At 43.4% G+C, this 230686-nt stretch carries 238 protein-coding genes and 3 pseudogenes (1 of these 241 running past the window's edge); 40 read left to right on the forward strand and 201 right to left on the reverse strand.

The annotated features are described in order from the left end of the window. The first annotated feature begins 884 nt into the window (after positions 1-884). Complete coding sequence (locus NQ117_RS05055) at positions 885-1193, forward strand: GNAT family N-acetyltransferase (RefSeq protein ID WP_258276891.1); 309 nt, start codon at positions 885-887, stop codon at positions 1191-1193. A gap of 155 nt (positions 1194-1348) precedes the next feature. Beyond that, positions 1349-1534: pseudogene (locus NQ117_RS05060) on the forward strand (winged helix-turn-helix transcriptional regulator); the annotation flags it as partial. Between the two features lie 247 nt (positions 1535-1781). Here the strand turns inward: NQ117_RS05060 and NQ117_RS05065 are convergent. The 3 genes from NQ117_RS05065 to NQ117_RS05075 all read right to left on the reverse strand — a co-directional run bounded on the left by NQ117_RS05065 (position 1782) and on the right by NQ117_RS05075 (position 4206). Continuing rightward, the gene (locus NQ117_RS05065) at positions 1782-2846 is read right to left on the reverse strand and encodes an acyltransferase family protein (protein WP_258276892.1); all 1065 of its coding nucleotides are present in this window, start codon (positions 2844-2846) and stop codon (positions 1782-1784) included. Between the two features lie 424 nt (positions 2847-3270). Further along, positions 3271-3777, reverse strand: coding sequence for a hypothetical protein (locus NQ117_RS05070; protein ID WP_258276893.1), 507 nt, complete (start codon positions 3775-3777; stop codon positions 3271-3273). A gap of 231 nt (positions 3778-4008) precedes the next feature. After that, positions 4009-4206, reverse strand: a complete 198-nt coding sequence (locus NQ117_RS05075) for a hypothetical protein (RefSeq protein ID WP_258276894.1) — start codon at positions 4204-4206, stop codon at positions 4009-4011. A gap of 298 nt (positions 4207-4504) precedes the next feature. Here NQ117_RS05075 and NQ117_RS05080 point away from each other — a divergent pair. Beyond that, positions 4505-4840: pseudogene (locus NQ117_RS05080) on the forward strand (winged helix-turn-helix transcriptional regulator); the annotation flags it as partial. Positions 4841-4917: 77 nt separating this feature from the next. On the opposite strand, the gene NQ117_RS05085 reads toward NQ117_RS05080, so the two are convergent. After that, positions 4918-5406 carry a hypothetical protein gene (locus tag NQ117_RS05085; protein WP_258276896.1) on the reverse strand — a complete coding sequence of 163 codons (489 nt, stop codon included), beginning with the start codon at positions 5404-5406 and terminating at the stop codon, positions 4918-4920. A gap of 259 nt (positions 5407-5665) precedes the next feature. Then, positions 5666-5803, reverse strand: a pseudogene (locus tag NQ117_RS05090) (sporulation initiation factor Spo0A C-terminal domain-containing protein); the annotation flags it as partial. A 154-nt stretch (positions 5804-5957) separates the two neighbouring features. On the opposite strand from NQ117_RS05090, the gene NQ117_RS05095 reads away from it, so the two are divergent. Together NQ117_RS05095 and NQ117_RS05100 are read left to right on the forward strand one after the other, a co-directional pair. Continuing rightward, the gene (locus tag NQ117_RS05095) at positions 5958-7001 is read left to right on the forward strand and encodes a tyrosine-type recombinase/integrase (protein WP_258276897.1); all 1044 of its coding nucleotides are present in this window, start codon (positions 5958-5960) and stop codon (positions 6999-7001) included. 101 nt (positions 7002-7102) lie between these two features. Next, a complete protein-coding gene (locus NQ117_RS05100) occupies positions 7103-7471 on the forward strand; it encodes a YhjD family protein (protein ID WP_258276898.1) in 369 nt (122 codons plus the stop codon). A 33-nt stretch (positions 7472-7504) separates the two neighbouring features. Here the strand turns inward: NQ117_RS05100 and NQ117_RS05105 are convergent, their stop codons facing one another. The 27 genes from NQ117_RS05105 to NQ117_RS05240 all read right to left on the reverse strand — a co-directional run bounded on the left by NQ117_RS05105 (position 7505) and on the right by NQ117_RS05240 (position 29650). Then, positions 7505-7831 carry a YolD-like family protein gene (locus tag NQ117_RS05105; protein WP_258276899.1) on the reverse strand — a complete coding sequence of 109 codons (327 nt, stop codon included), beginning with the start codon at positions 7829-7831 and terminating at the stop codon, positions 7505-7507. A 134-nt stretch (positions 7832-7965) separates the two neighbouring features. After that, positions 7966-8202, reverse strand: coding sequence for a holin (locus tag NQ117_RS05110; RefSeq protein WP_258276900.1), 237 nt, complete (start codon positions 8200-8202; stop codon positions 7966-7968). Position 8203: 1 nt separating this feature from the next. After that, positions 8204-8932 (reverse strand): N-acetylmuramoyl-L-alanine amidase, encoded by a 729-nt coding sequence (locus NQ117_RS05115; protein ID WP_258276901.1) that lies wholly within the window; start codon positions 8930-8932, stop codon positions 8204-8206. A gap of 4 nt (positions 8933-8936) precedes the next feature. Then, the gene (locus NQ117_RS05120) at positions 8937-9140 is read right to left on the reverse strand and encodes a BhlA/UviB family holin-like peptide (RefSeq protein ID WP_258276902.1); all 204 of its coding nucleotides are present in this window, start codon (positions 9138-9140) and stop codon (positions 8937-8939) included. A gap of 3 nt (positions 9141-9143) precedes the next feature. Beyond that, positions 9144-9341, reverse strand: coding sequence for a ubiquitin family protein (locus NQ117_RS05125; RefSeq protein WP_258276903.1), 198 nt, complete (start codon positions 9339-9341; stop codon positions 9144-9146). Positions 9342-9412: 71 nt separating this feature from the next. Next, positions 9413-9970, reverse strand: coding sequence for a hypothetical protein (locus NQ117_RS05130; RefSeq protein WP_258276904.1), 558 nt, complete (start codon positions 9968-9970; stop codon positions 9413-9415). 68 nt (positions 9971-10038) lie between these two features. Continuing rightward, positions 10039-12222, reverse strand: coding sequence for a phage tail protein (locus NQ117_RS05135; RefSeq protein WP_258276905.1), 2184 nt, complete (start codon positions 12220-12222; stop codon positions 10039-10041). A gap of 12 nt (positions 12223-12234) precedes the next feature. Beyond that, the gene (locus NQ117_RS05140) at positions 12235-12762 is read right to left on the reverse strand and encodes a phage tail family protein (protein WP_258276906.1); all 528 of its coding nucleotides are present in this window, start codon (positions 12760-12762) and stop codon (positions 12235-12237) included. Between the two features lie 149 nt (positions 12763-12911). Beyond that, positions 12912-13355: a hypothetical protein gene (locus tag NQ117_RS05150; RefSeq protein ID WP_258276908.1), complete on the reverse strand. Its 444-nt coding sequence runs from the start codon at positions 13353-13355 to the stop codon at positions 12912-12914. Continuing rightward, positions 13348-14556 (reverse strand): hypothetical protein, encoded by a 1209-nt coding sequence (locus NQ117_RS05155; RefSeq protein ID WP_258276909.1) that lies wholly within the window; start codon positions 14554-14556, stop codon positions 13348-13350. Before NQ117_RS05155 ends, NQ117_RS05150 begins: the two co-directional genes overlap by 8 nt. 11 nt (positions 14557-14567) lie before the next feature. Beyond that, a complete protein-coding gene (locus NQ117_RS05160) occupies positions 14568-14966 on the reverse strand; it encodes a phage tail fiber protein (protein WP_258276910.1) in 399 nt (132 codons plus the stop codon). Positions 14967-14976: 10 nt separating this feature from the next. Beyond that, positions 14977-15522 (reverse strand): distal tail protein Dit, encoded by a 546-nt coding sequence (locus NQ117_RS05165; RefSeq protein WP_258276911.1) that lies wholly within the window; start codon positions 15520-15522, stop codon positions 14977-14979. Further along, the gene (locus tag NQ117_RS05170; protein ID WP_258276912.1) at positions 15522-19214 is read right to left on the reverse strand and encodes a phage tail tape measure protein; all 3693 of its coding nucleotides are present in this window, start codon (positions 19212-19214) and stop codon (positions 15522-15524) included. The genes NQ117_RS05165 and NQ117_RS05170 overlap by 1 nt, the downstream gene beginning before the upstream one ends. 1046 nt (positions 19215-20260) lie before the next feature. After that, on the reverse strand, positions 20261-20803 hold the full coding sequence (locus NQ117_RS05175; RefSeq protein ID WP_258276913.1) for a phage tail tape measure protein: 543 nt from the start codon (positions 20801-20803) through the stop codon (positions 20261-20263). 98 nt (positions 20804-20901) lie between these two features. Further along, the gene (locus NQ117_RS05180; protein ID WP_258276914.1) at positions 20902-21123 is read right to left on the reverse strand and encodes a hypothetical protein; all 222 of its coding nucleotides are present in this window, start codon (positions 21121-21123) and stop codon (positions 20902-20904) included. Positions 21124-21200: 77 nt separating this feature from the next. Then, entirely contained in the window at positions 21201-21593 is a 393-nt protein-coding gene (locus NQ117_RS05185) for a hypothetical protein (protein WP_258276915.1), read from the reverse strand. A 59-nt stretch (positions 21594-21652) separates the two neighbouring features. After that, positions 21653-22189, reverse strand: coding sequence for a hypothetical protein (locus tag NQ117_RS05190; RefSeq protein ID WP_258276916.1), 537 nt, complete (start codon positions 22187-22189; stop codon positions 21653-21655). A gap of 66 nt (positions 22190-22255) precedes the next feature. Continuing rightward, positions 22256-22624, reverse strand: a complete 369-nt coding sequence (locus NQ117_RS05195) for a minor capsid protein (RefSeq protein ID WP_258276917.1) — start codon at positions 22622-22624, stop codon at positions 22256-22258. Next, positions 22624-23055: a hypothetical protein gene (locus tag NQ117_RS05200; protein ID WP_258276918.1), complete on the reverse strand. Its 432-nt coding sequence runs from the start codon at positions 23053-23055 to the stop codon at positions 22624-22626. The genes NQ117_RS05195 and NQ117_RS05200 overlap by 1 nt, the downstream gene beginning before the upstream one ends. Then, complete coding sequence (locus NQ117_RS05205) at positions 23052-23372, reverse strand: hypothetical protein (protein WP_258276919.1); 321 nt, start codon at positions 23370-23372, stop codon at positions 23052-23054. The genes NQ117_RS05200 and NQ117_RS05205 overlap by 4 nt, the downstream gene beginning before the upstream one ends. Further along, positions 23373-23771, reverse strand: coding sequence for a hypothetical protein (locus NQ117_RS05210; RefSeq protein ID WP_258276920.1), 399 nt, complete (start codon positions 23769-23771; stop codon positions 23373-23375). It abuts the gene before it with no gap. A gap of 14 nt (positions 23772-23785) precedes the next feature. Continuing rightward, positions 23786-24037 carry a hypothetical protein gene (locus NQ117_RS05215; protein WP_258276921.1) on the reverse strand — a complete coding sequence of 84 codons (252 nt, stop codon included), beginning with the start codon at positions 24035-24037 and terminating at the stop codon, positions 23786-23788. A gap of 49 nt (positions 24038-24086) precedes the next feature. Next, the gene (locus tag NQ117_RS05220) at positions 24087-25205 is read right to left on the reverse strand and encodes a DUF5309 domain-containing protein (protein ID WP_258276922.1); all 1119 of its coding nucleotides are present in this window, start codon (positions 25203-25205) and stop codon (positions 24087-24089) included. Between the two features lie 63 nt (positions 25206-25268). Further along, positions 25269-25961 carry a phage scaffolding protein gene (locus tag NQ117_RS05225; protein WP_258276923.1) on the reverse strand — a complete coding sequence of 231 codons (693 nt, stop codon included), beginning with the start codon at positions 25959-25961 and terminating at the stop codon, positions 25269-25271. A gap of 69 nt (positions 25962-26030) precedes the next feature. Beyond that, on the reverse strand, positions 26031-27245 hold the full coding sequence (locus NQ117_RS05230) for an SGNH/GDSL hydrolase family protein (RefSeq protein WP_258276924.1): 1215 nt from the start codon (positions 27243-27245) through the stop codon (positions 26031-26033). A gap of 18 nt (positions 27246-27263) precedes the next feature. After that, positions 27264-28088: a phage minor capsid protein gene (locus NQ117_RS05235; RefSeq protein WP_258276925.1), complete on the reverse strand. Its 825-nt coding sequence runs from the start codon at positions 28086-28088 to the stop codon at positions 27264-27266. Further along, on the reverse strand, positions 28085-29650 hold the full coding sequence (locus tag NQ117_RS05240; RefSeq protein WP_258276926.1) for a phage portal protein: 1566 nt from the start codon (positions 29648-29650) through the stop codon (positions 28085-28087). The genes NQ117_RS05235 and NQ117_RS05240 overlap by 4 nt, the downstream gene beginning before the upstream one ends. Positions 29651-29757: 107 nt before the next feature. Here NQ117_RS05240 and NQ117_RS05245 point away from each other — a divergent pair, with 107 nt between their 5' ends. Next, complete coding sequence (locus NQ117_RS05245) at positions 29758-30063, forward strand: hypothetical protein (RefSeq protein WP_258276927.1); 306 nt, start codon at positions 29758-29760, stop codon at positions 30061-30063. A 2-nt stretch (positions 30064-30065) separates the two neighbouring features. Here the strand turns inward: NQ117_RS05245 and terL are convergent, their stop codons facing one another. The 6 genes from terL to NQ117_RS05275 all read right to left on the reverse strand — a co-directional run bounded on the left by terL (position 30066) and on the right by NQ117_RS05275 (position 35043). Next, positions 30066-31694, reverse strand: a complete 1629-nt coding sequence (gene terL, locus NQ117_RS05250) for a phage terminase large subunit (RefSeq protein ID WP_258276928.1) — start codon at positions 31692-31694, stop codon at positions 30066-30068. A gap of 756 nt (positions 31695-32450) precedes the next feature. Continuing rightward, the gene (locus NQ117_RS05255; RefSeq protein WP_258276929.1) at positions 32451-32840 is read right to left on the reverse strand and encodes a phBC6A51 family helix-turn-helix protein; all 390 of its coding nucleotides are present in this window, start codon (positions 32838-32840) and stop codon (positions 32451-32453) included. 114 nt (positions 32841-32954) lie between these two features. Continuing rightward, on the reverse strand, positions 32955-33131 hold the full coding sequence (locus NQ117_RS05260) for a hypothetical protein (protein WP_258276930.1): 177 nt from the start codon (positions 33129-33131) through the stop codon (positions 32955-32957). A gap of 328 nt (positions 33132-33459) precedes the next feature. Then, positions 33460-33906, reverse strand: coding sequence for a helix-turn-helix domain-containing protein (locus NQ117_RS05265; RefSeq protein WP_258276931.1), 447 nt, complete (start codon positions 33904-33906; stop codon positions 33460-33462). Between the two features lie 34 nt (positions 33907-33940). Then, the gene (locus NQ117_RS05270; RefSeq protein ID WP_258276932.1) at positions 33941-34123 is read right to left on the reverse strand and encodes a DUF5659 domain-containing protein; all 183 of its coding nucleotides are present in this window, start codon (positions 34121-34123) and stop codon (positions 33941-33943) included. Further along, positions 34123-35043 carry an HNH endonuclease gene (locus NQ117_RS05275; RefSeq protein ID WP_258276933.1) on the reverse strand — a complete coding sequence of 307 codons (921 nt, stop codon included), beginning with the start codon at positions 35041-35043 and terminating at the stop codon, positions 34123-34125. Before NQ117_RS05275 ends, NQ117_RS05270 begins: the two co-directional genes overlap by 1 nt. 507 nt (positions 35044-35550) lie before the next feature. On the opposite strand from NQ117_RS05275, the gene NQ117_RS05280 reads away from it, so the two are divergent. Together NQ117_RS05280 and NQ117_RS05285 are read left to right on the forward strand one after the other, a co-directional pair. Further along, positions 35551-35796 carry a helix-turn-helix domain-containing protein gene (locus NQ117_RS05280; protein ID WP_258276934.1) on the forward strand — a complete coding sequence of 82 codons (246 nt, stop codon included), beginning with the start codon at positions 35551-35553 and terminating at the stop codon, positions 35794-35796. Between the two features lie 63 nt (positions 35797-35859). After that, entirely contained in the window at positions 35860-36072 is a 213-nt protein-coding gene (locus NQ117_RS05285) for a hypothetical protein (protein ID WP_258276935.1), read from the forward strand. Between the two features lie 26 nt (positions 36073-36098). On the opposite strand, the gene NQ117_RS05290 is transcribed toward NQ117_RS05285, so the two are convergent. The 3 genes from NQ117_RS05290 to NQ117_RS05300 form a co-directional block, all read right to left on the reverse strand. After that, positions 36099-36656, reverse strand: coding sequence for a hypothetical protein (locus NQ117_RS05290; protein ID WP_258276936.1), 558 nt, complete (start codon positions 36654-36656; stop codon positions 36099-36101). An 84-nt stretch (positions 36657-36740) separates the two neighbouring features. After that, on the reverse strand, positions 36741-37136 hold the full coding sequence (locus NQ117_RS05295; protein ID WP_258276937.1) for a sigma factor-like helix-turn-helix DNA-binding protein: 396 nt from the start codon (positions 37134-37136) through the stop codon (positions 36741-36743). Continuing rightward, positions 37117-37722: a hypothetical protein gene (locus NQ117_RS05300; protein WP_258276938.1), complete on the reverse strand. Its 606-nt coding sequence runs from the start codon at positions 37720-37722 to the stop codon at positions 37117-37119. The genes NQ117_RS05295 and NQ117_RS05300 overlap by 20 nt, the downstream gene beginning before the upstream one ends. 89 nt (positions 37723-37811) lie before the next feature. Between NQ117_RS05300 and NQ117_RS05305 the strand changes: the two genes are divergently transcribed. Then, complete coding sequence (locus tag NQ117_RS05305) at positions 37812-38234, forward strand: hypothetical protein (protein ID WP_258276939.1); 423 nt, start codon at positions 37812-37814, stop codon at positions 38232-38234. 107 nt (positions 38235-38341) lie between these two features. On the opposite strand, the gene NQ117_RS05310 is transcribed toward NQ117_RS05305, so the two are convergent. The 5 genes from NQ117_RS05310 to NQ117_RS05330 form a co-directional block, all read right to left on the reverse strand. Further along, positions 38342-38884: a nucleoside/nucleotide kinase family protein gene (locus tag NQ117_RS05310; RefSeq protein WP_258276940.1), complete on the reverse strand. Its 543-nt coding sequence runs from the start codon at positions 38882-38884 to the stop codon at positions 38342-38344. Beyond that, on the reverse strand, positions 38881-39096 hold the full coding sequence (locus NQ117_RS05315) for a hypothetical protein (protein ID WP_258276941.1): 216 nt from the start codon (positions 39094-39096) through the stop codon (positions 38881-38883). The genes NQ117_RS05310 and NQ117_RS05315 overlap by 4 nt, the downstream gene beginning before the upstream one ends. Continuing rightward, complete coding sequence (locus NQ117_RS05320) at positions 39093-40697, reverse strand: hypothetical protein (protein WP_258276942.1); 1605 nt, start codon at positions 40695-40697, stop codon at positions 39093-39095. The genes NQ117_RS05315 and NQ117_RS05320 overlap by 4 nt, the downstream gene beginning before the upstream one ends. Beyond that, entirely contained in the window at positions 40694-41071 is a 378-nt protein-coding gene (locus NQ117_RS05325) for a 3D domain-containing protein (RefSeq protein WP_258276943.1), read from the reverse strand. Before NQ117_RS05325 ends, NQ117_RS05320 begins: the two co-directional genes overlap by 4 nt. A 94-nt stretch (positions 41072-41165) precedes the next feature. Next, on the reverse strand, positions 41166-41969 hold the full coding sequence (locus tag NQ117_RS05330; protein ID WP_258276944.1) for a thymidylate synthase: 804 nt from the start codon (positions 41967-41969) through the stop codon (positions 41166-41168). Positions 41970-42028: 59 nt separating this feature from the next. Here NQ117_RS05330 and NQ117_RS05335 point away from each other — a divergent pair, with 59 nt between their 5' ends. Continuing rightward, positions 42029-42337, forward strand: a complete 309-nt coding sequence (locus tag NQ117_RS05335; RefSeq protein ID WP_258276945.1) for a nucleotidyltransferase family protein — start codon at positions 42029-42031, stop codon at positions 42335-42337. Here the strand turns inward: NQ117_RS05335 and dut are convergent. The 20 genes from dut to NQ117_RS05430 form a co-directional block, all read right to left on the reverse strand. Continuing rightward, positions 42312-42893 carry a dUTP diphosphatase gene (gene dut / locus NQ117_RS05340; protein WP_258276946.1) on the reverse strand — a complete coding sequence of 194 codons (582 nt, stop codon included), beginning with the start codon at positions 42891-42893 and terminating at the stop codon, positions 42312-42314. The genes NQ117_RS05335 and dut overlap by 26 nt on opposite strands. Beyond that, positions 42894-43058 carry a hypothetical protein gene (locus NQ117_RS05345; RefSeq protein ID WP_258276947.1) on the reverse strand — a complete coding sequence of 55 codons (165 nt, stop codon included), beginning with the start codon at positions 43056-43058 and terminating at the stop codon, positions 42894-42896. Between the two features lie 135 nt (positions 43059-43193). Beyond that, positions 43194-43415, reverse strand: coding sequence for a hypothetical protein (locus tag NQ117_RS05350; RefSeq protein WP_258276948.1), 222 nt, complete (start codon positions 43413-43415; stop codon positions 43194-43196). A 20-nt stretch (positions 43416-43435) separates the two neighbouring features. Then, positions 43436-44422, reverse strand: a complete 987-nt coding sequence (gene nrdF, locus NQ117_RS05355) for a class 1b ribonucleoside-diphosphate reductase subunit beta (RefSeq protein ID WP_258276949.1) — start codon at positions 44420-44422, stop codon at positions 43436-43438. Beyond that, entirely contained in the window at positions 44410-46509 is a 2100-nt protein-coding gene (nrdE, locus tag NQ117_RS05360; RefSeq protein ID WP_375163021.1) for a class 1b ribonucleoside-diphosphate reductase subunit alpha, read from the reverse strand. The genes nrdF and nrdE overlap by 13 nt, the downstream gene beginning before the upstream one ends. Next, complete coding sequence (nrdI, locus tag NQ117_RS05365; protein WP_258276951.1) at positions 46499-46852, reverse strand: class Ib ribonucleoside-diphosphate reductase assembly flavoprotein NrdI; 354 nt, start codon at positions 46850-46852, stop codon at positions 46499-46501. The genes nrdE and nrdI overlap by 11 nt, the downstream gene beginning before the upstream one ends. Next, the gene (locus tag NQ117_RS05370) at positions 46849-47355 is read right to left on the reverse strand and encodes a crossover junction endodeoxyribonuclease RuvC (RefSeq protein WP_258276952.1); all 507 of its coding nucleotides are present in this window, start codon (positions 47353-47355) and stop codon (positions 46849-46851) included. The genes nrdI and NQ117_RS05370 overlap by 4 nt, the downstream gene beginning before the upstream one ends. 227 nt (positions 47356-47582) lie before the next feature. Beyond that, entirely contained in the window at positions 47583-48068 is a 486-nt protein-coding gene (locus tag NQ117_RS24135) for an HNH endonuclease signature motif containing protein (protein ID WP_375163022.1), read from the reverse strand. Further along, positions 48010-49056 (reverse strand): hypothetical protein, encoded by a 1047-nt coding sequence (locus tag NQ117_RS05375; protein WP_258276953.1) that lies wholly within the window; start codon positions 49054-49056, stop codon positions 48010-48012. The genes NQ117_RS24135 and NQ117_RS05375 overlap by 59 nt, the downstream gene beginning before the upstream one ends. A 66-nt stretch (positions 49057-49122) precedes the next feature. After that, positions 49123-49704, reverse strand: coding sequence for a 3'-5' exonuclease (locus tag NQ117_RS05380; protein WP_258276954.1), 582 nt, complete (start codon positions 49702-49704; stop codon positions 49123-49125). Between the two features lie 2 nt (positions 49705-49706). After that, on the reverse strand, positions 49707-50069 hold the full coding sequence (locus NQ117_RS05385; protein ID WP_258276955.1) for a hypothetical protein: 363 nt from the start codon (positions 50067-50069) through the stop codon (positions 49707-49709). Continuing rightward, entirely contained in the window at positions 50056-50283 is a 228-nt protein-coding gene (locus NQ117_RS05390; protein ID WP_258276956.1) for a hypothetical protein, read from the reverse strand. Before NQ117_RS05390 ends, NQ117_RS05385 begins: the two co-directional genes overlap by 14 nt. Before the next feature lies 1 nt (position 50284). Then, entirely contained in the window at positions 50285-53092 is a 2808-nt protein-coding gene (locus tag NQ117_RS05395) for a DNA polymerase (RefSeq protein ID WP_258276957.1), read from the reverse strand. A 14-nt stretch (positions 53093-53106) separates the two neighbouring features. Next, positions 53107-53262, reverse strand: coding sequence for a hypothetical protein (locus NQ117_RS05400; RefSeq protein WP_258276958.1), 156 nt, complete (start codon positions 53260-53262; stop codon positions 53107-53109). Beyond that, positions 53262-54380 carry a hypothetical protein gene (locus NQ117_RS05405; RefSeq protein WP_258276959.1) on the reverse strand — a complete coding sequence of 373 codons (1119 nt, stop codon included), beginning with the start codon at positions 54378-54380 and terminating at the stop codon, positions 53262-53264. The genes NQ117_RS05400 and NQ117_RS05405 overlap by 1 nt, the downstream gene beginning before the upstream one ends. Before the next feature lie 41 nt (positions 54381-54421). Further along, positions 54422-54808, reverse strand: a complete 387-nt coding sequence (locus NQ117_RS05410; RefSeq protein WP_258276960.1) for a group I intron-associated PD-(D/E)XK endonuclease — start codon at positions 54806-54808, stop codon at positions 54422-54424. Between the two features lie 170 nt (positions 54809-54978). Then, positions 54979-55761: a single-stranded DNA-binding protein gene (locus NQ117_RS05415; RefSeq protein WP_258276961.1), complete on the reverse strand. Its 783-nt coding sequence runs from the start codon at positions 55759-55761 to the stop codon at positions 54979-54981. 134 nt (positions 55762-55895) lie between these two features. Further along, complete coding sequence (locus tag NQ117_RS05420) at positions 55896-56435, reverse strand: hypothetical protein (RefSeq protein ID WP_258276962.1); 540 nt, start codon at positions 56433-56435, stop codon at positions 55896-55898. Positions 56436-56451: 16 nt separating this feature from the next. Beyond that, positions 56452-56619, reverse strand: coding sequence for a hypothetical protein (locus NQ117_RS05425; protein WP_258276963.1), 168 nt, complete (start codon positions 56617-56619; stop codon positions 56452-56454). A 273-nt stretch (positions 56620-56892) separates the two neighbouring features. After that, positions 56893-57492: a hypothetical protein gene (locus NQ117_RS05430; protein WP_258276964.1), complete on the reverse strand. Its 600-nt coding sequence runs from the start codon at positions 57490-57492 to the stop codon at positions 56893-56895. A gap of 149 nt (positions 57493-57641) precedes the next feature. Here NQ117_RS05430 and NQ117_RS05435 point away from each other — a divergent pair, with 149 nt between their 5' ends. Then, complete coding sequence (locus NQ117_RS05435) at positions 57642-57863, forward strand: helix-turn-helix domain-containing protein (protein WP_258276965.1); 222 nt, start codon at positions 57642-57644, stop codon at positions 57861-57863. Positions 57864-57949: 86 nt separating this feature from the next. Here the strand turns inward: NQ117_RS05435 and NQ117_RS05440 are convergent, their stop codons facing one another. The 17 genes from NQ117_RS05440 to NQ117_RS05515 form a co-directional block, all read right to left on the reverse strand. After that, complete coding sequence (locus NQ117_RS05440; RefSeq protein WP_258276966.1) at positions 57950-58921, reverse strand: toprim domain-containing protein; 972 nt, start codon at positions 58919-58921, stop codon at positions 57950-57952. Then, entirely contained in the window at positions 58908-59360 is a 453-nt protein-coding gene (locus NQ117_RS05445) for a helix-turn-helix domain-containing protein (protein ID WP_258276967.1), read from the reverse strand. Before NQ117_RS05445 ends, NQ117_RS05440 begins: the two co-directional genes overlap by 14 nt. 97 nt (positions 59361-59457) lie before the next feature. Next, positions 59458-60807 carry a DnaB-like helicase C-terminal domain-containing protein gene (locus tag NQ117_RS05450; RefSeq protein ID WP_258276968.1) on the reverse strand — a complete coding sequence of 450 codons (1350 nt, stop codon included), beginning with the start codon at positions 60805-60807 and terminating at the stop codon, positions 59458-59460. Between the two features lie 386 nt (positions 60808-61193). Continuing rightward, positions 61194-61955, reverse strand: a complete 762-nt coding sequence (locus tag NQ117_RS05455) for a P-loop NTPase family protein (protein ID WP_258278177.1) — start codon at positions 61953-61955, stop codon at positions 61194-61196. Further along, positions 61948-62163 (reverse strand): hypothetical protein, encoded by a 216-nt coding sequence (locus NQ117_RS05460; protein ID WP_258276969.1) that lies wholly within the window; start codon positions 62161-62163, stop codon positions 61948-61950. The genes NQ117_RS05455 and NQ117_RS05460 overlap by 8 nt, the downstream gene beginning before the upstream one ends. Then, the gene (locus NQ117_RS05465; RefSeq protein WP_258276970.1) at positions 62138-62332 is read right to left on the reverse strand and encodes a hypothetical protein; all 195 of its coding nucleotides are present in this window, start codon (positions 62330-62332) and stop codon (positions 62138-62140) included. Before NQ117_RS05465 ends, NQ117_RS05460 begins: the two co-directional genes overlap by 26 nt. Before the next feature lie 84 nt (positions 62333-62416). Continuing rightward, positions 62417-62866 (reverse strand): group I intron-associated PD-(D/E)XK endonuclease, encoded by a 450-nt coding sequence (locus tag NQ117_RS24140; RefSeq protein WP_375163023.1) that lies wholly within the window; start codon positions 62864-62866, stop codon positions 62417-62419. 8 nt (positions 62867-62874) lie between these two features. Further along, entirely contained in the window at positions 62875-63267 is a 393-nt protein-coding gene (locus NQ117_RS05470; RefSeq protein WP_258276971.1) for a hypothetical protein, read from the reverse strand. Between the two features lie 494 nt (positions 63268-63761). After that, positions 63762-64310, reverse strand: coding sequence for a hypothetical protein (locus NQ117_RS05475; protein WP_258276972.1), 549 nt, complete (start codon positions 64308-64310; stop codon positions 63762-63764). Positions 64311-64460: 150 nt separating this feature from the next. Beyond that, complete coding sequence (locus tag NQ117_RS05480; protein WP_258276973.1) at positions 64461-64823, reverse strand: hypothetical protein; 363 nt, start codon at positions 64821-64823, stop codon at positions 64461-64463. A gap of 306 nt (positions 64824-65129) precedes the next feature. Next, complete coding sequence (locus tag NQ117_RS05485) at positions 65130-65522, reverse strand: BC1872 family protein (RefSeq protein ID WP_258276974.1); 393 nt, start codon at positions 65520-65522, stop codon at positions 65130-65132. Continuing rightward, positions 65519-65767, reverse strand: a complete 249-nt coding sequence (locus NQ117_RS05490; protein WP_258276975.1) for a hypothetical protein — start codon at positions 65765-65767, stop codon at positions 65519-65521. The genes NQ117_RS05485 and NQ117_RS05490 overlap by 4 nt, the downstream gene beginning before the upstream one ends. A gap of 37 nt (positions 65768-65804) precedes the next feature. Beyond that, positions 65805-66176: a hypothetical protein gene (locus tag NQ117_RS05495; protein WP_258276976.1), complete on the reverse strand. Its 372-nt coding sequence runs from the start codon at positions 66174-66176 to the stop codon at positions 65805-65807. Next, on the reverse strand, positions 66173-66571 hold the full coding sequence (locus NQ117_RS05500) for a hypothetical protein (RefSeq protein ID WP_258276977.1): 399 nt from the start codon (positions 66569-66571) through the stop codon (positions 66173-66175). The genes NQ117_RS05495 and NQ117_RS05500 overlap by 4 nt, the downstream gene beginning before the upstream one ends. Before the next feature lie 116 nt (positions 66572-66687). Beyond that, positions 66688-67020, reverse strand: coding sequence for a hypothetical protein (locus tag NQ117_RS05505; RefSeq protein ID WP_258276978.1), 333 nt, complete (start codon positions 67018-67020; stop codon positions 66688-66690). 386 nt (positions 67021-67406) lie between these two features. Continuing rightward, complete coding sequence (locus NQ117_RS05510) at positions 67407-67865, reverse strand: GIY-YIG nuclease family protein (protein WP_258276979.1); 459 nt, start codon at positions 67863-67865, stop codon at positions 67407-67409. 4 nt (positions 67866-67869) lie between these two features. After that, positions 67870-68118: a helix-turn-helix domain-containing protein gene (locus NQ117_RS05515; protein ID WP_258278178.1), complete on the reverse strand. Its 249-nt coding sequence runs from the start codon at positions 68116-68118 to the stop codon at positions 67870-67872. On the opposite strand from NQ117_RS05515, the gene NQ117_RS05520 reads away from it, so the two are divergent. From NQ117_RS05520 to NQ117_RS05530, 3 genes are all read left to right on the forward strand, one after another. Beyond that, positions 67999-68319, forward strand: coding sequence for a hypothetical protein (locus tag NQ117_RS05520; RefSeq protein WP_258278240.1), 321 nt, complete (start codon positions 67999-68001; stop codon positions 68317-68319). The two genes, NQ117_RS05515 and NQ117_RS05520, sit on opposite strands and share 120 nt — an antisense overlap. Positions 68320-68520: 201 nt before the next feature. Beyond that, positions 68521-68865: a hypothetical protein gene (locus tag NQ117_RS05525; protein ID WP_258276980.1), complete on the forward strand. Its 345-nt coding sequence runs from the start codon at positions 68521-68523 to the stop codon at positions 68863-68865. A 71-nt stretch (positions 68866-68936) separates the two neighbouring features. Continuing rightward, a complete protein-coding gene (locus NQ117_RS05530; RefSeq protein WP_258276981.1) occupies positions 68937-69416 on the forward strand; it encodes a hypothetical protein in 480 nt (159 codons plus the stop codon). A 380-nt stretch (positions 69417-69796) separates the two neighbouring features. Here NQ117_RS05530 and spo0A read toward each other — a convergent pair whose 3' ends face one another. The 25 genes from spo0A to spoIIIAA all read right to left on the reverse strand — a co-directional run bounded on the left by spo0A (position 69797) and on the right by spoIIIAA (position 91841). Then, positions 69797-70612: a sporulation transcription factor Spo0A gene (gene spo0A, locus NQ117_RS05535; RefSeq protein ID WP_258276982.1), complete on the reverse strand. Its 816-nt coding sequence runs from the start codon at positions 70610-70612 to the stop codon at positions 69797-69799. A gap of 242 nt (positions 70613-70854) precedes the next feature. Continuing rightward, on the reverse strand, positions 70855-72195 hold the full coding sequence (gene spoIVB / locus NQ117_RS05540; RefSeq protein WP_258276983.1) for a SpoIVB peptidase: 1341 nt from the start codon (positions 72193-72195) through the stop codon (positions 70855-70857). 118 nt (positions 72196-72313) lie between these two features. Beyond that, complete coding sequence (recN, locus tag NQ117_RS05545) at positions 72314-74035, reverse strand: DNA repair protein RecN (protein WP_258276984.1); 1722 nt, start codon at positions 74033-74035, stop codon at positions 72314-72316. A 106-nt stretch (positions 74036-74141) separates the two neighbouring features. Beyond that, positions 74142-74591, reverse strand: coding sequence for a transcriptional regulator AhrC/ArgR (ahrC, locus tag NQ117_RS05550; RefSeq protein ID WP_258276985.1), 450 nt, complete (start codon positions 74589-74591; stop codon positions 74142-74144). A 43-nt stretch (positions 74592-74634) separates the two neighbouring features. Continuing rightward, positions 74635-75102: a DNA-binding protein gene (locus tag NQ117_RS05555; RefSeq protein WP_258276986.1), complete on the reverse strand. Its 468-nt coding sequence runs from the start codon at positions 75100-75102 to the stop codon at positions 74635-74637. A 100-nt stretch (positions 75103-75202) separates the two neighbouring features. Beyond that, positions 75203-76036, reverse strand: a complete 834-nt coding sequence (locus NQ117_RS05560; RefSeq protein ID WP_258276987.1) for a TlyA family RNA methyltransferase — start codon at positions 76034-76036, stop codon at positions 75203-75205. 19 nt (positions 76037-76055) lie between these two features. Next, positions 76056-77954, reverse strand: a complete 1899-nt coding sequence (gene dxs / locus NQ117_RS05565; RefSeq protein WP_258276988.1) for a 1-deoxy-D-xylulose-5-phosphate synthase — start codon at positions 77952-77954, stop codon at positions 76056-76058. A gap of 354 nt (positions 77955-78308) precedes the next feature. Further along, positions 78309-79271, reverse strand: a complete 963-nt coding sequence (locus tag NQ117_RS05570; RefSeq protein WP_258276989.1) for a polyprenyl synthetase family protein — start codon at positions 79269-79271, stop codon at positions 78309-78311. Next, complete coding sequence (xseB, locus tag NQ117_RS05575) at positions 79216-79476, reverse strand: exodeoxyribonuclease VII small subunit (protein WP_028596093.1); 261 nt, start codon at positions 79474-79476, stop codon at positions 79216-79218. Before xseB ends, NQ117_RS05570 begins: the two co-directional genes overlap by 56 nt. Further along, positions 79469-80851: an exodeoxyribonuclease VII large subunit gene (xseA, locus tag NQ117_RS05580; RefSeq protein WP_375163024.1), complete on the reverse strand. Its 1383-nt coding sequence runs from the start codon at positions 80849-80851 to the stop codon at positions 79469-79471. Before xseA ends, xseB begins: the two co-directional genes overlap by 8 nt. A gap of 69 nt (positions 80852-80920) precedes the next feature. Beyond that, the gene (folD, locus tag NQ117_RS05585; protein WP_258276991.1) at positions 80921-81778 is read right to left on the reverse strand and encodes a bifunctional methylenetetrahydrofolate dehydrogenase/methenyltetrahydrofolate cyclohydrolase FolD; all 858 of its coding nucleotides are present in this window, start codon (positions 81776-81778) and stop codon (positions 80921-80923) included. A gap of 136 nt (positions 81779-81914) precedes the next feature. Continuing rightward, on the reverse strand, positions 81915-82379 hold the full coding sequence (gene nusB, locus NQ117_RS05590; protein WP_258276992.1) for a transcription antitermination factor NusB: 465 nt from the start codon (positions 82377-82379) through the stop codon (positions 81915-81917). A 153-nt stretch (positions 82380-82532) separates the two neighbouring features. After that, complete coding sequence (locus tag NQ117_RS05595; protein WP_258276993.1) at positions 82533-82763, reverse strand: DUF2273 domain-containing protein; 231 nt, start codon at positions 82761-82763, stop codon at positions 82533-82535. Between the two features lie 15 nt (positions 82764-82778). Beyond that, a complete protein-coding gene (amaP, locus tag NQ117_RS05600; protein ID WP_258276994.1) occupies positions 82779-83330 on the reverse strand; it encodes an alkaline shock response membrane anchor protein AmaP in 552 nt (183 codons plus the stop codon). A gap of 71 nt (positions 83331-83401) precedes the next feature. Then, the gene (locus NQ117_RS05605) at positions 83402-83809 is read right to left on the reverse strand and encodes an Asp23/Gls24 family envelope stress response protein (RefSeq protein WP_258276995.1); all 408 of its coding nucleotides are present in this window, start codon (positions 83807-83809) and stop codon (positions 83402-83404) included. A 114-nt stretch (positions 83810-83923) separates the two neighbouring features. Next, on the reverse strand, positions 83924-85267 hold the full coding sequence (accC, locus tag NQ117_RS05610; RefSeq protein WP_258276996.1) for an acetyl-CoA carboxylase biotin carboxylase subunit: 1344 nt from the start codon (positions 85265-85267) through the stop codon (positions 83924-83926). Between the two features lie 48 nt (positions 85268-85315). Then, a complete protein-coding gene (gene accB / locus NQ117_RS05615; RefSeq protein WP_258276997.1) occupies positions 85316-85810 on the reverse strand; it encodes an acetyl-CoA carboxylase biotin carboxyl carrier protein in 495 nt (164 codons plus the stop codon). Between the two features lie 159 nt (positions 85811-85969). Further along, entirely contained in the window at positions 85970-86734 is a 765-nt protein-coding gene (locus NQ117_RS05620; protein ID WP_258276998.1) for a SpoIIIAH-like family protein, read from the reverse strand. A gap of 43 nt (positions 86735-86777) precedes the next feature. Then, entirely contained in the window at positions 86778-87452 is a 675-nt protein-coding gene (gene spoIIIAG / locus NQ117_RS05625; RefSeq protein ID WP_258276999.1) for a stage III sporulation protein AG, read from the reverse strand. A gap of 127 nt (positions 87453-87579) precedes the next feature. After that, entirely contained in the window at positions 87580-88350 is a 771-nt protein-coding gene (spoIIIAF, locus tag NQ117_RS05630; protein ID WP_258277000.1) for a stage III sporulation protein AF, read from the reverse strand. Positions 88351-88377: 27 nt separating this feature from the next. Beyond that, positions 88378-89679, reverse strand: coding sequence for a stage III sporulation protein AE (gene spoIIIAE, locus NQ117_RS05635; RefSeq protein ID WP_258277001.1), 1302 nt, complete (start codon positions 89677-89679; stop codon positions 88378-88380). Positions 89680-89693: 14 nt separating this feature from the next. Next, positions 89694-90083 (reverse strand): stage III sporulation protein AD, encoded by a 390-nt coding sequence (gene spoIIIAD, locus NQ117_RS05640; protein WP_258277002.1) that lies wholly within the window; start codon positions 90081-90083, stop codon positions 89694-89696. A 9-nt stretch (positions 90084-90092) separates the two neighbouring features. Continuing rightward, positions 90093-90296, reverse strand: a complete 204-nt coding sequence (spoIIIAC, locus tag NQ117_RS05645) for a stage III sporulation protein AC (RefSeq protein ID WP_005546700.1) — start codon at positions 90294-90296, stop codon at positions 90093-90095. Positions 90297-90307: 11 nt separating this feature from the next. Then, the gene (gene spoIIIAB / locus NQ117_RS05650; RefSeq protein ID WP_258277003.1) at positions 90308-90898 is read right to left on the reverse strand and encodes a stage III sporulation protein SpoIIIAB; all 591 of its coding nucleotides are present in this window, start codon (positions 90896-90898) and stop codon (positions 90308-90310) included. Further along, positions 90825-91841: a stage III sporulation protein AA gene (spoIIIAA, locus tag NQ117_RS05655; RefSeq protein WP_258277004.1), complete on the reverse strand. Its 1017-nt coding sequence runs from the start codon at positions 91839-91841 to the stop codon at positions 90825-90827. Before spoIIIAA ends, spoIIIAB begins: the two co-directional genes overlap by 74 nt. A gap of 566 nt (positions 91842-92407) precedes the next feature. Between spoIIIAA and NQ117_RS05660 the strand changes: the two genes are divergently transcribed. Beyond that, positions 92408-93136, forward strand: coding sequence for a 2-phosphosulfolactate phosphatase (locus tag NQ117_RS05660; protein ID WP_258277005.1), 729 nt, complete (start codon positions 92408-92410; stop codon positions 93134-93136). 159 nt (positions 93137-93295) lie between these two features. Here NQ117_RS05660 and NQ117_RS05665 read toward each other — a convergent pair whose 3' ends face one another. The 5 genes from NQ117_RS05665 to NQ117_RS05685 all read right to left on the reverse strand — a co-directional run bounded on the left by NQ117_RS05665 (position 93296) and on the right by NQ117_RS05685 (position 97601). Continuing rightward, positions 93296-94549 (reverse strand): aspartate kinase, encoded by a 1254-nt coding sequence (locus NQ117_RS05665; protein ID WP_258277006.1) that lies wholly within the window; start codon positions 94547-94549, stop codon positions 93296-93298. Between the two features lie 181 nt (positions 94550-94730). Then, on the reverse strand, positions 94731-95288 hold the full coding sequence (gene efp / locus NQ117_RS05670; RefSeq protein WP_258277007.1) for an elongation factor P: 558 nt from the start codon (positions 95286-95288) through the stop codon (positions 94731-94733). Between the two features lie 42 nt (positions 95289-95330). Then, positions 95331-96401 (reverse strand): M24 family metallopeptidase, encoded by a 1071-nt coding sequence (locus NQ117_RS05675; RefSeq protein WP_258277008.1) that lies wholly within the window; start codon positions 96399-96401, stop codon positions 95331-95333. A 35-nt stretch (positions 96402-96436) separates the two neighbouring features. Continuing rightward, on the reverse strand, positions 96437-96886 hold the full coding sequence (gene aroQ / locus NQ117_RS05680; RefSeq protein ID WP_258277009.1) for a type II 3-dehydroquinate dehydratase: 450 nt from the start codon (positions 96884-96886) through the stop codon (positions 96437-96439). A 136-nt stretch (positions 96887-97022) separates the two neighbouring features. Continuing rightward, positions 97023-97601, reverse strand: coding sequence for a YqhR family membrane protein (locus NQ117_RS05685; RefSeq protein ID WP_258277010.1), 579 nt, complete (start codon positions 97599-97601; stop codon positions 97023-97025). A 224-nt stretch (positions 97602-97825) separates the two neighbouring features. On the opposite strand from NQ117_RS05685, the gene NQ117_RS05690 reads away from it, so the two are divergent. The 3 genes from NQ117_RS05690 (at position 97826) to NQ117_RS05700 (ending at position 99643) form a co-directional block, all read left to right on the forward strand. Then, positions 97826-98779 (forward strand): DUF1385 domain-containing protein, encoded by a 954-nt coding sequence (locus tag NQ117_RS05690; protein WP_258277011.1) that lies wholly within the window; start codon positions 97826-97828, stop codon positions 98777-98779. A 27-nt stretch (positions 98780-98806) separates the two neighbouring features. Then, a complete protein-coding gene (locus NQ117_RS05695) occupies positions 98807-99169 on the forward strand; it encodes a UbiA prenyltransferase family protein (RefSeq protein WP_258277012.1) in 363 nt (120 codons plus the stop codon). A gap of 129 nt (positions 99170-99298) precedes the next feature. Beyond that, on the forward strand, positions 99299-99643 hold the full coding sequence (locus NQ117_RS05700) for an MmcQ/YjbR family DNA-binding protein (RefSeq protein WP_258277013.1): 345 nt from the start codon (positions 99299-99301) through the stop codon (positions 99641-99643). Between the two features lie 177 nt (positions 99644-99820). Here the strand turns inward: NQ117_RS05700 and NQ117_RS05705 are convergent, their stop codons facing one another. The 34 genes from NQ117_RS05705 to adhE form a co-directional block, all read right to left on the reverse strand. Then, positions 99821-100441: a GNAT family N-acetyltransferase gene (locus NQ117_RS05705; RefSeq protein WP_258277014.1), complete on the reverse strand. Its 621-nt coding sequence runs from the start codon at positions 100439-100441 to the stop codon at positions 99821-99823. 177 nt (positions 100442-100618) lie between these two features. After that, on the reverse strand, positions 100619-101584 hold the full coding sequence (locus NQ117_RS05710) for a patatin-like phospholipase family protein (protein ID WP_258277015.1): 966 nt from the start codon (positions 101582-101584) through the stop codon (positions 100619-100621). A gap of 328 nt (positions 101585-101912) precedes the next feature. Further along, positions 101913-103511 carry a family 10 glycosylhydrolase gene (locus NQ117_RS05715; RefSeq protein ID WP_258277016.1) on the reverse strand — a complete coding sequence of 533 codons (1599 nt, stop codon included), beginning with the start codon at positions 103509-103511 and terminating at the stop codon, positions 101913-101915. A gap of 87 nt (positions 103512-103598) precedes the next feature. Beyond that, positions 103599-104024: a transcriptional regulator MntR gene (gene mntR / locus NQ117_RS05720; RefSeq protein WP_144991717.1), complete on the reverse strand. Its 426-nt coding sequence runs from the start codon at positions 104022-104024 to the stop codon at positions 103599-103601. Positions 104025-104245: 221 nt separating this feature from the next. Then, positions 104246-104962 carry a cytochrome c biogenesis CcdA family protein gene (locus tag NQ117_RS05725; RefSeq protein ID WP_258277017.1) on the reverse strand — a complete coding sequence of 239 codons (717 nt, stop codon included), beginning with the start codon at positions 104960-104962 and terminating at the stop codon, positions 104246-104248. A 47-nt stretch (positions 104963-105009) separates the two neighbouring features. After that, positions 105010-105813, reverse strand: a complete 804-nt coding sequence (locus NQ117_RS05730; RefSeq protein ID WP_258278179.1) for a metal ABC transporter permease — start codon at positions 105811-105813, stop codon at positions 105010-105012. A 40-nt stretch (positions 105814-105853) separates the two neighbouring features. Next, positions 105854-106600, reverse strand: coding sequence for a metal ABC transporter ATP-binding protein (locus tag NQ117_RS05735; protein ID WP_258277018.1), 747 nt, complete (start codon positions 106598-106600; stop codon positions 105854-105856). 83 nt (positions 106601-106683) lie between these two features. Next, complete coding sequence (locus tag NQ117_RS05740; RefSeq protein ID WP_258277019.1) at positions 106684-107691, reverse strand: metal ABC transporter substrate-binding protein; 1008 nt, start codon at positions 107689-107691, stop codon at positions 106684-106686. 269 nt (positions 107692-107960) lie between these two features. Further along, on the reverse strand, positions 107961-109961 hold the full coding sequence (gene metG, locus NQ117_RS05745) for a methionine--tRNA ligase (protein WP_258277020.1): 2001 nt from the start codon (positions 109959-109961) through the stop codon (positions 107961-107963). Positions 109962-110455: 494 nt separating this feature from the next. Next, positions 110456-110788, reverse strand: a complete 333-nt coding sequence (gene yidD / locus NQ117_RS05750; RefSeq protein WP_258277021.1) for a membrane protein insertion efficiency factor YidD — start codon at positions 110786-110788, stop codon at positions 110456-110458. 6 nt (positions 110789-110794) lie between these two features. Beyond that, entirely contained in the window at positions 110795-111226 is a 432-nt protein-coding gene (locus NQ117_RS05755; protein WP_258277022.1) for a Fur family transcriptional regulator, read from the reverse strand. A 184-nt stretch (positions 111227-111410) separates the two neighbouring features. Beyond that, on the reverse strand, positions 111411-113687 hold the full coding sequence (locus NQ117_RS05760; RefSeq protein ID WP_258277023.1) for a copper amine oxidase N-terminal domain-containing protein: 2277 nt from the start codon (positions 113685-113687) through the stop codon (positions 111411-111413). A gap of 296 nt (positions 113688-113983) precedes the next feature. Next, positions 113984-115624 carry a beta-N-acetylhexosaminidase gene (nagZ, locus tag NQ117_RS05765; protein ID WP_258277024.1) on the reverse strand — a complete coding sequence of 547 codons (1641 nt, stop codon included), beginning with the start codon at positions 115622-115624 and terminating at the stop codon, positions 113984-113986. Positions 115625-115661: 37 nt separating this feature from the next. Beyond that, positions 115662-117269, reverse strand: a complete 1608-nt coding sequence (locus NQ117_RS05770) for a response regulator (RefSeq protein ID WP_258277025.1) — start codon at positions 117267-117269, stop codon at positions 115662-115664. After that, the gene (locus NQ117_RS05775; RefSeq protein WP_258277026.1) at positions 117266-119185 is read right to left on the reverse strand and encodes a cache domain-containing sensor histidine kinase; all 1920 of its coding nucleotides are present in this window, start codon (positions 119183-119185) and stop codon (positions 117266-117268) included. Before NQ117_RS05775 ends, NQ117_RS05770 begins: the two co-directional genes overlap by 4 nt. A 104-nt stretch (positions 119186-119289) precedes the next feature. Further along, the gene (locus NQ117_RS05780; protein ID WP_258277027.1) at positions 119290-120120 is read right to left on the reverse strand and encodes a carbohydrate ABC transporter permease; all 831 of its coding nucleotides are present in this window, start codon (positions 120118-120120) and stop codon (positions 119290-119292) included. Further along, complete coding sequence (locus tag NQ117_RS05785; RefSeq protein WP_258277028.1) at positions 120120-121001, reverse strand: carbohydrate ABC transporter permease; 882 nt, start codon at positions 120999-121001, stop codon at positions 120120-120122. The genes NQ117_RS05780 and NQ117_RS05785 overlap by 1 nt, the downstream gene beginning before the upstream one ends. Before the next feature lie 132 nt (positions 121002-121133). Next, positions 121134-122504 carry an extracellular solute-binding protein gene (locus tag NQ117_RS05790; protein WP_258277029.1) on the reverse strand — a complete coding sequence of 457 codons (1371 nt, stop codon included), beginning with the start codon at positions 122502-122504 and terminating at the stop codon, positions 121134-121136. Between the two features lie 259 nt (positions 122505-122763). Continuing rightward, the gene (locus NQ117_RS05795) at positions 122764-124311 is read right to left on the reverse strand and encodes a class I adenylate-forming enzyme family protein (RefSeq protein ID WP_258277030.1); all 1548 of its coding nucleotides are present in this window, start codon (positions 124309-124311) and stop codon (positions 122764-122766) included. Then, a complete protein-coding gene (locus NQ117_RS05800; RefSeq protein ID WP_258277031.1) occupies positions 124308-125564 on the reverse strand; it encodes a type III PLP-dependent enzyme domain-containing protein in 1257 nt (418 codons plus the stop codon). Before NQ117_RS05800 ends, NQ117_RS05795 begins: the two co-directional genes overlap by 4 nt. 75 nt (positions 125565-125639) lie before the next feature. Continuing rightward, entirely contained in the window at positions 125640-126464 is an 825-nt protein-coding gene (locus tag NQ117_RS05805) for a sugar phosphate isomerase/epimerase family protein (RefSeq protein ID WP_258277032.1), read from the reverse strand. Further along, a complete protein-coding gene (locus NQ117_RS05810; RefSeq protein WP_258277033.1) occupies positions 126461-127420 on the reverse strand; it encodes a BtrH N-terminal domain-containing protein in 960 nt (319 codons plus the stop codon). Before NQ117_RS05810 ends, NQ117_RS05805 begins: the two co-directional genes overlap by 4 nt. Further along, positions 127417-128577 carry a phenylacetate--CoA ligase family protein gene (locus NQ117_RS05815; protein ID WP_258277034.1) on the reverse strand — a complete coding sequence of 387 codons (1161 nt, stop codon included), beginning with the start codon at positions 128575-128577 and terminating at the stop codon, positions 127417-127419. Before NQ117_RS05815 ends, NQ117_RS05810 begins: the two co-directional genes overlap by 4 nt. Next, positions 128574-128834 carry a phosphopantetheine-binding protein gene (locus NQ117_RS05820; protein WP_258277035.1) on the reverse strand — a complete coding sequence of 87 codons (261 nt, stop codon included), beginning with the start codon at positions 128832-128834 and terminating at the stop codon, positions 128574-128576. Before NQ117_RS05820 ends, NQ117_RS05815 begins: the two co-directional genes overlap by 4 nt. Then, a complete protein-coding gene (locus NQ117_RS05825) occupies positions 128831-130375 on the reverse strand; it encodes a class I adenylate-forming enzyme family protein (protein ID WP_258277036.1) in 1545 nt (514 codons plus the stop codon). The genes NQ117_RS05820 and NQ117_RS05825 overlap by 4 nt, the downstream gene beginning before the upstream one ends. Then, the gene (locus tag NQ117_RS05830; protein WP_258277037.1) at positions 130375-132150 is read right to left on the reverse strand and encodes an ABC transporter ATP-binding protein; all 1776 of its coding nucleotides are present in this window, start codon (positions 132148-132150) and stop codon (positions 130375-130377) included. The genes NQ117_RS05825 and NQ117_RS05830 overlap by 1 nt, the downstream gene beginning before the upstream one ends. Then, entirely contained in the window at positions 132147-133556 is a 1410-nt protein-coding gene (locus tag NQ117_RS05835; RefSeq protein ID WP_258277038.1) for a glycosyltransferase family 4 protein, read from the reverse strand. The genes NQ117_RS05830 and NQ117_RS05835 overlap by 4 nt, the downstream gene beginning before the upstream one ends. Beyond that, on the reverse strand, positions 133549-134520 hold the full coding sequence (locus NQ117_RS05840) for a DUF6005 family protein (protein WP_258277039.1): 972 nt from the start codon (positions 134518-134520) through the stop codon (positions 133549-133551). Before NQ117_RS05840 ends, NQ117_RS05835 begins: the two co-directional genes overlap by 8 nt. 8 nt (positions 134521-134528) lie before the next feature. After that, entirely contained in the window at positions 134529-134789 is a 261-nt protein-coding gene (locus tag NQ117_RS05845) for an acyl carrier protein (RefSeq protein WP_258277040.1), read from the reverse strand. A 64-nt stretch (positions 134790-134853) separates the two neighbouring features. Beyond that, positions 134854-135126 (reverse strand): phosphopantetheine-binding protein, encoded by a 273-nt coding sequence (locus tag NQ117_RS05850; RefSeq protein ID WP_258277041.1) that lies wholly within the window; start codon positions 135124-135126, stop codon positions 134854-134856. Between the two features lies 1 nt (position 135127). Further along, positions 135128-136369, reverse strand: coding sequence for an AMP-binding protein (locus tag NQ117_RS05855; protein ID WP_258277042.1), 1242 nt, complete (start codon positions 136367-136369; stop codon positions 135128-135130). 472 nt (positions 136370-136841) lie between these two features. After that, entirely contained in the window at positions 136842-137609 is a 768-nt protein-coding gene (gene pflA / locus NQ117_RS05860) for a pyruvate formate-lyase-activating protein (RefSeq protein ID WP_258277043.1), read from the reverse strand. 159 nt (positions 137610-137768) lie between these two features. Further along, positions 137769-140036 carry a formate C-acetyltransferase gene (pflB, locus tag NQ117_RS05865; RefSeq protein ID WP_258277044.1) on the reverse strand — a complete coding sequence of 756 codons (2268 nt, stop codon included), beginning with the start codon at positions 140034-140036 and terminating at the stop codon, positions 137769-137771. 260 nt (positions 140037-140296) lie between these two features. Continuing rightward, entirely contained in the window at positions 140297-142918 is a 2622-nt protein-coding gene (adhE, locus tag NQ117_RS05870; protein ID WP_258277045.1) for a bifunctional acetaldehyde-CoA/alcohol dehydrogenase, read from the reverse strand. Between the two features lie 461 nt (positions 142919-143379). On the opposite strand from adhE, the gene NQ117_RS05875 reads away from it, so the two are divergent. Further along, complete coding sequence (locus NQ117_RS05875) at positions 143380-144096, forward strand: Crp/Fnr family transcriptional regulator (protein ID WP_258277046.1); 717 nt, start codon at positions 143380-143382, stop codon at positions 144094-144096. Positions 144097-144177: 81 nt separating this feature from the next. On the opposite strand, the gene NQ117_RS05880 is transcribed toward NQ117_RS05875, so the two are convergent. The 5 genes from NQ117_RS05880 to NQ117_RS05900 all read right to left on the reverse strand — a co-directional run bounded on the left by NQ117_RS05880 (position 144178) and on the right by NQ117_RS05900 (position 149610). Next, positions 144178-144933: a hypothetical protein gene (locus NQ117_RS05880; protein WP_258277047.1), complete on the reverse strand. Its 756-nt coding sequence runs from the start codon at positions 144931-144933 to the stop codon at positions 144178-144180. Between the two features lie 174 nt (positions 144934-145107). Continuing rightward, positions 145108-147045: an ABC transporter permease gene (locus NQ117_RS05885; RefSeq protein WP_258277048.1), complete on the reverse strand. Its 1938-nt coding sequence runs from the start codon at positions 147043-147045 to the stop codon at positions 145108-145110. Next, positions 147017-147799: an ABC transporter ATP-binding protein gene (locus NQ117_RS05890; RefSeq protein ID WP_258277049.1), complete on the reverse strand. Its 783-nt coding sequence runs from the start codon at positions 147797-147799 to the stop codon at positions 147017-147019. The genes NQ117_RS05885 and NQ117_RS05890 overlap by 29 nt, the downstream gene beginning before the upstream one ends. A 36-nt stretch (positions 147800-147835) precedes the next feature. Continuing rightward, positions 147836-148897 (reverse strand): sensor histidine kinase, encoded by a 1062-nt coding sequence (locus NQ117_RS05895; RefSeq protein ID WP_258277050.1) that lies wholly within the window; start codon positions 148895-148897, stop codon positions 147836-147838. Continuing rightward, positions 148894-149610 (reverse strand): response regulator transcription factor, encoded by a 717-nt coding sequence (locus NQ117_RS05900; RefSeq protein WP_258277051.1) that lies wholly within the window; start codon positions 149608-149610, stop codon positions 148894-148896. Before NQ117_RS05900 ends, NQ117_RS05895 begins: the two co-directional genes overlap by 4 nt. 292 nt (positions 149611-149902) lie before the next feature. On the opposite strand from NQ117_RS05900, the gene NQ117_RS05905 reads away from it, so the two are divergent. Then, positions 149903-150214, forward strand: a complete 312-nt coding sequence (locus tag NQ117_RS05905; RefSeq protein WP_258277052.1) for a DUF485 domain-containing protein — start codon at positions 149903-149905, stop codon at positions 150212-150214. Continuing rightward, a complete protein-coding gene (locus tag NQ117_RS05910) occupies positions 150211-151755 on the forward strand; it encodes a solute symporter family protein (RefSeq protein ID WP_258277053.1) in 1545 nt (514 codons plus the stop codon). The genes NQ117_RS05905 and NQ117_RS05910 overlap by 4 nt, the downstream gene beginning before the upstream one ends. Before the next feature lie 216 nt (positions 151756-151971). On the opposite strand, the gene NQ117_RS05915 is transcribed toward NQ117_RS05910, so the two are convergent. The 6 genes from NQ117_RS05915 to NQ117_RS05940 form a co-directional block, all read right to left on the reverse strand. After that, positions 151972-152841, reverse strand: a complete 870-nt coding sequence (locus NQ117_RS05915; RefSeq protein ID WP_258277054.1) for a DegV family protein — start codon at positions 152839-152841, stop codon at positions 151972-151974. 125 nt (positions 152842-152966) lie between these two features. Then, positions 152967-153380, reverse strand: coding sequence for a DUF350 domain-containing protein (locus tag NQ117_RS05920; protein ID WP_258277055.1), 414 nt, complete (start codon positions 153378-153380; stop codon positions 152967-152969). Positions 153381-153410: 30 nt separating this feature from the next. Continuing rightward, on the reverse strand, positions 153411-154799 hold the full coding sequence (locus tag NQ117_RS05925; protein ID WP_258277056.1) for a glutathionylspermidine synthase family protein: 1389 nt from the start codon (positions 154797-154799) through the stop codon (positions 153411-153413). Between the two features lie 2 nt (positions 154800-154801). Then, positions 154802-155146 (reverse strand): hypothetical protein, encoded by a 345-nt coding sequence (locus NQ117_RS05930; RefSeq protein WP_258277057.1) that lies wholly within the window; start codon positions 155144-155146, stop codon positions 154802-154804. Between the two features lie 58 nt (positions 155147-155204). Next, positions 155205-155696, reverse strand: a complete 492-nt coding sequence (locus tag NQ117_RS05935; protein ID WP_258277058.1) for a hypothetical protein — start codon at positions 155694-155696, stop codon at positions 155205-155207. A 167-nt stretch (positions 155697-155863) separates the two neighbouring features. Further along, positions 155864-156223, reverse strand: a complete 360-nt coding sequence (locus NQ117_RS05940; RefSeq protein ID WP_258277059.1) for a winged helix-turn-helix transcriptional regulator — start codon at positions 156221-156223, stop codon at positions 155864-155866. A 158-nt stretch (positions 156224-156381) separates the two neighbouring features. Here NQ117_RS05940 and rbsK point away from each other — a divergent pair, with 158 nt between their 5' ends. Beyond that, positions 156382-157335, forward strand: a complete 954-nt coding sequence (gene rbsK, locus NQ117_RS05945; RefSeq protein ID WP_258277060.1) for a ribokinase — start codon at positions 156382-156384, stop codon at positions 157333-157335. 115 nt (positions 157336-157450) lie between these two features. Next, the gene (locus NQ117_RS05950; protein ID WP_258277061.1) at positions 157451-158485 is read left to right on the forward strand and encodes a LacI family DNA-binding transcriptional regulator; all 1035 of its coding nucleotides are present in this window, start codon (positions 157451-157453) and stop codon (positions 158483-158485) included. A gap of 230 nt (positions 158486-158715) precedes the next feature. On the opposite strand, the gene NQ117_RS05955 is transcribed toward NQ117_RS05950, so the two are convergent. The 5 genes from NQ117_RS05955 to NQ117_RS05975 all read right to left on the reverse strand — a co-directional run bounded on the left by NQ117_RS05955 (position 158716) and on the right by NQ117_RS05975 (position 165459). Further along, positions 158716-159591, reverse strand: a complete 876-nt coding sequence (locus NQ117_RS05955; RefSeq protein ID WP_258277062.1) for a carbohydrate ABC transporter permease — start codon at positions 159589-159591, stop codon at positions 158716-158718. Positions 159592-159641: 50 nt separating this feature from the next. Continuing rightward, complete coding sequence (locus NQ117_RS05960) at positions 159642-160517, reverse strand: carbohydrate ABC transporter permease (RefSeq protein ID WP_258277063.1); 876 nt, start codon at positions 160515-160517, stop codon at positions 159642-159644. A 92-nt stretch (positions 160518-160609) separates the two neighbouring features. Then, positions 160610-161926 (reverse strand): extracellular solute-binding protein, encoded by a 1317-nt coding sequence (locus NQ117_RS05965; protein WP_258277064.1) that lies wholly within the window; start codon positions 161924-161926, stop codon positions 160610-160612. Positions 161927-162050: 124 nt separating this feature from the next. Continuing rightward, positions 162051-163619: a helix-turn-helix domain-containing protein gene (locus tag NQ117_RS05970; protein ID WP_258277065.1), complete on the reverse strand. Its 1569-nt coding sequence runs from the start codon at positions 163617-163619 to the stop codon at positions 162051-162053. Positions 163620-163653: 34 nt separating this feature from the next. Continuing rightward, positions 163654-165459, reverse strand: coding sequence for a cache domain-containing sensor histidine kinase (locus NQ117_RS05975; protein ID WP_258277066.1), 1806 nt, complete (start codon positions 165457-165459; stop codon positions 163654-163656). A 175-nt stretch (positions 165460-165634) separates the two neighbouring features. On the opposite strand from NQ117_RS05975, the gene NQ117_RS05980 reads away from it, so the two are divergent. The 5 genes from NQ117_RS05980 to nhaC all read left to right on the forward strand — a co-directional run bounded on the left by NQ117_RS05980 (position 165635) and on the right by nhaC (position 171416). Further along, on the forward strand, positions 165635-166285 hold the full coding sequence (locus NQ117_RS05980) for a helix-turn-helix transcriptional regulator (protein ID WP_258277067.1): 651 nt from the start codon (positions 165635-165637) through the stop codon (positions 166283-166285). A gap of 2 nt (positions 166286-166287) precedes the next feature. Next, on the forward strand, positions 166288-167460 hold the full coding sequence (locus NQ117_RS05985) for an alanine racemase (protein WP_258277068.1): 1173 nt from the start codon (positions 166288-166290) through the stop codon (positions 167458-167460). Positions 167461-167535: 75 nt separating this feature from the next. Next, entirely contained in the window at positions 167536-169164 is a 1629-nt protein-coding gene (locus NQ117_RS05990; RefSeq protein WP_258277069.1) for an N-acyl-D-amino-acid deacylase family protein, read from the forward strand. An 80-nt stretch (positions 169165-169244) separates the two neighbouring features. After that, entirely contained in the window at positions 169245-169712 is a 468-nt protein-coding gene (locus NQ117_RS05995) for a RidA family protein (protein ID WP_258277070.1), read from the forward strand. A 300-nt stretch (positions 169713-170012) separates the two neighbouring features. Further along, positions 170013-171416 (forward strand): Na+/H+ antiporter NhaC, encoded by a 1404-nt coding sequence (gene nhaC, locus NQ117_RS06000; RefSeq protein ID WP_258277071.1) that lies wholly within the window; start codon positions 170013-170015, stop codon positions 171414-171416. Between the two features lie 144 nt (positions 171417-171560). Here nhaC and NQ117_RS06005 read toward each other — a convergent pair whose 3' ends face one another. Next, positions 171561-172274 (reverse strand): TerC family protein, encoded by a 714-nt coding sequence (locus NQ117_RS06005; protein WP_258277072.1) that lies wholly within the window; start codon positions 172272-172274, stop codon positions 171561-171563. A gap of 397 nt (positions 172275-172671) precedes the next feature. On the opposite strand from NQ117_RS06005, the gene msrA reads away from it, so the two are divergent. Further along, on the forward strand, positions 172672-173646 hold the full coding sequence (msrA, locus tag NQ117_RS06010) for a peptide-methionine (S)-S-oxide reductase MsrA (RefSeq protein ID WP_258277073.1): 975 nt from the start codon (positions 172672-172674) through the stop codon (positions 173644-173646). A 144-nt stretch (positions 173647-173790) separates the two neighbouring features. On the opposite strand, the gene NQ117_RS06015 is transcribed toward msrA, so the two are convergent. Together NQ117_RS06015 and NQ117_RS06020 are read right to left on the reverse strand one after the other, a co-directional pair. Beyond that, complete coding sequence (locus tag NQ117_RS06015; protein WP_258277074.1) at positions 173791-174033, reverse strand: acyl carrier protein; 243 nt, start codon at positions 174031-174033, stop codon at positions 173791-173793. A 35-nt stretch (positions 174034-174068) separates the two neighbouring features. Continuing rightward, the gene (locus NQ117_RS06020) at positions 174069-175061 is read right to left on the reverse strand and encodes a hypothetical protein (protein ID WP_258277075.1); all 993 of its coding nucleotides are present in this window, start codon (positions 175059-175061) and stop codon (positions 174069-174071) included. A 716-nt stretch (positions 175062-175777) separates the two neighbouring features. Between NQ117_RS06020 and NQ117_RS06025 the strand changes: the two genes are divergently transcribed. After that, positions 175778-176677 carry a glycosyltransferase gene (locus tag NQ117_RS06025; RefSeq protein WP_258277076.1) on the forward strand — a complete coding sequence of 300 codons (900 nt, stop codon included), beginning with the start codon at positions 175778-175780 and terminating at the stop codon, positions 176675-176677. A 73-nt stretch (positions 176678-176750) separates the two neighbouring features. Here the strand turns inward: NQ117_RS06025 and NQ117_RS06030 are convergent, their stop codons facing one another. Continuing rightward, positions 176751-177797: an SGNH/GDSL hydrolase family protein gene (locus NQ117_RS06030; protein WP_258277077.1), complete on the reverse strand. Its 1047-nt coding sequence runs from the start codon at positions 177795-177797 to the stop codon at positions 176751-176753. Between the two features lie 234 nt (positions 177798-178031). Here NQ117_RS06030 and NQ117_RS06035 point away from each other — a divergent pair, with 234 nt between their 5' ends. After that, positions 178032-179660: a glycoside hydrolase family 9 protein gene (locus NQ117_RS06035; protein ID WP_258277078.1), complete on the forward strand. Its 1629-nt coding sequence runs from the start codon at positions 178032-178034 to the stop codon at positions 179658-179660. An 81-nt stretch (positions 179661-179741) separates the two neighbouring features. Here the strand turns inward: NQ117_RS06035 and NQ117_RS06040 are convergent, their stop codons facing one another. Together NQ117_RS06040 and NQ117_RS06045 are read right to left on the reverse strand one after the other, a co-directional pair. Then, positions 179742-181259, reverse strand: coding sequence for a discoidin domain-containing protein (locus NQ117_RS06040; RefSeq protein WP_258277079.1), 1518 nt, complete (start codon positions 181257-181259; stop codon positions 179742-179744). Between the two features lie 420 nt (positions 181260-181679). Beyond that, positions 181680-182246: a hypothetical protein gene (locus tag NQ117_RS06045; protein ID WP_258277080.1), complete on the reverse strand. Its 567-nt coding sequence runs from the start codon at positions 182244-182246 to the stop codon at positions 181680-181682. 315 nt (positions 182247-182561) lie between these two features. On the opposite strand from NQ117_RS06045, the gene NQ117_RS06050 reads away from it, so the two are divergent. Continuing rightward, complete coding sequence (locus tag NQ117_RS06050) at positions 182562-183419, forward strand: DegV family protein (RefSeq protein ID WP_258277081.1); 858 nt, start codon at positions 182562-182564, stop codon at positions 183417-183419. Positions 183420-183517: 98 nt separating this feature from the next. Here NQ117_RS06050 and NQ117_RS06055 read toward each other — a convergent pair whose 3' ends face one another. From NQ117_RS06055 to NQ117_RS06105, 11 genes are all read right to left on the reverse strand, one after another. Further along, positions 183518-184108, reverse strand: a complete 591-nt coding sequence (locus NQ117_RS06055) for a GNAT family N-acetyltransferase (protein ID WP_258277082.1) — start codon at positions 184106-184108, stop codon at positions 183518-183520. Positions 184109-184185: 77 nt separating this feature from the next. Then, complete coding sequence (locus NQ117_RS06060; RefSeq protein ID WP_258277083.1) at positions 184186-186330, reverse strand: penicillin-binding transpeptidase domain-containing protein; 2145 nt, start codon at positions 186328-186330, stop codon at positions 184186-184188. Between the two features lie 192 nt (positions 186331-186522). Further along, positions 186523-188271 (reverse strand): cache domain-containing sensor histidine kinase, encoded by a 1749-nt coding sequence (locus tag NQ117_RS06065; protein WP_258277084.1) that lies wholly within the window; start codon positions 188269-188271, stop codon positions 186523-186525. Positions 188272-188284: 13 nt separating this feature from the next. Further along, the gene (locus tag NQ117_RS06070; RefSeq protein WP_258277085.1) at positions 188285-189871 is read right to left on the reverse strand and encodes a response regulator; all 1587 of its coding nucleotides are present in this window, start codon (positions 189869-189871) and stop codon (positions 188285-188287) included. 214 nt (positions 189872-190085) lie between these two features. Continuing rightward, the gene (locus NQ117_RS06075) at positions 190086-191744 is read right to left on the reverse strand and encodes an extracellular solute-binding protein (protein ID WP_258277086.1); all 1659 of its coding nucleotides are present in this window, start codon (positions 191742-191744) and stop codon (positions 190086-190088) included. 88 nt (positions 191745-191832) lie between these two features. Further along, positions 191833-192726 (reverse strand): carbohydrate ABC transporter permease, encoded by an 894-nt coding sequence (locus NQ117_RS06080; RefSeq protein ID WP_258277087.1) that lies wholly within the window; start codon positions 192724-192726, stop codon positions 191833-191835. Between the two features lie 12 nt (positions 192727-192738). Continuing rightward, a complete protein-coding gene (locus tag NQ117_RS06085; RefSeq protein ID WP_258277088.1) occupies positions 192739-193719 on the reverse strand; it encodes an ABC transporter permease in 981 nt (326 codons plus the stop codon). Positions 193720-193907: 188 nt separating this feature from the next. After that, on the reverse strand, positions 193908-194855 hold the full coding sequence (locus tag NQ117_RS06090; RefSeq protein WP_375163048.1) for an ABC transporter permease: 948 nt from the start codon (positions 194853-194855) through the stop codon (positions 193908-193910). Beyond that, the gene (locus NQ117_RS06095; RefSeq protein WP_258277090.1) at positions 194836-195945 is read right to left on the reverse strand and encodes an ABC transporter permease; all 1110 of its coding nucleotides are present in this window, start codon (positions 195943-195945) and stop codon (positions 194836-194838) included. Before NQ117_RS06095 ends, NQ117_RS06090 begins: the two co-directional genes overlap by 20 nt. Positions 195946-195949: 4 nt before the next feature. Continuing rightward, positions 195950-197476, reverse strand: a complete 1527-nt coding sequence (locus NQ117_RS06100) for an ABC transporter ATP-binding protein (protein ID WP_258277091.1) — start codon at positions 197474-197476, stop codon at positions 195950-195952. A gap of 76 nt (positions 197477-197552) precedes the next feature. After that, the gene (locus NQ117_RS06105) at positions 197553-198590 is read right to left on the reverse strand and encodes a BMP family lipoprotein (protein WP_258277092.1); all 1038 of its coding nucleotides are present in this window, start codon (positions 198588-198590) and stop codon (positions 197553-197555) included. 213 nt (positions 198591-198803) lie between these two features. Between NQ117_RS06105 and NQ117_RS06110 the strand changes: the two genes are divergently transcribed. The 4 genes from NQ117_RS06110 to NQ117_RS06125 all read left to right on the forward strand — a co-directional run bounded on the left by NQ117_RS06110 (position 198804) and on the right by NQ117_RS06125 (position 203695). Beyond that, positions 198804-199544, forward strand: a complete 741-nt coding sequence (locus NQ117_RS06110) for a Crp/Fnr family transcriptional regulator (RefSeq protein WP_258277093.1) — start codon at positions 198804-198806, stop codon at positions 199542-199544. Between the two features lie 346 nt (positions 199545-199890). Then, a complete protein-coding gene (deoD, locus tag NQ117_RS06115) occupies positions 199891-200601 on the forward strand; it encodes a purine-nucleoside phosphorylase (RefSeq protein WP_258277094.1) in 711 nt (236 codons plus the stop codon). Positions 200602-200830: 229 nt separating this feature from the next. After that, entirely contained in the window at positions 200831-202969 is a 2139-nt protein-coding gene (locus NQ117_RS06120; RefSeq protein WP_258277095.1) for a HelD family protein, read from the forward strand. A gap of 267 nt (positions 202970-203236) precedes the next feature. Beyond that, on the forward strand, positions 203237-203695 hold the full coding sequence (locus tag NQ117_RS06125) for a copper amine oxidase N-terminal domain-containing protein (RefSeq protein WP_258277096.1): 459 nt from the start codon (positions 203237-203239) through the stop codon (positions 203693-203695). A 58-nt stretch (positions 203696-203753) separates the two neighbouring features. On the opposite strand, the gene NQ117_RS06130 is transcribed toward NQ117_RS06125, so the two are convergent. From NQ117_RS06130 to NQ117_RS06170, 9 genes are all read right to left on the reverse strand, one after another. Further along, complete coding sequence (locus NQ117_RS06130) at positions 203754-205319, reverse strand: PH domain-containing protein (RefSeq protein WP_258277097.1); 1566 nt, start codon at positions 205317-205319, stop codon at positions 203754-203756. Next, on the reverse strand, positions 205312-205800 hold the full coding sequence (locus NQ117_RS06135; RefSeq protein ID WP_258277098.1) for a PH domain-containing protein: 489 nt from the start codon (positions 205798-205800) through the stop codon (positions 205312-205314). The genes NQ117_RS06130 and NQ117_RS06135 overlap by 8 nt, the downstream gene beginning before the upstream one ends. A 25-nt stretch (positions 205801-205825) precedes the next feature. Continuing rightward, complete coding sequence (locus NQ117_RS06140) at positions 205826-206938, reverse strand: LolA family protein (protein ID WP_258277099.1); 1113 nt, start codon at positions 206936-206938, stop codon at positions 205826-205828. After that, on the reverse strand, positions 206935-208431 hold the full coding sequence (locus NQ117_RS06145; RefSeq protein WP_258277100.1) for a sensor histidine kinase: 1497 nt from the start codon (positions 208429-208431) through the stop codon (positions 206935-206937). Before NQ117_RS06145 ends, NQ117_RS06140 begins: the two co-directional genes overlap by 4 nt. Next, positions 208428-209138, reverse strand: a complete 711-nt coding sequence (locus NQ117_RS06150; protein WP_258277101.1) for a response regulator transcription factor — start codon at positions 209136-209138, stop codon at positions 208428-208430. Before NQ117_RS06150 ends, NQ117_RS06145 begins: the two co-directional genes overlap by 4 nt. 170 nt (positions 209139-209308) lie before the next feature. Continuing rightward, positions 209309-209821 carry a VanZ family protein gene (locus NQ117_RS06155; RefSeq protein WP_258277102.1) on the reverse strand — a complete coding sequence of 171 codons (513 nt, stop codon included), beginning with the start codon at positions 209819-209821 and terminating at the stop codon, positions 209309-209311. A 232-nt stretch (positions 209822-210053) separates the two neighbouring features. Next, positions 210054-210581, reverse strand: a complete 528-nt coding sequence (locus tag NQ117_RS06160) for a hypothetical protein (RefSeq protein WP_258277103.1) — start codon at positions 210579-210581, stop codon at positions 210054-210056. Between the two features lie 166 nt (positions 210582-210747). Beyond that, positions 210748-211881 (reverse strand): alanine dehydrogenase, encoded by a 1134-nt coding sequence (gene ald, locus NQ117_RS06165; RefSeq protein WP_258278180.1) that lies wholly within the window; start codon positions 211879-211881, stop codon positions 210748-210750. Between the two features lie 150 nt (positions 211882-212031). Then, positions 212032-213258, reverse strand: a complete 1227-nt coding sequence (locus tag NQ117_RS06170; protein ID WP_258277104.1) for a PucR family transcriptional regulator — start codon at positions 213256-213258, stop codon at positions 212032-212034. A gap of 202 nt (positions 213259-213460) precedes the next feature. Between NQ117_RS06170 and NQ117_RS06175 the strand changes: the two genes are divergently transcribed. Continuing rightward, positions 213461-214384 (forward strand): phosphatase PAP2 family protein, encoded by a 924-nt coding sequence (locus NQ117_RS06175; protein ID WP_258277105.1) that lies wholly within the window; start codon positions 213461-213463, stop codon positions 214382-214384. A 134-nt stretch (positions 214385-214518) separates the two neighbouring features. On the opposite strand, the gene NQ117_RS06180 is transcribed toward NQ117_RS06175, so the two are convergent. Then, on the reverse strand, positions 214519-214968 hold the full coding sequence (locus tag NQ117_RS06180; protein WP_258277106.1) for a GNAT family N-acetyltransferase: 450 nt from the start codon (positions 214966-214968) through the stop codon (positions 214519-214521). A 250-nt stretch (positions 214969-215218) separates the two neighbouring features. Here NQ117_RS06180 and trhO point away from each other — a divergent pair, with 250 nt between their 5' ends. Then, the gene (gene trhO, locus NQ117_RS06185) at positions 215219-216121 is read left to right on the forward strand and encodes an oxygen-dependent tRNA uridine(34) hydroxylase TrhO (protein WP_258277107.1); all 903 of its coding nucleotides are present in this window, start codon (positions 215219-215221) and stop codon (positions 216119-216121) included. 188 nt (positions 216122-216309) lie between these two features. Here the strand turns inward: trhO and NQ117_RS06190 are convergent, their stop codons facing one another. Then, on the reverse strand, positions 216310-216540 hold the full coding sequence (locus NQ117_RS06190) for a hypothetical protein (protein ID WP_258277108.1): 231 nt from the start codon (positions 216538-216540) through the stop codon (positions 216310-216312). Between the two features lie 409 nt (positions 216541-216949). Here NQ117_RS06190 and NQ117_RS06195 point away from each other — a divergent pair, with 409 nt between their 5' ends. Beyond that, positions 216950-218101, forward strand: coding sequence for a hypothetical protein (locus tag NQ117_RS06195; RefSeq protein ID WP_258277109.1), 1152 nt, complete (start codon positions 216950-216952; stop codon positions 218099-218101). 30 nt (positions 218102-218131) lie between these two features. Here NQ117_RS06195 and NQ117_RS06200 read toward each other — a convergent pair whose 3' ends face one another. The 8 genes from NQ117_RS06200 to NQ117_RS06235 form a co-directional block, all read right to left on the reverse strand. Continuing rightward, positions 218132-219049 (reverse strand): EamA family transporter, encoded by a 918-nt coding sequence (locus tag NQ117_RS06200; RefSeq protein WP_258277110.1) that lies wholly within the window; start codon positions 219047-219049, stop codon positions 218132-218134. Between the two features lie 76 nt (positions 219050-219125). After that, entirely contained in the window at positions 219126-219947 is an 822-nt protein-coding gene (locus NQ117_RS06205) for a purine-nucleoside phosphorylase (RefSeq protein ID WP_258277111.1), read from the reverse strand. Positions 219948-220023: 76 nt separating this feature from the next. Continuing rightward, positions 220024-221259: a NupC/NupG family nucleoside CNT transporter gene (locus NQ117_RS06210; RefSeq protein WP_258277112.1), complete on the reverse strand. Its 1236-nt coding sequence runs from the start codon at positions 221257-221259 to the stop codon at positions 220024-220026. Between the two features lie 88 nt (positions 221260-221347). Then, on the reverse strand, positions 221348-222034 hold the full coding sequence (deoC, locus tag NQ117_RS06215; protein ID WP_258277113.1) for a deoxyribose-phosphate aldolase: 687 nt from the start codon (positions 222032-222034) through the stop codon (positions 221348-221350). A gap of 37 nt (positions 222035-222071) precedes the next feature. Continuing rightward, complete coding sequence (locus NQ117_RS06220) at positions 222072-223022, reverse strand: sugar-binding transcriptional regulator (protein ID WP_258277114.1); 951 nt, start codon at positions 223020-223022, stop codon at positions 222072-222074. 305 nt (positions 223023-223327) lie between these two features. After that, entirely contained in the window at positions 223328-223834 is a 507-nt protein-coding gene (locus NQ117_RS06225; RefSeq protein WP_258277115.1) for a GNAT family N-acetyltransferase, read from the reverse strand. 30 nt (positions 223835-223864) lie between these two features. Continuing rightward, positions 223865-224365, reverse strand: coding sequence for a hypothetical protein (locus NQ117_RS06230; RefSeq protein ID WP_258277116.1), 501 nt, complete (start codon positions 224363-224365; stop codon positions 223865-223867). A gap of 159 nt (positions 224366-224524) precedes the next feature. After that, complete coding sequence (locus NQ117_RS06235; protein ID WP_258277117.1) at positions 224525-225835, reverse strand: hemolysin family protein; 1311 nt, start codon at positions 225833-225835, stop codon at positions 224525-224527. A 498-nt stretch (positions 225836-226333) separates the two neighbouring features. Here NQ117_RS06235 and NQ117_RS06240 point away from each other — a divergent pair, with 498 nt between their 5' ends. Then, a complete protein-coding gene (locus NQ117_RS06240; RefSeq protein WP_258277118.1) occupies positions 226334-227725 on the forward strand; it encodes a peptide MFS transporter in 1392 nt (463 codons plus the stop codon). A 70-nt stretch (positions 227726-227795) separates the two neighbouring features. Here NQ117_RS06240 and NQ117_RS06245 read toward each other — a convergent pair whose 3' ends face one another. Then, positions 227796-229268 (reverse strand): NAD-dependent malic enzyme, encoded by a 1473-nt coding sequence (locus NQ117_RS06245; RefSeq protein WP_258278181.1) that lies wholly within the window; start codon positions 229266-229268, stop codon positions 227796-227798. Between the two features lie 126 nt (positions 229269-229394). After that, positions 229395-230686 carry the 3' portion of a 2-hydroxycarboxylate transporter family protein gene (locus NQ117_RS06250; RefSeq protein ID WP_258277119.1) on the reverse strand. Its footprint extends 49 nt past the window's final position, so only the last 1292 of its 1341 coding nucleotides appear in the window; its start codon lies off the right edge, out of view; its stop codon occupies positions 229395-229397.

Raw genomic sequence — 230686 nt, forward strand, 5'->3', positions numbered from 1 at the left:
CTTTCGTATACACATATTCACTGCTGAATAGAGACTTAATCAAGCCAAACGGGCCTATAAACCGCTTGTTCGTGCGATATTCCTTCACTAATTGATTGATTTGAATAATGGCCATATGCTTATCCCCACCTACCTGTAATAGAGATGAATTCCATTATGCGCGTAAGCTTGTCTATTTCATATAGGTGGGAACAACGATGTGTGATACTTTACAACGATTCACATTTTATTGAAGATTAGAAAAAAACTACTTATTATCGACTCGAGATGAGAAGACGAGGCTTTGCCAAACAACTTCTTCGCAACGGGCTTCGCAAGTGCAATCCCTTACTTCTTTATTACTTTCACCTGTTTCTGATTATCTGTCTTAGGCACTACCATAACCGAAACGATCTTTCCTGTCTTACTTTTCAACGACGGCATGAAATTCGTTCTTCAAGCCTTCCACGTTCCTCATGCTTATTTGACGAATTTACTTCGAGAAATTCTTTCATTTCTTCTTGCTACTTATCCCTTAAGGCATTGCGATGCTCAGCATCATTAAGCACTCTGATGTTGCATTGACTGCGTTTCGCTTCACATCCATACTAAATCTGTCAGTTGGGAATGCTGCTGTTGCTTTAGATTGAGATGCTTCATGCATATCAGGCTATAATGGCATAGTACAGATAAAATGAGAAGGGCACACGCTCACGGAACAATTAAAAGTGTCGAAAGAAAATAAAGTTTTAGACTGGTGATAACGACGTTATGCATGTGGTGATGGCTGATTTTTAGAAGATTATAGTATATTACATAATAATAAAAAAAAGGAAGGGTGATTGAATGCAGAGTTATATTAGTGTTCAAGCAGAAATCCCCACATCTCAAGTGCAAAAGATCTAATGGATTTACTATCTGACACATTACAGTCTATTACTGGAGATAGCGGGAAAAATTCGTTTGATCTTGCAGATGTATGTGTTCCGCGTTCGATATTTGTTATTGCCCGAAACCAGGACGGAGAGCCAATAGGATGTGGAGCAATCCGTCCAATCGACAATAACACAGCTGAACTAAAAAGAATGTTTGCTAAATTAAAATCTCATGGGGTGGGATCTGCAATTTTGAACTACCTAGAAAATCGCTTTGTCTTAGATATAAACAAATTTAGAAACAAGGTTAGTAAATCAAAAAGCAATATCGTTCTATGAAAATAAGGGTTATCAGAGAATAACCAATTACGGTAAATATTTAAATCGTGAAGAGTGTGTTTGTCTTGGTAAGTTCTTAAGGTAACAGTGAACGTTAGTTCACTAAGACAGCGACAGTCTAGAACTTTATTTTCTGCTGACAAAAAGAACTCGAACAAGATGGTCTAGTTACTAGAAAAGTATATAATGAAGTCCCACCAAAAGTTGAATATTCGCTTACCGAATATGGAGAGTCGTTAACAGATATGTTGAAAGCGGTCGCTGAATGGGGAGGAAACTTTATTAAACATATGTCTCCTAATGGTGATGTGGTCGTAAATGATAATGATGACGGCACTTGAATAAATGTATTTATACCACTTTAAAAAAACAAAACCCGATAAATCTAAAAGATCTATCGGGTTTGCTTTCATTTACCGGATCCACATCAAAATATGCTATAAAAGCCGCCACCCACCATTTAAGAAGATACCATTTGCTCAATCTGTAACTTATGCACCTAACTTTACAACAAATAAACTATAATCATGTATAGTTCCGGCACACTTAAAAAATCCAGTTATCGGTAATTATTAAGTACTTATGTTTTCAACCAGCTATCACTTTGTTTGTATTAGCATCGTCTACAGGTGGAGACTTACGAGCCCATACTATTGAAATTTTCTTGACTATCTTTAGTCTGTTTTTTGTTAAATAACCAATTGCTAAAGGAATCACGATAGCAAAAGATATGAAAATGACACTCTTAAGTAATGCATTATTAATTAATCCACTTACCAACAATACTTTAGATGCATAAAACATCGCTAACATATGATAAAGGAAAATATAAAGCGAATATTTCCCCATTATCGAAAACAAACTAAGTATCTTACTTTTATGTAATATCATATATAACGAATAGCCAAACAGTAATACAGAGCAAGTATAAATAATCGTCTGTTTATTAGGAGGATTGCTCCAACCTAAATTAAGCCAACCAGAGACATATAATAGATATATAGCGGATATTGACGAAGCAATACCAAGCAAATGAATCCACAATCTATTTATTGAATCTCCATATTTTTTATAAATCATGAAAAGCATCATTCCTAGATAAAATACAAATAAATAAGAACCTCCTAAAACACGACCTCCCCCACCGTATATACCACTTATTTCTGTATAATGAGTAAGATACTTTGAGATAAAATATAGTGGAATCAAACTTGATAATTTCAATAATATACCTGACTTATTCAATATTTTATATAATACAGGAGATATAAGGATAAGTTGACAATAAAATAAAACAAAATAAAATGGAGGCGAAGCTTTAAACATAATCAGTTCATTCCAAAAAACACTAAGATTAAAATAGTAATTGTGATTAATAATACTATAAATTATTGACGCCACTATAAAAGGTATTAATATGCCTTTTGTTCGTTTAATCAAGTAATCCTTAAAGGCAAGTTTATTCCTATCTAATGAAATAACCGAAGTTACTCCAGCTAGAAAAATAAAAAGGGTCACTGAAAAGACGGTAAATAAATGAAATTCTCGACTAACGTATAATATCCCATACATGTGATCCACTACGACAGCTAAAATAGATAATCCTTTCAAAAAATCGATCCATCCAAGTTGTGATTTCAATTGTGTCTGCAATGTGTTAATACATCCTTTTATTCTATATTCTTAGATCTATTAATATTATCATACTTATAGATTTAACTGTGATATTTTCTGTGGTTCAATTAAATTTAATAATCGGAATGTTTCTCAGATGGATTGAAAATCAATTCATCAATAAAGATAAATTGACTCTTCCCACTAAAGGAGCTATCCGTCAGTAAGCGCGAGACCATCGTGATTCTACTTTTTCCTTTCCGTCTAACCAAAGGTTTCACGCCAACATCGTAAAGTTTGCACGCAGCCAAATCTGTTAGGAGTCCCGTAAATACTCCGTTGGCAATCGCCTCGTGCGAAATGTACACGAACCCAGCGATCAACGGAAATACGAAGGCATTATGTCAAAACAGTTGCTAGTCGCGTGGGAAGTGAATACACTTCCTGACTGAAGATTAAATTTCTATTTATCTTTTTCTGCATCGAGTTCAAGCAGTCCCTTATAAAATTCTATCTCCTCATCCCTAACAACAAGCAGCTTTTCAAGAGCCTCGATTCTTTCTTTTCTTTGTTTTATGATGGAGTTAAGCTCTCTGGAGCCTCTAACACCAATTGTCGCTATAGTAAATCCAAACGACATTAATGAAACGGCATCTGAATATACTAATATCATTTCACTATTAAATAGGGATAAGTAAGGAAAACAAACTACCATTCCTATCGCTAGGAAATTTGAGACCATCACAAATGCATTCATATAGTTAAACGGTATCTTTCTATTAAGAAATACTATGTAATCAGTAAAAACAATAATAAACGATGAGATTGCGATTCCTAACAATAACGTTGACGGGAGAATGATGCCGAAAATTCTGAATACTCCGAGCAACATAATACCCATCCCTAATCCTCCTACTATAAAAAACGAGTTCACAAACACGGGAACTTGAATCAGGTTTCTCTCTTTCATTTTGTCCCCTCCTTTATTTCTATATTATATAATCCTTAACACAATGTCTTTTATTCCACCAGTGCTATTTTATATGTATTCTTATGAAGCCCATCTTGATTAACTTACAAACAATTCTACAAGTTATTCGGCAGCCTCCGTTCCTTGTCTGCCAGATGAGATTAGTGATTGAATTTCGGGAATGAGTTTGTTGAGCGTTTACCAGCGCTCCGGTTGGGTCTTATTAAAGTTTCATTTAAATTCAAAGGCAGTGTTGTAAATGGCATTACCAGCCTCTATAGCTCGTTGATTGATTTTTTCTGCATTGTCTGCCATATAAACATTCAAATCCCCCAGTACGACAATGACGTTGGATGCAACAACAACTTGCTGCTGCCCATAAGAAATAAGAAGAAGCCTCTCTTTTAAAACAGGTTCAGCAACTACCATAAACCTCCGGGAGTTTAGGTTGGTGCTGCTTGGTGTGCAAGCAAAGCCTCTTTCAGTTATAAGAACGAACCGAACGACGTTCACGAATCACTTCATAATAAAAATTTGCAGTACAATTTTCCATTGTTTCTCCTCCACTTTTAATAATTAGGGTCACATCTTTTTATGATTGAATTGCTGCATTTATCAGTTGCTGACAAAGGCTATAATGGTATAGTACAGATAAAATGAGAAGTACACACTGTTTCCTGATATAGGTACGAAACAGTGTCTTTGGGACAGACAAAGGAGTTATCGTATGAAAGAACAATATAACAATAGATGCGAAATCGTTTTAGATTTGATCAGCGGGAAGTGGAAAGCACATATTTTGTACCATTTAATAAGAGGGCCCTTACGGACAAGCGAATTAAAGCGATTAGTCACCGGAATTTCTCAAAAAATGCTCACGGAACAATTAAAAGAACTCGAACAAGATGGTTTAGTTGCCAGAAAAGTATATAATGAAGTCCCACCAAGAGTTGAATATTCGCTTGCCGAACACGGAGAGTCGTTAAAAGATATGTTGAAGGCGGTCGCTGAATGGGGAGGAAACTTTATTAAACATATGTCTCCCAATGGTGATTTTATTGTAAATAATTTCCATACTATACGGTCATTTGTTATTGCAAAGTCCACAATAAAATGCCCATTCTTTCATCACACAGCTAGCTATAAATAACCTCGTGCCTGTAATATCTGTAAGTATTGATTGAAATAAGGGTTGTCAGCATGAACGTCAGCAGATGATACTCCTTTTAAAATAGTGAGATCTTGAACGATATTCATACACATACCTTGAACAGTGAAACTACTAAGGGTATCCGTATAATTACTTTCTAGAATCACTCGAATGAGTTGACCGGATTGTATTCTCTCCCACTCACTATCGAGGGAGGAAGATTGGTGGGATTGTTTATATTCCGCATGCATGGATTTTTCAAATTCAGTAAATGAGCGATCAAGGATGTCTAAATCATTAATTACATAGCATTTGTAAATGTGAGCGAAGTTCACTTGAGTGTCTGCTTGCAAGTCTGCCATCGAGGACTTAGGGATCTCAGTTGCGTTATACCTACTCCGTAAGAAATCATCAACTACGTGGAGTTTGTATTCTATAGGAAACTGCTTTTCTAGAAACTTTTCGAGGAGTTGCTGCACACTAATCGACTCCCTCCCAATATGTAATGGTTTAGCATTAGTTATATAAAAACAACTCTAAAGTTCCACTATATAAATCAGGATAGTTCATATTGCAACATATTGTTTCATATTACCATAAAACCAAAACCCGATAAATCTCAAGGATTTATCGGGTCAGGTGGAGATATATTTTATTGCTCTATGACGAATTGGTTGGCTTTCATCGTTGGTATGTAAAGCACTCGTAGCAACCTTCAATCCGCTCCAGTACGTCATTTTATGATACCTTATGCTCGATTCTAAGCTTATCAGCGACCATCGCGATAAACTCGGAGTTCGTCGGTTTCGACTTGCTGATGTTGATCGTGTAGCCGAACAGACGGCTAATGCTGTCGATGTTGCCGCGTGTCCAAGCGTAGAAAGGGCGGAAGGTGTTCGTATGTGATGCGAACGGACGACGATAAGTTAGCGGTTGGTTGGAACGTTTATTTGTTGGAATGCCGATAAATTTTTCACGACTCTATCGCTACGTTAATCGTTATATTTGTCGCCATAGAGGAGGCCGTGATTTGTCTACTAAATTCATTCGAAAAGACCCGAAGTTCACGTTTGTCAGCAAACAAAAGGTTGCCGTTAAAATAGATATTGGCGATGCTATAGAAAAATTTTTATACACAAAGCGCATTGAGAAACGCTCTGGTAAAACTATTAAAACCTACAAGCAAGCCCTCGACCAATTCACCAAATGGTACGAAGAAACCGAACAATCCGCTATCACCTCGGAGGGGATGCGCGAATATATTCACTACCTATCGTTTGAGAAAGCTAAGTGGGACGATCATCCTACAAACCCTACCGGAGATAAAGGACTAACACCCAGAACCGTAAACAACGTCATCCGAATTCTAAAAATATTTTTCAACTATTTAAAATCAGAAAAGTTAATTCTACACTCACCCATGGATGTAATGAGTTATCAAACAGAAGCAAAAGACACTTTCGACGTTTTTACAGACGAAGACGTAGTAGCGTTATTGTCCGCACCTAATCAGCGAGTGTACACAGGGTTACGTGATTACGCGATGATGCTTACTCTATGTGATACAGGATTGAGGATTAAGGAGTTAACAAATCTTCGTATTTCCGATATTAATTTTAACCTCTTCCAAATCGTTATTCGCGCAGAAACTACCAAAACGAATACAACACGAGTAGTTCCTGTATCAAAGCTAACAGCCAAAGTTCTTGAAAGGCTTATTTCGTACATGAACGTAGAAGACAATGATTACCTATGGCTCACTCAATTTGGGGAGAGGTATTTTGGTGACAGCGTCGCGAAAATGATGAAACTATACGCCAATCGTATAAAGATCAAAGGACCTCGGGTTTCACCTCACACATTCCGACATTATTTCGCGGTAAAGTTTTTGAGAAATGGCGGAGACCCGATTGCTTTGATGCGTATACTTGGTCATACAAGCATAACGATGACCGAGAAATACGTACGATATACGAAAACAGACATAAGCGAGCAGCATCTTAATGCAAGCCCTGTTATGAGTCTGATGGATAAAGGGAACGAAAAGAAACGCGGAAAGACAAGGTTTAAGTAATGGCATCCGCATAAATAGAAGAAGCACGCTTGCCCTCACGCATCCCCATCGCATATAATGAGAACAAATGTTCTCTAATTATGTTCGGAGGGGATTACGCAGTGTCAGCGCTTATCATTACGGAAGAGGAACTTGCGCTCGTCAAGTCATACGTATTATTACCGATGGTCTTAACGGTACTCGACCGTGACGCGAAGCTTATCGCAAATGCCGGTCTGCTCCGCTCACCCGAGCCGTATGTCGACGCGATAACTAACGCAATGAATCGAGTGTCGGAAGACCTTCGGGATGTCAGACGGCAGTTCCGTTCACGCGGGATCAAGGTATTCGAAGAGGTTCGCGAGGTTAAATCGGTGAATGTACGTTATCTATGTCGCGGATACGAGCACTCGATGACGCTACTATGGGAGTTAGTCGGAAAGGACGTTAAGGAACGGATACGCGAATATTTCGGATTGACTCGCGAATAAACGAAGAAAGCCTCGGAAATTATCCGGGGCTTTTTACGATATGTTCATTACGTCTATTACGTTAACCCACCGCTTGTCATCTCCGTCAAGTAGCCGTATACGTCGATTGACAACGTCAATATCGATTACTTGCCCGTGGATGACTACGACTTCGAACGGGTCGAATACTTCGACGGTTACTACGTCCCTATCGCGCATAGCTTGCGCTAATCTGCCGCCGATTAACTCGAATTCTTGCTCGTCGAGATGTGGACGGGACTTGCGTTTCACTTCGTGATGATACGCATGGATTGCGGACTTGTGTTGCGGAATCATCATACGCGAAGACTCCCATAATCCGTTATTATCGAGTTTACTCATACTCGCGACTCCTTTCGCACATAGAACGCTTGTTCTTATTATACGTTGAAGCTAACGAGAGATCAACGTCTGTAAACGAAGAAAAGCGCCCACCAACGGGAGTCAACCGTCAGTGAGCGCAGTCATTCGTTATTCTACTCTTTTCGCACAACCAACGGTTTCACGCCAACGTCGTAAAGTTTACACGCGGCAAGCCCCGTTAGAATCCCGACGAACACTCCGTCCGCTATCGTCTCATGCGGAATGTATACGATACCCGCAACAATCCCGAGCACCATCGACAGTAACGGAATATACTTCGCATCCACGTAAATCTTCGCGAACTCTCCTAGTGCGATGATTACCGCTGCTACCACGCCTATTTCGTACATATTACTTCGCCTCCTTCGTCGTTACTTTCGTTGTTTTAGTCGCGTTATCCCATGCTATTTCCGCGCCAAATGCCGCCGCAAACGGTCGTGACGGGAAGTACGTCACACCATCGATAATTACGCCGTCATCGATCTTCTTACCGTTAACTTCGAGTTTTGCCGTTTGATACGCCGGTTTCTTCGCTACCAATCCATACACCTCCACGAGAGATTTAACGACGACTTCCGCACATTTACGGCGGTATCCGTCTGTCTTAAGCAACGCTAATTCACGCTTATTATCCATAAAGCCGAACTCGATGAGGATCGCCGGCATCTTCGTTTCGCGTAGAACGTGGAAATCTCCGCGCTTAACTCCGCGATCACGTAACCCCGACGCAACTACTAGTTTCTTTTGCACAACGTTCGCGAGAGTTACCGCAGTTCCCGTTGCGGTCGTATAAACGAAAGTCTCGACTCCCTCCGCATTACTCCACGTACTGCCGGCAGCATTCGCGTGAATGGATACGTATACGTTCGCCTTCCAATCGTTTGCTTTACGGGTCCGTTCCGATAATGGAACGTCTCGTCCATCTTCGTGCGTAACTAGCGTCTGACACTCGTACTCTTTCAACATTTCGATAGCGTATCGAGCGACTGCGCTATTAAAATGATACTCGCGCATAGAGTCATCTGGCGCGCGTTTGCCTGGCGTATTGGGTCCGTGCCCTGCGTCAATAACGATCTTCATATAATCACTCCTTATCCCGAGGTAGTCGGTCTTTTAATCCGCGAATCTCACCGACGATCAAGTCGTATTTTTCCGAGAACTTATCGAGTAAATCGTGCAAACGTCCTTCACGTTCCTTATTCGTTTTCATTACGTAAATCAGTAACCATACGAACAGCAAAGCGAAAGGTCCTTGCGTTAAAAAGTGCTTTAGGATATCGAATTCCATCGTCTATTCCTCCGTTTCTACTTCGTCTGTGTTGGCGGATTCAATTCCCGCGAGAGCCATTCCGATTTGTTCGTCAATCGCGTGAAGAATCTCCGCCTGTCTATTCGGATGGCATGCGAGAACCGCCGATATGACTGCGGATAACTCCGCGATTGGATCGGAAATATCAACGGTAAATTCGAGTAATTGTCGTTGTTTCATAAGTGACCCCTTTCGTAGGCAAAAGAAAAAGCCCGCGAGTGATTCGCGAGCTTGATTGCGTGAATATGCGATTATTTCTTACTAGCGTCGAGTAGCGCTTGGAGGCGAGCGATTTCGGCTTCCGCTGCGGTGATTTGCGTTTGATACTCCGCAATCCTCGCTTTAGTTTTCGCGAGATTAGCTTCGAGCGCTTCCAAGCGTCCCGGAAGCTTTTCTGCTTTCGCCTTCTCTTCTGCGATAGCATCTTCGTAATGCTTCGCGTTTCCGTTATCTGCTCCTATAAAGCCCTCTAACCCAAGAATGACGCCTTTTTGTTTCGAAATAGCATCAACGAGCTTTAACTCTGCGTCACTCAATGCATTTCCCTCATTCACGCTTGTTAAAACTGGCAAAGTGATTTTCTTCCCTTCTACTGTAAGTGGAGTGCCAGTAGCATTTGCAATAGTTCGGATAGGAACATACGTAGAGCCGTTTATAACCGCCCCTTCCGCTATCTTCTTTCCACCCTGTTCTATCTCATACACCCCAGTCACTTTCTCGCCTACAAGAGTTTTGACTGATTCCGCAAAGACAGAAATCCCACTGAACAAAAACGCCCCTACAAATACACCCAAAATAAACTTCTTCATATGACTACCTCCCTGTGGAAAATATTACTTACTATTAATATCGGCCAAAGGGACTAAAAGTTTCATATTTATACAACATGACTGTGTGTGAATCCACCATAAGTGCGGTACACATGGACTTGACCGTTAATGTCTTTGAAGGACGTCCCATCAGGAAATCCATGATTATGCGCCCCGCCTGTCACACTACTGGTAGGTTCCCCTTTAGTTACTTTAATGTTTAACAAACTTTGAAGGTCACTGATATGCGAAGAATTTAATCCGAGTACGCCCGAAGCTCCGCTAAAGTCAACGAGTCCTTGGATATTTAATCTACGCCCAATCGCAGCAATCAGCATATCGACATATGACGTTAACTCGAATGCACCGTCACCGCCATTGATATAGCCGATAGATCCTCCGGCCGATCCTCGAAAATTAATCGCACTCATATTCTGCGAAGCGCTCGTATGAATCGCAATTCTCTCGCGATTGTTCGAATCAAACGTACGCCATCCGCCGGCATCCATCTCCACACGTGGACCACTCGCAGCCGTACGAATTAGCGAACCGGTGATCGTACCACCCATGAACGAAGACGCCGATATACTACCGCGAAAATTACCGCTAGTCGCAACCATATTCCCAGCTCGATCAACCGTAAATACTCCGTTACCAACGTTAATAGACGACCCAATAATATCCCCATCCGTAAAGTTTGAACTTTTAATCTGCGCTGAATTCGCGGTCAAACGATTAAACACCGCGTTTCCTTGCATATCTATTCGCGCGGGAGCTGAGTTGAAATCGGCATGTCCTGCCGCTATACCTCGCGTATTAATTTGCGTGACTTCGTTGCCATTACCGATTAGCATTGACGCAAAGTTACCGAGTTGTCCGACGACTAATTCTGCGACAATACCACGTGCAGTAATCGCTGTTCTGGCGTTATGTCCGCCATCCGTCGTTAACATAATACCACGCGACTCCAAACGGACCTGTTCGAGAGGATTCGTTTTCTCTACGAGTCGGATACCGCCGGTCGCCGGATATTGTATCTCCGTCTTCGAATTGTTGACGTCATGCACCGCTTGCTTCGCGAAAGCTTCGAACACATCCGTCCGTATCCGCCCACCACTGAAAATGTTATCGACGATATTCTTTGACCGTTCCAAATCCGCGATGATATCCGTATAATCCCGTAACATTACGTTAGCGACCGTCACTTGCGAATGCTTCGCGTTGTCATATGGATACTCCGTCAGCTCCGTTATTCTCGCGATGATACTATCGATGCCTAGCTCCGGATCAATACAACGAACGGTATCCCCGAGATTCGGCTTCGGCTCCGTTTTATCGAGCTTATACAAATCCGCAGCCGATACGGAAAGCTCCAACGCAGGAACTTCTTTCTCAACTAGAGCTTTACGCGCGGCTTCGAGCAGTTTTATCGGGTCCTCGATATCCTGCTCCGTTATCTCTCCGTCAAAATACGCAATAGAATCCGAAGCCCAATGCGCTTGATACGGCGATATCAAGTAGTTTACCGCGAGCTTTCCGTCGATGATTGCGCCAGGTACTTGCGACAATAACGCATGTTCCTCCGCGGTCAGTATCGACGCAGGTTGTCCGATCCATGTACGCCCGTCTTTCATCTGCACGAACATACGAGTAACTAACGAACCAACTTCGTCTTTGAAATTCGTCGAGATAACGTTCTTTCCGATGCGACATTGATACCCGTCATCTGTGCCGATCTTCTTGCGTACATGAATACGGAAGTTATTCGGGTCCAATTCGCAATTGTACATCGTAATGACATCGTTTAGCGCCTGGAGCGCATTTCCACGCCCCCAATCCTTAACGTCAAATAGGTCGAAAGTATCGTCGATGCTGAACGTGAATTTACCGTTAGTAGTCGCGGATATCGTATCGAGTAATCGCGAGATATGGACGCCGTACGCCTCGCCGATATACGAAGCGTACGGAATCTTATAATCCGCAAGCTTAAACATGACGTGTGAACACGTTATCGCCGCGGTTAGTTTCTTCCCGTCGCGTACCCGTTGACGCGAGTTGATAACGTAATACTGTCCGCGCTCATCCTTTACGTGACCCTTTAGGATTAACTTTTCGCGAAAGTCATCGGACGTCATCGGCAATAAAAAAGACAGCTCATAATCGGAATTGAGCCGTCTTCGTCGTGAAATATCGTACGCGTCAACTAGTACGCCAACGCGCCGCGTGTTTTTATCGTATGATTCGAGGTACATCGCACCCCTCCGTTAGTACAAGAATTTGTCACGGTGTGTGACTCGCGTTAAGATGCTTCGTCCGCTCTCCGAATCAGAATACGTAAGCTTATTCGTTCCGAGAATTAAATCGAAAAACTCGCCGTCGACTAGATGTATTGCATTCTGCCCGTTGAGCGTGACGGTCATCTTCTTCGTATCTATTACGAGCTTATCGCCGGGCTTAAAATCGCCGATGAATCGAAGCTCATCAACGTGTGAATACGAAACTTTAACATCGAACTCCGCAGATGTATCGATAGATTGCGTCGCTAGTAATCTTTCGCGAATCATCTTCGACAAGAGTTCGGTTGCTGTGTCGCAAGCGTTAGTGATTAACGGATACTCGCGGATTAATTGCGAACTCACGTCCGTCGTGGTATCAAACACGACCTTAACCGGAAAGACTCCGTTAAGTTGTGCGTAAAAACTCGTAGATGATTCGATACAGACCGTAAAATACGTCTCTATCGTTGTTAATCGATTAAACTTCGCGAAGTTAAACGGAGTTTTATTAAACACTACGCCACCTCCGAATCAATAAGCCGCGCCAGTTATCGTTTTATACTCAATCGGAGTAATTTCGCCGTGAACGTTGGCCGTCGTTTTAACGGCTTTACGTAGATTTGTTGCGTCGATCCAACGCATATCAAACGCTAATTTCCAGAAGATCATATCGTTGTTCCTCCCTTAAGCGCGATAATTTCGAGTTTAGCTTGCGTTAGTTGCGTACCAAGTCCGTCGATTATCGTTTGCTGTTCGATATCCTTTAACTTCATCGTGGCAAGTTCCGCTCCCATTGCGTCAACACTTTCAGTTAATGGCGCGCGATATGGTGGATTCGGATTATTCGGATCGGCGTACTTAAAGACGAGTTTTTTCGTTGCGATATCTACCGTATAATCTACGCACGTGCTAAAGTCCTGATCGTACTGTCCGTATGTCAGTTGGATCATGTCGAATGTATCGCGGTTACGTTCGCTTAGTGTTTTATATCTCGTAATATCTTCGTCTACTGTCGTGGTTGGTGCTAGGCCGTTAATCTGAGCTACGACCTGTATCACATTGCCAAATACTTTGTCATAATAAATCTTGCGACCTATTTTATTATTCATAGCAAATCAACCTCACTGTCGTTCCTTCTAAGTTTACAGTTCCGTTTGTATTAAACGTCAATTGATTGGTGGCTGAGTTGTGCGTAAGATTCATCCAGATATCCGCTCCGTTGTGGGACCTAAAATATCCACTGTCACCAATCGTTGATAAAACGGCGTGCGAAGAGCGATTGTAAGAATAGATACCTGCTCGGGTATGGATTTCCGTAGGGATAAAACCAAGCGCGGGCATAGTGATCGAAACAGGCCAGTAGGCGTTAGAAACCGCAACATCTACTACAGCATACTTTTTACCCGTTGTTATTTGACGTATTTTAGCGGCTAATGTAGCCCAATCGTCTGCGGTAGTCGCTGTGACCCCCATGGCGTTGAGTGATGCGACCACTCCATTTTTTGCATCAACGCCAGATTGCTTTAAATCAACGCCACCGACTATGACTGTTCCATTTGTAGTAATATTTCCGCTGCTGTCTATACTCATATGTTGCGTACCGGCTGCGTCGGTGACGGAATAACCACTTTTGGTGACCCACCGACCCGCGCGAAAATCATAAACACCATGTACGCCATCATCATATGTAGACATGCCCATACCGTACCAGCCCTTGAGGGTGATGTTGTGATTTTGATAAGATGCGCCATCACCAGTACCGCGATTAAATGCATTTACTCCGTTAGCTCCTGCTAGACCCAACGGTCCCAACATCGCTCCGCCGCTTATTTGTAAGCTCGCAGCTTTAGCGTTTGCTTCCGCCTGATTTGCTTTTGCTGTGGCGTCATTTTTGGCAGCAGCTAACGCAGTATCCGCCTTGGCTTGCGCACCATTCGGGGTTTCTTTCGCATCCCACTCCGCCTTTTTCGCAGTTGTCACGTGAACTGACGCATCATCATTATGTGATGTTATATTCTCGCGAAATGTATCGTGATCATACGCGGTAAAATAACGCGCAACCTTCGTCCCTGCGCTCCACGCTTTTGCTATACCTTGAAACCCACGTTCAACTGTTAGGGTACTACCACTTATCGCGGTGTAACGCACCGTCTCTGCGGTCTCATCGCTACCAATCGTCAACAGGTTCGGAGCTGCCGGAATGGTAGCGACATTAACAACGGTAACTGACGTATCAGTCGCAGTAATATTCGTGGATATTTCCGTCCCAGGCGAATTGACTATCGCGGGATACATCGGTTTGATCGCCATCTAATCGCCCCCTAATTCGTGAATCGTACGACAGTTCCGTCTTTTAAAAACTTCGGCTTGTCGCCTGTTTGTATCGTCCGCGGATTCGGAATTGCAGTGGACCACAAGAGGTTTCCGCCAGTTATCGCGTTACGTAAACCAACGTGAGTAACTAGCCCCCAATCGGCGGTCGCGATAGGAAATTCGATATCTGTCGCATTTTTTACCGTTTGCATTCCGTTTTCGATCGACGGAGCCGCGAAGGTAATTACTTGTCTCCCGTATCCACCGCCTATTACTTCCGATCCCGTATCTGCTGCCGTTGGATTTGACGTGTATAACGCCAAATAAACCGTTGTTGGCAACGTAAACGGTACGTTGCGCAACACGGCGTTAAGTATAGAAGCGGAGAGCCAATTCGATATTTGCATCGTATTCCTCCTAAATAGTGTATTCGTTTGTCAATCTAAATCCGCGAATCGTATTACCGCCCGTATTAGTCATCGTGATAATCGGATTCGCGCGAACATCACCAGACGACTCAATACTCGTAACATCCGGCGACTGTGTAATCGTAAATTCCCGTACTTTTTCGTCGCTCTCGGGCCATGGGTTGTTAGCCTTGAGGCTTACGTTGACCATACGACTACCGGCCTGTCCGTCCGGAGTGAGAGTCCCGTTGTATACCGCGCGATAGATTCGATTAGGTAAATCCGAAAACTCAACGGTGATCTCCCGCCTACTGCCGTTAAACATGCGAGCAAGCTGTGCCAACGTTCGATGATACTCCGTCGGGGATGACGTAATCAGCAACGTCAGATCGAAACGACGCGAATTGTACGTGGACCCGAACGATAACTCTCCGTCCTGACCAGCAAGTTTAATCGTCGACTCTTCGCTTTCTGGCAAAATAGGAAGACGCCGCTCAAAGAGAGCAGCGCCGATAGTAGATAACCATGTTCCGTTGATTTTTACGTCAGGCTTCATCACTTCACCCCTTTCGCTTGAAGACGATGCGACACGCGGTCACGCTCGTCGTACAGCGTCGCGACATCGGCTTTATCCGTTAATGTGACGCCGCTTACGGACATGTCGATGTGATTAGTAACGTGAGTCGAAACGGATGAATTACGTTCGAGTTTCGGAGAGATCGTTGGCGCGTCAAGTAGACGAAAGAGACTCGCGATATGGTTTTGATTAAACGTCAAATTTCCGCCTAAGCCGAAACTCGATAACGCTGAATTCTCCGCCACTCGTCCTGCTGGACTAGTCGACGCTGCGCCGCTCTTCACCGTTGTCAACTGCGCCATCTTTGCGTTGTAACTCGCGACGAAAGTGTCGAGATCGGACAGTATAGTCGCGTTAGTCTGCGTATTAGATTGGATACGGAACGCAGATATCGCGGACTCGATCGATTGGACATTGCCGCTAAAGTTATCAAACGCAGATTTCAACGCATCATATTTCGCTTCTGCATCGGACTTTTCACGCTCAAACGCGCTTTCCCGCTGAGACTTTTCGTCTTGCAGCGACTGCTTCTGATTCTCAAGTCCGCGTTTCTGTAGTTCACGCTGACGTTCAAGTTCCATCCGCTCGATTTCTTCCGCAAGAGCTTCGCGCTCTTTGATGCCATCGGGACCTACTGCGGATTGCAGCTCGGCAAGTCTCGCGCGCTTCTTCGCGAGTTGAGTCTCGTAATCCTCATCGACGATCAACTCGCGAAACAAAACGAGTTGATCGTCGATTGCTCGAATCTTCGCGTCATGTTCGTCCATAAACGCTTTCTTGCGATCTTCGATAGATTTTAGTTCAGCGTTACGAGCTTCGTCGATACGCCGTTTCTGGTCGTCCAACGCCTTCTCCGCGAGTTCTTCGGTTTCTTCGACGAGTTCTTTACGAGACTGATAAAGCTCCTCGTCAGCACGCTTATACAATTCCGTGCCTTTCACGTATCGATCACGCGTCCGTGTCCACGCAGCGATTTTCATTTGCGCGATTTCCTCTTCGGTACGTCCGCTATCACGCATACGACGTTCCTCTCGCGTAATCCACTCGTCAGACGAGTCGTATTGATCTTCGAGTAGTTGGCGACGCTCCTGCGCAGCTTGTTCGTCAGCACGTTTATAATACTCGCTATCCTTTTGATGGCGGTCGCGGATACGTTCCCATGACGCAAGTTTCATCTCGGTTATCGCTTCTTCCGTCTTACCAGCGTCGCGCATACGTTGTTCTTCTTTATCGATCCATACGGAAGAGTCTTCGTATTTCGCTTGCGCTAGGCGCTTACGTTCCGCACGAACTTGCTCATCCGCTTGTTTGTAAAACTCCGTATTCTTCGCGTAACGACCACGCAGTCGTTCCCACATCGCAATTTTTGCGTTAGCTACGTCAGATTCACGCTTACCTGCATCAGTTAATCGTTGTTCCTCTTTCGCTATGAAATCGGTTGAGGCGTCAAACCGAGCTTTTACGGAGTCTTCTTGTAGGCGTTTAATTTGAAGCAACGTTGATCGGTTATCTTCGACACTTGCCGCGAGATGCTGTTTATGATTCGTTTGTACCTTTTTGTACGCCGTTATTTGACGATCTGCGGACCAGTCGTACATTTCCGCGAGATAACGAATGCTTGCGATTTCGGCGTCGTATGCTTTCTTGCGCGCTTCTGCCGCCAACTCTTCCGGTGACTTCCCGCCCTTTTTCTCTTTCTTTCCGCCTGTCTTTTTCGGACTACTGAGGTCTACACCTGGGCCGGAAACACGGCTCTTAAACTCGTTGAGGTTTCCGTCTTCAAGTCCTGCGCGAAGTCCGGCGAGTTTACCGAGCGTAACTTGTGCTTTGTTCTGCTCTCCGTACAATTCGTTAAGTTCTTTGTCTACGTTAGCCTTTAATCGGCTTTTATCGAGATCAAGCGCGTTTCCAAGCTCCGTCCCACTAACGTCAATCATCGGTGCCGGAACGTTCGAAACTGCCGCAAGAGCTTGCGCAAGTTTTTCGAGATTCTTTATCTGTGCTTCGATGGATTCGCGCTGTGCTTCCGCCTGCGTTTCCCATGCTTTAACGGACGCAAGGGACGCATTTATCGTTGTATCCGCTAAACTACGTTCACTCGCGATAAGCTTATCGATATTATCGATATTGACGATTTGCAAACGTCCTTGTTCGTCAAGGTGGGCGTTAAGTTGCGGATACTGCTTCTTCATAACCTCCGCGATTTGAACGAGTTCTTGCTTTTGCGCCTGATCAACGGATTGTAAGCCGGATAATTCGTGGTAACGTTTGGACAAGCGCTCCATCGACGTGACACGCTCTTGAAGAGCTGCGGCTTCTTGTAGTTCAGCACGTTGAAGTTCCATCAGTGCTGGTACTGAGCTTTCAATCGCTTCTCCCATCTCTTTAGCCTTTGCGGTAGCAACTTCAAAGTTTTCAAACCCTAAACCTTTGAGCTTTTCATCAAACTCTTCCAAGCTTTCGTTTAACTTATAAATCTCTTTATCCATCTCAAGAGTCGCTTCTCCACGACTTGCCGCGGCTTGTATCTCATTCATGCGTTGTTGAACGGACGCGCGCTCATCGAGTAATTTCGTAAGCTCCTTCTCTTGCTCCTGAAGCTTTTTCAAATCGTCGACTGTCCGATTCAACGGTGAGCGATTAAGCTCTTCGTTCAATGCGCGTTTAGCTTCCGCAAACTTACGCGTGGATTCTTCCGCTTCGTTATTCGCGGTTACTAATGCGGTAATCCCCGCAACTAAAGCCCCGACCGCCAGCGAGATAGCGCCAATTAACGGGAATCCAACGCCTAGTCCACGTAATGCAATCGTAACCGCACCGATAGCCGCGGCTAATCCGAGAGCTGCGGTCGATGCCGCCGCAAATGCGATAATTGCGCTTTGTAACACGGGATTCATGTTATTAAACCCGAGTAACAAATCGGTCATGCCGACCGCAATCGCTCGTACAGCAGGCGCGAATTTATCGCCAATCGTGATTCCGACGGCTTCGAGAGCTGACGTTAACTCCTGGATCGAACCGTTTAACGTGTCCATTTGCGTATCAGCGATTTTTTGCGCGGTACCGCCTGCGTTTTGTAAACTACCCGCGTAGGAGTCTAGCGCTGATTTACCGTTACTAATCAACGTCAAAAAGCCCGACGCTGCTTCTTGTCCGGCAATTGTCCCCGCGACTTCTACTCGTTGAGCTTCAGTGAGACGTTTAAACGATTCTTCGAATTGGCCGATAATCGTCGTAAATGGAAGTACATTTCCCGCAGCATCCGATATTTTGATGCCGAGTTTATCCATTACGTTTGTCATTTCGCGAGATGGATTAACGAGACGTAACATCATTGCACGTAATTGCGTGCCGGCCATTTCGCCTTGGATACCAGCGTCGGAAAGCTTCGCAACTGCTGCGGACGTTTCTTCGATAGATACGTTAAGTGATGCGGCTACTGGTGCGACGTACTTCATGGCGTACCCAAGTTGCTCGATATTCGTGTTACTCGTCGTCATTGTCTTAGCCATTACGTCAACGACTCGCATTGTTTCCGTCGCGTTAAGTTGGAATCCCGTAAGGATATTAGATGCGATATCGGATGTTCTCGCGAGGTCCATCTGACCTGCGGCTGCAAGCGAAAGGACGCCCGGCATTGCCGCGATGATTTCGTTTGTTTCAAATCCCATTTGTTACGTTAAGGCTCTTTATCCTTAACTCTCCGAGTTTCCTCGGAGTATCGGACTATATCATCACCCTCGTATAAACGGTAGGGTGCTCGGCGCTCGTGGGGGTTTCGTCGTATCCAATAGGACTTAGACTACTCCCCCTAGTCTCTACACCTTCTTGCAGTTTCCTAGCAAGCTTGGCTCGGTATTAGCGTTCCTTCCAACGCAAAAAGGACGGAAGTATCTCCGCCCTTACTCTCGAAATAGTCTATAAGTTGTCGCAAATCATTTCCAGTGTACCCGTAGTTGTCGTGGAATTCTTTGTGGCAATCCTCACATAAAGTGATTCCGTTATTTTTAACGACTTGAAGTCCATTATTTTCGGAATAATTATAAATGTGATGTGCTACTAAGTTTCCACCCCTACTATCATTGCAACACCTACACTGGTAACCATCTCGCTCATAAACGCCACTTCTCCACGAAAGGTACTCAGGATATTTCCGATTAATTATCCGCTCTTCCTCCGTGAGGTGTTTATTCCACCTTGGGTGATTTTCTCCACCAAACACAACACTTTGATGTTTGTCTTTGCATGCACGAGAACAGTACAACCATCGCTTTCCTTTTGCTTGTGACGGGTACCTCTTGTGGAGGTTACCGCAGCAATCACAACCATAATCCTTCATTCCTTTAGGCGTTTCTAAGGGATTCTTACGCTTAAGGTAACAATCATGGCTACAATAGGAACGTTCCCCAACGGTTGATGGTTTCTTCATGAATGAAGTACCACAAGTCTCGCACTTAAGTTCTACTCTGTTGTAGTTTGAATTATTCGCCCCAGTGAAATATCTACCTATATTTGCTTTGTAGCAACTCTTTGAGCAGAAATGGTACTTTTGTGTTCGAATTTTATAGTTATGCACGCGAATCTCTTTATTACAACCGTCGCAGTTTTTGATCAAAACAACACCGCCTATGATTGGAAGATACGCGTTGGAAGGGTTAGCTTTCACCGAATTCACCGAGTATTTTAAGAACAACGTTTCCGTTGAACTGGCCCGAATTTAAGCCATTGCTAAATATCCCATCGCATCAGCCGCTTGGGATGACGTAAAGACCGTTGTTGCTCCGAGTTCAATCGCTTGATCACGTAGTCGCGAAAACTCTTCGCTCGTTGCTTGCGTAATCGCCTTAACGCGAGCCATCGATTGCTCGAATATCGCGGATGTTTGGACGGCCTGCGCTATAACTGCCGCCATAGCAATCGCAAGTCCCCCGTATGCCATTCCGAGTTGTTCGATTTCATTCATGGTACCCGTCGCGGCCACTCCACCGCGCTCCAGTTCCTTCGTAACTTTCGCAATCTCCGAACTCGATGCGCCGAGTTTATGGAGTTCCTTCGTCACTTCCGCGATTTGACGTTGTAATAACTGCGGATTGGCTTTACGTAACCGCGCGTTAATCTTATCGATTTGCGCGGACGATGCTCCGACTTGGTTAAGACGTTCGTTTAGCGTAGAAAACGAGGTCGACGCTTCCTTTCCGCTCTGCCCGAGCTCACGCGCTTTAGCTTTCGCACGATCCATCGATTGGTCGTAACCTTTCATGTCCACTATCATCTTCGCGCGGATTGCTCCGACATCTAATGCGTTACTTATCGTTATCACCTCTTTCGGGCATGAAAAAAGCGCCCGTTAAGGCGCCGTTATCGTCCGCTTGCTAATTGTGCCTTCAATGCTTCGAATCCAAGCGCATCAAACTCAGGCTTTTTGGTAACTGTCGTATGGCCGGCTTGTTTTCGTAAAGAATCAATAAATTTACGATAATTATCCGCATCCATATTTGGAGAAATCGCGACGTTAGCGGACGTAATCCAATCTTCTGCGGATATCCTGCGGTGTGCTTCAAGAACTTCGTAAATATCCATTACGTTATATCCGCCTTCGAACTCAACTTGGGTTTTCCCGAGCCGAACCGCACACTCTATAAAGAATTGATCTAACGTTAAATCGCGTCCTGCGCCGCCATCGCTTGAGCTTTCGGAAATACGTTGGCGAGAACGCTCTGCCCGTTTTTTACTAGTTCGGGGAAGTTGTTGACCTTTACTACTGCGGCATAATACGCGACCAATTCGTCAATTGCCGCATTTTTTTCGATGAACTCTTCGTCTAACCCCGTCAATAACGCTGTGATTCGAACGACGTCGTCAAACGATTCGTTGAGCGCAGTCATTAAATACGCGACACGGTCCGCTGCTGGCGCAGTTACTACGAATACTAAGAGCTGCGGTAATGTTTGAAGAGAACTAAATAACTCGCGCCACTGGGCAATCGGAATCTTTTTCGCGCGAACGGACTTTCCGCCGATTTTGTATATATCTGAACGCTGAAATAGCATTTATTTTCGCCTCCAAAAGAGAATAAGCGGCGCTTTTACACGCCGCCGTTTCGTGAATATTACGGAGTTGCTGTCGTTGTCTCGTCTCCAAGTATAAGGACTACACGATCTACGTTCGGTGTTGCGCGAAGTGTTACATTCGTGATACGTTCGTTCTCGTTATCGTAGTTATATTGCAGGTCCGTTTCCGGATACGCGAGTGGAATCGTTGCCCATTTGGACGCGTCGGTCAGATATGCGACCGGCTTAATAACGACTTTCTTCGCATTATCGATAAGATTAACACCAACCGCTGTAGAGATTTCAACTTTCTGTTTCGTGCCAGTTGACGCCTTGATTAGCTTCGCACCGACCATAAACTTCGGAATCTTCTCAAGATCGGTTTCCGCGAACGGTACTTCAACCGATACATTTCGTCCTGTAACTACTTTAGAGACAATTGTTTCGCCTTCCTGGTCAATTCTCTGCTCGCGGTAAGATGTTTCCATCGTTAGTACAATGCCGCCAATGGTCGTTTCAAATAGCACTTTATCCGCAGCATCGCCGTATTCGACGATTGCAGGCCCGAGTTGAATCTTTTTCACATCACTCGCCATTTATCGTTTCCCCCTATGTTTTCGAAATAAAAAGACGACTCCGTTAAGAGCCGCCTCAATTCGTTGCTATATCGTTGTAAGCGTAAAGTTAGCGCTGTATATCGTTCGTCCATTCGCATCCTTGCCGAGGTATAACGGCGTCGATTGATCCGCGATACATTTAACTATTCGCGCCGTACCTATCGTAAACTCCGCTTTGCCGTGCAAACCCGCGTGAATCTCGTTAGCCTTCGCGTCAACTATCGCTGATGATTTCGCACGGATAACGACTTGGAATGACGGACGACTCTTCGACGTCCACTCGCTCGGAGCAAGCCCGCCAGTCATTCGTACGAATGCGCAGTCATCACCGTTACTTGCGCCAAATTCGTTCGCTACGTAAGTGTACGGGAATGCTTGGCGCAGATATGCCGTGACATCAGTAACCATGAGCATCACGTCGCCTCCTTTCGGATAGCGTCCGCAATCATACGTTTATAAACTTCCGCGTTTTGTTTAAGCGGTCGCTCCAAATACTTCGGTCGCGTTCCAGGTGTTGACGGGTCTTTATAATTCAGCGCAGTCGAAGTGTCGGTGCTTCCGAGTTCGTGTGTAATCAACGCGTAGTTATAAACGTTTCCGTTCGCATCCGATTCCGTCGCGCTGAACCATACCTCGCCAGTTACGGAGTCTGATTCGACGGTTACGCGTTTACCTGCGGATCGACGTAAAGTTCCTCCGCCCTTACTTAACGGAGCTTCGTCCGTTGATTTTATTAATAAATCGTCCGTCACATCGTGCATGCCTAGCGCCGCCGAATTCCTAACGGATTCCTTCGACCAGTCCAGCGATTGGAAATACGCGTCCATATCGAATTCAAATTTCATACGTTTACCTCCATTAGTAACGGCTTTCCGTTGAGCGCCCTTTTCACACTTATCGCGATTGGCGTGTACGACATAACCGTTCCGATTTCGTTGGTAAACGTGAATCTATCGTTGATTGAGATGGACGGCAGTTTATCGAAATAGAACGTTCCGACGCTGACGACTTCGGTTCCTTGCGAATTACGGACGAGTTTTACGCCTTCTTGGAATCGGCATTTCATCTCTGCGACGGGCCCGTAGATTGGCTCGTTCCAGTTCAGATCGGTTCGAAGAAATGGCTCGACGTTAACTCGTTGTTTCAACGGAATGATCGACATTTACAGCACCGTCCATTTCGCTTGACGCTTTCCGAGTTTGACACCATTCTCCGCGCCGATAATTGTTAACGCGGATTGCGGAATGAACTTCGACAGATCAACGTCAGGTCCCGTAATGGACGAAGCGTCAAAACTAAACGAAGCCACGCCGCTAACTGAGAACGACGTGACTCCGTGTTTACTTAATCGATTCTGATCGTTAAAAATAATCGCGAGGACATTCGCGAATTCGTATACAGCGCTATCGGGTATCGTATACTTCGAATACTGGGTCGTCAGTGTTCGAGAGGCGACGTTAACAATCCTTTGTTTTTTCGCGTCGTCACTTTCCGTCCAGTCTTCGATATCGATACAATTCGCGCTAATATACACCGTTGCGTCCGTAATATTCACTGCCATGCGTGCACCTCCGTTTATTTAGCGGAGGCTTTACGCGGCTTCGGCTTGTCCTCCGGTTTTACTTCGTCTTCTTTCGGTTGCTCGTCTTCCGGAGCTTCCGCTTGTTCCGGTTCATCAACCCGTTGGATATACGTCGGAACTAACGAATCAAGCAGTGTAATTTCAGTTTCATCGGTGGTTTCGTAAACTCCGAAATAATCGAACGTTACGTTAACTTCGTCCGGCATAGTTACCGCGTAAAACGGCATTGCTTTATACGTAGCCAATCAATTCGCTCCTTTCAAGAATTTAGAAGGGTGATTTCTCACCCAACGATTAAGCTACCGACGTGCTGATGTTCTCAAGCACTGCGATTTTTTCTGCTGCGTTCTTAACCGTCACACCGTACTCACCGCGAAGTTGACGCGCAACAAAGTCCGCACCAGCAACAGTTGCATCCACATCGTACATAGCGCGACCATTTAGCGGATTAATCTTAAGAATATCGCGATCGAACAATGCGATTTTATTTTTCGGGAAGTTCGGATCAACGACGACTGTCGCAACGGAACCTCCGACAAGGTCTGAAACGAATGTATGAATTTGATGACCAGTCGCTGTGTCTGTACGCTCAGTACGGATCGTATCTTTCGCGAATTTCGTGATCTGACGAGCGCCCGCCGTATTCGTCAAGATTGTATTGACGGAACCGCCGCGTTGGTAAACCTTTTCCGCAAGATCGTTAAGCATTTTAGGCGTAACTTCGCCGCCGTTAGCGTTGTTCTTTGCTGCGCCTTTTTTATCAGCGAAGTACAGTAGACCACCTGTCATGCGAGGAGTACCAGGTGCACCATCGATACGACGACCATAGATCAACCAGTCGTTCATTTCGCGAGTTGCTTCTTTTAAACGGAGTTGTACTTGGTAATTCAATTCGTCATCAACGTTGTAAGTACGGACATTTTGTTGCGTATTAGATACAGCAGCGTAACGTTCGATGATCTGTGTTACGTTGAAGTCCACGTAACGATCGTGACCTTCATCAACGCCTGGCAACGCGCCTTCCAACTGCGGACGAGCTACGATACGAATTTCGCCGCCAGCCGTAATTGCTGCCGCAGTCGTACCGTCGAATCCGCGAACAACCGTAATTGTATCGCCAGCTACCGCGCTAACTTGCATATACTCTTCGCCTACTACAATTACCGCGTTGACACGGAATTTCAAACCGTCACCTAATGCGACCTTAATTGACGTAGCTGCTGCGGTTGCCGCTTCGATTGCTGTTGCGCGGTTGGAGTTGAGGCTATCGGACATCCACTCAAATTTCGTTTGATGTAGCGGTTGCTTGTCAATACCCACTAGGCCAAGAAGAGTCGGGGCGTCGTTGATAATGAGATTAATACCTTCGGATAGTTGACGGACTTGATCTTGAAAAGAATATGTTTTTAACATCTAAGCATCTCCCTTTTGTTTGGTTAAATTAAAAAAGCCGCCAACGCATAAGCGTGAGCAGCTCTAATTAAAAATCCCTTTAATTTTGTTAGATATCTCAATGACCTTACTAAAGTCCTTTTTCTTCTTTGCGTCTTCAAGTTGCGCTTCAAGTGTGCGGACAGTATCTTGCGTATCAGGGGGTGGGCCACCGATCTGTTTCGGCTTATTCGGAGCTTTGGCGACCAGATACGATTTATTCGTAACAAGCCACGTTACTAAAGCGTCGATGCCGTCGACTGTTTTTCCGTCCTTGCCAACCGAAACGTCAATTCCGGATTCACTTGCGAGTTTCCATGCATCGTCAACGTACTCGATATTCGCCGATGCAGCAGCTTTTTCGAAAGTGTTTCGGATATGAGTGTTTTTGACGGACTCACGCAATGCTGCGTATTCGGACTCCAACGTTTGTTTCGCGGATTGCTCATTCGCCAAATCCGACATGAGACGTTCTATTTCCGTCATCTCACCGCGTTTTCGTTCGTCTTCTGCCGATTGGAACTCATCAAGTTTCGTCTTAAGTTCATCGTAATCAACGTATTTCTTACGCTCGCGTTCGATACGTTTCGAAACAATCTCGTCGAGTTCCGTCTGCGTGAATGTCTTCTCCGGTTCTGGCTTCGGCTCGTCCTGCGGATCAAGTGGCGGTTCCGGATCAGGTTCCGCAAACATTTGTAGATTAAGTGTGCGACTATATCGTTTCATTTCGTTAGTCATTCGTGATTCCTCCCGTTTGAGCCCGTCGGCTATTCCGTCAGTTTAACGACATAACGTAAGTCAAGCGCACTACGGCGCTGAGTAATATTCGATAATTCGCGGACGACCAAACTTGAGCGTAAACGCTGGGACTCCGTTCCCGAAAGTGACCCACTCGCACGAAGTTGTCCCCGCAGGGGCGGTAATTTCCGTGGCTACTCGGATATTATCGAGTCTAGATAGCGTCGGCTGGCGAAGCACATAAACGACACTTCCGATCGTCGCTCCCGTTGAATCTTTAAACGCAAAATAAGACGGCAACTGTATGTCTCCGTCCGCTTTTAAGTCGAGATCAACTTCGACTCGATACGTTTTCCCCGCGACTATCTGATTCGCAAATAACACGCGAATGCCGGCAGTTTGTGCAACTGGTCCGGTTTCTTTTCGGATTACTTGCCAATTCGATGTTTTATCTGCAATGTGCGGTTCTAGTGAATACTTAAGTAAGTTACCGGCGGACCCGTACTTTGCCCACGACGTTGCGACTTCGATACCAAGTAATCGAGGATTCGGCGCAATACTCTCCTGCTCGCCGAAATAGGCTGTCGGCATCTGGCGTTGTGATCTCGGCAGTACCTCGGCAATTAATCGCGCAATCCGCATCATTCCGTGAGCGGTTGGATGTAATTTATCCGCGAGAAGATACCAGTCCTTTGGCGTGCCATCAGCGTTAGTAAACTCCGTGTAAATGTCGATTAACATAACGCCTTGATTCGCACAATGAGCGTATAGCCACGTATTCAACTTCCGAATCGTTGGTAGGTGTATGAGATTATCCGAACGCGGCGGAATGGTACACCAAATCGGAATGATTCCGGCAGCTCGTAATTTTGCGGTAATCTGCGACATTGAAGACGTGATTTCCTCTAACGTACGCGATTGGTTAATATCGTTCGTTCCGCCGAGAATAACGCAAATTCCAGGACGGAGCGCGATGACATCGGCATCTATTCTCGTCAACATTTGCGCAAGAGTATTTCCATTGACACCTGCGTTTTTAACCGTACTTTCCGTGTAATATCCCAACCAAGTCGGGTACTGACGCACGTCGACGATATTGCCCATCGTTATCGAGTCCCCAAAACATACAATCTTATCGTTAACAAGTGGATTCGTAGGTGTGTTCGACTTTGTTGCGCCTCCCTTCTGGAGTTCTTGGATGATGTCACCAAGCCCAAGTTCTTTCGCAACGGGCATCGAATAATTTATCCGTTCTTTTTCGGCATGAGTTAATATTGAAACCACAACCTACTACACCCCTGATTAAGTATTTAAGAGTGCTGGATCTCTTATCGGCAAAACAACATGTCTACAATTCGGATGGAAAATTTGTCTTCGCGGCAATTCGCCAACGTACGGATAATTTCCGTCCGCATCGCGAGTCAACTTGACTATCCGACCTTCCCACGCTCGGCACGCGTCAATCGCGCCGTGTCTCGATATACGCCCATAGTAAGCGCCTCGTCCGACAGCTTCGTTGATCGTCGCTTCTTTGTGCGCTTCCATCGTTTTCGTTCGCGTAATCATATCGACGTATACTTCCGGCTTCCAACGACGACCTGATGCGTCAACTATTCCGGTATTTACGGAATCTCCGAGTTTCTTCTTTAATCCGTCGAGTATATCGCGGCTAATCGTCTTTCTGCCGTTAATTCCGCGAGTCATATTCGCTCGCATCGACTCCGCGGTCACTTGGCGTATGGCCATCCGCACACGACGGTCAATATTTTGCGTCACCGCGAGTAAATCCGTTTGAGTGTCCGCGACAACTGCTGCGACCATATCACGATTCAACTTGTTAAACGCCGCGACCTTTTCGGCGTCTTTAACTTCGAGCGCAACCAACGCAGTCAAAACGCCTTCTTGCGCAGCTAACGGAATATTAGCCGCAACCCATGCGGCAGACTCTTCGTTAAGCTCCGCGAGTATCTTCGTGACTTCCGTCAACATCGCGGCGGTATTAGCGCGAGTCATAATCGAGATATCTACTCGGTCGAGCGTGCGATAAATCTCGCGGATCGCTCGTTTATACGCCTTGACGAGTTTTTCCGTGTTGTAGTCGTATTTCGGATTCGGAGCGTCCGTCATTCTTCGTCACCGTCGGCAGGTTCGTTAAATACCGTTGAGTCAACCGTTCCCATTGCGTCTTCTTCGTCCTTGGATATTCGCGTCATAGTCGCCGTAGCATGCGAATCGTCAACTCCGTCAAGATGTTTGATCGCGGAGTGAACGTCGAGCGTCGGTTTACCGCCGGTGCGAAGACTCATAATTTCGGCTTGCTCCTTATCGTCAACGGGAAGCCCGTCTTTCCACGCAATCTTCGGATAAACCGCTTCGTACGGTTCAAATCCGTCAACACCTTTATTCGCGAAGTTTTCGAGTTCCATCGCGGTCCAAAGCGCGTCGCGAATCGCTTTATCGACGTGTACGCGAATACGGTTAACTTTCGCGAGTATCGGCATGAATCTCGCTTTAATTGCGCCGGAATCCGTATGTGACGTACCTGTTCCGCCGGACGTATCGCCTGCTAACGTTGTTCCGAATAACCATTGCGGAGTCTCCGACATTTGAAATACTAAGCCGAGTAAAATACTGAGTTCTTTAAACGCGCCTTCTAATTGACTATTCCACGTCATATATCCAGGAGTCACATCGTCTTTTTCAACCTCGACATACCTTCCACCAAATCTAGCAACTGACCCATCTTCTTCGTCAAATGCAGGTCCGTACATAGTAGGATCGGAGTGTTTCCATAGAATGTAATCGATCTGCACGAGCCGGTCATTAATCGCGGCCAATAGCGATTCGATTTTCTCGATTCCGCTTACGCCTTCCCATCGATCGTCTAGCGACTTGTACGGGATGTGAAATACGAGCGGTCGTGCTACTCCTGTTTCGTTGACGTCGCTATCTTTTCGTCCTGTCGAAACCTTTTCGCCAATTCGGAAAACTTCGACTGGTACTCCGTATTGAGTATCGACGCCGTTCGTAAATAGCTGATATCGTTCGTATATGATAAATCCCGGTACGTGACGTTCAACGTTCAGAAACGGAATCATGTCCGTTTTCTCGCGCGAAAATCTCGATATAATCGCACCGTTCGGTTTCTCGACCCACTCGACCCATGCGATGTTCATCGCTTTGAATCGCTTCTTACTTCCGCGCGCTAACTCCGGAAACACAATCGATGCATCGATTGGTTCGATGATTGCTTCACTGTCCGTTTCCGGCGCTGTAAATCCTTCGGGAACCTCCGAAATATCCTGTGCAACTCCATATCGAACCTTTACGAATGAATCACCACGATAGCCTGCGCCAATGACCGATTCGTGGATTCTCGCATTCAAATCGTTTTCTTCAGCAATGGAGTTTAATCGTTGTTGTTCGCGCGATTCATCCGGTAGTCCACTTTCGTATGACGGCGGTTCGCCGACGAGTAAGTCGGACGGCTTAGTGAGAAGCACATCGACGATGTTACACGCGATATACAACGTCTTAAGTTGCGGAGCTGCTGGTGTATCTTTCAATAGTGCCGCTGCACGCTCGAACAATTCGTACGGCTTTCCGTCAAATATCAGCTTCCCACGTTTGTATCGCGCAAGTCGTTCGATATGTGATTGCGGTGGAAATTGCTTTCCCGTTTCTATCAATCGTGATGTTCGCGTAATAAATTCCGTGATACTATTCGCCTCCTTTCTGGTGATATTTTCCTAAAATAATGATAGAATAAACCCATTAAATATTTAGGAGGGTCTGTATGACATTTGAAGAGCAGTTAACAAGTATTCTGATTAACAAAACCAGAATCTCGCGTGAAAACGAGAGCCTGGAAGGTGAAGTAACTACAGCACTTGAGAAATTAGTAACCCGCATCAAAATTAATCTCCAAGATATATCAGTTGAATATAGTTACTTTAAGAAAGGCGGTATTACTACTTGGACAATCATTACAGATGGGTATGGGGTTGTATTTGATACAAAAGAAGTTATCTCAGCTAAATCTCAAAATCCGAACATATCAACATCTGAATTAGTAGAGAAATTAATTATTGAAAAATTGTAAGTTTAAGCCCACGATGGCTTGTTGCGGATTCTCTTGCGTCCCTTTTTCGATGCATCAACGGCCATCGTGAGCGCATCTGGTAGGTCATCATGCGCGCCCGAGCCGTAAAGCTCGAATTGTTCGATCAATAGCGCGTGTTTGCGTGAAAATTGAATACTATCGTTTTCGATATCGGGCAATAACGCCTCAATACGCAAGTCTTTTCGTGTACGTTGATGGATTTCTTTTACGCGACTATGCGCAGGATATCCCGCCTTGCGTAACGCCTCTTTCAGTTTGTGTACGAAGAATTCTTGCGCCGCTTGCGCCTCTGCCGCGATGTTCGCCGGTTGGTATTGCATAACTTTTTTGACGATAACTTTTAAAAACTCGTCAGGATGAACGCGTTCTCCGTAAGCATCTACGACGTACAACGTTCCTGTCTGACGATTCTTCGCAACGGTTAGTACTGCCGAATAGTCACCGCGTGTTTTACCCATCGCAAAGTCAACGCCCATAAAAAAATCGAACTCCCGCGAAGAGAATTCGATATCCTTGCCGTCCCAATATGCGAATTTTTCCGGATTGAATATCATCGACTCTTCATCCACCGGATTGTTCATATACTCCGTATTAAAAGCCTTCGAACCGTTGTCCCATTTCCACGTCATCAACTTCCACAACGACTGAGCTTCCGGCCATAATACGACAGTTCCGCGATCCATCTCGGTTTTGTTCAATTCGTAAAGTTCTCGCGCCTCTTTCGCTCTCTGTGCCGGGGGAACATCGCTATTCACGTATACAAGACGACACGCTTCCCATAAGTCCATTCGTACCGGCCATTCGATGATTGCGCGATATACTTTCGACTTAAAGTCGGAGCGTTTGTATAGTACCTGTATAAGTAATGCCTCGTGATGCACCGTTGTTCCCATGTAAACAATGGCCGTCCGCTTACCCTTCGGATCACCTAGCGGTATGACCGTTTGCGCAAACCAATCTCGCAGCTTCTTCCGCAACTCCGGCGTGGCTGCGTTGGACTTTACGTCTTCCAAATCGTCACATACGAGTAAATCCGGTCGCGTACCGTTCCAGTTACGTCCACGAAGAGCTTGTCCGGTTGACGCGGCTTCTACTTTCGTTAATAGCTTTTGAGTGCCGTTTTCTTGCGGCTCCCACGCGATAAACTCTGACGAGTTATCTTTCGGATTCTCCTGTTGCTTCGGAGAGAGTAAGGGACCGAAATCTCTTCGCAACTTCGCGTTATGCTTGAGTTGCAACGCGATCCAATCGAGGTTACCGGAGGATACCGCCGGCGTCTCCGAAATGATAATTTCGTATCTACGCTTACGGTAAAGAATCTCGCGCAAAGGAAATGCCTTGGATAAGTATGTAGATTTCGCGTGAGAACGGGGCGCTGCAACGGCAACCTTATCGTTTGTGTTAACGTTGGATACATCGTCCATTATGTCGCTAATTTCACGGTGAAACTCCGGCGCATCGTCGACGCTTTCTATATCGAATCCGTCCCAATTCCCCGCATTACCCGGATTTCTTGCTTCGGAAAAATATTCGAATGCGAACGCGATTAAATCCGTCTCAGAATCGTTGATTAATCGTAGGCGTTCGAGCTCTTCGGCTTTTTCGTACAATTCACGTTGAATATCTTCGGGAAGAAGCGATACATCATCCGGATCAACTTCGGATATGACGCTAGATATTTCGTTGATGATTCGTTCTCGCGATTCCCTATCGTGCCACTTACCGTTGATCCATGCGATAATGTACCGCCTCCTTTTCGCTTAAAATTGACGGGAAATTAGGCGTTTTCCCGTCCGGATGACTTATCGGTCCAGTTCGTGTGTAAAACGGCTAAATCACCGTTGATTTTACGGTAAAAGTCAAACGTTAATTTTGATACGCGGATTGTGACTACACCTGTTCGCCGGACCCGAAGTACCCGCCTTGGGGGGTATAATGATCGCCGACTTCCGACCTCTCCGTAATCATTACGTTATGCATCGAATATGCAGGACTGTTGCACAAAATCCGGATTTTCGACTATAGTGCCGCCCCAAACCCCGCACCACTACGCCATCTATTTCGCATGCATAAAATCTCGTTATGCAACGAATATTCATTCCCAATTATAAACGTTGTATATCCGCATAACCACGCGACTAAACGCTAGTATCCCCGCGAAGTAACTGGTAATTTATACAGCGTTAATTGTGCGAATGTGTATTCGGTTATGCAACGGTTATACAGCGACGGTGATCGTTGAATTCGGACGTTTCGAAAAGTTTTCGGAGGACGTGCGCCAAGAGCCGCGTGCCCGTTATTTCAACGTCTTCATATCGAATCACAACGTACATATACGAATCGCTTCACTATATGCGCGAATAATCCTACGACTGTGACTTCGCTTCCTTTAACTCCTTTAACTTCGCCTTCAACGCAGCCGTATCCGTTGCATCCGAGGTCTTCGTTTCCACCACGACATTATCCGTAAGCATTCCGTTAATTTGTAGTGCTAACTTCGCCATTGCTGCGTTACCATCACGTATAGCTATCTCGGATAGGGACTCGATTAACTCCGGTAGTTTATCCTGACTATTACGTACCATCTGACGTTTCAACTCCGACTCGAATAACGGATCTTTACGCCAGTTAGCGATCGTATTAAAATGTACTCCGCATAACTCCGCTATCTCTTCGTAAGTCTTACCGCCCTTCTTCGGTTGTGCTAACCATTGAATAGCCGTAATATGTTCCGTTCCTAATTGCTTTAGCGCCATATTAACGTCCTCCTCTCGTTAAATCTAACCGCGCAAATAAGCCGCTTAATCACACGGAATAGTAACGTACCTATTCGGCAATCAAGCGGCTAATCGGACGGGAATCATGCGGTATTAATACGTGTGTCCGTAAGTAATGCTCGAGCCAATAACGCCATCCCGCGTAATACTGAACGGCCTTTTAATAACGTTCACTTCCGGTTTCTTCTCTTCGCTACTCAAACGAGTGATCAACGCTGCTATCTCATCCGGTGTTCCCGTTACATCGAATCCTTTTACAACCGCCTTCATAACGTATCTCCTTTCGGTAATCAAACGCATATACTAACGTTACTATTCGGACTTACGTCCTCAACCTTCGTGTTCTTTGAACACTCGGTACTACCCTTTCGCGATTAATAGATAATACATATAAATACCTTCGCGAAGAATTCAGATATATTAGATACTCTTACTACTAATCAGCCGCGAGGATATGTGCTCTTCATATCCGATGCGTAATGTTTTTAAATCTTGTTAATTAAATCTAGATAGATAAATCTAGTTTCCACCCAATTAACGTGAAGTGTTCACCCAGTTATTGTGACGCGTACACCCAATCTACGGTGTAACAAAAACTTCAGTCGATGTATCCTTGCTTTCTCCGGTAATCCTGCATACGAAGTCTGTCGCGTTCCTTACGTCGGTTACTCGTAGCTAATCGTTTCGTGTACGTTTCCCACGCTTCCGGAAACCTATCGTAAAACTCCGATGCTTCTAACGGTTCCAACGGTAAGTAGCTCCCTTTTTCGGGATAGTCGATAAGTCCAACTTCCTTGAGTATTTCGATATGGCTATCGGTAGTGTTTCGACTCATACCGTACTCAACCGATAATGTATCGATGGTAGGGAACGCGCGTCCTTCCTCTACGTTATATTTGTCGACTATGATCGCATATAAGAAAACTAACGCAGGATTCATTTTCGGATGGTGTACGTAATGTTTAACGTTCGTCGATAATGGAATAAACGTCCTTCCGTTCGAACTGGGCGACTTTTTATCGTAAATTTTACGCACTTCGCTCATTAACTAATTCCCCCGTTCACTAGTATAAATCCCGCTAACTAAGAGCTTTCGCTTTTCTCTCGTCGTATTCGTCTAACAACGTTCTTAACTTGTCGTTTCGATCGAATACCCACATTCGGTTTCCTGTACGGTGGTGAATCGCAGTGTATATGTAACGTACTCCACTAGCCTTTAGGAAGTACATAAGTGTCGTGGAGTAGCAGTAGAATTTATCCATTAAGCACCCTCCTCAGCTAATAGGTCGTTTGGATTTTCGTGGCATTCGTAAACATATTCGCGATACTCTCCTACGCTCATTCCGTTTATCTCCGCTAAGTATTCGATTGCTTTTTCGAATAACACGGGATTTACATCAAAACGTCTCCCATTCGACTCATACCATTCGAAAATGTTACGGGGACCTTTCGATGAGTTAATTCTCTGCCAAATAGGAAGCATATTACCCAAAGTAGTTCCACCATGCCCGATCGCTAATGGAATAACATGATCTATTTGTAAATTAACCTCTTTACCAGTTAGAGCGCACTTGTTTCCGAATCTAGCTAACAACTCCTTATGTTGATCTTCTGAGAAGTCATTAACAAGTGCTGCTTTCCTAGCATTTCTTCTTTTCGCATTAACTCTCGACTTAGGAATCGGCCGTGAGCCGTAGAATAACTCGCGATGCATGCCGTTGGCTTTCACTATTTCGACAGACTCTATAAGTTCTAGTTCAAATGCGTTCATAAAAATACAAGTGCCTAATTCCTTTGAGGACGAAATCCCTATAAGACCTTGTTCCTGTAATTTACTCATCTTAGGTGTTGTTGATTTTAATTCAGGAAAAATAACAGAAAAAGATGGAATGTTAGTGTTATAAATTAACCAACAAAGAAAGTTCAACGAATTTTCATCTAATCTATCTGAGTACTTTTCTTTAATATGTCTCAGATAACTCTCGTTCGTTTTCTTGACAAAAGCATCTATAAAGCCACCGTATCTGTGGATAACCTCACCGCAGTCTCGGCAATAAAACCAATTGTCTTCTTTCGCGATTATTTCATTTTCAAGATTGTGAAACAATGCGTGAGTGCCCGATCTTTGGTAGTAGAAATCTCCACAATTATTACATATCTCGATACTTTTACTATCTCGCATTATTTATTTCCTCCTCTTCACTAGTGAATTACAACGACAAAAAGACCCAACCGGAGTGATTCCGATTAGGTCGATATGCTTTACATAACTCGTAGCCTTGAGAGTGATGAAATTACAAGTACCTTACTATAATCCGTAGCCTTGAGAACACGAAAAATGTAACCATTTAACGTAAAATAATTACGCTTTTACGAACGCAACCTCGCCAGTCCTGCGGTTGAGGAATGCCGCATAAATGGCGACCACTCCACCGTTGGTACTATGATTCGCGGAAGCTCCGCAGAAATCACACGTGTTCCTACGATCGTGGTCGAAGTCGTAGTATGTTTCGTGACAGTCCGTACAGATTCGCCGCTCTACGTTTACCTGCATCACTTCATCCTCCTTTGATACGTTTCCCGTATCGGATATAAACGAATGTATCACGTTCCGTTAAACGTATCAATAGTAGTTTAATACTATTTTCGTTCCGTTTGCTGTGATAAAATACAATTCAGGAGGTGCGGAATGTCTACATTTAAGCCAACTATGGAAATTCGCATCAATTTAGAAGCATTGCTTGATGAACGTAAGGTAAGCCAACGCGAACTCGCTCGTATGATTAACGTACGATCCGCGTCAATTAACGATATGTGTCAGAATAAAACCATCCGGATGCCCCTCGATAATCTCGCATCAATCTGCGAAGTGCTGGACGTTAGCATATCGGACGTACTCGAATTAGTGCCTATTGAAACGAAAGAAAACGATTGATACGTTTAACGTATCGTAGTATAATATAGACGTAAGGTAATTTACGCGAAGGGACGTCATACAATGGATGAAGTTACCGCATTATTACGCGCAATACTCGAAAATCAGCAAATAACTAACGCAAAGCTCGACGCTATGGAACTCGAACTCGCGAAGTTCCAAGGCGAGGTTCGTGGAAATTTCGAAGGGTCGCAAGCGCAGCTCGACTACATTGCCGGAAAGCTAGGCGAGCATGATCGCGACTTATACGTACTTAAGCAACGTAAACATAGTTAAAGAGAGGCTTAATGCCTCTCTTTTTTCTACGTCTGGAACGCACCGCTCGCCCACGCAACGCCTAATCCTCGACTATTAACGAATTCGTCCGCAAACGCTCCGCCTGTATCTCGAAGATTATACGAAACCTCATCGCCAGGAGACGTATCACGTTTGTACTGCGCCTTACGGCTACGATTCTTTATTCGCGCAAGCTTATCAACGAATCGCGCTTCCTTTGCGGTACGTCTGCGTTTAACGGGAGCTGCGCGATTTACTCCGTCCGTATCGTGGTTCTCCGCTAAATCCAACGCATACTCGCGTTCATACCGATCGCTCATTTGTCGCTCGCTTAGTATCGGATACTCGTTATGCGCTACTTTGTACGGATTCGGATCGAGCAATTCTTCGCGCAGAATATAATCCGTTAATTTTTCGAGAATACTTGCGTTAGGTGTTTCGCCTATATCGTCAACATATTCGTCAATCAACGCTTGAATATCCGCCATTCGTTCCGTTCTATCTTCGTTCTCCTCGTTAATCAGAAACATCACCACTTGCTCGAATGCTGCTTTGTAGTCGGAATCTCCTCGGAATGTTTTCAAACAACCGCCTCCACTCGTTTATTTTCCGAAGCCTGCGCATTGCCGTACGCAGACTCCGCTTACTTCCGAATCAACGTTTGCCTATTACGCTGATTCCTCGTCTTCTTCCGTCATCTCAACGGACACCTCTCCGTAATCCCATCCGCGGAATATCTTCGCAATCTTCCGACAGGCTTCCGAATTGAACTGCTGCACCGCTTGTTGTGTAACGTCCATCTCGTTAGCCGTCTCCGCTTGCGTCAAATCGCATCCGTACAGATACGTAACGGCTTCCGCTTGACGTCGTGATAGCTTCGCGTTGTCTATCGCGGTGTTTAAGTCGATGAGAATATCGCTCGCGGCGTAATCTCCGGAATACCTTCGCGATGATATCCGATGGCGATCACGTAGTAACTTCTCAACGCCTTTTGCCGTGTTGAGTGCATATGATTCCGTGTATTTACGTGAATCTTTCGTTGTATCAACCTTGACTGCGCCCATTCAATGACCACCTTCCGTTATATTCAAGTTGGTATTTCCGTTGTGTAGGTTTGTCCTTCCACTGACGTGTTATAAAGATGATATCCCCGTCTTTAACGAAAGAATGATTACGATACAGTCGGTAATCTACCGAGAAACTAATACTCCCAAAGTACACATAACATCTTGGGAAGTTGATACTACAGTAGGGTTTGGCGTAAGACTTGTAAATTGGGTATTTGCCATATTTCCCTTGCCATCCGCCGCTCGCTGTTGCCTCAAGCCCGATCATCCCAAACCCCTCGCCGACCTGCATCGAAGTATCTACATTCCACGGTCGGTAGTACTCGGAGCCGAGAAATTCGAGATAATTGTCGAAGTCAAACGTTGGATTGGACGGATTCGTAATCCTAGCTTTGTATCGACGACACACATTGTTATGTCTGCTTACTTTTAAACCCGGCTCAGATAATAAAACACACGTCCCCGTAGTATTGTCCGCGCCGATGTCTCCCTTAAAATGATCACATCCTCGACATAGATACCGCGCACCGTAATCCCCCTTGTATTCGAGTGTTTCGAAGAAATCATGATCGATCACGCTCAAGCAACCGCCTCCATTTCGCTTTCTTTACGTTCTTTTCCGTCCGCTTTCGTGTATAATAACGGTAAAACTAGTTAATCGAGGTGATTCGTATGGCAATCGAATGGTTTGATAATCGCCCACAACGTAGGGCTGCGTTTGTATCAACGGATAGACAACGCCGTCTGCACCTATCAAGCGGAACACGCGCGATACTCGGCATAACCGAAGGCGAAGCTGTATCGATGTATGTCGGATTTGATCACGCGAACAAACGAATCGCTGTCGCAAGACCCGACGTTGTACGATTGACCGATACGCGTACAATGAGATTCGATGGCAAGCGCTATTATGCCGCCGCTACTTCGTTCGTTTCGATGTATGAGTTGCCGCATGATAAAGCGTATCGCTACGATTTCGCAGGCAAGGACGAGTCTACCGGCGCGATTATGTTTCAACTTGCGGGCTACGACGCTCCTGACGATCATAATCGGAAACCTGCGTCTCGCTCGAAAGGTAAGAAGTCGGAGGCGTAGAGTCAAACGGAAGTTGTAGTAAAGCGTCATCACGTCCATGTAGGTATCCAGCGCGGAATCCGAGCTTAAAACCGGATTCCATCGCGGATATAATCGTTTGTTTATCTTCACTCAATTCCGATCGCCTCCATGATTGCGTCAATCTTCGCGTGCAACTCTTCGATAGTTCCGTCGTTAATTATTTCGTAGTCAACTTCGAATGTATTTACGTATAATTCCGTTTCGTGCGCCAGGTCTTTATAGTCGAATTTATCCGCCGACTCGACCGCGCGGTTGATGCGAACACCTTCCGGCGCAGTTACGCGAATAATTACGTAGCCTTCCGCGCGGCATCGTGCGTATTCGTTAGGTTGACGGAGATCGGTGATTACGGGACGGAACGAAAGGAATCGGTGACTTCGCTCGTGCTTAATATTCTTAAAACATATGTCAACCCAAACGTCCTCGCCGAGAAGCTTCCGCACTAGCTGTCCGTGAGCTTGATATCCAACTCTCGGCTTCGGATCGCGTGGAATCTCGGGATATCTTCGGTGGAAGTCCGCTTTTAACTCGTCTCCGAACGCGAATCGTGTGCATCCGTAATTTTCGGAAAGGTATTTTCCGACCACGTCCTTTCCACTGCGTAATCCGCCCGTAATAGCTAAACTCATTCGGATACCTCCTTCGCGACATATGTAATTACAGCGTAATGTTGGCGTTTGTGCACTGCCTTTTCCTCGGTATATTCGCCCCAACGAAAAGAGTCTTTTACGAATCGAGTTACCGCGGAGTTTGCGTCTCGCTTTGTGTAGTACGCGGCTCGATTTCCGCTAAACGGCTTACCGTCGCGATAGATGACGTAGACCTCATGCGGTTGACTCATGCAATATACACCTCCCCGTAACGACCGTCGTGACTATCGTCGATGATGCGCACATTCGGTATATCTACGTTCTGATAGAAGCCATGCTCGCTGCGCCTCTTCTCATTAGTATTTACGCCGCTAACAACCACGCTTTCGCCACAAACGTCATCAACAATTCCGATATCACCAATGTCGTAGAAGTGACATTGCGTATATACGAAGTTACCAACGATTTCTACGTAATCACCTACGCAAGGCTCTGTCGGCTGCGGCGCATTTACGTATTCTTCCGGTACTTTCAATCCGAGAGCGCGCCGGAGAGCGATAGCCTTTCCGATATAGACGTTGAAGCAATCGTCAGGTGCGGCTTTTGCGATTCCTTTCTTGTCGACTTCACCGCCAATTTCACGAACTAATGCGACGACAGTTCGTTTATTACGATTGACAACGAACTCAACTTCGTGCGAACGAACGTAATACCCGTCATCAACAAACCACACGTCATTTTTCGTATGATTTTCCGCCACTAACTCCGCAACGTCCGCCTTTGCCTTCTCGATAATCTCATCGCGAGTCATGGGTTTATATACGCAACCATCTGCGGGTGTCGGCGTTAGTTGTCGAACGCAGTCTTTGCGCTCCAACTTCGCAATCTTCGATCGTAGTTCGCCGACTTCCTCCGACGTAGCTTCATCGAGTAATTCGACGTCCTCGCGAGCCATCCGAAGCTGCGTCTCAACCTCCGTCAGTCTTCGCGCAAGATTCGCTACTGTTCCGACGAGTCCGTCGATAGTAGATTGCGTTGAGTCCTGCGTCAATTCCTCCGTTGGTTGTTCGGGAGTTGCGGAAGATAACGGTTCGAGTACGCTATAACTTGCGTAACCCACGCAAGCTCCTCCGTGTTTGTGATTCGTACCTTCCGGATGTTTAACGAATACATCCGGACCGGACTCGATTACCTCGTATGACTTACCGACTTCGAAACGATCATCCCAGTGCTTCTTCGTAATCACAATCCGCTCACCGACGGTTGCCTTACGTTCGACCAACCGGAAGCGTTCGCCGTTGATGCGAATGATGTCGGTTGGTTCGAGGACTACATATCTTCGGTGGAATAGCGCGTCCCCACTCTCCACCTCTACGCCTGTACCATCACGGCATTCGCTTCCGCTATCTGCACTCCAATTGATGTCTGCGTCAATAACGGTCAGTACCTCACCCCCCAGACGATGACTTCTATCTGTGACTTTAATCCGCTCGTCCTCTACCGCCTTCCGCTTAACCTCGCGATACTCACGTTGCAATCCGAGTTCATCCGTCAGCACTGTTATATCCGTTACGTTTTCGTTCAATATACGCAGCCCCTTTTCGTTGATAATATGTCGCTCTCCGTTCTCGGCTTCTACGATCCATAACGCTCCGTCTTGCGAGTAGGATAAGTGCTCGCCCGAGACTAGTAAGGTTACGAAATCTCCGTCTCGTAAAGGCATTCGCGTATCATGAGTTGGAATAACCTCCGCAGCATCCGGATATCCGAATTGTTTCGCAAAGGTCGTGTATGCAGGATATCTACATCCGTTATATATGACCTCCGCCTTACGTCCGTCAATCTTCGTCATTTAATCGTCTCCTCTTCGTCTAATATTCGCACTCTTCGTTCCTGCCGACCGAACTCGATCATTTCATCATAGTCGCGAATGAATACGTCGAGCCGAGTTCCTTTTATGGCTCCTCCGCGGTCAGTACACGTTCGAACCCCGATATCTTCGATCTCCACGCGAGTTCCAAACGGTAGCTCCTTCGGACAAGCTAGCGTGTAATCATCTCGAAACTCTTCGCCGCTTGCCGTAATGGTCCAACCGCCGTTTTCTTCGGGGGCGTCCGTATACGCCGTTAGCTCCCACGTTTCCCACTCCGGTTCAGATTGCGCGGATTGAATCGCGATTTCTTTCGGCTGCTTTACGTCCATTTGCGTTGTATCTACGCTAGACATCGCATGGAGCAACAACGCTACATAAACGAAGATATGACCACCTCCTTATTCGATGGATATTAATAATACCGATGAGACTGCGCGAGTTGGGCGTTTATACCGCAACTTTTCCGTGAATTGCCGGATGTGGATCGTAGTTGTTCAACGTGATGTCTTCGAAAGTGAACGAATCGATATCGGTGATTCGCGGATTCAGTTGAATCGTCGGAAGTGTTCGCGGCTCACGTTCGAGCTGCATCCGTACTTGTTCGATATGATTCGAATAAATATGCACGTCACCGATTGTATGGATGAACTCGCCGACCTGTAGTCCGGTGACTTGCGCAATCATATGCGTTAGCAACGAATAACTCGCGATGTTGAACGGAATGCCGAGGAATGCGTCGCCTGAACGTTGGTATAATTGGCACGAGAGCTTTCCGTTAGCGACGTAAAACTGGAACGCGAAGTGACACGGTGGAAGCGCCATATCATCGAGCTCACCTACGTTCCACGCGTTGACCAATAAGCGACGACTGTCGGGATTCTTACGGATTTGTTCGATCACATTCGAGATTTGATCTACCGTCTCATATTCTCCTGTTTTATTGATGAACCACGATCGCCATTGTGCACCATATATTAATCCGAGGTTACCAAGACCGTCCGCCCATTCGTCCCAAATCGTTACTCCGTTTTCGCGAAGATATTTGACGTTCGTATCCCCGCGAAGGAACCACAACAATTCGTGTACTACGGATTTCCAGTGGACGCGCTTGGTCGTAACAAGCGGAAATCCTTCTGCTAAGTTAAATCGCATCTGATATCCGAAAGTTGATAACGTTCCCGTTCCGGTGCGATCGGACTTCTCGACGCCCTTATCGAGAATATGTCGTAATAAATCGTGATATTGTCGCATAATTCCTCCTTAATTGTGTGGTATAATTTGTATCAATTACTACTTGGAGGTGCTTTGTATTGAAGGTAGATGATAGGATTTTAAAAACCGCACAAACTTTCTCGGAAATTATTATTAAAGAGTACGATGTGGAACAAATATTGCTTTTCGGGTCACACGTCAAAGGCACTAACCATTTAATGAGTGACATTGACATACATATAAACGTCGTAGACGATGTTGTCTGGAAAGAACTATCGTTAAATGTGTTCCAAATTAAGAGACTTATAGATACTAGAATTGATCCGAAAGTAGAGCTTGACGGGATTCCAGGCAATTTATTAGAGAAAATAAAAGATTCTTCTATCGTGCTGTTCCGAAAGAACTAGTACCCGTATGACCAAATCCACCGTCTCCACGCTGCGTATCGCTCAGCTCGCCCACTTCGATAAAATCAGCGCGGAGTACCGGTGTGACAAGACCTTGCGCAATTCTATCGCCTTTACGGACAAGATACGTTCCGCGCAATCGGGTGTGCCAGTCGTACTTAACGTCATTTCCGTCAATCTGCGTAACAAAGTTCGTTTCCCAATATTCAATCTCTCGGTCGTCTATTTGCGGCTGCGCGATATTATCGATAATCACCTTAACCTCTCCGCGGAAATCCCCGTCGACCGTACCCGGACTATTAGCGACACGAAGCTTCGTATTACACGAAACACCCGAACGCGGACGTATCTGCATCTCGCATCCTTCCGGAATCTCCACCGCGAATCCCAACGGAATAAGCTTCGTCTCTCCCGGTGCAATAATCACGTCTTCCACCGCGACCAAATCGAATCCTGCCGCAAGTTCCGTCGCATATTTCGGAATGACTGCGTCGGGATGCAGACGTTTGATCTTAACGGGAATATTGCGAATACCATTCGTTTGCTCGACGCTCATTTACCCACGCTCCTCTCTCGTATTTATCGCGATAGAAATCATAAGCAAGGCAACGCTTATAAACGCTACTGCTACCGTAAGCCTGCTCGGGTTATAATCGAAAGCAACCAAAGCGATAGCTTCTATTAACCAAAAGATACTTAATAATATGGATAGTATTTTCATTCTTCGTCACCCTTTCCGCGTAGTAATAATTCGACCGTTCGCGTTAAGATATCGAACATTATTCGGAAGCCTCCCGTTCCTGTATTACGAAGATTTTTCCGCGCTGTTCGATGATTTCGTACTTAGTCGCGTCGATTACGTGACCTTCACTTCGTATTGATTACGCTGCGGTACTTCACTAATTCCGAGTAAAAGAAAGACAATCGCAAGTCCTATAAAGAGTGAAGTAAAAAACGCTTCTTTCTCCAACACCGCCATAAAAGCGAAGACCAACCAGCCCAACGCAACGACCAGAAAGACTATCCTCAACACTTGCGTTGCAACTCCTGAATCAACAATCGTATTCATAATCTCCATCCGAACACTCTCCTTTTCGATTAAACTCCGCTAAAATCGAAATCCTCGTCGCGCATGTCCTCGACGTTTAACGCAAGCACGTATCCGTCGCCCTTCTGACTGAAGAAATCGTGTGTTTTCGTTGTCGTATCCAACGCATTCAATACGATTGGATTAAACGGTCGATGTTCGAAATACGGCTCGAATCCTAACGTCATCAACGCCTTATTCGCGTTGTATCGCACGTAATTGTCGACGTCTTCCGCTAGTCCAAGTGCTCCGTACAACTCCTGCGTATACTCCGTTTCGTTCGCGTAGAGTTGTTCGAGCAATACGAACATTTCCGCATCGGCTTGCGCCTGCTCGATTATCGATAATTCTTCACGAAGCTCCTGCGCGAGATATCCGACATATACTCCGTGAATCGATTCGTCGAGTAAGATCTTACGGATGATCTCGCCACTCGTTGTCATGCGACCTTGACCTGCGAGATATAGCGGATAGTAGAATCCGGAGTAAAACAGGAAACTTTCGAGAAACACCGACATGACTTGCGCCATGTATACGTCGTATTTCGATGGATTCTCGGTTAACAACTTACGATAGCGACTGACGATGATATCGCCTTTTACGCGAAGGAATTGATTGTTTGGCGCCCACTCTTCGAGTAGATATCGCGTCTCATCTGACGGAAGAAGCGTCGTAAATATATGCGAATATGACTTCGCGTGAATCTGTTCCATCATCGCCATGAAACCAAGTACCGCTTTTTTGCGCGTATCGTCCGTATGCACTAGGATTACCGGCATTCCATCGTTAGCTTGATGCGTATCCAAGCCTGTCAATCCGGCAAGAACACGTTTAAATGTCGTCTGCTCATCGGGCGTCATTTCGTTCCATGACGCGATATCTTTTGATACGGGGAATTCCGTCTCCGTCCACATCTGCGCGACATTCTGACGCCAAAAGTGGTTAACGTAATCTTCCGATTGGTTCCAGTTCACACATTGGAAATTTATATCGCGCATGAAGTACACTCCTCCGGCTTAATCAGATTTGTACGCGTGTAATACAACGATTTAAGTCCCTTTTTACGCGCGTACGTGTAGAGTCTTGAAAGCTCACGCGTGCTTACATCGCTATTCACGAACAGTATCGTTGATATTCCTTGGTCAATGTGTCGTTGAGCTTCCGCAACCAAATCGATTAGTCGATATTGATTGATCGAGAATGCGGATTTATAAAACCATTGCGTCTGCGGCGACAGGAACGGCATTGGGTAGTAAGTATCGAGCTTGTCATACGAGCGATGTTCGATAATATCAACGATCGGCATTACACTTGCCGTCGAGTTTTGAATATACGAGATGGACTGCGTTGGTGCTATCGCGAGTCGGTACGCATGGTAGATTCCAAATTTCGCAACCATTGCGGATAGCTCCGACCAATCAGCTTGACTCGGTAGGGCGATACCAGACTCTTCAAACAACTTACGAACTTTATCCGTTCGTGGAGAGAAGTCTTCCGTTTTGTATTGCGCGAAATAGTTTCCGTTCGCGTATTCGGATTGTTCAAACCCTTTGAACGTTTCTCCACGCTCTTTCGCGATGAGCATCGACTTTTCAAGCGAGTAATAGTTCATCGCGGCGAAGAATGTTCGTACGAAATCTCGCGCTTCTTCCAACTCATACGCGATACCATTCTTCGCGAGGTACCCGTGAAGATTCATCGCACCGAGTCCGATGGAATGTAACTCCTCGTTTGCTTTCCGTATGCCTGGAGCATTAGCTATTCGTGTGACATCGCTGACAATCGTCAACGCCTCAATGCCGGTGTGTATCGATTCGCGTAGCTTACCGGATTCCATAACGTTGACGATGTTAAGCGAGCCAAGATTACACGAAATGTCACGGTTAATTTCGTCGCCAACGCCGTAATCGCGGATAACTGACGTTTCTTGCAGCTGCATGATTTCCGTACATAGGTTCGACATCTTAACGTCACCTAACGCTTTCAACGGATGTGCGTCATTCGCGTTATCTTTAAAGAATAAATACGGATATCCCGATTGAAGCTGCGTCTGTGCAATTAGCGTCAACATGGAGCGCGCGTTCATCTTACGTTTCTTTACGTTAGGATTCGCGACTAATTCGTAATACATTTCGCTAATATCCATATCGTCAAGGTGCGTTCCATATTCACGATGAACCGTGTGGGGCGCGAACATATAGAAGTCTTCGCCTGCTTCGGCTAGTTCAAAAAACTTCGACGGGACGATTAATCCGGTAGATATCGTTTGTAGTCGTGCAACCTCGTCAGCATTAATCTTTTTACTATCGAGAAATTCGAGAACATCCCAGTGGAATATGTTGAGATATACGGCCCCTGCGCCAGGTCGCGCGCCGAGTTGGTCGCAGTATGCGAAACCATTTTCGAGTGCTTTCGCGACAGGGAATACGCCCTTTGCGCAACCTTCCACGCCTTTAATCGCCTCACCCCTCGCACGTATTTTCGAAAGGTTAATCGCAACGCCTCCACCAATCTTCGAAAGTTGTTTCGCGGTACTGTCGATATAGTTAATCGAGTTTAACGAATCATCCGTTTCGAGTAGGAAGCACGATACCATTTCGCCGCGTCTCGCACGACCTGCGTTCATAAACGTCGGCGTTGCCGGTTGGTAACGTTGCTCCATCATGGCGCGTGCGAGTTCTTCCGCAAATTCATAGTCGCCTCCTCCGATATTTAATGCAGCGATTGCGACATGCTGCGCATAGTTTTCGAGATACTTCCGTTTATCGTTCGTTTGCAGCGCGTAATCTTTATAAAACTTACTCGCGGCCATATACGACTGGAATCGGAAATTGTACGAATCGCATATCTCGTGGAGCTGCGTTAGTTGCTCGTCCGTGTATTCCGCGAACACATCGTAATAGTAAGTCTCGTCGACCAAGAACCGGAGTCGTGCGAGCGCATTCTCGAATTCAATCGTCTTCCCGATAACCTCGCGCATAAATACTTTCGTTGCTTCGCGATCCTTTTCGAGTTGATAGAATCCGTCAGCTCCACGTTGTTTAACCTCGTTGTTCAATTCGATATGTTTCGTTTTATTCGCCAATTTCTCGCATCCTCTCCGTGAATATTCGTATATCATCGGCGGTTCCCGATAGCTCGAACTTGAGCAGAACGGGAACGCCGTATTTTTCGCTGATTAAATCCGCAGCTTTGGCGTAGTTATTCGCCCAGTTTCTATTGCCTGACGACGCGACTCCGACGAGATGCCGTCCGTTTCGTTCGAGAAATCTCGTAACAGGTTCGGGAACCTCTCCGAATCCAATCGTATTGGTTACGAGAACGAACGGCTCGTCCACGTCATAATCTCCGATCATTTCCGCAGGTAATCCGGTCTTTGCGATAAACCTGCGGACGTTTCCGACAAGGGAGTAATAAACGAATCTCATGCGGCTATCAACCCTTCGCGAATAAGATGGACGATAGTTACCGCGATTGCGTCCGCCTCGTCCCCTTCTCGGTTCAATCGCAAGTCAGGATTCCCGAAATACTTTCGAACAGCTTCGATAATCATCGGTTTATCCTTCCGCGAACCAGGCGATCCAGTCACTCGTCGCGCCCACGCTTTCACCGTTTGAATATTTACGTCAACAACGTTGAACTCCGATAGGCTGAACTCGGTCACTCCATGTGCCTTGAAAATTTGACGAGTTGATAGATTGTATCGGACGATTCCTTCTTCGCGAGGAATGGTACGTTCTATTTGCGGAAATTTATTGATAACATCGGTAATTCCTGCATGGATTTGACGCAAACGCTCACCGTCCGATAAGTCTTTATTACTTCGTATTAGTCCGTAATCAATGAGCGTTACTACTTCGTTTCTTACTGACACGACCGCCCATCCGGTCTTTGTTAATGACGTATCCAATCCGAGATGGTATGTTGTCAACCGCCCACCTCCACGCAAGAGACATCGCCATTTTTAACGAGCCAGTCGATAAGATGCGCTTGACTACAAAAGTCGTATTCGTCGTATAAACGGTAGAAGAATCCGATAAATCCATTTACGGTGTTACACGTTACGCATCGGTTATCGTGCGTATAGGCTTCCGGTTGTCTTCGCGGATATCCCGTTAGATTTGCGTGAGTAATGTCGGGATGTTCTATGTCGGTCATCTAAATCGCCTCTTTCTTGATTTCTTTTCGTTTCCTATAATTACGGGCACTCCTTAATCGCCTACACTCACGGCAATGCCTTGAGCCATTAGAAACAACCGTGTTGTAGGACGTGTACTCATGACCTTGCGGGCAATGTGTTTTCTTAATGTGCTTTGCAGGCATTGTGTCAGCTCTTAGCAAGTTTTCTCGTTGGGTCACTGCTTCTAAGTGGTCCGGATTAACGCAAGCCCTATTTCTACATAAATGGTCGATAACAAGTCCGTCAGGAATCTTTCCACGATGTATCTCATAAGACAATCTGTGTGCAGTTATGAACTTTCCATAAATGTTAATTTTCCCATACCCCACATCCGTTTTTGATGCGGTCCAAACCCAGCAACCTGTCCTCTTGTCGACTTTTTCCCAAAATCTATCCAGTACTGTTTTACGCAAGTGATTCCCCCCGAATTCGAACGATATCGTCGTAGCACTCGGTATAGGCACGTTTCTTAAATTCCGGTATATTTGAACGTTGAATCTGAGTTACTTTCTTTTGAATCACAGAAATCTCACTCTCTGTTAACGACTTTGCGATTGCTGTCTTGAAACCGTTGAAAAGCCATTTCTCCGGATCAACTGGCGGAGGATTGCCGTCCTCAACCGATTGGATCACGTCGACAAATCCGTCCAGAAGCGCCTGCCTATCGCGCTCCGTGACGTTGATATAAAACGCGCGAATATCGGGATTCTTTGCGTACTGGTCCGCAGTCATATTCCATCCAACCTTCGACGCGTTGACGTACAGGATGACGTAATGGTCGACGTTGTACATTAGCGAATAGGCGATACATTGTTTAACGTGGTCATCCTTCGGACCTTTCATCGAGTACGATGACGTCTGCGCTGCGGTAGTTTGTTTACTTTTCACTTCGAGTCCGACGCGGAGGATTTCGCCGTCTTCCGATCGGTAAAGCATGATTCCGTCACACGTGCCATATAGCGCGAATTGCTTACCGTTATGCTCGATGATGTGCGATCTCTTCGCGAAGTCCTCAAGCATCGGTTCGCCGAGTTCGTTCCGTTCGAATCGGAAAATTGGCTCCGTACCTTGCGTCTTACTGGCGATATGCTTTTCGATAAACAGTAAATCGCGCTGAATAGAGTCACCGATAGCCGTTCCGAAACGGGTCCATCGTCCTTGGTGCGGAGGTTGTACGCGTTTATCTTTCGTTGACTTTCGTACCTTTTCGTATAACTCGCGTTTACAACTTCCCGCAGACGACGGTGAGAAGTACGGCATGTTACGCGGCGGCCACACCTTTCGGTTACGATCCGATTGGATATCTGCGTACCAGCGGTGAATCTGTGCATCTAGCGCGTCATCGTATACTTCGGATGACGCGTGCCAATCGTCTAGCATCGCGAGAAAATCGGATATGATACGCTCGCCTAATTCGGCTGATTGCGTTTCTTGCGTTTTATCTCGTAGCATTTGCGCGCCTGTTCGTGTGGTTAACGTGATACGACCGCCTCCTTCGTAATCGTCTTCACAATCGCATTATGCGGCGTAAACTTTAACGGACGTTCCTCCGAATCGATCACGACGTTCCTCCGAATCGATCACGACGTTTCGATACGATGTCCCATTAACCTCCGCCATCTCACGCAGCTTAACGAATACCTTAACCGTTGCCCCCACGTCATTCATCGCGCGATGATGTCCGTACAATTCGATGCCGTGACGAGTGCATACGTCGACCAGCTTCGCGGACTCATTCGGCTCAACTAACCGAGATAATGCGCGAGTACAGACGAATTGTTCCGGCTCGAATACTCGCGAGATAAACGAAAGGTCAAACGGTGCGTTGTGCGCAACTAATGTCGTATCCCACGCGAATGCTTCCAACGATGCTAACGCATCCCACTCTCTCGGCGCTCCCGTTAAGTCTTCCGACTTGATTCCGGTGAGTTCCGTAATCTCCGTTGGAATCTCGGCTCCCTCCGGCAGTCTAACGAAAGTGTGAAACCGTCCGTATTCGCGAATCCCATCCGTTCTGATTGCGGCGATTTCAGTGATATAGTCGTTTTCGTGGTCGAGTCCGGTCGTTTCGATATCAATTACCGTGAAGATTTCGGTCATATTTACGCAGACCTCCCTAAGACGTATATAATCGCGACTACTTCTTTTGGTACAACTTCCGCAAAGGAATACGAAAAGTCTCCGCCTTCTTGCATTTCCGTCGCAGGTTTTTCGTTCCAAACACGGAAGTAAGCGACTTTTCCGTCAGCTTGCGTTACTTTAGTTACGACCATCTTTGTCGTAGTCCATCGAGTGCCTGCACCGTGTTCTTCGTGCACATCCTCGACTTCGTAACCTTCCGGCTGATAGGCGTCAATGATTTCATCGATTGTTTTCCAATTATCGTCGCCAACTTTCGGCCAAGCTTTTGCGTCAACCTTCGCTTCCAACTCTCGCAGCTTTTCGATCACGTTATTTCCGCTCATATTCCGCCAACTCCTTCGCAATGATTTCGTTAATTACCTTTCCGGCAACATCACCGTGAATATCCGCATGCATCAACGCAAACGAGAACGTATCTGGCGTTTGGTTACATTCAACGCAGCGAACGACGTACTTACGGATATCTTCGGTGAGGCGATCCGGTACGTAAAGTTCGTTGCGCGATTCGTCGAGAATCATTTCGATTTGCATCGTCAACCTATACGACCTCCCTATTCGCGAACCATTCGTCGGGTCTTACCTCCTGCATCCAACGAGGTTCGATTACTGTGTCGCACTCTAACGGACAGACGAACGTAGCTGTATTCGTCATAATATCGGTGTACAGCGTTATGGTTTCTTCCGTAACTTGGTCTATCGGAGCCGCGTGTTTTTGTTCGTCATGTAGCGTGAGGGTAAATTCCCATCCGCGAGCCAAAGTTAGCTCATAGTAACTGCGGATCATGCACAGTTTAAGAACATTCGCTCCTGTTCCTTGAATCTCGTGGTTAAACGCCGCCCTCTCGTCACGTCCAGTTAAGCGAATGAGTTGCCAGAACTCTGTACGTAACTCTTGCGGTAGCTTGCGCGACTTCTTTCCGAGATCGGAATCGTTCTTATCTCGGATTCCTGCGCGCTTCATTAGAACGCATAGGCGCTGCCAATTCCGCCGATATTCAGGAAATCTACGCTTCTGGCCCCATAACGTCGCCGTCCACCCATGTTTACGTAAATGTTCGAACGAGGCGTTTACCATCGTACTGAACCCGGGAAGTATCTCGTCAAATTTGGCGTACGCTCTCTTAGCGGACACTTCCGTTATGCCGCGCTTAATCGCAGTCTTCACGAACTGATCTTCTGCTTGTCCGTACCCTTTCGCAAGGAACATATCTTTCGTCAACTTTCGATATGCAATCGTGGTCAGTCCGTCCTTATACGCTTTTTCAAAGCATAATTCGCGATTAACTTCGAACATGATTGCGGCAAATTCTACGTATGGATCGAGCCCCTTTCGGTACATCTCCGCGAATGTTTCGTCACCATGTTCGGTCGCCATTTTATGCGCCTGGATACGTGGCTCAATAGAGCTTAAGTCGCTACCTACGAACAAGTGATCCGGCGGAGGTATGAACATATTACGTACACGTTCGCCCTCTTTAGTACGAGACGGTATATTCTGAACATTCGTACCCTTTGCGACTGACTTTTCCGGACAATCTACCAGTCTGCGCATGATATCTAGATAATTTACGTCATTTACGTCACCTGAACGCAAATCATTCGGCTTACCCGTATAACCTTTCGAAGAGTATCGCCCAGTCGAAACAGTGTCGAGCTGCGTATGAAGCCGTCCATCAACATCTAGAGCATTCGGAATCTTTTCGATATATGTTCCGAGTAGTTTTTCAAACATCGACACATTTGCGAGCGGTTTTAACGCCTCTTCCTCGGTAAAATAGCGATCTAATACGTCTTTAGATACTGCGCGTTCCCTCGATTTATCCTTTACAATTTGTTTCGTACGGTCTTCAATTCCGAGATGGTCGTAGATGAGATATCGCAGATGATTATCGTTCGTAAACGAAAACTCGGTTACAGATAGTGGAGCGTACTCCTCGATTGCCGGCGATAGTTTCTCCGCGCATAGTTCCGCGAGTCTTGCGACAGCATTTGTATATTTCTTTAGCGTCGTCTTGCCGGATAATTCGCATTCTGCGATAACGCCCCGTTGTTTCTGTTGCGCTTCATTATTTCGCTCAATCTTTTTACGTTGAGATTCGCACCAGTCCAGCACCTTCTTCGCATTGATAGTACGATCCATTTTGCGAATAAACTCAAGGTCATTAACGTTATATGCTTCCGTAACGTCAATTTGAGCTTGTGCGAGGCGCGGCCGTAACTCATCACCGAGTATACGTAGACCGTCGATATCGATTACGAAACCTGTCCGTTCGATATTAACGTTAACTTCCGTTAGATACTGCGATATCTCGAAAAAGGTGGTCGCAAGTTGGTCAGTCTTAACGAGATGGTCAATTTGCCAGCGTGTCAGCCACCATCCCTTAAGTACGTCCCATATCGCATAAATTCCGACGACTTCAATTGAATGCACCATAGGACTCTCATTCGCGAATAAATCCTCAAAAGTAGTATCAGGACAATCTACACCTATGACCGATTTGTATTTCGTAATCAGCGGTTTGAGTGAGTATGTTTCTTCGTTATCATTGAGTATCCGCTGCGCTGCTACCGAATCGTAGCGAATGCCTTGCGACTTTAATCCGTCATTAATCAAGATCGATAAATCGTACTCAGCGTTATGAAACGATTTAATGTGCGAGGGTAACTTCATGAACCGTTCAATTGCGCCTAACGCTTTCGAACGCGTACATTGTTTTTCGCCCGTTAAGTGCCCATATGCAACGTAGTATCCTTCGTTTAATAATGGAAGCCAGAACGAATATCCTCCGCTTAAATCAAGCATTTTATCAAGTCCGGAGGTTTCCGTATCCCATACCGTTAGTGACATTACTGCTGGGATTTCGATTCCTCTTTCCGATAATTTGCGCCTGATCAACGTATTGTCGAAAAGTCCGAATACCTTACGGAACCATACGTCCGATTGTTGCAAACGTACTTCCTCCCGCAAACGAGCGATCATCTGCGGAAGTTTTCCGTCATCTGTAACGATGTGAAAATTGCTCGGCTTATTTCGCAAGGTTTCCGAGATGCGACGTTGCCGCGCCGCACTCTCGGATTCACGTTGGACTTTCGTGCCCATCGATAATACCTCGCCTTTTGTTAACGTACCGCCCGATAACCTGCCTATAGTTCCGGTAAAATACGCCGCCTTCGCAATCTTAAATAACTCGCGTTCCTTATCGCCGAGCTTCATAGCTCCAACGCGGTCGAACGCTTCCTCTATCGTCTCCTTCGCCTTACTTCGCTTTTCCACCGCCTGTCTCACGGCTTCACGCGATTTATCCTCGGTTGGCGTACGGAGATTTAACGTAAGTTTTACCTCCATCGAGTCCCCTCCGATTAATCTACTATTAATGCCGTAAAAATTCCGTTGGTAATTGTGAGAACCGCCATCAAAAGCCCCCATAATACTTCGCCATTTAAGAAGAAATAGAACGCCGAAGCACCGCACCATCCCGATGCGAACGGAATGAATCTATTTGCGAATTTCTCCATTAGTTTACGCCTCCTACCGTTAGATTGACGACGGATTCGACTGGTGCGATTAGTTCACGCAAATCGTGTGAGAAAACCCTTCCTTTTGACTCAACGCGTAATTTACGGTAATCAGTATCGTAGACCAATTTGCCAATAGTACCGACCGGATGCCCGCCAACCGCCTTTAACGTTTTAACGATGTCTCCCTCTTTCCACTCTCCAACCTCACGCCCGATCGCCGTCCATTTCGCAGCTTCTTCGACTCTTGCGACTTCCTCCGCCGTCAGCTTTACGATTTGCGTAGGTAGTGCATAACCGTTAGGTAACGTACCACCTATAATTTCGACTCGTTTATTGCTCCATCCCATGGTGTACGGATTATTTACTTCATAAATTTCGCTATCGCAATACCCTTGTAATGGACGGATTCCACCCCCACTAATCAATCGCACCTTATCGCCTTTCCCGAAAGCGCTACGTGGATCTTGCGCTATAACCAATTGCGCCTGAGTCTCCGCAAGTTTCGTTTGCAATTCGGATACCTCACGTTCGAGGTCAGCGGTTGCATTCGGGATGCGTTCGACGAGAATACGTCCTTCTTTAATCGTCGGATAATAATTCGTTCCATTGACGTCACTCTTGAATGCGCCATCCCCAGCGAGATCAATGTGATGAATTTCGTACAACTTACCTCTCGTCATGTTGTTAATCGATTCTGTCGCGTAAACGAAATCTCCGACTTGCGGTTTGCGGTCGACTTTACGGTACTTCACGCCATCCTGTTCGATGATTTCTTCGGACCGGTCCGCAATTGGTTCGAGTACGACGTATTCGCGAAGGTAGATTAACTTTAGACCACCGTCAAGTCTTACTCTTACGTCACCACTACCGTCGCCGTCGACCGCATCAACGTTAAGCTCATCGCCTTCATTATCGGTAATTTGCGGATCGTTGTAGGAATCTACGCGAACGACGCTATAATATGCGCCTTCTGTTGCGTAATCTTCGGAGGTCCCTTCCAAGTCATCTACCCGAACAATATCGTCAACATGCGGAGTGCCCGTATAGCGCTCGTATTTCGCACCGTTATACTCGATTGCTTCGCTCGTCAAAACTACACCGTTTAATTTCGCCATTAATAAATTCCTCCTGTATCTTTTCGGATTTTAATTGGTTATTAGTTGGTGTTGCGTTGATACTTCGCATCTAATCGCGTCCATTTCGCGTCGATCAAGTCGGGCATCGCCCAATACTCGGTCTGTTCCGCGTTGGGTATCAAATAGACGCCATCTTCCGTCACACCCGCCAGGAAATCGCAATCTGTCCGCGAGTAAATTTGTCCGTTATTCTTACGAGCGCTTACTACGATTGCCCCGTCGCGGTCTTCTCGCACACGCGCCGTCTTTACTTGTACAGTAAAGTATTCACCGTTTCGTGGATCACGTACCGATAAGTCGTACACTTCCGATGCGATCGGCTTTGACACTTCGTACCCATTCGCGAGTAAAGCCAAGGCAACTCGCAGCTCCGAATGAGTCCCAATATTTGTCGACTCATTAGCCATCCGATACCTCCTTCGCGTCCATTTTCGGAACGGCGATGACGACTGCCGCCCCGAATGCGATTGTTGCGGTGATTACGTGACCTTGTGCGATTAAGAATCCGCCGGCCGCTGCAACCGCAAGGATTGACGCTGTTTCGAGTAAACGATACATTTACGTAGCTCCCTTCCCGTTAAAACGGTAACGAGTCGGGATCGATTTCGAGTCCGCTGTCGACAGGCGTTACGGCGTCTTTCGGAATCGATGCGCTCACGTTCGCACCGAGTACGGATTTGTCCAACTTCGCCTCGTCCGTAGCTTCTGCGAGAATCTTCGCGATATCGTCCACTTCGCGGAAGAACGCGAGTTCAGCGTAATTAATCGTTGATACGTCGAAAGCTTTCGCGGCTGCAATAATTGCTTCGTCCAGCTCACCGGATGACATCGAGTAAGACTTGCCGTCAGACGTTTTTCCGACTGATACTGCATCGCCTGCTAACGTATATCCTTTCTGGAACTTTTGCGCAGCCTTTTCGAGTTTGTCGTAATCGTCGATTAAGTTACTCGCGTGGAACTCTTTGAGATCAAGTACGCGCCATTCGTTGTATTCCGGATCGAACACCGGAACCATGAAGTAAAGCTTTCGTTTAGCACTCGCCGCGCACGATAGACATGTGGATTTATTCGGCTTTTCGTATTTCCCGAAGTCTGCGCCTACTTCGCGCGGTGAATTCAAGCACGTGTGTTTTCGCAGGAATGTCATCGTTCGACCGTTGGCGTACTTCGAATCCTCATGCGTAAAGTAGAAGTACCAGTTGTCCGGATTTGCGAGTAAAACGAACGTCTTCCCGTCCTTCAGCTCTTGGCCGAGTCGGACATATCGCGTAACGCCTTCCGGTAAATTCCCGTTACTTCCGCCATTTGCCGCTTGGTCACGACGTTCCTCACGTTGTTTCAGTTGATCGCGAATACTCATCCACATACCTCCGAAAGTTTATTCGAACTCGGGATTCCCGCGTCCGCTATACGGTACTAGTTGCTTATACTCGATTGTCACCGAGCGATCTAATACCGTATAGACGACGCAGACATAAGTCCGCGTTAGCCGCCTTATACGTAAGCAACGATACTTTTCGCAAGCGCCGCTTTATCTTTAATGATTCGCGTAAACTCCGTGTCCAATTGCGCGAAGTACTCGTTGATAGCGTTAATCCTCGCGAGGCACGCAAGCTTCGTACTTTCCTTCCGTGCGCGCTCCATCTTTAAATGGAGCTGCGCGATTTCAACGTTTAATTCCGCTTTTGCCAGGCGATGTTTCCGTTCAGTAACGGATTCTAAACGTTCAGCTTTGCGTAGTTCACGAAAGGCTATCGTCTCGATCTTTCGCTTCAAATCATTCACGGAGTGGTTCCGCGGATGTACCGTAATTACGTGATCATTGTCCGGTTCGAGAATAAACGCAATTCGTTGGAATCCGAACAATCTTCGCGGCTTCAGCTCGTCTGATACGATATTCGCGATGAATTTCGCCTTACGTAAGTTACTCCGAATCCATTCGTCAGCCAGTTTCCGATTGACGCGAAAGTCCTTGACTGCTTCGTCGCAAGCGTGATGGCTTACGGTAATTTTTCCGCTAAATGTCGTATTCATATCGCATCCACCTCCGTCAACCTAACCGCACGCAGCCGATTGGCTTGCGGACGATCATGTCGGCAGGATCTTCGTATGCGAGGTAGCCGCCGTGGTATTCGTAGAATGTGCGATACTTTTTCGCGAGTTTATCGTTAATTTTCGTTGAGTTTACGTTTGACTTTCGCTTATTTACACGTGGCATATCGTTCGACCTCCGTAATTTTTCGTGAATTTCCGTATTTTAACGTATAAAACTCCGTACTTTCGTTGACAACGGTTATCATCGTATGTTATTTTATAGAAGTAATCGAAATGATTACGAAATTTAAGCGCATTTAAATAAGCCTTCGCAATGTGCGTTTTTCGCAAATTTTCGAGTGCTATCTATATTGAAATACCGTGCGTAGTTTGTTATCATAACGTTTTAGGATACGGAAGAGACTCGGTGCCTAGGCGCCTCTCCCGTTCCTATATGTTAAGCGTAGAGGTAGTCGCGATAGTCTCCGAAACGATTGCCGTCGAATCGGCGAGCTAGTGACTCAATTTTCCGCTTAACGCGCTTGTGTTCGATTCCTAGCAGTTTGCCGACCGCTAGATAAGAATCGTTGACAAGATAGAGCTTTACAATTTCACAAGTTAAGTCGTCGACATCGGCGACTAGATGGGAGAGCAGTTCGCGCTGCTCTTTTGTCTTTTCTGACAAAATGAACCCCGTTGTAGTATTCTCATCCACTACTTCCAAGAAAGTTGCCGCTTCCTCTTCCGTTTTTGAGTAATACTCTAACTTCCTTCGTCTAGATCGTTTTCTCAGTAAATCATACTTCCCTTTGGTAATTGAGCTAAATAGTAAATTCTCAAAGTGGCCAATCTCTTTTTTATACGTACTTAGTAGCTTTAGCATTTTATCTTCATACATAGCTTGTACATCATGGTGGTTTGTAGAAGTAAACCTAACATCATACTCGATTGATTTTCTCCAGCGAACACTTACGTATTCATAAATAATTTCAAATACAGATTGTTGATTTACTTCTTGATAGTTGACCACTAAGTTGTCCAACTCTTCTTTTGTCATAAAACCTCTCCTATTCATACTGTGATGATTAATCCCTACATAATGTTATTCGTATGAATTTCAATGATTGGGCATTTGTTCATAAATTAATTTAATTCTTTTTTTCGCCCTCCATTTCTGGTATGTTATATAGGTTGGAGGTTAGAACTATGGACATCGTAATTGAGCGATGTCACCTCTACGATATCATCTATTCGCGCGGGCTTACTCCGCAGCAGTTTGCAGAGAAAGTCGGAACGAGTAAGTCGCAATTAAGCGAGTACAACAGTGGAAACGTTAAACTCGGGATGAAAAATGCTCTTATGTATTCACACGTGTTGAAATGTAGCGTAAACGACTTTTACACGTACCGCGTTATCACTGACTCGTAGAGTTGACGGGTGAGGATTGCCGTCCTCATCTGTCTTATAGTTCGGTCTTCTCTAAACTTTTGTATACACAGACATTACCATGTAAATTATTTCATAGCTACCCGAAAAGATTCCCTCACCTGTTTCCTGTTGCCATACATTTCATTAATTGTAAGTTTACATCCGACATCGCTCGGATCTTTCCGTCCTTCCGGATACTCCACGTGTCGCACGTCAACGTACGCAGTCAATTCCGCGGTAACTTTATCGCGAAGCTCAACGCCTGCCCCACCGTCATTATCGTGAAATATCGTCAACTCTTCGATCCCACTCCGTATTATCAAATCGCGCTTCTCCGTATTGAATATCGCCCCGCCGACAGCCGCCGTAGGTATCCCGCAAGTTGCCAGATATAACGCATCGATAGGAGCCTCAACGAGTGCTGCACGTTTAACCTTCCGTTTATAAATGACGTCGATTCCGAATAACATCGATCGTATCGGCCAGCCTCCGTCATGATACCAGAAGACCTTCGAATTGACGGAACGGTACAATACGTTGCATAAACGTCCGTTCGCGTCGAACCACGGAATAGCAACCGCCTGTCTCACGCGATCGAATCCGACCTGGTAGTAACGTTGAACAACATCGGAAATCCCACGTCGTTCTAAATACGGATGGCGATACGCAAACTCTTCGAGTATACGCTTGTCCAACGGCTTAAGTACGGATTCGATCGTCAGCTTCGGTGGATTAAACGTTAGTTCCTCTTCGCTGGACCATTCGGTCGCGTAGGTATAACGTAGATACTCGCGCGTTTCCTCTTCCGTTTCGTTTCGGAGGAATGCAAGTAGCTTCGTAAAGCTTCCGCGACGCCATTCGTCGTCTACCGCTCCACTATCGCCCCAATCGCCAGCTCTTGCGTTGAATCGCGGATTATCTTCGAGCCATACGTAAAAGCTTGCGCTAGAGTCGCCGGAACGCATGGGTGAGCTTGATGTGAGCTTGTCCGCGGACCAGTTAGGCTTGATCCAGTGATATCGTGAGAGCTCCAATAAAATAGAATCAGTTTGAATCATCTTCTTCACCTCTAATTGATCGAAGCCTTACTTCGTAGAAATCATTTAGTTCTTCCGCCAGGAGTTTCGCTTGACTGTACGACAGTTTATCTTTTCCATTTAAGATAAGTCCGAAAATACCTTCCTTTAGTGCCACATTCCCTAACCTCGGTATCTCATATGTCACATGCTTCTCTTTTACATGAGAATTAGGGGGTACGAGGTCTAGATCATCTATCAGCAAATCAAAAAACGTGCTAAGAACCTCGGAAGTTTCCTCTTTTGAAAGATGAAACGATCTTATAATTTTATCCAAGGTATCTTTAGGTGGAAGGGTTTCGCCCCTTTCAATCTTACTTAGATAAGAATGACTGAGTCCAGTGATCGCAGCAAAACTGCGCAATGAGAGTTTAAAGTTATTCCTGTGTTTCCTAATTAGCATACCTAATTCGCTATACATTTCGTGTCCTCCAAATATTACGTACTTCGGTTCACGGTTATAATACAACAAAATGTAATCATTGTAAATACAATTTTTGAGTCATTATTATTATACATCAAAAACAAACATTAAACTGTGCTTCTTGATCGCTCTCAGCCTCTCGCACAATCCCGTAATTCGGTAAGTACACGATTTCCACTTCGGTATCTTCGCCGCCATCGCGCCCCTTGCCTAGCGAAATGATTCCGCGACCTTCGTCACTTAACGAGTCGACTCCGAGAACAACCGCAGCATCCTGAAGCACCTGCTTCGTCTTCATTATTTCAGCGCGTTTTGGCGGCGTTAATTCACGTTTACCCTCATCATCGCGATCATCTTTAACCTCGTCGGCTTGTGTAATAACGTGCATCACCACGCCGTATTTACCCGCGAGTCGACGGAGTTTCATCGAAGTAGCTGCGGCATCTCCGCCCGTAGTCTTCGACGTATTCTTTTCGTAGTCGAGATAGTAGAACGGGTCTATAACGACAACGTCCGCTTTAGTCGCGATAATATCCGCTTCCAGCGCTCTCAACGAACGATCGGTGAAATCTTCGTGATCGACCGCACGGAGATATATGTTACCCGCGAGTGTGTCGTTGAGATTGCCTAGAAATGAATATAATCCCTCTTCGAATTCTTCCGGCAATTTACCGAGGAGCAACGCTTTATTTTCGAAACCTGCCGCGAATATCTGTCCGTTAATCTCCGCCTGGACTAAGTTATCGCGAGCGGATAACGAGGAGTATGCACGCGCCATCCATTGAAATTCCGGCATTTCCATCGACCAAACGAGTACATTCGCGCCTTGAGTCGCAGGTTCGAGCGCTCCATCTTCCATTACACACACAGATTTACCGCGACCTGAACGCCCATACCACGTATACATATTCCCGCCGACATACGGACCAATTGCGCGAAGTACCGATATGAACTTCGATGACCACGTTCGGAATGACTCGCCGTCCTTGCGTTTTTGATACTCATGTAGGAATGCTTCGGCGTCCTTTTTTATGTCCGTTCCCACCACATCACGAACACTAGTTCTCATTATAATACCTTCCAGATGTTTCTTCAACGTTTCGACCGCGGTAATTCCGTCATTTCCTTCGAAAATTTTTGCGTAATTCTCTTCGATGTATGTTTTCGCCTGTACCTTCGCTGACATCGACTTGATGTTCTTCGTCATATACTCGAACGAATCCGTCACATCCGGAATGTACACAATCTCCGGATTCTCCGCAACGAACGTCGCATATGACGGGGCTTGTCCGCTATTTTGCTCAGCATATGCGCGGATAAATCGTGATGCTTTACGTTCTACCTGCGTTGGGAAATCGGAATCCACAATGTTAAATCGGATGAACGCCTGGACGTCGTTGTCGTCGATTATTCGCGATAGGAACTGCTCTCCGTAGTTTGCCACTGTTTTCCTCCTCTGCGTTTAACAGTATCACCACAAGATATTTGAGGTCAATACAAAAACTCAATATATAGACAAAAAGTGTTGAGTAAAAAGTGATACATCTACTATATGTTGATTTTCCACTGAAACATTAAGTGCGTGTTGTAATTAAAAGTATGCGCTCAGCTTAAAAATTCAGCAAACTTGAAAACTTGAAAATGAATTATTTTCATAAAAATAAACGTTGTGCAGAAACTTCAACATTTTGTGTAGTTTATTTCACATAAAGTACACTTATTTCGCTTAAAAGTAGGATTTTTTCGCTTTTTACAACCGCCCGTTTTCAGTTCCTTAACTTGATATCTCTCTCATTCTTCGATTTTCTACCGATTTCTAACTATTTCAATTCATCCTAGCCCGCGTTTACTCTCGCCGCCAAACGGTATCGTCATCGTCTTATTACGGACGCGGTCCATCAATCGCGAATCGTAAGTCGTTCGCAATTCTTCGATAGTTACGTTCGAAGTGTAAATCGATAATAGTCCGTTAGCATCGCGATAGTTAATAATCGAATGTAAATCGCCGCGGAATCCGTCTTTACAGTCACGTACGCCGATGTCATCCATAACGACAAATGGCGTCGTCTTCGCGAGTTTCATACGTCGATAGTATTCGCGTGATGCTGGCTCCGCGACATCATCCGGTATTTTCGGACGGTTGAACTCGTTGTACAACTCTTGCCATTCGTTAACATCGAAAAAGTAGCCGGGACGTTCTAACGGTCGCTGTCCGCGTTGGACGGAACCTACGTAATGAACGATAATCCACTCGTGTAACAGCGCGATAGCCGTCGCTGTCTTCCCCGTTCCAGGAGATAACGAGTATAGATACATCGACTTTATGCGTTCAGCTTTCGGATCGAATTGGCGCGAGAACGTCGAAACATACGTATCTTCTAATAATCGATATGCTCCGGCTTGCTCTTCGCGTGCTGGCGAGGTTGCTAATGTAATGCTGCGGTACTCACTCGGAATGTTCGCTGCGCCTACGCGCCCACCATCGCCTGAGTATCCATGCATTGCGATAAAACTGCCGCACAGTCGCGTACATTGTTCGGTATCCGCGAGTTTACATACGCGCGATAATATACAGTTTGATGCGTTACTTATGGCGATCCACCTCGTCTCTATCGCGAACCTCTTCGCTAACTTCGTACGATTCGAGCTGCGCTTCCCATTCGTCAATCGTGCGCTGAATTTTATCGTATTGATCGTCGCTCATTTCACACAGTACCCATTTCGAAGTGACAATTGCGAAATACTCTGCGATTTTCTCCGCGCAATAATCCCGTTCAGCTTGCGTTATTGACTGTCGCAATCTCCCACGCTCCTTCCCGTTCTTCTTTCGTGATGTCAGCAGATGAGTACGCAGCGCATCCGTTGCTAATCCAGATTGGCGCGAGTATGGACGGAGTATATCGTTCACCGACGCGGGATACGATTGTGCTTCCGTTTGCCGCTGCGTTAATTGCTTCGAGTAAGGTCATTACGAGCCTCCCGTTTTCCGCCCCGTCCGTTGCCGCGAACGAGGCAGTTGATTTGTTCGAGGTAATTCCGTTGCCTATTCGGAACTATGCACATCGCATTGATCCCCGCGTAACTACCTCGCAAAAGTCGGTGTGTTCGTAAAACATAATGTATTTGTAATTACGGGGCTTTCCTTGCGAGCTAGGTTTATCTATTTTATAGAGAGTGGTTTGCCTGACTCCCACATCCTTATTAGATACAAATGCAACTTCTTCTGTATCCAAATCGACCGCAGCTAGGATGTCATAATCATTGTTTGTGTACTTTCTATTCTTTGCGCTAGGTCTTCTTGTTTCTACGGGAAGACTCCCATTTACGGAATGAGATCCTTTGACTTGTATCTTGTATAACCTACCTTCGTATTCCGCTATTAAATCGATTATTCCATTCTCAATTGACGGTATAAACGGATTTACTCCCGCCTTAATTAATCGTTGTTCAACCAACTTTTCTGCCCATGCACCTTTTCGAGTCGGACTTTCTATGTCAATCACCTCTCCCGTTACAACAACTTCGCCAACTCCGCAAAGTCCACCGTAATGTCCTTCGTCTGCTCATCGCGCTTAATCTCCGCTTTTAATCGCGGAATAATCGTATTAATCCGGTAGCTAATCACGAATCCAGCGGTCAACAACGGGTATTCCCTCGTCGGCCTATATTCGCGAAAGCAATCGTCGAACGCACGCTTGAGTAATTCCGCACCGTGTTCGGATAGCGCACGTTTGATTACGCCTTGTTCAAATCCGTAATTCCTCATCGGAAGATATGATTCGATTCCGAATAATTCGCGATTCATGTCCGCGAAGTACGCTTGCACCGTTAGCACATTCCATTGGTCATACGGCAGATTGCGCCAATCTTTTCGTTGTTCGGCTGTTATTTTTATTCGAGACATTCGTGATGCTCCTCCTTTTCCTCCGATTATTAGCTTGTACAGTTGGGGTTGCCCACCTGCAATTCGAAAGATAATACCCGGCACTGTTGTCAATTCTATCAATCGTGGTCCTTGACTCTCCGTGAATTGCTACGTGTTTTTCGTACGACTCATACATATCATCCTTGAAATATTGAAACGTTTCCCATCGTTCACTTACACTAATCCCACGCCCTCCATAGTTACCGTAATGGAAGCAGTTTTCATTCCTACATCTTTTTAAAACACCTGCCCAGATTTCGTAGAAGCGAGTACCATACATACCGTGTTTAATTAACAACTCGTCTCGTAGACACCCACAAGAGTTTGATGCACCACTTCTTAATGTATCTCCCCGAACTGCTTTTATATTTCCACATTCACACCTACAGACCCACTTTAGCCTGCCGTTGCTGTTAGTTGCTCTGCTTAAAATTGTCCATCTCCCAAAGACTTTTCCAGTTAAATCAATCGCTTTATTTGCGGGAATCACCTCCTACAGACAGCGCCCCTCTCGCAATAACGTAGCATTGATCGAGTTCATACGCAATTCCGTCCGCCTTACTTACTTCGATAATTTCCGTTAGCGCTTCGTGTAGTATTTCAATTTCCTCGCATTGCTCCGCAATTAACTCCGCAGCTCTTTCATGCGAGACAAATCCTTTTCCGCAGCATTTCGGACAATCGTCGCCTTCGCCAAATTCGTTAAACGGCGGAACCTCACCGTTTTGACAATCGTTACATACGGGACCATCAAGCGCCATCGTTAATTCGCATTGGAGTCGTTCAACCTCCGCCTCTGCAACGATTGCCCTCCGAATTGCTTCCGGCCAGCCTTGTCGGGCTTCGACGATGAACGTCGCATCGACCGCGTGTTCTAACGTTGCCGCGAGAACATAGTCGTCCGCATCCAATACGTAAAATCCATCCGTTGTATCTGCGATATTCCAAGGACCAGAAGTCGCCGCGTCACATATCGCAAGGTCAGCGTGTAGGTCACGTTTCTTTTCCGTCGTCGTGCTCATCGTATTTCCTCGCCTCCATTTTCGTCAATTTTATCGGTTAACTTTTTTCGCGTTGTGGTGCGGAGTTTACTGGTTAACTTAGTTAACTGGCGTTTATGTGCGAAAATAATTTCCTAACGTTCTAACTTTCGTCACATTTGGCGGCAGTTACTACGCGTTCACCCCTTCGATTTGGATTCCGAGTGTGTCGAGTGTGAAACGGATTCCTTTCGCGTAAATTCTGTCTAGCATATCAGTAGGCGAACCTCCAGTATTAAACGCGTTACTTTCGTATTCTTCACGAATCCTTCCCTTCCGTCGCTCATACGTCAGTTCTCGTTCATATCCGTTGACTAACGCGGCAATCAGCGTATCGAACGTGATTGTACGTATTGCTATAATCGCAGAATGTTCGTTATTCGATAGAACTTTTTCGACTATCTCCCCGTTTGTGTACGGCGGTCGGAAAATCTTCGGGTCCTTTAGTAGTTCGATAGCGTCCGCGACCTCATTCGGAATTGTCGGCTTGTTCATACGGATTCCTCCTCGTTATTTTCGAATTGCTTTCCGTAATACTCGATTATGTCGTTGACTGTTTGGAGTTGCCCGTTCATACGTTTCCTCTATTCGTTTTGATTATAGGATTGATAGCTTCGGTTGACGAACGTCGAATTCGGCTATTTTAAAATCCGGATCATATGAATTTACTGGGAAAATTTCGAAATATAACGCATCTGTGTATAACTACGTTTATTATCGTTCATTACAGTTAACTAAAACCGTTAGATGAATTCCCAGCTAACCAAACGTAGTGAACTCTTGAAAGCTCATTAATGCTTGCTATTTCGTAGAATCTGGTAATTTCGCGATGAGAGCTGCGAGACATATCGCCTCTGGGAACGTTGGTTTTTGTGTCATTGCAAGCACCGTCCCGTCATTACTATTGTTTATACGCACTCCGTATGTGGTAACCGTTCCAGGAATACGCGCGGCTTCTACATATGGATGACACTCAAACACCTTCCACGCTGCGGAAATGTCCGTTGTGTAGTTTGGCAATTTGCGGACATCGCCGCCGCTAATGACGAAAAAATGATCACCTGGAAAACTTTCCGCAAATGGGCAACCGACGCCGTTATCGACACGTTGCTCAAAAACTACTTCCGCTACCCATGCGTCACGTTCACGCGGAGACATTCCGTCCCACTTTTCGATGATTTGTTTGCGATTCATTCGGATTCCTCCCCTTCGTATGCAAGTACCGTTTCGAGTACGGTTGATGCTTCGTCATCTTTTTCTATGCGTTCGCAAAGCCGCGCCTCGACTTGGAAAGTCGGCTCCGTACATTTTCCGCAATCCAAATGCGCCAATTTGTCTGGCAGTTTCAGATACAATACTCCGGAGTAGAAATCCTGCCCGATGCAACGAAACGATTTCCTACCGATTACCTTTACGAGATAGCCGCGATAATCCTCCATCAAAACGTTCCCTCCTTCGTCGTAGTTTTATCGCGATTCATCCCCATGTTCGATGCACCTCCGCAATGTGTTCGAATCCATCATAATCCTTAATTTCGATATCGACGCCGTCTGGTACTTCGAAAATCTGTAGGTTTCCGCACCTTCCGCTTGCCGCCTCACCGAGTATTTCGATCGCTTCGATTATGTCGGGATGAGTTCGTAATTTAATAGCCTCCCTATCGCCAACGAATGAGTATCGCGAGAAACCGTACGAACAGTCACCGCTATCTACGATACTTGCATTAGGGTCTTCGCAATAGCCGTCTTCGTCGTACGTTGTTAGCGTCCACCCTTTCGAAATAAGAAGCTTAAACAACGCATCTGACGGACTAAATCCGCCGTAACATCTGTTTATCGCGACCTTCATTCCGATTCCTCCTTCGTTTGTGCAATCGACTGCGGTTTTACCGAATCTGGACGGTGGATTTGCGATTCCACTCCGTCGGTAATCGTTTTGGACGTCCGATTGATAACGTCGATAAATTCCCGTAAATCCTCCGCGTCCGACTGCGCTGCTATTCGCATGGTTACGTTGACCACCGCAGCGCTAAGCCCCTTCGCCGTGAATCCGTAGAATCCGATATCGCGCCACTCTTCGCGAATAGATGGATCGGCTCCATTTGCGGCAAGCTTCGTCCAATTCGGTGATTTCGTCGGATCGACCGTTCTCCGCTCCTGAAGGATGAATTGGGAGCCATCGGAGGTCAATCGGTAGTCTTGCGTTAATGATACGTTTAATTTCGTTTGCTTATCGTTAGACATTCGGCATTGCTCCTTTACGTAATTTTGACGGTGAATTAGGCGTCTTCATCTTCGTAGGACTAAATAGTCCAACTCGGGATGAAACGAGCTAATTCCGCGGTGAGATTAAGCGAGAATCAGTCGTTGATGCCTTCAATAATCTGTCCGGTTGCTGCGAGTGTTTCGCTAACTCCCGCACGCCATCCGCTGTTATATACACCGAGGTCATGTACTCGACGGAACGTATAAGTTTCGCGAAGAATATCAACGGGAGACTTCTCGACGTCCCATCCGTTAGTGAGTGCGGCGGCCATCGTTAAGACGTCGATGGAGTTTAGCGGAGCGAACTCATTACCCCATTCGTCACAACCCCAACTGTGAAGGCTTAACGTACGTTCCTTACCGTGGCATTCAATCGCTTGCGTTAAAGCAGCAGACTGTTCGTGTGTTAACGTTGGTTTCGTGGGCATTGCGATTCCTCCTCGTGATTTTAACGTAAGATTTACGGTAAATTAGCGTGTTTCATCGTTAAGTGGACGGATTATATTGCCGCGATGATGGACGGCTAATATGACGGTGATTCTGCGTGATAGATAGCGTAAATGAACGTAGGTGACGATACTTGCGTTTTCTTACGTTGGAAAGACTATCGGACTATCGTCCTCAACCTTCGTGTTCTTCCGAACACTCGGTACTTATTACTCGCGAATAATAGATATTACATACCTACACCTTCGCGAAGAATTTAGATGAAATATTTGTCTTTGTAACTAATCAGCCGCGAGGAATAGCGGTCTTCTATTCCGATGCGTAATGTTTTATCTAGTTCTTAAATGGCTATAGTTAAAGACTGGTTCTAGTTAGTGCCATGATTACCAAGTCGGTGATTACCATGTACGCGTACTTGTACATGGAGATACTGTGCTTTTTTATAATTACCTCTAATTCTTTGCGTTTTTGCTTTGTTCAGTTTAGGTTGATGAAGTTGAATGGCGTAACTTTCGTAAATCTCTTGGTTACCGATGTTGTTCTCAAAGAAACCGTAAACTCGATTAATTTTTCCAGAATGACTACTCGTCGATGCCTCGTTACCTGAGAGGTGCGTTGAAATCCTTTGATTCATATTAATTGAACGTCCGATATAGACGGGACCTTCTTCTGTACAAAGAAAGTAAACGCCACCTCTCTTCCAAGGGATGACTGCGGCCATCATTTTATACAACCGATCATAGATTGCTTTATCATTTCCTGAAGGCGCACTCTCACCCTCCACCTGGATGTCAAAATCCATTTTAGGTAATTCAATCGTTATCACGGAATCACTCCTCCTTTAAAGGTTGGGGTACTGCATCAAAAATTGCGAGTTGACTAATAGGCAGTACCGTGTATCTAGTACTTTCCCATCGTCCGTTATGTTCATCGCGTTTTCGAATCGTCCGTATGACAGGATGGCCCTGCCATCGGTAATCCGAAAGGCTCCGAACGTACTTATTCGCGGTCTGTCGGTTGACTCCGAGAAATTGTGCGATCTGCTCTTGCGTTGGGTAACACTCCCCTCGCTCATTCATAAACGAAGCGATTACGCAAAGCGTCGTCCAGTTCTGCGCTCCCATATCCGCGATGAGTCCGGCTTTCGCGGCGTCAACGTACATCTTAACGAAGATTCGCGTTTCGGTGACGCCAGATGTGACGGAGTATTCCGTTTGCGATTCGATGCTGACGAGCTTATCGATGAGTTATCGCCTCCTTACTTACGTATGCACAATTAATCGGTAAATTGGGACACCGATTGCGAAAAAACTTTCGAGCCGCTTACTTTACTATTCGCACGACATTAGTCAGTTGGGCATTTACCAAAAATAAAAAAGTAAAATTTATCTTAAGACATGCCTACATACGAGAAGTCTGATATACTATTTTTACTGCCACAATTTGTAACTTAAAATTTAGAATTAGGGGTCGATGAAGAAATGAAGAAGTCTGCAATTTTTCTATACCTTTTATCAGTAGGAATGGTCATTTTCGGTTTCATAACAATGTATGTTTACGGGGACTATGACGCAGAAAAGCTGTATGATCGTGGAAGTAAGTTTGGGCACATTGTTGGAGGAGACGCATACAATTACATAATCATAGGTATTAGGGGCGTCGGTTGGATCATCGCTGGGTTTATTGCGGCAATGATGGCCACCGCAATTGTTATCGTAGATGTTATTCGCGAAGTAGTGCATTCAACTAATAGCGCAAGTGATCGAAGTTGGAGAGTTTCCCGCGATATGGTTGAGAAACTAGACCAAGTAACTGTCGAGAAGTAAAAGACAGCAGTAAGTGCCCGTTGGAAACACCTGCGGGCTTCTATTATGCATTTTTAAAAGGAGATACCCTTATGAAAAAGTTTAATTTTGGAGTATTTTTATTTCTTACTATTATTCTACTTGTAGGGTGTAATGAAAAGGAAGTACAAGATTCTCCCGTAGAAAAAATGGACACTGTGATTATAAATTACCAAGAGAAGCACGGAGTCAACTTGAGGGCGGGAGACGTCCAATACGATTTGGGAAGCATGTTAGATAGGGATTTTGTAATTGGTGGTAGGGCCAAGCTGTGCGATTATTACGGGTATGGTTTTACACAATTCGAAGATAAATTCTACTGTGTTGATGTGGAACAACTAGACGGCAAGGGAAGTTGGTACCTATACTTCGATCGTGAAAAAGATAGGGAATTTTACAGCGATCTAATAGCGTCAAAAGGTATGATAGTTGTCGCAACTGCATTTGTCCCAGGAAGTATTTTTAAACATGAACAAGGTAGGTTAGCCGCTGCTGTATCCCCTGTTTGGAGTGAGTTAATAGAGAACCTATAGGATATTTCCTGTAGGTTTTTATTTTGGAAAAAACCGAACATTAACTCGTTAATTAATTACTTCATTCGGTATTTAACAAAATAAAAACGCCCATCCCCCGATGTTTATCGGTCTGAATAGACGCATATTTATACATATTCAATTATAAAAGATGCATAAATACAATTGTGTCGGACCTCGCGTTACTTGCGTTACATCAAGGTTTGCGCTATTCTAACGTTAGATTAACGCGCGATAGGAAAACGCATGGAACGGAGGTGTAATATGTAGGTTTATCGGAATGTTCTCGAAAAGTTTATCGGAACGTTTTCGCCGGACGCCGATAAGTTTCCGAGAACACTCGTTTGGTTGAACGCCCAAAACCCTCGTCCCACTTACGTTCAGCTAACCTTATGCTCGATTCTAAGCTTATCAGCGACCATCGCTATAAACTCGGAGTTCGTCGGTTTCGACTTACTAATATTAATCGTGTAGCCGAACAGACGGCTAATGCTGTCGATGTTGCCGCGTGTCCAAGCGACTTCGATCGCATGACGAATCGCACGCTCGACGCGAGATGGCGTTGTTTTGTATTTTTCCGCGATTGCTGGATAAAGCGTTTTCGTAATCGAACCAAGAATTTCGATATTGTTATACACCATTGTGATCGCTTCGCGCAAATACTGGTATCCTTTAATATGCGCTGGTACGCCGATCTCATGGATAATTGTCGTAATGTTGGCGTCAAGATTCTTTGTCTTAGCCATAGGTACAACATTGGACTTAATCATGCTGTTCATATAAGAAGATGAACCAGTCATTGAAGGTGTTGCTGCGGAGCCAGCTAGTTGACGAATACGATTCGCTAGCACATCCATATCAAACGGTTTCAAAATATAGTAAGAAGCACCAAGTTGTACAGCACGCTGTGTAATGCTCTCTTGCCCGAAAGCAGTCAGCATGATGATTTTAGGCTGTGGCGACAATTGTAGTTCTCTAAGGCGTTCCAACACACCAAGGCCGTCTAGATGAGGCATAATGATATCGAGAATAAGTACATCCGGTACCGTTCTCGTTTGCTCCAAAAATTGCAGCACCTCTTCACCGTTATAGGCTACTCCACTTACGGTCATGTCATCCTGTTCGGATAAGAAATCCGCCAATAAATTCGTGAACTCCCGATTGTCATCGGCCAATAAAACTTCAATTTTTTGCAACTTAATGATCCTCCCTTAACCCGTTTTGCAGCGTCTCGTCAGCATATCTCCAATTGTGACGTGAACATTTCGCTTACAAGTTATACTTATTCGACAAGGCCACAAGAATTCCTTCTGTCGAATAAGTTTTTTTCTTTCTTTTTTTAACAAAATCATTTATAATAATAAATTTGTTTATATTTCTACACCGTTCATGCTCATTCACGTCCAGTTCCTAACATTCGACAAGTGGTAAAAAAGATTCACGCCGGGACGTGAACCTTTTTCGTAGTCTTCCATTGAGATTGTGATAATACAACACCTGCATCCTGAAGCATCCATTCAATAAAGCATCCATAACCAGAGCTTGGATTGTTGACGAATACATGCGTTACCGCACCAATCAGCTTGTTATTTTGAATAATTGGGCTGCCTGACATACCTTGAACGATGCCACCTGTCTTTTGCAGAAGGCGTGGATCCGTTATTTTAATAACCATTCCTTTCGTTGCTGGAGCAGTCTGTCTTGTAACATGGACAATTTCAATTTTGAATCGTTCCACTTCCTGACCATTCACAACTGTCAACATTTCTGCTGGGCCTTCGCGAACTTCCTCATTGAATGCAATCGGAATGCCTTTTTTGAACAAGCTATGATCTGGATTGCTCTTCATCTTTCCAAATATGCCAAACGGCGTATTCCGTTCTACATTTCCAAGCACACGTCCTTCTTTTAAGAAATGAGCGCGTTTCTCACCTGGTTCTCCATTTTGGCTTTTTGATATCGAAGTAACATTTGATTGTAATATCTCACCACGACCTACTTCAATAGGTGTTTGTGTATCGAGATCCGTAATAACATGTCCCAATGCACCATAGACACCTTGATCAGGAGCATAGAACGTTAATGTGCCTACTCCTGCAGCTGAATCACGAATATACAATCCCAACCGCCATGTTTTATCTTCTGCATCATAGGCAGGGCGCAGCTCCGTATTCAGTAGTTGTCCATTACGTCGAACTTCCAGCTTTAACGGTTTCTTCGCTTCTCCTGCAGCCTTTACAAGCGCTCCGACTTGAGATAAATCTTGGATACGTTCTTCGTTGATGCGTACAATAAGATCACCTAATTTTACGCCTGCTTCTTCACCTGGAGAAACCTTACGATTGTCTTCAACTTGAACAAGATGGTGACCTACTACTAATATGCCGTTGGATTTAACCTTAACTCCAATCGTTTGACCACCAGGAATGACACGCAGATCAGGTACAACGTTTACCTTTAAGCTTCGAAGTGGAATGCGATTAAACAACTTCAGCTTCAGCTCAGCCTGTCCTACTTGCTTTGGCTGCAGCGCCAAGGGTTGATTCAGCGAAACATTCATTACTGATTCCTTATTACCATTCACTTGCAATATTTCTGGATGATCAATGGTAGCCTTAGCCATAACAGGCATAGACAAGTTCAAATGTTTCTGCTGACCTTCGAACAACCTCAACTGCTGCGGCCATGTGACATAAGCGCGAAACGAAGGTGTAGTACTGCCAGCACAAATAATGATTACAAGCATAAGACCTATTAGCCGTTTAACGTAAGGGGTCAAGGGGTCACACTCCTTTGTAGCAATTCGAAGCATACCGTCGATGGCAGCCCCTAATCAGTAACATTAAGTTAACCCTGACCCTTACCTTTTATGAGTGAAAATGATTCCTTAGCTTGATTTACGCACCTTTTTGTCGTTCAGCCAATTTAAGCATTTCTTGCGCATGATGTATCGTTTTCTCAGTAACTTCTACACCACCAAGCATACGAGCCAATTCCTGTATCCGACCTTCTTCATTTAGAGCTGTAACTCGTGTAGCAGTCCGTTCGTTTTCAACTTGTTTCTCAATATAATATTGATGATCGGCCATGCAAGCGACTTGTGGCAAATGAGTAATCGCAAATACCTGCCCGTTGGTAGCTACCTCGACCAATTTCTCTGCGATTGCTTGTGCTGCGCGTCCGCTAACACCTGTATCCACCTCATCAAAAATAAGAACCGGTATACGATCCAATTCCGAGAAGATTGCCTTTAAAGCAAGCATAATACGAGATAACTCACCGCCAGACGCAATCTTATGCAGTGGTCTAAGCGGCTCACCTGGATTCGGTGTAATAAGGAACTCAACATCATCCCAGCCATGCTGGGTCAATCTTGTGCCAATACCATCTACTTCTGGCCCGTTATTATCCTGCAGTCGTTCCATACGCACTCCCATACGAGTACGTTCCATATGTAAATGTTTAAGCTCTGCTTCAATCCGCCTTGTAAGTTGATCCGCAAGCAGTCGACGCTGCTCACTCAGCAGCTTCGCTTCCTTTACAACAAGTACAAGCTGCTTTGCAAGCTCTGCATCCAACTTTTCTAAACGTTCATCTTTGTTCTCGAGCTTATCTGCATCGTTCGTAATTTTCTCTAAGTACTGCATCATATCTTCAACCGTAGTGCCATATTTGCGCTTCAATGAAGTTAACAGATCAAGCCTCTCTTCAATTTGCTCCAATCGTGCAGGATTGAACTCAATCTGTTCACGGTAATCACGCAGTTGGAAAGAAGCATCCTCTAGTTGGTAAAACGCATTTTGCAAATGTTCAACAATTGGCTGGAATTTCTCTGGATCTACATGAACAATCTGTTCCAGCTTGTCCACTGCTAGTGTGACCGCATCCATTGCACCTTGACCATATAAATGCTCGTAGGCACGATTCACACTATCCATGAGTTTCTCCGCATTGGCTAGTTTGCCCTTTTCATCCGCTAAAGTTTCATCTTCACCTATTATCAACTTTGCAGCAGACAGCTCTTCGATCTGGAATCGATATAAATCGAGCATACGATACGTTTCTTGGCTTGTTTGACGCAGTTGCTCAGCTTCACGGTGCAAGGCCTTGTAAGCACGATATTGTTCGCGATAACGTGATTTGATTTGAGATAATGGCTCACCACCATAAGCATCCAGCCACTCGATATGCTTCTCGACTTTGAGCAATGATTGATGCTCATGTTGTCCATGTATATTAATCAACTGATCGCCGACTTCACGCAGCATACTTAAATTAACCATTTGGCCATTGATTCGACCGTTACTCTTCCCATGAGCTGTCAGCTCACGACGAATGATTAACATTTCCTCTCGTGATGCATGAATACCAAGTTTCTCAATTATCCCCCAAGTTGGGTGATCAGAAGGAAGATCGAAGGAAGCTTCAACCTCGGCACGCTCACAGCCATATCGTACGAAATCAGCAGAACCTCTGCCTCCAGCAATGAGTCCAAGTGCATCAATAATGATCGATTTACCTGCACCTGTCTCACCCGTCAGCACATGAAATCCTTGATGGAATTGCAGCTGTACATGCTCAATAACTGCCAAATTGCGAATAGACATAGCAACTAACATCCAACATCTCCTCCTGAACCAAACAAGCCACAAGCTCATTTTAAGATTAGCCGTCTTCCGTAAGCCTGGATCCTAAAATGCAAGCTCCTGTGAAATGATTATAAAATTATGAAATGTAACTCATTACTTGCTCAATTACTTTATTGCTGCTGTCTTTAGAACGACTAACAATGAGAATCGTATCGTCGCCACATACTGTTCCTAAAATATCTGGCCATTCAATGGAATCCATCAAAACCGCAATCGCATTAGAAGTGCCTGGCAGACATTTCATGACAACAAGGTTTTCAGCGTAATCGATGCTAACGAAATTATCCAACAAAGCTCGCTTCAACTTTTGAGCTGGATTAAAACGTTGGTCAATCGGCAGCGAATACTTGTAGCGGCCATTATCCATTGGGACCTTAATGAGATGCAGTTCCTTCATATCACGAGACACAGTAGCCTGCGTTACTTGAAAACCTGCTTTGCGCAAAGAATCTACAAGCTCGTCCTGTGTTTCAATATCATTATTCATTACAATTTCTCTAATTTTAATATGTCGTTGACCTTTCATAAAAAAGACCCTCCACCTTGTATTCAAACATCTTGATGTATGTTTATTCGCCAGATGTAGTCGGTTCTCCTACGTGCATACGAATAAGCCTAACAGAACGATCAGCTTGATTGACAATTAACAGCCCATCACAATCGGGGAAAGCCATTTTGTAACTTAGCCATAACTTGCGAATGCCATTTGTCGTCCAATCCAGCTGCATCCGCTCACGCACTAACCGGACTACATACCAATTGTTGTGTTTCGTAACGATTAAGTCAACCCATATCCGACTCATCTGCTCATCCTGATTGTCCATTTGGATATAGAGTGGAACGTAGAATTTGCCGCCTACGACGTCATATCCTTCCCTTTCCAACAAAGTCTCCACTTCTTCATCGTGCACCATATGCTCACTAATATACAGCTGCTCCATCGGCTCTTCTCGACTCCAATACCGATAAGCAGCCATTAGCCCCCATATTACAAGGCTCACAATAATGATAACAAGAACAAAGGAATCACCGAGCATCCAATAAGCCTCCTTAGTAAAAAGACTTACTCGCAAAAGAAACTCACCCGTAGGACCGTTCCTAGCCGGATGAGTTTCATTCAAGTCGTTATAGGGTCCATTATACAGATCGGAATTGCGTGTTGGCTTCCTTAACTAAATCATGAATTAGCTCACGTGAAACGTTCGGCTGCTCTTGTTCGGCTGCTTGGTCTGGGACCGTCCAGTAAGCAAGGAATTCAATGTTCCCTTCTCCTCCTGTAATCGGAGAATAAGTCACACCTTCAAGAACGAAACCGAGTTCACGTGCAAAATCCAACACTTCCCTCAGCACCTCTTCATGAGTACGAGGATCCCGCACAACACCAGACTTGCCGACCTTCTCTCTACCCGCTTCAAACTGTGGTTTAATGAGTGCAATAACCTGGCCCGGTCTTTGCAGCAACGCCTTCAATGGCGGCAAGATCAGCTTTAACGAGATGAAAGATACATCAATCGTTGCTATATCAGGTCTAGGTCCATTCAAATGCTCCGCCTCGACATAACGGAAATTCGTTCGCTCCATGACGATGACACGTTCATCATTACGGAGTGACCAATCCAATTGATTGTAGCCTACATCGATGGCATACACACGTTCTGCACCATTTTGCAAGGCACAATCCGTAAATCCACCCGTTGATGCACCAATATCCATCATGGTTACACCTTCAAGCTGCAAGTCGAATTGTTTAATTGCTTTCGCCAGCTTGAGCCCCCCGCGACTTACGTAAGGGTGAGGTGCTCCTTTAACGGTAATAGAGGAAGTACGCGGAATTTTCATTCCCGCTTTTTCTATCCGTTCTCCGTCCGCAATGACGAGACCTGCCATAATTGCCGCTTTTGCTTTTTCACGACTTTCATAGAAGGCTTGCTCAACGAGCAAGATGTCAATGCGCTCTTTCGGTGTAGACATGCTTCATCTCCTAATTCTTTTATGCGCGTGTAAGACGATTATCGCAACGCGCGATCAACAGCCGCTTCACTTCGTTAGCCAAATGCTCTGCCGTCAATCCTACCTCTTCACGCTGCTGTTGAATGCTGCCATGCTCGATAAAGGCATCAGGTACGCCAATTGGCACAATCGTTTGATCAAAAATATGGCGTTCAGCATAGAATTCCAGCACAGCGCTGCCAAATCCACCGCGCACAGTACCTTCTTCCATCACGAACATCGGTAGCTGTTCTTTAGCCAAACTTAACAGCATTTCTTCATCCATTGGCTTAATGAAACGAGCATTAATGACGCGAAGGTTAACGCCTTCACGCTTCAATAATTCAGCAGCCTCTTCAGCTACTTGGATCATCGGGCCTATCGCCAGCACGACCGCAGAATCTCCTTCACGCACAGTCTCCCATGTACCAAGCGGAATTGGCTTCATAACATCATCCACTGCAACGCCTGGGACGTTAATACGCGGATAACGGATAGCAATCGGACCATCATTATAGTCAACGGCTGTCTTCATCATATTGCGAAGTTCATTCTCATCTTTAGGCATCATAAGAACGATGTTCGGCAGATGACGCAAATACGCAATATCATAAACACCATGATGAGTTTCACCATCAGGTCCTACGAATCCAGCACGATCGATAGCAAATATAACGTTCGCATCCTGGCGGCAAATATCATGCAGCACTTGATCATAAGCACGCTGCAAGAAAGTAGAATATACCGCATAAACAGGCTTCATGCCTTCCAATGCCAGCGCAGCACAGAATGTCGCCGCATGCTGCTCGGCAATCCCTACATCGACCATTCTTCCTGGAAAACGATCAGCAAATTTGAGAAGCCCAGAACCACCAGGCATGGCAGGCGTAACTGCAACGATGCGCTCATCCTGCTCAGCAAGTTCAATAAGCGCGTTGCTGAATACTTCTGTATACATTGGGTTGCCTACAGATTTCATAACTTGACCAGATTCCATCTTATAAGGTGTAATACCATGCCATTTATGCGAATCCGCTTCAGCCGGCGAGTACCCTTTACCTTTACGTGTAATAACATGGACAAGCACTGGTCCTTCGATCTTATTCGCTTGTTCAAATAATTCAATCAGCTTAGGGATATCGTGACCATCTACAGGCCCCAAATAAGTAAAGCCGAGCTCTTCAAACAAGACACCTGACACCACTAAATATTTCAAACCATCTTTAACGCGCTCGGCTGTCTTTGCTAACTTACCGCCAATCGCAGGGATTTTCTTTAGTAGATATTCAACTTCATCTTTTAGCTTCGCATAGGTACGATCTGAGCGAATTTTGCCCAAATATTTATGCATAGCGCCTACATTAGGTGCGATAGACATTTCATTGTCATTTAGAACGACAATCATTTTTGTCTTCTCATGTCCTATATGATTCAAAGCTTCAAACGCCATTCCTCCTGTTAAGGCTCCATCACCAATAACAGCCAGAACTTGATTGTCTTCCTTCTTATAGTCGCGAGCTTTCGCCATTCCTGCAGCCGCAGACAACGACGTACTGCTATGTCCTGCTTCCCATACGTCATGCTCACTCTCAGCACGTTTAACAAAACCGCACAAACCTTTATGTTTTCTCAAGGTATCAAAGCGTTCTTTACGATTTGTCAATATTTTATGGACATAAGCTTGATGTCCGACGTCAAAAATAAATTTGTCTTTCGGACTGTTATATAAGTAATGCATCACGATCGTAAGCTCAACGACGCCTAAGTTGGGAGCTAAATGACCGCCAGTTACTGATAGCTTCTCGATCAGAAATTGACGAATATCTGCTGCCAGCTGTGGCAACTGTTCGACCTTTAATTGTTTCAGATCACTCGGTTGGTTGATTTGTTCGAGCAGCACGGGATTTCCCTCGCTTTCGTTGATTAGAACCATAGTACATGAAAAAACTTTACTCATTATTAGCATGTATCTATTTATAACTAATAATAACCTGTACGCGGCTCAACTATCAAAAAACATTCCGCATCATACGAGCAGCTTACGCCAAGCTGATTGCTCAGTTGCTAATTTCCTAACTCAATCATGCAATCATGAATGTAGGAACTCAGCATATAATCCGGCGAAACACCAACGCTCAATTGTACGGAATGTTTACTGTAAGACTAAAATTATCATTACCATCCCTTAACTTTTAAGAAACAGCAAGCAAACATTTATACATGATTATAACATAGAGTATTACGAATCATGCACTTAATGGTTTCGTTTCATGAGGTAGTCAGCAAGCTCTAATAACCGTTCAGGGTAAGGAATCGGCCCCTCTGTGAGCGCTTCCTTCGCTTCGCAGGTCAATTGCTCAATCTCACGCTTAGATGCATCCATTCCCATGAAATACGGGAATGTCACTTTGCCGCTCTTCTCATCGCTGCCTTTCGGCTTACCTGTAACAGCTTGCTCTCCTTCAACATCAAGAACATCATCTTGAATTTGGAAAGCTAAACCAAGTTTTCTACCAAACGTTGTTAAAGCCTCTATCTGTTCCGCACTTGCCCCAGCAATATGACCACCAGCACGTAATGAGGCCACAATGAGATCCCCAGTCTTATGCTCATGGATATACTGAAGCTGCTCCAGCGTAGTTTCACCTTGCTCACCAAGCATATCTGCTGCTTGTCCGCCTACCATACCTGGGAGACCAGCATATTGCGCCAGCTCTTCAACTACAGTAAGCACTGCTTCAGCAGACACCCCGTGCTTCCTAGAAGCTTGAACCACGGTATAGAATGCATGAGTCAATAGTGCATCTCCCGCAAGGATAGCCATCGCTTCCCCATACAACTTATGGTTCGTTGGTTTGCCACGTCTGAAATCATCGTTATCCATGGCTGGCAAATCGTCATGTACAAGCGAGTAGGTATGTATCATCTCAATTGCGCATGCTGCTGGAAGCGCAGTTGCTGCTCGGCCTCCCACACTTTCAGCGGCTGCAAGTACCAATACCGGCCTCAGACGCTTTCCTCCAGCCATTAGTGAATACAAAAATGATTCATGAAGCGACGCAGGAATATCCCAATTTGCAGGAACGTATCCAGGAAGCGCTTGTTCCACTTCCTGAACGCTACTCTTCAAATACTGTTCAAAAGAGAGTTCACCGTTAGGATTACTCACTTCCTTCACCTGCTTCCGCTTGGAACGGCTGTTTGTCCCATTCGCCATGCTGTTCTGTTAACACCTCAATACGGCGTTCCACTTGCTCCAGCTTGGAAGAGCAGGTTTTAGACAAATGCATGCCTTCTTGAAATAGTTCAATCGCTTGTTCCAACGGCACGTCCCCGCTTTCCAATTGATTGACGATTTGCTCAAGTCGCTCCATAGCTGCTTCAAAACTTAACGCTTGATGCTGCTCTTCTATATTACTCATGAGCGTCCCTCCCTTTCATCGACCACACTTGGCAGTCCAACTGTCCGTCCGTTACATTCACTTTTACAATATCACCGAGCTGTACGTCTTCCATCTTACGAATGAGCATCTTCTCCTGCTCATCATAAACGAGACTATACCCTCGAGACATTACTTTGAGTGGGCTTAACGCATCCAATTGCCTGATTGTGCCGTGCAGTTGCTGCGTATGTCGTTGTGACAAGATGGCCATCGCATTACGTAAGTTTTTGGATTGTACGCCAAGTTGGGAACGAGCAAATTTAGCTTGGTGCTTTGGACTTTGTTCACGTAAACGGCCTGTCCAACGCTGAAGCCTCTGGCTCGCTTTATCCAGCACGAGCTGACCACGATGCTGAAGCCGCTCTTGCTGAATCAATAATCGTTCCCGATGCTGTTCTATAGATTGCTTCGGCTTGCGCATAATAGGGGATTGCTGAACCCTCAGCAATCGCTCCTGCTGAACTTGAACCGCACGAATAGCAGCCTGTTCCAACCTACGTCCCATATGGTTCAAATGCTGTCGCAGATCATCCTGATGCATAACAGCTAACTCCGCAGCAGCGGTAGGTGTAGGTGCACGCATGTCTGCCACAAAATCAGCGATTGTAAAATCAGTCTCATGTCCAACTGCAGATATGACTGGAATAGATGACGCGGCAATGGCTCGGGCTACCATTTCCTCGTTAAAGGCCCACAGCTCTTCAAGCGAGCCGCCTCCACGACCAACAATAAGGAGATCGACCTCACCGTAACGGTTGAAAGACTCTATCGCCTGAGCAATGGAAGGTGCCGCTTGCTGACCTTGCACAAGTACAGGGTACAGCAAGATGGGAACGCCAGGCTGTCTGCGTTGAATCGTCGTGATTATATCCCGAACAGCAGCTCCTGTTGCCGACGTTACAACCCCAACTGCCCGAGGAAATCTTGGCAATGGCTGTTTACGCTCATGATCAAACAGCCCTTCCTCGTTAAGCTTCTGCTTCAGCTGCTCATACGCCAAATACAAGCTCCCGATGCCATCTGGCTGCATTTGCTGAGCGTAAAACTGATACTGACCATCTCGTTCATATACCGTAACTTGCCCTCTCGCGATGACTCGCGTACCTTCCTTCGGTCGGAATGCGAGCCTCTGGTTGTAAGAGGCGAACATAATGGCGCGGATTCGACTATCCTTATCCTTCAGAGTGAAGTACATATGCCCGCTGGAATGATGAGTAAAATTGGATATTTCTCCACGAATCCATACGTCCTGTAAAGTTGCATCTCCGTCCAGCTTCATCCGAATATACTTGTTCAAATCTTTAATACTTAAAATGCGTTCTTCACTCACAGCGCCGATCGCACCTCCTCTCATCCATTACAACGCATGATTAGGCATGACTATAAAATATATAAATAACGTTAATAATCTGATTCGTTTGTACTATCCAAGGTTATGGATGCGTTTAGCTGCCTTCAATGTATTTTGCATCAGCATGGTAATCGTCAACGGTCCTACCCCACCAGGTACAGGTGTGATTAAGGAACTAACCTCTGATACATCATCGAAATGAACATCACCAGCTAGCTTGCCGTTATCCAGTCGATTTACACCAACATCAATAACAACTGCTCCCGGCTTAACGAAAGAACGATCTACAAAGTTTGCTTTACCAATAGCAACAATAAGAATATCCGCCTGCTTCGTAAGTTCTTTCATGTTCGTAGTACGAGAGTGACACATCGTTACAGTTGCATGTTCACGCTGCAACAATAAAGAAACAGGTTTACCCACAATGTTGCTTCTTCCGATAACGACAGCGTGTTTACCTGCAATTTCTACATCATGACGCTTCAATAGCTCTATAACGCCAGCTGGCGTACAAGGTAGGAGAGATTCATCGCCAATCACCATGTTACCCACGCTAACGGGATGGAATCCATCAACATCTTTCTCTACGGCAATGGCATCAATGATAGCCTTCTCCTCTATATGCTTCGGAAGTGGCAATTGAACGAGTATACCATGGATATTTGACTGGGCATTCAACGTACCTACAAGCTCAAGCAAATGCTCTTGTGTTGTATCTTCAGGCAAACGATGCACTTCAGAGTAATAACCCAGCTCTAGACAGGTCTTATGTTTGCTGTTCACGTAAACTTGTGATGCTGGATCTTCACCTACAATTACAACCGCTAGTCCAGGCTGTACACCTGCAGATTGCAATTTCTGAACTTCTTGCTTCATTTCTTCCCGCATAGCTTGCGCTACCGCCTTACCGTTCATCAAAGATGCTGTCATTACTCTCTCCCCCAACCTTATTATCGTATAAGTAATATCTATATATAGAGCTATATGTAAATATAGCAATACATAAAAAAAGCGAATATGCCTATCGCAATTTGTCTAAAATTACGGTAGGCAACACTGCTCTCGATTATTTCTGTTCTGAATCTTGCGCTTGTACACCTTCGCGTTGGCGTAGCATTTGACCAAGCACACCATTAACGAATTTACCTGATTCGTCTGTACCAAAGTATTTTGCCAATAAAACTGCTTCATTGACAGCAACTTTAGGTGGTACATCTTCTCTATGCAGTAACTCATAGCATGCAAAGCGAAGCACTTGACGGTCTACACGAGATAGACGGTCTACTTGCCAACCCTTCAAATAGCGTACTAGCTCTTTATCCAGCTCTTCACGATGTTCCCACGTGCTTGTTACCCAACCCAATACATCATTTTTCAGCTTACCGACATGCTTCGTCTCAATACCCATTTCGTTATCCTCGGTTTGAGCTTCATCAATAACCATCTCTACAGCTTGCTGTGGTGTAACACCGGTCATTTCCAATTGATATAAACTTTGAATAGCCAATTCTCTGGCAATACGTCTTTTCATGATAGTTCCTCCTGCATATGTTGCTTGCAATTGTATTGGGCTTGAGATCGAGATTAAAGTATATGGCACATGCCACAAAAAAATCCTATGCGCGCTCCGATCGTCCCATCGGGTTGACCGACAGTTCCGCAGTCGTTCGGAGCGTCCATAGGACTACTTCAACCATCTCCAACGGTCAGACAGCCATACGGCAATACGCTGCCAAGGTATTATCGGACCTGCATTCAAATCTTTATTTTCACCTATGGTGTAACAAGTAAATACGAGCAGTGCAACAAACAGCATATCCCAAAATCCTGATAGCAAGTAGACTATTCCGAGCCCAATTCCTGCCACAATACCAATGATGCGTCCACTGTGACTCTCCCATAACTGTTCCCACATTGGAAAGCTCACCACCTATTCCACGCGTGCTTTGAAAGTCTGGGTTTGAACGATATTTGCCACGTAAACAGATACGAGTGATACAGGTATACCTGTAATGTCCTGAACATACTCTTTCACATTACGCTGAACCTCAGCTGTCATTTCAGGAATCGAAGTTTCTCCATCTACAACAGCACGTATCGTAATATCCAATCCTGAGTCGATCGCACGAATACGAGCTTTCAGATCCTTTGTGCCACGCACGCGAGCTGCCGCCTTCAAGGATACGTTCTCAATCGTTTCTAGTGAAATTTTAATATCACCAAATTCAGTTCGCTGATCGATGGAAGTCATCGCCGAGCTATCACGCTTGATAGACAAAATAAACATGCGCAAGCTAATAAGAAACACAACTGCCGCAACGCTTATAATTGCCATCTGTAGCCAAGCTGGTTGCGATAAATCCAAATAAAACTCGGATGTATCCGTCAAAAGTCCGCTAGCGCCAACGATGGCAGCTGCCGACAACGTACCGATCGTCAAACTGTACACAAACAATAGCAATCTGTCTACTATACGTCCCATGTGTCGTCCTGCCTCCTTGTTGAATTGCAGGTAAACCCCCTGCCATCAGGAGGGGGTTCTCTCATGCAGCATTATTTAACGCGTGAACTAGCTTCAATCTCTTCTTGCTTTTCTTGAGATTTGAAGTGTACATCATGTACATGCACGTTTACTTCAACAACGTGAAGACCTGTCATCATTTCGATGGATCTTTTCACATTCGCTTGAATACTGGAAGAAACTTCAGGGATACGATGTCCGTATTCTACAATAATAGATACATCCACAGCTGCTTCGCGCTGTCCAACTTCAACCTTAACCCCTTTAGAAAGGTTTTTACGGCCTAGAAGTTCAGCAATTCCACCTGCAAATCCGCCGCTCATCCCTGCTACACCTTCTATTTCAATGGTTGCAAGACCTGCTATAACTTCAATAACTTCTGGTGCAATTTGAATATTCCCCAAATCTGTGCGTTCAAACTCAGAAACTGCTTGACTCATCTATCACCACTCCTCACATATTCATCCCACAAGGTTCATCGTTACCCTGTCCGCTTATTACTCATAACTATATCATTTGTCCATTTTTATGACAAACAATCGGCGAAATAACGATTACACCTCATTCTCTTCCAAGAACTTAATGTCAAAATCACCACGTAAAAACGTTGGGTGCTGCAAGAGACGACTATGAAACGGAATCGTAGTGTGAATACCTTCAATGGCAAATTCCGATAACGCACGCTTCATTCGCTCGATTGCTTCTTCTCTTGTTGTTCCCCATACGATAAGCTTCGCAATCATCGAATCATAATGCGGTGATATTACATATCCCGGATAAGCAGCGCTGTCTACACGGACACCGAAGCCACCAGGTGGCAAGTAGAAGTTAATCTTGCCGGCAGAAGGCATAAAGTTGCGCGATGGATCTTCCGCGTTAATACGGCACTCAATTGCCCAGCCGTTAATACGAATATCTTCTTGTTTCACGGAAAGCTGTTCACCTTGTGCGACCATGATCATTTCCTTGATGATATCAAGGCCAGTAATCATTTCCGTTACAGGGTGTTCCACTTGAATACGTGTATTCATTTCCATGAAATAAAATTGTCCATCAGGTGCAAGCAAGAACTCGAGTGTTCCTGCTCCTGAATAGTTAACCGCTTGCGCTGCACGAACAGCAGCCGCACCCATTCGCTCGCGGATATCTGGCGTCAAGATTGGACAAGGAGCCTCTTCAACAAGCTTCTGACGACGTCGCTGCACGGAGCAATCACGCTCACCAAGATGAACAACGTTGCCATGCTTATCAGCAATAATTTGAATCTCAACATGCTTCATGCCTGTTAAGAACTTTTCTAAATAGACGCCTGCATTACCGAAAGCTTTCTCTGCTTCCTGCTGGGCAGTTGTTATTTGTTTAAAGAGTGATTCCTCATCTTCAGCAATACGAATACCTTTGCCTCCGCCACCAGCTGTAGCCTTAATAATAACTGGATAGCCGATATCTCGGGCAATCATAACTGCATCGTCCATATTTTCAACTAAGCCATCTGATCCTGGAATAACCGGAACATTAGCATCTATCATTGTTTGCTTAGCAACGGCCTTGTCACCCATGCGTTCAATTGCATTAGGAGAAGGGCCAATAAACGTAATCCCGCAAGAATCACAAATCTCAGCAAAGTCTGCGTTCTCGGCTAAAAATCCATATCCCGGATGAACAGCATCGCATTCAGTTAGCGTTGCAACACTCATCAAATTGGTAAAGTTCAAATAACTATCCTTTGATGCAGTAGGGCCAATACAATATGCCTCGTCCGCCAAACGAACGTGCAATGAATCTCGATCGGCTTCAGAATATACCGCTACGCTGGCAATTCCGAGCTCTCGACACGCACGAATAATCCGTACTGCTATTTCTCCGCGATTCGCGACGAGCACTTTGTGAAATGTCATCGTTCAACCTCCTTGACTTGGCTGCCATTAGGGCATTATAAGCTAACGTTATTCCGCTTTAACCAAGAATAGCGGTTGTCCGAATTCGACTAATTGACCGTTCTCCACTAGAACTTCTACAATTTGTCCTTTCACTTCTGCTTCCAGCTCATTCATCAGCTTCATCGCTTCTAGGATGCAAACGACAGTCTTTTCGCTCACTTTGGAACCTACAGAAACGAATACATCAGCATCTGGTGACGGTGCAGAATAGAACGTACCTACCATCGGCGACACAATTTTGTGAAGGCCTGCTGTGTGATCAACAGCCGCTGGTGCAGCCTCTTCTTTGGCAGGGACAATTTGTTCTACCGCAGCTACCGGCGCTTGCACAGATGCAGGCGTATATGTATGGGCTGCAGGAGCTGATTGAATCGTAACAACCTCAGATTTGCCCGGCTTACGAATCGCGATGCGACAGCCTTCATTTTCAATTTCCAGCTCGTGAACAGAAGTCTGATCCACAAGTTTAATGAGTTCTTTTATCTCGCTTATTTTGAACAATTCATTCACTCCTCGTGACTGTTGTATCATTAAGGGATTACCGCTAATTGATGGACAATCAATATGGACGTATGTATTATAACACAATCGAACCAAATGGAAAGAGCCCAGTTTCGGGAACTGGGCTGACCATTGTTTTCTATTTCATGATTACTGACGTTATTCAGTAACGTATTGTACGCTTACTTTATCCTGTGTGACTTGAAGCTCGTTAATAATTTTGTCAATGATATCAACCGCTTGTCTAGCTTCAAGCTTCTCAGCCTGCACTATGACTTTGACGTTATTATTCTCTTCACTAATGACAACATTAGGATAATCTTTTTGCAATTCCGCCTCTAATGCAGTAATTTTCACTTCTTTTTCATCCAAGCGTGTCATGTCATCATACAATTTTGTCATCTCTTCTGAGCTTACTTTCGATCCATTTAATTTGGTTAAAATATTTTCGAGCTGCTGCTGATACTGCTCTGAACGTTCCATTGCCTTTTGTTCAATCGTACTGCGGGACATAACTCCTTCAGCAGCAACCTGATCCAAAATGGCCTTTTCACCATCTGTAAGCGTCTGTTTGCTATCTTTAGCTGCTGATTCGTTGGATGGTGCTTGGCCTTCTGGCTTCGTCGTTGAAGCATCAACTGGTTCCTTAGTTTCAGTAGTTGTGGCTGCGCCATCCGTTTTTCCACCCGTTTCTGTTTTACCTTCTGTAGTTGGCTGCACTTCTGTACCACTCACTTGGGTTACTTCAACCTTTGGTAATTGTTCAACAGCAGTCCCAGCTTCGCCGGCTGCCTTATTCACAGCAGCTATGCCTGCTGCCGGGTCAGGTTTTGCAGGCTCTTCAGTAAATAAATAATACGCAGACAGTACGACCATGAGGCTAAGCATTGACACTAACCAGATTGTTTGTCGTTTGGTGTTCATTAAGGTAAACCCTCCTTTTAATTAACATCTCGCTGTTCTCGCTTTACTCTGCTATTTTGCGTGGCACTACCGATATCCGGTAGGAAGGCACATTCAATCCTTTCTCCACCGCATCTACGATCATTTGATTCACAACAGCATTCTCAGCGCCTTTGGCAACGACGATAACACCTCTAACTTTAGGTTTCACTCGTTTCGTTACGATAGGCGACTGACGCTCTGAGGTTTCCGTCATCACAATTTCACCATCACGTGATGTTTGCGTGATGTGACGTTTGCCCCCATTTGCATCCGTCTCTTCCGTAACTTGCTGACTGTCTTTCATATTGCGTTGAATCACTAACTCTTCGGTTGAATCGACGGTAACCATCACTTGCACCTGATCGACTCCAACAATCTCTTCAAGGACCGCTTTCATACGAGCTTCAAAAGATTGCTCAATCGTTGCAAATGGATTATTGGGATCAGGCGTAGCGACAGAAGCTCGACCATCATTTAGCTCCTGTTCACTCATCACACCTGTCACAGCAGGAGGTTCTCTGCCTGAGCTACCCATCAACCAGTTATTAGTCCCGGGTCCACTCGAGAACGAGCTAAATAAGATGAGCGCCGCACCGACGAGACCGAATAGGAGCAGCCAACGAAATGCTTTCACTCGTTTCGGTCCGTTAGATCCGCTTCCAAGGATAGATTCTATTTTTTGCAGCCATTTCGCCATGAGCGCTACCCACCCTCCTTGAACTGATAATTGTTGTGCTCCATCTTGTCCTTATTTCACCTATACGCAGCTTATCTAAAAATATGACTAGCAATTACGACTTCTTAGCATGTTAACGCGCATTATTTTATGTTTTTTTCCAATCAATTTGTATCGCTTCTGGTTTAACAAGCCATTTCGAAGTGAGCATGTCGGTAATTCGCTTATTCCACTTCTTCGCTACATTCTGTTCAAGGGAATTGGATTTCCCACTCTGGGCAGATGTAGGATCACCGATAGATTCAGCTTGTACATCAACCGCGTGCACCTGTTCCACAGGCATGATTCCCTCCGTTTTTTCATTCTGTTTCGAAAGGGGGGAAGCTGTTTGATTGCTGTAGGTCATAGAAACCGTAATCGATTGTATTGAAGGCTCCGGCTGATTGGCTGATACTCCTAAGCTCACTGTTACTTTCTCTGCTTGGACACTATAATCGTCAGCAGGAATCAATTTCGCAACACTTTCAACTTGCAAGGTTTCATCCAACTGACTCGTATTCGTTCCTACTGCCAATTCATTCAGCTGATTAATCATTTGAGACTCCAGTTGTGATTCGGCAAGTTCGCTCACCTTCATTTGACGCTGGTGCTGCAAGCGTGCGGCATCCCGTTGAATGCTAGTCAATGAAGCAAATGCACTCGTTGTCGGATTAGATTGCTCCCATTCAACAGCCACTTGCTCCGCTAGATCTTTGTCGAATAACTTCATAATCGGTGAGAGCAAAGCCAATAAAATGATCAGGCTGAGCATGAGCTTTACATATCGCTGCATTTTTGCGCTTGGCAGCAACAAATCGACAAAAGCCGCCAGCAAAATAAGCATAATGATCTCTTTTAACCATTCACTGAGCCAGCTCATACTCACCCCTCCTCCTTGGACTTGCTGTCATCGCATCATCACCGTTACATTACCTGCTGTCAGCAAAATCGTAATGGCTAAAAAAAACATGAGTCCTACTGCTGCAAGCGCAGCAAAGACATAAATCATGCTCTTTCCAACTGTTTGCAGACAGCCGACGACTGGACTATTGCCAAGTGGCTGCATAATTGCAGCTGACACGTTATAAATAAGCGCCAACGTTAAAATTTTCAATGCAGGAAATGCACATAGGAACAACAATATAATGACCCCGGTAAGGCCCACCGCATTTTTCACGAGCAAGGAAGCCGTAATTACTGTATCTGTTGCATCTGAAAACACTCTACCCACGACAGGCACAAAATTGCCCGTAATATACTTGGCAGTACGAATTGCCACACCGTCCGTTACCGAACTGGTTACTCCTTGCACGGAAATAACACCAAGAAATACAGTGAGTAAAATACCGAGCAATCCAACACTGATGTTTCTAAGCAGATTGGCAAGTTGAGTCACTTTATACTTGTCCGTCAGAGAGCTGACAATATGCAGAACTGCTGAGAAAAACAACATTGGGAAGACAACTGTGTAAATAATTGTGCCTACCAAATGAATCATAAATACGATGAGAGGATGCAGCACAGACACGGTTACTACATTGCCTAGAGAGGCAAGCAATGTAAACAATACCGGCACCATAGCCATCATAAAATGAATCATTCCTGATATGGCATCTTTCGCATAGCCAATCGCTACATTAAAACTGTTGATGGCCAAAATAATGATGACCATGTACGAAACGGAATAAGCAATTTTGCTGACCGTATTGCGCTCAAAGGCAGTTTGCAATGTTTCAAGCACCATGCTAAATACGGCAAGAATGACAATGGTGACGATTAATTTTCCATTCGTAATCACTTCTTGCATTAGAAATTTGCCTAACGCTTTAAACGTGTTGCTTATCGTCAATTTTTCCCCGCCCGGAAGCAGTAAATCTGTAAAGTTCGGCAGTGAATCTCGTGGGAAGAAACCACCGTATTTGTTCAACAGTTCCTGCCAATATCCCTCAACCTCACTTGTCGGCAGCTGCTTTGTCTGCTCCTTAATCCAGGAGTCTGTCGGGGCTGCAGCTGGCGTAGAAGTTGACAAATCTGAGCTTGTCCCTTCAGCAGCAGCTTGTACAGTTGTGGAAAGTGCTTCCTCCGTTGATGTAAATTCCGAAGAGGCATAAGCGCCAGACACACAAGCGAGCAGTGATAGGATGAACACGAATATGAATAAGGAAATGAATTTGTTAGAACTCGTCGTGCGGTCGTACAGCTCGTTCACAGCCTCTCCCTCCATCAAGCTGGCAGCAGCTTCATAACGGTTTCAATGATGACACTAATAATCGGAATGGCCATGACGATAATCAATACTTTGCCTGCCAACTCAATCTTTGTTGCGATTCCGTCCTGACCGGCATCTCTTACCACCTGTGCGCCAAATTCGGCAATATACGCAATCCCGATAATTTTCAAAATCGTTTTCACGTAAATAGGCTCGATGCCTGAACGTTCTGCCAAAGAATCTAGCACTTCAATTACTGCCTCAATTTTTCCTATTAAGAACAAAAAGATGACAATGCCAGCGAAAGCCGATATGAGAAAGGCAAACATCGGCTTTTGTTCTTTAACGACTAGTACGAGTATGGCCGCAATAAGGCCAAGGCCGACAATCTGCACAATCTCCATCAACATCACCTACTGAAATAAGAAAATGGTTTTGATTTCTTGGAATAAATGATCCAGTAATCGAACGACCATAAATAGAACGACGACAAATCCGATAACTGTGACCCAATGTGCCATATCCTCCTTGCCCATCTGCTTCAGGACCGTATGGATCATAGCAATGATGATGCCGATTCCAGCGATCTGAAATATCGCGCTCACATCCACATTCATAATCAGGCACCTCAATACATTAAAATGACAGCTAAAATACCACTTAATACACCTATACTCCGGTACATTCTTACATACCGCCCCGCTTCATCGCTTGCATTGGCTTCTTCTTGCTCTATTCGCTTCATTGCATGGCGAAGATGATTGCGCTGATCTTCTCGGTCACTAATGCCTAAGCTCATTCCGAGATCATACAAAATACGGACATCTTGCGACTTTAAGGCGCTGTGCGGTGCTTCTGATTGAAGGGCTGAATGCCAAGCAGACTTGGCTGTCTGAATGTGGCCATCTCTTGCACGCATCCCCGCTGCCGCTTTTGCAAATAACTTGTTCAAGGGGGGTGGCACTTGCGCACTTAGTTGTTCACAAGCTTCATCAAGTGGGGTATGTCCATACATGACAGATGTCTCCAAGCGTTGAAGAGCGATAAGCAATTGTCTGAGCTGGCGGGGACGGGCCGCATAGTGAGAGGCTTGTATCCAGCCGATTGCACCCGCTGCGGCAATGACAATAGCAGCTCCGAGCAACTTAATGATGAGCTTCCCCCTCCCTTCCGATACGTTGGGATGCAGACGTTTGAAGAGCTCGCTGCTTCTCGTCATAGACACGAAGCGTCCATTGCTTTCTGACTCTTTTAAGAACGACAATGCGAGTAAAAATGCCGGCTTCAACAAGCGGTCCAATGCCAGGTCTGCGCGCGATTTCCTTCACATCTGCTCCGTGTGCCGATGCGACTACACGCACACCTGCATGTATCGCTTCATTCATCGCCAGCACATCTTCTTCACGTCCAAACTCATCGACGACAAGTACATCTGGCGACATGGAGCGGATGAGCATCATCATTCCTTCCGCTTTTGGACAACCATCAAGCACATCAGTTCTAGCTCCTACATCAAAACAAGGGACACCACGTACACAACCCGCAATTTCCGAGCGCTCATCCACAATGCCGACCTTTAGTCCCCTCCAATTCACATCTGGATGGTTCCAGCGTCCATCGGATATGGACCTAGCCATATCACGAAGCATTGTGGTCTTGCCATGCTGAGGTGGAGATACGATGAGCGTGTGGTGAATAGACTGCTGTCTAAAGTCTAGTAACAGTGGCATTAAACTAGCCGATATTCCTTGCTTCTCGCGGGCGATTCGAATATTAAACCCTGCAATATCACGCAGGTGACTAACCTTTCCATTGGTCAATACCGTTCTCCCAGCTAGTCCTATACGATGTCCCCCTGCAATCGTCACATAGCCGCGTCTAAGTTGTTCCTCCATCGTGTATAGCGAGTGATTTGTCAACACATCTAACAACTGGTGACCGTCTTCGCGAACAGGTATATATGCCTCATGAATTTGACTTGTCAGTATGCCTTCTGCCGTAACGAAATAATACTCACCCATGAAGCCAATTTCCAACGGACGACCCTCTCGAATCCGTACTTCTTCCAGCTCATTCAGTACTTGATCAGGAATGTTGGCGAGAATGGAACGAAGAGCAGGCGGCATCACATGAATCCATCCTGAAGCAGTTGCTACTGCCATATGGTCCTCCCTTCTTGAGACAGGCGAATTTGCAAAAGGTCGATCATGCATTTCGATCTGTTCTGCAGGCTTGGCCGCTTACTCCCATATGTATGATCATTGTTGCTAAATATGACTTGTCTCATCTACTTGTACATTGGGTGTTATTATTTTTCAAACACAATACAGTCACTTGTTTGCTACACACTTCTGTTATCCATCCATGCACATAGGCACCTGTCATTGGAACGACGCATATATTGAACTTGTATTCGGAGGCAATGTATTCGCAAGCGCATGAATCAAAAATAGGAGAAGCTTCAACTCACTCCTATCAGCAGGAGGCATGGATCTTGTTTTATTTCATATGATTTCAGAAACAGGCTTCGATATTATCTAGGTACTGGAAGTACTGATTCAGATCTCATTTAGAAAAATAGAGTGGGGAGAGCATGTTATATGCAAGTGATATCTATAAAATTAATGAAAAACAGGCGTACTCGAATCGCCAACATCGTTGATATATGTTCCTTCAGCTGAATACGTACAAGCACCTTCACCCATACAGCAAGAAGAGGAGGAAGCTTATGCAGTTACAAGTTGATGTCATTGCTAGTATCGGTGAAGCGAGAGCCGTTGATTTGAATCAACACACAGTCATTGTTATTGATGTTTTAAGGGCGTCTAGCACGATCATTACAGCACTGGCAAATGGCGCCGCATCAGTATTGCCTGTAGAAACAGTCGGTCAAGCGAGGCAGCAATATGTAGAAGGGGATGTTCTAGGAGGAGAACGATTTTGCAAAAAAATTGCCGGTTTCGATCTTGGAAATTCTCCCCATGAATATACATCTAGCTGGTGTCTAAATAAACGCATCGTCCTTACTACCTCTAACGGGACACGGGCGATTCAAAAGGCAGTACGTGCCGAACATGTTCTTGCTGGCGCATTTTTAAATGCATCCGCATGCGCCCGACTCGCACTAAGCTTACGAAGAAACGTTGCCTTACTCTGTACAGGCACACAGGACGCTTTTGCGTTTGAAGACGCACTCTGCGCAGGGATGATATTACATGAGATGATGTCTGACCATGCTGGGATGATCGTAACGAACGATCTTGGCATGTTGACCCTTAGTGCATATAAGCAGCATAAGGACCATATTCATGACGCAGTAAGACAAAGCTCCAGTGGCAAGCGCCTGCTCAAGCTAGGATTCAGTGACGATGTTGAATTCTGCTCTCTAACGAATCAAGTTCATCTCGTTCCAACACTACACCAACATCTCTTGATTCCTCATCGTGAATCATCTTAATCCGAATACTGAGTACCATGGCTATAAACCAAAAACCTCCGAGACCATTTCATACAATGGACATCGGAGGTTCTTTATTTACATTCAATTATTTATTTTAATTAAAGAATAAGAGCTCTATCTGGTTGTTATCAGTAGACGGGAATACACTTACGTATATTAACGTCGATCTTGCGGACCACCAACAAACGCATCTTCTACCGTATCCAAGCCATATGCGGTATGAAGTGCGCGAACAACTTCGGGAAGCTGATAATTGGAGATGACACAAGAAACTTTAATTTCTGAAGTGCTGACCATTTTAATACTAATCCCGAGTTTTGAAATAACTTCAAACATTTTCGCTGCTACGCCAGGATGACTAACCATACCTGCGCCAACGATAGAAATTTTAATAAGATCAGTCTCGGAGGATACATCATGATAAGGTACTTGTTGACGGAAGCTTTCGATTACTTGAAGTGCTCTCTCTCTATCATCTAGAACAGTTGTGAAACTGAAATCAGCTGTTCCGTCCTGAACACCGCTCTGTACGATGATATCGACATCGATACTAGCATCAGCCAATTTACCAAATACGGTGGCCAATACACCCGGTTCATCAGGTACTCCCATAATACTGATTCTTGCCACATTTTTATCATAAGCAATACCGCTAACGACAACTCCCTGCTCCATGACTGCTTCCTCCTTCACAGTTGTACCTTCATTATGAGTAAAGCTAGATCGAACAACTAGACATACCTTGTTATGCTTCGCATATTCAACAGCACGTGGATGCAGTACAGCAGCACCTAAATGAGCAAGTTCCAGCATCTCGTCGTACGAAATCTCATTAAGCTTGCGAGCACAGCGCACAATCCGTGGATCAGTAGAATAGATACCATCAACATCGGTGTAAATTTCACAAACATCAGCCTGAATGGCTGCAGCCAATGCAACAGCAGTTGTATCGGATCCTCCACGGCCTAATGTTGTGATTTCTCCAGCATCTGAAGCACCTTGGAAACCCGCTACGATTACGATTTGTCCTTTATCGAGCGACTGTTTCACGCGTGCCGGGTCGATATCCACGATACGTGCTTTACCATGGGTTTGATCCGTTAGGAATCCAGCCTGCCAGCCTGTATACGAAACAGCCTCGTGCCCAAGTTGATGAACCGCTATAGACAATAGGGATACACTAATTTGTTCACCTGTAGTCATTAACATGTCCATTTCTCGCGCAGGCGGCGTACTGTTCAGCAGTTTAGCCTTATCAATCAAGTCATCCGTCGTATCGCCCATAGCAGATACAACGACCACACATTGGTGGCCATCTAGTTTCTTCTCAACAATTCGTTTGGCGACTCTCTGCATACGCTCGACATCACCAACTGAACTTCCACCAAACTTCATGACGAACAAAGCCACACTGCTCACTCCCAATCCTCGGAATGTATCTTTTCATTTAATTGTGTATTATAGCACGTTTCCATATGTAGTGGTGGAAAAATATATGAATTAATTATACGAAAATTTGCACTAAAAAAGCTCTGCATACCTAAATAGGATGCAGAGCTTTCTCTCTTATGAATATAATGACGATTGGCTATTACGCGCGGGAAATGTACTTGCCTTCGCGTGTATCAATAAGCAATACATCTTCTTCATTAATGAAGAGTGGAACTTGAACGTTCAAGCCAGTTTCAAGCTTAGCGTTCTTCGTTGCACCAGTTGCCGTGTTACCTTTAATGCCTGGCTCTGTTTCTACAACTTTCAATTCAACGCTGTTCGGCATAGTGATTCCAAGAATCTCGCCTTGGTAGCTGGAAATATTAACAACCATGTTGTCTTTAAGGAAGTTCAATTCCCACTCCAATTGTTCGTGAGACAAATTGAACTGGTCATACGTTTCGTTGTCCATGAACGTATACTCGTCACCACTGTTGTATAGGTATTGAACTTGTTGGTTATCGATTTGTGCACGGCCAATTGTTTCACCAGCACGGAATGTTCTTTCTACTGTGTTTCCGTTACGCAAGTTACGAAGCTTGGAGCGTACGAATGCAGCACCTTTACCTGGCTTAACGTGTTGGAAATCAAGTACTGTGAAGATGTCCCCTTCTACTAGTACAGTAAGTCCTGTCTTAAAATCGTTAACTGAAATCACGATATTCCCTCCTAAGGTCGTTCGAGCTCGTCCGAATTTGTTCTAGATGACGAGCAATTGTTTCGTTGAATGTGTTATTATTTCAATCCCGTTCTCCGTCATGACAATGTCATCTTCAATTCGAACACCGCCGAATCCAGGTATATAAATACCAGGCTCAACAGTTACGGTCATTCCGGGAGTTAACACCGTATTATCACTCATAGCCAAGCGCGGGTACTCATGTACTTCCATCCCTAAGCCATGACCAAGACTATGGCCAAATTGAGGGCCATAACCATGTTTGACAATGATGTCACGTGCAAGTGCATCTGCTTCTCGCCCTGTCATACCAGGACGAATATGCTCCAACGCATGAAGCTGTGCCTCAAGCACAATGTTGTAAATTTCACGATGGCGATCTGTCGGTTCCCCTACTACAATGGTCCGAGTTATATCGGAACAATAACCTTTGTAGTAAGCACCAAAGTCCAGCTTAACGAATTCGTTTGTACCAATAATACGATCACTTGCTACACCGTGTGGCAGTGCTGAACGTTCGCCTGAAGCAACAATTGTTTCAAAGGAGCTTGATGTCGCCCCATGCTTACGCATGAAATACTCCATCTCCAATGCAACATCCATCTCCGAGATACCTGGTTTGATGTACGATAGAATATGACTAAATGTGCGATCTGCCAAATCAGCAGCTTCCCGCATAATAGCCAACTCATTCTCATCTTTCACCATACGCAGCTGCTCAACCAATCCGCTAACAGGTACAAGCTCTATACCATCCAATGCTTCCCCATATTTAGCGTATACGCCGTAGCTCATATGATCCTGCTCAAATGCAATGCGACTGATGCCGGATTCTTTTAGCAATGATGCCAATGTATCCGTAACTTTTGGAGCATGCTCCAAAACCTCGAACCCAATCGCTTGTTCAGGAGCTTGTGTCATATAGCGGAAATCCGTCAGTAAAATAGCACGATCTGCAGAAATAAATACATACCCTGCTGATCCTGTAAATCCTGTCATGTACCGTCTATTATACTCACTTGCGATCCATATGCCTTCGAGCCCTCGTTGTTCCAGCTCCTTACGAAGACGTTCCACGCGAGCATTGATCATCTGAATCCTCTCCTGTCCGCTAATGTTCGTGCTGATTATTCCTGCGATTGATTGCACACGATATGGTGCAAGGCTTGCAAGCCCAACTCATAACTATAAGCGCCCAAGCCGCATATTTGACCTGCCGCAATGGGAGCAATAACCGAAACATGACGAAACGCCTCGCGCTTATGTATGTTCGATAAATGGACCTCGATAACAGGAAGTGCTACCGCACTTAGCGCATCACGGATGGCATAGCTGTAATGCGTCCAAGCTCCAGGATTAATCAATATACCGTCACACTGACCATAAGCAGCGTGAATGCGATCGATTAAGGCCCCTTCGTAGTTTGTCTGCATGAACTCCAACTCTACTTGCAGTTGTGCCGCCATTTGTTGTAGGCGCTCCTCAATATCCTGAAGCGTAGTCGCACCATAAACACCTGGTTCACGTATCCCCAGCATATTTAAGTTCGGTCCGTTCAATACCAAGTAACGTGCCATTGTATCCCACCTGTCTTAAAGAGCATTCGGATAACCGAGCGCTATTAGAAGATACTCATCAGACCAATACTCACGTATTTTATCATAGGAACAAGCACTTGAGAAGCATCATCGTAGCGCAACTAGGATTATCCGTTCAAGAGGTGGCATTTGCCGCAGTTTGAACAGTATCATCTGAGTCGGTTTTCTCTTCGTTTTCCGGCTCTCGCAAACGCTCATCATTGTATTCAGTTGCTGCGGTATAGCCAATGAACAATCCCCATAACAAAAATATGCATAGATCTGTCGTTATGGAATTATAAGAGGTTTGGGTTACGGGAAGAACTAACCCGATGGCTGGACCAACGGCTACAAATAACAGTACCCACCAGAGAATGCCATACAATATACCTGGCCAAGGACCTTTTCGTTTCCTCATTGTAAATGTATAGAGCAGACTGCATAGAATGGAAAACAGAATAAAGGCTCCCCAACCTACAAATCGCCCCTGTTGACTTTTCAAAAAACTATTTAGCAAAAAGGGTTCCAACAAAAAACCTGGCACATTCACTGTGAAATGCAGTTCGTATGAAAGAATTCGCATCCCTCCCCATATCAAACCTGCATAAAACCCCAGCTGCAGCGCAAACCACCAAGGGTTGGTCTTAGGTTGATTATTTTGTTGATTCTGTTGGTTCTTCTGATTTTGTTTGTTTCTTGATTCATGTTGATTCACTTTACCTGCTCCTTATCCATCATGTGTAATTGCTCCCAACTTGAAACTTGTTAGTAGTATGCGCGGAAGCGAGACAGATTAACGAAGCTTATAACGGTTTGGCTCACGGATATAGGTTCTCTTCTGGAAAAAGAACGGCAAATCCTATACAATATATAAAAAGGATTCTATCAGGTATTATAATTTACATTTTATTACTAATATGGCGGGAAGGTGTGAAAGGATTGTCAGAACAACCGAAATCCATATACGGCGGACAAGCGGTCATTGAAGGCGTTATGTTTGCAGGCCAGCATGTAAATGTAACGGCCGTTCGCCGAAAGAATATGGAACTATCTTTTTATGAAGTTCCGCGCGAGGATAAGAAATGGGTAACAGCTTTGAAGAAAATCCCCTTTATTCGCGGCTTAGTCGGTATTATTGAAGCTAGCGCCCGTGGAGCTCAGCATTTGAACTTTGCAACTGAGAAGTATGCTGAGGATGAAGAAGGACCCCCAGACCCAGCTCAAAAATCAAGCAAGCTTTGGGATATTGGAATGATTCTTAGCGTTGCTGTTGTAGGCATTTTGTCTTTTGTCTTCAGCAAAGTTATTTTCACAGCGGTTCCTGTTATTATTGAAGAGTTCCTATTCGGCAAAGCATTCGATAATCGAGTGCTTCATACGATTATTGAAGGTATCATTAAATTATTCATGCTTCTTATCTACTTATGGTTTATATCCCAAACGTCACTCATTAAACGTCTGTTCCAATATCACGGTGCAGAGCATAAAGTGATAAGTGCCTATGAAGCAGGTAAAGAGCTTACGGTAAGCAACGTACAACAGTTCACACGCTTGCATTATCGTTGTGGCAGCAGCTTTATGATTTTGACTATTATCGTCGGTATCTTTATTTATAGCTTTGTGCCTTATGATAGCATGATTGATCGTATTGTTGGTCGCTTGCTGTTGCTTCCCGTTGTAATCGGTGTTTCTTATGAAATTTTGCGCTTTACAAATGCATTGCGCGACGTTCCTGTACTCCGCTTCTTAGGATATCCGGGGTTGTGGCTGCAACTTCTTACAACAAAAGAACCAACTGATGATCAAGTTGAGGTATCAATCGCTTCATTTGAACGCATGCTTGAATTAGATCGTACAATTGGTGCAGAAAGAAGTGCTCGTACAAGCGCTTAACTTATGTAATGGAAAGGGGTTAGCGAGATGAATCGAGTGCCAAATTGGCTCGTATATGTCGTACTTGGGTGTGCTGCTCTAGGATTTGTAATCGGATTTTCATCTAATCCTATCGCTTATTCGATCCCACTCGTTTTAGCGGCGATCATTTTCATCTTCTATCGTTTCGGTCCAAAGCGTACAACTTCACACCCACGTGTGAAAAAATCAGCCGCGACGGAAGCGAAGATGAAAGCAATGCGAAATACGAAACACACCAAAAACGTCAAAAACCATAAGCCAATAAAAACTCGAAGGTCTTCTGCTACCCTAACCGTTATTGATGGAAATAAGGGAAAGAATTCTTCAAGTCGTTCCATTGAAAAATCCTCAACAGGCGAATCTCAATAACATAAACATGTTCAGAATCATGTTGTCGCCTCGAGCGCTAACGGCCCTTTCACTTCCTAGAAGGTAGTTGGAAGGGTTTTGTTATTTATATAATAGCAACGTACATAAGATGGCAAGGAGGCAGCAATCATGAACAAGTGGGTGGAATATTGTATGACAAAAAGAGGGACCAGCCTAACAAATCCTTTTGGACCGGAAGTCGATGTCATGAAAGTAAGCACCAAAATGTATGCACTCTTTTCAACGGATGGAGCACCAACAGTGAGCTTAAAATGCGAACCTTTCCGGGCGGATTCATTACGTGAGCAGTACCCAGAAATAAAACCAGGATATCACCTTAATAAGAAACATTGGAACACCGTCTCCCTAGATGGGAATTTGACAGATGAAGAACTTGAAGCCATGATTGATCATTCGTACGATTTAGTAGTACTTAGCATGACGAAAAATGAACGGAGCAATATTGGCACTTAACTATAAAGTTAACTATTACTATTGCCTCACCTTTTATAGCACAAAAGAGCCGGCAAGTAGCCAGCTGCAAATATGCAAGCTAGATCTCTTACCGACTCTTCTCATCCTTTCTCTTAGAAAAAGAAGAAGGCATTATCCCTTCCATTGAACTCGTCAAGTTCAACGTACATGTTCATGTTATCGATTAAATACCATGCAATACTGTTCCAATTCGCTGTCAGGCATTTTTATCGTATCTACAAGTTCGAACCCATACCTGCCGTATAACGGCACATTGTTTGGATTTTGTGTCTCTAACGTACATGCCAAATCATTAGAAGCACATTCATCAATAAGCGGCATGATCATCTTCGTAACGACACCTGTACCACGGTACTGTTGCTGAACGACCAGCATATCCATATGCGCATATGGTCGATCTTCCAACATACTGAGCCATGCTGAGCTCATATTTCTCAGAATGGATACTCCTCTAAGAAACCCTTTTACCCCGATATATTTACAGGCAGGCAAGGACTTAATGATCGCAACTATAATTCTTCTCACATAATTCAACTGAGCTAACCGCGAGCTGCCGAATTTTTCAGAGTAAAATACGAGCATAACGGCTTCTAGCTGTGAGGAACTTGCATATAAATCTGAATAAGGATAAAGCATGTCCAAATAATTACGGAAAAAGATACGCAGCACGTTCAGTCTTGTATGTCGATCAGGCAATATAAAAATATATAGCGGGTCCTCCATAAACTGCTCGGCAAATACATCAGCTGCTTGCGGTATATCTCTTCGTTGTAACAATACTAAGCTGTTGCTGGAAATAGTTCCACCCCGGATCCAAAAGAATCCCCTCTTCTGTGAAATACAAATAAGCATCGTAAGCTTTCTCAGAAAAGGAGTCTATGAATTAGGTTACTCTGTGCAAGCGTCTACGTCAAATTCATGATCCTGACATGTACAGTTTGCGTAGCAACACCGTTATTTTCGTAGTTGCTTCGTATGAAGCAGTTTTTGTTCATATTGCTTTTCATCCCACTCGTGGAAGAACTCATTACCACTTAGCAAGCCAGACTCAAACAAAGCCAGACTCTTTTCAAGCGTAATATTGAATTCCGTTATTCCTACACCAAGGGTAGGAATCTTGACCGTCCGGAAACGGTTATGATATTCAATGTATCGCTCATCATGAGCAGATATCATCGTATCGACGATTGCCTGAAGCATCGATATTACCCCGTTGATTTGATGAGGTTGATTCGGTGTCTTGCCAACCATTTGAAAACCAACCGTAGGTATAAGCCTTCTTGTTTCAGGATGGCAGTCATCATCGAATAGCCATAGCGGGAAATTGCTGAGCATCCCCCCATCGACTACATAAGTAAATTGCTGCTTGAATGCCTTCTTTCTGTCAGCCGACAAACTCTGTCGCAATATAACGGGATCAAAGAAATAGGGAATACTCGTGCTCATCCGCACTGCCTTACTTACTGAAAAGCGCTTGGGGTTTACTCCATATTGCACCATATCATCAGGCAGCACCATCAATCTTCCGTTTGTAATATCAGAAGCAATAATACGCAACTGATTGTCTTCCAAATCCCCAAATGTCCGCACGCCTTTGGCTTCTAGTAAAGAACACATCCAGCGTTCAAGTGCTTCTCCTGAATAAAGCCCTTTTTTCACTAACAAGCGCATTGCAGGTCCAATCCATTTGACATTAAATATAGGTGACCTCTTTAGAAAAGAAGAAAATGGCATGTCGATAATTAGACGCTTCATCTCATCCGCACTGTAACCAGCCGCGATTAAAGAAGCAACGATTGACCCTGAAGAGGTCCCTGCAACTTTTCGAAACTTTATTCCTTTTCGTTCAGCCGCTTTAACAGCTCCAACCAATGAGATTCCCCTTACACCCCCACCTTCAAACACACCATTGATATACATTGGCGCAAAATCCTCCTCACGCTGCATACGCCATCTATGCAGGCATCGTAGTTGTTTAGTCGATGTGTATGAGTGGAAGTGAGTATTTATGATCAATAGAAAAAGGAAAGAACCATATGGTTCTTTCCTTGAGTATTAGTATAATGAATGCCTTGCGTTGGCACTATCGTTTATACGTGGTGAGTGAATCTCCCCATCCACCCACCTATAAATCAGTTCCCCGTAAAAAATATATAGTATGTTTCGACTGACATGTTGTTAATTTTACTCAGAAACTAGAGACCATCTATGTGTACCACCTGTAAGTTAAAAGGAATAGAATGAGAAATTATTGCTTTGTCTCTGCATCTTGCTCAGCGTAATATGAACTTAATTGGTCTGCCACTTGCTTTGTATTTCTCATAATATCTTTTGCACTGAAGAAAATACTACCTTCAATATCCCCATTGTATCTTTCATTGTAACGAAGCTGTTCTATTAATATCTCAGCACTTGACCAATCTTTTTCTTTCGGATCTGCTAATTTATAGGCAGCATGACCAATGTACAAGTCAACATCTGTTCCTTCCGTCTCTTTCATCCACCAATCGACCAAAGTATCGTAGGAAGCTGCTTTATGTCCAATATGCCAATAAATTTGTGGTGCTACATAATCGATCCAGCTGCTCTGAATCCATTTGCGTACATCTGCATGCAAGGAATCATAGCTGGTCACCCCTGCACTCGTGGCCGATCCTGTTGGGTCTACACTTTTATTTCGCCACACCCCAAATGGACTAATGCCAAATGAAACATTCGGTTTGGTTTTTTCAATACGCTCAGATAACTCTTGCACGAACAGGTTGACATTGTTGCGTCTCCAATCGTTCTTGTTGTTGAATACTTTGTTGTATGTACGATATGACGCATCATCTTGGAAAGGCTCACGTTCCTGTCCATAAGGATAGAAATAATCATCTAAATGAACGCCGTCAATATTATAATTTTCCACGACTTCCATTATCGAATCAAGGATAAATTCCCTAGCCGCTGGAACTCCCGGATTAAATAGCAGCTTGCCTGAATGCTTTACTACCCAATCTGGGTTTTTGCGTGCAGGATGATTTTCGACTAATTTATTTACATCGCCTTGCACACTGATTCGGTAAGGATTGAACCATGCGTGGAATTGCATGCCTCGCTTATGTGTTTCTTCCACCATAAAGGCAAGCGGATCATAGCCAGGATCTTTTCCTTGCTTGCCTGTCAACCACTCCGACCACGGAAGCATATTTGAAGGATAAAATGCATCCGCTGTTGGTCGAACTTGAACAAATACGGTATTCAAACCGGATTGCTGCAGCTTATCCAACAATGCTGTATATTCCTGCTTCTGCTTCTCTGCATCGAAAGATTTTCGCGGGTCACTTGGCCAGTCAATATTGTACACGGTCGATATCCATGTACCACGCAATGCAGGAATCTCAATTACTTCGCCATCTTCCATCGTCATAAATACGGTGCGTGAACTAGGATCCCAGTGTACGGCAACACCTAAATTTTCACTCACAAAACGTAGTGGAACCATTACTCGTCCTGCCTTCATTTGGGCACTTACATCCAACGGCTTCCGTTGGCCATCTACCATTGCAGAGTCACTGCCTTCCTTTAATACAATGGTACGACCATTTTTCTCAAACATTACTTCTTTGCTTGAAGGATTCCAATCCACTGTAGCTCCTATACCTTCCCCTATCGTGCGAAATGGTAGCATCGTCACGTTCTTAGAAGGAATAATATAAGGAGGAACATCACTTTTCAAACGTTGATCATTTAGTAAAATCTTAATTTCATTGGATTTCTCGGCAAAAGCTTGTACGGGCATAATCGTCGTACTCAGCAAAGCTGCAGTACAAGCAATGGCCAGTATACGTTTTTTTATACTCATATTTGTACTCTCCCATTTCATAAAATACAAACCTATATATACTTAGACGTCAAAAATAAAGCATCTGTTTCGGTAGAAACAGATGCTTTAGGAATCATTATCTAATTCACTCTGGATTCGGCGCAAATCCGCTATACGAGTAGGGTCCTGATTGAAATAAGCAACCAATGCTTCGATACAAGTAATGGAATTCCAACTTAGATGATGTTCGATGCCTTCTACATCTTGATAAATAAGGTCTTCTTGTACACCTATCGTAGTAAGAAAATCCTCCAACAGCTGATGTCTATCCACCAAGCGCTTGCCAATTTTCTTCCCTTTACTAGTAAGTACCAATCCACGGTACTTTTCATATATTAAGTACTGATCCTTATCCAGCTTTTGAATCATCTTCGTTACTGATGAAGGATGTACTTCTAGCCCTTCTGCAATATCCGAAACTCGGGCATATCCTTTTTCATCGATTAATTTGTAGATGCGCTCCAAATAATCTTCCATACTGGGTGTTGGCATCATTTTCCCTCTTTTCCACTTCAACATCATCTTCTGCCACAAAGGCTCTTCTAGTTTACATGGTTTGCCCTGCAAGTTCAACCTTAGTTGAACCATCTGCTACTACTAGCATTTACCTTCTGTCCATCTTGTCTTACATGTTATGTAAAAATGTATGACTGCAAAAGGAAAATAACAATAGCTGCATGCTATAGATGAGCTTGCAGCTACCGATATTCATATTACATTAAATTGTACAGCCATTCGGGTGTTACCCCTTGCAACCAAGCGTTCATTCTCGCCATCTGATCCGTGAACAACAAGACCCCCATCACAATCATCAACACTCCGCCTGCCTTCATAAGTCCTTTTGAATATTTCACAAGCCAGCGTGTTGAACTAATGAAGAAGCCAAGTACAAAGAAAGGCAACGCAAACCCAATTGCATAAACGGTAGACAGCCAGAACCATGAACCTGGATCTTGTGCGGCTAAACCAAGTATAGCTCCAAGTATAGGTCCTACGCATGGCGACCAGCCTGCTGAGAAGCCGATACCGAACAAGAATGAGCCACCATAACTCCCGCGCTTGCCTGCAACGTTCCATTTGCGTTCCTTCATTAATAGCTGCGGCTGAAAGACACCCAACAGCATTAATCCCATCGCGATAATGAAAATCGCTGCGACTTGCCGTACCAGTTCACGATACTGGACAAGCATCGAACCGAATACGCCAGCTACTAACCCTAGCGTGTAAAATACGACGCTAAAGCCGAGGATAAAGAACAGTGTATGAAGCATAATCTTCTTACGAACATCCCGCTTCGACTGCTCCTCTTTTAATTGCTGCACAGACATACCTGTAATAATAGATAAGTACGATGGATAGAGCGGCAAGCAGCATGGAGAAAAGAAAGAAGCTATTCCCGCTAAAAATGCAATGCCAATTGAAATCGTCATGCATATGCCTCCACAATTGAAACATGATGTGAACTACTCTATCCAGTTTATACCTTTACCCCTCGACGTACAAGCATTGTCACAATTAGGACCATGATGAGCAGCAGAACAATAGTCGCTCCAGGAGCCAAATTCCAAACACCTGCAACAAGCAGTCCTGCAAAAACAGCCAATTCGGAGATAAACACCGATATAATAATCGCTTTTCTGAAGCTGCGTGCCATTAACAAGCTAATTGCCACCGGAATCGTAAGTAAAGCCGATACGAGCAAGGCGCCAACAATTTTGATTGCTGCGCTAATAACAAGCGCTGTCAGGACTATCATGGCTATGTTTAGCCACTTTACAGGAAGCCCATTAACAGCAGCCGCATCTTCATCAAAGGTAAGCAAGAACATCTCTTTGTAAAAGACGAGCATAAATCCGACTACAATTACGGTGACACCACCAATAACGAATAAATCCGCAGTAGCGAGCGTATAAATGCTGCCAAAGAAATAGCTTGATACATTAGCATTAAAGCTCATTCCAAGCGTGAAAAATAACGAAGCTAGCGCTACGCCTCCAGACATAATGACCGCTATCGACAACTCTGCATACGTCTTATACGATTTACGCAGCTTTTCCACCGCGATCGATCCAATCAACGCAAAAATGAGCCCCACTGCAAGTGGATACACATTAATTAAAAATCCTAATGCAACACCAGCGATCGTTACATGAGCAAGCGTATCCCCGATCATAGATAATCGACGCAGCACGAGGAACATCCCCATTAAGGGAGCTGTAATTCCTATTAAGAGCCCCCCCATTAGAGCTCGTTGAAAAAATTGAGATGATAATAAATCCATTAACATAGTTAGTCTCCTACTCCTAACGAGAACTTCTTACTTAGACGAACACGCCGTGTACGAAGTCTTCTTCTTGACACACTTGCTCGTGAGAATGCTTTCGATAAAAACTAAACTTGCCTGCACGATGTACAGGCTCACTTCCTAGCCATGCATTCACCATTTCCATATCATGAGACACCATAATAATGGTCATGTTGTGATGCTCATGTAAATGCTGCAGCAAATTAAAGAAATCACGCTGAGTCTCAGCGTCAATACCTACCGTAGGCTCATCCAGAATTAGCAGTTCCGGTTTATTTACCATAGCGCGCGCAAGAAAGACGCGCTGTTGTTGACCGCCTGACAGCTGACCTATCCGCTTGTTCGCCAAGTTCTCGATGCGCATTACTTTCATGGCATCTTCAATCTTTGTACGATCAGCTTGCGACAAGCGACGGAACATCTTACTACGGCTGAACACCCCAGACTCGACCACTTCCATAACCGTTGCTGGGAACAGAGGATTAAAGTTGTTTTTCTGCGGCACATATCCAATGCGCTCCCATGATTTGAACTGCTGGATTGGGGTATTAAATAAGCGAACTCCCCCTGCAGTTGGCTTTAATAAGCCCACCATTAGGCGCATTAACGTCGTCTTACCTGCACCATTCGAACCAATAACCCCAACAAAGTCTCTTTCATAAATTTCAAAGCTTATATCTTGAAATACATGCTGATCTTCATACTTAAAACCGAGCTGATCCAATGTAACGACCTGATTATGACAGGCACGATTGTCACTCATCTATTGTCACTTCCTTAATCCGAACGACGTACGGTGAATGATATCTTACGTACCATTCACCGTAATCGATTCATTACCATTTATTATTGCAATGCCTTCAGCAAATGCTGGAGATTGCGTTCCATTAGTGTCAAATAATTATCTCCTGCTGCTTCCTGCTCTTTTGTTAATCCTTCTAGCGGGTTCAGCACAAGTGTCTCTACATTTGCCTCACTAGCCAGCGTCTTCGCCAATGTATCCGATACAAGCTCCTCAAAGAAAATGTATTTGATCTGTTTCTCTTCAACGAGCTTTGTCAATCGTAAAATATCTTGCGCACGCGGTTCAGCGTTAGGCGCGATTCCCATAATCGCATGCTGATGGATATCATAATCACGAGCTAAGTATCCAAATGCATGGTGTGAAACAATAATATCTTTTTTAGTTGTTTGTTTGATGGATTCCGAATATTGCTTATCCAGTGCAACAAGCTTATCATGAAGTTGTTTATGACGTTCTTCATAGTAGACTTTATTGCTGCTGTCAGCATCAATTAGTGCTTGTTTCACATTTTCCGCCATTACGATTGCCGACTTAGGACTCACCCATGTATGAGGATCAATTCCACCTTCATGACTATGTCCTTCCTCATTTTCTTGATGATGCTCTGATGCTTCATTGTGTCCTTGTCCATTGTCATGCTCATGACCATGTCCAGACTCTTCCTCAGCATTAGTCCCCTCGATTAACGAAATCCCTTTGCTTGCTTCAATTAGCTTCACCTTAGAATTGTTATCCAATCCATTTTTAAAATCGCCAATCCAGCCTTCGAATCCAGCACCCTGATACAGCATAATTTGTGCTTGAGAAACGTTCTGAAGGTCTACACTCTTCGGTGTCCAATCATGAGGCTCAACACCAGATGGTATTAAGTTCATAACGTTAACATGCTCTCCGCCGATCTCTTTAGCCATATAATATAGAGGGTAGAAACTCGTAACTACATTCACTTTACCTTCCTCTATTTGTACGGTTGAAGAATTCCCGCAGGCAGTTGTCACTATAATGACAGCTCCCAGCAGTATCGACAACCACGTCTTGCTTTTTTTCATCTGAGCAACTTCCTCTCTCCAAATCACCTGTTGAAATTTAATCTTAATAAAGGAGCAATGAAACTAGCTCACTCTTTTTCGTAATGATTACTATTAAGATTATAGACACCTACCTACCATGTGTCAACCAAAATGATATCCAATTAAGCAGGATTGTTGCTTATGCATATCGTAGTATTCCCGTTAAAGTAAAATGGAAGAACCTCTGTCTTTCTTCGATTCGGAAGAGAAGACAGAGGTTCTGTATACATAGCTTGTTTCAATGTAACTTATTTTACAACTGCACCATTTGGCATTGAATCTGGAACTGTTGCAAGCGTTAGCTGGCCTTCATGAGATGCAGCCAGCACCATTCCTTGAGATAGCACACCACGCAGCTTCACTGGCTTCAAGTTAGTCACAACAATAACTTTACGTCCGATTAACTCTTCAGGACGGTAGTATTGAGCAATACCAGATACAACTTGGCGCTCCTCAAATCCAAGATCGAGCTCCAAGCGAAGAAGCTTATCCGCCTTAGGCACTGATTCCGCATGCTTCACTTGTGCCACACGAAGTTCTACCTTCGCGAAGTCATCAATGCTGATTTCTTCTTTCAATTCCACCGCTTCAACAGCTTTGCTTGCGTTTTGAGCATCTGCTGCTTGTGCCGCAGTTTCCGACTTCGCAGCAGACGCCTGTTGAGCACCGCCGCTCATACTTTCAGCAATTGCTGCCACTTCTACTTCTACTTCCAAACGAGGGAAGATCGGGTCACCTTTCACTACTTTCGTGCCAGCAGGAATGACTCCGAATGTGCGCAATTGCTCCCATGTCGCATGTTCTTGATTAATGCCTAATTGAGACCAGATGCTTGCTGGAGTTTGCGTTAGGAACGGCTGAAGCATTGTTGAAATGATTCGCAGGCTCTCTGCCAAGTGATTCATTACAGAAGCCAACTCAGCACGATTTGCCTCATCCTTAGCAAGCGTCCAAGGCTGTGTTTCATCAATATACTTGTTTGAACGACTTACAAACTGCCACAATGCTGTTAACGCAACGGAGAATTCCATCTTCTCCATTGATTCTTCAAAGCGATCAACGGTTTGAACAGCGAACAATTCCAAGCTCTCATCGTAAGCAGTCACTTTGCCTTCGTAGGATGGAATAACGCCATCGAAATATTTATTAATCATAGCAACTGTACGATTTAGCAAGTTACCAAGATCGTTAGCCAAGTCAAAGTTTACGCGCTCTACGAAACTTTCTGGTGTAAAGCTGCCATCTGAACCAAATGGAACTTCACGCAGCAAGTAATAACGAAGTGCATCCAGACCATAGCGATCGATCAATACGACTGGATCAACGACATTACCTTTAGACTTGGACATTTTGCCGTCCTTCATAAGCAACCAGCCATGACCGAATACTTTCTTAGGCAATGGAAGCTTCAACGCCATTAACATGATTGGCCAATAAATCGTATGGAAACGAATAATCTCTTTACCAACTAAGTGCACATCTGCTGGCCAATAGCGGTCATACAACTCTGTATTTTCCGAACCATATCCCAAAGCTGAAATATAGTTGGATAACGCGTCGATCCATACGTAAACAACGTGCTTCGGATCACCTTTTACTTTAACACCCCACTCAAACGAGGTGCGAGATACAGCAAGATCCTCAAGACCTGGCTTGATGAAGTTGTTTATCATTTCATTTTTGCGGGATTCCGGCTGGATAAAATCAGCGTGCTTTTCATAGTACTCCAACAACTGATCCGCATATTTGCTCATACGGAAGAAATAGCTTTCCTCTTTCACCAGTTCCACGGAACGGCCGCAATCTGGGCAATTGCCATCTGTCAGCTGACGCTCAGTAAAGAACGATTCACACGGAGTACAATACCAACCTTCGTATGTACCCTTATAAATATCATCTTGTGCAACCAATTGATCAAAAATTTGCTGAACAACTGCTTTATGGCGATCTTCTGTAGTACGAATAAAGTCATCATAGGAAATATCGAGCTTTTTCCACAGATCCTTAATGCCTGATACGATGTCATCTACAAATTGTTGAGGTGTTTTTCCAGCTTCAGCTGCTTTGCGCTCAATTTTCTGACCATGCTCATCAGTGCCTGTCAAGTAGCGCACATCAAAGCCGCGAAGACGCTTGTAGCGCGCCATTGCATCCCCTGCTACCGTTGTATAAGCATGACCAATGTGCAGCTTATCACTTGGATAATAAATAGGTGTAGTGATGTAGAACGTATTGCTAGGTTTAGACATTTTACTTCCTCCTTGTAAATCACATCTATATCTATATAAGTTGGAACACACAGTAAACCATGTACCGAACGCGGACGCAAAAAAACCCTCATCCGCTTGGGACGAGAGTTAACCTCACGTGGTACCACCCAAATTTCTGACACCATCTGATACAAACTTCCGTTTGCAAGATTAGCCAGCTTCATTGTCGCTGCATTCAGGCAGCACAGCATTCGATAACGGGAATGACTCACTGAAAGCTCACTATGTTCAAGCTCTTAATGAAAATAAAAGAGTTGAAAATCCGCTCGCCTCCAGAACCTCCGAGACCATCTTCCATCGTGTAGCTATACCGGCTCACACCAATTCCCGGCTCTCTGCAATAGCACAACTATGTACTCATCTCATCATCGGCATCAGATATTCATATACATTTGCAAATGAACACATTATTACTCAATATAGCTTGAACAGCGTCCATCTGTCAATTCTCATACATCCATTTCTAAACTTCATCAGCTCGAATTGGCTCCCGACTGGTTAGAACGACCTGAATCATTGAAAGGCCCAGATTCAACATTTCCTTCTGATTGTCGGGCTTTCTTATCTTCATGCTTAGGCGGCACAGGATCATAACCACCACGATGAAAAGGGTGACAACAGGCTATTCGTTTCATTGCCAACCATGAGCCCTTCGCAGCACCATGAACATCGATTGCTTCCAACGCATATTGCGAACAAGTCGGATAGAATCGGCAGCTAGGCGGCTTCAATGGTGAAAGAAATCGACGATAGAAATGGATCGGTGCCTTTAGCGTAACCACAGTCCATGTCGCTGCTCGTTTCATCTCCTATTACACCTGCTCTTCCTTGTATTGACAAGTCTCACAATATCCAAACACCTCAAACTTGTGCTTTACAACTTGAAAGCGTTCAGGTACATCCGTTAATGCTGGCATCGGACAATAATGAATAGGATACGTCTTCTCACATTGCAAGCAAATCACATGATGATGATGGTGGCTTGCCGAGCAGTGTGCTCTGAATTTCATTCCATCCTCAAATATAACCTGTTCAAGTACGCCTAATTCATGCATCACACGCAAATTACGGTATACCGTATCAAAACTAAGGCCCGAATATTGCTGGCCCATATAGTCATATACATCTTTCGGTGTCAAATAACCTTCCGTCTCAGCAAAGAGCCTAGCTAATGTGCGACGCTGCTCTGTAATTCGCAAACCTTGGCTCGACATCTCTTGCAGCATTTGCTCAGTCTTAAGCATCTTCGTCCCCCCTATCTTTATAATGCGTTAAGGTTGACACCTTGTCAAACAAGAAGAAAGCCGCTGCAATTTGCAGCGACTTCCTAAATAGAATTGATAGCAATAAAACATTTATAATGCCAAAAATTAAATTTGCTATTTATAATTGATTGTACTTTGCATCGTCAGTTGTTAGAACACATGCTTACGTACGCTTCGGCGGAAGCTGAGTCATAAATATATTCAGTGGCATATAACTTGCAGCAGCCGGTGTAAACCAAATCTCAACCTTCTCTTCACGATCCCCGGTACGGTAAATCGGTGTTGCTTCATCTTTGCTTTTCAAAATCCCGTTAATTGGTAACCCAATTTCCTGACCGTTAACTAGGATGGAACCCGAGTACTGGCCACCGCGGGCGTTAACACCAATTAGTGTATTTGGCGCAACTCGCTCCAACACGATACGATACAACACACCATAATTACCTGCATTGTCCACATCTTTATTGGAAGTTGTATCCCAACCACCAATCTTTTTATCCGATTTGTTGTCTCCAATTACAATACGCGAAGATTGCTCTCCCACTAGATCGGAAACTGTCAGTGTACGGTCTGCATTGTTGAACGATCCACGAATGTGCGTACCATCTGACGGAAGTACCTGCAATTTAGGCAATTCTTTCCAAATATCCTTGCTTGCATCTAGCGCAATGATCTGATATTGCAAGTTGCTATCTCCTAAGAAATCAGCATACATCGTGAATACTTGCTGCGGCTTAATCGCTTTGTTGCTCATCTCAGTCATTAATAGTGCAGACTGTTTAGGCTTCAACGTTTGCTCCGAGATAATACCATGCTCACGGAACGACTGGAAGTAGCGCTGCGCTGCTGCTTTACCTGTCTGCTGTGGATGTAGACTTGGTCCCGCTGTACCAGCACGCTCTACTCGAACGACTGCATCTTCATCGGAAACATTCTTAACTACAACATACAGTTTGATGTCTGTAGACTTCGCATTTTTATGATGTAGTAGAATACGAGTTCCACCTGCAATATGGTCTTGATAAAGGATACCGTCTTGAACGATGGATTCCGGGCTATTGGAACGGTACAGTGTACGCTGGCCATGACGCAATTGCGGCAATAGTTCCTTCATTCCAAGAACAGTCGATCCATCTATTGGATAAACATGACCGACTTGCGTGTATACTTTATTGAACTCTTCAAATGTATATAATGTTTCATTCGTAACTGTAATAGACTTCGTAATTTCTGCCGACAAACCATGCTTGTCTGTCACTCTCAACGTTACTTGATGCTCTCCAGGAGTAAAGAACGCTTGCTTATTGTTCGTCCATTCTACCTTTTCAATGGCATCTTCATCGTCATAACTTTCATTCGAATATTCGATCAGTTCACCCATCTTATACTGACTCTTATTCGTCGAAAAGTCTACAACTGGCGGCATATTAGGCGGCTGTACGTTAATTGTAACACTGTACGGCTCACTCCATACTCCTTTTTCATCCAGCACACGAAGTGAAATCACGTATTGACCTGCCTCAGAATAGAAACTCTCTAGACCCGTCCACTCATAATCAATAATTTGCAATCCACGCGGGTGGAAGGATTGATTCTCTACCACTACTTCTGTTTGGCCTGCAAAAACATGTTCAGGAGTTACTTTGAACTTAGCTACAGGTGCTGAAGACATTTGCACAATAATACGCTTAGTTTGTTGCTCCCACTCATACTTGATCTGCATAGCTTGAAGAGCAGACGTTAATGGGACCATAAACGTATTGTTCTGCAAGTAGGAAGCACCGCTCATTTTAGTTGATTCGCCATTGATTCGATAAACATTAGAGTTAGCTTTATAGCGCAGCTCGCGATCTCCCTGCCTTATAATCGTTTCTTTTGTTGTATTATCGAAGTCTAGCTGAAAGCCAAAACGCTCTACCAAACCACGAACTGAAATGTAAGATACACCTTTTTTAACGGTAATAGGCTCTTTGGAATAATAGGTCACATTATTATGCACAATGACATTGCTGTTCGCCAAAATAACGAGCACATCTGATCCATAAATCGTCGTATCTATATTATGTTCGACAGACTTTGGTTCCGTTGTGTTCGGATTTTCAATCGATGAACCATCCGTTGCATTAGGATCACCGTTTGCTCCTTCAGAAGGTTGACCTGTTTCTATAGATGTAGAACCATCGACATTAGGATCTACAGTTTCTCCATTCGTTGCCCCGCCTTCAGTCGTTCCATCGTTATTCAATTGCTCCGTACCATTCAAATCTTGTCCATCAATTGGTGGCTGGGAACCATCTACAGATTGCGGACCAAAAGTTTGAACTTGTGTAACATCATTCATTTCTCTCTGCTCTAATGCACTAGCTACCGGCAACACAGCAGCACATTGCAGCGCTACTAATGCCATAGCAACCGTGCGTTTCCATCTAAAATGACTCATTCCTTCGCTCCTAACTCCTAAAGTATTCCTCGTCTGCACTCGTAACGTCGTTGGACCGATCCTCTTGTTCAAGGAGACATAGTAATAGACGTTACGATGAATAGAAAAGTTTCTATAAATATGCTCATTTGTCCAAAGACACATTCTACCTTTCTTGACAGAACAATGCCTTTTATTATACCTGAATCGTCCCTATTAACCTAGCACTATTTAACACCTATGCAAAATAATCACACAATAAAAGGCCCGCATCTTATACTTAATGCGGGCCTCAGCATTATGGCTGAAAAATTCGACTAAGCTATCGGTTGTTTGCTATCGTTTAAACCAAATCCATAAGGATAATCAGCATTAATGGTAACAGGAAGTTTACCTTCGGCTTGTTTACGACCAACAAGTACTTCTGCTAATGCCGTCATCGAAGCAGGACGATTCTCGTAGCAACACAAGTACGTTTTCACAGCGTCAAACTGATTCAAATCATATGGATTACGAGTCGATGCCACAATAACCCGCTCGTGGTTATCAACTAGTTGCTTTACAATCTCGACTTGCCCTTCATGAAGCTGGGATACCGCATTATAAGTCATGATAACAATTTGCTCATAATCGGCAGCAAATTTGACTGTAGCAGCAACTTCATCGGCATCTGGGTACGTTCCAATTCGATATTCAGTAACATCTCCAATATACGGCTCCAATGCTGTGGCAGTCGTATACTTCTGTACAATTGGCTCATCAACTTCTGTACGCTCACGTACTTCCGGCCAAATAACCAACGTTTTCAATTCAGATTGAAGCGGCAACAGACCATCATCTTTAACAAGTGTAATACTTTTTTCACAAATTTGCTCTACAACCGCCTTCGCATTTACTGTAGCAAATTGCGCAGCAAAATCAGCTGTTATTTCAGATAATACGTCCATTTGACGATTCTGCTTCAATTTAAGGATACGTTCTACAGACGCGTCGATTTGGGCTTCCGAAATGCGGCCAGCACGAGCAGCAGCAACAAGCGCTTCAATGGCAGCTGTCTGTTCTGCAAATCTATGGCTAATGAGTACAATGTCTGCACCCGCCTCAACAGACATAACTGCACCCTCAGCAACACCATACACGTCAGAGATTGCTTTCATTTCCAAACAATCCGTTACAATGATACCTTGGAACTGCAGTCTATTGCGCAACAAGTCCGTTAGTACTCGGCGTGACACAGTAGCAGGACGTTGTTCAGGTTCAAAAGCAGGGAACATCACATGTGCTGTCATAATAAGATCAACACCTGCTGAGATAGCTTGAACGAATGGAACAAGTTCTAAATTAGTCAATCGTTGTTCATCATGCGCCACAGATGCCAAGCCATAGTGGGTGTCTACTGCTGTATCTCCATGTCCTGGGAAATGCTTCGCTGTAGCAGATACATTCGCATCCTGAAGACCGCGAATCTGAGCATTTCCAAGCTGTGTAACCAAATCAGGGCGTTCACCATACGAACGAACCCCAATAACTGGATTGTTTGCGTTGTTGTTGATATCCACACTTGGGGCAAAATTCATATTAATCCCCATCTTCAATAGCTCTTCTCCGCAAATACGTGCTGCATCGTATGCCAGCTGCGCATCGCGTGTTGCACCTACAGCCATATTTCCTGGGATCAATGTAACATCGTCCCAGTCTATACGGGCAACCATTCCACCTTCTTGATCGATACAAACAAATAACGGAATATCTGTTTGCTTCTTAGATGTCAACTGAAGATCAAGCGATAGCTTGCAAGTTTGCTCTTTGTTCTCAAGATTCCGACGGAAATAAATAATGCCACCGACATGATACTTTTCAATTAGCGTCGTGATGTTCTCATCAACGACATAACCATTAAAACCACACATAACCATCTGACCGATTTTCTGCTCCAGCGTTAGTTCATTAATATTCATAATGAATCCCATCCTTATGAAATAATATTTTTATAGTTTATACACTTGAACTCTTAGCTTCTTTCTCACGATATTCTGAAGGCGTCAACCCTGTATATTTCTGAAACACTCTGGAGAAATATCGACGTTCTGAATATCCGACCAAGCTGCCAATCTGGGTGATGTTCTTATCGGTCATGAGCAACATGGATTTTGCTAATTCCATACGCTGTTTGGTTACATACTCAACAAAGGTCTCGCTATAATAATTTTTGAACAATAAACTAAAATAACTGCAGCTTATGCCCAAATAATCAGCAATCTCATCAATACCAATATCTGAACTTAAATTGCGTTGAATATAGTCTTTAGCAGCTATCATCATCAGCTCGCTAGACTTTTTATTCATCGCATGTTCCTTCGTTTGTACAACAAGCTGAGAAATGACGACCATTAAATCTTTAACACTTACACAGTGCTGAAGTCTTTCCCATGCCTGCTCTTCTTCTTGCTTACTAAGCAGCTCTAGTTCACGCATTTCCCTCAACAGATGAATGATAACGTAGTGTAGGAACTTCTCAGCACGCACAATAGAATGCTCTGACATTTGCAGAAGACTAGATTGAAGTGCCGCAAGGCCTTGTTCAATCTTCTTTTTATCGTTCTGCTTCATTCCTGATACCATTTCCTCTACTGGCTGCCACTGTGATACAGAAGCTACTTGTCGAGCGATGGAGCTCTCATCAACGGATACAAGTACTTCAATATCAGGATGTAAAAGCAGGACACGCTGGAGACGCTTGAACGTACTCGACAAGCCCGTCATCGGTACAGGCCCAGAATCCCACGCAAGACTGACTGTAAACTTGATGTGATTGCGTACTGCATCTTGAATCATTGATGCCCAATTCGCCACATCATGTTCTTCAATTTCGAAGCGATCTTTATAGAATTGGACCAGAATACACCATTCGCCTTCACGTGTTTGAAGTACAGCATACTTAAGCCATTCATCACCTTGTAGCGCGTCTTGCAGGACATTGCGTACAGCAAAATTCCAAAGCCTGCGCTCATTATCACTCCAAGAAACCGTCTGCTGTGCGTATTGATCCAAGTCTACAAGCAACAGTGTATATACAAGCTGATCAGCCTGATCTTTATCATCTACAGTAAAATAACTAGGATGACCAGCAGAGAAGCCCATAATCACATCAAACATCATCTTCTCATAAGCAAGACTAATGACTTTGCCCCAACGACGCTCAGCCATTTTCTTCTCTATCTTGCGATTACGTATAATATCTGCGACTTTACGTACTGTATTTTCCAATTCTTCGTAGTTAATAGGTTTTAAAATATAATCTCTTACACTGTGCTGAAGTGCTATACGAGCATATTCAAACTCCTGATATCCGGTCAGCATGAGCACTTCTATTTCTCCGCCCAACTGCCTCACTTCCTTCAGGAATTCCATCCCGTCCATTACTGGCATACGTATGTCACATAGAATCAAATCAGGCTCATGCTCTCGGACAAGGTTCAGCCCTTCTACTCCATTACGAGCAGTACCTACAATTTGAATTTGCATATCTTCCCACGGGAGCACAATTTTCAAGTTGTTTAGGATTGGAACTTCATCGTCAATTAAAATAGCCTTCACAATCATTTGTTCTCACCCTGCTCATATCTCGGTATAGTACATTGTATGATCGTTCCTTCATTAGGAGCCGAACAAATAAACAACCCATATTGACTACCATATTGGATGCGAATGCGATCAGCCACACTTCGTACGCCTAATCCACGACGCTCCATATTTAACGCTTTTTCTTCTTGTGGAATTAGCGATTTCGAATCATCGTTCTGCATATACTGGAATCGCATTAATTGTTTTGCGGGAATTCCTACCCCATTGTCTTCTACTTTCAATATTATTCTTCCATCCATCGAACATGCCGATATGCGAATCAAACCTGTATAAGAAATGCCATCAAATCCATGTTGAATGCAGTTCTCAACAAGTGGCTGCAGCGTTAATTTTTGAATCATACAGTGCATTAACTCCTCAGGCACATCGAACTCAAAATTAAATACATCCTCAAAGCGAAACTTTTGTATTTCCAAATAGCTCATCAAATACTCTAGTTCCTGACGAATTGTAATTTCTTCTTTGTCCTGAATGCTAATGCGCAATATATTTCCCAACCTATGTACCATATGGCTAACTTTTCGGCCTTCATTCTGGATTGCCAGCACATTGATCGATTCCAATGTATTGAATAGAAAATGCGGCTTGATTTGAGCTTGAAGTACGCGCATTTCAGCTTTATTTTTCTGCTGCTGCTCTTGCTTCACCTGGTCTAGCAAATCAGTTACCCTGTCAATTAGGCGATTGAAGCCACGTGATAACAAGCGAAGTTCATCTTGTCCTTCCTCATCTACACGCGCTTGCAAATCTCCATCCTCTACTCTTCGCATGAATCTCACCGTACGAACGATATGCTTCGTAACCCGATTCATGAACAAAAATAGAAATAGAAGGGCTCCCAACACACAAATAAGCATAATGATCGATACCCATTTAATATATTCCGTCATCTCATTGGATAAGGAATTCCAAGAGCGGACAGATACTAGATGCCAACCGTATTCTGGAATCTCATAAAATGAAAGTACACTATCCTGATCATTAAACTTGTCTTTGTAACTATGATAGCCTTCCTTCATCTCCATCGGCTTATCTAAATAATTAGGAAGTTTATTACCGTTCAATTTCTTTTCATTATCGAACAATATCAACCCATTCTCGTTAACGATGAAAAATCTAGAATTCCGCATTTGTTCCACATGATAAAAGTTATTGAAGAAGGTCTCTATATCCCAATCATTTACTTGAACGATGAGGACACCTAAGTTTTTGAGCGTGTACAAATCCTTAACTACTTTAATTTGTGTAAACACTTGCTCAGATCCCGTAAGCTCAGGTATTTCATTTGGTCCAAGCCAAACAGGCGCCCCCTTACTATTCATAACCTCATCATAAATAGGGTGTTTGACAAACTCTTCGAAAGGCATCGTTTTAAAGTTTTCTTTGGCGAATATTGGGATAATGTCAGTATAACCTGATCCTGGATAATATGTATAGCCTTTTAGATTATACAAAAAGGCATAACTAATAGAAGGATGATTGAACAACAGCCGCCGAAATACCTGCTGTCGGTCATTCATCTCTAAATAGTCAATTCCTTTTAAGCCTGTCACCTTTATAGGCTGATGATCGTTGGCCTCTCCGTTTTCCTTTATATCCTCTTCTGCGCGAACCAAGTCTTGATCTTTCGCATTCGGAGATATTAGCGCCAGTTGAAATATGTTATTGGCTATACCGTTATCAATAATTTTTTCAACTTCCTTAAATACGGACTGGATGCTATGCCCCATCGCCTGCATAGAAAATTCAGTCTGCTCACTATACTTCTTCTCTATCATTTGAAACGTAATTGTAAACGTTATCGTCCCCAATAAAAATAAAGGGATAATGATCAGAAGAACAAAGCCGCTAAACAATTTATAACGTAAGTTCATTCTTCTCACTACCCCTTTAGTCTCTATTATGTGGCGAACCTTTTCCAGTTTACCACGCCATAGAGAACAATTCACTTGTATTATTCGATTATTTTCAACTTTTTTTATCCTTTTACTCCGCCAGCTGTTAGACCTTCAATAATCTTCTCTTGCAAGAATGCATAGATGACCATTACAGGAACGACACTGTATACGATACCAGCACTCATTTGAGCATAGTTCGTATTGTAAGCATCACGGAAGCCTACCATACCTACCGGCAATGTACGCCATGTATCATCACTCAGGAAGTAGTTCGCAAGCAAGAATTCATTCCAGTTACTCATAAAGTTTACGATAAATACGGTTACTAATGCTGGAACACTCAACGGCATCACAACTCTAGTAAAAATACCAGGTGCTTTCAATCCGTCGATAACAGCTGCTTCTTCAATCTCTGAAGGTATAGATCGCATAAACGCAGCCAATATAATAACCGTAAATGGAATTGCAGACGCTGTGTAAGGGAGAAGCAACGCCATTGGTGTATTCAACCAATCAAGTTGTTTGAGAATACCATATATCGGCAACAGCAAAGCGTTACCTGGAATTAGCAATCCTAGTAAGATAAATTGGAAAGTAAAGAAACTCAGCTTGTTATAACGCATACGAGTAATTGCAAATGATGCAAGCGAGCCAATAATCAATGTAACTATTGTAGCTACAGTTGAAATCCATAAACTGTTCCAGAAGTATCCGCCAATATTCGCATTTACCCATGCTTTCACATAATTGTCCCAAGCGAATTCCGTTGGAATCCCAAACGGATTGCTAGAAATCGCACCGTTGTCTGTTTTAACAGATGAGAATAGGACGAATAAGAATGGGAATAAAATAATGAGCAAGTACCCTAGTAGGAAAATATGGTTTACACTTTTCTTTAGTTGTTTGACCATTAGTATTCAATCCTTTCTGCTCTACGTGCAATCAAGAACTGATATGCAAGCGTAATGAGGAGCGTGAAGATGAAAATAAGGACTGAAATACTGTAACCATAACCGTATTTAAAGCTTGCAATCGAGTGTTTCATCATATACGTTGTCATAACATCAGTGGAACCAGCAGGTCCACCTTTCGTCATTACGATAATAATATCCGCTGCTTTCATTGCACCAGCAATGGAAAGCATGATAACTACCGACACGATCGGCATAATCAATGGAACTGTAATTTTGAGAGCTCGTTGAATACCTGTTGCTCCATCGATCATAGCAGCTTCATCTAATTCTTTAGGAATAGAGAGGATTGCCGCCAACACCATAACGATATAGAAGCCTGTCCATTGCCAAGCGTTTGTAATAAGAATCGCGATCATTGCCCATTTTTCATCGGACAACCACATGATCGGATCAATGCCGAACACTCCCAAAATCTTGTTCAACAAACCGACATCCGGGTCATAGATGAATCCCCACAAGATACCGATTACCGCTGTAGACATAACAGATGGCATAAATACTGCCGTCTTATATAGACCTCTCAAACGCTTGACATTGGAGATGAGCAGTGAGAAGAAAATAATTAACGGAACTTGGATGAAACAAGAGAACAAAATAAAGAATCCGTTATTTTTGACCGACGCCCAGAAGTCAGCCTTGCTCATCACTCTAATATAGTTATCGAATCCGATAAACTTGTAGTTCGCAAATCCGTTCCAGTTCGTAAAACTATAATAAATAGCTACGATTACAGGATAAATAAAGAAGGCAATAAACAGTACGAGTGCTGGAAGCAAAAATAAGAAATACGTGATTGGATTTCTAAGTGCTTGATTCATGATTTCCCTCCGTCCGTTCCAAATATCGAGAGATGTACCCCGAAATAACAGACTATAATGTAGAGAGCACCACCCCCTGCTAAGTAGGGCGGTGCTCTTGTAGTAGATTTATTCTACTTTTTGTATGAATAATTATTGAGCAGCGTTTGCCTCATCTTGAACTTTTTGTACTTCGTCGCCCACTTGTTGAGGTGTTGCTTGACCGCTGATCATTTTTTGAATCTGTTGGCTAAGTGCTGTGTTCACGTCTGCTTGTACAAGAGCGTCAAACGCAGGCCATGTGTATTTAACTTCGCCCATTTGAGCTAGAATCGCTTCAAGCAATTCATTGCCTTTAGCTGTTTCGTTCAACTTCGCTTGTTCGACTTTCATAGAAGGAATAACTCCATCTTCTTTCAAGCCACGAAGCTGCATTTCTTCATTGTACAAGTTTTTGATGAATGCTTTGATAGCTTCACGTTTCTTTGGATCATCGATCGCTTTTTGAGAGAAGGCATAACCGTTGTTAGAATCGAACATGATGCTGTATCCATCGCCTGCATTAAGAGGAGGCATCATGAAGAAACCAACTTTTTCAAACATTTTACCAGACTGAGCTTTGTCAGCAAATACAGAAGTAGCCCATGATCCGTCATACATCATAATTGCTTCTTCGTTGATGATCTGGTTACGTTGTGTAGCGTACTCAAGACCAAGTTCACCTTGTTTGAAGTAGCCTTTTTTCAACCACTCATCATGCTTAGCGAACGCTTCGATCATTTTCGGATCGTTCCATTTTGTTTCGCCTTTAGCGAAGCCTTTAGTAACTTCAGCACCTGCGTAGTATGTCCACAGGTTGTTTGTTGTCATCAAAGGAACCCAAGCATCTTTGGAAGCAATAGCGAATGGAATTTTGCCATCCTTTTTCACTTTCTCAGCAATAGCATCCAATTCAGCCATTGTTTTAGGAATTTCGATTTTGTTCTTCTCGAAGTATTCTTTGTTATAGAAGTAACCTTCGATAGAAGCACCTACTGGCAAGCCGTAGATTTTACCGTCCTTCTCCCATTGTGTATGAGATAGGAATTGATCCTTGATACCCAACTCATCAAGAATTGGAGCGATATCAGCAACTAGTCCGTTTTCAGCATAAAGCTTAACGTCTGGGCTACCGAAAGCGTCGAAAATATCAGGTGGATCTCCGTTTGTCATTTCTGCGCGTAGTTTTTCTTTACGGTTAACTTCTGATTCAACACCGTCCAACTTAACGGACAAACCAGCAATTTCACCTTCTGTTGTCTTAACTACGTCTTGCAAAATGTTAAAGCGGTTTTTCTTCGACTCACCTACTTGCGTATGGCGAAGCTTCAATTCAAATGGTTCACTGCTTGTTTCTGCCTTCTTTTCTGTCTCAGGCGTTGTTGTTCCATTTGAAGAACCTTCTTTAGCTCCTCCGCCGCAACCCGTTAAAGCAGTTGTAGCGATGAATAAAAGTGTCGTTAATAGTACTAGACCTTTTTTCATCTCATGACCTCCCTTAAAGTTTGTTAAGGTTTTTTAATACGCTTTCATTATAAACCGCGATGTTAATACTTGTAAGGATGATAATTCGACAGCAGAGGGATAAAATTATCTACTATCCAAATAAAATGGTGCACCTTAACAAAAAAAGACCCCCATCGAACGACTATAGAACTAGTCTATAAGCCATCTGAGAGTCCATATCTACTATAAAACGCACCTTTTTACAATTTCATCCTAGACCTTCATACCTATACATATATTAAGTAGTCTGATTATGAAATGATTCTATTGATATTTTAAGTACCTGCTTATCAATCTTCCCATTCAAAGTAGTAGGTAGAGCATCAAGTACGACTATCCGTTCAGGCAGCTTATAGTACTCCAGGTGTTCTGCCATAAACAGCAGCAGTTCTCGCTCTCCTACCTGTCCTGTAACAGCAAGCACACATTCATGGTGCTCATCTGGCTTCAATAGAACAGCCAGCCGAACGCTTGGATGACTCAACGCTGTCTCTTCAATTTCAATTGCACTCACACGATACCCTTGCTGTTTGAATACATCATCAGATCTGCCCTGATAATAAAGATAACCCTCTTCATCTGTATAGAAAAAGTCGCCTGTGTACAAGTACCGTTCACCCGTATCTTTTGCGATACCGAATCTTTTAGCTGTAAGCTCAGGAAGTTTCCAATATCCTGACATCACATGAGGGCCGCTAACGACAAGCTCACCTGTTTCAAATGGTTCAGCCTCGCAGCCCTCCTTATTTATCACTTTACAAGTAGTACCAGGAATAGGCTTGCCAACCGAACCAACCTTCACACGCGCCTCTTCAGCTGGTAAAATAGCAACCCGCTTACACTCCGTCAACCCATACATCAAGAATATACGGCACTGCGGGTATAAATGGCTTAATGAATCCACATAGGAAGATGGGAAAGCAGCACCCGTATTGGTTACAAAGCGCAAAGCTGGCAGTTGAGAACGTGGCCTTTGCGACAACTTCAGCAGTCCGTCCGCCATTGCTGGCATCAACGGAAGACCTGTAACTCCCCAAGCGTAGAGCTTTTTCAGCCACATTGGGCCAATATCCTTCTTATGACCTAAGGCCAGCGTAGCTCCTTCATAACAGACTAGAAACATCTGATACAAACCGTAATCAAAAGAGAGTGGCAAAAAGTTTCCGATGATATCATCATGCTGTACTTGCAAACATTGCTGAATGGAGGAGGCGGCAAACAAAACCTGTTTATGAGTAGATATAACCGCTTTTGGATTGCCTGTACTTCCAGATGTATAAATGAATAACACAGGATAATCCGAAGTTAACTCCACTTCTTGTCGTGAGAACATCCCCTGATCTGCATCAGCGAGCTTAGGCTGCTCGTTCTCTAAACTAAACAGCTCCCATAACGATGCCTCATCAGCCGCGTCCAGTACCACAACCGTCGAAAGCCCAGCGTCCAACAAACCAACTATAGATGATGACGCAAAAACGATTATCGGTTCACAATCACTGACAATATAAGATAAGTTTTTGCTCTTCAATTCTTCATGTATAGGTACAAATATGGCACCAAGTCGAGAAGCAGCAAATAATGCCGCAAGTACAAAGCTGCTGTTTGGCATTGCACACAGAATGCGGTCTCCAGCTTGCACGTCTTTCGTTTTCAACCATCTGTACAATTGGCTGCTCCTTTTCATCAAGTCAGCATAACTCCATGAAGAGGAATCTGTAATGACTGCCACTTTGTCCGGATAACGAGATGCCGCATCATCCAGCAGTTCATGGATATATTGGTTCATCGTAATATCGACTCCTCCCTAAGCGGACTGATCAAACTAATGTCACGAAGTGTGCCATCATGTGTGAGCAGCAATTCCGGGGGCAAACGATGGGATAAAAAGTGGACATTCGCATACGTAAGACCATACGCACCAGAATGGGAGAATACAATCAAATCTCCTAGATTGACCTTTTCAAAATCAACACCGCTTTGCATGACATCCATAGGTGTGCAAAGTGGACCTACTACGGTATACGAGGTGGACTTTAGATGTTCGCCAGATATCTCAACGTCTCCATCAACCGATATTTTGATTAGTGGAAGTGGTTTCTTAAATGTCCTTCCTAGACCAGCACGTTGATTCGTCCCACCGTCAATGATTAAATAATTTTTGTCCTTGGATTGCTTCGTATATAATGCGCTTGTCACGAAATACCCCATGCGAGATACGATATAACGTCCGGATTCAATAAATACGTTAGAAATTTCAAGATCTGCATGCTCATTCAACTTCTGCTGCAGCATCTGTTCATACATTTCGATTGAAAATGGTTCATCTTCAATAAATGCTGGAACTCCATAACCACCGCCAAGACCAAGCGTAGTAAGCTGAAACTGATAAACTTGCTGCAGCTGTCGATACCAATAGAGCATCCGCTCTGTAGCTTGTTCATAATACTCGATACTAAAATTTTGGGTACCTTGATGTGTATGAATACCAACAAGCTTAAGATGGTTGCACTCATTAATAAAAGACACGGCTTGTTCGATACATTCTTCATCAATGCCAAATGGGCTTGCCCCACCGCCTGCTGCCATGCGAGAACCTGTTGAATCAAGACTTAAATTCAGTCGCAGTGTTATCGATGCGACAAGGCCGAGTTGAGCAGCAACTTGCTCCACGACTGCCAGCTCTTGCAAATGCTCTACGTTAATAATTCCGATACCTTTACACAAGCAAATTTCAATATCCTTTGCCGTCTTACCCGGACCTGTAAATACGATACTCGCCACATCCGCTCCTAGTTCAATGGCACGTTGAAACTCACCAATCGAAGCAATCTCCAACTGTGCACCCCATTTTAGCAAGTGCTGAATAAGAATTGGATTCGGATTCGCTTTCATAGAATAGTACAAAGACACAGATGATGGTAGATGATTGCGCAGCTGTTCATAATCCAACTTCAGTTGAGCTTCATCGAATAAATAGAAGGGCGTCCCATATTGAGCACTTGCTGTATTGAGCGCTTGAATAATTCTATCATTCATCATTTTCATCTCCAATGCGTCATAATTGAACCAAATTAATAGTTCGAGATTTTAGGGAACCTTACCTTTAAATAGCTTTTAGACTATATGCTGCATCCATTGTCTGTCTTGTGCCAAGTAACGAAGTGGATCATCACCGAACCATTCCAGCGAGGCATTTTTACCGGACTTATCAATTGCTCGTATAATAGAAATGTAATCAACTTGACCATCAGAAAGTGTAACAATTCCAGAACGACTGCCGCTCGGTGCATACACATTATTCGAATCAAAAACCGTACAATTTTCAAGGGATGCGATGTTTTTCAAGTGGAAATTCTCGACCCACTTATGCAATTGTTCGTAGCCTGCCAACGGATCGTCTCCCGCTTCCCACAAATGGAGAAAATCCAAATTAACTTTTACCGCATCGTGACTGACTTCCTTCATTAACAGCAATGTTGACGCTGTATTATCGGCAATTGTATTCGGATGTGTCTCTATTAGAAGCATAATTCCTGCAGCTTCACAGCGCTCCCCGATAACTCGAAGATGGCTCACAATCATCTCACGTTCCTGTTTATTCACGGATTGGCTGGGTGTTTTACCAGCAAAAGTTCGGATTTTATTCGTACCGAATTGATGTGCTAATGCTATAAGTTCATCACACTTCAATATCGACAATTTCATATCGGCATGAGGTGAGACATCTATGTAGTCACTAATCATAGAAATCTCAATATGATAAAGCTTTAGTAGAGAACGACAATGTTCAATTACAGCCGCTCCACCCTGAGAAAGTGACTTTGCATGAACCCCCCACAATTCAATCGCCTGAAACCGTTGCTCATGAACAAATTGAGCAATATCTGCAAATGACAGGAGCATGTGCCTAAACGATATCGTACAGACAGATACATTCATGAAGACACCTCTTGAGATATAATGTTTTGCATAAATGCCGCTTCTTCTCTTGTCACCGCGTGAACAAGTTCTTCAATTCTATTTATTATCGCTGAATCATCATTCATCTTATACTTTAATAGGAGGAAGCTAATACCGTTCCATAGTTTAATAATCTGCTTATGCTGAAGCTGTAACGCTTCCCCTGATCCTTTTGCTATACTGCGAAGCTGAGTCATATACTCCCATACGATCGTTCTCATTTTAATCAGTGAAGCGATGGACAAAATGTTTCGTTCCGTCCATAGTCTCCGTTGAGTACCGTTCCATTCTCTCCCGACATGCAAATGCTTTATAAATTGATCGAACGCTTGCACATCATAATGCATCGTAAAGTACTTATCTACGAGTACAGAATCAGCATCTTGGGGATAAGATGTTTGATTTGTCACTTCTCCAAATGGCTGTATCGAGTAGCAATAATATTGCTGCTCAACCATTGCTGCTGCTTCCAACTGTTTTCGAGTCACTAACCCAATATATTCACAAATAGGATCTGCTACATGAAAAGAATCTAAATTCTCATCATATCCAAAAACTAATACATAATGATCAAATCCGCTCGCCTCAAAATTCAGCATATTGCGTGGAAAAAACGGCAGATGCGAAGCTCTGCATTGGTACAGAAATAAACAGCCATTAATTAATTGCTGCTTCATCTCTAGCATGCTTGTTCTACATATTTGAAACTGCAAACTGCAATCGCCAAATGTTTCAATTCGACTCCTCATCACATTTCGTCCCGCGTAAAGGACGTCACGATAGTATGTCAGATTCCAATAATGCATTAATAGCCGACCCGGATCTCTGCCTATCATTTTCAATGCGGTCGAAATAGACGACATTGCACACTCTAAAGCTCCAAGCTTTACAAGATGCGCCGGATTTGCTTCACCGTACGGCATTATTTTACTCATACTATCACTCCTCTCTTCGCATGCTCGGTTTGTACTTGCGTAACGAAAAAAGGAACCTTGCCACTTTCGGGATTCGAAGGAATACGAGATACACGCTCGAGCGATACATTCACTTCGAGATGCAAATAGTTGCTCAGCAGTGTGTGTAGACTTTTTTCCAGATGATCAAGCTGTACATGTTCATCTGCTGCAACTCGGAGGGTAAAAGAAGTATAAGCCGTTTGTACAATTTGAAATTGACGAATGCTCTGCTGTTTAAACAAATCATAAAAAAACTTATCAAAGTATCGAAAAAATGCTGCATTTACTCGTTTATCAGGAAGAACGATTTGTGACATTCTCATCGGCATTAGTTGAATGCATAGCGCCCCCGAAAGTTCATCTCTCCATATTTTCCCGATATCACCTGTTCGATATCGAACATATGGAATGGTACGCATCACAAGTGAAGTTACAACAATTTCTCCATACTCCCCATCATTAACTGGCTCAAACGTATCAGGATCAATAACTTCTACGAAAGCAACCTGTTCATCTACTAAAAATCGTCCATCAGGTGCTTCAAATGCAATTAGCCACATTTCTTCTAATCCGTAATAGTCAGCCAAACGGACACCGAAGGCTGCTTCTACAAAAGCTCGTTGTGACGGAATAACCGACTCTCCCCAGTTCTGGATAAATAACAGGCTGGACGGAGGTTGGATTTGCTGCTCTGTCATGTACTGAGCCAACTGAAACAGAGAAGAAAAGCGCCCTTGAACAAAATGAGGCTGCTGCATGCTCATCTGTTGTACATAATGCTGCATCATTTTCGCTTCATCGCTCATGCGATTACTCAACAGCAGCATGCGGTGACGGAGCGGCATTCCCCAACGCCGTCTATTGCGAAATATCGCAGCTGATAGCTTGCATTGTTCTTCAGCAGAGCGAATGCAGCGATAAGGAATGCCCGTCGTCCCAGATGTATAGGATTCATATATTTTGCCTTGAGGCACTCGCTCAAGCTGATTCCTATGCTCATTTATGAAGTGCTTATTTGAGAATGGAAGATCACGAAACGTAAACTGTTCACCTTTCCACGGGAAGTAGTAGGGAACTTGATGTGTGAGCTCATGCTTTAATTGCTCTACGATAGTAACGGGATTTGGATTGCTCATGCCGATACTTTATCCTTCATAAAAGCTACCGTTGAGCGAACGGAATGAAAATACTCAGGATCAAAATCATCAATCGAAAGTTCAAAGCCAAACTCTGCTTCCAATTCAGCCAACAAATCAAGAAATAGCAAGGAGTCTAGTCCCAAATCTTCAATTAACTGATGATCATCAACAATGTTTTCAGGGCTCTTTTTTACAATCTTCCCAATTACGTGAACGACTTTATTATAAATAGTATCAATGGACGTATTTGTCATGATGTACGTACCTCCAAATACAATGGTTTAAGCGCTGTACGATTAATCTTTCCGCTTCTCGTCTTTGGAATATTTGAGACGATTATAATTTCTTTAGGCCGTTGAGCCGGCTGAAGCTTGTGTTGACAATACGAAAACAATTCCTGCTCACTGATGTCCTCCTGATGGCACACGACCAAAGCTATAATTCTTTCTCCCGTGCGCACATCTTCAATAGACAGTACAGCTGCTTCGGTAATCATCGGATGTATGGACATCACTAGCTCGATCGACTCCGGATAAAGGGTATGACCGCCTACATTCATCGCATTGTCTGCACGCCCTGTCACGTACAAATACCCATCAACGTCCACGTGACCAATGTCATTTGTCCTCAATCCGTATTCGGTCAGCACTGCTTTACTTCGCGCCTCATCCTTATAATAGCCAAGCATGACATTTGGACCCTGAACATAAATTTCACCCGTTGTTCCAGGCTGTACTTCACCTATCTCATCTCGAATTCGCACCGAAATTCCATCTAGCGGCAAACCTGCTGCTCCCGCTTTGTCAGGAACATCATTTAAAATAAAACTACTTACTCTTGGCGCTGCTTCTGTTAAACCGTAACCAAGCATAACCTGTGTACTTGGTAATCTTTCGAGAAGAGACTTTACCGTGTTTTGTGCCGCCTTCCCCCCGATAATTAACAGTTTCATCAAACTGCTCATCGATGAGAATGACCACGAGCGATTTTTATCCAAAGCAGTAACTAAAGCAGGTACCGTACAAACATATGAAATTTGCAGCTTGTCCACAAACCGGATCAGCTCAAGTGGATGCCGAATCGAGCATAAATAGATAGATGCTCCAGCAAGCATCGCGAGTAATAATTCCCCTGTGAATGTTGAGCTATAACCTAATGATTTGAATAGTAGAACACGATCTGTAGCTTCCAACTGTACAACTTTTTGAATTTGCAGCAAGTTTGCCATAATATTAGCATCACTTAACATAATTCCTTTAGGCAAACCTGTTGATCCTGACGACAAGAAAATAATAGCTGCTTGATTCAACCGTGAAGAACCGTCTACTCGCTCAAGAGGTACCGTTTTCTCACCATGAAAACACCAGTGACCCTTCCCAGCTATCTCGATAACGCGATAGCTCTTGCATTCACCCACGAGTTGAAGCACACCGCTCATAAGCTGCAGCTTCGAATCAGGCAAGATGATAAGATCTGGCTCAATCCAATCTACAATACGGATAAGTTCATCAGGAACGGTATACTCATGAAGCGGAACGGGAATGCCACCAGATAATATAACGGCGAATAAAGATGTAATGGAACGAATCGATTGATCCATCCACACTAACGCAATGAAAGGAGAGTCTTCTGCATCCAACTCTTCCTTCCAGTCAGCAGCCCACTGCCCCGCTATACCAATCATGTGTTGATAACTGACATAGTTAGTTACATCACCGCTGCCTGTTTCGTAAATTCCAGCGTCCTCATTCCAGCGATGTGATTGTAACCATGACTTCAACGTTGTCGTATTCATCACACACGCTCCAATACTCGAGGCTCGGACAAGTCTTCCTGACGATACGTCGTAAGTAATTCATAGTAAAGTTCACCACGCTGCATGAGCTCTTCATGACTCCCCTGCTCTACAACACGCCCCGCATCCATGACAACGATAACATCAGCTTCAGCTACCGTTTGCAAACGATGGGTAGAGAATAATACGGTTTTATTGGACGCACTTGCACGCAGCTTCTCCATGACATGACGCTCGGTTTCCACATCAAGTGCTGAAGTAGGCTCATCCAAAATTAAAATATCTGCATTTTTGACTAGCGCCCTAGCAATTCCGATACGCTGCCTTTGCCCCCCAGACAATTGAAAGCCTTTATGGTAAATATGAGTGTGAAGTCCGTCTGCAAGTGAAGCAATTTTATCATCCAAGCGGACTGCTCGTACGGCCTCCATCACTTCCTCCTCAGTTACTTTCTCGTTGCCCAGTGCTATATTTTCATAGATCGTACCTGGAAATAGAAATGGCTCTTGAAATACAATAGCTACCTGTTCTTGAATTTGTCGACGCGTGAGCAATTCATGAGGCTGATCCAACAATGTAATGGAACCCCCGGTAGGCTCATGGAAACCGACTAGCGAGTAAAATAAAGTAGATTTCCCTGATCCACTTCTTCCAATGACTGCGACCGTCTGGCCTCTCTGAATGGTCAAATTCATATGATCGATAATCAATTTATCATCGAGTACGATTGAGAGATTTTCCAATTCAATGGCTGGTCCACTTCCATCCTCCTGACGGATGATACCATTTGATTCGGTAACCGACTGTGCATGCTCAACAGGCACATTGAAAAATTCTTGTACACGTTCCAGTGCTATTTCTGCTTGTTTGACCTGTGTAATGGTTTGGTTAATCGCTCGCAAAGGATGCAAAACATTATTCAAATAAGCGGCAGCCGCGACGAGCATACCAACCCTCAACACACCATCATTAACCAAAAAGCCTCCTATGCCATACAAAACAACTACAATTAAACTAATAACAATTAAAGTCGTCTGAGTAGAGAACATTTGGAACAACGTTTCTTTGGTGCTCGCATGCACTAATCCTTTGTACATGGCTGCATTTCTTCTATGCTCCCATTTCTCAAGTCCAAATGCGCGTATTTCTTTGGAGCCTTCAACGCATTCATACAAATGTGTCCCAATGTCTTCGTTATGGGTTCGTATAAAGTGAGCATATCTAGATAATGACTTCTCAAACAGTTTGGGAATAATTAGTACCATTGGAATGGTAACCAGCGCTAACAAACCAAGTTTCCAATCTAATGCAAAAATCATGACAATTGCAAAGCAAATCGTAAACCACTGCGTTACATATTCGACAATGACATGGTTCACATAATTAGCCATCGTATATGAATCAAAACCAATTAATGCTGCATATTTGCCTGCACCATGCTTGTCTATTTCATGGATTGGAATGGAACGGGTATGAGCTACGAGCTTCTCTCGAATATCCAGCGTATGCGAAATCGTTAAGTTGCGGAAAATGGTGTAACAAACGATTGAAGCGCCAGCGCTAACAACTGCGCATAAAATAGTTAATGCTAAGTATTGAAACAACAAAGGCGCATCAAACCGAACTAAAATATGATCAATAATAAAACCGAACAGAAGCGGCTGCAGCATGGATGCAATTAATGAGAGGATTAAGACTGCATATGCCAATACTGTTTTACCAGTTCTGGGGGTTAAGTACATACGAATCTCTTGTAGCAACTGGTATCGATTCATGTTATTCCTCCATCGGCAAAATGCCCAATAATCGGCTTGCACAGCGGCATCCACTGCTCATAGTTGAATGCAGAAGATTCCGCCAGTAATGAAAGGATATGGCGATGTTCCCAGTCCAAATGATGCAAGAATGGCGTTGAATAATCGTGAATCTCTGAAATTGGTTGATGCAGCAAGTTTTCTCTTGGCTGATCAAATGTGACCATAGGAATACTCGCTTGCGCTGCAAGATGTTCTATGATGCGAGGCATAACACGCTTGTAGTCAAATCTTTTTGCCTGTTCTCTAGCCTCATTACGCATATTCGCCAGCAATCGCTCATCTGAAAGTAGATTACAAACGATGGAGGCTCCTGTATAAACATCCAGTTGCGGGATGTCGGTTTCCCAATGCACAGGAATAAACATACCATCCACATGCTCGGTTACAATATCCTTGAAACCATCCCATTTTGTACAAACGACAGGAATGCCTGCTGCTTTCGCTTCAAGCAAATTATAGCCAAACGTTTCACCAGGATCAGTCGATAAGTTAAGAAGAATATCCGCCTCGGCCAACAACTTCTCCTTTTGCGATCCGTATACGGCTCCAGTCCATGTAACATAAGATGAGCTCTCAAATTGGTTCTCTATTTCTTGGAGGCGGCTTCGATAATGCTCAAGTTGTGCCTGATTGGCACCCGTGTATTCACCTGCAATCATCAAGTGCACTTCATGTCCACTTGTTCTTACAAGATGCGCAAGCTCTATAACATGATGAATGTTTTTGACGTCTTCTACCCGACCGATACAGAGCAGTTGCCTTGCTCTCCCTTCATCTCTTCTCTTCATTCTCGGCTCATCGCAAGCAGAAATAGAAATACATAACGGCTCCTGCAAAGCCATCTCATAGACTGGAGATATGTTCAAAAGGGCACGATATGCACTGTTCGTCGTACATAACAACGTATCTTCCGGCTGGAGCAAGGGAGCTATGGCAACCCACTGCTTAAGCCAATATTCTGAACCTACCGAGTGAGCAATGATAAAAAATCGAAGCGGTATATGACCTTGATTGCGCGCGTGCATCAAATAAGGGATGATGGCAGGCACATTGACATAAATCGTGTTCACGCCTGTTTGCTGGACCCACGACCGCAGACGTTCTATTAACGTATCTGTTGAATGTGGATATTGTTCATGCCAATGAGGAATAGAACCTCCAAATAGCTTCATCATCTGAAAAGGCTTGATTGCTACAAGTTCAGCATGTTCCTTCATAAAAGCTACCCACTGGTCATCTACAGCTCGTTCATTAACCCGTTTCGGTTGACCATCTATATAGCCAATTCGAAGTGAACGTGATGATAATGGGGGCTTTGAGCAATCCTTTGATGAAGTTAACAAATCACTTTGAGTACTAGACATGTAACTGCCCCTGGCCGCATGTTATCCTCCACTGCTCGTAGAGCTCATGCAGTTCCTTCTTGATGCTCATTTCCAATTCATCTAATATGTCCAACTTCTGAGTAAGAAGCTCCATCATCTGTGCACTCCCTGTAACCGATACTTTTATCGCTGAGTATTGTAAAGAAGTCCATCCCTTTACTAGCTTCTTTACTCTACCCAGCATTTCTTCATATACCGCCTCATCTAGTTGCAGTGCAGTGTTAAAGTACGAAAATGCGTATTCGTAGCTGTGCTTCCGTAAAACGATGAGCCCTAATTGCTTAACTGCGGGCATCAGTAATTGTATTGACTTTCCTTCTCGTTCTTCTATGATGTCATGAAACAACTGCTTCACACTCTTCGGCAGCTCGTTGTAATCTTTTTTGAATCGAGTATTAAAGTAATGGATAATATCCAAATGGTCCGGCTCTTGTACCTGTGCATGATCAATATAGAAACCGCCGCCATACTGATTCTTCAAAAAGGCTTCAGCCACATGCTGTTCTGCAACTTCCCCCTCCCATTCAAAATCAGGATCATTCATATACAATGCGCCTGACGGGAGTCGCTGTAAGATTACATAGTGAGGCAACTGCTGCTTATGATAGAAAAGCGTCATATGAGGCATATAATACATGTCCAGCTGAACAATGATAGAACGATTGTCTGGTCGACGGCGCAAATATTGGTGCAACCTTCGATAATTTTGCTGATGTTCAATACGTTGGTCATACCATTGAGTTACTGCAACTTTGAACAGTTGTGTAAACCAACTCACCTCGTGGTCGTGATGGATCTTGTCGGAATAATACGTAATGATTCCTTGTTCCGTAATTTCAAACGGAGCATCCCACGCACCAAAAAACAACGGTCTCGTATCTACCTTATTCATTTTTTCTAATATGTGAGAAAAACAACTAAGCAAACAATGGACCTGTTCCATGCTATAGATTAACTACTAACCGAGATTTTTTCAGAAATCAACGCCGCAATGTCTCGGACAGAATTAAAACGCTCTACCGTCATTTCATCATCTTCTAGGAAAATATCGAATTTTTGCTCAATCTCTACGACTAGGTTAATAAGCGTTACTGAATCTATGCCTAGTCTGCTAATTTCCGTTGCTTCTGTCATCGTCTCCACAGCTTGCGGCTTAGTTGACATCGCCTTTACTCTCTCCATTAAAAACTGAACGATTTCCTGCTTTTGCATATTAACTCCTCCTCATGTATAAAGCATTATATATTGAAATAAATAATGAAGCCTTGTTAATAAATCATGAATGGCTAACGTGAACAGTTCGCGGCTCTAGCGTGTTTATAAACGCAACAAGTGATTCGACTGTCACAAATATAGAAGGATCAAGCTCATCTTCTGGAACAATCAAAGATAAGTCTTCTTCAATATGGACAATCAATTGCAGTAACATTACAGAATCAATACCTAGATCATCATGTAGATGCATTGCTGGGTTCAACTCTGGGACATCTTGCAGCTTAAGCTTGTCTACCATCAGTTGCTGGAGCTGTTCTAATATTGAAATTTGCATGCTAGCTACCCCCTTGTTCTAGTAATCTTCGTGATATTTTACCCGATGGCATCTTGCGTATTTCATCAACAATCTCGATTTCGGCAGGAACTTTGTACGGCGGCAAGTTTTGTATGCACCAATCTCGAATCGCCTTTACTTCTAATGGCGCTCGCAACACAACCTGTGCCTGTACACATTCACCTATAATCGGATGGATGCCTCGGTAAACAACAGCTTCATTGACCTCAGGCAACATACTTATCATCGACTCTACTTCCTGAGGAAAAACTTTAAGACCTGACACATTGATTACATCGTCAATACGCCCTATTACTTGCAGCTGCCTATCAGGACTCCAGAACCCTATATCTTTAGTGCTATGTGTCGATTCACCAGCAACAATCTCGATCTCAGTCCGATTGTTAGCACTGTCACCTGTTTGCACCTGTAGATGATGCAATGGTGTTCCCACATCGCTGCTGGAGCTTACTTGCTGTGATAGACTGATACAGCCTGTCTCAGAACAACCGTATTGCTGCATCACATAATTTGCACGAGCTTGAAGCTGACCCAATAGCGAATCCGACATCGGTGCACCAGAACTCATAACACGATCCATGCTCGTCGTTTCCGAACTGAAACCAAGTAGTACATGGTATAGTGAGGGAATTCCGTAAACGATGTGCTTTGGATTCTCACGAATGATACTCCATGTTAGTTTGGGATTCCGGTTTGTAATTAGGATAGGTGTGGCTCCTCTTGCCAAAGAGGCAAGCACACCACATATCAGACCATAAGAATGAGACATGGGTACAAGTACAATAGGAACTTCCTCTTCATCCCCACCTAGTGCTTGGTTATACGCAGCTATTTCTGTATCAATATGTGTCCATCTGCGTTTAATCAGCTTCGCATCGCCTGTTGTTCCCGAACTATACTGATAAAGAAATGCATCTTCTTGAAGTGAAGCAGAAGGATCTACTGGGATATAGGTATCATAATTGCCCCATAGTAAACCATGACATCCCGCTTGTTGAGCAAGCTGAATGGCTTGCTGTTGCGGTGTTTCTCCATGTATAAGCAGTATTGAGCCATGTTGACTGCGAACATAATGGATACAGGCAAGCAGGTGAGTTGGATCAGAAATGCAAAGCGCTAACACTTTCCCACTAACATGCTCCATTGCTTGTTGTTGACTAACGTTGATCAAGATTTGTTCGAAGTCTTCTCTCGTCACTTCCACACGATTTACTCGGATCATGTAAGCTCCTCCATATGGTCGTATTAGAATTAGGCTCAGCACATGATAAAAATGATCATGACTCGATAACCGTCAACATCATCATCCATAGCATTGGAAAGACTAGCTGGATATCACGAGCGTATAACACATCCCTGCCCGTGATTGAAGAGAAAAGAATATATAGATCATTCGATAAAGTAAGCGCTTTAAAATTATGTGTCGTGTGAAGATAGCAATTTAAGAAGGGCAACCGAGATAGAAAAATTCAGAAGTAAATGTTATTTGAGAGTAAGAAATTGTGAGAGTAAACATTCATGAGGTCTATAGTTAAATGTGATTATATGACGGTTTGGTCACGTTACGAAAGGGATATATTTCTACAAAAACAGGATAAAATCTTCATATAATCATACACCTTGTGGCGGAAATTGTAAACAGCGCAACCCTTTCTCGACAAGAGCTGCGCCTAGTTTCTTTATGATTTCTATGTCTACGAAACAGATGGATACATTCTATCTGTTTCTGAATCAGGTTCATTACCTTGTCTCCCCTTCTCAATAAGCTGAACAGCTCGTTCCACTTCTTGATCTGTTGGAGAAGCCACTCCTGCTAGCGGATAATTCAACCCTAATTCTTCCCACTTGAACGTCCCCATTTGATGATAAGGAAGCAGCTCAAACTTCTCTACACCATTCAACGACCCAATAAATCGTCCCAAATCCAGTAAATCCTTTTCATCATCACATTTCGTTGGAACGAAAACATGGCGGATCCACATTTTCTTATCGTTTTCCGACAGCCAGCGAGCCGTTTCTAGTGTCCTTGCATTCGATACAGCCGTTAAGTCCATATGTTTTTTATTGTCGATATGCTTTATATCGAGCAGGACGAGATCGGTCACCTCATAAAGATCCTTGAGCTTTTTTACATCATTGACGCCGTTTGTATCTAGCGTCGTGTGGAGATTCCACCGTTTTTTTACTTCACGAAACAGTTCGGTGACAAACGGAGCTTGCAACGTCGGCTCCCCTCCTGTTACAGTCAATCCACCATTAGAGGACCTGTAATAGCTTAAGTAAGGCTCAATTTCACTCAACACCTCATCTATAGTCATAGCCTTGCCGCCAGATAGGTCCCAAGTATCACGGTTATGGCAGTATTGGCATTGAAGAGCACAGCCTTGCAAAAATAAAACGAAGCGAATCCCAGGTCCATCTACAGTCCCAAACGTTTCAATTGAGTGTACTCGTGCGTTCATCTGCGATTCATCCCTTTCCCTCTTGAGCAAGCAACTCGCATTCAAGTCTCTTTTTATTGACAAAAAGGGCGCAACCGTCAGGTTCACGACCGAGACGGTTCGTTTATTCCGACTGCTTGCGCCCTGCCCTGTTCCTTCTGACTTTACTCAATCACTCTATTACATGGAGCCATGGAACGTTCGATTAATAACATCCATTTGCTGCTCACGAGTTAATTTAATGAAGTTAACCGCATATCCAGATACACGAATGGTTAGCTGCGGATAGTTCTCTGGGTGCTCCATCGCATCCATAAGCTGCTCACGGTCGAACACGTTCACATTTAAGTGATGCGCACCGCGTCCAAAGTATCCATCCAACATCGCTACTAAGTTAGACTTGCGACCATCCATATCTTTGCCCAGTGCCTTCGGTACTATCGAGAACGTATTCGAGATGCCATCCAAGCTGTGTTCATATGGCAGTTTCGCAACCGAGTTAAGGGATGCTAACGCACCTTTCTTATCACGACCATGCATTGGGTTCGCACCTGGTGCGAACGGTTCGCCTGCCTTACGGCCGTCTGGTGTCGTGCCTGTTTTCTTACCATAAACGACATTCGATGTAATAGTTAGCACCGACTGAGTTGGCAGTGCATTGCGGTAAGCTTTGTGCTTGCGAATCATGTTCATGAACGATTCAACCAATTCGATAGCAATGCTATCGACACGGTCATCATTATTACCGTAGCAAGGATATTCGCCTTCTACTTCGAAGTCGATCGCGATGCCTTGTTCATTGCGAATTGGTTTTACTTTCGCATGTTTAATCGCACTTAAGGAATCTGCCGCAACCGATAATCCCGCTATACCACATGCCATCGTGCGCAAAATTTCACGGTCATGCAGGGCCATTTCGATACGCTCATATGCGTATTTATCATGCATGTAATGGATGACGTTCAACGTATTCATATACAGTTTCGCAAGCCACTCCATCATTTGCTTAAGGCGTTTCATCACTTCATCATAGTTCAAATACTCACTCGTAATCGGAGGAAGCTCAGGACCAACCTGAATGCCAAGCTTCTCATCTCTACCACCGTTAATCGCGTACAACATTGCTTTCGCTAAGTTGGCACGAGCTCCGAAAAATTGCATCTGCTTACCAATCTTCATCGCGGATACACAGCATGCAATACCATAATCATCACCGAAGAATGGACGCATTAAGTCATCATTCTCATACTGGATAGAGCTTGTTTCAATCGAAGCTTTTGCACAATATTTTTTGAATGCTTCAGGAAGCTGCTCCGACCAAAGTACCGTTAAGTTTGGTTCTGGTGCAGGTCCTAAGTTATATAGTGTGTGCAAGAAACGGAAACTGTTCTTCGTTACGCGGGTCGTACCGTTCATCGCCATACCGCCGATTGATTCCGTTACCCAAGTTGGGTCACCTGAGAATAATTCATTATAATCAGGGGTACGAAGGAACTTCACGATACGCAGTTTCATAACGAAATGGTCAACGAGCTCTTGCGCCTCTTCTTCCGTTAGTGTACCTTCTTTTAAATCACGCTCAATATAGATATCAAGGAACGAGGACACGCGTCCAAGCGACATCGCTGCACCGTTCTGTTCTTTAATCGCTGCTAAGTAAGCAAAGTACAACCATTGGAATGCCTCTGTAGCATTCGTTGCTGGCTTCGACATATCAAAGCCATGCATTTCAGCAAGCTGCTTCAATTCGCCCAATGCGCGAATCTGTTCCGATATTTCCTCACGGTCACGAATCGTATCTTGATCCAATGCATCCAATTCGAGATTCAGCAGATCCTGCTTCTTCTGTTTGATTAGAAAATCTACGCCATACAAGGCTGGACGACGATAGTCACCGATAATCCGGCCGCGTCCGTATGCATCAGGCAAGCCCGTAATGACACCCGATTTGCGAGCTAAGCGCATTTCAGAAGTATAAGCATCGAATACGCCTTGGTTATGTGTCTTGCGGATGTTCGTAAAGATATCAATGACTTCTTGCGGCATTTCAAAGCCGTAAGCTTTACAAGCATCGATCATCATCTTGATTCCGCCAAATGGTTGAATCGCACGACGGAATGGAGCATCTGTTTGTACTCCAACTACTTTTTCCTTCACTTTATCCAAATATCCAGGTTGATGCGATACGATAGAAGAAGGTGTATTTACATCGACATCCCAAACGCCACCGTGTTCACGCTCTTCTTTAGATAGTTTGCTGACAATATCCCATAGTTCTTTCGTATTTTGCGTGGCACCTTGTAAAAAGGATTCATCTCCGTGATAAGGCGCAATATTATACTCGATGAAGTCATTTACGTTAACTTCTCTGCCCCATTTACCTGTTGTAAATCCACGCCATGGTTGAACTGTTTCTGCTGCTTTCAAATCTTTTTCAGCTACCGACATCTGAATCCCTCCAAATTAGTAGGTTTTCTATTTACATCCTGCTTATGCTGTAAGCGATTTGCTATGGCTTTATTGTAATACTTTTCACAAAGTTATTATGTGATTTATATCACAATGTTATTGTTTTTCTTCCTTCTTACTTTCTATTACAAAACGTATTTGCTGTTTGTTATGCACAGAACCAACTAGCTATGATCGTCGTCTCATTGAAAAATAAAAGACAGCAGAACTTTACACCCTGCTGTCTCCCTGTTCCTTACTTAGAAGCGACCATAGAAAGCATTTCGATACACATCTGCGAGTTCCGTTACGAGCGGAAGCTTCGGATTTGCCGTCGTACATTGGTCTTCGAATGCACGGTCAGCCAAATAGTCCACTTTTGCTTCGAACTCTTTCGCATCAAATCCAATTGCTTGGAAGCTCTCTGGGATACCAAGCTGGCGATTCAAATCACGAATGGCTTCAATTAAGCTGTTCACTCCCTCTTCCGTTGTGCTTGCTGGCAATCCGAGAATTCGAGCAATCTCAGCATAGCGCTTATCTGCCACAAAGTGGTCGTATTTCGGGAACGACGCGAACTTCGTCGGCATTTTCGCATTGTAACGGATGACGTGCGGCATTAATATCGCATTTGTGCGTCCATGCGCTGTATGATACTCTGCCCCCCATTTATGAGCCAAGCTATGGTTAACGCCTAGGAATGCGTTGGCAAATGCCATACCTGCGATAGTAGATGCATTATGCATTTTCTCACGTGCAAGCGGACAAGCCTCATTAGCCGATTTGACCAAATACTCAAACACAAGCTGAATTGCTTTTATCGCTAATCCGTCTGTATAATCATTCGCCATGACAGACACATAAGCTTCAATTGCATGTGTCAGCACGTCCATTCCTGTATCCCCAACGGCTACGCGAGGAAGAGAGTATACAAACTCAGGGTCGACAATCGCTACGTCAGGTGTCAATTCATAATCAGCCAACGGATACTTCGTATTGCCGTGCTCCTTATCCGTAATAACGGCAAACGAGGTTACTTCCGATCCCGTACCCGATGTTGTCGGAATGGCTACGAACTTCGCCTTTTGACCTAGCCGTGGGTATTTATATGTGCGCTTGCGAATATCTAGGAACTTCTGTTTCAAGTTGTTGAAATCTGTATCTGGATATTCATAGAACAGCCACATCGCCTTGGCAGCATCCATTGGAGAACCCCCACCAAGTGCAATGATGCAGTCTGGCTTGAATTGTGTCATTAATTCCGTACCTTTACGAACCGTTACTGTAGATGGGTCTGGCTCCACGTCAGAGAATACTTCGATGGCAACCGGATTACGACGTTGACGAAGATAATGCTCTACCTTTTCCACATAACCGAGCTTCACCATCATTTCATCCGTTACAATCAATACACGGCTAATATCCTGCATTTTCGCAAGGTATTGAGTAGCTCCTTTTTCGAAATAAATCTTATTCGGCACTTTGAACCACTGCATATTCACTGTACGCTTCGCCACCCGTTTAATATTGATTAAGTTGACTGCCGTAACGTTATTCGAAGTCGAGTTGCGGCCATAAGAACCGCAGCCAAGTGTCAATGATGGAATGTTTGTGTTGTACAAGTCACCAATTGCTCCATGTGTAGATGGTGCATTGACTAATATGCGACCTGTTTGCAAGCGATCGCCGAACTTGGCAATGACTTCATCATCGTTGGAATGAATGACGGAAGAGTGACCCATCCCGCCGAATGCTACTATTTCAGCTGCACGATTGATACCTTCTTCAGCCGTCTTCACTTTATAGCAAGCTAAAATGGGACTAAGCTTCTCAGCAGACAGCGGGAATTTAGGTCCTACGCCATCGATTTCGGCGATGAGTATTTTCGTGTTTGCAGGTACATTCAATCCAGCAAGCTCAGCAATCTTCGCAGCAGACTGACCCACGATGGTTGGATTGACCGCACAAGTTTCGCTTTTAATTGCCATCGCCTGAAGTTTAGCCGTCTCTTCTTTATTCGTGAAATAACATCCGTATTTTTGAAGTAATTGCTTCACTTCTTTATATATAGGTTCTTCGATAATGACAGCCTGCTCGGAAGCACAAATCATGCCGTTGTCGAACGTCTTCGATAATATTAAATCAGTTACAGCCTGTTCCAGGTTAGCTGTCTTCTCAATAAAGCATGGCACGTTACCAGGACCAACACCAAGTGCCGGCTTACCCGCGCTGTACGCTGCGCGAACCATGCCTGAACCGCCTGTTGCAAGTATGAGCGCCACATCTGGATGGTTCATCAATGCATTTGTCGCTTCCATCGAAGGAAGCTCGATCCATTGTATACAGTGCTCTGGCGCGCCATATTTCACTGCAGCTTCTGCCAGTGTTTTCGCCGCCTCTGCACTGCAACGTTGAGCTGACGGATGGAAGGCAAATATAATTGGATTACGAGTTTTGATGGAGATTAACGCTTTGAACATTGTCGTCGAAGTTGGGTTGGTTACAGGAGTTACCCCCATCACAATGCCAACTGGCTCAGCTATTTTTATACAGCTTTCATACGCATTGTCTTCGATGACGCCGACTGTCTTTGTATACTTGATGTGATTGTAGATATATTCGGTAGCAAAAATATTTTTCGTGATCTTGTCTTCGTATACGCCACGGCCCGTTTCTTCTACAGCTAATTTCGCCAATTCCATATGACGATCCAAGCCTGCCAATGCCATTTGACGTACAACGAGGTCCACTTGCTCTTGGTTCATATTCATAAATGTTGTATGTGCTTTTTTAGCACGATCAATCAGTTGTTGAATATGCGCTTCTACAGTTGGAGTTCCTTTTTTATCTGCAATTTGTTTCACATCAGCTTTTGTTGACATCGTTCTCCGCCTCCATATTTGAATTCATGCCTGAAGTCGAGACAAGTAAGGGAGATACTTTATCGATCCAGGACGGTTACCTTATTTTGTTTGTGAATCATTTCACAATTAAAGTGTACCTCATCTTTCTTTGCTTGGATGTGATCTATATCACACCTACAAAACCATAAAAAATAGTATAATTTTACACAAGTACTATTACATCCTGTCAGCACTTTACAACGCCAGCAATATCACAGAAAATACATATATCTAAACTATGTCAAAGTAATGAATATCACTTCATTTAATAAAATATTTGAAATTTTAATTGTTGTTTAAATTGACAATACTAACGGGAACGTCCAATATAGAAGTATCATAAGATATAGTGAAAGATGTCACAAAGTTATATTGCTGTAATTTATTTATATACCTATACCCTCTTACACATAGACATTTTATAGAACGGAGTGGACGATATGACCATGACAACCCCTTACGACGAGCATAGCAACATTATGTGTTTCTCAGAACAGAACAGAGAGCGATTAATGGAAATAGCTAAAGAACGTAACTATCCAGAAGGATCTCATTTGTTCTGGGAAGGTGATACGGCCGATAAATTGTATTTTCTGAAAAGTGGTCGCGTCAAGGTTACGAAAACAACAGATGAAGGAAAAGAACTCATCCTTTATATGTATCATGCTGGGGATATTGTAGGTCAAGTCGATCCCTTCCATGCAAGTAAACACAGCTTTACAGCAGAAGTGCTGGAGGAATGTGAAGTTGCTGTTATCGAGCAGCGTGATTTAGAACTCGTTATCTGCCAACATTGCGACTTTTCGCTTGATTTTATGAAATGGATGAGTCTTCACCATCGTCTCACGCAAACAAAGGTAAGGGACTTGATGCTGTATGGTAAGCCTGGAGCACTTTGTTCCACCTTAATTCGACTATCCAATACGTACGGGGAAGATTTAAAAGACGGCGGCATCCTCATTAATAAAAAAGTTACACATACAGATCTTTCAAATATGATTGGTGCTACTAGGGAAAGTGTCAATCGCATGTTAAGTGATTTGCGCAAAAAGAACGTGCTTGAATATGATAACGGCATGATTATCATTCGTGAGTTGGAGCACCTGCAAGAAGTATGTCATTGTGAAATGTGCCCAAAAGCGATTTGCCGTATCTAATCATACGATCCTAACATAACCTAAAGAACCTCCATGCTCCACGAAATCCGTGGAACTTGGAGGTTCTTACATATAACATCACTATGAGCTTGTTTTCGGCTTCAATTCTAGGATAATGTGATCGTTCGCATTAATAGTCATATTTAAAACGTCTTTATTTTGCACTTGTTCGCCATTTACTTTCAGATTCACCTTGTACTTCTCATCAAGTTCATGCTTGCCAAACTGGACAATACGCTGCTTGTCTTCAGACAGCTTTACCAAATCAAATTCTGCAAATACACCTGCTAATGTATCCGATTGCTTCCATGGAATAAGATATGAATTGGATACTTCATTCAGTTCGGCACCACCGTCTATCGTCAATGTTACACTTGGCTCAGTAGAACCACTGGTACCCACATCCAACTTCTTCGCATATACCGTTATTTTATCGTTCAGGGATATAACAGAGTCGTACGATTGGCGAGCTGTAATCTCTTTATCGTTAAGCATAACGCTCCATTTCGTCTTGGAATCCAATCCAACATCTACAACAGAAGCGATTCCCGCTCCATCTTCATTCATCTTGATCTTGCCTGTACTCAACAATGCTTCTCTAAGCGTTAATTTCTCATACCAGTCTATTTGAACGCGGTCCTTCACATTAGGTACGTAGGTGCCGCCATCTATAACAAGTTCAACTTGTGGTTTGCTTGTTTCACTGCTCTGTACCTGTTGAGAAGATCGAGATGTATATTCGGCAACGTTTGCTTCTGTCGAACAGCCCATTACAAACAGAGCCAATAAGCAGCATATCCATCCAGTCTTTCTCTTATGTTGTTGTGGTGTTCTCATAGTATCCTCTCACTTTCCGGCTTACGAGTCACCAAGCCTGCCTCTTATTGACTATATTATGCACGAAATGTTGGACAAAAAAGTTTCAAACCCGTTACAATCCGTCTCAGGTTCAATTTTCTCCTGATTAATACACCTTCTTGTGTAATTCCAAGCAACCATGCAAGGAAGAGTTTATCTTTCAATTCCCTGCAAAATGATTCGCAAGTATGTTTTTCTTGAAGCTAAAAAATAGAGTGCTTGCATGACGATAAATATAAGCACGATGGTCAATCCATAGCTCAGCGCATTTACATTTGTTATATTACTCAGCGTCTTCATCGCAAAAATCGTATGCAGACTTCCTATCATGCACGGCAGGAAGAAGATAATGCCAACCTGCACATTAACAACACGCTTTATTTCCTGAATGGACAGACCAATTCGCACAAGCGATTGATAATACAATTTATCTTCTTGCAAATCATTAAACATTTTAAAGTAAATGATGCTGCCGCTGGCTACAAAGAATAACAAGCTAATGAAGATCCCGATAAAAAATCCGAGCGAGGATGTTTGCTGAATCTCATAGTTATCCCCAATTCGGCTCGTCAAATAGTACGTATTTGGAGCATCCGCCAATCGCCCTAACTCCTTCACTAGCTGATACGATTGTTCCCAATTGGTCCAGTCGATCATCATTACTTTGCTCACTAGCTTAGGTGCTACCTGCTTATTTAATTGTTCCCAATGTTGCTCAGGAACAGCAAGAACATCTCCACTCGCATACCTTGTAGGGACAAGAGTGATATCGATTTTTCTCTGGATATTATATTCGATTGGTTTATCAAGACCCTCCAGCTTTACCTCAAGCTTGTCAGGATAATGTGTTCGACCTCCCTGAAACAACTCTTGTGTACTTTGGTCAATCCAATACGCGCCTGTTTCTGTAGGGGGCAGCTTCCTTCCATTTATCGTTTCTAACACACTATTCATGTCAGATTGACGAACAAGAGTTACACTTTCCAAATGCCCACTGATGCTCTTTGTTGTCCCTTCTATCATTTGTACCGATTTCACAGACGTAATTTTATGATTGTATTGTTCTGCCACTGTCTCAACTTGATCAAGCGTTAATAGAAACGGGCGATCATGAACCTCCAGCATCGTAAACGCAAACGGATGCGAGGTACGTATGAATTGATACATAGTTCGGTCCAATGCATATACAGATGCAGAAGAAGTTAATACAACAGCAACCAATATGGATATATTGAATAGTACACGCGCATTTTCTCTCACGCGATACGCTGCACGGGATATATTCAGCAAGTTCGTTCCATTATAGTACCAACGTCGATTCATCTTTAATAGCCGGACGATTACAATGCTGAACTGTGTGTACAAAAAGTATGTACCCGCTATAGCAAGTGCAAATATTGGCAACGTATTGGATGTAATATTGTACAGATCCGTATGCCAAGCTAAAAAATAACTATATAGTAAGCTGCAAATCGCCAATAAGCCTAACAGCCAAGAAAAGCGAAGCTTCTGATCTTTTCCTTTATCAGAACGAATCAGATCAATTAACTGCCGTCTGCCTACCTTTCGCAGTGTCCACAAGGTAATGAGTCCAAACAAGGCCAAGTAGGCAACTGCTGTAAATAGTGCTGCATGAACTGGAAAATAAAAGGGCAGGGGTGATTCCAAAATCATATAGTAAGACATGCTCAAAAAGAACAACTTTAGCAGTATTGTCCCTATACCAATTCCCACTGCTATAGACGTAACCGCTATAAATACATTTTCATACACAAACATCAGTCTCAGCTGCCACTTCGACATCCCGAACAAGGAAAATAATCCTACTTCTTTTTGGCGCGAGCGAACAAATGCTGACGAAGAGTACAGCACGAAGAAAAAGGAGAATCCAAAAATAAGAAAGGTACAAATCAAAACGATCTGTTGACCGAATTCACTAAGCTGTCCTTGTACTTTAATTAGCTCTGGATGATTCATATATGCTGCGTATAGAAAAAAGATAGCAACCGAGAAAACACAACTCAAAAAATAAGCACTGTATCGGTGCCAATTGGAAACCATATTACGAAAGGCGAGTGCTCGGAACGTCATCGAAATTACCTCCCAACAAGCTCAATGTATCAAGAATTTGTTGGAAAAAGGCTGACCTGCTTGAACCACGTCTTATTTCTGTAAATAGCTTTCCATCTTTAATAAACAAAATGCGCTTGCAATAGCTTGCTGTAAACGGATCATGGGTAACGACAAGCACGGTTGTCCCAAGTTCAGTATTCAACTGCTCTAAAGCATCCATGACCGACTTGGCAGCCCTTGAGTCCAAATTTCCTGTTAACTCGTCTGCAAGTAATAAGGACGGTTCATGAATAACCGCACGGGCAATCGCGGTGCGCTGTTTCTGTCCACCAGATATTTCATACGTTCGTTTATCCAATATATCTTCAATGCCAAGGCGATTCGCCACAAATTGCACTCGACGCTCAATTTCACTACTTGATACCTTGTCCAGCGCCAGTGGGAGAATGATATTTTCTTTAATCGATAATGAATCGATCAGATTAAAATCTTGGAATACATATCCCAGTTCTCGACGACGAAACTTCGACAGATCCTTGTTGGACATTTTTAACGGATTATGACCATTAATAGAAATACGTCCCGCAGTCGGCTTATCGATTGTTGCTAAAATGTTAAGTAGCGTTGTCTTGCCACTGCCAGACGGCCCCATAATACCAACAAATTCTCCCTGCTCAGCCTGCATATTTATATCGTTCAACGCTGTATAGGTCATCTTTCCTCTAGAAGCATATATTTTTGTTATCTGTTCGACCTTCAAAACTGTCGTCATTGATTTGCTCCTTCTTTCACGTACATGTTCATCGACTTAAAAGTATCCTTTGTGAATCGTGTGTGATTCAAATCCGATACTGACTTTCGTTCCGCTCCCGATTTCGGATGTAATTTGTATTCTATGACCCAGTCGATTGCAAACCTGCTTCACCAAATAAAGCCCCATTCCGGTTGCATCTCCTTCTTTACGCCCGTTCTCACCTGTAAAGAAAGGTTCAAATACACGCGGGATATCATGTGGTGCAATGCCAATTCCTTCGTCAAGCACATGCAACCACACGGTCTCATCGTTCTCTTCGATTTCGAAATTCAACGACTTAGATCCTTCTTTATCCTTCGAATACTTGATTGCATTCGTCACAAGCTGAGTCACAATAAAATTCAGCCACTTGCTGTCACTCTCTACGCGTCTATCTTCACCTATAACTTTCGGGAAAATGCGGTAGCGAATAAACATCTTCTTATGTTGATTAATGACTTGTCTTATATTTTCGTGCAGCGGTACTTGTGAAACATGAAGATCAAGTTCAAACTTATCCAATCGAGCCGTATGTAACATGAGTTCCAAGCCCCCTGTAAGGCGGTCTGTCTCTTCGCTTACATTTGCCAATAACAAACGAGCTTCTTCTTCATCCATCCGCTGCGCAGGCTGCTGTGTAATCAAATGAAGCACCGATACAGGCGTCTTCATATGGTGCACCCATTGATTCGTAAAATGCACATGCTGCTCGCGCTGCTGCCTCATTAGCATAATTTGATCCATAAATGCGCTGTATTGACGCTGCATCAGCTGGTACATGACCTGCTGTTCTTCGGTTACGGGATGCTGTAAACATAAAGAGAACTCATTGTCATTTTCATGCATACGAGCATAGTTGATTTCTTTGTACCATTCCCGCTGCCGCAAATAGTCATAAATAATCCCCACACCGACAATAAATACCCCGAGTACGAATACGTATACAAGACTGCTGTGACGAATCGTACGCGCACCAATTTGAATATCAAAATGAACAACGATTAGCGACATAACAAGGGATAGCAGCCATGCAAAAATAAGCAGGAACCGATCCTTTACATACTTCCAAAAGCTCATTCGACTACACCGTCTTCATCCCAACCCGTCAATAAGCGATAACCTTGCCCACGAATCGTTTCAATCACTTTGTGCAAACCAAGTTCCTCCATCTTCTTGCGAACACGAGTAACATTGACTGTCAACGTATTGTCATCCACGAAATCTACATCGTCCCACAATGCTTCAAGCAACGTGTCTCGCGACACAATCGTATCCACCTTTTCCATGAGACAGCCAAGTAAGAGGGACTCATTTTTAGTCAAATCCACACGCTTGCTCTGCCATTCCAACGTATTTTTCGTACGATGAAGCAGCAAGCCATTCAGATTTAATTCCTCACCATTGCTAGCACTTACAGCAGCATACTCGCCATAGGTACGACGAAGCACGCTTTTCACTTTAGCCAACAGGATATCTAAATGGAATGGCTTCGTAATATAATCATCCCCACCATTTTCGATCGCCATGACTTGATCCATCTCGCCCGCACGAGCGGATACGAAAATAATAGGAGCATTTGTAACGGTACGAAATTGTCTGCACCAATAGAAACCGTCATAAGCCGGCAGATGAATATCAAGCAAAATAAGATCTGGTTGTATAGCAATCAGATCTTCCTTTAACGCTTTAAAATTAGTAGCTCTCGTTACCAAATAATTATATTTCTCTAACGATGATTGAAGTATGGAAGCAATCTTATCATCGTCCTCCACAATCATGATGCGATACATCCTTGTTCCTCCGTTCATAAATCTTTCTGGTTAACAGCCCTAGTCTGTAAGTAATAAATCAAGTTTCATACATGAAATACTCCCTATTCATCATAGCATAATGCAGTATCGGATAAAACTTACTACAAATCTGCAATATTCCACTTATTGTAATAAATTTGACATAATTATGAACTTTCCTTATACTCGGAAAAGGAGGTGAAAGCGCTTACTGAAAACAAATAGATATAACCACCAAGAACTACACCTAACGATAATAAACATAGGTATAGACAGGAGGTTAACTACATTTATGAAACCCGATATTAATTATGCTGAGATCGCTCAATCCACGCAGTTTAAGTCTCTCATGCGAAGCAAGAAGAAATTTATTTTGCCAATGACCTTATTTTTTTTCGCCTTTTACTTCACACTTCCTATCCTCACTTCCTACACAACTGTATTGAATCAATCTGCGTTGGGACCCATCACATGGGCATGGGTGTTTGCCTTTGCTCAATTCATTATGACGTGGGCGCTCTGTATGATCTATGCCCATCGTGCTGCCCGTTTTGATCAGGATGTACAGCAATTGAAAAACGAATGGGGCGGTGAACGAGGATGAATATGACCGCTTTCCTGCTATTTTGCGCCATTGTACTGCTTACAATGGTAATTACCTACTTTGCTTCTAAGAAAACGAACTCCGCTTCAGACTTTTACACCGCGGGTGGTGGACTAACAGGCTGGCAAAATGGACTCGCCATTGCAGGCGACTATATGTCAGCAGCTTCTTTCTTAGGGATCGCTGGTTCGATTGCATTAGTCGGCTTTGACGGCTTCTTTTACTCCATCGGATTCCTCGTCGCTTATCTCGTTGTCTTATACCTCGTTGCAGAGCCACTTCGTAATCTAGGAAAATACACATTAGCTGATATGATAGCTGCACGCTTCCAAGCCAACAAAGTACGCGGTGTTGCTGCCCTCAATACGATTACGATTTCCACCTTTTATATGATTGCCCAACTCGTTGGTGCAGGCGCACTTATCAAACTCCTGCTTGGCATCGACTATGTGTGGTCGGTTATCATTGTAGGCTGTCTTATGACGTTGTACGTTGTATTTGGCGGCATGCATGCTACTTCTTGGGTTCAAATTATTAAAGCCGTTCTCTTGATGGGCGGTACATTCCTGCTCTCCTTGATCGTATTCTCCAAGTTCGACTTTAATCTAATTAAAATGTTCGAAGAGATGAAGACAGCCACTCCTCTCGGCGAGCAATTTTTAAATCCTGGCAACAAGTATACGAATTCTTTAGACACCTTATCATTGAATTTAGGACTCGTGCTTGGTACTGCAGGCCTGCCTCACATTCTTATTCGTTTCTTTACGGTTAAAGATGCACCCACAGCCCGCTCATCGGTCGTATACGCCACATGGATAATCGGTCTTTTTTATGTCATGACCATCTTTTTAGGATTTGGTGCTGCTGCATTTGTTGGAGCAGATCTGATTACGGCAGCGGATAAAGGCGGTAATATGGCTGCCCCTCTATTAGCTCGTGAGCTTGGTGGAGATTTCTTCTTTGCCCTTATTTCAGCAGTCGCCTTCGCTACGATATTAGCGGTTGTCACAGGTCTTGTCCTATCCGCTGCATCTGCTTTCGCACATGACTTTTACAATCATATCGTTCGAAAAGGCAAAGCCAGTGAAAAGGAGCAAATGTCAGCAGCACGTTGGGCATCTATCGGGGTGTCTATATTATCGATCATTTTAGCTTTGCTTGCTTCGAAGCTGAATGTAGCCTTCCTCGTTGGCTTGGCATTTGCCGTTGCGGCCAGCGCTAATCTTCCTGTTATCCTGTTTACTGTGTTTTGGAGAAGGTTCAACACAGCTGGAGCAATTACAGGTATGTTGACTGGATTGATCTCTGCTATCATCCTAGTTGCGATTAGTCCAAGTGTATGGGGACCGGAAGGCAAAGCGATCTTCGTCGGAGAACCCCTGATTACGTTAACCAATCCCGGCATTATCTCTATACCACTCGGCTTTATCGGAGCATGGCTTGGTACGATACTGACTACTAGATCTGCGGATAAAGATAAAAATAGAGACGCTAAGTTTGATGAGGTGCTCGTCAAAGCAAATACGGGGATTCATATGTAACCCATTTACATAATTCGGTTACGGAGAAGTTCTTTCACAGCTTCCGCTACTGCGGGAGCTGTTTTGTGTTCTCTATACTTGTATACGATATTCAGAGTAAACGAAAAAACCTCTTGCCTCCTACCACAGAATAAGACAAGTAAAGGCTCGAAACAGCCATTACTCCCCTAGACTGAACAAGAGCAAGAGGTTCTATGGATAAATGATTACGTCCAGTTATTCGTTCGTTGCTGCATCCGATTGTGAAAAGGTAACGAGCAAGCCACCTTCACCTGCATACGTTCCAATTACAGCACCCATGTTCACAAGCAGAACATTGTTGAACGGATAGTTTTCTTGAATCATATTCATGAATTCACGAGCGCGCTCTTCGCAGTTTGAATGAGCAAACGCAATCCATTCACGATCTGCATGCTGATGCCATGCTTCTTCTACTTTATCAATAAGACGCTTTACCGCTCGCTGAGTGCCGCGAACTTTCTCCATCATTTCGACAGATCCGTCATCAGCAGCACGCATAACTAGCTTAATATTCAACATCGAAGCTACCGAGCCTTTCAAGCGGCTTAAGCGGCCACCGCGAATGACATTCTCCAACGTATCTAAGGAGAAGAACGTATTCGTTTGTTTGGCCAGTTGCTTCATTGTGTCCTTCATTTCTTGAAGACTTTCGCCTGCCTTGGCCATAATGGTAGCGCGAACAGCAAGCAATCCTAGACCGATCGAAGTTGTCTTTGTGTCTATCACTTCAACCTTGTTAGGATGGCCCTCTTCTTCATACATTTCTTTTGCCATTAGAGCGTGATTATACGTGCTGCTCAATGTAGCAGACAAGCATAGAACAAAAATGTCTTTATCGGCATCAAGAGACTTGAACATATTATAGAAGGCAGCTGGTGCTGGACTAGATGTCTTCGGCAGCTCACTCTCTTCCTTCATACGTTGGTAAAAAAGCTTGGATTCCATGTCTGAGGTGTACATGTCATCTCCGAATTGGACATTCAACGGAACGATGTGTATTCCGAACTTACTAGCCAATTCCGGTGTCAAATCAGAGCTACCATCCGTGATGATATGAATAGTCATGATAATCTCCTGTCTATCGTAGTGTTTACAGCATCTTCTTTGTCTGTACCATTCTATTATTATAAAGGTGCTAGCTTCATCTTGACAACGGTAAAAAGAAGGCATAAAACACCAAACTTACCCACTTACATTAACATGGTACCTACAACAACTGAGATACCAATAATGATACAGCGCAGCAATTGGGCAACTGCGACATTGCCTTTTTCGATCTCTTCACATACTCGGAATGCTGGAAGAAGCTTATCTACAAGTAAATAAACAAGGCAAAGAACAAGAATACCAACGGCTGACCATGCCAACATCATAAGCCAATCACTTGTCGAATAAGATACCATGGCCACAATAATACACAACCCTAGCAGTTTACTGCCCATATAAATGCCAGCCGCTTCATTTCCCTTCTCGATTTCCTTTTTATCATCAAAACGAGTCAATCGACTAAATACCCAAGCACCTACCAAAAGTATAACGATAAGAAGCAACAACCCTATTCCTACATTACCCAAATCTACTAAAAATGAATTAAATGAATTCACTTCTTTTCCTCCTCATATCATCAGTTCAATTTATTTAATAGCTCGCTTCCATACAGCTGCTGGGCAATAGCGTGCCAAATCTCCAGTAATTCTCCCACCCAATCTAGGCAATACACCTCCATAACGTCCATTCGGTGTGTAGACCCCCGTTAGTACGAAGCCATCAATCACGCCCTCGTCCGTCTCCAATTGAGCAGCTTCCATGGGTACATATTGCTGATAAATTTTGAGCTGATCGTTATAATAACGTATTACTTCTTCTTGCTCTTCTTCTGTACATTCCGATAAATCAACCTTGCGGATCGTATCTTCTGTCTGGAATTGCTTCCCGTCCTCCCCGTAAATGCTCGTTCCTTTCCCTTCACGTCCCCAGATGCTTTTTTGCACATACGGCAACTGTTGTTCACGGAAAGGTGTATCATTCAAATACGTTGGCAGCAAATAACGATCAATCACAGAAAGTTCTTCCTCGCTATAAAGCCGTTCTCCTCTTGCTTCGCTTAAAGTATCATGATGTTCGAAGCATGCCCATACAAATGCCAGAAGCGCTTTGCTTTGCAGGATAATCGATTGAGGCGGGTTTATTATAGCGAGCCGGCCTTCTTGCGCAAGTTCTAATACAGCTTCACCAACGGGATAGCCGTCAGGGGCAAGATCATCCATCAAATACTCCAATGGATATAAACGGTACCAAATATCAACAGGACGATCATAGGCTATTAGTCCACGCATCGGTTCCACACGTAGCTCTTCAAGTGGACAATACTCTACGTCCCATCCTAGCTCCTGCATAAGGCGCATCAAATAGACCGTATTGGCTCTGTCTTCTTCGTGATTCGCAAATGAGCTGCATACGACGCGCGTTCCAAATCCTAGTTCATGGTAATGCTCCAGCATCTCTCCTAAGGCCTGCTGCAAGCGATGCTCTAAGTCAACTGATGGGTTATGTAAATGAGTCTGATACGAATGAACAGCTGCGCGACTATCTGCAAGCAACTGTTCGGCTAAGTATGCTGTCTCAGGTATGCCTGTCGGTGTATCCGCATTATTCTCGATACACTTCCAGCCCTCAGGTCCTTTAATCCAGTCTTGTCGTGCAATTCCGCTATAGGTAAAGGGTATGCGTGCGCTTGCCAAAAGCTTAACGGGTATACCTAACTGCTGTACTAGTATTTCATCCGGCAATTCTTCCTGTGCAAGGCGGAGTGATTTCATAAAAATAGCGTGAAGCTGCTCTGAGGCCGTGCTCAGCTCAGCCATTTCATCCTCCGTGTAAAGCATAGCATGCGTTGTACAATATTCCTGCTGATGCATCCGAACATAAGGAACATGCTGCAAGCGCTCTGCGTGAAACGCCTCGCTCGCTGTTAACGGTAAGCTCATTGTCGGTCGCATACGGGTAGCTTCTTTACGATCCATCTCTATCCCCCGCTTGAATAGCCGCTTTTACCGATACCCGAATATGAGTTATAAAAAGACGTGCCCTTTTTCGCATAAGAGGACTTTGAACTATACCCATTCATGACATACCAGTTGCTACTACTGCTACCGCTGCTTCCACTACCGCCGCCGCTGCTGCCGTCATCATCGCAGTCAATTTCCCAGCGCCCGTTTTTTTCCCTTTCAAACTCACATTCCTCATAGGCAGTCGGTTCCACATCGGAATCGCCACAAGCTGTCAAGGCAAGCGGCATACAGCCGAGCAAAGCATAAGCCCAAACTCGCTTCTTCCTCGCCTTTGCTGTCGTTGCTCCTTCTTCTTTCATTTCAATTCCTCTTTTCCTCATTTGCTTTTCTACATACGAACAGAATCCACTTGTTAGACTAAGCTGGCTTCGCAAATAGTAATAAGGTATTCCGATCCGTATCCAGCACCGTTAACAACATTTCCACTTCTCTTTGATCCACAAAGGCGTAATGGTCTAGCAGCAATGAAGCTGCATCCAACGCTCCTTCAGGTTGATAAGAAGATAGGAGGTGAAAACGTTGATCCTGCCATAAATGCCACTCGACATTAAATTGTTCCGCTACCTTGCACTGCCCATCAAAAATAACGGCTTGGATTCCTGCCCGATAATCATTCATATTTATTCCGACAAATGGTATAACATAAATAGCTGCCTGCTGCAACAGATTCGTCTCATGAGATACATGCTCCCATAGTCGATTACGGATAACGACCGCATCCGTAAGCTTGCATACGAACATATAGTCACGTGTTACCTTCCAGTTCGAGACAAGCCCCTTCTCCTGCAACAAGACGGAATCCCATTCTACATAATGCAGCTGAATTGTACTTGATTGAATATTACTCACCTCTCTTTCCAACTTTACATACGCGTCAAATGAATATCGGTTCCTAAATTTATACATTACCGTCCATTATACGATGCGCCTCTAAACAGAAATAAGACCGAAGGGTTTCCCACGGTCTTGTTGGCTATACCTGTAAGATATAGGCGTACTCGATTCGATGTTGATGACTATGAGTGATCCTTTGGAGTGCATCCGGACTGAGTTAGTTCCTGGTCATCAAGCCACTGTATTGCCCACTGCGAAACAGCTTCCATAACCGGCGTCAATGCCCGCCCCTTCTCCGTTAGTTCATATTCAATACGAACCGGAGTTTCTGGGTAGACATTACGTACAATGATACCTGCTGTCTCTAGATCCTTCATACGTTCGCTCAACATTTTGTCGCTCATCGTCGGAATAAGCGTAGAAATATCTTTAAAGCGTTTTGGTCCTGAGACAAGTGCATGAATAAGCAATCCATTCCAACGTTTTCCTAGAATGCAAAAAGCAGCCTCGAACCTTGGACATAGTAATGGTTGGTGTTCCATCTAAACCATCCCTCCTTATCGCTAACAAAATGTAAGTATATTTCATGTTATCATAATTCAAAGGAAAAATAAATATCTCGTAACCTAACTTTGACTGTTTCTGGTATTCTAGATACAGTACTACTGCATGGCAATCAGGAAGGAGCAACAATTTTCAGATGACACAACTACAAATGACGTCACAGCCTCGCATCACGGTGATTGGCAGCTTGAATATGGACTTGGTGACGGTAACCTCTAATGTGCCGAATGCAGGTGAAACTGTTCACGGTGAACGATTCGCAACAACTTGCGGTGGCAAAGGTGCCAATCAAGCTGTCGCTTGTGCTCGACTCGGCGCTCAAGTAACCATGATTGGCTGCGTCGGTGACGATGCTTTTGGTACTATGATGGTAAATAACCTTCGCAATGAAGGCATAAATACGGAAGGCATTCGAATCATTCCCAATCAAACATCCGGCATAGCAGCTATTACCATTGCCGATGGAGACAATCGAATCATTATCGTAGCTGGGGCTAATGAAGAAGTCACTCCTGCATACATTTTGGAATATGAGTCGATCATTGCCCAATCTGATCTCGTTCTTATTCAACTGGAAATCCCTCAAGAAGCGGTTGAGAAGGCTGTCGCAATTGCTAATCAACATCAGGTGCCCATTATGCTAAATCCTGCACCAGCGATTCATCTTGACGAGTCATTCCTTGCTCAATTGAGCTGGATTACACCAAATGAACATGAATTGGACATCGTAACTGGTTCACAGCCTAATTCAAATCCAGACGATATGCATTGGCAAGCAAAACTCAGCAAATCACCGACACGCATCATTATGACAAAAGGAGCGGATGGGGCCTATTGGGCAGACGAGTCTGGGCATATCCATCATAGCGCGGGATTCAAAGTTACCGTTGTTGATACAACCGGTGCAGGTGACACATTTAACAGTGCATTAGCTGTCGCATTAGCGGAACAACGCAGCCTGCAAGACGCGGTGCAATGGGCAACTGCAGCTGGAGCGATGTCGGTTACGAAGTTTGGTGCACAAGCTGGAATGCCGTCTCGCGAGCAGCTAAACAACTGGATTCTACAATGTTCTACAAAAAAATGTTAATCTAATCATAAACATCCTTCTTTAATCCTCTTGCCCTTATGGAAATGTTGGAATAAAATAAAATCGGTATAACTTTACAATTCAGGCATCATTCCACAAGGGTAGGAGAATCGTCATGGCAACTATCTACGATATTGCAAAGCAAGCGAACGTATCAGCAATGACAGTATCTCGTGTCATCAATAACACAGGACGCGTGAGCGAGAAGACTCGTACAAAGGTCAAGCAAGTCATGGAAGAAATGCACTACATCCCTAACTCCGTCGCAAGATGCCTCGTCACGCAAGAAAGCAAAGTGTTATCTCTGCTAATTACAGACATTTCGAATCCATTTTTTACGATGATGGCACGTGGTGCGGAAGATATGGCGCATAAATATGGCTATCGCCTTATGTTTGGTAATAGTGATGAGAATCTAGACAAAGAGCGTCAATATGTTGAAATGATCTTATCTATGCGTGTCGATGGCGTATTATTCGCCCCAAGTAATGACATGTCAATTGAGCATTTGCGCTGGCTTGAGCGTCAAAACGTTCCATTCGTCTTGCTGGATCGTGAAGTTCCTGGTATCGCATGCGACACGGTGCTTGGTGACAGTCGTAAAGGCGCCCAGCGGCTAGTACGTGAACTTATTAAGCGAGGGCATCGTAGAATCGCTCTTGTAAACGGTTTAGAAAATGTCTCGACAGCGAGAGAACGTCGACTCGGTTATGAGGATGCACTTGTAGAAGCTGGTTTACCGATTGAAGAAAATTATATGATGAGTTCAAGTTATGTACACGACAAGCAGCAATTCACTTTATCACACTGGCTTCAAGTTGAACCGGACAAGCGTCCAACTGCAATTTTTGCAGCGAACAATATGTTGGCAATGAGCGTCCTGAACAAATTGGAGGAAGAGGGCGTAAAAGTACCAGAGCAAATTTCGGTTGCCAGTTATGATGATCTAGGTATGCTTGAGCAGGTCAACCCATTCCTTAGCGTCGTATCCCAACCCGCCTACGAATTCGGGCAGCAAGGCATCCAAATGCTGTTAGAACGTATTCGCAATCGCAACCAGGCGCCTAAATCCGTTAAACTACCATGTGAGATTCATATTAACCGTTCCGTACAGGATCTTTCTGCTTCAACACTTATTGCAACATACTAATGTATAAAGGAGCTACTTGATAGCCCGCTAGAGTGACTTTCCCCTAGTCTATCATTCGTTTATTCGACCTCCTATACATGCCTCAAATGATGTTCTAACTTCAGGCGTTCCATTAAATGCCCCATACCTGTTGATGAAATACAAAAGCTGGACGTCGCCATCGTTCAGGCACGTCCAGCTCTTTATACAGATCCAGTTTAACTCCATGTAAATTAATTTAGTTGCTCCCGTTATCCTTTAACTGCTCCTGCTGCCATTCCCTTCATTACTTGTTCTTGGAACATTAAGTACACAATAATTGTCGGCAAGGATGCCATCGATAATGCAGCCATCGTTAAACTATAGTCTGTCGTAAAACCATCAGCGAATACGGACAAGCTCAATGGCAATGTCTTAAGATCAGGATCATTGATAAAAACTAATGCGAACGCAAAATCATTCCAAAAACGAAGAAATCCTAAAATAGCTACCGTAGACAACGCGGGAAGTGTAATTGGGAGAATGAGACGGAGAAATATTCCTGTATAACCTGCTCCATCAACAAGTGCTGCTTCTTCCATTTCCCGTGGTATATTTGCTAAGTAAGCCGTAATAATAAACACTGCAATCGGCAGCTCGAATGCGGTATAAGGCAAAATAAGTGCAGCATGAGTATCAAAAATGCCCATCATACTCATCATGCTAAACAGTGGAACCAACGTGCTATGAATCGGGATTAACAATCCAAGCAACAACAAGCTATACAATATCCCTCTGCCCTTAAACTCAAACCTAGAGATGATATAGGCAGTCAACGCACCGAAGAACAAGGTTAACACCAACGATACAAAGGTCACGAATAGTGAGTTCATCGTTGCTTTGCCCATCCCAGATACTTCCCATGCACGAGCAAAGTTGCTCCAATTCCAACTAGCCGGCAGCGAAAACGGATTGGCAAAAAAGTCTGCGTTCGTCTTGAACGCGCTCATAAACATCCAGAATAATGGATACAGCGTTACTAACGCATAGAAGCCAAGCAATATATTCCGAATTGCTCTTCTCCACCACTTATTCTGCCGTTGCGTCTTATGCAACCCTGTACCCAGTGTTGGCATCGACGTATTCATAGGCTGCACTCCTCTCTATCACAGAACCGAATCATTGCGTCTCATCTAGGCTATTGATTGTTGCGCCGCATAAGTAACTGCGAACCTGCAATTAAGATTAAACTAATAATCACAATAAGCGTCGAGACCGCACTTCCGTACCCATAGCGATAAACATTGAATGTGCTGTTATACATGTAAGAAGCCAATAATTCGGTGGCGTGTGCTGGGCCTCCTTTTGTCATTACATAGATGAGGTCGAATGCCTTGAGACTTCCGGAAATACACAACACGACCGCTACCTTTATCGTATCCCATATCATGGGCAGTGTTATCGAGAACAATCTGCGGGTTCTTGTCGCTCCATCAATGGCAGCTGCGTCATTTATCTCATTTGGAATGCTGCTCAAGGCGGCAAGAAACATAATTAAATACGGTCCAATGAAATTCCAAATGATTGGGATAGCAATCATCCACATCGCAATGCTTGGGTCAGAGAGCCACGCACGTTTCCAGTCTTCCAACCCTACAAAAGAAAGAAGGCCATTTAACAATCCTATTTGCGGCTGATAAATATAGGACCAAATAATACCGATGACTACAGAAGAAAGCACCATTGGCATGAACACGGAAGCCCTCACGAATCGCTGAAACCATGTGCCTTGACTAAGCAGCAGGGCTAATAATAAGGCAAGTGGTACTTGTCCAAATACGGAAGCCGCTACGACAATTAAGTTATTGCCAAGTGATTGCCAAAAAATATCATGCGATAGAGCTTCCACGTAGTTGTCCAGACCGATAAAGCGTGCTTCACCCATCCCTTTCCAATCCATGAAACCATAATATGCTGACCAGAATACTGGCACGATAACAAACACGGCATATAGCAGCACAGATGGAAGAAGGCCGAATCCGACAAATAGTTTTCTAGCTGTTCCAATTCGCATCGTGCACCTCCTCTTCTATGATTGGCAATGCCTCACAAAGATGTTACCTTACAGCAAGGCATTGCCATATCATCCTTTAGACTTCATGTACGTTATTTGCCGAGTGATTTAGCCTGTGCTTCTTGAATCTTTGCAGCGATTTCTTTAGGATCTCCTCCCATAAGGAGCTCTTGAATACCATTGTTCACTACGTCTGCACCTGCGCTCGTAAGAAAACCATCGTATACAGGTGTAAATTGAATATCATTAACGAGTTCATACACTTTGGAGAAAATCGGTGATACTTTGCTCTTATCCAGCTCGACCTTGTAGCTGACCAACTGATTGGCTTCCAAAGTACGCTTTTGAGCCTCAGGCCCAGACATTGCGTAGATTAGCTTATGTGCCGCTTCTTTGACCTTGCCCTCTGTTTTTGCACTCAAGCCAAGTCCAACTCCAACCACACCCGAAGTCGTATTTGGATCACCCTTACCACCAGCGATAGCAGGCAGTACCGTTACGCCCATTTGCTCAATCGCATCTGGTGTAGCATTTGCCGTTAAATTCGTCAATGCCCATCCGCCATCGATCATCATAGCCGCTTGACCATGAGCGAACATCATTTCCATCTGTGTATTATCCATACTATTAAAACCTTCTTGGAATGCTCCTTCCTGCTGCAGCTGCTGCAACAGTTCAAGTGCACGTACAAACTCCGGATCTGTGAACTTCGCACCGTCTTGTGCAGCCGCTTTGAGGAACCATTCCGTACCTGTAACACGATCAGCCAAAGAGCTGAGAATACTGGATTGAGCCAGCCACGCCGCTTTATTGCCAAGCGCGATTGGTGTTACATTAGCAGCCTTGAGCGTACGAACAGCATGCAGCAGCTCATCCCACGTTTGCGGTACTTTCACACCGTGCTTATCAAGAATAGACTGGTTGTAATAAAGAATAGATGTTGGAGTTAAACTCATTGGAGCACTGTACACTTTGTTACTGATCGTGAAATTATCAAATGAAGCTGGCAAAAAATCATCTTTCCAAGCTGCATTCGCTTGCAGCAGGTCATCTACAGGTTGAATGAGATTTCCTCCTTGGAATTCCTTTGTCATCGCCCCTGGCCACATAATAAATACATCTGGCATTTCATTCGCAGCTGCCACGGTTTTTAGACGAGCCCTATAACCATCTGGCGGGATAGCCTGCACATTCAACTTAATATTCGGATTAGCCGTTTCGAACTCACTAATTATCTCTCTCATCGTTCGAGCACGCAGATCGTCCCCCGTGAAATTGTGCCACAGTGACAACTTGACACTATCCCCTTCAGCACCTTTAACACCAGTCGCTTCCTTATCTCCAGAGCATCCCGCAAACATCGTAACTACGATAAGCAATGTGAGTACGATCATCCAATTTCTACGCATTAACAATCCCCCCTGTTTGATAGTTCTTCCTCTCCTGTCGTGCAGAAGCAGGTAATGAGTCAATTATAAGGAAGCGCTTACTTTAAGCGTGAGGGATATTTTTCTGATGAGTACGGGAACTTTTTCAGGCTTTTACACGATAATCAGAAGGCGTGCATTTCATATAACGCTTGAACAGTTGAGCGAAATATTTAACATCCTCATATCCGACGATTCTAGCGATCTCACTCACCATTAGCTCCGTATTTTGCAACAGCTCACAAGCACGCTCTATTCGTACCATCGTCACAAATTCGATATAGTTCATTCCTGTTTCGGCCTTAAAGCGTTCACTCAAATGATGAGGATGGACATGTACAAAGTCAGCAACACGCTTCAATGTCAACGTACCATCAGCATGTTCTCGGATATATTGTTTTGCTTTTAAAATGACAGACTGTGAAGTACTACTTACTAGATGAATATATCTTTGCATGACATGCTGCAAAGTAGTATAAAGCTCTCGTTCCCATTGTTCTCTATTCATCCACTCTGCATTACCTATCATGGCCATCTGCCATGTTGATTCATGCGTGCTATCCGAGGCATCTTCAGCCATTCGTTCCATCCAACGCTGAAGCCCTATAAATAAAGAGCTCACATAGCTTTGCAGTGATTGAGGCGTCGCTTGCGGGTGACTCGTAAGCCGATCCACAAAATTCGATATCCAGCACCTCAATTCGCTAGCATTGCCAGACTTCAATAGTTGGATCAAACCATTCTCATCTTCCGCATGCCTCAACAAAGGAAGTCCTGTGCGTGTTTCTGCCTCTTCGATCCTCATCGTTCTCTGTTTCGCTGCTATAACGTGATAGGAAATGGCTTTAGCTGCACCCGCTGCCGAATGATATACTCCTTCTACTAAAGATGTCGCACGCCCTATCCCTGCAAACAGTCTGCACTTTAGCTGCTGCTCCATCATAAAGATCAACCGTTCCCACTCATTCACCCATGATTGGGAAGCTTCATAGCGAATAACAATTAATTGGTCATCATTTCGCAACACCGCACATCGGATCGAATCACGCAGCATATTGCTTACTGCAAATAGAAGTAGTGATGCTTCTTTGCAACCCCAGCCTTCTACTTTCACTACTGCGACTTCATAGTATCCCTTAGCATGATCCATACTAGAATTACTAGATAAATTGGTTTCATGGATTAGCAATTTAGCAGCATGCTTAGACTCCTCAACAGATAATTGACCAGATAGCCAACGACGCAGTAGTTGATCACGGTATGATCCTTCTCTCTTCACGTGTTCGGCCTGCTCCATTCGACGAGACTCTATTCTTTCTCTCGCCTTGAGCGCTGCACGTACGATATCATCTGGTCGCGTTGTCTTTAATAAGTAATCAGATACCCCATGACGGATCGCTTGCTGCGCATAATTAAAGTCATCATAGCCGGTATACACAATCGTTTCTGTTAATGGGCTGCATTCACGAATATAACCTGCAAGCGTTAACCCATCGACACCATTCATTCGAATGTCAGTCAATACGAGCTCTGGCTTCTCCTCCGCTATTATTTTCATAGCTTCTTCAGCTGATTGACATGGAGTAAGCAGCTCAAATCCAAGCTCTTGCCAAGGAATTACTTGAGATAATCCATTTCGAATAATGACCTCATCATCTACGATTAATGCCTTCATTCCAAATCCCCCCGCGACTCATGATGAAAAAAAACTACCATTCCCCTTTAAAACGCAGTATAATGCATGTTCCGTGTTCCATTTGACTGCTAATGCTTACTTGCGAAGTAGCTCCATAATGAAGCAAAAGACGCTGCTGCACATTCATCAACCCATATCCACTTCCATGTGCTGCCCGATCCGATTCCAATAAGGGATCACTAGGAATGAAACTTCCGCGTTTGCCATCAGCGATGCTTAGCATATGCATTTGCAAGGATTGGAGACGTTCCTCCGAAATACCGACACCGTTATCGCAAACTTGACATTCCATCCATCCTTCCTCCTCACATTCACGGATATCTATCGTTACTTGTCCACGCTGCTTCATAGAGTCCTTTAGTATCCCATGAATCAGCGCATTCTCGACAAGCGGCTGCAGCAACAGCTTTAATATCGGCTTATCCAATAAAGTCGGCTGTACACTTACCTCCATGTCAAATCGCTCAGGATAGCGAATAGCTTGAATATTCATATAATTTCGAACATGCTCGATTTCCTGCTTCACACTGCACACTTCTAAACCACGGTTTAAGCTGAAACGCAGGAAATCACTAAGCGACCCTACCATTTCTGCAATTTGATCTTGCTTATTCATCCATGCCATCCACTGTATCGAAGAAAGCGTATTGTACAAAAAGTGAGGTTGAATTTGAGCTTGGAGCGCTTTCAAATCGGCCTCTTTCTTCATGGCTTCATTGATCTTCACCTGCTCGGTGAGCTGGCCAATATTTTCACTTAATCGATTATACGTTTTAATGAGTTGTCCAATCTCATCTGGTGTCTCAATAGGCAATCTGCGATACACACTGTCCGGATTTATCGTTGCTAAATACCGTGTAAGCCTAATCAAGGGCTTGGTCACCTGCTTCACAAAGAACATGACAGCAAATGCTGTGATGAGGAAAGCTAATCCAACCGCGACGGCTGTCAGCAATAATACATAGCGATTTTGAGAACTCACAGTATCGTACGGAATGACCGTAAATGCCTGCCAGGATGAAATAAGCGGGACGTCCGCTGCGATAACGATATGACGCCCTGAGCTGCTATCCAGCTCCCACATTTGTTCAGAATAGCTCTGCAACTTAGGCTGCTCCCTTATCATGGCAAGCAAATCATGATCAAGATCAGTTGTACTGGATGCAATAATTTGACCTTTTTCATTTTGCAAAAACATGACACCATGCTCCTGCACAGCCACACGCAGTTGTTCGCTCAACACCGCAGTATCTATACCAATTGACAGCATGCCTAGTGTTTTAAATGTATTGTGATCACGAATCGGTCTTACCAGGAATACGGAACGCTTCTTCCCAGCACTCGTAGTGGATTCTAAGGGCGGTGACCACCATTTTGAGTGCTCCTCCCAGTATGATACAGACATATCGGCAACTTGAAATAAAGAGGATTCAAGAATCGTATTATTGCTAACTTCAGGCATTCCTTGTAGAGATATGATACGAATTTCAGAAATATAGCGTTTAGAAAATGCCAGATTCGTCAAAAAACCTGTCATATCTAAATATTCGGTTGCATTTGCTTTTGTTTTGCTTAAATAAGATTGAACTTGTTCTTGTCCAATAAGAAAGACGGACATATTCTCCACATCCTGCACAATGGTTTCCATATACGCGTTGATTTGTCGCAAAGTGTTCAGATTGGACATCGTAACTTTTTCTTCTGTTATTTTTGATGCTGTGTGATAAGAGACGAAACCTAGTAGCACTATGGGGACCATAGTTGCAAATATAAGAACAAATGACATTTTGCGATGAAGCGAACGAACGATCCATTGCACGCTGCTATCCCCTCGCCTTCCTTTTGATGAATGATTGTACCATGATGCCTTTTTGTTAGGGAGAAAAACTTTTTGTTTGATCAGCTAAAAAAGTGTGATAAGCTATAGACGCTCATTACCAAATATTTCTGATATGTATATCATTATTGTACGCTCAGAGGGAGGTCAAGCGAAAGTGGAATCGATACAAGACGAGCTCCCGTTTCTTCAAGCGTTAGTGAAAGGCATCGCCGCTCAGTTCGGCGAAAATTGTGAGGTTGTGCTTCATGACCTGGCCCTGCCTTATGATAGAACGATTGTTGCAATCGAAAATGGCCACGTCACAGGCAGAAAAGTTGGAGATCCCGGTACTAATCTTGGTTTAGAGCTGCTTCGCGGCTCTACAGAGAATGGTCATAAGCTAAATTATGTGACGCAAACGAAAGACGGGCGTTTACTTCGCTCAACCTCTCTATACATGAACAATCAAGATGGAACTATTATCGGATCACTTTGCATCAATTTTGATATTACAAGTCTTATGATCGCGGAAAAGACGCTGCAATCTATCACGATGACCAATTTACAAACCGATATCAAAGAATCGTTCGTTACCAATGTAAACGACTTGCTGGACGTGCTTATTCAAGAAACACAAGATATAATCGGCAAACCGGTAGCTGCCATGAGCAAGGAAGATAAGATGAAAATGATTGCTCACTTGGACCAGAAGGGTGCCTTTCTTATTAAGAAATCCAGCGAGAAAATTTGTCTGTACCTAGGGATATCCAAATATTCGCTCTATAGCTATCTAGATGAAGTTAAACAATGGAATACGGAGGAATAGCGATGGAACACAGTGACTTGACTCAATCAAGTGTAATTCAAACCTGTGATAGTACTGATGCAATCAATTCATTTCCTGTTTTAACGGAAGCCGAAACACCGTTTGTTCTCATTAATGATCACATTGTAGATCTTAATTTGAAGCGAATGGCTGAGCAGGCGAACAAGCTGGGTGTTAAGCTTAGGCCTCATATTAAGACGCATAAAATGCCTTATTTTGCTCAGAAACAGCTGGATATGGGCGCAGTAGGAATTACGGTAGCCAAAGTTTCTGAAGCAGAAGTTATGGTTGAGCAAGGAATTACAGATATTTTTATCGCTTACCCTGTCATTACACCTTCTAAAATACGTCGAGCAGCAGCTCTACAAGAACGCGCACGCATTATTGTTGGTGTAGATAGTGAAGCTGGCGCAAACATACTTAATCAAATCGCCGAAGAGCTTCAAGTTCGTTTTGAAGTTAGATTAGAAATTGACACCGGACTTCGTCGGACAGGAGTTAGCGGCGATGCAATTGTTCGTACTGCAAATCGTATCGCTGCCTGCTCTTATTTGGACTTAACAGGAATCTTTACATTTAGAGGTGCGATGCTTGCTGGTCAAGCTACAACTGATCTGCATGCTGCGGGCGTGGAAGAAAGTCAATTGATGCTGGCAACGGCTGAAACATTGAGACAAGCCGGTCATGATATTTTGGAGATTAGTGTAGGCTCCTCCCCTACGGGATTAACTGCTGGTACAGTCGCTGGCGTATCTGAGATAAGACCTGGTACATATATTTTCAATGATCGTATGCAAGTGAGTTTTGATCTTGTTCATTGGCGTGACTGTGCCGCAGTTATCGTTGTAACGGTTGTCAGTTGTCCCTATCAAGATCAGATTGTTATCGATGGCGGCAGCAAAGCTTTTGCTACTGATGTCCAACCTAACGGCGCTCCCCTCTTTATGAAAGGATTTGGACATATTGTAGAATATCCCGATGCCGTGTTAGAGCGACTCTCAGAAGAGCATGGCGTCATTCGCATTCAGCCTGGCCATTCCTTACAGGTTGGAGATCGACTGCATATTATTCCAAACCATATTTGCAGTTCTTTAAATTTGTACAACAACGTCTGGATACATGGTACAGAGAGTCCTTATCAAATGAAGATTGCAGCTAGAGGCCATAACTGGTAGTTGTTGTTGAATAGTCATGAAATAAGTTCTACATCTTATTACACTTACAACTTGGGATGAAGGAGCGAGGGCGCCATGCTCGATTTGATTGTGAAACAAGCTCGAATTGCTGATGGATCAGGAAACCCATGGTACTGGGGTGAAGTGGGCGTTAAAGACGGAATTATTACGCATGTAGGAGGCCCTGGTTCTGTTGATGTCAGCGCTGCTCAAATCGTAGATGCCAAAGGACAATTGTTGACACCAGGCTTCATTGATGGGCACTGCCATTCTGACTTAATGATTATGGACTACCCTGAAAGCGGAATTAAAATGCAGCAAGGTGTTACTACCGAAGTTGTAGGCAACTGCGGTCTTGCTCCAGCGCCGTTCGTTCCGGAGCGAGCTGATATGCTGCAAGAGTATATAACACCTGTAATCGGTACGACGAAGCATCAATGGAGTTGGCAAACCGTAGGCGAATATATGGATGCTATTCATAAATTAAAGCCTGCAGAGCATATGGCTACTTACGTTGCTCACGGCGCAATGCGCATCGGTGTCATGGGCTTTGACAATCGCCCGCCTTCTACGGAAGAGCTTGAAGCGATGAAAGCCATCGTCAAAGAAGGAATGGAAGCTGGCGCGATCGGACTATCGATTGGACTTCTTTATGCGCCTGGCAGCTATGCCAACCGTCATGAAATTGCTGAATTATGCCGTGTCGTTGCTCAATATGGCGGATTACTATCCACCCATATACGTGGTGAAGGACGTCACCTCTTGCCGTCCATCGACGAAGTTATTTGGATCGCAGAGCAATCCGGTGTATCGCTTCATATTAGTCATCTCAAAGCTGCTGGCAAACGCAGTTGGGGACAAGTACAAGAAGCGATGGAACGTATCGATCAAGCGCGAGCACGCGGCATGGATGTAACTTGTGATGTATATCCTTATCATGCCGGGTCGACAACCTTGACTACGGTGCTGCCGCCGTGGCTGCTTCAAGGAGGACTTGCTGGCGTTCTGGAAGCTCTGCAGCAGCCTAGCATTCGCCAACGTCTTCATGAAGAGTTGGCGGAAGAGCAGGATGACTGGGACAATCTCGTTGCCTCAACAGGATGGCATAGTGTTGTCGTTTCTGCGGTACACAGCGATAACAACAAATCTCTGGAAGGTTTATCAATTGCCGAAATAGCTGAGAAACGCAATATTCATCCTGTTGACGCGATGATGGATCTTCTATTAGAAGAACAAGGAAAAGTAACGATTGTCTATTATCATATGGCAACGGACGATGTAGATGCGGTTGTTCGCTACCCTTACTCTCTAGTTGCTTCCGATAGCCTCCACTGTGAGACAGGCAAACCGCATCCGCGTTTGTATGGTACGTTCCCTCGTATTTTCTCCAAGTATGTACGAGAACGTAAAATTATTACGCTTGAGGATGCTGTACGCAAGTTGACGTCGTATCCAGCTGCTCGTTTCCGTCTAGGTAAACGAGGCCTATTAGTACCTGGCTATGCAGCAGACATGGTTATTTTCAATCCTGAAACGATTGAGGATACAGCAACCTTTGAAGATCCGAGACAATACCCTCACGGTATATCACACGTCTTCGTCAATGGACAATGGACGATGGAACATGGCCAGTTCCGTAATGTGTATGCTGGCGAGATGCTGCGAGCTGCTCGCCAAGTCCGTCATTGCTGTGGTGGACACTAATCAAGCAGGCACGTGATTTGAAAAACAATCGATTATTTGATCCCCTGCTTCAATCAACTATACTAAAGGAGATGAATGTAATGTCACGTATTGAACAACGTTTACAAGAGCTAGGAATTACTTTGCCAGAGGTAGGAGAGCCAAAATTCTCTTATATACCAAGCCGTCAAACAGGCAATCTTGTTTATACTTCTGGTATGGACTGCCGTGTTGATGGTGTACTTATCTATGAAGGTAAAGTAGGCAGTGACTTGACGATCGAGCAAGGTCAAGAATGCGCACGTCAATGTATTATTAATGCATTGGCTGTTATCAAGCAGCAAGTAGGAAATCTTGATCGTGTGAAACAAGTTGTGAAGATGCTTGCATTCGTTAATAGTGCTCCTGGCTTTGGTGATCAACCATATGTAATCAACGGTGCATCCAACCTACTCATTGATATCTTCGGGGAAGCAGGACGCCATGCACGTTCGGCTATCGGAACTAGCGATCTTCCGTTCCATACTCCTGTAGAGATCGAGATTATCGTTGAAGTTGAAGACAACTAAACTATTTAATTAGATGTCGTCTATGAATTAGAAATAATAAATATGTAATTATTATTATGTTTATTAAACATATCATTTAGAAGTAATTCATAAAACCTTCCTTGTCCGTATATGGATTTGGAAGGTTTTTTATTACGATTCGCATTTTTACCTATTTTTTCTATTGACGAATTATAGAAAGAGAAGTAAATTAAATTATATATTCAATTACTTTAACACATAAAAGCGTGTAAGCGTGCAAGTGAAAAAGCAATGTCTTATCATGAATATAGAACATCATCTAGATTAGGAGAATACATCATGAATCAAAATCACACAGAACAACCTCACCCGTCTTCATTGTCTTGGCAACAAGGAGCTGCCATCTTTGTCCTTGTCCTTGGGTGGCTGCTGTATGCCATACTCGGCTTGCAAGCTCAACCACATATGCCTTTGTTGATTGCAGCGATCGGTACAGCGGTTGCTTTGAAATTATGCGGCCAGAACTGGACGCTGATTGAACAATCCGCTGTACGCGGCTTGAAAGACTCTATTCAACCTGTCATGTTGTTATCCCTGATTGGGATTCTTATTGGGGCATGGATGATGAGCGGAACTGTCCCAGCGATGCTTGTATATGGCACAAGCTTATTTTTACCAGAATGGTTTGCTTTAAGTGCTATGCTATTGACTGTAGTTGTGTCCATGAGCATCGGCAGTTCGATTACAACGGTAGCTACGTTCGGAGTCGCGATTATTGCAATTGCTGAAGCTATGGGTGCAAATTCCGCTCTAGTAGCAGGTGCTGTTGTCTCAGGTGCTTGCTTCGGTGACAAAATGTCCCCATTATCAGATACGACGAACTTTGCAGCAGCCGTTTCACGAGTTAGCATTACGAGTCATATTCGCAATATGACCAAAACTACAATACCTGCTTTCATTATTACAATTATCGCTTTTGCCATACTCGGACATAACACGGCGAATGATATGAGTTCCATTACTGCAATGAAAAATGAACTGCAACAAGTATTCCATATTCATCCGTTAAATTTACTTCCATTAGTTGTCGTTCTTATTGCATCTTTGAAGCGAATACCTATATTGTTAACGATGCTTATCGGAATTGGAACAGCTTTACTTGTAACAGGCTTTATTCAAGGAAATTGGGACGTATCCATGTGGATGCAGACGATGCAAAGTGGATTGAAAGTTAACTTTAACCTTGAAACGCTTGCTCCCGTCATTAATCGCGGAGGAATCGATTCCATGATGTGGTCCATCTCTTTGATCGGTATTGCCTTTGTGTTCGGTGGACTACTTCAGCACGGTGGGGTCATTCGCTCTTGGATTGAGCCGTTAATGACTCGCATTAAACGTAAACAAACGATGGTGGTAACAACGGGATTGAGTTCCATTGGTGTTAACTTTATGACTGGTGAACAATACATGTCCATTCTTATACCGGGACAAATGTTCCAAGAACAATATGAACAGCGACGCATCCCTCGTCTAACGCTATCACGTACATTAGAGGATTGCGGTACGCTAGTAAATCCGTTAGTTCCATGGGGCGTTAGCGGTGCAATGATGACTAGCGCAATCGGTATGGATGTACTCACTTACGCACCATTCGCATTATTCCTTTGGATATCTCCATTATGTACATTTGCGTTTGCACTTATTCCAGGCTTGAACCGTCGTACCCTTCATGAAACAGAATAGTAAAAATGACTGTAAACCCTTTACTCGTTTGAGTAGAGGGTTTATTTATTGTCCACGAACTTCATTTCTACGCACTGCATATCATAATGAATCGCATAAAAAAAGGCTGAGGCAGGTATTTACCCGCTCAGCCTTGTGTATATTTTAGTTAGCACGCTTATGTGCAGCTGTTTCAGCCGATTGAGCAGCTTTCTTAGCAGCACGACTGCGTTTAATAAGAAGACCAGTAGCTACTACAATGACAACTACAAGTGCTTCGAATCCCCATTTAACAGCAGGATTTACGAAGTATGGCTTCAAGAAGCCTTCGCCAACGAACATTTTGGATGCTGTAAAGGCAAGAATTGCAGCACCGATTGTAATAACAACTGGGAAACGATCAATTAACTTAATAACAAGCGTACTTCCCCAAACAACGATTGGAACAGAAATCAAAAGGCCGATAATAACTAGCATATTGTCATGGTTTGCAGCACCTGCAACCGCGATAACATTGTCGATACCCATTGCAGCATCTGCGATAATAATTGTACGAATAGCGCCCATTAATGTAGTAGCCGCTTTGACTTCTTCATGTCCTTTGTCCTCAAGCATTAACTTAAGAGCGATCCAGAGAAGAAGCAAACCACCTACGATCATTAACCCTGGAATATTGAGCAATTGAACAACGAAGATCGTTGCTACCGCACGAATTGCTACCGCTCCAAAAGTCCCCCAGAAAATAACCTTCTTCTGCTCTTCTTTCCTCAAGTTACGAGCAGCCATACCGATAACGAGTGCGTTATCACCTGCTAGGACAAGGTCCAGCAAAATAATACTAAGTAATGCCCCGAACCATTCCACTGAAAATAGTTCCATTGTAATCCCCCTCATTTGGTCGTTGTACCTTATATCGTTTGCATATAAAAGCGCCGTTACCCAAAAAAGTAACGGCGCACGTAAAAGAGACCTTTACCTTTTTTTTCGGCAAAGGTCTCGCAAACAACGAATTCGTTGCCAGCATAGCCGAGGTGCACGCCCGCGCAACCTGGAATGACGACTATACTGTAACAGCTACTCCCCTTATGGAGTTATGAAGTTGTATAAAATACCAACCGATACGTGCTTTAACGTGTAATAATAATATCATGGGTACACCATAAGTTCAAGAGTATTTTTACCGACTTTTCAACTTTATTGAGTTTGGTTGGGCAATTGCAATATCGGGTATGATTTGGTTATGATGATAACAAAATAACTTGGAGAGGTGATTGCTGTGAGTAACAATTCTGCCGCACCTAATTATGAAAAAGCAACGTTCGCTGGCGGCTGTTTCTGGTGCATGGTGACACCATTCGAACAGCTACCTGGCATACACGGGATCGTCTCTGGATATATTGGCGGTCATACTGATAATCCTACTTATCAAGAGGTATGCTCGGAAACGACGGGGCATGCTGAAGCTGTACAAATTACATACGATCCGCATGTTTTCCCATATCAAAAGCTGCTCGAGCTATTCTGGCAGCAAATCGACCCGACTGATGATGGCGGGCAATTTTATGATCGCGGACGCTCTTATCGGACAGCTATTTTTTATCACACTGAACAACAACATGAGTTAGCCGAGCATTCCAAGCAGCAGCTTGAGGCCAGCGGAAGATTCAGCAAACCTATCGCAACTGAGATTGTACCTGCTACATCCTTTTATGAGGCTGAAGAGTATCATCAAAACTACCATAAGAAGAACCCAGCTCATTATAAGCGATATCGCAAAGGCTCAGGACGCGATTCGTTTATTGCAGAGCATTGGGGAGTCCGTGATGAAGAGCGACTTCAATTGAGAGAAACATTAAATCCCATGCAATATCACGTAACGCAAAATAATGGCACTGAACCCCCCTACCAAAATGAATTCTGGGATCATGAAGAAGAAGGAATTTACGTAGATATCGTTTCTGGTGAACCATTATTTAGTTCCAAGGACAAATACGATTCAGGATGTGGCTGGCCAAGCTTTACAAAGCCGCTTCAACCTTTTAACGTTACAGAAGAACTCGATTTGACTCATGGTATGATCAGAACAGAGGTCCGCAGTCGTTTCGGAGATTCCCATCTTGGGCATGTGTTTGATGATGGCCCGACACCAGCAGGTCTTCGTTATTGCATAAACTCTGCATCATTACGCTTTATTCCCGCTTCAAGTCTGAAGGAAGAAGGCTATGAGCAATTCGAGGCTATGTTTGCTTAAGAAGTAAGTATCATTTTACTTGTATAACTCATTCTCACAAAATAAAATGAGCACCTTTCAATCCATATCCTGTATGGTTGAAAAGGTGCTCTTCATTAGGCTTAATAAAGCCATTCTCTCGGTTGTAGGTGAATCCAACATGTATTAGGCTGATTTTTTCTTAACAAATACCACGATATTATTGAATGTCGTTAGATCAGAAAATAAAAAATCTTCATCCGAAATTTTAAAATGATATTCTTGCGCGATTGCAGTCAGTATTTGCACATGAGTGATGGAATCAATGCCCCACAGCTCATCCAGAGGAGTATCCAACTCTTCCTCAGACATCACGACGCTGTATGATTTAAATATTTCACGAATTCTCGATTCTACTGTTGTTTCCATATTATCACCCCAATAATATTTGATAGGATTTCTATTTATTTTGCAGCTGCTAGAGTAAGCGACCACATTCCTTTTTCCATTTCAAGTAGTTCTTTCGCTTTAGCATGGATCAGGTTCAAATTCAACTGCTTATCGTCTGAAAGCGTTTTGTTGATGAAAATTTGTTTGATAGCTTTCCAGCCTTGCTGAATACGCTTGTTGTCCCGACTCATTTCTTTGCCTAATGCTTCATCAATCTGACCTAGTTCTACTAATGATTGAATCAAATATCTGTTACCGAGATGGCGATTTTCAATAATATTTATGCCAATAAGAGAAATACTAATATAATCATCAAACTGATCGGTTTCTGGGATATTCCACAATCCATCTAACGAAAATAGAGACAGCTCTTCCACTAATCGTTCTGCATTGCGCCTTACATCTTGAATCGACAGCTTATATGGCTCAATCTCATCACTGAATTGATAAGTAAAAGCATGTGGCTCTCCACTGGCTGGAGTTGTCACCGCTGTAGAATTCATAAACGAGCGAATGAGCCTTTCCTCCGGTACTTCATGCGTACGATAGCCTTCAATATCATCGTCTAAGACAGCATACATATTCGTTTCAGGGTTATATCCATTAATGATGGAATAATGACTCATATGAAACTTTTCCCACGCGATATTTTTAGGCAGCCAATAAAATAAGTCAACATGGATTTTAACGAGCTGTTTCTTTTCCAAAATAATTTCTTTAAGTTCTTCAACAAAATGATCCATATCTTTAAAAAATATTGGCTCTTCTTTTACAATGACTTTGCTTAATATGTAATTATCCCAGTTCGTACTGTAATCCAACACCTCGATGGTAGGCGTCATAAACGTACAATCAATTGCTGCCCCCCATGTTTTATAGGAATAGTCATTCATATACGAGGCATATTTGTAGCTTGGTTCCAATTGATTGGCAATCGTGTAGTGGGAGTTCAAAATGCAATTCATCCAAAAATCATTGTACGGTGTTAACGGAATGGAATACTGCATAAACGAGCACCTCTTTCCCTATAATCGAATGATTGGCGAAGTGTTGTCAGTCATCAAGTCTATAAAAGATAGATAAACTTGTAATCATGGCTTGCAGGATGTGGGCAGTATCTTAGTTGAGTAAATAAAATGATTCGAAGCAAATAGTGTGACATTGCATGAGGAAATATCTACGATGTAGTGTAAAAGAATAACGCGTCTGATAATAAATGCATTTCTAGAAAAAAAGCATGTTATAAAAATACGTATATATACATAAATGTTCATTTGATAGATAAACACCAAAGTACACATAAACAGCCAAGTCAGTTTCCTTTTAATTCCCTATTAAGCACGTGACTCAAGTGAGATGTAGTCTGAGAATTACTTTCCGAAAGTATTCAGATTTCCTAAATTCAACCTAAAGATACACCAATTAATTGTAAATATTATTGATTCTCTTAATTAGATTGTTTATACTTCTAAATAAATCATCAAAAGCAAGAAAATATTTCTAATAAGTTGCTATATCTAGAAGAATACTGCTAACTATATCTTCTGTCAATTGTTATAGCGCTTGAACTTTGGAGTTTATTTTCCATCTGCTTTACATATTGTTTCATAACTACTATCCTATTACTTCTTTAGTTTACACAGAAATGATAGTAACTGAAATGGCTTTTCGATTAATTGTTTATTCACATTTTATACATATATAAATGAGTGGAGGGCTTTTAATGGAACACATCTATTCAGCTTCAGTTATCATTCCTACCTACAATCGTATTAACAATTTGAAACGCTCATTGGATTCTTTAGTAGAGCAACAGCTTCCTAAAGAAGAATTTGAAGTTCTTATTTGTGACGATGGATCGAGTGAAGATACGCTAGGATTAGTAAAGCAGTACAATAACGTATTGAACATAAAGTACTTTTTTCAAGAAGATAAAGGTTTCAGAGCTGCCGCAGCACGCAACCTAGGTATTAGCAATGCTGAAGGCAACATATGCATTTTCATTGATAATGGCATTATCCTACACAAAGATGCTATTCAAGAACATATCAAAGCCCACCAAGAAAGCAGCAAGGCAAGTGCTGTGCTGGGATACGTTTACGGTTATGATATGGCAACTAGCAATCATGAGGAAATACGAGGTGTTGTCGAACAGAATTCTATAGATGGTGCAATAGATACATTGCGCAACATGAAGATTCTTGATATTCGAGAAAAGATCTATGTTGAGTTCGGTGATGATCTCGAAACTTGGCCTGCCCCATTTGTTGTATTCTGGACATGCAATGTTTCTGTGCCTCAGAAAACACTGCTCGAGATTGGGATGTTTGACGAAAGCTACATCACTTGGGGTGGAGAGGATATCGACTTGGGCCTAGCTCTTTTGCAGCACGGAGTTAGTATTAAACTAGCGAGAAGTTCGATGAGTATTCATTTCCCACATGAGAAAGAGCACGACTGGGAAATCGATGAAGATAAAGGCATGTTCGAACTGAATCAAAAGAAAGAATATTTGATCAGCAAATACTCTTCTCCAGAGCTGAAACGTTGGATGGAAATAAACGATATTGATAAACTCAATCGAGTATTACTAGCTGAACGAAACAACATGTTAGCTAAATAGATTTATGAATGGTTTAATAGACAGTTAAAGGGGGATGCACTTGGCATCCTCCTTATTGTTGTTTGGCACCATTTTACCAGTCCATTATTTGCTTAATCTCATGAATAAGCTGGTCTGCCATTTTAGCATGTGTAATCGTAGTTGGATGCCCCTCTTCACCAAGACCATCCCGCTGCGTATCTATTAAATCAAAAATAAGTGAGTACGTATCCAAGTCGCCGGCGGCACGCAGTTGCTCACAAGCCTGTACAACATAATCTTTAAGCGGCCGTTGCTGAAAAGGACCAAGTGTCATTAGAATTTTCGCCTGAGGATAATTGCCGCGTATTCGTGTTACAAATTCACAGTAGCTTGTGACGAATTCTTGTTGATCAATGGCAAAGTTATTATCGTTTGTACCTAGATTAATAACAACGAGATCCGGAGTCCAGTTCGAAAATTCCCATCTAGATTCAGGTAGGATTGGATTTAGCCTTTCATATTGCACTGGCATCGTGTTATCTCGATCATTGTCATAATTAACAACCAAACCGATACCAGAAACAGCTATCGTGTAATGTTCAGCTTCAAGTTCAAGTGCGGCGATCGTACCAAAAGCTAGTTGGTTATTTTCATTCTCTGGTTTCGTAAGATCCTCTTCCCGACCTTCATTACCTGAACCACAACTTATTGAATCGCCGATAATTTCTATTCTTCGTGTTAATCGTGCCGGCGGATCCAAAAAAGTTCCACCGTCAGAAAGTGTGAAGCCCATAAACTGAATACTTCCAAACATACCCTCCGTCCGTTTATACACTTCAATAGTATGTACATCTTCACTAAGATCTGTAGCCAGCGTGTATACCGATACCCCTGCATCAATGTACAGTTTGTACGGCTTACCGCCATCAATGCTCACATTAACCCATGAGTGATCCCGATGCTTCACCGTCATATACATCGTAAGGGAAGAACCTTTAAATCGAGCTGCTATCGAACTTCCTGGCCAAGATAGAATAGGCCCACCATCATCTGACCAATCCATTCTCCCCACATAACGTACACTGTGTTGTATATCAAATTGAGCGCTTTTTAATTGCTCATCGCTCGGCCGTACTATTGGCTGCCAGTACTTGTTCATTATGTCCACTCCTTAAGCAGTCGTTAGCATCATCGTCAGACAGACGCTATAACGACTGTTCATCTCTATTGTTGCTATGTATACTAGCTAGCACATACGATACTAGCAACAAACAAATGGAAGATATACGTAAATATTGTAACATACAAGAAGCAGAGAAAAGGTATTTTAAGCTATACTAAAATTAGTTTTCTTCAATTACTTGGAAAGTGAAGTAGAAAGGAGCCTCATTCCATGAATCGAAGTACCATTCGTGCTATTACTGTTAACCAGATCGGTTATCCTCTCGACAGCAATAAACAAGCTATTTTTACCATGGAGGGGACATTTCATGTTGTGGAAGAAAGCAGTGGAGAAATTGTTTTTACAGGGCAAACAAGTCCGTTGAAAAATGATGAGCCTAGCGGTCACATTGTGGCTTTTGGTGATTTTAGTAATGTGAATGATGCTGGGAGGTACCATATCCACCATGAAATGGAAAATGTGATTTCTGCCACTTTTACTATCCACGAACGTCCCTATACCGAACTTCATCACGGACTGCTAAAAGCGTTCTATTATTTCCGCTGCGGACAAGATCTTGCGCCAGAATTCGCTGGTCCTTGGCATCATAATGCTTGTCACCTAACAAAGGGATTCGTTTATGACAACCCAGAACAATTATTGGATTGTTCTGGAGGTTGGCATGATGCTGGAGACTACGGAAAATATGTAGTTCCTGGGGCGAAAGCTGTCGCAGATCTCCTGCTTGCTTATGAGTTGTATCCAAGCGCTTTTAATCGTCCAACCCCTATTCCTGAAACAGATGGAATCGTCCCTGATGTACTGCATGAATGCCGTTGGGAGCTAGACTGGATGCTTAATATGCAAGACCCATCCGGAGGAGTGTTTCACAAACTTACTACACATCAGTTCCCTCCTCTTACCACGCTGCCTGAAGATGATTTAGATCCACTCCTCTTTTCCCCCATTTCATCAACAGCAACTGGTTGTTTTGCTGCGGTAATGGCGAAAGCTGCGCGAATCTATCAACCTTTTGACACTGATTTTGCACAAAAATGCGAACAAGCGGCCATTCATGCATGGCACTGGTTAGTTAATCATCCTGATGTCGTTGCATTCCACAATCCGCCTGATATAGGCACAGGCGATTACAGTGATCTACAAGATATAGACGATCGTTATTGGGCTGCTTGTGAATTGTACGCTACAACGCATGACCCTATTTATCACCATGCACTTTTGACGATTAGTAAAGAACCGTTTCATAAATTTGGACTATGCTGGTCAAATATAGGTGGATACGGCAGTTTAACCTATCTTCTTAGCGATTCCATGCAAAAGGCTCCCGAACTATACGATCAGTTGTTAAACGGCCTTCGAAATGAAGCCGACTATATGCTTTGGAAAAGCACAACAGACGGGTATGGCATTTCGCTGCTTAAAGATGAGTATATTTGGGGCAGCAACAAAGTTGTGATGAATAACGCCATGTTGTTATTAATAGCCTATCGCTTCTTTAAAGACAGCCGATATGAAGCAGCCGCATTGAATCATGTTCACTATTTATTAGGGCGGAATTCTTTGGATATTAGCTTTGTAACAGGTTTTGGGGATCATTCTGTCCAACATCCGCATTATCGTCCAAGTATTGCAGACGACATCAAGGACCCTGTGCCTGGGCTTGTTTGTGGCGGACCTAATGCTGGTTTACATGATGACATTTCAAAGGACCTCCTTCAAGGTCTGCCTCCGGCTCAATGCTTTATAGACCATGAAGACAGCTATGCCACCAATGAAGTAGCTGTCTATTGGAATTCTCCCGCTTTATTTGTACTCTCTCATTGGGAACAACAACAATAGGGAAAGAGATGCTCCGTCATTCAGACCATCGTTACATAGCTGAATGACGGAAGTTAGTTTTCTTTCTTTTTCTTAAGCGAATTAAACTTCGCATAACGACCTGCTTGCTACTTTTTGACCATACACATTAACATTCCATATTGAAAAACCATAGATGGTTTCCCTTACTAACATGAGTATACGAACATATCTCCCCTCTCCATTACAAACAATAACTTCTTCGCTTACTTCCACCTCCTCTTCTCCTTCTCTTCTCTCTTTCGCTCGTGTACTTATCGTTAACCATGTTTCATTATCATCCGATACTTGTATTTCATACTTCGTTGCAAAAGAATATTCCCACTGAATAACAACATGTGAAACGGTTACTTTCGCTTCTAAATCAATACACAACCACTGTGGTGCCGAAAATTCGCTGCTCCATCGTGTCGAACTATTTCCATTTACCACATGACTGGCTGGAAAGGTCATACCGTCAAAACCTGGTTCAACAGATGAGGCTGACACTGATTTATTCAGGGCCCAATCTATCCCTAATAAGTTAGGCTCTGTTCTCACTACTATCTCCGCTTGCAATTGCGATACGTTTCCGAAAATATCTTTTGCTCGAACTACAATATGATAATCTGTATCTGGCTTTAAGTTTTGGAACTTAAATCTCGTTACCTTTGTTTTATGAATCATGTCATTTATTGCAATCTCAAATGCGATGACGTGATCATCCAGCATCGATGCTTCCCATTCAATAGCAACGCTATCACTTGTGACTGCCGTCGCTCTTAATTGAGATGGACCATTTACTAATTGTTCGGGTTTGTTCCATAATGAAGCCTCAGCATCCTTAACTACTTCTTTTTTCAAAGCAAGTAATGTTAATCGCTCATATTCGCGTAACCAATCCAATCTTTCAATCAAATCATCGATTTGGATGGACTGTTTTATAATATGGATTTGTGCTTCTTTTTTTATAACTACATTTTTAAGGGATTCCGCCAGATCGGAGCAGTAATGTAACATATCTGACACATAAGGGGGGACTTGAAGAAGTTTCACATAACAGGAGAACATGTATCTTGAGCCGCAGAGTACAACAAATAGTTGCAATAGAGTTTGAAAAATTTCTTTCCTCACTTCCATCGTTGCATAAGGCAGTTGATTGATCATCTCTACGGCTTTATCAAACGATTTAGAACTTCCATTTTCCCGCATAATTTGCTGTATCGCTCGATCAAGGAATAATTGTTTCGATTCAGGCGAGAAATCGATGTCTTGTACATGCATAGAGAAGAGTGGATACTCCAATTGACTAACTACATTCAGCACAAATTCTGAATCGTAAGTTTCACCAGCAACATGTCGAATATCATTTAATACAGCATGTCCCTGATTCTCAAACTGCTCTATCATCATATAATGCGTAGATTCTCCATCCATAAAATGAAGTTCAGGAAAGTACTTCGGCTTTAGTCCAGCGAACACGACATGTCCCTCTCTCAGATTCATTTCGATAAATTGCACAGCTTCTCTAGTGGATGAGCCCTCAAAATCAGTGAACTTCACGCCTATTTGCAAAAGGTCATCATCATTTAGACACTTCATATTAAAAAGCCAAAACCCCTTCTTCTCTTCTAACAATTCTTTATATATGTTATCCGAGCATTCATAGGAATTATAAAAAAGATGTTCTGCTTGATGACCACAATTAAGCAATAAATGAGCAACTGAAATCCTGTAACAATTGAGATGACTTCTACGATAGAACAAATAATGATTCATACCATCACCCTCTTCTCGATCTTTATCATTCCGTATGATGAATTATCAATAAGCAACATTGAACAACATGAGTCATATAATTTCATTATATTTATAATAATGAAATTGTTTATCAGATCTTGTTGTCGAATTTTCAGTTATTGCGCAAATAAAAATCCCCACTTTATTCATCACCTTATGAGAGCATGATTGTTCTCAAGTGACTGCCTAAAGAGGGGATTCTATATCTTTTATCTTTATTGATTATTTTTCAGCTGCAATGGCAGCTGCTTGTTTAAATAATGCAATAACCATAACTGTAATTATGACATACATGAATGACATCGGCTGACCGAGCGCCGTAAATATCGAAGGCGAGACAATGGAAAAAGCTAACATAATCACCGTACCAAATAAGTTAACTGCCCCATAGAACAATCCACGCCGCTTAGCTGTATCAGCTAATTTTGATAAAGACTTGCTATTCGCCCACTCACGCACACCCGATGTAAGTAGCCAAATTAAATAAATATTTGTTGCCAAAATAGCGATACTTTGAACAATCGCAGACCATAGCCATAACTGCTCACCCATTAATCCCCCAAAAAATGGTCCAATTAACTCGTAACCAGTAAGTACGATTACGACAGGCATAAACCGCTTTGCACGATAAAAAGACGGGGCTGTTTGTTGCAGTTCTGTCAAAGATTTAAGTACTAACAGCATTCCAAAAACATCTGGAAGGATATCCAATACCCCCCACATCCGAATATCGATTAAGAAGACTAGCCCCCATAATATCCTTTTAAATGCTCGTTGTTCATGGTTCATACGCCAACCGACTCCCTTGTTGAAATAATCTCCTGTTGTCACTTTCATTTCTAATTACAATAGAATACCGTTACATCCTATAATACTGCATACGTGAATCAGTATACCGCTGATTAAGCAGTCAAGCAACGAACAATAGAGTTTTATCATCCATCTAGCAAACGTCCATATACAATAAGTCTCTTTCTTCCATAATTAGGGTTGATAATTAAGCGTGAATGAAATAATGAATTGAAGTATAATAGAAACGATGTCTTTATGAGAGAATTCATTATATAATAGATAGATTGTCAGATTGCTGCAGGAGGTTAAACAATGGCATCGATCAAAATATTTTCTGATAGTACATGCGACCTACCACCATCGCTAATTGAACAACATGATATCGGGATTGTCCCCCTTTATGTGACATTCGGTGATCAAGCGTTCCAAGATGGTGTGGACATGGATCCTGCCAAGCTTTATGAAATGGTAGATAAGGGTGGCCAGCTGCCTAAAACGGCTGCACCATCTCCAGGTGACTTTGTCGCAAAGTTCGAACCGTTCGTTAAAGCTGGACAACATATCATCTATATTGGCCTTTCTACAGAGCTTTCTTCGACCATTCAAAATGCGATCATCGCATCACAAATACTTGAAGAGCATCCTGGCCATATTCATGTTATTGATTCCATGAATTTATCAACAGGGATTGGTATTCAAGTACTGCGTGCCGCACGCATGGCTGAAGCTGGAAACAGCATAGAAGATATCGTCACACACATACAAGAAATGAGAAAGCATATCGAAACAGAATTCATTATCGATACGCTCGACTATTTGCACAAGGGCGGCAGATGCAGCAGCTTGCAGAACATCATCGGTACACTACTGCGTATTCGACCAGTTATTAAAGTTGTAGATGGAAAAATGATTGCAGCGAGCAAAGTTCGCGGTAAACGCGAAAAAGCACTGGAGCAGCTTCAAAGCAATCCATTAAATTTGAAAAATCAAATGGATAATGACACGATATTCGTTACTCATTCCTATTCAGATGATGATGCAGCCTATGTTGTAGAGCAGCTTAAGCTGCTCACGGGAGCTAAACATGTGTATACTTCGTATACAGGTTGTGTAATTTCAAGCCATTGCGGACCAAATACCATCGGTATCGTATTCGCAACAAATAGCTAGAACATTTACTACACATACGAATTCACAAAAAGGGAAGATAAACGGCAGCTATCGTCGTTCATCTTCCCTTTCTTCCTTAGATGGCAGCAAATAAGCGCCTATGTTACTTGCGGGTTCCAAGCTGCCAATTCCCTAAATGCTTGATTCCGTTCATCGTGAATAAACTCTTGACGCAATATCCCCATAGCGATGAAGTCTAGATACATTCCATCTCGATATATTCGTTCTCTCAAACGACCTTCTTCTGTAAATCCACATCGTTTATAACATCGGTATGCGCGTTCATTGTTGCTGATCACATCAAGCTGCAAACGATGCAAGCCTAATTGATCAAAGGCAAATACCATCAACAAACGCAGCGCTTCCTCTCCATAACCAGCGCCATGATAGGCTTTATTACCAATAACGATGCCAAAAGTACCCGTTCGATTTTTCCAATCTACTTGTAGATCAACTTGTCCCATATACGCCTCTGAATCCAGCTCAGCAATAACGAAAGCGTACTCCTTGTGGGAAGCTTTCATTCTCATCTCTACAAAAGATTCTGTCATATTCAGTGACTGGGGTGCTTGAAAAAGATCATCAAGTCCAGAGGTGACAGTTCCATCATTCACCCATTTTCGAATTTCTTCAATATCTTCCTTACGATATTCTCTTAATCGGATTCTCTGTCCTAAAATATGCGGCATAGCAACCCCCTCCGTCTCGATATGTAAGAAAATGATATAAAGATAGTAAGAGGTATTGTAACAACTCTCCATCAGTGTCAATCAGAATCTGATGGGTTTACGACTTCTGTTCGTGGTGCCAGTTTTAACATTACTTCAGTTGGCTCGCCTTCTGATGAAATTTTTGTCTGCTCCGTGACGTACCCTTCCCCTTCAACACGCACTTTAATACCGAGGAAAGAACTAATTGCAAGTGCATCACGAAGCGCCAATCCCTCAAACACAGGAGTCGGAATGTTTTCAGGCTTGTCTGTCAACATATATACCGTCGATCCTTTAGAAAGGGCTGTTTGTGCCGACGGATATTGTTTCAAAACTTTGTCCCCTTGTCCGAATCTACGAATCTTCATGTCTTCTGCTTGAATGGCTTTTACAGCCTCTGCTATTGGCTTTGAAGTAACATCAGGCATTTTGCGCTGCAATCTAAGTTCAGCTTTAGCTTTCTCTTCAGAGGAAGGCACTACACCGCTTAATCGTAAGCTTCGCTCCATAGTAGACTTGAATACAGGCATGGCAACTTGACTCGCGAGCGTATAGTCCCCACCCAATTGCGGATTATCCGCAAAAATACCAATGACATACTTAGGATCTTCAACAGGTGCGTATCCTATAAATGAAACCAGCCATGTAGTTTCTGAGTATCCGCCGCCACTTTTGGATCTTTGGGCCGTACCTGTCTTCCCAGCTACTCGAATACCAGGTATTTGAGCAGTCTGCCCAGTTCCATCAAGTACTACCTCTTCTAATATCTCAGAAACTTGTTTCGCAGATGAAACAGAAATGACTCGCCTGCGCTCATCCTTATGCTTATTGCTATCACTAGGTGGAGTATCACCTTTAATCAATTGAGGTGTCATCCATTCACCACCATTGGCAACGGCTGCATAGGCAGACGTCATTTGAAGTCCATTAACAACTACGCCACCTTGACCAAAGGTCGTTGTTGCAAATTCTACAGGTCGGTTATACCTTACAAAACCCGCTACATCGCCTAATTCAACTCCCGTATTTCCATTCATGCCAAAAGCATCGGCATAGCTCATAAACACATCTTCTCCAAGAGACTGGCCCATTTTAATGAAACCAACGTTACTAGATTTCTTAACTCCTGTTAAATAGTCTATCTTGCCCCAGCCACCTCGTTTGACATCACGAAGTGTTTCACCTCCGACTATAATTTCACCAGATAGAAACTTGTCGGTAGGATTAAATTTCTTCTCTTCTACAGCTGCGGCCAATGTAACGAGTTTAAACGTAGAACCCGGTTCAAAGCGAGAATAAAGCGCGTTATTTTTCATATCGCGTATCGGATCTGAATCCCAGTACGAATTCGGATTGAACGTCGGCGCGCTAGCCATTGCCAATATTTCCATTGTCTTTGGATCCATAACGTATCCAATTGCAAAATTAGGATTCCATGTCTGCATCATGTCTCGCATAGAGTCTTCTAATATTTTCTGAATATCAACATCTATCGTTAGCCGAACTTCCTGCCCATCTTTCGATGGAACAACTTCTCGCTTCGATTGCGGCAATGGATACCCCCGGAGATCACGCTGTCCTTTTATTGAACCGTCTTTTCCAGATAGTACGCTATTCAATCCAGCTTCAACGCCCATAATCGGTTTACCTTCTCGATCTAAAAATCCAAGAATATGTGCGGCCGTCTCATTATAGGGATAATAACGCTTCGTATCCCTCTGCAATCGTACACCGTACTCATAGAACACAATGTCTTGTCCTTCTATGCGAGACTGTCCAAATGTTTGATTGAACTCGTCTATCCTGTCATAAGGCAAGTTTCGTCCATGAGGATGTAATTCAACTTGCGTCTTCTTTTTATTAACGAGCTCCAGCACCCTAGATTCCGTTGTACCTAGCAGTCGTGATAATTCACGTGCCACATCAGCCTCACGTTTATTTTCTCTTACCATTGCAGGATGTAGAACTACATGATAGGATGCTGCACTTGCAGCTAGCACTTTTCCATTTCGGTCAACAATATCACCACGATGCGCCGGCATCTTGACCTCATAGGCCCATGTCTTATTATTATGCTGTTCATAAAATTCATAATTGACGACTTGAATCCAGAAAAGTCTGATAAGAATAACGGCAACACATAATATAAAAAAGCCGCCTAGAACGAGTGAACGTATACGAATCCGTTTATTATGCAGCATCGCCTATCACCATGCTCTTTCGTTTACATACGCATATTGCTTTGTGGTTGAGATGAATCCTGTACAATCGTACATGTAAGCAAAATAAACGCATCATACGAAGCAGCCCTCCATACAAATGATAAAATGATAAATAATGCGTACAGTCATTAAATAGGATAAGACATACACTTTTAACCCTGTGTACCTGCATTATCGTCTAACTGCTGGAATGGATATTTCAACAACGGTTCCCATTCCAATCCGGCTATAAATGTTAACTCCATATTGTTCTCCATAATGCAACCGTATACGCTGATGAACATTACGAATGCCATATCCCCCGTTCACATGATCTTGCGAATCAAATATATGACCAATGCGCTCTGCCGTCATTCCGACACCATCATCTATGATACGAATTTTGATATGGTCCTCCATACAACGAACCTCAATACGGACATGTATCCGATCCCCACACCATGCATGCTCAAATACATTTTCTAGGAACGGCTGTACAATAAGCTTTATCGTTTGATAAGGCCATATGTCGCTATCTATTAAAAATAGCACATCCATCCGTTCGCCAAATTTAATCTTCTGAATCTCGATATAAGCTTGTGCCTGTTCAAGTTCCGTGGCTAGGGGAATATTGGTTCTTCCATCATTCAAAGTTAAACGATAAAACTTAGCCAATTCCATTACCATTTGATGCAATCTTTCTGTATCCCCGAACTTGGCCAATCTACTAATAGAAGATAACGTATTATACAAAAAATGGGGATTAATCTGCGCCTGTAAAGACTCTAATTCAGCTTCTTTCTTCTGAAGTTGAGTTACATACACTTCTTTGATGAGATCCCCAATATTTTCTCCCATCTCATTAATAGCATTACCAATCTCAGAGAATTCATCTTTGTTGCGTAAATGGACTCGTTTATGGAGATCCCCTTCACGGAATGCATTTAATATGGTAATTAATTTATTCACTCGTAATGAAAAATGTCTAGAGATGAAAATAGCAGCGAACGTACAGACGATGAGGCAGGAAAGGCCCACCCATATCGTAAACATTCGAATACGCTTCGCATCTTGTTCTACAATTGTCGTTGGTATGGATGCTGTTAATACCCATCCACCGTCATCCAATGCTTCTTCAATCGTCATAAACGTCTCATCATTCACACGAGCGTGATCTGGGGCTGAACTAGCAGCTGAACGATAGACGGTATTCCCGTATCTATCCCTAACGGTTAATATACTCCCATCGCCAATTTTAGCGTAATCGACACTTTCAAATAAATCAGACAACTTAATACTGATTCTCACAAATCCGATTTCCTTCATATCTAAGGGCTGCTGAATATCAACAATTCTACGAAGCAATGAGATTCTTCCAAAGTCAGCATCAGATTGCACTTGTCTCCATGCCCATGTTCTACTGTACTGTTCAACAGGATGTTCTTGATACCATGATTGTTCTTTTATTCGGTTTAGATGAAAAATGTTATAGGTACGCCCACTTTCATCTGGCACTTCATTTATGAAGGTTTGATAATATATTTCTGGTAGTGTGTCATTATGAAAAAATAAAGACGCCCATATTTTCAAATTCGTTGAGGTAATGGCATTATGCAAAGTAGGTACGACAATCTTAATCGTTTTCTCATACGATTCCCATCCTTCTTCATAGTAACGAATCGCATCAGCTAAGTTATAATCATAATAAATAGTGGATGACACCCTAATTACATCGTTAATTCGATAATGAATATTATCCTTAATTTGCTGTAAAGTACCGTGAATAGTAGTCTGCGTCTGCTTCCTCACAGATTCAACATACATACTGTAGGATACGATTCCAATGACAATTAGAGGTACAATAATGAAAATGGCATACGTCACTAACAATTTATAACCAAACGGAAAATATCCTGTACGATGGCGCTGTAAAGCCTTCATCCTCTCCACATCCTCATAGCTTCTTACGGAACTCCATTGGAGTCGTACCGTAAGTTTCTTTGAACTGTCTACTAAAATACGGCAAATATCGATATCCCACTTGATTAGCCACCTCATAAATTTTCATGGAAGGATCTTTGAGCAGCTCTTTCGCCCTTTCCATACGCAACTGAAATAGCATCTCACTGAACGACTTGCCTACTTCCTCCTTAAAGAGGAATCCTAAATAGTTGGGGGAGAAAGAGAATTGAAGAGCGATATCTTTAAGCGCAATATTTTCATGCAAATTATCTTCCATAACTTTAATAATTTCTCGAATCAATCGACTATTTTTAGAAAGTGATTTCTGTTGCAAAGATTCCGAGATATAAAATACTTGCCTAACAAGCCATGAACGTATATCACTTGTCGTTTCGAACTTCTGTAAGATGTCTAGATTATGAAGCTGCATTCCTAGCATACGAAATACATCCTCATCCATGGATTGTAGATGTTGATCCAGCTTCATAACGAGATACAACGCTAAATTATGTACGGTAAATTTAGAACGAATACTAGCAACTGAGCGGAATAAATTATCAATCTCATCATGAATTCGCACCAGATCATATTCTGAAATGGCTTGACACATAGCGTCTACTCGAATATCAAGCGTTCGGGCATCTTCCATTTCAGGAGTACGTTTTACATCCATATATGGAATGACTTTTCCTTTTCCAAGGAACATTTTACCCTCAACAGCCTCAATAGCTTGCTGATAAGAAACGCTCAACTGATCTACTTCATGTACAGCTTCACCTATCCCTACTGTAAACGTAAACGGATATTTCGCCTGAACATGTTTCATCATTGCATGCATACAATCTGCCACATGCTCACTAGTCATCAGAATAGCCAGACGTTGCTTTGATAATTGACAACTATGAATCGTTCCGCAGCTTTGACAAACTTCTTGCATGTCCTTACTAAATGTCTGCTGCCATTGCAATTTCTCTTCTGACGAATATGTACCAAACATGCCACTTGTTCTTGCATCATCTACTTCAACAACAGCAACCTGCAAAGGCCATTGTAGCTTGTGCAACCCAACTGATTTGGACAACTTATCTAATTCCACAAGAGTCAGACGTTTATAGTCACCCTCTAATAATCGAGTCATCAATTCATTTTTAGCCATAGGGCGCATGACTTCATAACTCTCTTCCGCTTCTTTGCGCCTTCTATCTTCATTTAGTTCTTTCGTTACTTTGTTTAGAGACTGGATAAGCTCTTCATCATCCATCGGCTTTAGCACGTAACTACAAGCATTCATGGATAATGCTTGCTTTACATACTGAAAGTCTTGGTAACCGCTTACAAAAATAATACGCATATCTTGTTTATGTTCCAATGCGCGTCTTGCCAGCTCAAGGCCAGACATGTTAGGCATATGTACATCTGTTACAAGGATATCGACAGGTTGCTGTTGTATGAGTTCATAGGCCGAGAATCCATTATTCACGGCACCTACTATTTCTAATCCCAGTTCACTCCAAGGAATAAACTGTCTCATTCCTTCTAGATCCAGCACTTCATCATCTGCTAATAACACTTTGTACATGTCAGGACCCCCTCAAAATATATAAATACAAAGTTAAAGCGGTTACTTCTTTATAAATAGAAACTGGAGCAAATAAAAAAAGTATCACGAACTATTCCAACTTATGGATCTATTGTATCATGAGCTATTCTTTCACACGACCATTGTTTTCATAAAAAGCAAAAAAAGTTAAGTCTATACGAATGTATAGACTTAACTTCTCTACTATGCGTTCTTATTTACCCAGTTTTTGTTTGTTATCATTCCAAATTTTCGTTTTGTAGTCAAGCACTGTGCTGTAACCAACAGCATCTGCATCAGCATTAGCTTTGTCAAGTACTTTCAATACATCTTCTTCGCTCTTCGCGTACAATGCTTGAGAACGAGCTTCCAAGTAGATGTCTTCTACTGCCTGTCTTGCAATACCTTCATCAGATTCTTTTGATGGATCTAGATTTTGGAACTCAGTAGCGTTATACTGCGTTTTCCAAGTGATCTCAGACTGCCATCTTGTTTCCCATGTACGTTTTTCTGGCGGAAGCTGAAGTTCGAACTTGGACTTAGCAGGATCAATGTATCCCGTGTTACCAACCCATTGGAAGTTAACCAACTTATCCATCAGATCTTGACGTTCTTTTTCTTTAGTAAAGTATTCATCTTTCAACTTCGGTACTCCGTCAGCGTCTACACCTTCCCAGTACAGACCTTCTGGTCCCCAGAACAATACGCGGAATCCTTCAGGACCAGTCATGTAATCCCAGAATGCGAATACTGCTTCTGGATTCTCAGCTGATGTTGTAATTACGCTTACGTTCCAACCCAAAGAGTTGTAATGACCAGGATGAATTTTATCTTTAGGAATTCCATCTTTAGCAAATGGCCAAATCATGAAATAGCCATCATTAGGATCATTCTTTGTCAATGCCGCATGTCCCATACTTCCGAATTTTGTTGTATCAGCAGAAGAATAAACAGCAACACGACCATTCATAACTTTTTCTTTAACTTGGTCTTCTGTTTGCGTCAACGCATCTTTTGCTACCAAACCTTCGCGATACAGTTTGTTAATAAACTGCATCGATTCACGATAAGTTGGATCCATGAAAAGTGATGTCAACTTGTCGCCATTAGGTACAGCACGAATCGAAATGTGTGTTGGAGGCGTTGATTCTTTGAACGCAGAATAGAGCGTATCAAATCCTTGTGCCTCTAAGCCTGGCTCGAACGGAATAACGTTAGGATACTTCGCTTTAACTGCCTTTAGGTAGTTATAGAAGTCATCCAACGTTTCGATTTTAGGTTCGCCAAGCTCTTTATACATTTTAATATTCAACATGTAGCCACCGTTACCGTTAGGCTCTTTTGTATACCAGTTCGGGAACTGATACAATTTGCCGTCTGGAGAACGAAGCATGTTAAGCGTATCTTCGCCAGCCCACTCTTTTAAGTTCGGATATTTATCCAAATACTCATCAAATGGAACGAGCAACCCATTTTGACGCAAACGCTCAACTTCGCCATCACGCTGCATCCAGATTACATCAGGAAGCGTCCCGCCTGCGATCAGTGTGTTAAGCTTTTGGTTTGCTTTACCACCTGAGAGAATTGGCTTGATTGTAACTTTCATATTGTCTAGAATCCATTTTGTTGCAGGGTCACCACCCCATGCTGGCATAGAGAACCAGTCATAGTGACCATAAAGTTCGATTTCAAGCGGTTCTTTACCAAACTCATACTTCGCACTTGCACTTGCTTCTGTTGCTGGTGTTTCAGAACCTTTCTCTGGTGTTGTTGCAGCAGGTGTTCCACCGCCGCCACAGCCAGCCAACAATGACATTGCTGCAAATACCGCGATTAGCGGAAGCAACAATGACTTACCCCAACGGTTCTTCATAGACATAACCCCTCTCTTATTATGCGTGTGCTGATCAGTAAGATCATCTATGTTCAAAGCAAAAGCTCCAAACAACAACAGTTAGAGACTACTCTTTCAAGGAACCTACCAATACACCTTTAACGAAGAAACGCTGCAAGAACGGATATACCATGATGATTGGCAATGTTGCTACCATCATCGTTGCCATTGACAGCGATTTCGTAGTTACATTGGCTGCGCCTGCCATTCGAGCAGCAGCCTGTGGATCCAGCTTACTCATCTGCTCCGTCATGATATTTGCATTCAACGTATTACGTAGAATGGTTTGAACAGGCAGTAGATTTTCATTATTGATATAAATACTCGGTATAAACCATTCATTCCAATGTGCTACTGCTGTAAACAAGGACAATGTTGCGATAACAGGACCCGACAATGGAAGAACGATATAGAAGTAAGTTTTCCAAGGTCCACAACCATCCATTTTAGCCGACTCTTCAAGTCCTGCCGGCAATCCCGCAAAGAACGTACGGAATATAATCATGTTCCAAACCGATACCAGACCTGGCAAGATCATAACCCAGAATGTATCCATCAATCCCAACTCACGAATAAGCAAGTAGCTTGGAATCAAGCCTCCACTGAAGTACATCGTGAATACGCACATAATCATGTAATATTTACGGCCCATCAGTTCTCTCTTTGTCATGCCGTAAGCCAATAAAGATGTGGCGAAAATACTTAGCAAAGTACCAAGAACTGTACGTGAGATAGATATGACAAAACCATTCAGAATTCGTTCATCTTGCAACACAATCTTATAGTTCTCTAAGGTAAACTCTCGAGGCCAGAAAGTAATTCCTCCAAGCATCGTATCTTTACCATCATTCAATGATATAACCCCGGCATTCCAGAAAGGGTAAACCGTTACGAAGGCCAGCAAGGTTAGAAACGAGTAAATCCAAATTTGAAGCATTTTATCGCCAAATGTTAGTTTCATCGTGCTACCTCCTTACCACAAACTGTTGCCGCTGCGACGAGCGATGGCGTTAGCTATTGTGAGTAGTATGATACTGACTACTGATTTGAACAATCCTACTGCAGCTGCATAAGAGTATCGATGATTCTCAATACCTACCCTCAGCACATAGGTGTCTATAACATCCGATACGCTCCAAACGATTTTATCCTTACTCAGGAGCAATATATCTTCAAATCCTGCATTCATAATGTTACCGATGGCAAGAATCATGAAGATGATTATTACAGGCATGATACATGGAAGCGTTATCAGGAATATTTGTTTAAACCGGCTTGCACCATCCATCGCTGCTGCCTCATACAAGTGAGGATCGATACCTGCAATCGCAGCCAAGTATACAATCGAAGCGAATCCGATTTCCTTCCAGACGTTGGTCGTAATTAGGATAGACCAGAAATACTCAGGCATTGAAAGGAAATTCAATGGTTCTTCAATTAAATTAAGCTTCTCTAAAATGATGTTTATGCTGCCGTTGTCGACAGATAGCATCGAGATAACAAAGCCCGATACGATAACCCAAGACAAGAAGTGCGGTAAGTAGCTTAAGGTTTGAACAAGACTCTTAAAGTATTTGTTACCAACCTCGTTAAGCATTAAGGCAAGAAGAATAGGTGCCGGGAAGCTGATTAATAACTTCAAAAAGCTAATTACGAGCGTATTACGTAATACTCGCTCAAAATCAGGAGAATTGAAGAAAGCTGCGAAATGCTTTAAACCAACCCATTCACTAGCAAAGAATCCTTTGAACAAACTATAATCCTGGAAAGCAGTTAGTACCCCGTACATCGGGATATAACTAAAAACAAATACGAAGCAGAGAGCTGGCAGTACCATCAATTGAATATCGATTTGTTTAATAAAGCGCTGCCATCCACTATGCTGTGATGCTTTGATTTGGGGCCCTGGATCTGGCGCTGAGCCTTTAGAAGTGCTCAAGTCAGTAGGCGACATAATCATTCTCTCCTTTCCATCTCTCTTTATAGACTTCTGTACTACTATTGTATGAAGCAACAGCTAAAACGAATAGATGAGTAAACAACGAATTGTGATACTTTCCCATGAAGTTATATCATTTCATGCAAAAAGACCTACTGCGAAAATGAATTTCACAGTAGGTCTTTTATTAATTGTTATGTTGATTAACGTTTACCAGGTTCATACGGAACACCGAGTGCAGCCGGAGAGCTGGATTTTTTCGATGTAAAGATTAGTACGATAAGCGTAAGTACATAAGGAAGCAAGTAGAATACTTCATTCGGAATATGCTTTGCTGCTTCCACGACTTGAATTTGGTCTTTAACCGCTTGTGCTACACCGAAGAACAACGCAGCGCCAAAGGCTCCGATTGGATGCCAACGACCAAAGATTACAGCTGCCAAGGCGATGAAACCTTGACCAGAAATCGTATGGAATGTAAAGCTGCTGTTCATCGTCAATGTGATAGTTGCTCCCCCAAGGGATGCGATCATACCGCCTGCTAATACTGCCAAGAAGCGCAAGCGATTTACTCGAACACCTGCCGTATCTGCCGAACCAGGGTGCTCACCTACAGCTCGTAAGCGCAAGCCAAGCGGCGTACGATACATAACGAAGTAAATGATGATTGCTAGTGCGATAGCAATATACGTTACTGGATATAGGCTAAAGAAAGCGACGCCTACAAACGGAAGTTCAGACAAGACAGGAATGCTAACTTTGCTAAACACGTTTTGCAACAATGGCGTTTCCGCTGCACCATCGAACAACAACTTTACAAAGAAGAACGTCGAGCTCGCTGCCAACATGTTTACAACGATACCACTAATTACTTGATTCGCTTTAAATCGAACGGAAGCGATAGCATGTAATAGGGCGAATAGCAAGGTGAATATTGGTGCAGCCAAGAATCCAATCCAAGGTGACGCGCCGCCCATGTTTGCTTGTTCCGCATAATAAGTAACGACACCAGCAGTAAATGCACCAGATACCATGAAGCCTTCTAATCCAAGGTTAATTACACCTGCACGCTCAGTAATGAGACCACCCAATGCTGCAAAGATAAGCGCAGTCGCAAATACGAACGTACCATTAATGAGAAACGCTATCATTTCCACGAGCGCTCACCTCCTTCCTACGAGTAGAACGTCGAAGTTTGAATAACACGCGAAGCATGCCAGGAGCCGCTGCAAAGAAAATAATAATACTAACAACCATGCGAATTACTTCTCCTGGAACATCAGCACCAAAGCTCATTCCTTGAGAGCCATACATCAATGCTCCGAACAATGTAGCAGCCAACAATATGCCGATTGCTGTATTCATACCTAGCAATGCAACCGCGATACCGTCGAAGCCAAGCCCCGATGTTGTTGGTGCGATAGCCAAATATTTGAATACACCCAAGATTTCAAATGTACCGACTAATCCACCCATCATACCGGAAATAAAGAATGTGCGATGAATCGTCTTATTTACAGAAATACCAGCGTAATGAGCAGCGTGTTTGCTGGAACCAACTGCACGCAGTTCATAGCCCCACTTCGTCTTATTCATGTAGAAGGAATAGCCGATTAGAAGAAGCATCGTGATCACGAAGCCCCAGTGGATACGAGCTCCATCAAACCATTCGATTAGGAATGGAATCTCAATGCTTGCTGAATCTTGAATCAGCTTCGAACGTGCCGTACCTTCTTCCATCATGAACATACGAACAACGATATGGCTAATATATAGCGCACTCCAGTTCAACATGATACATGTAACAACCTCGTTAATGCCTCTGCTTGTTTTCAACCAAGCAACAAGCATTCCCCAGAGACCACCGAATATAGCTCCTACAACGATTGCAAACAATGTATGCAGGATAGGCGGAAGCTCCAAGAAATGTCCAACTAATAATGCACCGATGGAGCCCATAACGATTTGTCCCTCTACCCCGATGTTGAACATTCCACCACGGAAAGCAACCGCAACAGCCAAACCAGTCAGTATAAGTGGCATTATGGAGCGAAGTGTCTCACCGATATCATAGGAATTTCCTACAATTTTCTCGATCATCGACTGATAAGCCAAGATAGGCTCGTAGCCCCCGATTAACATAACGACCGCACCGATCAGTAAGCCGAGGAAAATGGAAATGATCGAAATCCAAATGGATTCTTGTCTAAATACATTGATGAATGACTTAAGCTTAGCCATTGGACTATTCTCCCCCCAACTTTCCTGCCATCATTAATCCTAACTTCTGCTCATTGGTAGCCGCAGGAGTCGTCTCTCCAACAATTTGTCCGTTGAAAATAACGAGAATGCGATCTGCTACATCTAAAATTTCATCCAATTCGAATGAAACGAGCAGAACGGCTTTGCCAGCATCGCGTTCAGCAATTAACTGTTTATGCACAAATGAGATAGCTCCTACATCCAAGCCACGAGTTGGCTGTGCAGCAATTAGGAATTTCGGATTCGCCTCGATCTCGCGTGCGATAATGATTTTTTGCTGGTTACCACCAGATAGCGAACGTGCTTGAACCTCTGTACCTGGCGTACGAATATCATAGTTTTCAATGAAACGCTCTGCTTCTTTTCTTATATTGGTTTCTTGCAATATTCCAAACTTGCTCATTGGTTCATTGTAATAAGACTTCAAGACCGAGTTTTCACTCACTGTAAAATCAAGGACAAGTCCATGTTTATGTCTATCCTGTGGAATGTGCCCAACACCTGATTCACTGACTGCACGCGGAGATAAATTGCCCATATCTGCGCCATTCAAGCGAATGGAGCCAGAATCCACCTTCATCATGCCAGTCAATGCCTCTATTAGTTCACTTTGACCGTTTCCGTCTACACCAGCAATACCAACGATTTCACCTGCACGAATGTCGAAGCTTACACCTCGAAGCATAGCTTGACCGCTTGCATCCTTCACATGCAGATCCTTTACTTCCAGCATTCGTTCACCAGGCTGCGCAGGCTCTTTATCTACATGAAGGCTTACGTTACGACCAACCATACGCTCTGCAAGCGCTTCCGGAGAAGCTGTAGCTACGTCCAGCGTATCGATAACTTTACCCCTGCGAATAACCGTACAACGATCTGCAATTTCCATTATCTCTTTTAGCTTGTGCGTAATGATGATGATGGATTTGCCTTCTGCCGCCAGTCCTTTCAATATAGCAAGCAATTCAGTAATCTCTTGTGGCGTCAGCACAGCCGTCGGTTCGTCAAAAATCAGAATATCTGCACCGCGGTACAAAATTTTCATGATTTCTACACGCTGCTGCATACCTACTGAGATCGAATCTACAACTGCATGTGGCTTAATATTTAAATTGTATCTATCAGACAATTCCTGAATTCGCTGCGCAGATGACTTAAGATCAATAGCTAGACCTTTCTTCGTCTCCATGCCTAGTACAATATTTTCTGTTACCGTGAACGGTGGTACGAGCTTAAAATGCTGATGAACCATTCCGATGCCGAGTTCAATTGCTTTACTAGGGGTGTCCATGGAAACTGGCTGGCCATTTACCCAAATCTCACCTTCACTTGGCTGGTAAAGACCAAACACCATATTCATCAGAGTCGATTTCCCGGCCCCGTTCTCACCTAGCAGCGCTAATATTTCACCCTTGCGCAACTGTAAGTCTATGCTGTCATTTGCAACGATTCCCGGAAATCGCTTGGTGAGCCCCTTAAGCTCAAGAACGATGTCGTGTTGAGCGGTCATACGGATTCCTCCTTAAGAAGTTCCCCCACCACTTATGCGGCAGGGGAATTGGCAATGCATATCGTAAAAGTAACAATTACTCGCTAGGAACTTTAATTTCACCGTTGATAATTTTCGTACGGAACTCTTCTACTTTTTCCAATACTTCTGGAGCAACGTTCTTCGTAGAAGTAGGCGCGATATCTACACCTTTTTCTTTCAATCCCATGTAAGTTGTTTTACCTGCTGGGAACTTGTCGCCTTCCAATTGGTTCGTAATTTCGATTACTGCATTGTCAACACGCTTGATCATAGAAGTCAATGTAATCTCATCACCGAATGTCAAGGATTGGTCCATATCTACACCGATAACCCAAACATTTTCACCGCGTTGCTTACGTTCTTTTGCTTCATTAAATACACCGTTACCTGTCATACCAGATGCGTGGAAAATAATGTCCGCGCCGCCTTCATAAATCGTAGAAGCTGCAGATTTACCTTTGTCTACACGGCTGAAGTCTGCTGTGTAAATAACTTTCAAGTTCTTCGCTGCTTCTGGGTTAACTGCTTCTACACCAGCGCGGAAGCCAACTTCAAAGCGCTTGATAACTGGCAATTCCAAGCCGCCTACGAAACCAAGTTTGTTCGTTTTAGTTGTTAGACCAGCAATAACACCAACCAAGAAAGAGCCTTCATGCTCTTGGAACAGGACGGAAGCGACGTTAGGTGCTTTTACTTCCGCGTCAATAATAGCAAGTTTAGCATTTGGATTTTCTCCTGCAATTTGCTTAACAGGATCCATCATTGTAAAGCCTGTTGCCCATGTCAAATCATAGCCACTCTTTACGAATTGGTTCAAGTTAGGAATGATTTCGGAGTCTTTTTTAGGCTCCATGTACTTGACATTAACACCTTTTTCATCACGAAGCTTTTGCAAGCCTTCCCACGCACTCTGGTTGAATGACTTGTCGTTTACACTACCCAAGTCTGTTACGAGGCCTACTTTAAGATCACTTTTAGGTGCTGAGCCACCAGCTGCTGAATCTGTCTCTTTGTTTTTAGCGCCACAGCCAGACAATACGAGCGTGAGCACCATAACACTTGCAAGCATTAATAACCAACCTTTTTTCTTCATGCGTATGTTCCCCCTATGAATGATGTATTGGAATTGCCATTACCTATCGTAACCTAAGTTACTAAAATGCACCATAACTTTGTTACTAGAAATATAGCTGGTAACTAAAACCATCACCTCCACACTAAAGTAATCAGAAGTTAAACTTGGTTTGAAAGCGTTTTCTAGTGTATGATGACACTAGTGATACTATAAACAAGGTGGATTAATACGATGATTGATGATCTGCGTCAGGTTAACTTCTTTCAGGATTTGCCTGAGCATGCTATAAAAGAACTGATTCCTAAGCTAAAGCACCGTCATTTCAAAAAGAATCACACCATTATTTACGAAGAAGATACGAACAGAGACATTTTTATTATTCGCTCCGGCTTCGTCAAAGTTTATCGCATTGAGGAAGATAAAGAGTTTATTTTCAACTTCTTCTTCCCTGGCGAAACCATTGGCGAAGTGGAAGCTATCGATCCTGCCTCCGCTAGAATTGCTTCTATTGAAGCAATGGATAACGTACAGGCATGGATGCTTAGCGGTGAAGACTTTATGGAACTAACCGAACGATATCCTTCGATATTGCGTCGTGCCTACTGCCAGCTCGTAGATAACATTCGGGTGTTGAATCGTAAAATATGCTACTTATCCTTTATGGACGTTAGACGTAAATGCGCTAACCTGCTGCTGGACCTATCAACCAACTTAGGTGTTGAAGACAGCGGTTACATTCAAATTCAATATAAGTTCCCTCATCATGTACTTGCCAATATGGTAGGCGTGACGCGAGAGTCTTTATCCAAGACACTCAAAGAATTTCAAGATGAAGGATTAATAGCTGTTAATCAGAAAACGATTACAATTATGAATTTGAAGAAAATGTCAGAAGTCAGTGATTCTGCATTCATTGAACAGAAACAGCGCTTCTGGCGCCGTAAAGACACTGCCCATACATTCAACTCTTAGCTGGCTACTTTTTTAAAATAGCAACATCCAACTGAATTATTGAATGAATGCCTGTACCAGAACTTCTTTGCTAAATGATTCTAGCACCATTGTAGTCCAACCTTTGGCCTAGTCGCAGTGAAGCCGAGAACTATTTTTTTGTGAGCAAGAACACAAAATGAAAACGTTACAAAACACTGAAATGATGAATATGTGGTGTTAGGCTAGTATTCAAACAGCATTTTCGTGTCATCCTATATTAACGGTATCAACCTTGATCTTCAATTAACCGATGGTCAAAGTTGATCATTCAAATTAAGATGATACATGTTGTTACATTACACGAATGACAATTTGGAGGTTTAGCATGAGTATACATTTAGAAGCTCCACAAGGTGCAATTGCAGAGAAAGTACTTCTTCCAGGTGACCCGCTTCGTGCGAAGCATATTGCAGAGACATTTTTAGAAGATGTGCAATGCTATAACCAAGTTCGTAACATGTTTGGCTATACTGGTACTTACAAAGGTGAGCGTATCTCTGTACAGGGAACAGGTATGGGTATTCCGTCCTTCTCCATTTATGCTACAGAGCTTATTAAAGATTACGGCGTTAAAACATTGGTTCGTGTAGGTACTTGCGGAGCAATTCAACATGAAGTTCAACTTCGTGAAGTATTGATGGCACAGGGCGTTACAACAGATTCATCCATCATTTCACACTACTTCCCTGGCCTTTCATTCTCGCCAATTGCAGATTTCGATCTATTGCATCGTGCATACATGATTTCTCAAGAACGTCAAATGCAAGTGCGTGTTGGTAATGTTCACACTTCCGACTACTTCTACTCCGAGAACCCAGAGGCTGTTAACAGACTTGGTAACTTCGGCGTAATGGCTGTAGAGATGGAAACAGCTGCATTATACACATTGGCTGCAAAGCATGGCGTAAAAGCGTTGTCCTTGCTAACAGTAAGCGATCACATTCTAACAGGCGAGCAAACTAGCTCCCAAGAGCGCCAAACAACATTTAACCAAATGATCGAGCTTGCGCTTGATGCGATCGTAGAAGGTAAATAAGATTCGTATTTGTTTGAAATGCGAAATACATGAAACACAGCCGGGCATTCCAATAAGGAAAGCCCGGTTTGTTTTCGTTTCCACCTGCGGTATAAGGACGTACCAGAACGGGGAATACAATGCTGTATGTTGTGTTCACTATCTCGATATGTTATAGTTACCTTCCTGTTTTTACGTACGTAAGAACAATGTGGTGCTATTTCAAATTACTCTTAGGAGGTAACTGAAAGTGAGCGAATCTTTTCAAAGTGCCTATCAAGATGAAGAACAACGTCTCGAACAGACATTGTCTCTCATTCATAGGCAGTATGATGAACTGAAACAAATCCCAGTCTATCGTGGCTCAGATTTTACAGAGCAAGTACTTGAGGATCATCGTGAAACAAGAAGGCAACAGCTTCGTAGAGCTATTAAAGACCCGTACTTCGCGAGAATGGACGTACGACAAGTCGGTCGTGACAATAGCCATATTCTCTATATAGGTAAACAAGGCGTCGACGATGAAGAGACCTGGAAGCTTGGTGATACAGAAGCCTACCCTCTTGTATTGGATTGGAGAGCTCCGGTTGCTAGTTTATTTTATGCTTTCAACGGAGGAGAAGATGCCGTTTCGTATGAAACTCCTGAAGGAACCGAAACAGCGCATGTCGATTTGAAGCGAAATCTGGTCATCCGTCAGGAACGTTTGCAACGGGTAGCAGATACGTATAATCGCTCATCTGGAGATGAACATGTAAACGATGAGTTTCTCGTCTACCGACTAGGTGAAAATAAAGACAATAAACTTCGTGATATCGTATCCACGATTCAAGCAGAGCAGGATCTCATTATTCGTGCACCCAAAAACAAAGCCTTGTTTATACAAGGAGTTGCTGGTAGTGGTAAAACAACGGTAGCCCTGCATCGCTTGGCGTTTTTACTTTATCAGTATCAAGAGCAAGTACGAGCGGAACGAATGATTATATTTGCCCCTAACCGAATGTTCTTGGATTATATATCTGATGTGCTTCCTGAACTAGGTGTAGGCAATATCCAACAGCGCACCTTTGCTGATTGGGCGCTTGAATGGATCGAGCTAGATGATCGGGTACATTTCATCAGCTCAGCAGAAGAAGCCGAGCTCTGGTATGGTGAGTTGCAAGGAGCCCATCAAGATATTCAGGCTGCTGGCGGTAGAATGAAAGGTTCTCTTGCATGGAAACAACTTATTCAGGATGCTGTGCAAGACATTGTCGAGCAGGCCGTACCAGAAGAAGACTTTAGTCCATGGGACGGGGCGCTTATTCAACGTGAGCAGTTGATGACATGGTATCATGAGGAGTACCGTTCATATGCTCCTGCTAAGCGGCTAGAACGTGTATCTGCACGTATTCAACGTTGGATTGAAATGGAACTGAAGCGTGAGCGTTCACGTACAGCTCTTCAGGAGAAGAAACGCAAATCATCTTCCCGTCTGAAAGCATATATGAAAAAATGGCCAAAGCCAGAAGTGCTGCATATCTACAAAACACTGATAAAAGCTGAAACAGTACGTCATTTTTTAACACCAGCATTATGGAAACAAACGGTCAGCGATCTGAAACAAAATAAAATTCGCCAAGAAGACTTAACCACTTTGACCTATATCCATGTGCTTATGCATGGCGTTGAGCGTACGCATACTTTTGATCACATTGTCATTGATGAGGCACAAGACTTCTCTCCCCTTCATCTGGCTTTATTGAATCAATGCGTCCGCAGTCAATCATTTACTGTGCTTGGCGATCTTTCTCAGGGCATTCATGCTTATGCTGGCATCGAAAGCTGGGATGAACTTCGCAATCTTTTCCCAGAAGAAGATACAGGTTACTTCGAGCTAAAACGAAGCTACCGCTCCACAATGGAGATTATAGAGTTTGCCAATGTCATCTTGAAACGCGGAATTACGAACCCAATTCTGGCAGAGCCTGTCTTCCGCAGTGGGGAACCTGTTCGAGTCCTTTCACATGGCGAGGATAACCAGCTCACTTATATCGAAAATGAGCTTAGAGCCATGAAAGAACACAACTATGAGACAACAGCTCTGCTCACTCGCACGACTGAGGAAGCGCGTCAATTAGCTGCTCAACTTAGAGAGAACGGTTGGGAAATTAATTTGATGGATGGCAAACAAGATAAGTATGCAGGGGGCATCTCTGTACTGCCTGTATATCTATCGAAAGGTTTGGAGTTTGATGCCGTAACGATTGTTGGTGCTGACAGCAGCCGCTATGGTCTGCAGCCACTTGAGACTCGCCTGCTCTATGTAGGCTGTACAAGAGCATTGCATCGCTTAACTGTACTGTATACGGGAACATGTACCCCGTTAATTGATAACGCCACCGAATAATTATTGGTTAATAAAGCCCAGACGCCCCCTTTTTCGTTATAAAAAGGGGGCGTCTGGGTTTATTCATTTTTGAATATGCAAAGCAGCACCTTCCTATAGCAGCAACCTATCTTCTACGTTGCAAAATATTTTTTCTAAGCTGTGATCGATTTTACTTCGTTTGGTTTAAGTACTATATAGAAAATCAAAAAAATATTAGCGCCTCATTTAATTTCATGAAACTTTTTCTAATCATAAAACGTCATTCTATTGAAGGAGGTTATGAAATTGAAGAAAACCACCCTAGTAACCTTTACATTAGTCATTGCCCTTTCACTAAATCTAGTTCCACCTGTACAGGCTGCGACTACAGTTGACAACCATACCGTTAATGTGGTCAACGCTCATGGTGAATCCATTTTATCAGGAGCAATTATGCACGAAGGCGCTAGCTACATTCTTGCATCTCAGCTCCATGAAGTGATGGACGTTGAGCTTAGCTGGGAATCCACCTCCCATTCCGTTACCATAAAAGGAGGGCAAAATCAGGTTAATTGGTATTCCATTAGCGACAAGCTAAAAGTAAATGGAAAAGATGTTACCTTAACCGAAAAGCCAATTATTAAAAATAAACGCACCTATGTACCTATTTCACTTCTTAAAAAAGTATTCAGACTTCCAGTCAGCTGGGACCAGCCATCCAAGACCGCTATCTTCTTGGATGGTAGCTCAGCTGACGATTCGTAATGCACAAAAAACAACCTTAGTTCGTTCTCACACGTAACTAAGGCTGTCGCTGCAGTCGTTAATTCTGTTGATATTGACGCGTGTCCCTTTTAAACCAATTCCATACCTCTTCTACCTCATGCTCATCCAAACATTGTGTACTGAAACTGGTTCCCCCAACATCTCCCATCAGTTTCACTTTCATTCGTTGGAGACGAAGCTTTTTCTGAATAGGTGTTGATCGCTTTTCGAATGTTACCAATTGCCTACGACGTGCAAAGATCGTATATCGTGCCAAATCCCTTTTCCAAATCGTAAGTTGTTCATCACGGCACGTAAATCCTTCATCCGAATGTGCCGTATAAGAAAGCGGCACTGTTACAACGAATAGCAGCAGAGCCCACCAGCCAACCATACCAAAATACCAGACAGCAGCAGCTATAATTAATCCATTTAAAAAGATATCCCATTTTAAGAAGGTCCAAAGCGCCCTCATAGGAGAACGTTTCTCACGCTCGACCCAGTTAAACTGTGGAACCATCTCAGCCAACCAACTTTGTAGGAGCTGCTTACGAATAAATGGATGTAAAATTACGGTTTCGTTTTTGTTCGAAGATACGACATGAAGTCCAACCTCGGCATATCCAAGAGCTTGACGAAGAATACCTTCCTTTACAACGATTGCCTGAACCCGCTTAATGCGAAACACATGCTTCTTCTTCTCTAGCAATCCGTAGGATATGCTAATTTGACTTCCATCAGACTCTAATTGAAATCCGCCATATTTCAATATATAAAGAACTGTGGAAAGAATCCATGCCGCAACGACACCAACAATGACAATTCCCCACCAAGTCGGGAATATCGTTTGTGCAGTTGAAAGGATTCGATTATACACAGCAGCTGGCAAAATATCATCAGCAAATGAAATCACACCGAGGATAAAAGTAATAACCAACCCAATATTGACGGTTGTCATCGAAGCAAACAACACTTTCATGAAAGGCAATTTTAATGTATAAGTAGCAGTTTGATTGGTGTTATTCCCATGATCTTCTTTGTTATCCATAACATCAGTTGAAATAGCAGTACGGGTAGCAATATCATCGCTCTGCTCTCGGCCTAGCTCTTGTTTCACCTGTGTCTCTACTTCAACTTCTTTTTTCTGCTTCAGCGAAGAGGATTGACTGCGAATCCACTGTTCCAATTCATTTGCCGTATTCAGTGTTATCGCCTTTAGTACGCCATCCCCCTCAGTCTTTCCCCCGGGCATTTCGATCTTAATTCGAGCCACCCCTAACAACCGATGAATTAACGGCTGCTCCACATTAACGGAATGAATACGAGAATAATAAAGATTACGTTCTTCCCTGAATAAAATACCTTTATGGATACGAAGGCGATCATGCTCAAGCACATAATAGAATCGCTGCCAAGACAAATAGCTTGTAAAAAGCCCGAATAGCAATATACCAGGCAAAATCGTATGATACCATTCTAATTGAGTCGCATCTCTGATATCAAAGGCAACAATGATTATTAAAGGAATGAGAGCTTTAATGACTTCCAACCAAGACAGAAAAATTTGGGCAGGATGAAGCTTATATCGAGTTAGTGAATGCTGTACGCTATCGTGATCATTCATCGGTATCCACCACCCGTGCTAGCTTTCCGATATAAGACTTAAGTTCATCTGCCTCCTTTTGCAGCAATCCGCTGATTTTATGCGTGCCAGCAGCAGTAACAATCATCGTTGACGCAAGTCCGTATGTGCGTAACAGTGGTCCTGTTTCCGTTTCTACATGCTGTACTTTGGACATTGGAATTAGGACATGACTTCGGAACCAAACCCCTTGCTTAATCTCCATTTCTTCTTCATGAACGGCGAAGGCAAAGTATTGATACTCTAGTCTTGGCCATATAAATACAAACAAGACAAACAATACGATAGCTCCTATGCATGCTGCGATTGCCGGCCATAGCGGCCAGCTCCATATATACGCGCATACTTGGTAAGCTATGGCTCCTAACAATAGTAAGGAAGTACTAAGAATACTGCGCCATCTAAATACATCCAGCATATTTTCATGCAGCATGCGCATAGCTTGATTTTCTCTCTCTACCATGAATACCCCTCCACTAGCCCTGTATCTATTGTTTTATCACTGCTGGGGATGAATAGGGAATAAGTTTCTCCGCCCACTTTACAAGTTCATCTTGCTTTAGGTCAGGATGACGACTCATTAATTCGTAAAGATAGCCATTTTCATCCCAAGATAGTATCTGAAGCTCTTCCCAATACATCCCTTGCTTATTTCTAACCTTCACTGTGTCATCGTCTGTTGAAGTATAATTTTCACCATTTGCAGATGGTGAAATATACAGTTGGAACATTGGCGTACCGTCAGTCTTATCGTATATAAGCGAAATTAATGTCCAATCGACTTCCCCACCAAAGGCATACACTTCTTTTTCCACATGTGAGAGTTTCATATCATGACCTTCTAAATACATCAAGCCTCCCTCAAGAAGCTTTGCAGCCTCTTGGAATGTAATTCGATTTGGTTTGATGCTATCATCCACATTCTCTATTTTTACGTCCTGCGGCAGCTTTACCTCGAACTCCTCATCTTTGAACTTGTTCCTCGTTTCAAAGTGAGTATATTCCGTTACATGTACGCCGTCGTCGGTCTTGTCTGAGGTTTTCAATACCATCCATGTTTCCTTATCAATCCACAGATCCATTTCTGAGCGATAGTTCGGATCTTTTGAAACAGCACGTAGACGTTGTACAGGGCGCCCCAAAAAAGTTTCATCATCAACAGACTTAATCGTGTAACCTTTACGTATCGATTCCATCTCACTCATGAAGCTCTCACGAGTGCCCAAAGACATATTTGGATCATCTGGAGAAAATGAAGAGGTGTAAGCTGATTTATCCCCCGTTGTATAATAGAGTAATTTACCTGGCGACTGTAAATTATAGTGAATTTTGTTTCCCTCTATCATCTCACGATAATGACGCCCCTGCTTAGCATCCACCCACTCTTTTATGGAATATTTCTCATCCTTTGTTCTATCATCCTTATACATATAGGTTATGTTCGCTTCCGCATAATAAGAAACCAATTCGTAGTTAGGAGGTGTTACCATATCCAAGAAGTTACTAGGAGGTTCAGACTTATTCCATCCACAACCTGCCACCGAGATAGCTATGATGACAACAAAGATCCATTTGATCACTTTCAAATCTTTTGCTCTCATGTTTCTTTGTCCTCCTTCATAGCATTCTTACTCGGATGAATCGGAAATTGACACATCACGACCGTACCATATGGTGCTTTTGACCATATATGAAGCTGCCCACAGTGCCTGCGTATAATTTCTTGTGTAATGCTTAAACCTAATCCGAAACCTTGCATGGACTTGGGTCGCGACTGCTCACCTTGAACGAATGGCTCAAGCAATCCAGATAAAATTTTATCTGGAATGACCGTACCTTCATTGAAAATAATAAGACTTGCTGAATCAGCTCTTCGAGCATCATGCAGCTGCTGCTCAAACGGCTCCAACCAATCTGGTAGTTGCTCAAGCCCTGATACAGCGGCCATACCAATACATCTTCCAGCTGAAGTATGGCGAAGCGCATTACTAACAAGATTATCAGTCAAACGCATCATCTGTTTCGGGTCCATTAAATAGGTTCCCTGCACTCCGATACTCGTCTTTAATTGCACGCCATGTTTACTGCACAAGGCATCATAACCGGAGAATAGCATGTCAAAAATTTCTTCACCTTCAACTTCAATCAAGTTAGTTGGATATTTAGAAGAGCGCAGTGCCGCAAAAAGCGTTAGATCATCAAGCATCCCACGCATCTGCTCTACCTTAGATTTAATAATTTCTCGATAATCCTCTTGTTCTTCTAATGTCAGTTGTGATCCATTTTCAAGTGCTTCCATATAGGCTTGAATCGAGGTTAGCGGCGTTTTCAGATCGTGAGACAGAGAAGCAACCATAAATTGCTTGTCCTGCTGTTCCTTTGCCACTTCTTCACGAGCCGTCTCAATATCTTCGCGCATATCTCCAAAATGCTGTATCAGAATTCCCATTTCATCATTAGAAGCTTGCTTCCACTCCGTAACAGGCTCATTATTCGCAAGCGCACTCATTTGGCTCATCAGATGCCGCATTGGCTGTATGAGTTTACGCTTTACAAGTAACCATACAATCACATACAAAATGACAAAGAACATAATAATCCCGACGATAAGCTGCCACACTGTGTTACTAACTTGCTCTACATATTGCTCTCGCTCCACATGCAAATCATAAAATCCAATGAGTTGATCACCGTGGAAAACAGGTTGCTTCATTTTAAAAGCACGAGGCGTCTTCTCAAGCTGATACAGTTTGCTGTAGAGCTCTTCAGCAGGGACACGCAGGAAATATTGCTGATAATTATCCTTATTCGTGGAAAATAAACGGTATCCATCAGCTCGATATAACGTCAGCTCAATAGAGTCATCCAGCAACATCTCAAGAGGCTTGTATTTCTCACTAGATTGTACACGATACCATTTCGGGTTCATGATTTGTCCTTCATACTGCTGCATTTTCTCTGTAACTTGAACGTACTCTTCCAGCGCTTCACTTTTATCATGCTCATACGTTACGTAGGCAAATAAGCCAAAAGCGATAACGGGAAGCAGCATAACAATTAAAAAAGCGCTCATCAGCCAATTACGGAGCTTCATTGGTCACGTTCTCCAATAAATCGATATCCACTGCCCCAAACAGTCTCAATGAATTTCGGATTGCGAATTTGTTCCCCTAGCTTCGTCCGAAGACTCTTAATGTGAACATTAATCGTATTCGTGCAATCCTCATGGCGCTGCTGCCATACGTGCTCATACAGTTCTGTCTTAGAGAACGTTCGATCCGGATGCGTTGCCATGAGCACAAGCAAAGCCCATTCCTTGCTCGTAAGATGAATATCTTCCTCATTCAAATAAGCACGCTGACGCTCAAAATCAATTAACAACCCATACTTAAATACCATTTTCATCGCTTGAGATGGTTGAGCATTTCCTTGACGATAACGTCGAAGGATAGATTGTATCCGTGCTGTAAGTTCTGTCAAACTAAATGGCTTCGTTAAATAATCATCTGCTCCAAGTTGAAGACCTCGCACCTTGTCCTCATCCTCAGCACGAGCACTTATAATAATTAGTGGTACATCGCTAATTAAACGTATATTTTTACATAAATCATATCCATCCATCTCAGGCATCATAAGATCTACAATAACAAGATCATAATTTCCATTCCGAAAATCTTCCCAACATTCAAGTCCAGTGGACGCCCATGTAACATCACATCGCTGTCTACGAAAATGATCGCGTACAATGCGGGCAATCTCGGGATCATCCTCAGCCAATAAAATTGCAGTTCCATCTAACATTCCATTCAACCCTCCTGCACTTATTGTAAAGCTTCATCGTATAACGATACTGACATTTAAGAAATAATTCATATTTGGAAGCAAAAGCAAAAAACACCATACGCTCGGGTACGGTGCCATTTCATCTAATCAAATATATATGTATCCTTAATAGTGTAAGTCCACTGCTCTCATTCTACTGCAGAAATATGTGAACCTTGTATCCTTTTCGCCTGCTCCGTCCACAATTGTCTAGCTACAATGTGCAGACCGTACCCAAGCCATCCCCCGCCAACATTCAGCATCATATCATCAACATCCAGCGTACCCAGTTGCAGACCATATTGGAGCATCTCAATTGTAACCGTGAGTACAAGGGACAAGAGCACAATAATCCACCAGCGTTTAAAAACAGGCAACAAAAGCGGAATAAGAAACCCTAAAGGCAAAAACAACAAAACATTACCGAATAAATTATTAAACCATACATCAAATGGATAATAATCAAGGTGGAAAACATACTCTTTAATGGTTTGAAAAGGGACGAGATTAATTGCATATTTACCAGCTATGTCCAAAGCTCGGTAGAAGCCAAAAAACAGCAAGTATGTAGCGTATAACAAATATAAAATCAAGACAAGCCATCCAACTATCGTTAGATAAGTCTTCCATGCTTTGACTTGTTTAAGTGTAAACGAAGCCATACACGAGTCACCAACTCTCACACAACGAAGGAAGCTTGCCTCTCTTTATCATCGAATCAATGTAGAGATGATTCTACTTCTTCGTGGATTTAATAACGAACCGCTCATACCACAAATACCCAACAGCTATGAGGCAGAGCAACAAGACTAGAGCAAGAGTATACATCAATTAACCCTCCATGTGCAAATCATAATGTCTGTATACTCTTATCATTGATGTCGGACACCTAACTTATACATCATTATTACTATCTGTTAGATGTTTATTGGGACTAAAAAGTTTGAGCTTGCTAAGTAAATAATCAAGCCAGGCAAATAACCACGCCGCTAAAATAAATGTAATGTTTTCAGACCAGTCCATGGAATGCCAATCCCCTAGTAAACTGTGCTTACAATAAACAAATAGATGAAGAGTAATATTTGCGGATGCTACTCCCGCAAGTGCATAAAGCAGTAAATAACCCAATAAACGAAGAGTACCAACTGCTTTCGTAGAAGTCCCTTCTTTATTATAACCAATCCTCATAATGAGGTCGATTAGTATGGAAAAAGGAATACCTAAAGCATAGTAAGTACCTCCCAATACAAACATAACCAAGACTAGAAATATCCGACCAAGTGAGTTTTCATTCATTAACTCGGGTATGGTTAAATTATAAAATATCATTGATATGGCCAGCGAGAAAATAATGGTCGCAATAAGTGCTGAGGTAAGTTTACGTATAAAATACAACACTTTATCACCTTCTTGAACATACATTATTAATTTATTTCATTCATTATATCACTATGAAATCCTATATTCTTACATTCCACAAGCATCATTTTTATGAAACAAACAAATTCGATTAATGCCGCAGTCCCAAACAATTAAAAAACAAGCTGATATCCATTCATCATGGATACCAGCTTGTTCGTTCATCGAATTAATGTACAAGGAGCGCCTTCTTCAGAGCCTCTTCTACAGGCACATACGAATAACCAAGGTCACGCGCTACTGCATGATAAGTCATCTCTCCGCCAGCCGTATTAACACCCGCTAGCAATGCCTTGTTTTCTTGCAGCGCACGCTCTAGTCCTTTGTTAGCAATTTGCAGCGCGTATGGCAACGTTACGTTCGTCAATGCCATTGTCGAAGTGCGCGATACTGCACCCGGCATATTGGCTACCGCATAGTGAACGACACCATGTTTCACATAAGTAGGCTGATCATGTGTAGTCACACGATCAACGGTTTCTACGATACCGCCCTGATCGACAGCTACGTCAATCACTACAGAGCCTGGCTGCATCGATTGAATCATCGCCTCTGTAACAAGTTTAGGTGCTTTAGCACCTGGAATAAGCACCGCACCGATAACGAGGTCAGAATCACGAACAGCTTCTGCAATATGCATCGGGTTGGACATTAAGGTTTGTACACTTGTACCAAATATATCTTCGATTTGACGAAGGCGATCAGCGCTTAGGTCGATAATCGTTACGTCTGCACCAAGACCAACTGCGATCTTCGCTGCATTCGTGCCAACGACACCACCACCTATAATCGTCACCTTACCGCGTTTCACACCTGGGACACCGCCAAGCAAGATTCCTTTGCCGCCATGAACTTTTTCTAGGAACTGAGCGCCAATTTGTGCGGCCATACGACCAGCTACTTCACTCATTGGTGTCAGCAATGGAAGCGTACGATTCACTTCCACCGTTTCGTATGCAATACCAATTACACCTGAATCCAATAACGCCTTAGCCAGTTCAGGCTCAGCAGCTAAATGCAAATAAGTAAATAAAATAAGGCCTTTACGGAAATATCCATATTCAGCAGGAAGCGGCTCTTTTACCTTCATAATCATCTCCGCTTGCGCCCACACATCAGCAGCTTGCTGAACAATGACAGCACCTGCTTGTTCATAATCACGGTCTTCGAAACCGCTGCCAACACCCGCTCCACTTTGGATAAGCACGTTGTGGCCTGCTTGGCTAAGCGCCATAACGCCTGCTGGCGTTGCTGCAACACGGTTTTCGTTGTTTTTTATTTCTGCTGGAACTCCGATAATCATCATTGAATCCCCCTCAAGTTCATTGCAATTACTTAAAAGCATCACTTCTTAGATTTAATATAACCCTTTATTGCGATCACAGCTTCGTCCAACTTTATGAAAAAAAATAATCCGCCTTGTGAAATCTCACAAAGCGGATGCTCAACCTATTTATGATTGCCATTGGTCCATTTTCAATTCTAAATACAATGAAATTTTTTGCTCCATATCGTTTAAATCGATGCTACCAATGTCCGTAATTCGCTTCAAGCGATACATCAGCGTATTGGAATGAATATGCAGCATTTCAGCTGCCCGCTTCACATTGCAATCTGCTTGCAGAAAAATGGAAAGCGTGCTAACCAACCCACTCTGATGCTCTTTATCGTACTCTTTGAGCTTAGACAAGCTCAAATCCTTCATTGGACGCGCTCGACGCTCCTGCATCATAGCAGGAAGGAAACGATACCAACCCAATTCTTCGTATCGATGTAAATGTTTCATTTCCTCAGGCAGATGCTTCTTCATATTCATAACTGTTATTGCTTCTTGGTAACTCTTCACAACATCCATATACAATGAATAAGATAGCCCGCTCGCCAAATGAACGGGTTTCACACCAAACCGCTGCTGCATACGCTCCATAAGCAGCATCCACGCAGCGATATGCCCATCTATATCATCATCCGTCGCATCAATAAGCACAAGCAAACGCTGCTCTTGCCTTACATGAAGTACTTTCCGGTGTCGCTGTGCGGTATGTATCGTATACAGCACTTGCTCATACAGTTTCTCCTTCAGCAATGTATCAAATTCAATAATCATAATCCGATATGATTTCGGCAATGTAATTCCTAATTGATGCGCTCGATCTACAATTCGATGCTCTGAATCCATACTTCCGGTTAACATTTCCCAAAAAAATTCAAAGCTCTGTTCTTCACGTCTACGACGTTGAGTTTGAACTTGCAGCAGCTTGCTTCTAGCCGCATGTGATGCCTTGTTCAAATCATCCAAACCTTGATCATCGATACCTTGGTGCTCATCCATGGCCCATATATAGCCGAGAATATCATGATGATGACGGATGGCAACTGCGATACGTCGATTCAAGCCAATGGAATCAATAGGTTCAATGAGAACAGGAACTTGGCTTTCCATAACCTGTTGAATGATACCTTCTCGCCACAGCATACTAATGACATGTTCAGGTACACGCCTGCCAATGATTGTTGCAATACGAACCGGATCGGTATCAGGTGCATGCGTGCTATAAGCAAGTAGCCTATGGTTACTATCCTCGATCGTAACGGGGCACTGCAGGATCTGACTAATCGTATCCGCTATCGCTTCAATGGATTCAAAGTCACGATCAAATGGATCAAGGTTAACATTCATCTAAACAAAACCCCTCTACCTGCACACACTTTTTCCATATGTACATCAATAATAATATGCACGAAGCCCTTACCTCTTTCAAGCCTTATGCAGGCAAATGAAATGTTTGGGCATATATTTTCTATCGTAATAACATTTAACCCTATGCTATAATACAAAAATTGTCTCTGAAATTCAAAAGAAAACTGAAAAGGTGAACCATTTGCTAACAAGAAAAACATATCTCATTATTTTAACAACAATCATGGCTTTGTTAGTGTTCCTTATCTTCCGAGTTGAGAACTGGCAGCTATGGTGTCTCATCGTCATGATTGCTTCCTTATGGGGAACAAGCAAGGATGCAAAGCAAATTTCTTGGCTGCGCTTTATGCCTGCAGGACTTCTAACGCTGTTGATCTTCTATGTCATCTACAAATATGCGAATCCATTCTGGTTCCAAGTCGTTGCGTGGCAAACCGAATCGATGCATCACACCTTCAATTGGAATGAGTGGTTTAACTCGATTCCTGGCAACGCGCCATGGATGTTCCAACTGTGGCAGCCCGAATGGCTAACGACATATATGCAGTCTGTATATGTATATGGCTTTACGTTGACCTATTGGTTGTGTATTATTCGCGCCTTTTTCACGAAGGACGTGAAGAAATTTGGACGATACGCCCTCGCTGGCTATTTACTGCAAGTACCGCTTATCCTGCCTTTCTACAACCTTATTTTCTTACAGGAAGTATGGTATGTACAAGGAACACCTGATTTACTGGAACGCGGGTTAACACCAGCAGAGGCGTTCAACGTTACGATTAACTGCTTCCCGAGCATGCATACGTCCATTGCTTTTGCAGCCGTTCTTCTAGCTATGCGTGAACGCAGTAAATGGTATCGGTGGGTCGTTGGATTATTTGGGATCTCGATTATGATTTCAACGCTATATTTAAACATCCATTGGATTATCGACATGTTTGCTGGTATGCTCTTTGCTTACGGTTGCGTGAAGCTTGCGGATTGGATCGTGAACCGAAAAGCATTCGATCGCTTTACGAATTACTTTGAAGGATTCGGGGCGAAGCTCGAACAAAAGTTAATTAAGGATAACCCTGTAACACCAAATAAAGATTTTAGTGCATAATGCAGTGAGTTTTTGAGTTTAAATTGAACTTATCCTAATAAAGAGCTATTGGAACATTGAACAGGGCTGAAACCCGTACAATGACCGATAGCTCTTTTAGCTCTTCGCTATATTTATGTATTCTTCTTCATAGCTTAGTTTCTCTCAAATAAAGTAATAAACACATTAGGAGCCACTTCTATGTCTTTCATTTCTTGAAAACCACATTGTTCATATAATTGCTTGGCAGGTGCATTCTTCGCTCCTGTACTCACAATCACTTTTTTATATTTTGCGATTTCATCTAGAACATGGGCTACTAGTTTTCTAGCAATTCCTTTCCTAAAATAATTGGGGTGAACGACCAAGCGACAAATATCTATTACTTGTCCCTCATCTGTATACGAAATAAAGGCAGCCAGTTCGTCCTCAACAAAGTAACCTACAAAAGTTTCATTGCTAGCCATTACTGTTTCTACAGTATCCTTCAACTGTGGGATATCATAAAAGTCAATTAATTCAGCCTCTATTTGATAAGAAGGAATTTGTACATCAAGCATTTGTTTGGCGATTGCTTCATTGTCTACCATTAGTTTATGAATCATAGAAGCCTCCCAGATGTTATGTAGTTACCGTCATTTCATTTAATCATGAAATGGTTGAATGATCCAGATTTTCACCCTCTGATGTTATATACCTACTGTCAGATTAGGATTGAACTCCCACTGTGAATTTCATCACTTTTTGTGATACAATACTTTCTATAGAAAATGGTTTACTAATACAACGTACTGATCAGCTCTATGCTAATACTGCTAGAACCAGTACCCAAATCTAAACGAACAGGTGATACATTTGACTCAGGAAGCTAAATTTGCGATTTTGCTTTTCTATAAATTTATTGACGTCCCTAACGCAGAGCAGCTCGCACAAGAACATTTAGAATATTGCAAACAGTTAGGCGTTAAAGGCCGCATTTTGATTGCAGATGGCGGTATAAACGGCACAGTATCAGGAACAGTTGAACAAACTGAACAATATATGCATGATTTGAAACAAAACCCTCTTTTTGCGGATACTATCTTTAAAATCGATGAAGCTGAAGAACACGCATTCAAGAAGATGCATGTTCGTTATAAAAAGGAACTCGTTACTTTCCGTGTAGATGATAGGAATCTTGACCCTAACGTGCTTACAGGTGGCCATCTTAACCCGACAGAATGGCATGAGTATCTACAACGTGATGATGTAGTCGTACTTGATGGACGTACAGGCTATGAATTCGACCTTGGCCATTTCCGCAATGCGATTCGTCCTGAAGTAGACAGCTTCAGAGAATTCCCAGAATGGATTCGCGAAAACATGAGTGATCTTAAGGATAAGAAAATCCTTACGTATTGCACGGGCGGTATTCGCTGCGAGATTTTGAGCAGCTGGATGATTCAAGAAGGCTTCGATGAAGTATACCAGCTCGACGGTGGTATCGTTACCTACGGTAAGGATACAGAGGTGCAAGGTAGACTATTTGATGGTTCATGCTATGTATTCGACGAACGTATTTCAGTACCGATTAATCATACTGATGAAGCTGTCATCGTAGGTCGCTGCCATCACTGTGAACAGCCGGCAGATCGTTATATTAACTGCGAACTTGATTCCTGCCACTTGCAGCATATCGTATGTGATGAGTGTGAAGCAGAGCATAGCGGACACTGTTCAACAGAGTGCGCTGATAAAACCGCTGCGGCAGCAGTGTAAGCATTTTATAGTCACGTTATAAAGTAACATAAAAGCCTGCAATCTCTTTTCGTCAGCTTGAGCTGGCGCAAGAGTATTGCAGGCTTTTCCGCTATAGAGATTAATGTTGTAATCATTCGGAAGAAAAAAATAATTGAGGATATAAAGAGGAATATGCGAGTATGTTCACCTTACAATCAAAAACCAGACTAAAGTTTTCTGATCAAGTAGGTTTGATCCCAACTTGGACCAGAAGTTCCTACATGAACCCAGCCATAAGGGATATTAGCAAGTGATTTCACTCCTATTTGATCACCATAGCTATTTGTTTGATACCCTGGCGATACTTGATTCGGAGTAATAGATGCCCCTTGCGCCCCCACTGCTGAACCAAGCAGTGCTAATGCCAACACACTTGCAACTGTAAGCTTCTTGATCATATTTATTCCCCTTTTCATTAAAATAGTCTATCAATGAACAGCACAAACTTCCTTGGTGATAGATTGTGCTTTCGCCAAGATTGTACGTCTCTCTTCTGAATTTAACACTCTATTTTCTATTCGCTTTTGTAAAATAATTAGAAAGACTCAGAGACAGTTCGTCACTGAGTCTTATGGAAGTGAGCACTACTTTCACCTAACTATATAAGTTCCAACATACAATACACATCAAGCACATTGCATATAGTTTGTAGCAATTTTTTTCAGAACCATCACAAACATGGAATTATATTCATAGAAAAAGACATGGGCATGTAGTAGGATAATATTCGGTGAATGACTTACTTGGTGTTTTACGTTACATGCGAAAGTAATAACTATCTGACTCTGCGAAGCAAAGGAGCACCTAATGAAAAAAGTTTGTATTCCTACACTTTTCCTACTAATCAGTCTCTTCTTGCCCGTCACAACTTTGTATGCAAAATCTTTCGAAGAATTACCGCCATCTAAATGGAGCCGTAATATCGAAGATAGCGATATCTATCGAACCGGAGATCATCTATTCCTACATAGCAGTACGCCTGAGATGAAAAGATTTTGGTATGGAATCGATGATACAACTGGTAAAATCAAATACACATTAAATACTACACCAATGGTTGTATTCGGACATGGACATCATATTATAGTCGGCAATAACGGAAACACGTACATGTTAAAACCAACCCAGCACAAATCAAAACTAGTTTGGTACCTATATGCTTATAATTCGACAGGAAAGCAGCTATGGGTTAAAAATGCACAAAAGAATGATAGACTTTTCCTTCAGAAGGATGGCACTATCCTTTTGGCATCTCCATTCGGCAGCCTAGGTAATTTCAAAACAATGGTATATACCTATACAGCGAACGGAAAACAAATCAACAAAAAGCAACTATCAGGATATGTTGACCATGTTCAAGAAGGGTATATTTTCACAGTGAATGCAACATCCAACGATGCATTATCATTCCCTATCAAGGCATATGATGCTTCACTTCAACTGGTCTTCACCTACAATGTGCCCCCCCATCATTATGTGCGAAGCATAGTAGCAATTAATGATAATTTCTTTGTATTACTAACAAATCAAAAAAATAAAAACAATAAGCTATTGTGCCTGAATCGTTCCGGAAAAGTGCGATGGTCCGAATCGGTTGACACAACCGCATTCATCCAACCAACAGCTAGCCATGTATTAATTAGTACAGATTATAGTTTGATGCTCTATAACTCCAAGGGATTACTAACCAAAAAGGCGTTCCCGGATAACAAAAAGTCGAAAACTATGATTCATATCCAAACATCATCAGATAATCATATTTTTGTAGATCAGGGCAATCTCATTTCAATTCTAGATGGAGCTAACTTGCATGCTATTCATAAAATAAAAGTCCCTGAAGAGGACAAGGATCGCACTATCCTTTACTATTACAGTGGGAATGATGTTTTGTATGTAAGAGATATGTCTTCAGGATTTGATAAAAAAAATTCTAAGCTTTCTAAATATGTGTTGAAATAAAAAAAAGGAGCTCATCGCTCCTTTCTGTCTTTATATATTTGTTGATTTCTTGCGAGCTCGACTACGCTTAACCAGCTCCGGCCAAGCTACACCAAACATAATGAGGACAACCCCACCCCATTGAAGTAAGCTGACTTGCTCATGAAGCACAAGCATCGACATAATGATGGCCATAGGTAGCTCCATCGCTCCTAGAATTGAAGCCATACCCCCACCCGTCAGCGGCACTCCTTTTGCAAAGAAGAGTGTGGATAGGACAGGACCCATAATACCAAGTATTAAGCCGTATTTGCCAAGACCATCGAAAATAATCGAAGGCTCAAAGAAGAATGTAGGTGTCACGACGATAGCAGCTACGATAAATCCGCCTGTCACCATGTATGCTGTACGTGTTAGCGAATCAGCATCAGTCGCTACACGGCCGCTTACAAAGATAAAGATCGTATACGTAAGTGCTGATAAGAGACCATATATAATACCTTCTGTGTGGAAAGTAACTCCCTTAGAAAGCATTCCGCCCGCAATGACCGTTCCTGCTAACAAAGGAATAAGGGCAACTAGCTTCTCTTTGGCAGGAAACTTGCGCGTTGCTATTGCTTCTAACACAACACCCATCCAAGTGAACTGGAACAAGAGCAATATCGCAAAAGATGCAGATACGTATTGTAAGCTCTGATAGTAGAAGACGCCTGTAAGTCCCGTAGAGGAGCCAACGACAACCAAAAACAGCGCCTCATTCATAGAGGGCTGACGACTTCCCTTTTTACCACGATTAGAGCCTATCAGCTTCTTGCCGCCTACTAGCGCCCATAAGATTAAAGCACCAATCAACAGCTGAATGCCAACAACATCATTGACTATGAAACCCTCACCATAAGCAAGTTTTACGAACGTAGATAATACACCGTAGAAGCATGCTCCCAACAAAACATAAATAATTCCTTTCACAACAACCATTCACCTCAAGATTAAAAATAAGAAAAGGGCCTTAACGAATAAGACCCTTATCTACAAATGTTATATGTTATTGAACTTCTTTCAAAATTCCTTTGATAAGTGCAACGAACGATGTTCTTACTTGTGCAGCTACCTCGATAACCTCTTCGTGGTTAAGCGGTTGGTCAAGAATTCCGCAAGCCATATTCGTCAAGCAAGAAATCCCTAGTACTTTCAAGCCTGCATGGTTCGCTACGATAACTTCTGGTACTGTAGACATCCCTACTGCATCAGCACCAAGCGTGCGAATCATACGGATTTCAGCTGGTGTTTCGTAAGCTGGGCCTGTCCACCAAGCGTATACACCTTGCTGCATTTTGATGCCTTGAGCATCTGCAACACGCAGAGCCAAGTCACGAAGCTCTGGGCTGTATGCTTTGGACAAGTCTTGGAAACGAACGCCTAGCTCGTCGTTGTTAGGTCCCATAAGTGGGTTATTCATAACAAGGTTCAAGTGGTCTGTAATAAGCATAAGCTCGCCAGCTTTATAGCTCGTATTTACTGCACCACAAGCGTTTGTAATGATTACATTTTCAACGCCCAACGCTTTCATTACACGTACTGGGAACGTTACATCATCCAACGAATAGCCTTCATAGTAGTGGAAGCGACCCTTCATAGCTACAACGATCTTGCCTTCCAATTCACCGATAACAAGCTCGTTCGCATGTCCTACTGCCTCAGACTTTGCAAAGTGAGGAATTTCACTGTAAGGAATGACAACCGCGTTAACGAGGTCGTCTGCTAGTCCGCCAAGACCGGAACCAAGAATCATACCGATTGTTGGGCGAAGATTCGTTTTTGTCAAAATAAAGTCTTTTGCTTCATTAATATGCGCTGTTTGATGCATAGTAAACCCTCCGTGTCTAAACATAATGTAACTACTATTTAAAAGTTATCGCTATCCTATTATACCTTGATTCGTATTAAACGAACATACCTGCAATTGTTGCACTTAGCAAGGAAGCAAGTACCCCTGCAAACATCGCTCTCAAACCGATGTTCGCTATTTCTGCACGACGCTCAGGAACAAGACTTCCGATACCACCAACACAGATTGCGATGGAAGAGAAGTTAGCAAATCCGCACAATGCAAATGTAATAATAACTTGTGTCTTCTCAGTTAGTGTACCCATCACTGGAGCAAAGTTAGAGTAAGCAACAAACTCGTTCAATACAATCTTCTGACCGATAAATGTACCTGCTTGTATCGCTTCAGACCAAGGAACACCGATTGCTAGTGCCAGTGGAGCAAAGATATAGCCGAAGATTTGCTCAAGTGTAATGCTAAATCCGAACCAGCCGCCAACTGCGCCAAGACCACCATTCAACATTGCTATGAGGGAAGTCATCGCAAGCAACATCGCACCAATTGTAGCTGCTAGCTTCATACCGTCGATTGCACCAACGGAAATCGCTTCAATCAAGTTAACCGATTCACCTTGATTTTTCTTCACATCAATTGTAAATGTACGTTCGGAATTGTCCGTTTCAGGCATGAACAACTTCGCCATAATGAGACCAGATGGCATGGACATGAAACATGCTGCCAACAAGAACTTAAGGTCAACACCCATTCCTGCGATACCAGCCAATACAGAACCGGATACGGATGCTAGACCACCCGTTACTACCGCGAACAACTCAGACTTTGTCATTTTGGGAAGGAACGGCTTAACAACTAGTGGTGCTTCAGACTGACCAACAAAGATATTAGCTGCAGCAGACAAGGATTCCGGCTTACTTGTGCCAAGAAGCTTAGAAATACCGCCGCCAAGTACGCGAATAATAATTTGCATAACACCTAAATGATAAAGAGCTGCAATAAGTGCACCGAAGAAGATAACTAGCGGCAATACTTGGAACGCAAACACGAAGAAAATTCCGCTATCTGCGGATCCACCCGCTGCCTTATCATATAATCCGCCGAACAAGAACATAATTCCGTCATTTGCATAGCCGATCAAGCCATTAACAAAGTCAGACAGCGCACCCATTACTTTTACGCCATATTCATTTTTAATAGCCAAGTAAGCGAAGGTAATTTGCAGCAGCAAACCAAGCAATATCGTACGCGGTTTAATCGCTTTACGATTCGAAGACATTAGAAAACCGATTCCAAAAATAACTGCAATCCCTATCAAACCGCTTAACACGTTCATGAGATGTCCTCCCTAAGATGAATGTGTGACAAGCTTTTAGCCCGCTATTTAACGGAAAGCCACACAACTTGAAACTCAAAATCGAATCTTAATAACCGCTACCTTCATTGCTGCCGCCATCCGTAACGATCGCAACACTTGCACTTGCGCCAATACGGCTTGCTCCTGCTTCTACCATCGCCAATGCGTCTTCACGTGTGCGAATACCGCCAGAAGCTTTCACTCCACATGCATCACCAACTGTTTCACGCATCATACGAATGTGTTCAACTGTTGCTCCGCCTGTACCAAACCCTGTAGACGTTTTCACGAAATCCAATCCTGTTTCACGAGCCAAGCGGCAAGCTTCTACAATTTGTGCATCCGTTAAGTAGCAAGTTTCCAAGATGACCTTAACGATTACGCCTGCATTTGCTTCGTCACGAAGTTCAGTGAACGCACGCATTTCACGCTCAATTTGCTCCCAACGCCCGTTCAATACATCGCTAATGCTCAATACGTAGTCGATTTCAGTTGCACCATTTGCGATTGCATCTTTCGCTTCAAACACTTTTGTTGCCAATGTGTTCGCTCCAAGCGGGAACCCGATAACTGTGCAAATATCTACTCCGCTATCTTTCAACTGCTCTGCTGCAAGAGCTACGTAGCACGGTTCTACACAAACAGAAGCGAACTGATACTCACGTGCCTCTTTGCATAATTCAACGATTTGCTCGTCTTGTACATTTGGTTTCAATAACGTATGGTCAATCATGTTTGCAAGTTGTTGGTTCATCTTAAATCTTCCTTTCCTTATTCCCAGTTAATTTGCGTCATGTGTTCAATTGATCTAGCATTGCTTGAGCTGTGAATTGATCCGTTACAAGCACATTTACATATCGTCCTCGTAATGCACCTAACATCACATCTACTTTTTCCCGTCCACCTGCTGCTAATATGCTAGTTTCCTTCTTTGCTAGAACATCCAGTTCAATTCCAATTGTACGTTCGTCTAAGTCTGTAGAGCAGATTTGACCATCTCTATTAATATAGCGAGCGCAAATATCACCGACTGCCTTCGTCTGATCCAACGCTTTCATTTCATCAGGCGATAAATAGCCGGCTTTCATTAGAACAGAATTACTATGGTGCGTACCTGTTGTAACGATAGCAATGTTTGCTTCACGGCCAATCTCCAACACTTTCTTGATGTGCTTGTCCGATATAATCGCTTGCTTCACAAGTGTATGATCTACAATTGCTGGGACCGGCACATAGTATGGAGTTGTATGAAATGCAGCGCTTACAAGACTCGCAATTTCGAACGCGTACGTATCCGCTGAGAAGCTTATTCCACCGTTCAATTGAACGACTCTTACATTCTGCACATGCTTCGAAGTCATTTTGCTGGCGATCCTATACAGTGTCGTTCCCCATGTGACGCCAATTGTATCACCGTCCTTGACAATGTCATGAACATATTGGGCTACACTCTCAGATATTACCTCTTTAATAACTTCTGAATCATTCACAGGTGCCATCGTAATGATGCACTCTTTCAAATTGAAATGCTGCTGAAACTGTTCCTTCAAGCTTGAGCAATAATCGATAGGATCGAATACTTCGATCTTAACGACTCCACTTTGCTTCGCCAGCTTTAAGTAACGTGATACAGAAGGGCGAGAAATACCTAACTTCTCTGCAATCTCCTTCTGGCTGAGGTCCATTTGATAATAAAGTTTTGCAACTTCTACAACGATGTAAGGCTTTTCATTTTCAATCATAAAAATGTTGTCTCCTTACTGCACCCTATCAAAATTAGCCAATCAGTTTCGATACGTTATCATTTCGCTATGAAATTATGTCAAAGAAGTGTTTGTCATTTGATTACATAGTAACTGAAAAACGCTTACAACGTCAACTATAGCATCTGTGTTAAGGTTTTCCAAATAAAAATACTATACTCTATGAAATTAATTTCATCCATAAACAACCAAATGATCAATCCGATCTACAAAAAAAGCACCGAATCACTCGGTGCTCTGGCAATATTCCTATTATTCTTTCATCTATTATATTATAGCTGAAATTAACATGTCCGCTGCCAAGTATACTCTGTAAGTTGAGTCTCAAAATGTTCATGCTTCTCTACCATATGAGAAGTCTGTACAAAACCATTGCGCTCATAAAAACGCCGGCCTTGCTCATTTTTATCCTCTACCCATGCTACAAGCTTGTTCATGTGAGGAAGTGTAGTCAGATAATTAGACAACAGCAAGCGTCCAGCACCTGCATTCTGCCGATCTGGATGCACATAAATGCGCAGCAGCTCATATTCTCCCGCTGCTTCTTGCTTCATAACCTGAGCAAATGCAATTATAGCTCCCTCTAATTCGCAAACATAAAAATGCCGTTCATCCCTTTGCGCATCTCTATCTGCACTTTGCTCCAGATTATGTATACTGTAAGCATTACGGACGAACTCCTCAATAAAAGATTGCGGATAGATGTCACCATAAGCAGCATTCCAAGATTGCTTAGCGACTAGTTGAATATGTTTAGCATCTTCTTTTAAAATTGGCCGAATATTCATCATATCTGCCCCTCATCCTGTTTAATTATCCAGCTAGTAAGCAAGCGTATAACATCTGCGTGATTCTCTAAGCACCATATCTGCCTTCAAATGACGAGGCAATCTACGATCATTTCGCATGTCCTCCCAAGGCTTAAAAGATACCGGAATATAACACCACCATGGGGTATAACCGTCAGGAGTCGCAACAAATTCAATGATCGTAATCGGCTTCGGAAGTTCTATATAAGCAGCGTCTGACAGATTGCTTACCGCTTCCAAACAAAGTTGATTGTATGTCCTCATTTCATAACTTCCTCCACGCACCTCAATGACATAGTCACCATCCGAAATATCCTGATTGCTATGACATCGTACTCCAGAGAAATAACGCTGTTCCAACCGCAATCCATACACCATTGGCATAACCTTTTGTTTGTTAAAAGAGGTACCTTGCACTGAACTTTGTTCCACTACATGATGGTACATGTCCTCATAGCATTCATGAAATGTACCTGCTACATAAAATGACTTCAGATCGACGGTATGTTTCATATGAATATATCTCCTTTTGAGCACGTTTGGCAACCCCTGGAAACGCAAAAAAGGACAATCCTCGAGTAATGAGAATTGTCCGATGCTTTCGGCTACTGTGCTATTATTTTATTGGTTAATCTTAACATATCATAATGACCATGAACTGTAAACGTTGAATTACTGCCCCTCTTCTGAGTCTATTCGCTTCAATTCAATTTTGCGGATACGGTGACGTTCCTTCTCCAGAATGGTGAACTCGACCCCTTCCACCACGATTTTGCTGCCTCGCTTGCCTTCAGGGTGCCGGTCATACAACCAACCTGCAATCGTGTCAAAATCATCACTTTCTAAATGCGTACCAAGTAGGTCATTGACATCGCTGAGCAATACTTTACCATCTACACGATAATGCCCCTCACCTACTCGCTCCACCTCAGCGCGTTCTTCGGCATCGAACTCATCCCGAATCTCACCGACGATCTCTTCAAGTATATCCTCAATCGTAATCATACCTGATGTACCGCCGTATTCATCGACTAGTATCGCCATATGAATATGATCCTGCTGCATTTTACGAAGCAACTGCTTGACCGGCATTGCTTCTGATACGGTCAGTACAGGACGAATTAAGTTCTTCAACGGTTGTTCACGAAGGGTACCATCCATCGTAAGGAACAACTGCTTCATGTTGACCATCCCGATTACATTGTCCTTGTCATTATGAATGACAGGATAACGGGTATACTGCTCCTCGCGCATAATCGGAATGTTTTCCATTACGGTAAGATCACCATCCAAGGAGATCATATCTGTACGAGGCACCATGATTTCTTTAGCTAACAATTCATCAAAAGCAAAAATACGGCTTACATATCCATATTCCGTGTTATTGATTTTACCGCTTTCGTAACTCTCACTTAAAATGATTTGCAATTCTTCCTCAGAGTGAGCCTCCTCATGTTCACTTGCAGGCTTCAATCCGAACAATCGAATAAGTGCATTCGCAGAACCATTCAAAAGCCAAATGAACGGGTACATAATTTTATAAAAGAAAATGATTGGCTTAGCCAACAGCAAAGTAATCTTTTCTGCCTTTTGTATCGCCAATGACTTAGGAGCTAGTTCACCTACAACCACATGAATATAAGTCATTAACACAAATGCAATTACAAATGAAAGTACTCCAGATAGTTCAGCCTGAACACCAAACTCTTCAAAAAGCGGATGGAGCAGCTTCTCAACGGTTGGCTCACCTAACCATCCCAAACCGAGTGCCGTAATGGTAATACCCAACTGACAAGCAGACAAGTATCCATCTAAGTTGCTGATTACTTTTTTGGCTGCCAGGGCGTTTTTTTGTCCTTCCAATACCAATTGATCGATACGGCTCGTACGAATTTTGACGATAGCAAACTCTGTTGCTACGAAAAATGCAGTCAATGCAATTAGTAAAGCTATGAGGATAAACTCAACCGTGGGAATTTCCATTAGATATGTACCTTCTCCTTTTTGACAATAGATTTCATAATTCTTGAAATAAAGATACTCTTATTATAATTTCTTGTTTCAAAAGTTACAAAGCCTGAATCCAGCCGCATTTGACTTTCTCATCACCAACATGACTATATAGTCAGTGATAGCGACCCTTTTTGTACGGTTTCGCCACCACAATCCGATTCATAGCTCCACGCACAGTATTTAATTTACCCTATTTCTTATTAGATGTTGCTTGCACACATTCTAATTTTTACACCTGTTATTATCAGCATTTAACGGGTAGGTAATATGTACCACGAATGTAAACTATAGAACTTGTTCATCTTTAATTGTATATTATACATTATTGAAATTACTGGGATTTTAGTATGACAAATCCCTATTTCCAGTTGACACCCCGTAATAGATCGGCGTATGATCATGAATAATAAACTACCGTTTGTTATAATTATAAACGTTTATTAACGTTGCAGACAGGAGGAATACATCATGTCAACTCAAGCAGCCGCTTCCAGTGCAACGAATCGCAAAGACAAGCACCCACCTGGGTTGTATGTGCTTTTTTTCACGGAAATGTGGGAAAGATTTAGTTACTATGGAATGAGAGCTATGCTCGTGCTTTATTTAACTACCGCGTTAATTAGCGGAGGATTGGGTTTCACAGAAAGTACCGCTCTAACGATTTACGGTATTTTTACTGGAGCATGTTATTTCACACCACTGTTGGGCGGGTATTTATCCGACAAGTATCTTGGAAGAAGATTAGCCGTAACAATTGGCGGTTTATGTATTGCAATCGGTAACTTCGCTCTGTTCATGGATCAAACCACGACTATGTTGTATCTCGGTCTTGCCTTTATCATTATCGGTAATGGATTCTTCAAACCGAACGTATCTACACTGGTTGGAGACTTGTATCCAAAGGGTGACCGTCGTGTCGATTCCGCTTATACAATATTCTACATGGGAATTAATGTGGGGAGTTTGTTCGCACCGCTCGTGTGCGGCTACTTAGCAGAGCAGCTGTTTAAAATCCCTATGGCTGATACAATCTTGTACGGTTATAAATATGCATTCTTAGCGTCCGGTATTGGTATGGTAATCGGACAAATTATTTTCAATACATTAGCACCTAAATATCTCGGTGATATCGGTAAAGCACCCGTTCGCAGCAACAATAAGCAATCTGCTGCTGCAGTGAAGACACCATTAACTCCACTAGAGAAACAACGTACAAAAGTTATTCTCATTATTACGTGCTTTGTTATTTTCTTCTGGGCTGGGTTTGAACAAGCAGGTGGCTTGTTAACGTTGTATACGAATCAATTTGTCGACAAAACTATATTCGGATTTGAAATTCCAACATCTTGGTTCCAATCCATTAACCCATTGTTCATTATTATCCTTGCACCAATCGTTTCTGCGCTATGGTTGAAGCTTGCTCGTTCCAAACGCGGTGACCTTAGCTTTGGAATGAAGATGGGGCTCGGGATGGTACTACTGGGTGTAGGTTACATGGTATTGCTAGTAGCAGTTATGCAAACAGGCAGTGATCCAAATAGTGTTGTGTCGCAAGCACACATTATGTTTATCATCGGCACTTACTTCTTCCACACACTTGGAGAATTGTTCCTGTCTCCAGTAGGCTTGTCCATCGTAAACAAAATTTCACCTGTTAAGCTGACTTCCCTTTTGATGGGTGTTTGGTTGGCTAGTACAGGGGTTGCGAATATTCTCGGTAGTCAATTCGCATCCAACATTAAAACACTTGGCTATTTCAATGTATTTGCCATCATTGGCGCAGCTGCTATCGTCCTTGGCTTGGTCCTCGTACTATTGTCGAAGAAGCTCAGCTCAATGGCGCAAGTATCTGAACTATAAAAGGTTTCATATGATAGAACAGCCCTTATCCTAATATAGGACAAGGGCTGTTCTTTTTATAACAAAGCTTTTAGTTCCAAGATAGCTCTAATTGTTCTTCGTAGATCGCTGGTTCCGAACTCTCTGCTTCAGATGATTGCATGTCGAATGGCATCTTGCGAGCTACGCCTGATTGATGTGCCGCTTTAATAACTGCTGTTCGAACGCTCTTAGCAACTTGTTCATTAAACACGTTCGGAATGATGTAAGTTTCGCTTAACTGATCATCTGTCACCACAGAAGCGATTGCATGCGCAGCAGCAAGCTTCATTTCTTCGTTGATATCGGTAGCACGGCAATCAAGTGCACCCCGGAATATACCTGGGAAGCAGTGAACATTGTTAATCTGGTTAGGGTAATCCGAACGCCCTGTCGCCATCACTCTAACAAACGGTGCTGCAACATCAGGATCAATCTCTGGGATTGGGTTCGCCATTGCAAATACGATTGGATCGACCGCCATTTTCTGAATATCTTCAATCTTCAACACACCAGGTGCAGATACACCGATAAATACATCCGCTCCAGCAATAACATCTGACAGTGCGCCACTTAGATTGTCCGGGTTCGTCATTTGTGCATACATTGTCCACTGCGGGTTATCATATTGGATGTCTCTGCAAATTGCACCAGCACGCTCTACACCAATAACATGACGAACACCTGCTGTAAGAAGCATTTTCGTACATGCAATCCCAGCAGATCCAATGCCATTTACAACGACTTTAATATCTTCTAGTCGCTTGCCGCATACTTTAAGAGCGTTGATAAGTCCTGCTAAAATAACAACCGCGGTACCATGCTGATCATCATGGAACACAGGGATGTCCAGCTCTTCCTTTAGACGTGCTTCAATTTCAAAGCAGCGTGGTGATGAAATATCCTCGAGGTTAATCCCACCGAAAGTTGGAGCCATAGCTTTAACGATACGTACAATTTCATCTGGATCTTTTGTATCCAGACAAATTGGAAAGGCATCGACACCAGCCAGCTGTTTGAACAACATAGCCTTGCCTTCCATAACAGGCATTGCCGCCGCTGGTCCAATATCGCCTAGTCCAAGCACCGCAGTTCCATCCGAAACAACAGCAACCGTATTGCGCTTAATTGTTAAAGTATGAGCTTTATCAGGATCATCTGCGATAGCCGTACAAATTCTCGCTACCCCAGGAGTATATACTTTCGAAAGCATATGCCGGCTTTTAATTGGATGTTTCGGCTTCATTTCAATTTTACCGCCAACATGAAGCAGGAATGTCTGGTCTGAAATATGAATCACTTCAACACCTTCCAGCTTCGCCAATTGCTCTCCTAACATCTGTCCATGTTCAGGATCTGTGACGTTAACCGTGATGTCTCGAATATGATGAGTCTTCGTGGAAGAAATAACATCGATACCAACGATATCGCCGCCATCATAACCAATTTGTGTCGCCAACGTTCCGAATGCTACTTTCTCCTTGCCGTATTTTACTCGGATCGTTACGGTAAGCTGTTTATTCATGTTGCTTCGTTCTTTCACAATGGGTTCCTCCTCGTTGGTTCATCTCCATTTATTCTATGAAGTGAACCATTCCCTATCCAAGCTGTGTATTTTGCAAAGCATTATCACTATCTGTTTATATATCGTTTATTTTGCAAAGAAATTCAATAGCAGTGTCGCCAAAATTACGGTAGCCGCTCCACCAAGACGAGTAGAAATTTGAGCAAACGGCATCATGCCCATGCGGTTGGATGCAGATAAGATTGCTACATCGCCCGTACCGCCCAAACCGCTGTGGCAGCCTGTTACGATAGCAGATTCAACTGGATACATATTCATGAAGCGAGCAATGAAGAAGCCAGTTCCAACCATAGCAATTACAACTGAAGCACAAACTAAGATGTAGCCTGGGCTAATTACTTTAACAACATCATTCAACGGTACATACAGCATACCGAGACCTACCATTAGCGGCCACGTCAATGACGTAGACACAAACTTGTACAAGTGGAATGCGCCATGCTCTACTTTTTGCGGTAGCAATTTCGCATATTTTGCAACTGCAGCCGCGATAATCATAATAATCGCACCTGGAATACCGACGAACTTGGACATCAATGCGCCAAAGATGAAGAAGCTGCAAGCGACGAGCAATCCAGTACCCATTTGAGCAAAATCAATCTTTTTCTCTTCTTCTTTCGTATTCAAAAGATCATTGTCTGCACCAGACTTAACGAGTACTCCGTTACCGCTCAAATGCGGGCGTTTCTCACCAAGACGCTTCAACAAACCTGCGCAAATAATCGCGACCACGTTACCGATAATCGCCGCTGGAATCATCATCGATACATACGTAGCAGACGATTCTCCGAGAATGGCAGAATAGGCAATCGACAGCGGTAAGATACCTTCTCCAATTCCACCGCCAATAATCGGTACGATAATAAAGAAAAATGTGTGATAAGCGCTGTAACCGAAAGCCATGCCAACAAGCAAACCTGCACCAACTGAAACTAATGTACCAAGCACGAGCGGTACGAACATTCGAGAAAATCCTTTAATTAATACCGTGCGATTCATCCCTAGAATACTACCAGCAACTAAAACCGAAATGTAGAAGTACAAGAAATTCGATTCCTTCATCAACACATGAACGGCTTCCATCGAATTTGGGTTAAACCAATTCATGAACACCATGGTCGAAGGAACGAAAATAGCAAGAATCGCTGGTCCCCCGATATCTTTTAGAATAGGCACTCTTAATCCAATATCACCTAACAAAACACCCAACACGATGATAACCGCGAAACCACCGATCATATCTGTCGGCAGCTTGCTAAAGTAAGCAGCTAGGAACACGATTGTTGCTAAAGCAGCATAAAGCGGAAGTGGAATGACTCCGACTTTTATTTCATTAAGCTGCGTTAAAAAGTTCGCTT

The organism is Paenibacillus sp. SC116, assembly GCF_024733555.1.
Taxonomy (GTDB): Bacteria; Bacillota; Bacilli; order Paenibacillales; family Paenibacillaceae; genus Paenibacillus_B.

Excerpts from the sequence above, each read along its gene's own strand:
- NQ117_RS05055 (WP_258276891.1), top strand. The coding sequence starts at position 885 with ATGGATTTACTATCTGACACATTACAGTCTATTACTGGAGATAGCGGG.
- NQ117_RS05070 (WP_258276893.1), bottom strand. The coding sequence starts at position 3,777 with ATGAAAGAGAGAAACCTGATTCAAGTTCCCGTGTTTGTGAACTCGTTT.
- NQ117_RS05075 (WP_258276894.1), bottom strand. The coding sequence starts at position 4,206 with ATGGTAGTTGCTGAACCTGTTTTAAAAGAGAGGCTTCTTCTTATTTCT.
- NQ117_RS05105 (WP_258276899.1), bottom strand. The coding sequence starts at position 7,831 with ATGAGTAAACTCGATAATAACGGATTATGGGAGTCTTCGCGTATGATG.
- NQ117_RS05110 (WP_258276900.1), bottom strand. The coding sequence starts at position 8,202 with ATGTACGAAATAGGCGTGGTAGCAGCGGTAATCATCGCACTAGGAGAG.
- NQ117_RS05115 (WP_258276901.1), bottom strand. The coding sequence starts at position 8,932 with ATGAAGATCGTTATTGACGCAGGGCACGGACCCAATACGCCAGGCAAA.
- NQ117_RS05120 (WP_258276902.1), bottom strand. The coding sequence starts at position 9,140 with ATGGAATTCGATATCCTAAAGCACTTTTTAACGCAAGGACCTTTCGCT.
- NQ117_RS05125 (WP_258276903.1), bottom strand. The coding sequence starts at position 9,341 with ATGAAACAACGACAATTACTCGAATTTACCGTTGATATTTCCGATCCA.
- NQ117_RS05130 (WP_258276904.1), bottom strand. The coding sequence starts at position 9,970 with ATGAAGAAGTTTATTTTGGGTGTATTTGTAGGGGCGTTTTTGTTCAGT.
- NQ117_RS05135 (WP_258276905.1), bottom strand. The coding sequence starts at position 12,222 with ATGTACCTCGAATCATACGATAAAAACACGCGGCGCGTTGGCGTACTA.
- NQ117_RS05150 (WP_258276908.1), bottom strand. The coding sequence starts at position 13,355 with ATGAATAATAAAATAGGTCGCAAGATTTATTATGACAAAGTATTTGGC.
- NQ117_RS05155 (WP_258276909.1), bottom strand. The coding sequence starts at position 14,556 with ATGGCGATCAAACCGATGTATCCCGCGATAGTCAATTCGCCTGGGACG.
- NQ117_RS05160 (WP_258276910.1), bottom strand. The coding sequence starts at position 14,966 with ATGCAAATATCGAATTGGCTCTCCGCTTCTATACTTAACGCCGTGTTG.
- NQ117_RS05165 (WP_258276911.1), bottom strand. The coding sequence starts at position 15,522 with ATGAAGCCTGACGTAAAAATCAACGGAACATGGTTATCTACTATCGGC.
- NQ117_RS05170 (WP_258276912.1), bottom strand. The coding sequence starts at position 19,214 with ATGGGATTTGAAACAAACGAAATCATCGCGGCAATGCCGGGCGTCCTT.
- NQ117_RS05175 (WP_258276913.1), bottom strand. The coding sequence starts at position 20,803 with ATGAAAGGTTACGACCAATCGATGGATCGTGCGAAAGCTAAAGCGCGT.
- NQ117_RS05180 (WP_258276914.1), bottom strand. The coding sequence starts at position 21,123 with ATGGATATTTACGAAGTTCTTGAAGCACACCGCAGGATATCCGCAGAA.
- NQ117_RS05185 (WP_258276915.1), bottom strand. The coding sequence starts at position 21,593 with ATGCTATTTCAGCGTTCAGATATATACAAAATCGGCGGAAAGTCCGTT.
- NQ117_RS05190 (WP_258276916.1), bottom strand. The coding sequence starts at position 22,189 with ATGGCGAGTGATGTGAAAAAGATTCAACTCGGGCCTGCAATCGTCGAA.
- NQ117_RS05195 (WP_258276917.1), bottom strand. The coding sequence starts at position 22,624 with ATGCTCATGGTTACTGATGTCACGGCATATCTGCGCCAAGCATTCCCG.
- NQ117_RS05200 (WP_258276918.1), bottom strand. The coding sequence starts at position 23,055 with ATGAAATTTGAATTCGATATGGACGCGTATTTCCAATCGCTGGACTGG.
- NQ117_RS05205 (WP_258276919.1), bottom strand. The coding sequence starts at position 23,372 with ATGTCGATCATTCCGTTGAAACAACGAGTTAACGTCGAGCCATTTCTT.
- NQ117_RS05210 (WP_258276920.1), bottom strand. The coding sequence starts at position 23,771 with ATGGCAGTGAATATTACGGACGCAACGGTGTATATTAGCGCGAATTGT.
- NQ117_RS05220 (WP_258276922.1), bottom strand. The coding sequence starts at position 25,205 with ATGTTAAAAACATATTCTTTTCAAGATCAAGTCCGTCAACTATCCGAA.
- NQ117_RS05225 (WP_258276923.1), bottom strand. The coding sequence starts at position 25,961 with ATGACTAACGAAATGAAACGATATAGTCGCACACTTAATCTACAAATG.
- NQ117_RS05235 (WP_258276925.1), bottom strand. The coding sequence starts at position 28,088 with ATGACGGACGCTCCGAATCCGAAATACGACTACAACACGGAAAAACTC.
- NQ117_RS05245 (WP_258276927.1), top strand. The coding sequence starts at position 29,758 with ATGACATTTGAAGAGCAGTTAACAAGTATTCTGATTAACAAAACCAGA.
- NQ117_RS05255 (WP_258276929.1), bottom strand. The coding sequence starts at position 32,840 with ATGGCGCTAAAGCAATTAGGAACGGAACATATTACGGCTATTCAATGG.
- NQ117_RS05260 (WP_258276930.1), bottom strand. The coding sequence starts at position 33,131 with ATGAAGGCGGTTGTAAAAGGATTCGATGTAACGGGAACACCGGATGAG.
- NQ117_RS05265 (WP_258276931.1), bottom strand. The coding sequence starts at position 33,906 with ATGAGCGAAGTGCGTAAAATTTACGATAAAAAGTCGCCCAGTTCGAAC.
- NQ117_RS05270 (WP_258276932.1), bottom strand. The coding sequence starts at position 34,123 with ATGGATAAATTCTACTGCTACTCCACGACACTTATGTACTTCCTAAAG.
- NQ117_RS05275 (WP_258276933.1), bottom strand. The coding sequence starts at position 35,043 with ATGCGAGATAGTAAAAGTATCGAGATATGTAATAATTGTGGAGATTTC.
- NQ117_RS05280 (WP_258276934.1), top strand. The coding sequence starts at position 35,551 with ATGTCTACATTTAAGCCAACTATGGAAATTCGCATCAATTTAGAAGCA.
- NQ117_RS05285 (WP_258276935.1), top strand. The coding sequence starts at position 35,860 with ATGGATGAAGTTACCGCATTATTACGCGCAATACTCGAAAATCAGCAA.
- NQ117_RS05295 (WP_258276937.1), bottom strand. The coding sequence starts at position 37,136 with ATGGGCGCAGTCAAGGTTGATACAACGAAAGATTCACGTAAATACACG.
- NQ117_RS05305 (WP_258276939.1), top strand. The coding sequence starts at position 37,812 with ATGGCAATCGAATGGTTTGATAATCGCCCACAACGTAGGGCTGCGTTT.
- NQ117_RS05310 (WP_258276940.1), bottom strand. The coding sequence starts at position 38,884 with ATGAGTTTAGCTATTACGGGCGGATTACGCAGTGGAAAGGACGTGGTC.
- NQ117_RS05315 (WP_258276941.1), bottom strand. The coding sequence starts at position 39,096 with ATGAGTCAACCGCATGAGGTCTACGTCATCTATCGCGACGGTAAGCCG.
- NQ117_RS05320 (WP_258276942.1), bottom strand. The coding sequence starts at position 40,697 with ATGACGAAGATTGACGGACGTAAGGCGGAGGTCATATATAACGGATGT.
- NQ117_RS05325 (WP_258276943.1), bottom strand. The coding sequence starts at position 41,071 with ATGTCTAGCGTAGATACAACGCAAATGGACGTAAAGCAGCCGAAAGAA.
- NQ117_RS05330 (WP_258276944.1), bottom strand. The coding sequence starts at position 41,969 with ATGCGACAATATCACGATTTATTACGACATATTCTCGATAAGGGCGTC.
- dut (WP_258276946.1), bottom strand. The coding sequence starts at position 42,893 with ATGAGCGTCGAGCAAACGAATGGTATTCGCAATATTCCCGTTAAGATC.
- NQ117_RS05345 (WP_258276947.1), bottom strand. The coding sequence starts at position 43,058 with ATGAAAATACTATCCATATTATTAAGTATCTTTTGGTTAATAGAAGCT.
- NQ117_RS05350 (WP_258276948.1), bottom strand. The coding sequence starts at position 43,415 with ATGGAGATTATGAATACGATTGTTGATTCAGGAGTTGCAACGCAAGTG.
- nrdF (WP_258276949.1), bottom strand. The coding sequence starts at position 44,422 with ATGCGCGATATAAATTTCCAATGTGTGAACTGGAACCAATCGGAAGAT.
- nrdI (WP_258276951.1), bottom strand. The coding sequence starts at position 46,852 with ATGAGATTCGTTTATTACTCCCTTGTCGGAAACGTCCGCAGGTTTATC.
- NQ117_RS05375 (WP_258276953.1), bottom strand. The coding sequence starts at position 49,056 with ATGCTACGAGATAAAACGCAAGAAACGCAATCAGCCGAATTAGGCGAG.
- NQ117_RS05380 (WP_258276954.1), bottom strand. The coding sequence starts at position 49,704 with ATGACCGAAATCTTCACGGTAATTGATATCGAAACGACCGGACTCGAC.
- NQ117_RS05385 (WP_258276955.1), bottom strand. The coding sequence starts at position 50,069 with ATGAGCGGAAATAACGTGATCGAAAAGCTGCGAGAGTTGGAAGCGAAG.
- NQ117_RS05395 (WP_258276957.1), bottom strand. The coding sequence starts at position 53,092 with ATGGAGGTAAAACTTACGTTAAATCTCCGTACGCCAACCGAGGATAAA.
- NQ117_RS05400 (WP_258276958.1), bottom strand. The coding sequence starts at position 53,262 with ATGGAGAAATTCGCAAATAGATTCATTCCGTTCGCATCGGGATGGTGC.
- NQ117_RS05405 (WP_258276959.1), bottom strand. The coding sequence starts at position 54,380 with ATGGCGAAATTAAACGGTGTAGTTTTGACGAGCGAAGCAATCGAGTAT.
- NQ117_RS05410 (WP_258276960.1), bottom strand. The coding sequence starts at position 54,808 with ATGGCTAATGAGTCGACAAATATTGGGACTCATTCGGAGCTGCGAGTT.
- NQ117_RS05415 (WP_258276961.1), bottom strand. The coding sequence starts at position 55,761 with ATGAGTATTCGCGATCAACTGAAACAACGTGAGGAACGTCGTGACCAA.
- NQ117_RS05420 (WP_258276962.1), bottom strand. The coding sequence starts at position 56,435 with ATGAATACGACATTTAGCGGAAAAATTACCGTAAGCCATCACGCTTGC.
- NQ117_RS05425 (WP_258276963.1), bottom strand. The coding sequence starts at position 56,619 with ATGCCACGTGTAAATAAGCGAAAGTCAAACGTAAACTCAACGAAAATT.
- NQ117_RS05430 (WP_258276964.1), bottom strand. The coding sequence starts at position 57,492 with ATGACAAAAGAAGAGTTGGACAACTTAGTGGTCAACTATCAAGAAGTA.
- NQ117_RS05435 (WP_258276965.1), top strand. The coding sequence starts at position 57,642 with ATGGACATCGTAATTGAGCGATGTCACCTCTACGATATCATCTATTCG.
- NQ117_RS05440 (WP_258276966.1), bottom strand. The coding sequence starts at position 58,921 with ATGATTCAAACTGATTCTATTTTATTGGAGCTCTCACGATATCACTGG.
- NQ117_RS05445 (WP_258276967.1), bottom strand. The coding sequence starts at position 59,360 with ATGTATAGCGAATTAGGTATGCTAATTAGGAAACACAGGAATAACTTT.
- NQ117_RS05465 (WP_258276970.1), bottom strand. The coding sequence starts at position 62,332 with ATGACCTTACTCGAAGCAATTAACGCAGCGGCAAACGGAAGCACAATC.
- NQ117_RS05470 (WP_258276971.1), bottom strand. The coding sequence starts at position 63,267 with ATGTCTCGAATAAAAATAACAGCCGAACAACGAAAAGATTGGCGCAAT.
- NQ117_RS05475 (WP_258276972.1), bottom strand. The coding sequence starts at position 64,310 with ATGAGCACGACGACGGAAAAGAAACGTGACCTACACGCTGACCTTGCG.
- NQ117_RS05480 (WP_258276973.1), bottom strand. The coding sequence starts at position 64,823 with ATGAACAAGCCGACAATTCCGAATGAGGTCGCGGACGCTATCGAACTA.
- NQ117_RS05485 (WP_258276974.1), bottom strand. The coding sequence starts at position 65,522 with ATGAATCGCAAACAAATCATCGAAAAGTGGGACGGAATGTCTCCGCGT.
- NQ117_RS05490 (WP_258276975.1), bottom strand. The coding sequence starts at position 65,767 with ATGGAGGATTATCGCGGCTATCTCGTAAAGGTAATCGGTAGGAAATCG.
- NQ117_RS05495 (WP_258276976.1), bottom strand. The coding sequence starts at position 66,176 with ATGAAGGTCGCGATAAACAGATGTTACGGCGGATTTAGTCCGTCAGAT.
- NQ117_RS05500 (WP_258276977.1), bottom strand. The coding sequence starts at position 66,571 with ATGTCTAACGATAAGCAAACGAAATTAAACGTATCATTAACGCAAGAC.
- NQ117_RS05505 (WP_258276978.1), bottom strand. The coding sequence starts at position 67,020 with ATGCCCACGAAACCAACGTTAACACACGAACAGTCTGCTGCTTTAACG.
- NQ117_RS05520 (WP_258278240.1), top strand. The coding sequence starts at position 67,999 with ATGGCCCTGCCATCGGTAATCCGAAAGGCTCCGAACGTACTTATTCGC.
- NQ117_RS05515 (WP_258278178.1), bottom strand. The coding sequence starts at position 68,118 with ATGAATGAGCGAGGGGAGTGTTACCCAACGCAAGAGCAGATCGCACAA.
- NQ117_RS05525 (WP_258276980.1), top strand. The coding sequence starts at position 68,521 with ATGAAGAAGTCTGCAATTTTTCTATACCTTTTATCAGTAGGAATGGTC.
- NQ117_RS05530 (WP_258276981.1), top strand. The coding sequence starts at position 68,937 with ATGAAAAAGTTTAATTTTGGAGTATTTTTATTTCTTACTATTATTCTA.
- recN (WP_258276984.1), bottom strand. The coding sequence starts at position 74,035 with ATGTTAGTTGCTATGTCTATTCGCAATTTGGCAGTTATTGAGCATGTA.
- ahrC (WP_258276985.1), bottom strand. The coding sequence starts at position 74,591 with ATGAAAGGTCAACGACATATTAAAATTAGAGAAATTGTAATGAATAAT.
- NQ117_RS05555 (WP_258276986.1), bottom strand. The coding sequence starts at position 75,102 with ATGCTCGGTGATTCCTTTGTTCTTGTTATCATTATTGTGAGCCTTGTA.
- NQ117_RS05560 (WP_258276987.1), bottom strand. The coding sequence starts at position 76,036 with ATGTCTACACCGAAAGAGCGCATTGACATCTTGCTCGTTGAGCAAGCC.
- NQ117_RS05570 (WP_258276989.1), bottom strand. The coding sequence starts at position 79,271 with ATGGCGAATGGGACAAACAGCCGTTCCAAGCGGAAGCAGGTGAAGGAA.
- xseB (WP_028596093.1), bottom strand. The coding sequence starts at position 79,476 with ATGAGTAATATAGAAGAGCAGCATCAAGCGTTAAGTTTTGAAGCAGCT.
- xseA (WP_375163024.1), bottom strand. The coding sequence starts at position 80,851 with ATGAGAGGAGGTGCGATCGGCGCTGTGAGTGAAGAACGCATTTTAAGT.
- folD (WP_258276991.1), bottom strand. The coding sequence starts at position 81,778 with ATGACAGCATCTTTGATGAACGGTAAGGCGGTAGCGCAAGCTATGCGG.
- nusB (WP_258276992.1), bottom strand. The coding sequence starts at position 82,379 with ATGAAAAGACGTATTGCCAGAGAATTGGCTATTCAAAGTTTATATCAA.
- NQ117_RS05595 (WP_258276993.1), bottom strand. The coding sequence starts at position 82,763 with ATGTGGGAACAGTTATGGGAGAGTCACAGTGGACGCATCATTGGTATT.
- amaP (WP_258276994.1), bottom strand. The coding sequence starts at position 83,330 with ATGGGACGTATAGTAGACAGATTGCTATTGTTTGTGTACAGTTTGACG.
- NQ117_RS05605 (WP_258276995.1), bottom strand. The coding sequence starts at position 83,809 with ATGAGTCAAGCAGTTTCTGAGTTTGAACGCACAGATTTGGGGAATATT.
- accC (WP_258276996.1), bottom strand. The coding sequence starts at position 85,267 with ATGACATTTCACAAAGTGCTCGTCGCGAATCGCGGAGAAATAGCAGTA.
- NQ117_RS05620 (WP_258276998.1), bottom strand. The coding sequence starts at position 86,734 with ATGAACACCAAACGACAAACAATCTGGTTAGTGTCAATGCTTAGCCTC.
- spoIIIAG (WP_258276999.1), bottom strand. The coding sequence starts at position 87,452 with ATGGCGAAATGGCTGCAAAAAATAGAATCTATCCTTGGAAGCGGATCT.
- spoIIIAF (WP_258277000.1), bottom strand. The coding sequence starts at position 88,350 with ATGAGCTGGCTCAGTGAATGGTTAAAAGAGATCATTATGCTTATTTTG.
- spoIIIAD (WP_258277002.1), bottom strand. The coding sequence starts at position 90,083 with ATGGAGATTGTGCAGATTGTCGGCCTTGGCCTTATTGCGGCCATACTC.
- spoIIIAC (WP_005546700.1), bottom strand. The coding sequence starts at position 90,296 with ATGAATGTGGATGTGAGCGCGATATTTCAGATCGCTGGAATCGGCATC.
- spoIIIAB (WP_258277003.1), bottom strand. The coding sequence starts at position 90,898 with ATGACGAGAAGCAGCGAGCTCTTCAAACGTCTGCATCCCAACGTATCG.
- spoIIIAA (WP_258277004.1), bottom strand. The coding sequence starts at position 91,841 with ATGGCAGTAGCAACTGCTTCAGGATGGATTCATGTGATGCCGCCTGCT.
- NQ117_RS05660 (WP_258277005.1), top strand. The coding sequence starts at position 92,408 with ATGCAGTTACAAGTTGATGTCATTGCTAGTATCGGTGAAGCGAGAGCC.
- NQ117_RS05675 (WP_258277008.1), bottom strand. The coding sequence starts at position 96,401 with ATGATCAATGCTCGCGTGGAACGTCTTCGTAAGGAGCTGGAACAACGA.
- aroQ (WP_258277009.1), bottom strand. The coding sequence starts at position 96,886 with ATGGCACGTTACTTGGTATTGAACGGACCGAACTTAAATATGCTGGGG.
- NQ117_RS05695 (WP_258277012.1), top strand. The coding sequence starts at position 98,807 with ATGAATCGAGTGCCAAATTGGCTCGTATATGTCGTACTTGGGTGTGCT.
- NQ117_RS05700 (WP_258277013.1), top strand. The coding sequence starts at position 99,299 with ATGAACAAGTGGGTGGAATATTGTATGACAAAAAGAGGGACCAGCCTA.
- NQ117_RS05710 (WP_258277015.1), bottom strand. The coding sequence starts at position 101,584 with ATGTATATCAATGGTGTGTTTGAAGGTGGGGGTGTAAGGGGAATCTCA.
- NQ117_RS05715 (WP_258277016.1), bottom strand. The coding sequence starts at position 103,511 with ATGAGTATAAAAAAACGTATACTGGCCATTGCTTGTACTGCAGCTTTG.
- mntR (WP_144991717.1), bottom strand. The coding sequence starts at position 104,024 with ATGCCAACACCCAGTATGGAAGATTATTTGGAGCGCATCTACAAATTA.
- NQ117_RS05725 (WP_258277017.1), bottom strand. The coding sequence starts at position 104,962 with ATGACGATTTCAATTGGCATTGCATTTTTAGCGGGAATAGCTTCTTTC.
- NQ117_RS05730 (WP_258278179.1), bottom strand. The coding sequence starts at position 105,813 with ATGGATTTATTATCATCTCAATTTTTTCAACGAGCTCTAATGGGGGGG.
- NQ117_RS05735 (WP_258277018.1), bottom strand. The coding sequence starts at position 106,600 with ATGAGTGACAATCGTGCCTGTCATAATCAGGTCGTTACATTGGATCAG.
- NQ117_RS05740 (WP_258277019.1), bottom strand. The coding sequence starts at position 107,691 with ATGAAAAAAAGCAAGACGTGGTTGTCGATACTGCTGGGAGCTGTCATT.
- metG (WP_258277020.1), bottom strand. The coding sequence starts at position 109,961 with ATGTCTAAACCTAGCAATACGTTCTACATCACTACACCTATTTATTAT.
- yidD (WP_258277021.1), bottom strand. The coding sequence starts at position 110,788 with ATGAAACGAGCAGCGACATGGACTGTGGTTACGCTAAAGGCACCGATC.
- NQ117_RS05755 (WP_258277022.1), bottom strand. The coding sequence starts at position 111,226 with ATGCTTAAGACTGAGCAAATGCTGCAAGAGATGTCGAGCCAAGGTTTG.
- NQ117_RS05760 (WP_258277023.1), bottom strand. The coding sequence starts at position 113,687 with ATGAGTCATTTTAGATGGAAACGCACGGTTGCTATGGCATTAGTAGCG.
- nagZ (WP_258277024.1), bottom strand. The coding sequence starts at position 115,624 with ATGAATATTAATGAACTAACGCTGGAGCAGAAAATCGGTCAGATGGTT.
- NQ117_RS05770 (WP_258277025.1), bottom strand. The coding sequence starts at position 117,269 with ATGATTGTGAAGGCTATTTTAATTGACGATGAAGTTCCAATCCTAAAC.
- NQ117_RS05775 (WP_258277026.1), bottom strand. The coding sequence starts at position 119,185 with ATGAACTTACGTTATAAATTGTTTAGCGGCTTTGTTCTTCTGATCATT.
- NQ117_RS05780 (WP_258277027.1), bottom strand. The coding sequence starts at position 120,120 with ATGGTCAAACAACTAAAGAAAAGTGTAAACCATATTTTCCTACTAGGG.
- NQ117_RS05785 (WP_258277028.1), bottom strand. The coding sequence starts at position 121,001 with ATGAATCAAGCACTTAGAAATCCAATCACGTATTTCTTATTTTTGCTT.
- NQ117_RS05790 (WP_258277029.1), bottom strand. The coding sequence starts at position 122,504 with ATGAAAAAAGGTCTAGTACTATTAACGACACTTTTATTCATCGCTACA.
- NQ117_RS05795 (WP_258277030.1), bottom strand. The coding sequence starts at position 124,311 with ATGAACCAATATATCCATGAACTGCTGGATGATGCGGCATCTCGTTAT.
- NQ117_RS05800 (WP_258277031.1), bottom strand. The coding sequence starts at position 125,564 with ATGATGAATGATAGAATTATTCAAGCGCTCAATACAGCAAGTGCTCAA.
- NQ117_RS05805 (WP_258277032.1), bottom strand. The coding sequence starts at position 126,464 with ATGAATGTATCTGTCTGTACGATATCGTTTAGGCACATGCTCCTGTCA.
- NQ117_RS05810 (WP_258277033.1), bottom strand. The coding sequence starts at position 127,420 with ATGAGTAAAATAATGCCGTACGGTGAAGCAAATCCGGCGCATCTTGTA.
- NQ117_RS05815 (WP_258277034.1), bottom strand. The coding sequence starts at position 128,577 with ATGAGCAATCCAAATCCCGTTACTATCGTAGAGCAATTAAAGCATGAG.
- NQ117_RS05820 (WP_258277035.1), bottom strand. The coding sequence starts at position 128,834 with ATGACAAATACGTCCATTGATACTATTTATAATAAAGTCGTTCACGTA.
- NQ117_RS05825 (WP_258277036.1), bottom strand. The coding sequence starts at position 130,375 with ATGAATACGACAACGTTGAAGTCATGGTTACAATCACATCGCTGGAAT.
- NQ117_RS05830 (WP_258277037.1), bottom strand. The coding sequence starts at position 132,150 with ATGAATCGATACCAGTTGCTACAAGAGATTCGTATGTACTTAACCCCC.
- NQ117_RS05835 (WP_258277038.1), bottom strand. The coding sequence starts at position 133,556 with ATGTCTAGTACTCAAAGTGATTTGTTAACTTCATCAAAGGATTGCTCA.
- NQ117_RS05840 (WP_258277039.1), bottom strand. The coding sequence starts at position 134,520 with ATGGAACAGGTCCATTGTTTGCTTAGTTGTTTTTCTCACATATTAGAA.
- NQ117_RS05845 (WP_258277040.1), bottom strand. The coding sequence starts at position 134,789 with ATGCAAAAGCAGGAAATCGTTCAGTTTTTAATGGAGAGAGTAAAGGCG.
- NQ117_RS05850 (WP_258277041.1), bottom strand. The coding sequence starts at position 135,126 with ATGCAAATTTCAATATTAGAACAGCTCCAGCAACTGATGGTAGACAAG.
- NQ117_RS05855 (WP_258277042.1), bottom strand. The coding sequence starts at position 136,369 with ATGATCCGAGTAAATCGTGTGGAAGTGACGAGAGAAGACTTCGAACAA.
- pflA (WP_258277043.1), bottom strand. The coding sequence starts at position 137,609 with ATGAACGCACGAGTACACTCAATTGAAACGTTTGGGACTGTAGATGGA.
- pflB (WP_258277044.1), bottom strand. The coding sequence starts at position 140,036 with ATGTCGGTAGCTGAAAAAGATTTGAAAGCAGCAGAAACAGTTCAACCA.
- adhE (WP_258277045.1), bottom strand. The coding sequence starts at position 142,918 with ATGTCAACAAAAGCTGATGTGAAACAAATTGCAGATAAAAAAGGAACT.
- NQ117_RS05875 (WP_258277046.1), top strand. The coding sequence starts at position 143,380 with ATGACCATGACAACCCCTTACGACGAGCATAGCAACATTATGTGTTTC.
- NQ117_RS05880 (WP_258277047.1), bottom strand. The coding sequence starts at position 144,933 with ATGAGAACACCACAACAACATAAGAGAAAGACTGGATGGATATGCTGC.
- NQ117_RS05885 (WP_258277048.1), bottom strand. The coding sequence starts at position 147,045 with ATGACGTTCCGAGCACTCGCCTTTCGTAATATGGTTTCCAATTGGCAC.
- NQ117_RS05890 (WP_258277049.1), bottom strand. The coding sequence starts at position 147,799 with ATGACGACAGTTTTGAAGGTCGAACAGATAACAAAAATATATGCTTCT.
- NQ117_RS05895 (WP_258277050.1), bottom strand. The coding sequence starts at position 148,897 with ATGAGCTTTTGGAAGTATGTAAAGGATCGGTTCCTGCTTATTTTTGCA.
- NQ117_RS05900 (WP_258277051.1), bottom strand. The coding sequence starts at position 149,610 with ATGTATCGCATCATGATTGTGGAGGACGATGATAAGATTGCTTCCATA.
- NQ117_RS05905 (WP_258277052.1), top strand. The coding sequence starts at position 149,903 with ATGAAACCCGATATTAATTATGCTGAGATCGCTCAATCCACGCAGTTT.
- NQ117_RS05910 (WP_258277053.1), top strand. The coding sequence starts at position 150,211 with ATGAATATGACCGCTTTCCTGCTATTTTGCGCCATTGTACTGCTTACA.
- NQ117_RS05915 (WP_258277054.1), bottom strand. The coding sequence starts at position 152,841 with ATGACTATTCATATCATCACGGATGGTAGCTCTGATTTGACACCGGAA.
- NQ117_RS05925 (WP_258277056.1), bottom strand. The coding sequence starts at position 154,799 with ATGGATCGTAAAGAAGCTACCCGTATGCGACCGACAATGAGCTTACCG.
- NQ117_RS05930 (WP_258277057.1), bottom strand. The coding sequence starts at position 155,146 with ATGAAAGAAGAAGGAGCAACGACAGCAAAGGCGAGGAAGAAGCGAGTT.
- NQ117_RS05940 (WP_258277059.1), bottom strand. The coding sequence starts at position 156,223 with ATGGAACACCAACCATTACTATGTCCAAGGTTCGAGGCTGCTTTTTGC.
- rbsK (WP_258277060.1), top strand. The coding sequence starts at position 156,382 with ATGACACAACTACAAATGACGTCACAGCCTCGCATCACGGTGATTGGC.
- NQ117_RS05950 (WP_258277061.1), top strand. The coding sequence starts at position 157,451 with ATGGCAACTATCTACGATATTGCAAAGCAAGCGAACGTATCAGCAATG.
- NQ117_RS05955 (WP_258277062.1), bottom strand. The coding sequence starts at position 159,591 with ATGAATACGTCGATGCCAACACTGGGTACAGGGTTGCATAAGACGCAA.
- NQ117_RS05960 (WP_258277063.1), bottom strand. The coding sequence starts at position 160,517 with ATGCGAATTGGAACAGCTAGAAAACTATTTGTCGGATTCGGCCTTCTT.
- NQ117_RS05965 (WP_258277064.1), bottom strand. The coding sequence starts at position 161,926 with ATGCGTAGAAATTGGATGATCGTACTCACATTGCTTATCGTAGTTACG.
- NQ117_RS05970 (WP_258277065.1), bottom strand. The coding sequence starts at position 163,619 with ATGAAGGCATTAATCGTAGATGATGAGGTCATTATTCGAAATGGATTA.
- NQ117_RS05985 (WP_258277068.1), top strand. The coding sequence starts at position 166,288 with ATGGAACACAGTGACTTGACTCAATCAAGTGTAATTCAAACCTGTGAT.
- NQ117_RS05990 (WP_258277069.1), top strand. The coding sequence starts at position 167,536 with ATGCTCGATTTGATTGTGAAACAAGCTCGAATTGCTGATGGATCAGGA.
- NQ117_RS05995 (WP_258277070.1), top strand. The coding sequence starts at position 169,245 with ATGTCACGTATTGAACAACGTTTACAAGAGCTAGGAATTACTTTGCCA.
- nhaC (WP_258277071.1), top strand. The coding sequence starts at position 170,013 with ATGAATCAAAATCACACAGAACAACCTCACCCGTCTTCATTGTCTTGG.
- NQ117_RS06005 (WP_258277072.1), bottom strand. The coding sequence starts at position 172,274 with ATGGAACTATTTTCAGTGGAATGGTTCGGGGCATTACTTAGTATTATT.
- NQ117_RS06015 (WP_258277074.1), bottom strand. The coding sequence starts at position 174,033 with ATGGAAACAACAGTAGAATCGAGAATTCGTGAAATATTTAAATCATAC.
- NQ117_RS06020 (WP_258277075.1), bottom strand. The coding sequence starts at position 175,061 with ATGCAGTATTCCATTCCGTTAACACCGTACAATGATTTTTGGATGAAT.
- NQ117_RS06025 (WP_258277076.1), top strand. The coding sequence starts at position 175,778 with ATGGAACACATCTATTCAGCTTCAGTTATCATTCCTACCTACAATCGT.
- NQ117_RS06030 (WP_258277077.1), bottom strand. The coding sequence starts at position 177,797 with ATGAACAAGTACTGGCAGCCAATAGTACGGCCGAGCGATGAGCAATTA.
- NQ117_RS06035 (WP_258277078.1), top strand. The coding sequence starts at position 178,032 with ATGAATCGAAGTACCATTCGTGCTATTACTGTTAACCAGATCGGTTAT.
- NQ117_RS06040 (WP_258277079.1), bottom strand. The coding sequence starts at position 181,259 with ATGAAGTGTCTAAATGATGATGACCTTTTGCAAATAGGCGTGAAGTTC.
- NQ117_RS06045 (WP_258277080.1), bottom strand. The coding sequence starts at position 182,246 with ATGAACCATGAACAACGAGCATTTAAAAGGATATTATGGGGGCTAGTC.
- NQ117_RS06050 (WP_258277081.1), top strand. The coding sequence starts at position 182,562 with ATGGCATCGATCAAAATATTTTCTGATAGTACATGCGACCTACCACCA.
- NQ117_RS06055 (WP_258277082.1), bottom strand. The coding sequence starts at position 184,108 with ATGCCGCATATTTTAGGACAGAGAATCCGATTAAGAGAATATCGTAAG.
- NQ117_RS06060 (WP_258277083.1), bottom strand. The coding sequence starts at position 186,330 with ATGCTGCATAATAAACGGATTCGTATACGTTCACTCGTTCTAGGCGGC.
- NQ117_RS06065 (WP_258277084.1), bottom strand. The coding sequence starts at position 188,271 with ATGAAGGCTTTACAGCGCCATCGTACAGGATATTTTCCGTTTGGTTAT.
- NQ117_RS06070 (WP_258277085.1), bottom strand. The coding sequence starts at position 189,871 with ATGTACAAAGTGTTATTAGCAGATGATGAAGTGCTGGATCTAGAAGGA.
- NQ117_RS06075 (WP_258277086.1), bottom strand. The coding sequence starts at position 191,744 with ATGAAGAACCGTTGGGGTAAGTCATTGTTGCTTCCGCTAATCGCGGTA.
- NQ117_RS06080 (WP_258277087.1), bottom strand. The coding sequence starts at position 192,726 with ATGAAACTAACATTTGGCGATAAAATGCTTCAAATTTGGATTTACTCG.
- NQ117_RS06085 (WP_258277088.1), bottom strand. The coding sequence starts at position 193,719 with ATGTCGCCTACTGACTTGAGCACTTCTAAAGGCTCAGCGCCAGATCCA.
- NQ117_RS06090 (WP_375163048.1), bottom strand. The coding sequence starts at position 194,855 with ATGATAGCGTTTCTCATTAATGGTACGTTCGTATTTGCGACTGCGCTT.
- NQ117_RS06095 (WP_258277090.1), bottom strand. The coding sequence starts at position 195,945 with ATGGCTAAGCTTAAGTCATTCATCAATGTATTTAGACAAGAATCCATT.
- NQ117_RS06100 (WP_258277091.1), bottom strand. The coding sequence starts at position 197,476 with ATGACCGCTCAACACGACATCGTTCTTGAGCTTAAGGGGCTCACCAAG.
- NQ117_RS06105 (WP_258277092.1), bottom strand. The coding sequence starts at position 198,590 with ATGAAGAAAAAAGGTTGGTTATTAATGCTTGCAAGTGTTATGGTGCTC.
- NQ117_RS06110 (WP_258277093.1), top strand. The coding sequence starts at position 198,804 with ATGATTGATGATCTGCGTCAGGTTAACTTCTTTCAGGATTTGCCTGAG.
- deoD (WP_258277094.1), top strand. The coding sequence starts at position 199,891 with ATGAGTATACATTTAGAAGCTCCACAAGGTGCAATTGCAGAGAAAGTA.
- NQ117_RS06130 (WP_258277097.1), bottom strand. The coding sequence starts at position 205,319 with ATGAATGATCACGATAGCGTACAGCATTCACTAACTCGATATAAGCTT.
- NQ117_RS06135 (WP_258277098.1), bottom strand. The coding sequence starts at position 205,800 with ATGGTAGAGAGAGAAAATCAAGCTATGCGCATGCTGCATGAAAATATG.
- NQ117_RS06140 (WP_258277099.1), bottom strand. The coding sequence starts at position 206,938 with ATGAGAGCAAAAGATTTGAAAGTGATCAAATGGATCTTTGTTGTCATC.
- NQ117_RS06145 (WP_258277100.1), bottom strand. The coding sequence starts at position 208,431 with ATGAAGCTCCGTAATTGGCTGATGAGCGCTTTTTTAATTGTTATGCTG.
- NQ117_RS06150 (WP_258277101.1), bottom strand. The coding sequence starts at position 209,138 with ATGTTAGATGGAACTGCAATTTTATTGGCTGAGGATGATCCCGAGATT.
- NQ117_RS06155 (WP_258277102.1), bottom strand. The coding sequence starts at position 209,821 with ATGGCTTCGTTTACACTTAAACAAGTCAAAGCATGGAAGACTTATCTA.
- NQ117_RS06160 (WP_258277103.1), bottom strand. The coding sequence starts at position 210,581 with ATGTATGTTCAAGAAGGTGATAAAGTGTTGTATTTTATACGTAAACTT.
- ald (WP_258278180.1), bottom strand. The coding sequence starts at position 211,881 with ATGATTATCGGAGTTCCAGCAGAAATAAAAAACAACGAAAACCGTGTT.
- NQ117_RS06170 (WP_258277104.1), bottom strand. The coding sequence starts at position 213,258 with ATGAATGTTAACCTTGATCCATTTGATCGTGACTTTGAATCCATTGAA.
- NQ117_RS06180 (WP_258277106.1), bottom strand. The coding sequence starts at position 214,968 with ATGATTCATAAACTAATGGTAGACAATGAAGCAATCGCCAAACAAATG.
- NQ117_RS06190 (WP_258277108.1), bottom strand. The coding sequence starts at position 216,540 with ATGATCAAGAAGCTTACAGTTGCAAGTGTGTTGGCATTAGCACTGCTT.
- NQ117_RS06195 (WP_258277109.1), top strand. The coding sequence starts at position 216,950 with ATGAAAAAAGTTTGTATTCCTACACTTTTCCTACTAATCAGTCTCTTC.
- NQ117_RS06205 (WP_258277111.1), bottom strand. The coding sequence starts at position 219,947 with ATGCATCAAACAGCGCATATTAATGAAGCAAAAGACTTTATTTTGACA.
- NQ117_RS06210 (WP_258277112.1), bottom strand. The coding sequence starts at position 221,259 with ATGAACGTGTTAAGCGGTTTGATAGGGATTGCAGTTATTTTTGGAATC.
- deoC (WP_258277113.1), bottom strand. The coding sequence starts at position 222,034 with ATGAACCAACAACTTGCAAACATGATTGACCATACGTTATTGAAACCA.
- NQ117_RS06220 (WP_258277114.1), bottom strand. The coding sequence starts at position 223,022 with ATGATTGAAAATGAAAAGCCTTACATCGTTGTAGAAGTTGCAAAACTT.
- NQ117_RS06225 (WP_258277115.1), bottom strand. The coding sequence starts at position 223,834 with ATGATGAATATTCGGCCAATTTTAAAAGAAGATGCTAAACATATTCAA.
- NQ117_RS06230 (WP_258277116.1), bottom strand. The coding sequence starts at position 224,365 with ATGAAACATACCGTCGATCTGAAGTCATTTTATGTAGCAGGTACATTT.
- NQ117_RS06235 (WP_258277117.1), bottom strand. The coding sequence starts at position 225,835 with ATGGAAATTCCCACGGTTGAGTTTATCCTCATAGCTTTACTAATTGCA.
- NQ117_RS06240 (WP_258277118.1), top strand. The coding sequence starts at position 226,334 with ATGTCAACTCAAGCAGCCGCTTCCAGTGCAACGAATCGCAAAGACAAG.
- NQ117_RS06245 (WP_258278181.1), bottom strand. The coding sequence starts at position 229,268 with ATGAATAAACAGCTTACCGTAACGATCCGAGTAAAATACGGCAAGGAG.